General features: G+C 65.4%; 160 protein-coding genes, 2 rRNA genes, 2 pseudogenes and 1 riboswitch. Of the genes and pseudogenes, 103 read left to right on the top strand and 61 right to left on the bottom strand.

Annotated elements, in window-relative coordinates:
* Nucleotides 1-80, top strand: a 23S ribosomal RNA gene (locus ABIB38_RS13935); the annotation flags it as partial.
* Nucleotides 81-226: 146 nt separating this feature from the next.
* Nucleotides 227-339 (top strand): 5S ribosomal RNA (rrf, locus tag ABIB38_RS13930).
* A gap of 236 nt (nt 340-575) precedes the next feature.
* On the opposite strand, the gene ABIB38_RS13925 is transcribed toward rrf, so the two are convergent.
* The 4 genes from ABIB38_RS13925 to ABIB38_RS13910 form a co-directional block, all read right to left on the bottom strand.
* Nucleotides 576-917 (bottom strand): DUF1840 domain-containing protein, encoded by a 342-nt coding sequence (locus ABIB38_RS13925; protein ID WP_429204690.1) that lies wholly within the window; start codon nt 915-917, stop codon nt 576-578.
* A gap of 78 nt (nt 918-995) precedes the next feature.
* A complete protein-coding gene (locus ABIB38_RS13920; protein WP_429204689.1) occupies nt 996-2,549 on the bottom strand; it encodes a putative ABC transporter permease subunit in 1,554 nt (517 codons plus the stop codon).
* Nucleotides 2,546-3,280 carry an ABC transporter ATP-binding protein gene (locus ABIB38_RS13915; RefSeq protein ID WP_429204687.1) on the bottom strand — a complete coding sequence of 245 codons (735 nt, stop codon included), beginning with the start codon at nt 3,278-3,280 and terminating at the stop codon, nt 2,546-2,548. The genes ABIB38_RS13920 and ABIB38_RS13915 overlap by 4 nt, the downstream gene beginning before the upstream one ends.
* 7 nt (nt 3,281-3,287) lie before the next feature.
* Nucleotides 3,288-3,797, bottom strand: a complete 510-nt coding sequence (locus ABIB38_RS13910; protein WP_429204685.1) for a hypothetical protein — start codon at nt 3,795-3,797, stop codon at nt 3,288-3,290.
* 224 nt (nt 3,798-4,021) lie between these two features.
* Between ABIB38_RS13910 and ABIB38_RS13905 the strand changes: the two genes are divergently transcribed.
* Nucleotides 4,022-4,978, top strand: coding sequence for a GlxA family transcriptional regulator (locus ABIB38_RS13905; RefSeq protein ID WP_429204684.1), 957 nt, complete (start codon nt 4,022-4,024; stop codon nt 4,976-4,978).
* Between the two features lie 20 nt (nt 4,979-4,998).
* On the opposite strand, the gene ABIB38_RS13900 is transcribed toward ABIB38_RS13905, so the two are convergent.
* Complete coding sequence (locus ABIB38_RS13900; protein ID WP_429204682.1) at nt 4,999-6,480, bottom strand: YifB family Mg chelatase-like AAA ATPase; 1,482 nt, start codon at nt 6,478-6,480, stop codon at nt 4,999-5,001.
* On the opposite strand from ABIB38_RS13900, the gene ABIB38_RS13895 reads away from it, so the two are divergent.
* Complete coding sequence (locus ABIB38_RS13895; RefSeq protein WP_429204680.1) at nt 6,468-8,063, top strand: recombinase family protein; 1,596 nt, start codon at nt 6,468-6,470, stop codon at nt 8,061-8,063. The genes ABIB38_RS13900 and ABIB38_RS13895 overlap by 13 nt on opposite strands.
* Before the next feature lie 29 nt (nt 8,064-8,092).
* On the opposite strand, the gene ABIB38_RS13890 is transcribed toward ABIB38_RS13895, so the two are convergent.
* The gene (locus tag ABIB38_RS13890; protein WP_429204678.1) at nt 8,093-8,290 is read right to left on the bottom strand and encodes a hypothetical protein; all 198 of its coding nucleotides are present in this window, start codon (nt 8,288-8,290) and stop codon (nt 8,093-8,095) included.
* Between the two features lie 85 nt (nt 8,291-8,375).
* Complete coding sequence (locus tag ABIB38_RS13885; protein WP_429204676.1) at nt 8,376-8,990, bottom strand: hypothetical protein; 615 nt, start codon at nt 8,988-8,990, stop codon at nt 8,376-8,378.
* 856 nt (nt 8,991-9,846) lie between these two features.
* Between ABIB38_RS13885 and ABIB38_RS13880 the strand changes: the two genes are divergently transcribed.
* Nucleotides 9,847-10,518, top strand: coding sequence for a helix-turn-helix domain-containing protein (locus tag ABIB38_RS13880; protein ID WP_429204675.1), 672 nt, complete (start codon nt 9,847-9,849; stop codon nt 10,516-10,518).
* A gap of 134 nt (nt 10,519-10,652) precedes the next feature.
* Here the strand turns inward: ABIB38_RS13880 and ABIB38_RS13875 are convergent, their stop codons facing one another.
* The 3 genes and pseudogenes from ABIB38_RS13875 to ABIB38_RS13865 all read right to left on the bottom strand — a co-directional run bounded on the left by ABIB38_RS13875 (nt 10,653) and on the right by ABIB38_RS13865 (nt 14,757).
* Entirely contained in the window at nt 10,653-13,223 is a 2,571-nt protein-coding gene (locus tag ABIB38_RS13875; RefSeq protein WP_429204673.1) for a MinD/ParA family ATP-binding protein, read from the bottom strand.
* 602 nt (nt 13,224-13,825) lie between these two features.
* Nucleotides 13,826-13,915: pseudogene (locus tag ABIB38_RS13870) on the bottom strand (magnesium chelatase domain-containing protein); the annotation flags it as partial.
* Nucleotides 13,916-14,019: 104 nt separating this feature from the next.
* On the bottom strand, nt 14,020-14,757 hold the full coding sequence (locus ABIB38_RS13865) for a hypothetical protein (protein WP_429204672.1): 738 nt from the start codon (nt 14,755-14,757) through the stop codon (nt 14,020-14,022).
* Nucleotides 14,758-15,095: 338 nt separating this feature from the next.
* On the opposite strand from ABIB38_RS13865, the gene ABIB38_RS13860 reads away from it, so the two are divergent.
* Both ABIB38_RS13860 and ABIB38_RS13855 read left to right on the top strand, forming a co-directional pair.
* The gene (locus ABIB38_RS13860; protein WP_429204671.1) at nt 15,096-16,013 is read left to right on the top strand and encodes an ABC transporter ATP-binding protein; all 918 of its coding nucleotides are present in this window, start codon (nt 15,096-15,098) and stop codon (nt 16,011-16,013) included.
* Nucleotides 16,014-16,023: 10 nt separating this feature from the next.
* Complete coding sequence (locus ABIB38_RS13855; protein WP_429204670.1) at nt 16,024-19,605, top strand: M1 family aminopeptidase; 3,582 nt, start codon at nt 16,024-16,026, stop codon at nt 19,603-19,605.
* A gap of 49 nt (nt 19,606-19,654) precedes the next feature.
* Here ABIB38_RS13855 and ABIB38_RS13850 read toward each other — a convergent pair whose 3' ends face one another.
* The gene (locus tag ABIB38_RS13850) at nt 19,655-19,873 is read right to left on the bottom strand and encodes a hypothetical protein (protein WP_429204668.1); all 219 of its coding nucleotides are present in this window, start codon (nt 19,871-19,873) and stop codon (nt 19,655-19,657) included.
* 92 nt (nt 19,874-19,965) lie between these two features.
* Here ABIB38_RS13850 and ABIB38_RS13845 point away from each other — a divergent pair, with 92 nt between their 5' ends.
* Both ABIB38_RS13845 and ABIB38_RS13840 read left to right on the top strand, forming a co-directional pair.
* A complete protein-coding gene (locus ABIB38_RS13845; protein WP_429204667.1) occupies nt 19,966-20,409 on the top strand; it encodes a DUF5329 domain-containing protein in 444 nt (147 codons plus the stop codon).
* Nucleotides 20,410-20,590: 181 nt separating this feature from the next.
* Entirely contained in the window at nt 20,591-21,589 is a 999-nt protein-coding gene (locus ABIB38_RS13840; protein ID WP_429204665.1) for a tetratricopeptide repeat protein, read from the top strand.
* A 46-nt stretch (nt 21,590-21,635) separates the two neighbouring features.
* Here ABIB38_RS13840 and ABIB38_RS13835 read toward each other — a convergent pair whose 3' ends face one another.
* The 3 genes and pseudogenes from ABIB38_RS13835 to ABIB38_RS13825 all read right to left on the bottom strand — a co-directional run.
* Nucleotides 21,636-22,016, bottom strand: coding sequence for a SirB2 family protein (locus ABIB38_RS13835; protein ID WP_429204663.1), 381 nt, complete (start codon nt 22,014-22,016; stop codon nt 21,636-21,638).
* A gap of 75 nt (nt 22,017-22,091) precedes the next feature.
* Nucleotides 22,092-24,617, bottom strand: a complete 2,526-nt coding sequence (locus ABIB38_RS13830) for an adenosylcobalamin-dependent ribonucleoside-diphosphate reductase (RefSeq protein ID WP_429204661.1) — start codon at nt 24,615-24,617, stop codon at nt 22,092-22,094.
* Nucleotides 24,618-24,808: 191 nt separating this feature from the next.
* Nucleotides 24,809-25,036, bottom strand: a pseudogene (locus tag ABIB38_RS13825) (accessory factor UbiK family protein); the annotation flags it as partial.
* Nucleotides 25,037-25,286: 250 nt separating this feature from the next.
* On the opposite strand from ABIB38_RS13825, the gene ABIB38_RS13820 reads away from it, so the two are divergent.
* The 4 genes from ABIB38_RS13820 (at nt 25,287) to gshA (ending at nt 29,251) form a co-directional block, all read left to right on the top strand.
* The gene (locus ABIB38_RS13820) at nt 25,287-26,021 is read left to right on the top strand and encodes a TorF family putative porin (RefSeq protein WP_429204660.1); all 735 of its coding nucleotides are present in this window, start codon (nt 25,287-25,289) and stop codon (nt 26,019-26,021) included.
* A 19-nt stretch (nt 26,022-26,040) separates the two neighbouring features.
* Nucleotides 26,041-26,379: a P-II family nitrogen regulator gene (glnK, locus tag ABIB38_RS13815; RefSeq protein ID WP_005667790.1), complete on the top strand. Its 339-nt coding sequence runs from the start codon at nt 26,041-26,043 to the stop codon at nt 26,377-26,379.
* A gap of 13 nt (nt 26,380-26,392) precedes the next feature.
* Complete coding sequence (gene amt, locus ABIB38_RS13810) at nt 26,393-27,793, top strand: ammonium transporter (protein ID WP_429204659.1); 1,401 nt, start codon at nt 26,393-26,395, stop codon at nt 27,791-27,793.
* A 156-nt stretch (nt 27,794-27,949) separates the two neighbouring features.
* Nucleotides 27,950-29,251 (top strand): glutamate--cysteine ligase, encoded by a 1,302-nt coding sequence (gene gshA, locus ABIB38_RS13805; RefSeq protein ID WP_429204658.1) that lies wholly within the window; start codon nt 27,950-27,952, stop codon nt 29,249-29,251.
* A gap of 47 nt (nt 29,252-29,298) precedes the next feature.
* Here gshA and ABIB38_RS13800 read toward each other — a convergent pair whose 3' ends face one another.
* Entirely contained in the window at nt 29,299-30,012 is a 714-nt protein-coding gene (locus tag ABIB38_RS13800) for a class I SAM-dependent methyltransferase (protein WP_429204656.1), read from the bottom strand.
* Nucleotides 30,013-30,019: 7 nt separating this feature from the next.
* Here ABIB38_RS13800 and ABIB38_RS13795 point away from each other — a divergent pair, with 7 nt between their 5' ends.
* The 9 genes from ABIB38_RS13795 (at nt 30,020) to ABIB38_RS13755 (ending at nt 37,510) form a co-directional block, all read left to right on the top strand.
* Nucleotides 30,020-30,154, top strand: coding sequence for a hypothetical protein (locus ABIB38_RS13795; RefSeq protein WP_429204655.1), 135 nt, complete (start codon nt 30,020-30,022; stop codon nt 30,152-30,154).
* 40 nt (nt 30,155-30,194) lie between these two features.
* A complete protein-coding gene (gene gshB, locus ABIB38_RS13790; protein ID WP_429204653.1) occupies nt 30,195-31,139 on the top strand; it encodes a glutathione synthase in 945 nt (314 codons plus the stop codon).
* 4 nt (nt 31,140-31,143) lie between these two features.
* Nucleotides 31,144-31,545 (top strand): PTS sugar transporter subunit IIA, encoded by a 402-nt coding sequence (locus tag ABIB38_RS13785; RefSeq protein ID WP_429204652.1) that lies wholly within the window; start codon nt 31,144-31,146, stop codon nt 31,543-31,545.
* Nucleotides 31,546-31,610: 65 nt separating this feature from the next.
* Nucleotides 31,611-31,880: an HPr family phosphocarrier protein gene (locus ABIB38_RS13780; protein ID WP_429204651.1), complete on the top strand. Its 270-nt coding sequence runs from the start codon at nt 31,611-31,613 to the stop codon at nt 31,878-31,880.
* 38 nt (nt 31,881-31,918) lie between these two features.
* Nucleotides 31,919-33,688, top strand: a complete 1,770-nt coding sequence (gene ptsP / locus ABIB38_RS13775) for a phosphoenolpyruvate--protein phosphotransferase (RefSeq protein WP_429204650.1) — start codon at nt 31,919-31,921, stop codon at nt 33,686-33,688.
* A 73-nt stretch (nt 33,689-33,761) separates the two neighbouring features.
* Nucleotides 33,762-34,916 carry a homoserine O-succinyltransferase MetX gene (metX, locus tag ABIB38_RS13770; RefSeq protein ID WP_429204649.1) on the top strand — a complete coding sequence of 385 codons (1,155 nt, stop codon included), beginning with the start codon at nt 33,762-33,764 and terminating at the stop codon, nt 34,914-34,916.
* Complete coding sequence (metW, locus tag ABIB38_RS13765) at nt 34,913-35,527, top strand: methionine biosynthesis protein MetW (protein ID WP_429204647.1); 615 nt, start codon at nt 34,913-34,915, stop codon at nt 35,525-35,527. The genes metX and metW overlap by 4 nt, the downstream gene beginning before the upstream one ends.
* A 137-nt stretch (nt 35,528-35,664) precedes the next feature.
* Entirely contained in the window at nt 35,665-36,549 is an 885-nt protein-coding gene (locus tag ABIB38_RS13760) for a M48 family metallopeptidase (RefSeq protein WP_429204645.1), read from the top strand.
* A 22-nt stretch (nt 36,550-36,571) separates the two neighbouring features.
* Entirely contained in the window at nt 36,572-37,510 is a 939-nt protein-coding gene (locus ABIB38_RS13755; protein ID WP_429204643.1) for a pseudouridine synthase, read from the top strand.
* On the opposite strand, the gene ABIB38_RS13750 is transcribed toward ABIB38_RS13755, so the two are convergent.
* Entirely contained in the window at nt 37,511-38,281 is a 771-nt protein-coding gene (locus tag ABIB38_RS13750; protein ID WP_429204641.1) for an exodeoxyribonuclease III, read from the bottom strand. It lies immediately after the preceding gene.
* Nucleotides 38,282-38,490: 209 nt separating this feature from the next.
* Between ABIB38_RS13750 and ABIB38_RS13745 the strand changes: the two genes are divergently transcribed.
* A complete protein-coding gene (locus tag ABIB38_RS13745; protein WP_429204639.1) occupies nt 38,491-40,449 on the top strand; it encodes a hybrid sensor histidine kinase/response regulator in 1,959 nt (652 codons plus the stop codon).
* A 33-nt stretch (nt 40,450-40,482) separates the two neighbouring features.
* A complete protein-coding gene (gene pyrE / locus ABIB38_RS13740) occupies nt 40,483-41,145 on the top strand; it encodes an orotate phosphoribosyltransferase (RefSeq protein ID WP_429204638.1) in 663 nt (220 codons plus the stop codon).
* 483 nt (nt 41,146-41,628) lie between these two features.
* On the opposite strand, the gene gatB is transcribed toward pyrE, so the two are convergent.
* The 3 genes from gatB to gatC are packed head-to-tail and all read right to left on the bottom strand — an operon-like array spanning nt 41,629 to nt 44,969.
* Nucleotides 41,629-43,104: an Asp-tRNA(Asn)/Glu-tRNA(Gln) amidotransferase subunit GatB gene (gene gatB, locus ABIB38_RS13735; protein WP_429204698.1), complete on the bottom strand. Its 1,476-nt coding sequence runs from the start codon at nt 43,102-43,104 to the stop codon at nt 41,629-41,631.
* A 53-nt stretch (nt 43,105-43,157) separates the two neighbouring features.
* Nucleotides 43,158-44,633 carry an Asp-tRNA(Asn)/Glu-tRNA(Gln) amidotransferase subunit GatA gene (gene gatA / locus ABIB38_RS13730; RefSeq protein ID WP_429204637.1) on the bottom strand — a complete coding sequence of 492 codons (1,476 nt, stop codon included), beginning with the start codon at nt 44,631-44,633 and terminating at the stop codon, nt 43,158-43,160.
* A gap of 36 nt (nt 44,634-44,669) precedes the next feature.
* Nucleotides 44,670-44,969 carry an Asp-tRNA(Asn)/Glu-tRNA(Gln) amidotransferase subunit GatC gene (gene gatC, locus ABIB38_RS13725; RefSeq protein ID WP_429204635.1) on the bottom strand — a complete coding sequence of 100 codons (300 nt, stop codon included), beginning with the start codon at nt 44,967-44,969 and terminating at the stop codon, nt 44,670-44,672.
* 312 nt (nt 44,970-45,281) lie between these two features.
* Here gatC and ABIB38_RS13720 point away from each other — a divergent pair, with 312 nt between their 5' ends.
* From ABIB38_RS13720 to ABIB38_RS13695, 6 genes are all read left to right on the top strand, one after another.
* A complete protein-coding gene (locus ABIB38_RS13720) occupies nt 45,282-46,325 on the top strand; it encodes a rod shape-determining protein (RefSeq protein WP_005667820.1) in 1,044 nt (347 codons plus the stop codon).
* Between the two features lie 100 nt (nt 46,326-46,425).
* The gene (gene mreC, locus ABIB38_RS13715; RefSeq protein WP_429204634.1) at nt 46,426-47,565 is read left to right on the top strand and encodes a rod shape-determining protein MreC; all 1,140 of its coding nucleotides are present in this window, start codon (nt 46,426-46,428) and stop codon (nt 47,563-47,565) included.
* 6 nt (nt 47,566-47,571) lie between these two features.
* Entirely contained in the window at nt 47,572-48,090 is a 519-nt protein-coding gene (mreD, locus tag ABIB38_RS13710; protein WP_429204633.1) for a rod shape-determining protein MreD, read from the top strand.
* Between the two features lie 16 nt (nt 48,091-48,106).
* Complete coding sequence (gene mrdA, locus ABIB38_RS13705; protein WP_429204631.1) at nt 48,107-50,098, top strand: penicillin-binding protein 2; 1,992 nt, start codon at nt 48,107-48,109, stop codon at nt 50,096-50,098.
* Nucleotides 50,099-50,101: 3 nt separating this feature from the next.
* Entirely contained in the window at nt 50,102-51,220 is a 1,119-nt protein-coding gene (gene rodA, locus ABIB38_RS13700) for a rod shape-determining protein RodA (RefSeq protein WP_429204630.1), read from the top strand.
* A gap of 19 nt (nt 51,221-51,239) precedes the next feature.
* Nucleotides 51,240-52,265: a septal ring lytic transglycosylase RlpA family protein gene (locus ABIB38_RS13695; protein ID WP_429204628.1), complete on the top strand. Its 1,026-nt coding sequence runs from the start codon at nt 51,240-51,242 to the stop codon at nt 52,263-52,265.
* A gap of 60 nt (nt 52,266-52,325) precedes the next feature.
* On the opposite strand, the gene ABIB38_RS13690 is transcribed toward ABIB38_RS13695, so the two are convergent.
* The 7 genes from ABIB38_RS13690 to argS form a co-directional block, all read right to left on the bottom strand.
* Nucleotides 52,326-53,108: a PEP-CTERM sorting domain-containing protein gene (locus tag ABIB38_RS13690; protein ID WP_429204626.1), complete on the bottom strand. Its 783-nt coding sequence runs from the start codon at nt 53,106-53,108 to the stop codon at nt 52,326-52,328.
* A 209-nt stretch (nt 53,109-53,317) separates the two neighbouring features.
* Nucleotides 53,318-54,058, bottom strand: a complete 741-nt coding sequence (locus tag ABIB38_RS13685; RefSeq protein ID WP_429204625.1) for an SPOR domain-containing protein — start codon at nt 54,056-54,058, stop codon at nt 53,318-53,320.
* Nucleotides 54,052-54,795 carry a type III pantothenate kinase gene (locus tag ABIB38_RS13680; RefSeq protein ID WP_429204623.1) on the bottom strand — a complete coding sequence of 248 codons (744 nt, stop codon included), beginning with the start codon at nt 54,793-54,795 and terminating at the stop codon, nt 54,052-54,054. The genes ABIB38_RS13685 and ABIB38_RS13680 overlap by 7 nt, the downstream gene beginning before the upstream one ends.
* Nucleotides 54,792-55,556: a biotin--[acetyl-CoA-carboxylase] ligase gene (locus tag ABIB38_RS13675; RefSeq protein ID WP_429204622.1), complete on the bottom strand. Its 765-nt coding sequence runs from the start codon at nt 55,554-55,556 to the stop codon at nt 54,792-54,794. Before ABIB38_RS13675 ends, ABIB38_RS13680 begins: the two co-directional genes overlap by 4 nt.
* Complete coding sequence (locus tag ABIB38_RS13670; RefSeq protein WP_429204620.1) at nt 55,553-56,341, bottom strand: SDR family oxidoreductase; 789 nt, start codon at nt 56,339-56,341, stop codon at nt 55,553-55,555. The genes ABIB38_RS13675 and ABIB38_RS13670 overlap by 4 nt, the downstream gene beginning before the upstream one ends.
* A 4-nt stretch (nt 56,342-56,345) precedes the next feature.
* Nucleotides 56,346-57,014: an SPOR domain-containing protein gene (locus ABIB38_RS13665; RefSeq protein ID WP_429204619.1), complete on the bottom strand. Its 669-nt coding sequence runs from the start codon at nt 57,012-57,014 to the stop codon at nt 56,346-56,348.
* Between the two features lie 52 nt (nt 57,015-57,066).
* Nucleotides 57,067-58,779, bottom strand: a complete 1,713-nt coding sequence (gene argS, locus ABIB38_RS13660) for an arginine--tRNA ligase (RefSeq protein WP_429204617.1) — start codon at nt 58,777-58,779, stop codon at nt 57,067-57,069.
* A gap of 199 nt (nt 58,780-58,978) precedes the next feature.
* Here argS and rsmB point away from each other — a divergent pair, with 199 nt between their 5' ends.
* The 8 genes from rsmB to ABIB38_RS13620 all read left to right on the top strand — a co-directional run bounded on the left by rsmB (nt 58,979) and on the right by ABIB38_RS13620 (nt 67,517).
* On the top strand, nt 58,979-60,631 hold the full coding sequence (rsmB, locus tag ABIB38_RS13655; RefSeq protein WP_429204615.1) for a 16S rRNA (cytosine(967)-C(5))-methyltransferase RsmB: 1,653 nt from the start codon (nt 58,979-58,981) through the stop codon (nt 60,629-60,631).
* A gap of 42 nt (nt 60,632-60,673) precedes the next feature.
* On the top strand, nt 60,674-61,249 hold the full coding sequence (locus ABIB38_RS13650; protein ID WP_429204613.1) for a DUF4390 domain-containing protein: 576 nt from the start codon (nt 60,674-60,676) through the stop codon (nt 61,247-61,249).
* On the top strand, nt 61,239-63,527 hold the full coding sequence (locus ABIB38_RS13645) for an ATP-binding protein (RefSeq protein ID WP_429204611.1): 2,289 nt from the start codon (nt 61,239-61,241) through the stop codon (nt 63,525-63,527). Before ABIB38_RS13650 ends, ABIB38_RS13645 begins: the two co-directional genes overlap by 11 nt.
* Before the next feature lie 148 nt (nt 63,528-63,675).
* Entirely contained in the window at nt 63,676-64,431 is a 756-nt protein-coding gene (locus tag ABIB38_RS13640) for a response regulator (protein WP_429204610.1), read from the top strand.
* Nucleotides 64,428-64,841 (top strand): GTPase, encoded by a 414-nt coding sequence (locus tag ABIB38_RS13635; protein ID WP_429204608.1) that lies wholly within the window; start codon nt 64,428-64,430, stop codon nt 64,839-64,841. Before ABIB38_RS13640 ends, ABIB38_RS13635 begins: the two co-directional genes overlap by 4 nt.
* Before the next feature lie 107 nt (nt 64,842-64,948).
* Entirely contained in the window at nt 64,949-65,206 is a 258-nt protein-coding gene (locus ABIB38_RS13630; RefSeq protein ID WP_005667861.1) for a BTH_I0359 family protein, read from the top strand.
* A gap of 90 nt (nt 65,207-65,296) precedes the next feature.
* Nucleotides 65,297-66,061, top strand: coding sequence for a class II glutamine amidotransferase (locus ABIB38_RS13625; RefSeq protein ID WP_429204606.1), 765 nt, complete (start codon nt 65,297-65,299; stop codon nt 66,059-66,061).
* A 178-nt stretch (nt 66,062-66,239) separates the two neighbouring features.
* Nucleotides 66,240-67,517, top strand: a complete 1,278-nt coding sequence (locus ABIB38_RS13620; protein WP_429204604.1) for an EAL and HDOD domain-containing protein — start codon at nt 66,240-66,242, stop codon at nt 67,515-67,517.
* A gap of 167 nt (nt 67,518-67,684) precedes the next feature.
* On the opposite strand, the gene metH is transcribed toward ABIB38_RS13620, so the two are convergent.
* On the bottom strand, nt 67,685-71,452 hold the full coding sequence (gene metH / locus ABIB38_RS13615; RefSeq protein WP_429204603.1) for a methionine synthase: 3,768 nt from the start codon (nt 71,450-71,452) through the stop codon (nt 67,685-67,687).
* Nucleotides 71,453-71,691: 239 nt separating this feature from the next.
* On the opposite strand from metH, the gene ABIB38_RS13610 reads away from it, so the two are divergent.
* Nucleotides 71,692-71,922, top strand: coding sequence for a BrnA antitoxin family protein (locus ABIB38_RS13610; RefSeq protein ID WP_429204602.1), 231 nt, complete (start codon nt 71,692-71,694; stop codon nt 71,920-71,922).
* A gap of 160 nt (nt 71,923-72,082) precedes the next feature.
* On the opposite strand, the gene fmt is transcribed toward ABIB38_RS13610, so the two are convergent.
* Together fmt and def are read right to left on the bottom strand one after the other, a co-directional pair.
* Nucleotides 72,083-73,030 carry a methionyl-tRNA formyltransferase gene (gene fmt, locus ABIB38_RS13605; protein WP_429204600.1) on the bottom strand — a complete coding sequence of 316 codons (948 nt, stop codon included), beginning with the start codon at nt 73,028-73,030 and terminating at the stop codon, nt 72,083-72,085.
* A gap of 5 nt (nt 73,031-73,035) precedes the next feature.
* Nucleotides 73,036-73,575 carry a peptide deformylase gene (gene def, locus ABIB38_RS13600; RefSeq protein WP_429204599.1) on the bottom strand — a complete coding sequence of 180 codons (540 nt, stop codon included), beginning with the start codon at nt 73,573-73,575 and terminating at the stop codon, nt 73,036-73,038.
* A gap of 302 nt (nt 73,576-73,877) precedes the next feature.
* On the opposite strand from def, the gene ABIB38_RS13595 reads away from it, so the two are divergent.
* From ABIB38_RS13595 to ABIB38_RS13580, 4 genes are all read left to right on the top strand, one after another.
* Entirely contained in the window at nt 73,878-75,005 is a 1,128-nt protein-coding gene (locus ABIB38_RS13595; RefSeq protein WP_429204597.1) for a LysM peptidoglycan-binding domain-containing protein, read from the top strand.
* 8 nt (nt 75,006-75,013) lie between these two features.
* Entirely contained in the window at nt 75,014-76,150 is a 1,137-nt protein-coding gene (dprA, locus tag ABIB38_RS13590) for a DNA-processing protein DprA (protein WP_429204596.1), read from the top strand.
* Between the two features lie 212 nt (nt 76,151-76,362).
* Complete coding sequence (locus tag ABIB38_RS13585; protein WP_429204595.1) at nt 76,363-76,821, top strand: DUF494 family protein; 459 nt, start codon at nt 76,363-76,365, stop codon at nt 76,819-76,821.
* A gap of 277 nt (nt 76,822-77,098) precedes the next feature.
* On the top strand, nt 77,099-79,774 hold the full coding sequence (locus tag ABIB38_RS13580) for a DNA topoisomerase III (protein ID WP_429204593.1): 2,676 nt from the start codon (nt 77,099-77,101) through the stop codon (nt 79,772-79,774).
* Between the two features lie 94 nt (nt 79,775-79,868).
* Here the strand turns inward: ABIB38_RS13580 and ABIB38_RS13575 are convergent, their stop codons facing one another.
* From ABIB38_RS13575 to ABIB38_RS13565, 3 genes are read right to left on the bottom strand one after another with little or no spacing between them, the layout of a single operon-like run.
* Nucleotides 79,869-80,075 (bottom strand): addiction module protein, encoded by a 207-nt coding sequence (locus ABIB38_RS13575; protein ID WP_429204591.1) that lies wholly within the window; start codon nt 80,073-80,075, stop codon nt 79,869-79,871.
* Between the two features lie 42 nt (nt 80,076-80,117).
* Nucleotides 80,118-83,699: a hypothetical protein gene (locus ABIB38_RS13570; RefSeq protein ID WP_429204589.1), complete on the bottom strand. Its 3,582-nt coding sequence runs from the start codon at nt 83,697-83,699 to the stop codon at nt 80,118-80,120.
* Nucleotides 83,700-83,701: 2 nt separating this feature from the next.
* Nucleotides 83,702-84,595, bottom strand: a complete 894-nt coding sequence (locus ABIB38_RS13565; protein ID WP_429204588.1) for an ABC transporter ATP-binding protein — start codon at nt 84,593-84,595, stop codon at nt 83,702-83,704.
* Nucleotides 84,596-84,824: 229 nt separating this feature from the next.
* Between ABIB38_RS13565 and ABIB38_RS13560 the strand changes: the two genes are divergently transcribed.
* The gene (locus ABIB38_RS13560) at nt 84,825-85,301 is read left to right on the top strand and encodes a hypothetical protein (protein ID WP_429204586.1); all 477 of its coding nucleotides are present in this window, start codon (nt 84,825-84,827) and stop codon (nt 85,299-85,301) included.
* Between the two features lie 34 nt (nt 85,302-85,335).
* The gene (gene coq7, locus ABIB38_RS13555; RefSeq protein WP_429204585.1) at nt 85,336-85,980 is read left to right on the top strand and encodes a 2-polyprenyl-3-methyl-6-methoxy-1,4-benzoquinone monooxygenase; all 645 of its coding nucleotides are present in this window, start codon (nt 85,336-85,338) and stop codon (nt 85,978-85,980) included.
* A gap of 214 nt (nt 85,981-86,194) precedes the next feature.
* Here the strand turns inward: coq7 and ABIB38_RS13550 are convergent, their stop codons facing one another.
* The 4 genes from ABIB38_RS13550 to ABIB38_RS13535 all read right to left on the bottom strand — a co-directional run bounded on the left by ABIB38_RS13550 (nt 86,195) and on the right by ABIB38_RS13535 (nt 90,099).
* Nucleotides 86,195-86,617 carry an OsmC family protein gene (locus tag ABIB38_RS13550; RefSeq protein WP_429204583.1) on the bottom strand — a complete coding sequence of 141 codons (423 nt, stop codon included), beginning with the start codon at nt 86,615-86,617 and terminating at the stop codon, nt 86,195-86,197.
* A 103-nt stretch (nt 86,618-86,720) separates the two neighbouring features.
* Complete coding sequence (locus ABIB38_RS13545; RefSeq protein ID WP_429204582.1) at nt 86,721-87,905, bottom strand: ABC transporter permease; 1,185 nt, start codon at nt 87,903-87,905, stop codon at nt 86,721-86,723.
* A complete protein-coding gene (locus ABIB38_RS13540; protein ID WP_429204580.1) occupies nt 87,902-88,633 on the bottom strand; it encodes an ATP-binding cassette domain-containing protein in 732 nt (243 codons plus the stop codon). Before ABIB38_RS13540 ends, ABIB38_RS13545 begins: the two co-directional genes overlap by 4 nt.
* 14 nt (nt 88,634-88,647) lie before the next feature.
* Nucleotides 88,648-90,099, bottom strand: coding sequence for an alpha/beta hydrolase (locus ABIB38_RS13535; protein WP_429204578.1), 1,452 nt, complete (start codon nt 90,097-90,099; stop codon nt 88,648-88,650).
* A gap of 270 nt (nt 90,100-90,369) precedes the next feature.
* On the opposite strand from ABIB38_RS13535, the gene rplM reads away from it, so the two are divergent.
* From rplM to ABIB38_RS13500, 7 genes are all read left to right on the top strand, one after another.
* On the top strand, nt 90,370-90,798 hold the full coding sequence (gene rplM, locus ABIB38_RS13530; protein ID WP_123069984.1) for a 50S ribosomal protein L13: 429 nt from the start codon (nt 90,370-90,372) through the stop codon (nt 90,796-90,798).
* 9 nt (nt 90,799-90,807) lie between these two features.
* Nucleotides 90,808-91,200 carry a 30S ribosomal protein S9 gene (gene rpsI, locus ABIB38_RS13525; RefSeq protein WP_429204576.1) on the top strand — a complete coding sequence of 131 codons (393 nt, stop codon included), beginning with the start codon at nt 90,808-90,810 and terminating at the stop codon, nt 91,198-91,200.
* A 203-nt stretch (nt 91,201-91,403) separates the two neighbouring features.
* Nucleotides 91,404-92,441, top strand: coding sequence for an N-acetyl-gamma-glutamyl-phosphate reductase (gene argC / locus ABIB38_RS13520; protein WP_429204574.1), 1,038 nt, complete (start codon nt 91,404-91,406; stop codon nt 92,439-92,441).
* 121 nt (nt 92,442-92,562) lie between these two features.
* On the top strand, nt 92,563-92,964 hold the full coding sequence (locus ABIB38_RS13515; protein ID WP_429204696.1) for a bactofilin family protein: 402 nt from the start codon (nt 92,563-92,565) through the stop codon (nt 92,962-92,964).
* 53 nt (nt 92,965-93,017) lie between these two features.
* Nucleotides 93,018-93,386 (top strand): iron-sulfur cluster insertion protein ErpA, encoded by a 369-nt coding sequence (gene erpA, locus ABIB38_RS13510; RefSeq protein ID WP_306391765.1) that lies wholly within the window; start codon nt 93,018-93,020, stop codon nt 93,384-93,386.
* Between the two features lie 123 nt (nt 93,387-93,509).
* Nucleotides 93,510-93,737, top strand: a complete 228-nt coding sequence (locus tag ABIB38_RS13505; RefSeq protein WP_429204572.1) for a hypothetical protein — start codon at nt 93,510-93,512, stop codon at nt 93,735-93,737.
* Between the two features lie 35 nt (nt 93,738-93,772).
* The gene (locus tag ABIB38_RS13500) at nt 93,773-94,039 is read left to right on the top strand and encodes a hypothetical protein (protein ID WP_429204571.1); all 267 of its coding nucleotides are present in this window, start codon (nt 93,773-93,775) and stop codon (nt 94,037-94,039) included.
* Nucleotides 94,040-94,042: 3 nt separating this feature from the next.
* Here ABIB38_RS13500 and ABIB38_RS13495 read toward each other — a convergent pair whose 3' ends face one another.
* Nucleotides 94,043-95,140: an anhydro-N-acetylmuramic acid kinase gene (locus ABIB38_RS13495; protein ID WP_429204569.1), complete on the bottom strand. Its 1,098-nt coding sequence runs from the start codon at nt 95,138-95,140 to the stop codon at nt 94,043-94,045.
* Nucleotides 95,141-95,250: 110 nt separating this feature from the next.
* A complete protein-coding gene (locus ABIB38_RS13490) occupies nt 95,251-96,615 on the bottom strand; it encodes a peptidoglycan DD-metalloendopeptidase family protein (RefSeq protein ID WP_429204568.1) in 1,365 nt (454 codons plus the stop codon).
* Between the two features lie 148 nt (nt 96,616-96,763).
* Here ABIB38_RS13490 and tyrS point away from each other — a divergent pair, with 148 nt between their 5' ends.
* From tyrS to ruvB, 10 genes are all read left to right on the top strand, one after another.
* Nucleotides 96,764-98,032 carry a tyrosine--tRNA ligase gene (gene tyrS / locus ABIB38_RS13485; RefSeq protein WP_429204567.1) on the top strand — a complete coding sequence of 423 codons (1,269 nt, stop codon included), beginning with the start codon at nt 96,764-96,766 and terminating at the stop codon, nt 98,030-98,032.
* The gene (gene dtd / locus ABIB38_RS13480; protein ID WP_429204566.1) at nt 98,029-98,487 is read left to right on the top strand and encodes a D-aminoacyl-tRNA deacylase; all 459 of its coding nucleotides are present in this window, start codon (nt 98,029-98,031) and stop codon (nt 98,485-98,487) included. The genes tyrS and dtd overlap by 4 nt, the downstream gene beginning before the upstream one ends.
* 46 nt (nt 98,488-98,533) lie before the next feature.
* The gene (locus ABIB38_RS13475; protein ID WP_429204564.1) at nt 98,534-99,223 is read left to right on the top strand and encodes a YbhB/YbcL family Raf kinase inhibitor-like protein; all 690 of its coding nucleotides are present in this window, start codon (nt 98,534-98,536) and stop codon (nt 99,221-99,223) included.
* A 46-nt stretch (nt 99,224-99,269) separates the two neighbouring features.
* Nucleotides 99,270-99,968 (top strand): histidine phosphatase family protein, encoded by a 699-nt coding sequence (locus tag ABIB38_RS13470; protein ID WP_429204562.1) that lies wholly within the window; start codon nt 99,270-99,272, stop codon nt 99,966-99,968.
* A gap of 148 nt (nt 99,969-100,116) precedes the next feature.
* On the top strand, nt 100,117-101,142 hold the full coding sequence (gene dusB / locus ABIB38_RS13465) for a tRNA dihydrouridine synthase DusB (RefSeq protein WP_429204561.1): 1,026 nt from the start codon (nt 100,117-100,119) through the stop codon (nt 101,140-101,142).
* 96 nt (nt 101,143-101,238) lie between these two features.
* The gene (locus ABIB38_RS13460; protein ID WP_005667930.1) at nt 101,239-101,472 is read left to right on the top strand and encodes a helix-turn-helix domain-containing protein; all 234 of its coding nucleotides are present in this window, start codon (nt 101,239-101,241) and stop codon (nt 101,470-101,472) included.
* Between the two features lie 93 nt (nt 101,473-101,565).
* Nucleotides 101,566-103,152 carry a bifunctional phosphoribosylaminoimidazolecarboxamide formyltransferase/IMP cyclohydrolase gene (purH, locus tag ABIB38_RS13455; protein ID WP_429204558.1) on the top strand — a complete coding sequence of 529 codons (1,587 nt, stop codon included), beginning with the start codon at nt 101,566-101,568 and terminating at the stop codon, nt 103,150-103,152.
* 300 nt (nt 103,153-103,452) lie between these two features.
* Nucleotides 103,453-103,992 carry a crossover junction endodeoxyribonuclease RuvC gene (gene ruvC / locus ABIB38_RS13450; protein ID WP_429204557.1) on the top strand — a complete coding sequence of 180 codons (540 nt, stop codon included), beginning with the start codon at nt 103,453-103,455 and terminating at the stop codon, nt 103,990-103,992.
* Nucleotides 103,993-104,010: 18 nt separating this feature from the next.
* Nucleotides 104,011-104,589 (top strand): Holliday junction branch migration protein RuvA, encoded by a 579-nt coding sequence (ruvA, locus tag ABIB38_RS13445; RefSeq protein ID WP_429204555.1) that lies wholly within the window; start codon nt 104,011-104,013, stop codon nt 104,587-104,589.
* A 15-nt stretch (nt 104,590-104,604) separates the two neighbouring features.
* Nucleotides 104,605-105,672 (top strand): Holliday junction branch migration DNA helicase RuvB, encoded by a 1,068-nt coding sequence (gene ruvB, locus ABIB38_RS13440; protein ID WP_429204554.1) that lies wholly within the window; start codon nt 104,605-104,607, stop codon nt 105,670-105,672.
* A gap of 14 nt (nt 105,673-105,686) precedes the next feature.
* Here ruvB and ABIB38_RS13435 read toward each other — a convergent pair whose 3' ends face one another.
* Nucleotides 105,687-106,073 (bottom strand): hypothetical protein, encoded by a 387-nt coding sequence (locus ABIB38_RS13435; RefSeq protein WP_429204553.1) that lies wholly within the window; start codon nt 106,071-106,073, stop codon nt 105,687-105,689.
* 263 nt (nt 106,074-106,336) lie between these two features.
* On the opposite strand from ABIB38_RS13435, the gene ABIB38_RS13430 reads away from it, so the two are divergent.
* From ABIB38_RS13430 to ABIB38_RS13420, 3 genes are read left to right on the top strand one after another with little or no spacing between them, the layout of a single operon-like run.
* Nucleotides 106,337-108,151, top strand: coding sequence for a CIA30 family protein (locus ABIB38_RS13430; RefSeq protein ID WP_429204551.1), 1,815 nt, complete (start codon nt 106,337-106,339; stop codon nt 108,149-108,151).
* 14 nt (nt 108,152-108,165) lie between these two features.
* Nucleotides 108,166-109,263, top strand: coding sequence for a sensor histidine kinase (locus ABIB38_RS13425; protein ID WP_429204550.1), 1,098 nt, complete (start codon nt 108,166-108,168; stop codon nt 109,261-109,263).
* Entirely contained in the window at nt 109,260-109,865 is a 606-nt protein-coding gene (locus ABIB38_RS13420) for a response regulator transcription factor (RefSeq protein ID WP_429204548.1), read from the top strand. Before ABIB38_RS13425 ends, ABIB38_RS13420 begins: the two co-directional genes overlap by 4 nt.
* Before the next feature lie 7 nt (nt 109,866-109,872).
* Here ABIB38_RS13420 and ABIB38_RS13415 read toward each other — a convergent pair whose 3' ends face one another.
* From ABIB38_RS13415 to ABIB38_RS13400, 4 genes are all read right to left on the bottom strand, one after another.
* Entirely contained in the window at nt 109,873-110,334 is a 462-nt protein-coding gene (locus tag ABIB38_RS13415) for a hypothetical protein (protein ID WP_429204547.1), read from the bottom strand.
* Between the two features lie 162 nt (nt 110,335-110,496).
* Entirely contained in the window at nt 110,497-110,838 is a 342-nt protein-coding gene (locus ABIB38_RS13410; protein ID WP_429204545.1) for an SMR family transporter, read from the bottom strand.
* A 39-nt stretch (nt 110,839-110,877) separates the two neighbouring features.
* Complete coding sequence (locus ABIB38_RS13405) at nt 110,878-111,330, bottom strand: DUF2147 domain-containing protein (protein WP_429204544.1); 453 nt, start codon at nt 111,328-111,330, stop codon at nt 110,878-110,880.
* A 98-nt stretch (nt 111,331-111,428) separates the two neighbouring features.
* Nucleotides 111,429-111,626: a hypothetical protein gene (locus ABIB38_RS13400; protein WP_429204542.1), complete on the bottom strand. Its 198-nt coding sequence runs from the start codon at nt 111,624-111,626 to the stop codon at nt 111,429-111,431.
* Nucleotides 111,627-111,794: 168 nt separating this feature from the next.
* On the opposite strand from ABIB38_RS13400, the gene ABIB38_RS13395 reads away from it, so the two are divergent.
* Nucleotides 111,795-113,279: an alanine/glycine:cation symporter family protein gene (locus ABIB38_RS13395; RefSeq protein ID WP_429204540.1), complete on the top strand. Its 1,485-nt coding sequence runs from the start codon at nt 111,795-111,797 to the stop codon at nt 113,277-113,279.
* A 4-nt stretch (nt 113,280-113,283) separates the two neighbouring features.
* Here the strand turns inward: ABIB38_RS13395 and ABIB38_RS13390 are convergent, their stop codons facing one another.
* Together ABIB38_RS13390 and ABIB38_RS13385 are read right to left on the bottom strand one after the other, a co-directional pair.
* Nucleotides 113,284-113,493 (bottom strand): hypothetical protein, encoded by a 210-nt coding sequence (locus ABIB38_RS13390; RefSeq protein ID WP_429204538.1) that lies wholly within the window; start codon nt 113,491-113,493, stop codon nt 113,284-113,286.
* Between the two features lie 65 nt (nt 113,494-113,558).
* Nucleotides 113,559-114,170 carry a TetR/AcrR family transcriptional regulator gene (locus ABIB38_RS13385; protein WP_429204537.1) on the bottom strand — a complete coding sequence of 204 codons (612 nt, stop codon included), beginning with the start codon at nt 114,168-114,170 and terminating at the stop codon, nt 113,559-113,561.
* Nucleotides 114,171-114,261: 91 nt separating this feature from the next.
* On the opposite strand from ABIB38_RS13385, the gene ABIB38_RS13380 reads away from it, so the two are divergent.
* Entirely contained in the window at nt 114,262-115,332 is a 1,071-nt protein-coding gene (locus ABIB38_RS13380) for an MBL fold metallo-hydrolase (protein WP_429204535.1), read from the top strand.
* Between the two features lie 229 nt (nt 115,333-115,561).
* Here the strand turns inward: ABIB38_RS13380 and ABIB38_RS13375 are convergent, their stop codons facing one another.
* On the bottom strand, nt 115,562-118,360 hold the full coding sequence (locus ABIB38_RS13375; protein WP_429204534.1) for a valine--tRNA ligase: 2,799 nt from the start codon (nt 118,358-118,360) through the stop codon (nt 115,562-115,564).
* Between the two features lie 318 nt (nt 118,361-118,678).
* Between ABIB38_RS13375 and ABIB38_RS13370 the strand changes: the two genes are divergently transcribed.
* From ABIB38_RS13370 to ABIB38_RS13335, 8 genes are all read left to right on the top strand, one after another.
* The gene (locus tag ABIB38_RS13370) at nt 118,679-120,808 is read left to right on the top strand and encodes a hypothetical protein (protein ID WP_429204532.1); all 2,130 of its coding nucleotides are present in this window, start codon (nt 118,679-118,681) and stop codon (nt 120,806-120,808) included.
* The gene (locus ABIB38_RS13365; protein WP_429204530.1) at nt 120,805-121,215 is read left to right on the top strand and encodes a hypothetical protein; all 411 of its coding nucleotides are present in this window, start codon (nt 120,805-120,807) and stop codon (nt 121,213-121,215) included. The genes ABIB38_RS13370 and ABIB38_RS13365 overlap by 4 nt, the downstream gene beginning before the upstream one ends.
* A gap of 81 nt (nt 121,216-121,296) precedes the next feature.
* A riboswitch (TPP riboswitch) is annotated at nt 121,297-121,403 on the top strand.
* A 73-nt stretch (nt 121,404-121,476) separates the two neighbouring features.
* Entirely contained in the window at nt 121,477-123,402 is a 1,926-nt protein-coding gene (gene thiC, locus ABIB38_RS13360; protein ID WP_429204529.1) for a phosphomethylpyrimidine synthase ThiC, read from the top strand.
* Nucleotides 123,403-123,606 carry a sulfur carrier protein ThiS gene (gene thiS, locus ABIB38_RS13355; RefSeq protein WP_429204527.1) on the top strand — a complete coding sequence of 68 codons (204 nt, stop codon included), beginning with the start codon at nt 123,403-123,405 and terminating at the stop codon, nt 123,604-123,606.
* A 22-nt stretch (nt 123,607-123,628) separates the two neighbouring features.
* Nucleotides 123,629-124,435 carry a thiazole synthase gene (locus ABIB38_RS13350; RefSeq protein ID WP_429204695.1) on the top strand — a complete coding sequence of 269 codons (807 nt, stop codon included), beginning with the start codon at nt 123,629-123,631 and terminating at the stop codon, nt 124,433-124,435.
* Nucleotides 124,432-125,187, top strand: a complete 756-nt coding sequence (locus ABIB38_RS13345; RefSeq protein ID WP_429204526.1) for a bifunctional hydroxymethylpyrimidine kinase/phosphomethylpyrimidine kinase — start codon at nt 124,432-124,434, stop codon at nt 125,185-125,187. Before ABIB38_RS13350 ends, ABIB38_RS13345 begins: the two co-directional genes overlap by 4 nt.
* Before the next feature lie 11 nt (nt 125,188-125,198).
* The gene (gene thiE, locus ABIB38_RS13340; RefSeq protein ID WP_429204524.1) at nt 125,199-125,813 is read left to right on the top strand and encodes a thiamine phosphate synthase; all 615 of its coding nucleotides are present in this window, start codon (nt 125,199-125,201) and stop codon (nt 125,811-125,813) included.
* A 38-nt stretch (nt 125,814-125,851) separates the two neighbouring features.
* Complete coding sequence (locus tag ABIB38_RS13335) at nt 125,852-126,565, top strand: ion channel (protein WP_429204522.1); 714 nt, start codon at nt 125,852-125,854, stop codon at nt 126,563-126,565.
* A gap of 6 nt (nt 126,566-126,571) precedes the next feature.
* On the opposite strand, the gene ABIB38_RS13330 is transcribed toward ABIB38_RS13335, so the two are convergent.
* On the bottom strand, nt 126,572-126,781 hold the full coding sequence (locus tag ABIB38_RS13330) for a hypothetical protein (protein WP_429204521.1): 210 nt from the start codon (nt 126,779-126,781) through the stop codon (nt 126,572-126,574).
* A gap of 81 nt (nt 126,782-126,862) precedes the next feature.
* On the opposite strand from ABIB38_RS13330, the gene ABIB38_RS13325 reads away from it, so the two are divergent.
* The 3 genes from ABIB38_RS13325 to ABIB38_RS13315 all read left to right on the top strand — a co-directional run bounded on the left by ABIB38_RS13325 (nt 126,863) and on the right by ABIB38_RS13315 (nt 129,729).
* Entirely contained in the window at nt 126,863-127,399 is a 537-nt protein-coding gene (locus ABIB38_RS13325; protein ID WP_429204520.1) for an N-acetyltransferase family protein, read from the top strand.
* Nucleotides 127,400-127,572: 173 nt separating this feature from the next.
* The gene (locus ABIB38_RS13320; protein WP_429204518.1) at nt 127,573-128,679 is read left to right on the top strand and encodes an S-(hydroxymethyl)glutathione dehydrogenase/class III alcohol dehydrogenase; all 1,107 of its coding nucleotides are present in this window, start codon (nt 127,573-127,575) and stop codon (nt 128,677-128,679) included.
* 201 nt (nt 128,680-128,880) lie between these two features.
* Nucleotides 128,881-129,729: a hypothetical protein gene (locus tag ABIB38_RS13315; protein WP_429204516.1), complete on the top strand. Its 849-nt coding sequence runs from the start codon at nt 128,881-128,883 to the stop codon at nt 129,727-129,729.
* A gap of 11 nt (nt 129,730-129,740) precedes the next feature.
* Here the strand turns inward: ABIB38_RS13315 and ABIB38_RS13310 are convergent, their stop codons facing one another.
* Together ABIB38_RS13310 and ABIB38_RS13305 are read right to left on the bottom strand one after the other, a co-directional pair.
* Complete coding sequence (locus tag ABIB38_RS13310; RefSeq protein WP_429204514.1) at nt 129,741-131,264, bottom strand: acetyl-CoA hydrolase/transferase family protein; 1,524 nt, start codon at nt 131,262-131,264, stop codon at nt 129,741-129,743.
* A 58-nt stretch (nt 131,265-131,322) separates the two neighbouring features.
* Nucleotides 131,323-132,264 (bottom strand): bestrophin family protein, encoded by a 942-nt coding sequence (locus tag ABIB38_RS13305; protein ID WP_429204512.1) that lies wholly within the window; start codon nt 132,262-132,264, stop codon nt 131,323-131,325.
* 143 nt (nt 132,265-132,407) lie between these two features.
* Between ABIB38_RS13305 and hpaR the strand changes: the two genes are divergently transcribed.
* The gene (hpaR, locus tag ABIB38_RS13300) at nt 132,408-132,896 is read left to right on the top strand and encodes a homoprotocatechuate degradation operon regulator HpaR (protein WP_429204511.1); all 489 of its coding nucleotides are present in this window, start codon (nt 132,408-132,410) and stop codon (nt 132,894-132,896) included.
* Nucleotides 132,897-133,083: 187 nt separating this feature from the next.
* Here the strand turns inward: hpaR and ABIB38_RS13295 are convergent, their stop codons facing one another.
* A complete protein-coding gene (locus ABIB38_RS13295; RefSeq protein WP_429204510.1) occupies nt 133,084-133,629 on the bottom strand; it encodes an SRPBCC family protein in 546 nt (181 codons plus the stop codon).
* Between the two features lie 234 nt (nt 133,630-133,863).
* Between ABIB38_RS13295 and ABIB38_RS13290 the strand changes: the two genes are divergently transcribed.
* Both ABIB38_RS13290 and ABIB38_RS13285 read left to right on the top strand, forming a co-directional pair.
* Nucleotides 133,864-134,265: a GFA family protein gene (locus ABIB38_RS13290; RefSeq protein ID WP_429204508.1), complete on the top strand. Its 402-nt coding sequence runs from the start codon at nt 133,864-133,866 to the stop codon at nt 134,263-134,265.
* An 86-nt stretch (nt 134,266-134,351) separates the two neighbouring features.
* The gene (locus ABIB38_RS13285; RefSeq protein WP_429204507.1) at nt 134,352-134,783 is read left to right on the top strand and encodes a hypothetical protein; all 432 of its coding nucleotides are present in this window, start codon (nt 134,352-134,354) and stop codon (nt 134,781-134,783) included.
* Nucleotides 134,784-134,810: 27 nt separating this feature from the next.
* Here ABIB38_RS13285 and ABIB38_RS13280 read toward each other — a convergent pair whose 3' ends face one another.
* A complete protein-coding gene (locus ABIB38_RS13280) occupies nt 134,811-136,223 on the bottom strand; it encodes a PLP-dependent aminotransferase family protein (protein ID WP_429204505.1) in 1,413 nt (470 codons plus the stop codon).
* Nucleotides 136,224-136,537: 314 nt separating this feature from the next.
* Between ABIB38_RS13280 and ABIB38_RS13275 the strand changes: the two genes are divergently transcribed.
* The 8 genes from ABIB38_RS13275 (at nt 136,538) to ABIB38_RS13240 (ending at nt 145,013) form a co-directional block, all read left to right on the top strand.
* A complete protein-coding gene (locus tag ABIB38_RS13275; protein WP_429204503.1) occupies nt 136,538-137,113 on the top strand; it encodes an MSMEG_0567/Sll0786 family nitrogen starvation N-acetyltransferase in 576 nt (191 codons plus the stop codon).
* Nucleotides 137,110-138,396, top strand: a complete 1,287-nt coding sequence (locus ABIB38_RS13270; protein WP_429204501.1) for an MSMEG_0569 family flavin-dependent oxidoreductase — start codon at nt 137,110-137,112, stop codon at nt 138,394-138,396. Before ABIB38_RS13275 ends, ABIB38_RS13270 begins: the two co-directional genes overlap by 4 nt.
* A gap of 294 nt (nt 138,397-138,690) precedes the next feature.
* On the top strand, nt 138,691-139,173 hold the full coding sequence (locus tag ABIB38_RS13265) for an MSMEG_0572/Sll0783 family nitrogen starvation response protein (protein WP_429204499.1): 483 nt from the start codon (nt 138,691-138,693) through the stop codon (nt 139,171-139,173).
* A 21-nt stretch (nt 139,174-139,194) separates the two neighbouring features.
* Nucleotides 139,195-140,199, top strand: a complete 1,005-nt coding sequence (locus ABIB38_RS13260; protein ID WP_429204497.1) for a Nit6803 family nitrilase — start codon at nt 139,195-139,197, stop codon at nt 140,197-140,199.
* The gene (locus ABIB38_RS13255) at nt 140,196-141,299 is read left to right on the top strand and encodes an MSMEG_0568 family radical SAM protein (protein ID WP_429204495.1); all 1,104 of its coding nucleotides are present in this window, start codon (nt 140,196-140,198) and stop codon (nt 141,297-141,299) included. The genes ABIB38_RS13260 and ABIB38_RS13255 overlap by 4 nt, the downstream gene beginning before the upstream one ends.
* On the top strand, nt 141,296-142,267 hold the full coding sequence (locus ABIB38_RS13250; protein WP_429204494.1) for a sll0787 family AIR synthase-like protein: 972 nt from the start codon (nt 141,296-141,298) through the stop codon (nt 142,265-142,267). Before ABIB38_RS13255 ends, ABIB38_RS13250 begins: the two co-directional genes overlap by 4 nt.
* Before the next feature lie 36 nt (nt 142,268-142,303).
* The gene (locus ABIB38_RS13245; RefSeq protein ID WP_429204492.1) at nt 142,304-142,591 is read left to right on the top strand and encodes an MSMEG_0570 family nitrogen starvation response protein; all 288 of its coding nucleotides are present in this window, start codon (nt 142,304-142,306) and stop codon (nt 142,589-142,591) included.
* 94 nt (nt 142,592-142,685) lie between these two features.
* Nucleotides 142,686-145,013, top strand: a complete 2,328-nt coding sequence (locus ABIB38_RS13240) for a UvrD-helicase domain-containing protein (RefSeq protein ID WP_429204490.1) — start codon at nt 142,686-142,688, stop codon at nt 145,011-145,013.
* A 72-nt stretch (nt 145,014-145,085) separates the two neighbouring features.
* On the opposite strand, the gene ABIB38_RS13235 is transcribed toward ABIB38_RS13240, so the two are convergent.
* The 3 genes from ABIB38_RS13235 to ABIB38_RS13225 are packed head-to-tail and all read right to left on the bottom strand — an operon-like array spanning nt 145,086 to nt 147,386.
* Nucleotides 145,086-145,865 (bottom strand): BPSS1780 family membrane protein, encoded by a 780-nt coding sequence (locus tag ABIB38_RS13235; RefSeq protein WP_429204489.1) that lies wholly within the window; start codon nt 145,863-145,865, stop codon nt 145,086-145,088.
* Nucleotides 145,866-146,822 carry a homoserine kinase gene (locus ABIB38_RS13230; protein ID WP_429204488.1) on the bottom strand — a complete coding sequence of 319 codons (957 nt, stop codon included), beginning with the start codon at nt 146,820-146,822 and terminating at the stop codon, nt 145,866-145,868.
* A gap of 60 nt (nt 146,823-146,882) precedes the next feature.
* The gene (locus tag ABIB38_RS13225) at nt 146,883-147,386 is read right to left on the bottom strand and encodes a hypothetical protein (protein WP_429204694.1); all 504 of its coding nucleotides are present in this window, start codon (nt 147,384-147,386) and stop codon (nt 146,883-146,885) included.
* Nucleotides 147,387-147,584: 198 nt separating this feature from the next.
* Here ABIB38_RS13225 and polA point away from each other — a divergent pair, with 198 nt between their 5' ends.
* Nucleotides 147,585-150,356, top strand: coding sequence for a DNA polymerase I (gene polA, locus ABIB38_RS13220; RefSeq protein ID WP_429204486.1), 2,772 nt, complete (start codon nt 147,585-147,587; stop codon nt 150,354-150,356).
* Nucleotides 150,357-150,428: 72 nt separating this feature from the next.
* Here the strand turns inward: polA and ABIB38_RS13215 are convergent, their stop codons facing one another.
* Nucleotides 150,429-150,842 carry a VOC family protein gene (locus tag ABIB38_RS13215; protein WP_429204485.1) on the bottom strand — a complete coding sequence of 138 codons (414 nt, stop codon included), beginning with the start codon at nt 150,840-150,842 and terminating at the stop codon, nt 150,429-150,431.
* Between the two features lie 33 nt (nt 150,843-150,875).
* Nucleotides 150,876-151,883 carry a serine hydrolase domain-containing protein gene (locus ABIB38_RS13210; protein WP_429204484.1) on the bottom strand — a complete coding sequence of 336 codons (1,008 nt, stop codon included), beginning with the start codon at nt 151,881-151,883 and terminating at the stop codon, nt 150,876-150,878.
* A 243-nt stretch (nt 151,884-152,126) separates the two neighbouring features.
* On the opposite strand from ABIB38_RS13210, the gene ABIB38_RS13205 reads away from it, so the two are divergent.
* Both ABIB38_RS13205 and ABIB38_RS13200 read left to right on the top strand, forming a co-directional pair.
* The gene (locus ABIB38_RS13205) at nt 152,127-153,011 is read left to right on the top strand and encodes a dienelactone hydrolase family protein (protein WP_429204483.1); all 885 of its coding nucleotides are present in this window, start codon (nt 152,127-152,129) and stop codon (nt 153,009-153,011) included.
* 155 nt (nt 153,012-153,166) lie between these two features.
* Nucleotides 153,167-153,901, top strand: coding sequence for a ZIP family metal transporter (locus ABIB38_RS13200; RefSeq protein WP_429204482.1), 735 nt, complete (start codon nt 153,167-153,169; stop codon nt 153,899-153,901).
* Nucleotides 153,902-154,041: 140 nt separating this feature from the next.
* Here ABIB38_RS13200 and ABIB38_RS13195 read toward each other — a convergent pair whose 3' ends face one another.
* From ABIB38_RS13195 to ABIB38_RS13185, 3 genes are all read right to left on the bottom strand, one after another.
* The gene (locus ABIB38_RS13195; RefSeq protein WP_429204480.1) at nt 154,042-154,896 is read right to left on the bottom strand and encodes a sulfurtransferase; all 855 of its coding nucleotides are present in this window, start codon (nt 154,894-154,896) and stop codon (nt 154,042-154,044) included.
* A gap of 16 nt (nt 154,897-154,912) precedes the next feature.
* Nucleotides 154,913-155,833, bottom strand: a complete 921-nt coding sequence (locus tag ABIB38_RS13190; protein WP_429204478.1) for a DMT family transporter — start codon at nt 155,831-155,833, stop codon at nt 154,913-154,915.
* An 82-nt stretch (nt 155,834-155,915) separates the two neighbouring features.
* The gene (locus ABIB38_RS13185) at nt 155,916-157,016 is read right to left on the bottom strand and encodes an aromatic ring-hydroxylating oxygenase subunit alpha (RefSeq protein WP_429204477.1); all 1,101 of its coding nucleotides are present in this window, start codon (nt 157,014-157,016) and stop codon (nt 155,916-155,918) included.
* Nucleotides 157,017-157,393: 377 nt separating this feature from the next.
* Here ABIB38_RS13185 and ABIB38_RS13180 point away from each other — a divergent pair, with 377 nt between their 5' ends.
* Genes ABIB38_RS13180 through dxs form a run of 3 tightly spaced genes read left to right on the top strand, consistent with a single transcriptional unit; the run spans nt 157,394 to nt 160,446 of the window.
* Nucleotides 157,394-157,660, top strand: a complete 267-nt coding sequence (locus tag ABIB38_RS13180) for an exodeoxyribonuclease VII small subunit (RefSeq protein ID WP_429204692.1) — start codon at nt 157,394-157,396, stop codon at nt 157,658-157,660.
* Nucleotides 157,657-158,571 (top strand): polyprenyl synthetase family protein, encoded by a 915-nt coding sequence (locus tag ABIB38_RS13175; protein WP_429204475.1) that lies wholly within the window; start codon nt 157,657-157,659, stop codon nt 158,569-158,571. Before ABIB38_RS13180 ends, ABIB38_RS13175 begins: the two co-directional genes overlap by 4 nt.
* On the top strand, nt 158,572-160,446 hold the full coding sequence (gene dxs / locus ABIB38_RS13170; protein WP_429204473.1) for a 1-deoxy-D-xylulose-5-phosphate synthase: 1,875 nt from the start codon (nt 158,572-158,574) through the stop codon (nt 160,444-160,446).
* 116 nt (nt 160,447-160,562) lie between these two features.
* Here dxs and ABIB38_RS13165 read toward each other — a convergent pair whose 3' ends face one another.
* Both ABIB38_RS13165 and ABIB38_RS13160 read right to left on the bottom strand, forming a co-directional pair.
* The gene (locus ABIB38_RS13165) at nt 160,563-161,264 is read right to left on the bottom strand and encodes a 2OG-Fe(II) oxygenase (protein WP_429204471.1); all 702 of its coding nucleotides are present in this window, start codon (nt 161,262-161,264) and stop codon (nt 160,563-160,565) included.
* A 15-nt stretch (nt 161,265-161,279) separates the two neighbouring features.
* On the bottom strand, nt 161,280-161,834 hold the full coding sequence (locus ABIB38_RS13160) for a cob(I)yrinic acid a,c-diamide adenosyltransferase (RefSeq protein ID WP_429204470.1): 555 nt from the start codon (nt 161,832-161,834) through the stop codon (nt 161,280-161,282).
* 91 nt (nt 161,835-161,925) lie between these two features.
* Here ABIB38_RS13160 and ABIB38_RS13155 point away from each other — a divergent pair, with 91 nt between their 5' ends.
* The 8 genes from ABIB38_RS13155 (at nt 161,926) to ABIB38_RS13120 (ending at nt 169,317) form a co-directional block, all read left to right on the top strand.
* Nucleotides 161,926-163,425: an FAD-linked oxidase C-terminal domain-containing protein gene (locus ABIB38_RS13155; RefSeq protein ID WP_429204468.1), complete on the top strand. Its 1,500-nt coding sequence runs from the start codon at nt 161,926-161,928 to the stop codon at nt 163,423-163,425.
* A gap of 12 nt (nt 163,426-163,437) precedes the next feature.
* Nucleotides 163,438-164,529, top strand: a complete 1,092-nt coding sequence (gene glcE / locus ABIB38_RS13150) for a glycolate oxidase subunit GlcE (protein WP_429204466.1) — start codon at nt 163,438-163,440, stop codon at nt 164,527-164,529.
* 2 nt (nt 164,530-164,531) lie between these two features.
* Complete coding sequence (gene glcF, locus ABIB38_RS13145) at nt 164,532-165,758, top strand: glycolate oxidase subunit GlcF (protein WP_429204465.1); 1,227 nt, start codon at nt 164,532-164,534, stop codon at nt 165,756-165,758.
* 97 nt (nt 165,759-165,855) lie between these two features.
* Nucleotides 165,856-166,170 (top strand): hypothetical protein, encoded by a 315-nt coding sequence (locus ABIB38_RS13140; protein WP_429204464.1) that lies wholly within the window; start codon nt 165,856-165,858, stop codon nt 166,168-166,170.
* A 104-nt stretch (nt 166,171-166,274) separates the two neighbouring features.
* Nucleotides 166,275-166,736: a hypothetical protein gene (locus ABIB38_RS13135; protein WP_429204463.1), complete on the top strand. Its 462-nt coding sequence runs from the start codon at nt 166,275-166,277 to the stop codon at nt 166,734-166,736.
* Complete coding sequence (locus ABIB38_RS13130; protein ID WP_429204462.1) at nt 166,736-167,656, top strand: DUF2145 domain-containing protein; 921 nt, start codon at nt 166,736-166,738, stop codon at nt 167,654-167,656. The genes ABIB38_RS13135 and ABIB38_RS13130 overlap by 1 nt, the downstream gene beginning before the upstream one ends.
* A gap of 123 nt (nt 167,657-167,779) precedes the next feature.
* Nucleotides 167,780-168,001 carry a hypothetical protein gene (locus ABIB38_RS13125; protein WP_429204461.1) on the top strand — a complete coding sequence of 74 codons (222 nt, stop codon included), beginning with the start codon at nt 167,780-167,782 and terminating at the stop codon, nt 167,999-168,001.
* Nucleotides 168,002-168,444: 443 nt separating this feature from the next.
* Nucleotides 168,445-169,317 carry an acyltransferase family protein gene (locus tag ABIB38_RS13120; protein WP_429204459.1) on the top strand — a complete coding sequence of 291 codons (873 nt, stop codon included), beginning with the start codon at nt 168,445-168,447 and terminating at the stop codon, nt 169,315-169,317.
* Nucleotides 169,318-169,400: the final 83 nt, after the last annotated feature.

Here is a 169,400-nt window from a genome sequence, read left to right as displayed (position 1 = left end):
CAGGACGTTGATAGGCTGGGTGTGGAAGTGCAGTAATGCATTAAGCTAACCAGTACTAATTGCCCGTACGGCTTGTCCCTATAACCTTGGTAGTCACAAGGTCGAGTACAACTGCTCGATACAAAAGCTACAACCCAACTTACTTCTTCCAGATTCAGAGCTTCGCTTGACGTAGGGTTGGCGGCTTCGCCGCCGACGCGTTCAACGAATGCTCGTACAAGTCAAGCCTGATGACCATAGCAAGTCGGTCCCACCCCTTCCCATCCCGAACAGGACCGTGAAACGACTTTGCGCCGATGATAGTGCTGCAACCAGTGTGAAAGTAGGTTATCGTCAGGCTAGTTATATAGAAAAACCCCACCAGGTGATCCTGGTGGGGTTTTTTGCTTTTCGAGCCTACAAACGTTGAATGGCATGCTCGATCGAAATGCGTACGCTTGCGACGCGTAGACGGCAGAGCGCAGGGCAGCCGAGGCCAACCGAACCGCAGAGTTGCCGACGCGTACTGCTGGTCCGGACCTTGGGTTGCCGGTGATGTGGCTGCCGACCTTTTCAACCCGCCCACATCCTGCCGCTCAAACACCCCACAAGATATCGGTCTTGTTATCCCGCGCCGATCGCATCATTTCCAGCAGCGGATACATCCGTGCCGAAAAGGTGACCACCTCGATCGGTTGATGTTCGTGATCATCTTCATCGCGATGGTGCGCCTGGACATCTTGCGCCACCTGGTCGGTCGCCTGGTGCTTGCGGCTCTCTTCGATCTCGGCCTCGAGCAGCGGGATCACACGTTCCGCTTCTTCCGCGGTGATGACACCGCGTTCCGGATCCTTGTGCAACAGGTCGAGAATGCGCTTGGCATGCTCCTGGTACATCAAGACCTCTGGGTAGGATCTGCATTTAAAGGTAATCAACATGGCTATCTCTTGGTTTTGTTAGTGTTTAAACGATAGCACGACTGACACGGGCACACAGTGCGCGCGCTCGCACAACGTTCAGATCCGCTTTACCTTCAGGAGCCAAGCCGCCCCGAGCACGACGACGGCCAGCGCGCCGCTTCCCACCACCGCCAGTGCGCTCACATCCGACAACGGCGCGCGCGTGGCCCCGGCGAGGAACCAGCCCAGCGCTCCCCAGGCCAGGTTGTTGAACAGTTCGAGCATATTCATCACGATGCCGCCCTTGCCGCGTCCCTTGAAGTTGCTGCGCACGCCAGGCCGGCCGCACCAGAACACGATCAGCCCGGCGCCCAGCACGGCGCCGCACACCGTGAAACCGACAGCCAGCCCCGCAGCCGGCGTGCGCACGGTCAGCCACAGCAGCGGGACAGCCACCAGCGCCAGCACCGGCATGACGGCCGCCGCCAGCTTGGCGCGCCGCACCGTCGATAGGGACGCGGGCGACGCCAGCAGCAGGTCCGGGGCATCCTCGGCCGACAGCGCGATCCATGCCAGCGCGCCGGTCAGCGAGCCGCACAGCATCGTCAAGCCGGCGCCCAGCGCCTGCACCTGCACGTCGGCGCGCTGGAAGATGAGGAAGAGCAGCGGCAGCAGGAACAGCAGCTGCAGCAGCACCTGCGACAGCAGATGCGGATCGCGCACGATCAGGCGCCACTCCTTGACGACGACGGTATAGAACAGGCTGCGCCCGAAGCGCAGAGACCGAGGCAGCAGCGCCGTGGGCGCCGCACCTGCATGCGCCGCCGATGCCGCCAGTTGCAAGCCACGCGCGAAGAAGCGGTGGGTACGCCGCGCCGTCAGCGCGAATACCACGGCCGCCAGCGTGGCCAGCAGCAGCATCGGCAGCGGTTCGCCGAGCATGGCGCGCGCCGGCAGCAGCAACGGGTGTTCGCTCATGCCGTCCTGGCGCAACAGGCCGTCGAGCACCTGGCGCGCGCGGCCTTGCGAATCCCTGGACGACAGCGCGTGCAGCTGCGATGCGATGACCAGCAAGGCCCCGGCCAGCGCACCGATCACCTGCGCCACCACGCGGGTGCGGCGCGCGCCAAACATGCGCACCAGGCCGAGCGTGAGCAGCATCGCCGCGCAGCTGCACAGCACCGCGACCGAGATCACGCCCGGATAAATGCCGAGCCAGCGCCACTGCCCCTGCAGCAGGCCGGCATGGGCGAATGGCGCCAGGAAGAACAGGTACACGGCGGCGGTGCTGGCCGCCACGCCGGCCAGGCGCACGGCAAAAATGCTGTGTGAGGGCAGGGGCGACGACAGCAGCAGGTCGAGGTCGCTGCGCTCGAACAGCACCAGCACGCAGGACTTGATCGCCGACGACAGCATGAAGGTCGCGCCGCCCGCGAGTGCGGCCGAGATGGCGAGCAGGATGCGCGGATCGTCGCCCGCCACGCCGGCCAGGGCGCGCACGCCCACCCATGCCAGCAGGTGCAGGGCGGCCCAGCCGAACAGCGCGAGGCCGATCGCGGCATTGCCGGGCCGCCGCTTGCCGGCGTCTTTCTTGCCGCCCGCGGCATTGAACCAGGCCAGCCGCAGCTCATGCCGCAGCAGCCAGCCGACGCCGCCCGGCGCCGCCCTCATGGCGCGGCCGTCAGCTGCAGGAACACGTCTTCCAGGCTGCCGCCCCGGGTGCGCGCGCGCAGCTCGTCCAGCGTGCCTTCGGCGATCAGGCGGCCCTGGCGGATGATCCCGATGCGCTGCGCCAGCCGCTCCGCCACTTCGAGGATGTGCGTGGTCAGGATGACCGTACCGCCCTTGGCGACGTGGGCCAGCAGCAGGTCCTTCACCTGGCGCGCCGCGGCTGCATCCAGGCCGGTGAGCGGCTCGTCGAGGATCAGTAGTTCTGGTTCGTGGACCAGGGCCCCGGCCAGGGCCAGCTTCTGCTTCATCCCGCGCGAGAATCCTTCGGTCAGCTCGTGCGCATGCCGGCTCAGGTCGAGCCAGTCGAGCAGCGCGCGGGCGCGCGGCTCGGCTTCTTCCGCACGCACGCCCCACAGCCCGGCCACGAATTCCAGGTACTCGAACGGTTTGAGTTTCCCGTACAGCATCGGCTCGTCCGGCAGGTAGGCCATCCTGGCCTTGGCCGCCGCCGGCGCGCCGGCCAGGTCGATGCCCAGCACCTCGATGCTGCCGGCATCCGGCGCCAGCAGGCCGGCGACCAGCCGCAGCGTGGTGGTCTTGCCGGCGCCGTTCGGGCCGAGCAGGGCGTAGAACTCGCCGCGCCGCACGACCAGGTCGAGGCCATCGACGGCGGGGCGGCCGAAATCCTTGCGCAGGCCGGTCAGGCGCAAGGCGGGTGGATGCGCATTCATGAAGGTCTCACAGGGGCGCGAACGAGGACAGGAACTGGTCGACCTGCTCGGGCGGCGTCGCATTCGCGGGGCCCAGCACGATGACCTGGTAGAAGCGCTCGCCGCGTGCCTCGAAGCGGCCATGCAGGCGCATCGGCTTGCCGTTGGCGGCGCCCGCCGCCTCCACCCGCAGGCCGTCCTGCGGCGCCGGCGCCGCTGGCTCGGCATCCTCGCCGGCGCCGATATTGCGCAGCAGGGCCAGGCGCATCGCCGGCAGCGCGGCGCGGGCGCGCGCCGCATCGGGCGCCGTGGCAGCGCCAACGGCGAAGGTGGAGCCGTCGACTTCGGCCGCCGTCATGGTCATCTCCACCCGCAGGCCGTCGAGGTCCACTGCGCGTGTGAAGGTGGCCGGCTTGGCCGGGAACAGGATCTTGTAGCGGCCTTCCTGGCTCGTGTGTTCGCGCCAGTTATAGGTGGGATTGCAGCCGGCCAGCAGGCTTGCCGCCAGCATGGCCGGGACGAGGATGCGCAAGCGCATTCGGAGCGGATTCGGTGGTCGCATGGCACGATAGTAGCAGCAGCGGCTGCCTCTCTTGCCGTTTTTGGGGAGCGAGCGGCGACGGTATTGCTTGGCCGCGGGCTGGCTTTCGTAGCAAGGAAACGACGCGCCGGGCGGGCCGGCCTCTGTCGAAGAAAAGGGACTTCGGCCCGCCCGGCGCGTCTTGGCGTATTATTTTCCCTGTCGCGCATTCAAGGATCATCATGAAACGCAGAATCGGATTCCTGCTCCCGCCCGGCTTCCAGGCGCTCGACCTGATGGCCACTACCGTCTTCGAGATCGCCAACGGTCTCGACGGGGGACCGTTCTATGACATGACCATGCTGTCCGAGCACGGCGGCGTGCTTGCCAGCTCGTCCGGCGTCGGCGTGTTCACCGACGCCTTCGACCGGCGCGACTACGACACCCTGATCGTGGCCGGCATCATGACCCCGGTCGGCTTCAAGTCGAGCACGCCGTTCCTGAACTTCCTGCGCGACGCCAGCGCGGTCGCGCGCCGCACCGCCAGCGTCTGCACCGGCGCCTTCATCCTGGCCGAGGCCGGCCTGATCGACGGCCGCCGCGCAACCACCCACTGGGCGCTGGCGCGCGACCTGCAGCGCGCCTGCCCGAAGTCGCGCATCGAGGAAGACCGCATCTACATCAACGACGGCCGCGTGTGGACCTCGGCCGGCATGACCGCCTGCATCGACCTGTGCCTGGCGATGGTGGAGGAAGACCTGGGCAAGGACGCGTCGAAGCACATCGCGCGCCAGATGGTGGTCCACCACCGCCGCAGCGGCGGCCAGTCGCAGTTCTCGGCCCTGCTCGAGCTGGAGCCGAAATCGGACCGCATCCAGCAGGCGCTCACCTATGCCAAGAGCCACCTGCGGCGGCCGCTGTCGGTCGATGAGCTGGCCGGGGCGGCCAACCTCAGCACGCGCCAGTTCAGCCGCACCTTCCGCCGCGAGACCGGGCAATCGCCGGCGCGCGCGATCGAGGTGCTGCGGGTCGAGGCGGCGCGCGCCATGATCGAGACCAGCAACCACTCGATCGACGCGGTCGCGCGCGAGACGGGCTTCGCCGACCCCGAGCGCATGCGGCGCGCTTTCCTGCGCGCCTTCGGGCAACCGCCGCAGGCGATCAAGCGCGCGGCGCGGGAACAGGCAGCCCTGGCCTGAATACCCGAACGTAGGGAGGCTCAATCGTCGCGCAGCGCGCGCCGGTAGCCGATCGCCTCGGCCACGTGCTTCGAACCTACCTCGTCCAGTTCGGCCAGGTCGGCGATCGTGCGCGCCACCTTGAGCGCGCGGTGGTAGGCCCGCGCCGACCAGTGCAGGTGCCGGGCCGCGTCATGCAGCAACCGGCGCCCGGCGTCGTCGGGCGCGCAGTAGCGGTCGATCTCCCCTGGTCCCAGCTGGCTGTTGGGCCGACCCTGGCGCGCGAGCTGGCGCGCATGGGCCAGCGCCACCCGCTGCGCGATGCTTGCACTCGGTTCGCCATCGGCCTGCGCTCCCATGCTGTCGGGCGCCATGGCCATCACCGGCAGCTGGATGTCGATGCGGTCGAGCAGGGGCCCCGATATGCGTCCCTGGTAGCGCAGCACCGCGTCCGGCGTGCAGCGGCACTTGCCGCTGGCGTGGCCGAGCCAGCCGCAGGGACAGGGATTCATCGCCGCGATCAGCTGGAAGCAGGCCGGGAAATCGGCCTGGTGGGCCGCGCGCGAGATCGTGATCGATCCCGACTCCAGCGGTTCGCGCAGCACTTCCAGTACGCGGCGGTCGAACTCGGGCAGCTCGTCGAGAAACAGCACCCCGCGATGGGCCAGCGACACCTCGCCCGGGCGCGGCAGGTTGCCGCCGCCGACCAGGGCCACGCCGGACGTGGTGTGATGCGGACTGCGAAACGGCCGCTGGCGCCAGCGCTCGGGCGCGAAGCCGCCGGCCAGCGACTGCACGGCGGCCGATTCGAGCGCCTCGGCTTCGCTCATCGGCGGCAGCAGGCCGGGCAGGCGCGCCGCCAGCATGCTCTTGCCCGCGCCTGGCGGGCCGACCAGCAGGACGGAATGGGATCCGGCGGCCGCCACCTCGAGCGCGCGCTTGGCGTGCTGCTGGCCCTTGACCTCGGCGAAGTCGGGATACCGCGGCGCATGTGATAACCCGGGGCCATGGTGGCGCGCCAGCTTCGGCGCGTCGGGCCCGTTGGCGAAGTGCGCGCAGACCTCGAGCAGGGTGCGCGCCGGGTAGATGGCGGCTGCCTCGACCAGCGCCGCTTCGTCGGCATTGGCCAGCGGCAGGATGAAGGCGCGCCGCTCGTCATGGCCGTCGCGCGCCATTGCGAACGCCATCGCCAGCGCGCCGCGCACCGGACGCAGTTCGCCCGACAGCGATAGTTCCCCCGCAAATTCGTAGCGGTGCAGCGCGTCGTCGCGGATCTGGCGCGAGGCGGCCAGGATGCCCAGCGCGATCGGCAGGTCGAAGCGGCCGGACTCTTTCGGCAGGTCGGCCGGCGCCAGGTTGATCGTGATGCGGCGCGCCGGTATATCGAAGCCGGAATTCTGCAGCGCCGCGCGCACGCGGTCTTTCGCTTCGCGCACTTCGGTATCGGGCAGGCCGACGATCGCAATCGTAGGGCTATAATGGAACTTTCCAGTCAGCAACAGGAATTCAAGTGCCCACCGCATACAGCTACATCCGCTTTTCCACCCGTGCGCAGGCCGACGGTGACAGCCTGAGACGCCAGACCGAGAAAGCCCGCACCTACGCCCGCAAACACGACCTAACCCTTGATGACCGGCTCACCTTTCAAGACCTTGGCGTATCGGGTTACGACCGCTCCAACGTGACCACAGGCCAGTTGGGCGCGTTCATAGAGGCCGTCGAGGCTGGCAAGGTCGAACGCGGCTCTTTCTTGCTAGTTGAGCAATTCGACCGATTGTCACGAGCAAAGCCAATTGTCGCGTTCCGTCAATTGGAAGAGCTTATCAGGGCTGGAATTCAGGTAGTAACCTTGGACGATGAAAAGGTTTATAACAATGATTCCGTCGACGATATATCGATGCTATTTCTTTCAATGGCAACGATGTTTCGTGCCCATAATGAATCGCTTTCCAAATCGAAACGAATTGGGGAGGCATGGAAAGCGAAAGTCGCTCGCCGCGAACCCGTTCTTACAAGAGAATGTCCGCGCTGGTTGACTGCTCGCGCCGACCGCTCAGGGTTCGACATTATCGAGGAGCGGGCCGAATCTGTACGGCGAGTCTTCGAATTGACGCTGAAAGGTTACGGCAATGTCGCTATCGCCCGCCGCGCCAATGCTGAAAAGTGGCCGCATCCGGGAAAGGCGGCTTTGTGGAGCCAAAGTCTTATAACAAAAATCGTTCGAAATCGCGCCGTTATTGGCGAGCATCATCCGCACCAACAAAAAGACGGCAAACGAGTCCCAATTAGCGAACCTTGGCCCAACTATTACCCGCGCGTTATTTCTGACGAAGATTTTGCGCTGGCGAACTCAATTAAATCTCAACGTGAAAAGGTTCCGAGGAGGCGCGACAAACATTATAAGAACCTATTCCAAGGAATTCTCACTTGTGGTGCCTGTGGTGCCTCCATGGTTCGCAAAAACAAAGCGTCCACCAAGCAGCAGGGATACTTCATTTACATGTGCGCCCAGCGCGTAAGCGGCGCGACGAAGTGCACCAGCGTAGCCGGGCCGCTGCTTGAGAAAGCGCTGCTAACGAACATCTACGTCGAAGCCTATCCGCAAATCCGCACGGACGAGGAAGCGCAGAGATTGAAGGGTCGCCAGGCAATGTTGGCGCTTGATCTGTCAACAAAGAAGGCAGAGGCTGAGCGACTGGTCAACGCCATCGCAACAACCGATTCGCCTTTGCTAATCGAGCGGCTGACCGGCACGGAAAAGGCACTGAATGAGCTTAGTATGGAATTGCAGCAGGTTCAACGGAAAATCGGCGAATTGCAACTCACAAACCAGACTATCGGTTCGATGATGACTAGCGTTTTCCTCGACGATTATCAGCGGGTGCAGGATGAGAAAGAAATCGAGTTTCGTGCGGAATTGCGCGAAAAGATTTTAAGTGTCGTTCGGAGAATCGTTGTGTATCCTGAAAAGCAGAACGCAATCTTCTTCTACAAGCATATTACGGAACCGAATTCCCAGCCGCTAGACTGGGAAGAATACATAAATTTTGATGAACTGCCAGAGCTTATGTCCCACGCAGCGCAATTCTTAAAAAAGACAGATTGAACGTAAGGACCTCTGAACAATGAGAGGCGTCAATTATCGAAGGCGCTAAAGCTGCTGAGCGAACCGGAATCGCCGAACATATCAGTTGTTGTGTCCGTCGAAAAATGATTATCAGCAACACCAAACGGGTTTCCGTTAATATCAATGTTCGTATCAGGTATCATCGGCGTACCGTCAATATTTACGATATGGCTGAACAAAGAGGAGAAGAGGGGCGTAAGGGTCATTTATATTTTCCAATTAGGTTCGAACTGCCGTTCGATTTTAGCATAAGAAAAGCCCCGCCCGAGCGAGGCTTTTCACTGAATGGACCTAAACTTTCCGTGACCTAAGTTTTTTTTCGCAACCGCTAATTATCAATGGGTCGCCAATCAGGTGTGTTTTGCAGATACCTCGGCACCGCGCAATTCTGTCCAGTGTGCTCTCTGCGCTGTTGCTTACTACGAGTACTCCAATCGTATAGCCACTGTCAAAATTTACGGTCACTGCATCGAACTCCTGAAATTGTTTCTCGAGCAACCCAGCGCGCAACCCCGCTTTCCCGACTACAGCTAGTCCAGCTGTCCGATGTTCAATCAAATATTCGACTACCGTAATCTGCTTTTGAAAATGGAGCGTCGACAAATCATAACCATGATGCGCCCATCCTCGGCTATATCCTTGGCTCTCTAGTTCAGCATTAACTCTCCCGGCCCCTGGCTCTGTTAAAACCCACGCTTTCACGCCAACCGGAGTTTGTCTTTCCAGAACTTGTTTTTTTGCTGCAAGCCTTTTCAAGACAAGCTGGGCTTTATTGATTGCCACATGCTTTGTACTGTCTATCCAGACCCATGACGCTATTTGGCTGGTTATCATCCAGCCGCAATTTGCAAGTGCTTTGAGGACTTCCAATTCGTTTTGCGCGGCCTTGAGTTTATTGTGGTTCATTCGGTGTACTCCCTGTTTATGGACATACACCGTGTAGCCACTCCGATAAAGAATTGTTCGCTGCGCTCACGCGCTCGCTGACGCTCGCCCTCGACCGTTCGCTTTACGCCGGCTGGACGCCGTCTCGCTCACTATATCGGCTGTACGCCGCCATTCTCGCCCCGGCGGGGCCCGGCACTTCGGCCGGGGGGCCCCATGTTCCGGCTTTGCCGGATCATGGGGCCCCCCGCCCTGCGGCCGTCCCCGGGCTGCACCCCACTGGAGGCGAATGCAGCTGGGGCTGCATGTCGTCCACCAGCGGCCCCCGCCGGTCCTCGCTGGGGCGAGGATGTTCGCTGTCGCTCACACCGTTTTCACGGCCGATTGTGCCCTGCTGGGGCAGGGTGGGATATTCCGCGAATCCTGTACGAGTTACCCACATCGATGCCCTCTCTCGCCTGTTATAAGGGCGGAGGACATCGATATGGATAACTCTCTATCTCGATTACTACCCTGCCGTCCAATATCAAACGAAGAGCTACTTCGAACTCTTGTATGCGACGTACAACCTCATCTCTATATCGGTTGTACGCTCAATACATATGCTATAGGTTGTACTGGAAATACTACCTAACCTTGAACATACCAATACCACCCTATCAGACCAGTAGCGCCGGCAATTTCCGAGATAAGAAAGTCATCACCTTGGCGCATTGCCGCTGCGCGGCGTACGACTTCGTCGTATATGGGCCACGCGGCTAGGCCGCGAGACTTACAAAATGAGGCAACCGCGAGGGCTTCAAAAATATAAAACACCGTCCTATAGGTTGTATCAAGGATAGAACTTGATTCTCCCTCAATCAATATGGACCTTTATATGAATACCACCAGCAAGACAAAAAATACCGCTTGGTTTGGCGGCTCTTTTTCCGTTATTCCATTTGACGCAGTGCTCGACAAACGCCTCAAGCCTCGGCAGCTTAAAGTCTTGCTCATTCTCGCGAAACATGCAGATAGGTCGTCGGGCATCGCTTATCCAAGCCTCGACCGAATTGCGGAGATGTGCGGATTTTTCTCTAACGGGCTGCCCGACCGTGCACTCGTCTCACGCTTGATTTCCAATGAGTCAGGCAAAGGTACGGGTCCAGGGCTAGTGCAACTTGGATATGTTAAGAAATTGGGTTGGCTAGCAAATCGCACAAGCCAGTCATACCGGCTCCAGTGTGCGCACATTTCAGTCGATGACCTAAATCAACCAACCAACAGACAGAAATCTGAGGTTGAAGCGAAGACTGAACTCGAAGCGAAGAAAGAACGGCGGCTAGCAAAGGAGCGCGCGGATGCGGAGGCGTATTTTTCAGAGTTTGAAGATGAAAAATACAAAGATGCCGTGATTGAAATGCCAGTTATGAACAGTCCGCAGTCTCGCACCGTTGATTGCGAATATACAAAAAATGACGTGCAGCAGGCATTCCGAGATGGGACTTGGGGCGATATTCCAAGGCACATCGTTGAGCATTACGGATTTCGGTACAGCTTTGCTGAATAAAAAGATAGCCCGAAAGCGTCGGGCTCATTCTTAGCTAAGTCTTCAATGACTGAGCTTGTGTAGCTATACAGAAAAAAGAAAAAGAAAGCCCCGGCAGTTCCCAGCCGGGGCTTAGATTTGTATTGGCTATTTACTTACCGGACATATTTCATCCGAAGCGCGCTCTTGTACAAACGTCCAGCTCTTAACTGACCAACGAATTTTGGATGCTTTTCGAAAATTCCGACCTCAGTCATTAGTTGAAGAACGCTTCTGAGCTTTACACTATCAATTCCGATGCTCAACAATTCTAAATCACGAATTAGAGCTTCCTGAGCGAATGGTGTGGCCTTTCCCTCTAGCGCAGCAATAAGGGCATCTACTAATCTTCTATTTTCTGCATCATCTTGAGACAAATCGAGTAATACGTAAAGCTCTTGTTTGACTTCGTTCACAAAATGTGAGGAAGCTTTAGCATGAGCGTCAAGAACGATAGTATGGAGTACTCTGCCGTTTTCTAAAGTTGCCTCTCCCTTATCTTCTAGCTCGCGCGAAATTGAGGCAATCTCAACAAGGAATGTCTCGAAAAGTCGAGGATAGAATGACGAACCGTAATCAAACTTACCGCTAGCGTCCGAGAAATAAGTTTCGAAGAAGGTTAAGGTTTGAAGATTGCTGCGCCTCAACTTTTGAGGGAAAATTTCTAGAAGTATTTCTTCATATACGTTCGCGTTGAGACGGCCAGCGCGAATAACACTGAGATTCTGTTCAATCTTTGCACAAGTGTTAGGAAACTTCTCCGTATACCAGCGCATGCTATATATTTTTGCAAGAACATAGTTGAAGATACTGTCGCTATCCCAGCGAAGCTCTACGATTCTTTGGCTAGTCTGCTGCTCAACATTCTGCGAAGCGTTATTCAGTAGGTCACTTCGCAAGAAGAGCCGAGCCTGGAGTTTCGTACGGAAATTCGCGTCAGACTGAAGAGTTAGCATAAATATGAGCAACTCTTCGATAAACGTACGTAATTTCGCAGCCGGTACCGCCGTTTCGATACCATCAATTAAGAATATCCGTTCTTTACTGATTGTCGATAGCTGACTTGCTACGTAATGCGGCGTACTTCTTTCGCGCCGCACTTCAACTTGCAGTGCCGCAAAAGACGCAACCGCAGAGTTTAAACCTCCATCGTCGATTGTGGCAGGTAAGCTAAGTCCTAAGCCGAGTAGTGCCCACCAAAAACGTCCATAGTCATTTTCGCACGCGGCAATTAGCTGTGAATACGCCACGCTCTGGCTTCTCATACCGCCTTGCTCGAAATCCGCTGCTGCAAATAATGGTTCGGCAATTTTTCGAGCAACCATCTCGCGATAAAGACGAGTTTTTCCTGTTCCTTTCCTGCCAATAATGTAATTCACTGGAGAGGAAGGGGAAAAAAGTTTTGCAATATCGCTAGTCTCGATAAACCAACCGCTATCGGTGGCACCACTCGGTGAGCGCTCATCGTTGAGTTTAGCTCCGATTGAGGGCCCCATAGCAGCCTTTGACAACGATAGAACTTCCCGTAACTGACGAATAGAGGACTGGTTAACGACGTTCAGCTTAGTTACGTCAGGAGATATAGTTCCAATAAACTGTTTATCGTAATACCAGCCTATCCAATACCTATATAGGTCCTCGATGGGTAAAAGCGTGTCTTCTTCAGCCCCTCTTGCCAATCCCTTAGCAACTTGTTCAAGTAGACTGTGAATGTGTTCTCCCCTGCGGTCGAAGATTTTTTCTTCTGTATCGTCATTATCAATGGAGAAACATACATAGGCCCCTGGGTTCTCGGGAAACTGAGAAAATAAGGTCTCAAACGCTCCCATTGCCTGCTCGGACAAGCCATCTGGCCGAACCGATACCACAGTTGGGCCGCCCCAATTACGGATAATCGGCAGTACAGACGAGGCAATCCCAGTACGGTGGTCAAATATAACTAGGTCATATTTGGCTGTCGAGTCAGGATTGATGACAAACTTCTTCAGCTTCTCAAGGGCATTTCTTAACATCGACACATCGAGGCCGACTCGAAGTGCGAACGCTGCGAAATCCATATCGTATTGGCTACTACGGGGACGACACGGGATAATTTCGATTATCCCGTTTGATTGAGGCGAAGCGTATGCCGCAAGCGGAGATATTTCTTCCGCCCAACCGCTTAACCCCATAAGCGTCGACTCAACATTAGGACTACTTGTTTCGAAAAGAAAGTCTAATGAGGGAGCCTCAGTATCGGCATCAATAATAAGAATCCTATAGCCGTCTTCAGCTAAGCTCTTCGCAAGCATCGCGAGCACTGTGGTTCGTGCCTGACCACCTTTGTAACCGTAAAAATGAAGTGCAGGTATTGGCCCTAATGGTGCTGGAGGTAGTTTATCCCTAGTTTCGCTATCCAAAAATGGAAGCCAATGTTGCGAACCTGGAGTCGAATCTACAAACGCATATCTCGATTTGCGCTCGGCCTCGCTCAGCAAGCATAATGACACGGTCGCCGTCGCAACTAAACGATTAAAGGACTCTTCGGATACGCCACATTTCTTTAGGAAATATTCAATTTGATAATCTTCGTCACGTCCAGCAAAATCATCTGAGAGGCAAAACACATAAAGCGTCGGATGAACGTAAGCGATTTCGACGTTGGCGAAATTGGCCCGGCAGGTATCGAGCAATTCTTGAATAGTCATACAGGCTCTTTGGTAATTGAAAGCAGAGTGGTGTAGATTTGCTGAACGTGGGACTGTAGAGCCGCGATGTCTGCACTTGTTGAGCAATAATTAGGAAAATCGCTGTTGTGGCGAACGTAGCGGATATCTGGATATGAAGACGGTCTCACTGGGCCTAGCGAACTAACACCTTGACGTTTCAATGCTGATAATCTTGTCGCCAAACCGCCAGACAACCCATTTATGGTTCCTACATCGGAGGGGGCTATTTCTGGCCGTAGCGCCAAGGTGGTAAGTAAAACTGGGACATTATGTGTGCCCTGTGTCGGCGTGCCATTGTTTTTTAAGTACTGGATTAGCATCATCTCTATGCAGCACAATTGACAATAGGTTGACACTAAAGGTGACGATAAGGTGAATCCGCTAGCAAACGCATTTCGATTATATAGATGAGCCATCAGTGCCTCGTACCAGTTGATTGACAAGTGTACACCGTCGGTGACCGTCGGTACATTACATAATGAAAACTTTTTGCTCGTTATCCAAAGTGCATGCGTAGCAGGTTTCGCGACACCAGACACTTTTGCCGACGAGTTCTATTACGGTTGCACCTTTGCGATGCCCGGCAGGCCGTTGGCCAGGTGCACCTCGACGTTGACGGCGGGCGCTTCCATGCCGGCCAGGGCACGGCTTCTGAGGACGGCAAGACTCATCGTATTCCTTCCGCATGAAGCTGGAAAGGCCCTATCGTAAGGCGCATGCGTAGCCGTCCGTTGAGAACGGACAGGTGTGTCATGCTACCTGCCTGGCTCCGCACTCAGCAATCGGGCACGTTCAAATCCACCGTCCGGCAGTCTCTTGAGCATGTCCGCAGGACGTCGTCGACTGCGGCGTCGAACACCCTTCTTGCGCCTGCGATCGCATTCTCGACTGCACGTAATCTGCCCTCCGCTTCATCGGCCCGGCGAAAATAGCTTACCGATAGGCCCAAAAAAACAATTGCCGCAACAGCAAATCCGAAGGCGAGCGCTCCCCCGATGAAAGGGATGAACGCCGACGCTACCGCAAGAATGGCAGCGGCTACTGATAAAACCAGAAATATTGCTGCCCACATACGCAAATTATTGACTTCATCTCTTAGCGCCCGCGCGTTACTGCACAGCTCCGAAATGCGATTTCGTGAGCGCTGCGCCTCCGACTCGGCCTCGACGCAGGCGGAGTTGTCCAGGCAAAGCAAGGCGCTGCCAGGAAGGGGGAAGGATTCCTGTCCAGGCACGGCCGCGATCCCCCAGACTGGCTCGGGGAGTTCGAACTCTGCGCCTGTCTGGCAATCCATGGCCCTGAGCCGGAACGGCAGGCGTTCGCGCTCGATCCGCTCGATGCGGATCTCTGCCTCATCGGGGCATTCGAAGATCGCCGAGAGCACGGTGAAGTTGAAGCGGTCGAGGAGCGTGACTTTGCGGATTCCGGTCCCCGGGTCGGCAACCAGCGTCACGAAGCCTGTTACGGTGAAGTCGTCGCTGCCGCTCACTCCTGTCCCACTGATACGGATCATATCGTTCCCTCATGGCTTGGCGATCGGCTTCGTATGGCGGACATCCACGGCCGCCGACAGCGCAATTTCGCGCGTTGAAACTCTAGCATTGGTGCCGATGCCTGATTTGCAATCGACCAATCGTGAAGCTGCGTCAGCGCAAGCGGCCCACGTCCAATGCGCGAGGCATGCGCAGGCCTGCGTGTCTAATATGCATGACGTCTGCACGAGCATCCGATAACGTCGTCCATTCCCCGATATCGACCATCTGTCACAAAAAACAGACATTGCATTCCATTAACGCTACATTGTCTGCAAGGAAAGAACCACCATCATCACCATCCCAGGAGTGACCGCCGATGTTATCGATCAAGCAGCTCAACAAGACGTATGCCAATGGCGTAAAGGCCATCAACAATGTCAGCCTCGAAATCCCGAACGGCATGTTCGGCCTGCTCGGTCCAAACGGCGCCGGCAAGTCCTCGCTGATGCGCACCATCGCCACCTTGCAGGATCCCGACAGCGGCAGCATCCACTTCCACGGCCTCGACGTGCTGAAGGATAAGGAGAGCCTGCGCCGTCAGCTCGGCTACCTGCCGCAGGACTTCGGGGTCTATCCGAAGGTCAGCGCGGAAAAGCTGCTGAACCACTTCGCCGTCCTGAAAGGCCTGACCGGCAAGGGCGAGCGCCGCGAGATCGTCGACGCCCTGCTGCACCAGACCAATCTGTGGGAAGCGAGGAAGCGCGGCCTGGGCACGTATTCGGGCGGCATGCGCCAGCGCTTCGGCATCGCCCAGGCGCTGCTCGGCGCGCCGCGCCTGGTCATCGTCGACGAACCGACCGCGGGCCTCGATCCCGACGAGCGCAATCGCTTCCTGAACCTGCTGGCCAAGATCGGCGAGCAGGTGGTGGTCATCCTGTCGACCCACATCGTCGAGGACGTGACCGACCTGTGCCCGCGCATGGCCATGATCGCCAGGGGCACGGTGTTGCTGCAGGGCGAGCCGCAGGCCGCGATCGATACCCTGAAAAGCCGCGTGTGGCGCCGCACCGTCACCCAGGAAGCCCTGCCCGAATACCAGGAGCGCTTCAACGTGCTGTCCACCCGCCTGGTGGCGGGCCGGCCGCAGATCAACGTGTATGCCGAGTCGCAGCCGGACGACGGTTTCGTCAGCGTCGAGCCGGACCTGGAAGACGTCTACTTCCTGCAGATCCGCAACGCCAGCCGCGCGGCCGGCCAGGCGGCGTCCGCCCAGGTTGCGCCGGTGACGGCGTGAGGAGCGCGGCATGCTGAGAGAATTCTTCAAGTTCGAGCTGGACTTCCAGCTGCGCCAGCCCTTGCTGTGGGTGTGCGCGCTGATCTTCGGCGCGCTGGCCTTCGGCGCCACCACCAGCGATGCGATCCAGGTCGGCGGCAGCATCGGCAACGTCAACCGCAACGCGCCGACCGTGGTCGCGCAGCTGCTCGGCATCTTCAGCCTGATGTCGATGTTCGTCGTCACCATCTTCATCGCCGGCGGCGTGCTGCGCGACGCCGAAGTCGGCATTTCCGACATGCTGTTCGCCACGCCGATGAAAAAGCACGACTACCTGATCGGCCGCTTTGCCGCCGGCCTGGTGGCCTGCCTGCTCATCTTCGCCATGATCGTGCTCGGCATGATGCTCGGCCCCCTGATGCCCTGGGTCGACGTCCAGCGCGTCGGTCCTTTCCCCGGCGCGGCCTACCTGTGGGCGCTGGGCGTGCTGGTCGTGCCCAACCTGTTCTTCATCGGCGCCTTGCTGATGCTGCTGGCCGCCACCACGCGCTCGATCATGATGGTGTACGTCGGCGTGATGGGGTTCTTCGTGCTCTGGATCGTGGCCGGCAGCTTCACCGCGAACATCGACAACGAGTGGATCGCCGTTCTGGCCGACCCCTTCGGCCTGCGCGCCCTTGGCCGCGCCACGCGCTATTTCTCGACCGCCGAATCGAATGCCGGCCTGCCCGACGTCCGGGGTTACATGCTGGCCAACCGCCTGCTGTGGAGCGCGGTCGCGCTGGTGCTGGTCGGCCTGACCCTGGCCCTGTTCAAGCCGCAGCGCGCCGGCACCGGCAAGCGCCTGTTCGGCAAGGCCAAGGCGCAGGCACTGCCTACCTTCGCGCCGGTGCAAGTGGCGTTGCCGCGCGTCGCGCCGCAGTTCACGAGCGCCACGCGCTGGATCCAGTGCTGGCACATCTTCGCCTTCGACGCCGTCGCGGTGTTCAGAAGCGTGCCGTTCCTCGTCCTGCTGCTGTTCGGCGTGCTGAACATGGTCGGCAGTGCGAGCGTGCTGGACGAGATGTTCGGCACCGACGTCTATCCGCGCACCCACCTGATGATCGAGCTGCTGAAAGGGTCGTTCAACTTCCTCCTGATTATCATCGTCACCTTCTATGCGGGCGAATTGATCTTCAAGGAACGCCAGGCCAGGATCGCCGACGTGAGCGACGCCATGCCGATGCCGAACTGGGCGCCGCTGGTCGCCAAGAGCCTGGCGCTGGTGGGCGTGGTGCTCGTCTTCCTGTTCGCCGGCATCCTGACCGCGATCGCGATCCAGCTGCTGCGCGGCGGGGCGCCGGTCGAATTCGGGGTGTACGTCCAGGGCGTGTTCATGGCCGGCCTGCCGTTCGTCCTGATGGCGCTGATCGCCATCGTGCTGCAGGTCGTCACCAACAATAAGTTCATCGGCTACCTGCTGGTGATCGTCCTGTTGATCGCGCAGATCGTCCTGTCGGTGATGCACTTCGATCACAACCTGTACAACATCGCGCTGCTGCCCGAGACGCCGTATTCGGACATGAACGGCTTCGGCCATTTCGTCACGGGCTGGGCCTGGTTCGCGCTGTACTGGACCCTGTTCTGCCTGGCGGCGCTGATCGTGGCCCAAGCCTTCTGGGTGCGCGGCCTGTCGGTCGCGTGGCGTGCGCGGGTGCGCGAAGCGGGCCGCCGCCTGAGAGGCGGCGCGGGCGTGGGGCTGGCGCTGTGCACGATCGCCTTCGCCCTCGTCGGGGGCTGGATCTTCCATCACACCGTGACCCTGGGCGGCTACGAAGCCAAGAACGTGAGCATGGACAAGCAGGCCAGGTACGAGAAGAACTACCGCCAGTACAAGGACCTGCCGCATCCGAAGGTCATCGACGTGCGCGCCGCGGTCGACATCTATCCGGAGCAGCGCCGCGTGACCGTCAAGGGCAACTACGTCCTGGAGAACAAGACCGGCCAGCCGCTCGATACCCTGCGCCTGCAGTTCAATCCCGACGTCGTCACCACCCTGGGCAAGCTGCCGCCGCACCAGGTGGTGCTGGACGACACGGAATCGGGCTTCAGGATCCTGAAACTGGCCGCACCCCTGGCGCCGGGCGCGCGCCTGCCGCTCGACTTCACGGTCGACGCGCACCGCCAGGGCTTCTCGAATTCTGGCAAGGCCGACACCTTCAACCTGAACGGCACGTTCTTCAACAACCATGAGTTGTTCCCGATGATCGGCTACCAGGCCGACTTCGAGCTGAGGGACCGCAACGAGCGCCGCAAGCGTGGGCTGGGCGAGCCGGAGCGCATGGCCAGGCTCGAGGACGAGGCGGCGCGCGCCAACTCCATGTTCGGCGGCGGCGCGGACTGGATCGACTTCGAGACCACGGTGTCGACCAGCGGCGACCAGATCGCGCTGGCGCCGGGCTACCTGCAACGGTCGTGGAAGGAGAACGGCCGCAACTACTACCACTACAAGATGGACCAGAAGATGATGCCGTTCTTCGCCTACCTGTCGGCGCGCTGGCAAGTGACGAAGGGCGACTGGAACGGGATCCCGATCGAGATCTACCACGACGCCAAGCACGGGTATAACGTGGACCGGATGATCGAGGCCACCCGCAAGTCGCTGGACTACTTCACCACCGAGTTCACGCCATACCAGCACAAGCAGGTGCGCATCCTGGAGTTCCCCAACTACCAGTCCTTCGCCCAGTCGTTCGCCAACACGATCCCGTTCTCGGAGTCGATCGGCTTCATCGCCGACCTGCGCGACAAGGAAGACATCGACTACGTGTTCTACGTGACGGCCCACGAGATGGCGCACCAGTGGTGGGGCCACCAGGTCACGGCCGCCAACGTGCAGGGCTCGAGCATGCTGATCGAATCGCTGTCGCAGTACTCGGCGCTGATGGTGATGGAGAAGGAGTACGGACGCCACCAGATGCGCCGCTTCCTGCGCTACGAGCTCGATCGCTACCTGCGTTCGCGCGGCGGCGAGGCGATCGATGAGCTGCCGCTCATGCGCGTGGAAAACCAGGACTACATCCACTACCGCAAGGGCAGCCTGATCTTCTATCGCCTGCGCGACGAGATCGGCGAACAGGCGCTCAACCGCGCGCTCAAGCGCTTCCTGGAAGACAAGGGCTACCAGGAGTCGCCGTTCACCACCTCGAAGGAGCTGCTCGACTACATCCGCGCGGAGGCGCCGGCCGACAAGCACGCCCTGATCTCGGACATGTTCGAGAAAATCGTGTTCTACGATAACCGCGTGACGCAGGCTTCGGCGAAGAAGCGCCCGGACGGCCAGTGGGACGTGACGATGACGCTGCACCTGGCCAAGAGGGAAGCCGACGGCAAGGGCAAGGAAACCGCGCGCGCCTACGACGAGCCGGTGGAGATCGGCGTGTTCGCCCGTCCCAGGGGCGGCAAGGAAGCCGACGAAAAAGTGCTGCTCCTGGAAAAGCGCGTGCTCTCCGGCGACGACCCGGTGGTGACGGTTACGGTGAAGGAGCAGCCGTTCGAGGTGGGCGTCGATCCCTACAACAAGATGATCGACCGCGTGTCGCGCGATAATCGCAAGGAGGTCAGCGTCGAATGACGCAGGGCGCCCAGGCCGCTGCAGCGGCCTGGCGCTCACTCGCCCTCACTTACCCTCGGTCATGCGTGACGTCATAGTGCTCGAAGTGCTTCCACGTTCCATCCGGCAGGCTGGATTCGAGCACGCATTGCCAGGACGCGGCGGCCGGATCGTAGCGCCAGGTATTGCGGAACGGCCCGGTCGCGTAAGGGATGATGAACTGGATGGTATTGCCGTCGATTTGTAAGGTCCCGTGCGGGATCGACGACTTCGGCCCGAAGCGGTACATCCAGTGCACGACGACCGAAACGATGGCCTTACCGCCACGCTATCCGCGCCGCATGCGCCGTTCGATTGGCGCGACCTCGCATGAATGCGGAGATGGCGGCATACTGGCGCTCATTCATCTCCACCTTCATCTGCACCTTCCTCTCCATCGCCACTCCTGCTCACACGATGAAACGGCTCACCGCAATCCTGTTGATCATCTCGCCGCTGTTCGCGCATGCCGAACCGCCCCCCGCCGCACGCCAGGAAATCGCCCACCTGATCGGCTACCTCACCGCCTCCGGCTGCAGCTTCCAGCGCAACGGCAGCTGGCACGAAGCCGCAAAGGCGGCCAGCCATCTCCAGCGTAAATACGATTACCTGCTCAAGCGCGACCTGGTCGCATCGAGCGAGGATTTCATCGCGCGCGCCGCCAGCGAAAGCAGCCTCAGCGGTAAGCCCTACCAGGTCCGCTGCGGCGGCAATGCGCCCGTCGCCAGCGCCGCCTGGCTCAGGGCCGAGCTGGCGAAGTATCGCGCTGCACGCCCATCCCGCTGAGCTTGCGCATCCTGCGATGTGGGGCCGACCGTAACCGTTGTGATCATGGGTATCCCGGCTGCATTGACTCGTTCATAACTTTCATGTGAGGATTTGTTCTATATTAAATAACAACATTATCTGACCGCAGAAGCGGGACTGGCCGCGACAAACAGGGCCGGGTTGGGACGAGAGGAGTGCAATGCTGGCTAGGAGCTTGGCATGGTGGGTGCTGGTGTTGCTGTTGGGCGTATGGAATGGCGCCGCAGATGCCGCCCAAACCGACCCGATTGCGCGGTTGATGCACCAGAAGCGCTATGGAGAGGCGAACAGCGCGATCGAGGCCAGGCTGGCGCGCAATGCCACCGATGCGACGGCGCTGGCCGCGTCGGTCGACCTGCGCATCGCCCGGGGCGAGCCGGACGACTTGCCGCAGGCGCGCACCGAAGCCGATCGCTGCGTCCGGGCCAATCCGGACAGCAGCGTCTGCGCCGAAGCGCTGGGGAACGTCATGCTGGCGCAGTCGCGCGCCGGCGGCCTGGTTGCGTTCGTGCGCAATGCGCATGCCACGCGCGACACCCTGGAGCGCGCGATCCGCTTCGATCCGATGAATTACCGCGCCCGCGTGACGCTGATGCGCTTTTATCTCGACGCGCCATTCTTCCTGGGGGGCAGCGAGGGGCGCGCGCGCGAACTGGCTGCCGAAGCGTGGCGCCTCGATCCCGACCTGACCCGCCTGATGCGCGCCATGTCCGCTGTCGAAGAAGGAAAGCTGGACGACGCCGAGCAGCACATTCTGGCAGCCGACCTGACGCAGTATGAACTGGTGCAGAGCAGCCAGCGCGAATTGCTGCTGACCCTGGCGAGCGCCCACCTCGGCGCCGGCCGCTATGCGCAGAGCCGCAGGCTGTTCCAGGAACTGAGCCGCCGGCTGCCGTCCAGCGAGCAGGGACCCTACGGACTGGCGCAGGTTGCGCGAGCCCAGGGACGGCTGGCCGAAGCCGCGCTGCAGTTGGAGCGGGCGGCGGCGATCGCCCCCAAGCCCTATGTCTACAAGACGCTGGGCGAAGTCTACGAAGCGCGCCGCGACCGGCCGCGCGCGATCGCGGCCTACCAGGCGGCGCTGGCGGGCGTCCCGCCGCTCGCGCGGCGCGAGATGAAGCAGGTGACGGCGCACCTGGCGCAGCTGAAGCGCCGCTGACGCTTGACCGGAGAATGGCGACTCACGAGGCGACTCACGAGGCAACTCACGCGGCGAGCAGCGGATTCCTGGTGACCGCCACCGCCAGGATGTAGGTGTAGCAGGCCAGCGCGGCGACGAAGGCCAGGGCGCGCGCCTGGCGCGTGCGGCCGCGCCTGAGCGCCACCGTGCCCAGGCCGATATAGGCGACCAGGGCCAGCAGCTTGGCGGTCAGCCAAGGCGATTGGCCCGGATACTGGCTGCTCCATACCGCCAGGCCGATGGCGCTGGCCAGCAGCAGGGTGTCGATCGCATGCGGCGCGATCTTCACCCAGCGCTGCTCCAGGCGTGTCGATTCGGCCAGCATCCACAGACCGCGGACGAGGAACAGGGCGCCGCTCAACACGGCGAAGGTCATGTGGAGGTGCTTGAGGGCGTCATAACTCATCGTTGCATCGGGTTGGTTGCGGCCGCGCCAGTATGCCCGAACCGGCCCCGCGGACGCCTCTTTTCAAAGCACCGGTCAGCCGCACTCGCCGACGTAGTGGCACGACGCGCAGCGCGAGCAGCCATCGACCTTGCGCAGCGCCAGCGCGCCGCATTCCGGGCATTTCGCGCCGTTCAGGACGGGCAGCGGTTCGGCCGGCGCCTCCGCCTGCAAGCGCGGCCCCGGCGCCGCGCCTTGCATGCGCCGTTCGAGGCCGCGCGCGAGCGCGTCCACCGGCACCTGGTTGCCCTGCTCGTCGAGGAAGCCGCGCCGGATCAGGATCCGCTGCAGCATGAAGGAGATCGCCGCGACTTCGGAATCGTGGTACACCGGCACCTGCACGCCGTCGTCGCGCACGATGTGGCCGCAGCGCACCGGCCCCTTTTCCCATACCACCTCGCGCATGTCGGCCAGGGCGCGCGCGATCGGGCCGCCGGCGCGTGCCACCATCGACAGGAGCCGCATCGAGGCCGTGATCCACTGGTGCCCGCCGGTGCGCTGGTTGGCCGGCATGAAGAACTCGAAGGGCCGCTCGATCGTGACCCGGCGGCCATCCCATGCTCCTTCGGCGCGCAGGAAACTCACCGTCAGGTAGACCGTCTTGCGGCCTTCGTGGGTCGAGTATTCGATCTTCGAGGTCACCGACTCCAGCTCGCCCAGCGGGCGGTGCTCGAAGCGCCTGCGCAGCGGGTCGTCGTCCGCCGCCGGCGTGGCCGAGGCGTCGTCCGTCGCTGGCGCGACTGACGCGTCGTCTGCCGCTGGCGCGACCGATGCGTCGTCCGTCGCTGGCGCGACCGACAGAACGCTTCCCAGTATCGGGTTCGGGCGATAGGTCGCCAGCCCTTTCAGGCCGGCGCGCCAGGCTTGCAGGTACAGGTCGCGGAAGTCGTCATAGGGGTAATCCTCGGGCACGTTGACAGTCTTGGAGATCGCGGTGTCGATGAAGGGCTGGACCGCCTCCACCATGCGCAGGTGGTCCAGCGCGCGCATCTCGAGCGCGGTGACGAAGCTTGGAGGCAAGGGAGCGTCGCCATGCAACTGGCGGTAGAGGCGCCAGGCGTGGTCGCACACCTCGTAGCTGCGCGTGCCGCCGTCCTCCGTGCGCTTCCTGCGCCGGTAGGTCCAGGAATAGGGCGGCTCGATGCCGTTCGAGGCATTGTCGGCGACGGCCAGCGAGATGGTGCCGGTCGGCGCGATCGACAGCAGGTGCGAGTTGCGGATGCCGTGCTCGCGAATGCCGTCGCGCAGCGCCGCGGGCAGGCGGAGGGCGAACTGCCCGCGCAGGTACTTGGCGGCGTCGAACAGCGGAAAGGCGCCCTTTTCGCGCGCCAGTTCGATCGAGGCCGCGTAGGCCGCGTCGCGCAGCTCGGTGGCGATGCGCGCCGCCATGGCCCGGCCTGCGTCGGAATCGTAGCGCAGGCCCAGCATCGCCAGCGCGCTGCCCAGGCCCAAAAAGCCCAGGCCGATGCGGCGCTTGGCGCGCGCCTCTTCGGCCTGCTGCGGCAGCGGCCATTCGGTGGCGTCCAGCACCAGGTCGAGCATGCGCACCGCGACGGTGGCCACCGCGCGCAGGCGCTCGAAGTCCAGCCGCGCATCGACGGTGAACGGCGCGTCGACGAAGGCGGTGAGGTTGAGCGAGCCGAGGTCGCAGCAGCCATACGGCGGCAGCGGTTGCTCGCCGCAGGGATTGGTGGCGCGCAGCTCTTCGGCGTACCAGAGGTTGTTCTCGGCGTTCATGCGGTCGACGAACAGCACGCCCGGCTCGGCGTGGTCGTAGGTCGACACCATGATGCGCTCCCACAGGTCGCGCGCGCGCAGGCTGCGGTAGATCCATGCGCCGTCTTCGCGACGGTGGCCGCCGGCGGCGAGAATCTCGTCGCCCGGCTCGGCCGCATGCACCAGCGCGAACGCCGCGTCCGCCTCGACCGCGCGCATGAAGGCCTCGGTCACGCCGACCGAGAGATTGAAATTGGTCAGGCGCCCGGTGTCCTTGGCCGCGATGAAGCGCTCGATGTCGGGATGGTCGACCCGCAGCACGCCCATCTGGGCGCCGCGCCGCGCGCCGCTTGACTCGACCGTGCGGCAGGAGGCGTCGAACACTTCCATGTACGACACCGGGCCGGAGGCGCGCGAGGCGGTGCCGGCGACCTTGCTGCCGAGCGGGCGGATCGCGGAAAAATCGTAGCCGACCCCGCCGCCGCGGCGCATCGTCTCGGCGGCTTCGCTGAGCGCGGTGTAGATGCCGGGCAGGCCGTCGCTGGTGCCGGAGATCGAGTCGCCGACCGGCTGGACGAAACAGTTGATGAGCGTGGCCGACAGGCCAAGGCCGGCGTTGGACGCGATGCGGCCGGCGGGAACGAAGCCCTGTTGCTGGGCTTGCAGGTAACGGCGCTCGCAGTCGGCGCGCTGCGCTGCCGGCTCGAGGGCGGCCAGGGCGCGCGCGATGCGCCGCTGCACGTCCCCGATCGTGCGCTCGTCGCCGCGCGCGTATTTTTCGCGCAGCACGTCCAGCGACACTTCCTGCGCGGGCAGGGTGCCGGCTGGCGATTCTGGTGCATTCATGTCGGTTGCCCTGTCCATGAATGCACCCGCCATTAGGGTTTGTTGATCGGCGTATCGCCCGATTTGTCCAGGTGCGGCGGCAGCACGATGGTCGGATCTTCGGGCTGGGCCGGGAACGGTGCGGTGGCCGACGGCGCCGCGCCAGGCCGCGGGGTGGCCGACGCGGTCGATGCCGAGGCGCCGGACGCCAGGCGGGCTTCCAGCTCGATCACGCGCAGCTCGAGCGCCTCCAGCTTGGTGCGGGTCTTGGCCAGCACCTGGGCCTGGATGTCGAATTCCTCTCGCGTGACCAGGTCGAGCTTGGCGAAGCCCGAGGTCATCGCCGCCTTGACGTTGCGCTCGATGTCCTTGGCCGGCCCACTTTCGAGTGCCTGGTTGATCTTGCCCTGCAAGTCGCTGAAGAAGTTGCTGTTGTTCATGTCCGTATCCCTTTCTGCCGGGCTGCATGCACCAAGGTGGTGCAAGTCAGCCTGTTTTGGTGCGTCACGCAACACGGCGGACGCCGTTCGCGCTCGGTTGTGTTAAAGCAAGTCGTATCTGTGGTGCGTTTACCAAAAAAACAAGGCCATTTTCACCGCTTTATGCGCTGGCACACATCCTGCTAAATGAAGGGGGAGATAAAGCACGAACAAGGATTCTAAACGCAGTAACTGTCCAAGGGGGTTTGTCATGAAGTGCAATGCAAAAATCAACGCAATCAGCCTGGCGATTCTGGCTTTCACCAGCATCCCGGCCATGGCACAGGAACAACCCGCCGAACATCAGGTGAGCTACAACGTGGGCCTCACCAGCGACTACCGTTACCGCGGCCTGTCGCAAACCGATTCCGACCCCGCCCTGTCCGGCGGCGTCGACTACGTACACGGCCCATCCGGCTTTTACGTAGGCACCTGGCTCTCCACTATCAAGTGGACGAAGGATCTGGGTGGCGACGGCAATATTGAATGGGATGTGTATGCCGGCAAGCGTGGCCAGTTGACCAACGAGGTCAGCTACGACGTCGGCGGCCTGTATTACTGGTATCCGGATAACAGCCTGGATCCGAACGCAAATACGTTTGAAATCTACGGCAAGCTCGGCTTCGGGCCGGCGTATATCAAGTATTCGCACTCGACGACCAATCTGTTCGGCACCACCGACAGCAAGCGCAGCGGGTACCTGGACGTGGGCGCCGACATCGACGTCGGCAACGGCTTCCTGCTGAACCTGCACGTTGGCCGCCAGCGCGTGAAAAACAATAGCCCGGCGTCGTACACCGATTACAAGATCGGCGTGACGAAGGACTTCGGGGTCGCCACCGTGGCCCTGGCCTGGCACAAGGCGAATACCGACGCTTATCTGAGTCCGGAAGGCAAGAATCTGGGCAAGTCAGCCGCCGTGCTGTCCGTGTCAAAAACTTTTTGATAGCAAAAGAGGCAATACCATGAAAATGATTACCGCCATCATCAAGCCCTTCAAGCTCGACGAGGTGCGTGAAGCGCTGTCGGAAATCAACGTGCAAGGCATGACCGTGACCGAAGTGAAGGGTTTCGGTCGCCAGAAGGGTCACACCGAGTTGTACCGTGGCGCCGAGTACGTCGTCGACTTCCTGCCCAAGATCAAGATCGAAGCCGCCGTCGACGATGCTGTCGTCGACCAGGTGATCGACGCGATCCAGGGCGCCGCCCGCACTGGCAAGATCGGTGACGGCAAGATCTTCGTGGCCGACCTGAACCAGGTCATCCGTATCCGCACCGGCGAGACCGGCAACGACGCATTGTAAGAAGGAAGTTTTCATGAAGCAGATAACTACAAAAATCCTGACCGCCATGCTGGGCCTGGGCCTGGCGCTCCCGGCCATGGCGGCGCCTTCGATCAACAAGGGGGATACCGCCTGGATGTTCGTCGCCACGCTGCTGGTGGTCATGATGGTGATCCCGGGCCTGGCGCTGTTCTACGGCGGCATGGTGCGCGCCAAGAACATGTTGTCGGTCCTGATGCAGGTCATGGTGGTGTTTTCGCTGATCATCGTGCTGTGGTGCCTGTACGGCTACTCGCTTGCCTTTACCTCTGGTAACGCGTTCATCGGCGGCTTCGACCGCGCCTTCCTGCAAGGCATCTGGGATCCGGTTGCCGGCACGTTCTCGATGGGCGCCACCTTCACCAAGGAAGTGATGATCCCGGAGTTCATCTTCGTCGCCTTCCAGGGCACCTTTGCCGCCATCACCTGCGCGCTGATCGTCGGTTCCTTCGCCGAGCGCGCGCGCTTCGCGGCGGTGCTGGCTTTCGTAGTGATCTGGTTCACCTTCGCTTACCTGCCGATGGCGCACATGGTCTGGTTCTGGGCCGGTCCGGACGCGATCACCGATGCCGCCTCGCTGGCCACCGTCACCGCCGGCGCCGGCTACCTGTGGCAACAGGGCGCGCTCGACTTCGCGGGCGGCACCGTGGTGCACATCAATTCCGCCGTTGCCGGCCTGGTCGGCGCCTACGTGATCGGCAAGCGCATCGGCTACGGCAAGGAATCGATGGCTCCGCACTCGCTGCCCATGACCATGGTCGGCGCCTCGCTGCTGTGGGTCGGCTGGTTCGGCTTCAACGCCGGTTCGGCGCTCGAAGCGGGCGACGTCGCGGCGCTGGCCTTCATCAACACCCTGCTGGCGACCGCCGCCGCCACCGTCGCGTGGGCGGCCGGCGAATGGATCTTCAAGCGCAAGCCATCGATGCTGGGCGCCGCCTCGGGCGCCATCTCGGGCCTGGTGGCGATCACCCCGGGCGCCGGTTTCGTGGGGCCGATGGGCGCCTTGGTCATGGGCCTGCTGGCTGGTATCATCTGCCTGTGGGGCGTGACCGGCCTGAAGCGCATGCTGGGCGCCGACGATTCGCTCGACGTGTTCGGCGTGCACGGTGTGGGCGGCATCCTGGGTGCGCTGCTGACCGGCGTGTTCGCGGCGCCGTCGCTGGGCGGCCAGGGCGTGTGGGATTACACCACCAATGCCATGAACACCAGCTATTCGATCGGCAGCCAGGTGCTGGTGCAGGCGCACGGCGTGGTCGTGACCGTCGCCTGGTCGGCCATCGTCGCCTTCATCGCTTTCAAGCTGGTCGACATCGTGATCGGTCTGCGTGTGCCTGAAGACGAAGAACGCGAAGGCCTGGATATCACCAGCCACGGCGAATCGGCGTACCGTTACTGATATCCCCGGATATCGGTCAGAAAGGCGCCTTCGGGCGCCTTTTTGTGTTCTTGATAACACCTCTTTAAAAAGAACAGGCGCACCCCATATGTCATATCCAGCTTAACAAATAACAAACGGCGCAAGAAGTCGCGCATAACAGGGAAATCCGCATACATGGTTCCGCACCTCGCCACCGCCCAGACCGGTCCTCTGCTCGATCTGGAAAAGAAAATCCTCGAAGCCACCCCCGCCATCGAGCGCTGGTTCCGGCTCGAGTGGCAGGAGCACACGCCGCCGTTCTATTGCTCGGTCGACCTGCGCAACGCCGGTTACAAGCTGGCGCCGGTCGATACCAACCTGTTCCCGGGCGGCTTCAACAACCTGCCGACCGAGATGCTGCCGCTGGCGGTGCAAGCCGCCATGGCCGCGATCGACAAGTATTGCCCGGACGCGCGCAACCTGATCCTGGTGCCCGAGACGCGTACGCGCAATCCAATGTACCTGCAGAACGTGGCGCGCCTGATGCAGATCTTCCGCCAGACCGGCCTGCACGTGCGCCTGGGGTCGTTCTCGCCGGACGTCACCGAACCGACGCCGTTGGCCCTGCCTGACGGCAATATGCTGGTGATCGAGCCGCTGGTGCGCTCGCCCAACGGGCGCCGCGTCGGCCTGGCCGACTTCGATCCTTGCACCATCCTGCTCAACAACGATCTGTCGGGCGGCATTCCGGCCATCCTCGAGAATGTGCACGAGCAGTCGCTGCTGCCGCCGCTGCACGCCGGCTGGGCGCTGCGCCGCAAGAGCAACCACCTGAAGGCGTTCGACGAGGTCGCCAAGAAGTTCGGCAAGCTGATCGACATCGATCCCTGGCTGGTCAATCCGCTGCACAGCAAGTGCGGTGAAGTCGACCTGCGCGAGAACGTCGGCACCGAGGAGCTGGCCGACAACGTCGCGGCGCTGTTCTCGAAGATCAAGAAGAAATACAAGGAATATGGCATGAAGGAGCGCAAGCCCTTCGTGATCCTGAAGCCCGATGCCGGCACCTATGGCATGGGCGTGATGACGATCAAGGATGCCAGCGAGGTGCGCGACCTGACGCCGGCCCAGCGCGCGCGCATGTCGGTGATCAAGGATGGCGTGGCAGTGACCGACCTGATCATCCAGGAAGGCGTGCCGACCTTCGAGTCGATCGACGACGCCGTGGCCGAGCCGGTGGTGTACATGATCGACCGCTACGTGGTGGGCGGTTTCTATCGCGTGCATGCCGAGCGCGGCATTGACCAGAACCTGAATTCGCCGGGTTCGCAATACGTGCCGCTGGCCTTCGCCCAGCAGCATGCGGTGCCGGACCTGAAGGCCAAGCCGGGCACGGCGGCGCCGAACCGTTTCTATGTGTATGGCGTGGTGGCGCGGCTGGGCATGCTGGCGGCGTCGCTGGAAATGGAACGCACGGATCCGAATCCGGAAGTCTATTAATTGCCCTCGGTGGCGGCCGGGTGCCGCCATCGATGCGGGCAGTAGCGTCAGTCGGACTTTCTGACGGCATACATGAAGTGCGAGCGCAGCACCGGCACCAGCGCCGTCAGCAGTTCGGACACGACATACGGCGCGGCGGCCAGCACACGGTGGAGCGGCGGCGCCAGCACCATGCTGCGGTAGCGCTGCTCGCTGCCCGGCCACCAGTCTTGGAGCTCGGCGCGGGTGACCTTGCGCACGTTGCGGTTGCTTGGGTTGTCATAGCGGAAATCGAACACGAGGCACCAGCCGCCCGGGCGCAGCATGCGCCACATCTGGGCCGCCAGCTCGCGCCGCAGGACGGGATCGAGTACCGAGGAAAACACCGTCTGCGCCGTGATGAGGTCGTAGCTGGCCTGCGGCAGCGCGTCGAGCGTGCCCAGGTGCCAGCGCACGCCGTGGGCAGTGCGCCGCCGCGCATGGTCGAGCCGGTCTTTTTGCAGCTCGGTGCCGGTGAGCCTGGCCGGCGTGGCGCCCCAGTCGATCATCTGGCGCAGGAAACTGCCGGTGCCGCAGCCGACATCCAGCACTTGCACATCAGACAAATCTGCGCCGACCGTGCTGGAGAGCAAGTCTGCAAAGCCGCGCGAACGCGCCGCCACCTGCTGCAGGATCTCGGGCCGGTGCCAGGCATAGCGCGCCAGCGGGGCGCCCCCATGCCAGTTGCGGTAGACATCTTCGATACGCTCCTGCTCGGCCTGTTGGCTTGGTTGGGTATCCATACTATTCATGCTCACCCGTGATCGTAGCGAGAAGTTTGATGTGCCTCAGTCGCGTGGCGTCAAAACCGGGCAGATTGCCGCAACGCCCGTCAAATATGAATGGATGGGGCCGGCCTGGGGCATCGGCCGCGAGTTTCCGTAATTCGGGCTAAAATCAGGGCATTACCCCGAATGGAAGCCCCATGAAAATCGCCTTTCTTGCCGACCCTCTGTCCGGATTCAAGATTTACAAGGATTCGACCTTCGCCATGATGCGCGAGGCAGCGCGGCGCGGCCATGCCGTCTACCACTTCGAGCAGCGCGACATGCTGCTCGAAGAAGGCGTGGTCAGTGCGCGCGTGGCGCGGATCCATCTCACCGGAGACCAGGACGCGTGGTACCGCCTTGACCCGGCCGAGGATGTGAACCTCGGAGAATTCGACGCCATCATCGAGCGCAAGGATCCGCCGTTCGACATGGAATACGTATACGGCACCTATCTGCTGGAACTGGCCGAGCGCCAGGGCGCGCGCGTGATCAACAGCCCGCGCGCGATCCGCGACCACAATGAGAAATTGGCCATCGGCAAGTTTAGCGAACACACTTCGCCGACCATGGTCACCTCGGATGCGGCGCGCCTGCGCGCCTTCCATGTCAAGCATGGCGACGTCATCTTCAAGCCGCTGGACGGCATGGGCGGCGCCGGCATCTTCCGCGTGAAGAGCGATGGCCTGAACCTGGGGGCAATCATCGAGACCCTCACCGACAACGGCCGCAACACCATCATGGCCCAGAAGTTCATCCCGGCCATCGAGAAGGGCGACAAGCGTGTGCTGGTCATCGGCGGCAAGCCGGTGCCCTTCGTGCTGGCGCGCATTCCGCAAGGCGGCGAAGTGCGCGGCAACCTGGCCGCCGGCGGCCTGGGCGTGGCCCAGCCGATCAGCCCGCGCGAGCGTGAGATCGCCGAAGCCGTGGGCCCGGTGCTGGCCGAGCGTGGCCTGTTGCTGGTAGGATTAGACGTGATCGGCGACTTCCTCACCGAAGTCAACGTGACCAGCCCGACCTGTTTCCAGGAGATCCACGATCAGACCGGATTCGACGTGGCCGCGATGTTCATCGACGCGGTCGAACAAAAGGTAAGCGACTGACATCATGGTAGGCATCCTGCTCCTGACCCACGCGCCGCTGGGCCAGGCATTCATCGCGGCAGTGGCGCACGTGTTCCGCGGCCCGACCGAGCGCTTCGAGGCGATCGACGTGGCCGCCGACCAGGATATCGGCGAGGTCAACAGCCTGGCCCGGGAGGCGATCGCGCGCCTCGACGAAGGCGACGGCGTGCTGGTGATCACCGACGTCAAGGGCGGCACGCCGTCCAATTGCTGCAACTCGCTGGCCGACGCCGGCCACGTGGAAGTCATCGCCGGGATCAGCCTGCCGATGCTGCTGCGTGCGATCACGTATCGGCGCGACACGCTCGACGTCGTGGTCGAGATGGCGCTGGCGGGCGCCCAGAACGGCGCGGTGCGGGTGGATAACCGGATCCGGGTGGGGTAGGGCAGGCGGCAGGCCAGCTGCGCGCGCCAGCGGCGCGATTCGACAAGACCAACGATAAAGCGAATATGATTCAACAAGAACTCGAGATCATCAACAAGCTGGGCCTGCATGCCCGCGCATCCGCCAAATTCACACAGCTGGCCGCGAAATACCAGAGCGACGTCTGGCTCACCCGCAACGGACGCCGCATCAATGCCAAGTCGATCATGGGCGTCATGATGCTGGCCGCCGGCCAGGGCGCCAAGGTGACCCTGGAAGCCGACGGCAAGGACGAGGAAGCCGCGGTCGCGGCCCTGTCCGCCCTGGTCAACGACAAGTTCGGCGAAGGCGAGTAATGCCGCGTGAAGCGGCACCTCGCTCAGGAGACGTCAGCATGGCCTCCTTCCTTCTCCATGGCATTCCGGTCTCGCGCGGGATCGCGATCGGCCGCGCCCACCTGCTCACCCCGGCCGCGCTCGACGTCAAGCACTACCTGGTCGCCGACGACCAGGTGGAAAACGAAGTGCGCCGCCTGCAAAACGCGATCGCCGCCGTGCACCGCAACCTGCAGGAACTGTGGACCGACCTGCCCAAGGACGCCCCCACCGAGCTGGGCGCCTTCATCGACGTCCACGCCCTGATCCTGTCCGATCCGATGGTGTCGGAAGCGCCGCTCGACATCATCCGCGCGCGCCACTACAACGCCGAATGGGCGCTGGTGACCCAGATCGACGACCTGTCGGCCCAGTTCGACGAGATCGAGGACGAATACCTGCGCGAGCGCAAGTACGACATCCAGCAGGTGGCCGAGCGGGTATTGAAGGTCCTGACCGGCACCGCGCTGAACGTGCCGCCGATCGCGATCGACGAAGACCAGCCGCCGCCGCAGATGATCGTGGTGGCCCACGACATTTCGCCGGCCGACATGCTGGCCTTCCGCGACCGCGACGGCGGACCGCGCACCTTCATCGGCTTCGTCACCGACGTCGGCGGCCAGAACTCGCACACCGCGATCGTCGCGCGCAGCCTCGACATCCCGGCCGTGGTGGGCATGGACCAGGCGTCGCGCCTGGTCGAGCAGGACGACTGGGTGATCGTCGACGGCGACGCCGGCGTGGTGATCTGCAATCCGAGCCAGCTGGTGCTGGAGCAGTACCGCGAGCGCCAGACGGCGCTGGCCAAGGCGCGCAAACGCCTGCTCAAGCTCAAGAAGACCCCGGCCGTCACCCGGGACGGCACCGCCATCACGCTGCTGGCCAATATCGAGCTGCCCGACGATTGTCCGGCTGCGCTCGAAGCGGGCGCCAACGGCGTCGGCCTGTTCCGCTCCGAATTCCTGTTCATGGGCCGCGGCCCGCAGGGCCTGCGGATTCCGGGCGAGGACGAACAGTTCGAGCAGTACCGCAAGGCGGTGCTGGCGATGAAGGGCCGCCCGGTGACGATCCGCACGCTCGACGTCGGCGCCGACAAGCCGCTCGACCAGACCGACCAGACCGCGCTCAATCCGGCGCTGGGCCTGCGCGCGATCCGCTACTGCCTGGCCGAGCCGCAGATGTTCCTGACCCAATTGCGGGCCATCCTGCGCGCCTCGAGCTTCGGCAAGGTGAGGATCCTGATCCCGATGCTGGCGCATGCCTTCGAGATCGACCAGACCCTGAACATGATCGAGCAGGCCAAGTCCCAGCTGCGCGCCGAGGGCATCAAATTCGACGAGGGCATCGAGGTCGGCGCCATGATCGAGATCCCGGCCGCGGCGCTGGCGCTGCCGCTGTTCGTGCGGCGCATGGATTTCCTGTCGATCGGCACCAACGACCTGATCCAGTATCTGCTGGCGATCGACCGGGTCGATTACGAGGTGGCGCACCTGTATAATCCGCTGCACCCGGCCGTGTTGCAGCTGATCGCCTCGACCATCGCCACCGGCCACAAGGCCGGCCTGGACGTGGCCGTATGCGGCGAAATGGCCGGCGACGTCAAGCTCACCCGCCTGTTGCTGGGCATGGGCTTGCGCGAGTTCTCGATGCATCCGGCGCAGCTGCTGGCGGTGAAACAAGAAATACTGAATACCGACCTGGGCGCGGTCACCACCCGTACCCGGCGCATCCTGCGCGCGATGGAGCCGGGCGAGATCGCCAGCGCGGTCGAGCAGCTGCAAGCCCTCTGACGTTGTGGCGACGGTTCGGTCCCGGCCGTCGCCAGCATCACCACCGCATTACCCAACACTTTTGAATACCTCCATGGGATCTCTTGGAATAGTCACACCACAGGCAATGCATTTCGCCGAGCCTTTGCTGTTGCAAAGCGGCGCCCAGCTCGGCGACTACACGCTGATGTATGAAACCTATGGCACGCTCAACGCCGACAAGTCGAACGCGGTGCTGATCTGCCACGCGCTGAACGCCTCGCACCACGTGGCCGGCCACTACGCGACGCCGAAGAGCGCCGGCTGGTGGGACAATATGGTGGGGCCGGGCAAGCCGGTCGACACCGACCGCTTCTTCGTCATCGGCATCAACAACCTCGGCTCCTGCTTCGGCTCGACCGGTCCGATGCACGTCAATCCCGCCACCGGCAAGCCGTATGGCGCCGCCTTCCCCCTGGTGACGGTGGAGGACTGGGTGGCGGCCCAGGCGCGCCTGGCCGACCGCCTCGGCATCGAGCAATTCGCCGCCGTGATGGGCGGTTCGCTGGGCGGCATGCAGGCCCTGTCGTGGAGCATCCTGTTCCCCGAGCGCCTGCGCCACTGCATCGTGATCGCCTCGACGCCCAAGCTGTCGGCCCAGAACATCGCCTTCAACGACGTCGCGCGCCAGGCGATCCTGACCGATCCCGACTACCGCGGCGGCGACTTCTACGAGCACGGCGTGGTGCCGAAGAACGGCCTGAAAGTGGCGCGCATGATCGGCCACATCACCTATCTGTCGAACGACGACATGGCGGAAAAATTCGGGCGCAAGCTGCGCAACGCGGCCCAGACCAACGACTACAACTTCGACTTCGGCATCGACTTCGAAATCGAATCCTATCTGCGCTACCAGGGCGACAAGTTTTCGGAATACTTCGACGCCAACACCTATCTCCTGATTACCAAGGCGCTCGACTATTTCGACCCGGCGCGCGCGCATGGCGGCGACCTGACGAAGGCGCTGGCCGGAACGCAGGCCCAGTTCCTGGTCGCCTCGTTCAGCACCGACTGGCGCTTCTCGCCCGAGCGCAGCCGCGAGATCGTCGAGGCCCTGGTGTCGAACCGGCGCCGCGTGAGCTATGCCGAGGTCGACGCGCCGCACGGCCACGACGCCTTCCTGCTGGAAGACGCGCGCTACATGAACGTGGTGCGCGCCTATTACGACCGCATCGCCGGCGAACTGCAGTCCACGCAGGAGGCCGCATGAATTTCACCGACCTGAACACGCTGCGGCCCGACCTGGCCTTCATCGCCCACTGGGTGGGCGACGGCGCCCACGTGCTGGACGTCGGCTGCGGCGACGGCGCCATGCTGCGCTACCTGGAGTCGGGCAAGCGCTGCACCGGCTACGGCATCGAGATCGCCGACGACAAGGTGCTGGAAAGCACCGCGCGCGGCATCAACGTGATCCAGCACGACATGGAAAAGGGCTTGGGGCTGTTTGGCGATAACACCTTCGACACCGTGCTGTGCCTGAATTCGCTGCAGATGATGCAGCACGTTGAACGGCTGCTGCGCGACATCGTGCGGGTAGGCAGCGAGGCGATCGTGTCTTTCCCCAACTTCGCCCACTGGCCGCACCGCCTGGCGCTGCTCAAGGGCCGCATGCCGATGTCGCGCTCGCTACCCTATAAATGGTATGACACGCCCAACGTGCGGTATGCCACGATTTACGATTTTCAGGAACTGGCAGTGTCGTGCGGCCTCGAAGTGCTGGAATGCGTGGCGCTGGCCGATGGCGAGGTCGTTCGCTTCCTGCCCAACCTGCGCGGCAGCCTGGCAGTGTTTCGTCTACGCAAGAAATTAACGGCGCCGTGATACGCCTTATGTGCGTTCGCGGCTTGAGCGAACGGGGCGGATACGCGATGATCCTCGCCAATCCGTGTGGGCGTGTTGCCCATTTTGAATAATTCCTGAGAGGATAGCGCTGCTAACAACAGCCTGTCGGTGCCGAGATGATAAAACTGAAACGCCTTGCCCTTTGCCTCACCTTGATGAGCGCCACCAGCCTGGGCCTTGCCCAGGACAATAGCCCGGTGGTCCAGGACGGCATCGCGGTCAAGCCGCTGTCGCGCATGCGCGTGCTGGCGCCGGAAGAACAGGTCAACGAGGCCGCGCGCCAGCAGTACACGGAAATGATCGGCGAGGCCAGGCAGAAGGGCGTGCTGGCCTCGGAAAACGATCCGCAGCTCAAGCGCCTGCGCGCCATCGCCCAGCGCATCATTCCGCAGACCACGCGCTGGAATCCGGCCGCGAGCAAGTGGGAGTGGCAGGTCAACCTGTTCAAGTCGAATCAGGTGAACGCCTTCTGCATGCCGGGCGGTCGCATCGGCTTCTACACCGGCATCATCGAGCAGCTGAACCTGAACGACGACGAGGTGGCGGCCGTGATGGGCCATGAGATCGCGCATGCGCTGCGCGAGCATGGGCGCGAGCGCCTGGCCAAGACCAACGTCACCGCACTCGGCGCCCGCGTCGGCGGCGCGCTGCTGTCGGGGATTTTCGGGGTCGATCCCAACATCACCGGCACCGCGGCCAACTATGCCGGCCAGTTCCTGGTGCTGAAGTTCTCGCGCGACGAAGAGCGCGAGGCCGACCTGGTGGGCCTGGACATCTCGTCGCGCGCCGGCTACGACCCGCGCGCCGGCATCGCGCTGTGGCGCAAGATGGCGGCGCTGAACCAGAGCGCGCCGCTCGAGATCCTCTCGACCCACCCGGGCGGCGAGACCCGCATCAAGGACATGGAAGCGCACATGAACGTGCTGCTGCCGCTGTATGCGCGCGCCAAGAACACCAGCGTCGCCAGGCTGCCGGCCTACCAGAGCGCCGCCCTGAAGTGACGGGGCATTGAGTGAGGCGGCGATGGGCCGTGTAGCCGTCAAGGGGCGGCAGGCCGAGGCCAATGCCCATGTGCCGCTGCCGATCCGCGACGGCGTCTCGCCCAGCTACCTGTGGCTGACCGAGACGCGCGCCGGCGGCATGCTGCGTTTTCTCGCCGAGCGGTTTCCAGACGTGAGCCGCGAGGCCTGGGCCGCGCGCCTGGACCGCGGCGAGATCGTCGACGCCAGGGGCGAGCCCTTGGCCGCCGACAGCCACGTGCGCCAGGGCATGCGCATCTGGTATTACCGCGAGCTGGAACAGGCCGAGACGCCGATCCCGTTTCGTGAGAACGTGCTGTTCCGGGACGAGCACATCCTGGTGGCCGACAAGCCGCACTTCCTGCCGACCATCCCGACCGGGCGCTTTTTGAAAGAGACGCTGCTGGTGCGCCTGAAGCGGGCGACCGATCTGCCGCACCTGGTGCCGATCCACCGGCTCGATCGCGAGACCGCGGGCGTGGTGATCTTCTCGCACAATCCCGCATCGCGCGGAGCGTATCAGTCGATGTTCCAGAAGCGGGTGGTGAGCAAGACCTACGAGGCGCTGGCGCCGATGATGGCGGGACGCACGTTCCCCTTTACCTACCGCAGCCGCATGCAGGATGCGCAGCAGTTTTTCGTCAGCGAAGAGGTGGAGGGCGAGCCGAATTCGGAGACGCTGATCGAGCTGATCGAACAGCGCGGGATTCTCGCGCGTTATCGCCTGCATCCGCACACGGGCCGCAAGCACCAGCTGCGGCTGCACCTGTCGCGGCTCGGCGCGCCGATCGTGAACGACGTCTTCTATCCGGTGGCGCTGCCGTGCAAGGGCGACGATTTCGGCGCGCCGCTGCAGCTGCTGGCGCGTTCGATCGCCTTTGACGACCCCTTGAGCGGCCAGCCCCGCAGCTTCAGCAGCGCATTCAGCCTGGATTGGCCCTGACTAGCGTGCGTAGTCGATGATCAAGGGAGCGTGGTCCGAGAACTTGACGTCCCTGTAGACCGACACGGTCTTGGCGCACCGGGCGATGCCCGGGGTGGCGACGTGGTAGTCGATGCGCCAGCCCACGTTCTTGGCATAGGCCTGGCCGCGGTTGCTCCACCAGGTGTACTGCTCGGGGCGCGGGTCCAGGCCGCGGTGCACGTCGACCAGGCCCAGGTCATCGAATATGCGCGTCATCCAGGCGCGTTCCTCGGGCAGGAAGCCTGAGTTCTTCAGGTTGCCCTTCCAGTTCTTGAGGTCGATCTCCTTGTGGGCGATGTTCCAGTCGCCGCAGATCACGATTTCGCGGCCCTCGGCCTGCAGTTCCTGCAGGTGCGGCAGGAACACTTCCATGAAGCGGAACTTGGCCAGCTGGCGCTCGGGCGACGAGGAGCCCGACGGCGCGTACAGCGAGATCACGGTCAGGTCGCCGAAATCGCAGCGCGTATAGCGGCCTTCGGCGTCGAATTCGACGCAGCCGAAGCCGATGCGGTGCTTGTCCGGGGCGGTGCGGCTGTAGATGCCGGTGCCCGAATAGCCCTTCTTCTCGGCGTAGTGGAAGTGGCCGTGGTAGCCGTGAGGGCGCAGGAAGTCTTCGGTCATGTCGGCCTCCTGGGCCTTGAGCTCCTGGACGCAGATGTAGTCGGCATCCTGCGTGGCGAGCCACTCGAAGAAACCCTTCTTGTGGGCGGAACGGATGCCGTTCAGGTTCGCGGAAATAATTCGTGGCATGGTGATGTAGGACGGTAACGATCAGCGGACTTAGACGTCCGAAAACAAGCCGGACAGTGTAGCGCGTTTTTCAACCGCTCGTCATGCCTGCAACTGTTACATAAATGTAAGATGGAGCATGATAATGGGCAACAATCTGTTGCACTGGGCACGCTCCTGCACCGCGCGCCGTGTCGCTCCTGACGCTGCCCTGTCTCCTTTCCAAGTCCATGAACACTGACAAACCGCTACTCGCGGGTAGCGTCGATAACGGCGTTTGCCTGCCCGCCGCATCGTACGCCGAACTGGCCGACTTCGTGGAAAACGCCGTCGAAGGCCTGCACCGGGTCGGCCCGGACGGCACCATCCTGTGGGCCAACCGCGCCGAACTGCAGCTGCTGGGCTATGCGTGGGACGAATACGTCGGCCGCCACATCGCCGAATTCCACGACGATCCGGCCACGATCGATTACATGCTGGCGACCCTGCTGTCGGGCGGGACGCTGTATGACCAGCCGGCGCGGCTGCGCTGCAAGGATGGCGCGATCAAGCACGTGCTGATCCACTCGAACGGGCATTTCGAGAACGGCCAGCTGCGTTACACCCGCTGCTTCACGCGCGACGCGACCGCGCGGCACGAGCGCGACGTGGCGCTGGCCCAGCGCAATGCGATGCTGCTCAACGCCCCCGTCGCCGCGGCCTTGCTGATGGGCCCCGAGCTGCGCTTTCAGCTGGCCAACCGGCGCTATCGCGAACTGGTCGACTGCGACGAGCTGGTCGGCCTCACCTTCGTGGAGGCCTTTCCGCGCCTGGCCGGCAGCGGCGTGGCCGAGCACATCGCGCGCGTGTTCGCCACCGGTGAACCGTATCATGCGCAAGAGCTGGCCCTCATCCGCCTCGATCCCCAGGGCCAGCCTGACGAGCGCTATTTCAAGTTCAGCCTGGAGCCGCTGGCGGGGGGCGATGGCCGGCCGGACGGCGTGATCGTGGTCGCGGTCGAGGTGACGGAGCACGTGCGCAGCCGCCAGGCGATCGAGCGCGCCCACTGCGACCGCGAGCAGTTGCTGGTGGACTTGAGCGCGGCCAGCCGGGCCAAGGACGAGTTCCTGGCCATGCTGGGCCACGAACTGAGAAATCCCCTGTCGCCGATCGTCACCGCGCTGCAGCTGATGCGCATGCGGGACGATGGCGCGCACGGGCGCGAGCGCGAGATCATCCAGCGCCAGGTGGACCACCTGGTGCGGCTGGTGGACGACCTGCTCGACGTCTCGCGCGTCACGCGCGGCAAGATCGAGCTCAAGGTCGAGCGGGTCGAACTGGCGCGGGTGATCGACAAGGCGGTCGAGATGGCGAGCCTGCTGATCGAGCAGCGCCGCCACCGCCTCGAGGTCGAACTCGAGCCCGGCCTGGCGTGGGCGGGCGATCCGGTGCGGCTGGCGCAGGTGGTGTCGAACCTGCTGACCAATGCGGCGCGCTACACCGAGCCGGGTGGCCGGCTGTGGCTGCGCGTGCGGCGCGATGGGCTCGATGCGGTCGAGATCAGCGTGCGCGACACCGGCATCGGCCTTGCGCCCGAGGTGCGCGAACAGGTGTTCGAGCTGTTCTTCCAGGGCAAGCGCAGCATCGACCGCGCCGAAGGCGGGCTCGGGATCGGGCTGGCGCTGGTGAAGAACATCGTCGAACTGCATGGCGGCAGCGTCCATGCGCACAGCGAGGGCCGCGGCCTGGGCAGCGAGTTCGTGGTGCGCCTGCCGCTATGCAGCGGGCCCCAGGCGCCGGCGCCATCGGAACCGGCGCCGGTGGCGATGCCGGATGTGACCACGCAGCGGGTGCTGCTGGTGGACGACAATGCCGACGGCGCCGACACCCTGGGCCGCCTGCTGCGTGCGCACGGCCATACGGTCGAGGTGTACCACGATCCGGTCGGCGCGCTGGCGGCACTGGATCGCTTCAGGCCCACGATCGCCTTGCTCGACATCGGCCTGCCGGTGCTGGACGGCTACCAGCTCGCCGCGCGCATCCGCGCGCTGCCCGGCGGGCAGGGCTGCCGCCTGGTGGCGCTGAGCGGCTACGGGCTGGCGGCCGACCATGCGCGCAGCAGCGCGGCCGGCTTCGAGCGCCACCTGGTCAAGCCGGTCAATCCGGACGAGGTGGCGCGGGAGGTCGCGGCCGGCGCCGCGACGGATTAAAATAGCCGCTTTCGACATTCAGGGAGAAGGTATATGAGCGATCTGCGCCAGCAGTTTATCGGGTTTTCGGTCGAGGCCGAGGTATTGAGGTTCGGCCAATTCACGACCAAGGCCGGCCGCCTGTCGCCGTACTTCTTCAACGCCGGCCTGTTCCACGACGGCGCCACGCTGGGCAAGCTCGCCCAGTTCTATGCCCAGACCCTGCTCGACTCGGGCGTCGAATTCGACATGCTGTTCGGCCCGGCCTACAAGGGCATCACCCTGGCCAGCGCCACGGCCGTGGCCCTGGCCGCGAAGGGCCGCGACACCTCGTTCGCCTACAACCGCAAGGAAGCGAAGGACCATGGCGAGGGCGGCACCATCGTCGGCGCCAAGCTGCAGGGTAAAGTGGTGATCATCGACGACGTGATCTCGGCCGGCACCTCGGTGCGCGAATCGGTGACGATGATCCGCGCCGCCGGCGCCGAACCGGCCGCCGTGCTGATCGCCCTGGACCGCATGGAGCGCTCGGGCAAGGACGACGCCTTGTCCGAACTGTCGGCGGTGCAGGAAGTATCGCGCGAATTCAACATCCCGGTGATCTCGATCGCCAACCTGACCGACCTGTTCACCTACCTCGACACCCACACCCAGGACGCGCGCCTGTCCCAGCACAAGGACGCCGTCGCCGCCTACCGCACCCGCTACGGCATCTAGAGCAATTACCCAACAATTAGGGTCAGAGTAGATTTGTTGGGCAATTCCCCAAAGTTGTCAAACAATTCGACTCTGACCCTAATTTGGATTTGCGGAAAGTCTTGCAAAATAATTAGGGTCAGAGTCGATTGATTGAGCAATTTTCTAGAATTGCCAATTAATTCGACACTGACCCTATTTATTTTCTTGCTCTTCGGATTCGATTCAATTTCCTTTTGATACAAGAGATTGGAATCGGCTCAGTGCGTTCGGATTGCGCCTAAAAATTGCTGACTCCGGGGAAGCTTTGCCCATCTAAATAAATAGGGTCAGAGTCAAATTATTGAGCAATTTCTCTTATGCGTACAATAAGTAGGGACAGAGTCCGAGGTGTGGGTAATTTCTTGGGTGCGAAAACAATGAGGGTCATAGTCGAATTGCCGGCAATTTTGGGAAATTGCTCAACAATTCTACTCTGACCCTCATTGTCGATGGGCTAGGGATTTAGCCGGCGAGTTTTTGTTTCAGCAGTTCGGTGACCTGGGCTGGATTGGCCTTGCCCTTCGATGCCTTCATCGTCTGGCCGATCAGGGCGTTGATGGCGGCTTCCTTGCCGGCGCGGTATTGTTCGACCGACTTGGCGTTGGCGGCCAGGACGTCGTCGACGATCGCTTCCAGCGCGCCCGTGTCCGAGATCTGCTTCAGGCCCTTCTGCTCGATCACGGTGTCGGCCAGGTGCTCGTCATCCGAGCCGGCTTCCCACATGGCGGCGAAGACTTCCTTGCCGGCCTTGTTCGAGATCGTGCCGTCGGCGATGCGCTTGAGCAGCAGCGCCAGTTGCGCCGCGCTCACCGGCGCCTCGCCGATGTCCACGCCTTCGCGGTTCAGGGTCGACGAGACGTCGCCCATCATCCAGTTGGCGGCCGCCTTGGCGTTTTCCTTGCCGGCCTTGGCCACCACGGCTTCGTAGTAGCCCGCCATCGCCTTCGACGAGGTCAGGACCAGGCTGTCGTACTCCGGCAGGCCGTACTCGCCCGTGAAGCGCGCGCGCAGCGCGCCCGGCAGCTCGGGCATGTCGGCCTGCACGCGGTCGATCCAGTCCTGGCCGATGACCAGCGGAGGCAGGTCCGGGTCGGGGAAGTAGCGGTAATCCTGCGCGTCTTCCTTGGTGCGCATCGAGCGCGTTTCCTTGCGGTCCGGGTCCCACAGGCGCGTCGCCTGGATCACCTTGCCGCCATCCTCGATCAGCTCGATCTGGCGCCGCACTTCATAGTGGATCGCCTCTTCCATGAAGCGGAACGAGTTCAGGTTCTTGATCTCGCAACGGGTGCCGAATTCCTTCTGGCCGACAGGCCGCACCGAGACGTTGACGTCGCAGCGGAACGACCCCTCCTGCATGTTGCCGTCGCAGACGCCCAGCCACATCACCAGCGAGTGCAGCGCCTTGGCATACGCCACCGCCTCGGCGGCGCTGCGCATCTCGGGCTCGGACACGATCTCGAGCAGCGGCGTGCCGGCGCGGTTCAGGTCGATGCCGGTCATGCCGGCATAGTCCTCGTGCAGCGATTTGCCGGCGTCTTCCTCGAGGTGGGCGCGGGTCAGGTTGACGGTCTTGGTCTCGAGCTTGCCGTCCTTCTCGTAGGCGAAGCTGATGGTGCCGCCCTGGACCACCGGATCCTCGAACTGGCTGATCTGGTAACCCTTCGGCAGGTCGGGATAAAAGTAGTTCTTGCGCGCGAAGACCGACTGCGGCGCGATTTTCGCGCCGACCGCCAGGCCGAACCGGATCGCGCGCTCGACCGCGCCGCGGTTCAGCACCGGCAGCACGCCCGGCAACGCCAGGTCGACCGGGCTGGCCTGCGTGTTCGGCTCGGCGCCGAAGCGGATCGAGCTGCCGCTGAAGATTTTCGATTGGGTCGTGAGCTGGACGTGGTTCTCAAGACCGATGACGACTTCCCATTGCATAGTATTTCTCTCTATTCTGTGCTGGCGCTGATTGAACGCGTCGGCGGCAGAGCCGCCAACCCTACGCGTTAGATGCCGTCTGGCGACCGCTGGTGCCAGTCGGTCGCCTGCTGGTACTGGTGCGCGATGTTCAGCAGCTTCGCCTCGGCGAAGTAGTTGCCGATGATTTGCAGGCCCACCGGGCGCTTGCCGTTCTTGTCGCCCGCGCCGAAACCGCACGGGATCGACATGCCGGGCAGGCCGGCCAGGCTGGTCGACAGCGTGAAGATGTCGGCCAGGTAGTTCGCCACCGGGTCATTGGCCTTGGCGCCCAGGTCCCAGGCCACCGTCGGCGCCACCGGCCCCATGATCACGTCGCACTTGTCGGCGAAGGCGGCCTGGAAGTCGTCCGCGATCAGGCGCCGGATCTTTTGCGCCTGCACGTAATAGGCGTCGTAGTAGCCGTGGCACAGCACATAGGTGCCGACCATGATGCGGCGCTTGACCTCGCTGCCGAAGCCTTCGGCGCGGGTTTTGCGGTACATGTCCTGCAAATCCTTGTACTCCGAAGCGCGGTGGCCGTAGCGCACGCCGTCGAAGCGCGACAGGTTCGACGAGGCTTCCGCCGGCGCGATGATGTAATAGGTCGGAATCGACAGCGCCGTCTTCGGTAGCGAGATGTCGACCAATACCGCGCCCAGTTTCACGAACTGCTCGAGCGCCGCGCGCACCGCGGCTTCGACGTCGCCAGCCAGGCCTTCGCCGAAGTATTCCGAAGGCACGCCGATGCGCAGGCCGGTCAGCGGCTTGTCAAGGTCGCGCGTGTAGTCTTCGCGCACATTGCCCTGTTCGACCGTGAGGCTGGTCGAATCGCGCTCGTCGAAGCCGCTCATTTCGTTCAGCAGCAGCGCGCAATCCTCGGCGGTCTGGGCGATCGGGCCTCCCTGGTCCAGCGACGAGGCGAAGGCGATCATGCCGAAGCGCGACACGCGGCCATAGGTCGGCTTGATGCCGGTGACGCCGCAGAAGGCGGCCGGCTGGCGGATCGAGCCGCCGGTGTCGGTCGCGGTGGCGGCCGGCGCCAGGCGCGCGGCGATCGCGGCGGCCGAGCCGCCCGACGAACCGCCCGGCACGGCGCTGGCGTCCCACGGGTTCTTCACCGCGCCGTAGGCCGAGTTCTCGTTGGCCGAACCCATCGCGAATTCGTCCAGGTTCACCTTGCCCAGGGTGACCATGCCGGCCGCCTTGAGGCGGTCGACGACGGTCGCATCGAAGGGACTGACGTAACCGTCCAGCATCTTCGAGCCGGCCGTGGTGCGCCAGCCGCGGGTGACGAAAATGTCCTTGTGCGCGATCGGCACGCCGGTCAGCGGGCCGGCCGTGCCCTGCGCCAGGCGCTCGTCGGCTTGCGCGGCCTGGGCCAGCGTCAGCTCGTGGTCCACGTGCAGGAAGGCGTTGTGCCCGCTCGCGTCGATGCGGCCGAGGTAGTGGCGCGCCAGTTCGGTCGCGGACACCTGTTTCGCGTGCAGGAGCGCGGACAGCTCCTTGATGGTCTTGTTATGCATATGCGTGTCGATTCTTTAGCGATGTTCTGGGGCGGATTACTCGATGACCTTCGGCACCAGGTACAGGCCATCCTGCGCCTTTGGCGCCGGCGCCTGGTACTCGTCGCGGCGGTTTTCTTCGGTGACCACGTCGTCGCGCAGGCGCAGCGGCAGGGCCAGGACGGCCGACAGCGGCTGGGCCAGCGGCGCCACGCCGGTGGTATCGACCGCCTGCATCTGCTCGGCCAGCGCGAAGATGCCGTTCAGCTCGGCCAGCGCGGTTTCGGCATGGGCGTCATCCATGTCGAGCTGGGCCAGATTGGCGATGCGTTTTACGTCGGAAAGGGTCAGGGACATGGCTATATGGCACGCCGTCAGCGCGCAGAAAGTGAGTCGGCGAATAATGAATGTTAGCAAGTTGTCAGCGAACGGCCCCGTATAGGCGTTAAAACCCTGCAAACACCGTTCAAATCGCTTGCAATTCGGTGGGGAAAACCATCGGTATTCAGCATGTAAACGACAAATTATAAGGTAGAATGGCGGGCTAATGCGTTGTCGTGCCGAAAGCTGGCGCCGCGCATGCGAAGTCCGCGGTGCCCATGCGTGGCAGGTGCGGCACAGAATCCCCGATCAATGTTTAGGCGCACATTGATGCGCATCAGGACACCCATGTTTGGTTTTTTACGCAGCTACTTTTCGAATGACCTGGCGATCGACCTCGGCACCGCTAATACGCTGATCTACGTCCGCGGCCTTGGCATCGTCCTGGACGAGCCGTCGGTGGTCGCGATCCGCCAGGAAGGTGGCCCGAACGGCAAGAAGACCATCCAGGCAGTCGGCAAGGAAGCCAAGCAGATGCTGGGCAAGGTGCCCGGCAATATCGAAGCGATCCGCCCGATGAAGGATGGCGTGATCGCCGACTTCACCGTCACCGAGCAGATGCTCAAGCAGTTCATCCGCATGGTGCACGACTCGAAATTCTTCCGGCCGTCTCCGCGCATCATCATCTGCGTGCCTTGCGGCTCGACCCAGGTCGAGCGCCGCGCGATCCGCGAATCGGCGCTCGGCGCCGGCGCCTCGCAGGTCTACCTGATCGAAGAGCCGATGGCGGCCGCGATCGGCGCCGGCCTGCCGGTCTCGGAAGCGACCGGCTCGATGGTCGTGGACATCGGCGGCGGCACCACCGAGGTGGGCATCATCTCGCTGGGCGGCATGGTCTATAAAGGCTCGGTGCGCGTGGGCGGCGACAAGTTCGACGAAGCCATCGTCAACTACATCCGCCGCAACTACGGCATGCTGATCGGCGAACAGACCGCCGAGGCGATCAAGAAGGCGATCGGTTCGGCGTTCCCGGGCTCGGAAGTCAAGGAAATGGAAGTCAAGGGCCGCAACCTGTCGGAAGGCATCCCGCGCTCGTTCACCATTTCGAGCAACGAGATCCTGGAAGCCCTCACCGATCCGCTGAACCAGATCGTGTCGGCGGTGAAGAACGCGCTGGAGCAGGCGCCGCCGGAGCTGGGCGCCGACATCGCCGAAAAAGGCATGATGCTGACCGGCGGTGGCGCGCTGCTGCGCGATCTCGACCGCCTCCTGATGGAAGAAACCGGCCTGCCGGTGCTGGCCGCCGAAGATCCGCTCACTTGTGTGGTGCGCGGCTCGGGCATGGCGCTCGAGCGCATGGACAAGCTTGGTTCGATCTTCTCGTACGAATAAGACGCGCGTGGTCAACCGGGGCGGGCAGGGCGTGCGGTCACAAGCTGCGCGCATCTGCCCGCCTTGGCATTGACCGTCTGCGTTATCACCAACGGACGTCATGGAATACAGTCCTCCGCCGCTGTTCAAACAAGGCGCCCCAGCACGAGTCAAGGCGATGGTCTGCGCACTGATCGCCATCGTATTGCTGTTCGTCGACGCCCGCATGGGATTGCTCTCCGGCGTGCGCCAGGTAGCCGCGACCGTGCTCTATCCGATGCAGATGGCGGCCCTGATGCCGCGCGAGGCGCTGGCCAATATGGGTGATTATTTCTCGTCGCTGTCGACCTTGCAGAAGGAAGTGCAGGCGCTCAAGCACCAGGAGCTGGCGCGCGCCCAGTTGCTGCAGCAGGCCCAGTTCCAGATGGCCGAGAACGCGCATCTGCGGCGCCTGATGGAAGCCAGGCAGCAGTTGCCGGTGCAGTCGCAGATGGCCGAGATCCTGTACGACGCGCGCGACCCGTCCACCCGCCGCATCGTGATCAACCGCGGTTCGCGCGACGACGTGTCGCTCGGCCTGCCGGTGATCGACTATGCCGGCGTGGTCGGCCAGGTCACCCGCGTGTTCCCGTTCACCTCCGAAGTCACGCTGCTGACCGACAAGGACCAGGCCATTCCGGTGCAGGTGCTGCGCAGTGGTTTACGCAGCATCGTCTATGGCCGCGGCAATACGGGCCTGCTCGACCTGCGCTTCGTGGCCCAGGATGCCGACATCCAGGTCGGCGACGTGCTGGTGACGTCGGGGCTGGACGGAATGTACCCGGCCGGCCTGGCGGTGGCGCGCGTGACCCAGGTCGAGAAGGCCGCCGGCTCGTTCGGCCGCGTGGTCGGCCAGCCGCTGGCCGGCATCGACCGCAATCGCCAGGTGCTGGTGATCATGTCGCACCATGCCTTGCCGCCGCGCCCGGCGCCCGAAACGCCGTCTGCGGCCACCACCCGGCGCACTATGCCGAAGATGGCGCCGGTGCCGCAACCGCCGCTGCCGGCCGCGCCGCTGCCGGCGGCCGGCGTGCCCGCAGCCCCGGTCACCGCGCCGGCCGCAACCACCACGAACGGCGCGCCGGCGCCGGCCGGCCAGCCTGCGGCGACGCCACCTGCAACGCCGTCCGCGGCCCAGGCCGCGCCACGTCCGGCGGCGCCGCCCGCCACGCCACCTGCAACGACCGCGACCGCGCCTGCGCCGGCCGCCCGAACGGAGTAAGCCGCCATGCCCGGTCGCCGTCCCCATTACATCCTGCTGCCCGTCAGCCCGCTGTTCATTGCCTTCAGCCTGGTGTGCGCCTTCATGCTCAACCTGATGCCCTGGGGGCGCTGGGTGGGGGCGCCCGACTTCGTCGCGCTGGTGCTGGTGTTCTGGGGCATCCACCAGCCGCGCAAGGTCGGCATCGGCGTCGCCTTCTGCATGGGCCTGTTGATGGACGTGCACGACGCCAGCCTGCTGGGCGAGAACGCGCTCGCCTACACCGTGCTGTCCTACCTGGCCATCATGATCCACCGCCGCGTGCTGTGGTTCCCGCTGCTGACCCAGGCGATGCACATGTTCCCGCTGCTGCTGCTGGCGCAGGCGATCCAGCTGGTGGTGCACATGCTGGTATCAGGCCGCTTCCCCGGCCTGCTGCAGTTCATCGAGAGCGTGGTGGCGGTGGCCCTGTGGCCGGTGATCACCTGGCTGCTGCTGGCGCCCCAGCGGCGCGCCGTCGACCGCGACCATACCCGTCCCATCTGACCAGGTTTGCCCAGGAATGACCGAGTTCAAGGATAGCGACCGCGAGATCCACCAGTTCCGGATGCGCCTCACAGCGCTGGTGGCGCTCGTCTTCATCTGCTTCGGCCTGCTGGTCGCGCGCGTGGTCTGGCTGCAGGTGCTGCACCACGACCAGTACGCGGCGCAGGCCGAGGACAACCGTATCGCGCTGGTGCCGATCGTGCCCAACCGCGGCCTGATCGTGGACCGCAATGGCGTGGTCCTGGCGCGCAACTATTCCGCCTACACGCTCGAGATCACGCCGTCCAAGCTGCAGGCCGACATGGAGTCGGTGATCGACGAGCTGGCCAAGCTGGTCGCGATCGACGCGCGCGACCGGCGCCGCTTCAAGCGCCTGCGCGAAGAGTCGCGCAGCTTCGCCAGCGTGCCGCTGCGCACCCGCCTGACCGACGACGAGGTGGCGCGTTTCACCGCCCAGCGCTTCCGCTTTCCCGGCGTCGAGGTGCAGGCCCGCCTGTTCCGCCAGTATCCGATGGGCGAGGTGGCCTCGCACGTGATCGGCTACATCGGCCGCATCAACGCCAAGGAAGCCGCCGCGATCGAGGAGGGCGACGACGCCGCCAACTACAACGGCACCGACCATATCGGCAAGGAGGGCGTCGAGAAGCGCTACGAGCGCCAGCTGCACGGCGTCACCGGTTACGAGCAGGTCGAGCGCTCGGCCGGCGGGCGCGCGATCCGCACGCTCAAGCGCACCGCGCCGGTCCCGGGCAGCAACCTGATCCTGTCGATCGACATCGAGCTGCAAAAGATCGCCGAGGAAGCATTCGGCGACCAGCGTGGCGCGCTGGTGGCGATCGAACCGTCGACCGGCGACGTGCTGGCCTATGTCTCGCGCCCCGGCTTCGATCCGAACCTGTTCGTCGACGGCATCGACTACCAGAGCTGGAACGAGCTGAACACCTCGCTCGACCGGCCGCTGATGAACCGTCCGCTGTCGGGCACCTATCCGCCCGGTTCGACCTTCAAGCCCTTCATGTCGCTGGCGGCGCTCGAGATGGGCTACCGCCGCCCGCAGGATGCGATCCGCGACCCCGGTTTCTTCATGCTGGGCGGGCACCGTTTCAACGACGACAAGCCGGGCGGCCACGGCATCGTCAATATGTACCATTCGATCGCACACTCCTGCGACACCTATTACTACCAGCTGGGCAACGAGATGGGGATCGACAACATCTCGAAATTCATGCGCGAGTTCGGCTTCGGCCAGCCGACCGGGATCGACCTCGATCATGAAAAAGTCGGCGTGCTGCCGTCGAAGGAGTGGAAGGCCGAGCGCTTCAAGCGCAACCGCGCAGCCCAGAAATGGGTGGGCGGCGACACCATCTCGATTTCGATCGGCCAGGGTTTCAACCACTACACGATGCTGCAGCTGGCGCATGCGACCGCGATCCTGGCCAATGACGGCGTGGTGATGAAGCCGCACCTGGTCAAGATGATCGAGGATGGCGTGACCCGCGAGCGCACCCTGACCGTGCCCAAGGAAACCCGGCGCCTGTCGATGAAGCAGGAGCACCTCGATTTCATCAAGGATGCGATGGCCGGCGTGATGCGCGAAGGCACCGGACAACGCGCCTTCTCCGGCGCCGCGTATTCCTCGGCCGGCAAGACCGGCACCGCGCAGGTGATCGGCCTGCGCGGCAAGAAGTACGACGCCAACGCGATCGACGAGCGCCATCGCGACAATGCGCTGTTCACCGCTTTCGCGCCGGTCGAGCAGCCGCGCATCGCGCTGGCGATGATCGTCGAGAACGCCGGCTTCGGCGGCGTCGTGGCGGCGCCGATCGCGCGCAAGGTGCTCGACTACGCGATCCTCGGCAAGCGTCCGGCGCCGCCGCCGGAACCGAAGGGCGGCGCCCGTCCGGCCACCGTCAAGGCGTCCGCCCCTGCGCCTGCCTCCGCGCCGTCCCCTGCGCCGGCCCGGATGGTCGCCGTCGCGGCCCCCGCCACCGCCACCCGTACCGAATAAGCCATGGCCCATATACCAGAACGGCGCTCGCTGCGCCGCCGCCTGCGCCCGTACTTCACGGTGTTCGACCTGCCGCTGACCCTGATCCTGGCCGTGCTGGTGACGATCAGCATGGTCACCATGATGTCGGCCGGCGCCAATTTCCCGGACCGGGTCGAGCACCAGATCCGCAACTTCCTGCTCTCCTTCGCCGTCATGTGGGTGGCCGCGAACATCGCGCCGCAAACCCTGATGCGGCTTGCGGTGCCGGTCTATGCGGCCGGCGTGGCCTTGCTGGTCGCGGTCGCGATGTTCGGCCTGATCAAGAAGGGTGCGCAGCGCTGGCTGCACATCGGCGTCATCGACATCCAGCCGTCCGAGATCATGAAGATCGGCCTGCCGCTGATGCTGGCCTGGTACTTCCAGACCCGGGCCCAGGTCGCCGGCTGGAAGCATTACATCGTGGCCGCCGTGATCCTGATGATCCCGGTCGCCCTCATCATGGAGCAGCCCGACCTGGGCACCTCGCTGCTGGTCGCGTCGTCGGGCCTGTACGTGATCTTCCTGGCCGGCCTGTCGTGGAAGGCGATCGCCGCGGTGACGGTGAGTATCGTCGCCTTCCTGCCGATCGGCTGGTCGATGATGCACGACTACCAGCGCCAGCGGGTGATGACCCTGATCGATCCGACCTCCGACCCGCTGGGCAAGGGCTTCCACATCATCCAGTCGATCATCGCGATCGGCTCGGGCGGCCTGACCGGCAAGGGCTATATGCAGGGCACCCAGGGCTACCTGGAATTCGTGCCGGAACGCACCACCGACTTCGTGTTCTCGGTGTATTCGGAGGAGTTCGGCCTGGCCGGCAACCTGTTCCTGCTGTTCGTCTACCTGCTGCTGATCGGACGCGGCCTGATGATCGCGGCGAATGCGCCGAACACCTTCGGCCGCTTGCTGGCCGGTTCGATCGCGATGATTTTCTTTACGTATGCCTTTGTTAATATGGGCATGGTCGCAGGGATATTGCCTGTAGTAGGGGTGCCGCTACCCTTCATGAGCTATGGCGGCACGGCCTTTATCACGCTCGGCCTTGGCGCCGGCATATTGATGAGTATTCAAAGACATCGTAAACTGGTGCAGACATAGATTTCATAAAGGACAGCCAATGGGCGTTCGTACAAGCTTCCTGGCGGTCATACCGGTTGCCATTTTCGTATCGGCCTGCAGCAGCACCGGGGAGCACAAGCGGCTCAATCCCTTGCCGTGGCCACACAAGCCGACCGCCAAGCACGGCACTGCGCCCCAATTGCCGCCCGCTAAGTCGGGCCGCGGCGGCTACTACAAGGATGACGGCCCGGGCGACAACATCCCCGACGGCCTGCTCGACGTGCCGGACGCCGTGGTCAAGGCCGAGCCCTTCAACAAGTGGACCGGCCGCCCCTACACGGTGCTCGGCAAGACCTATACGCCGCTGGGGAACAACGAGCCCTACACCGCGCGTGGCGTGAGCACCTGGTATGGCGTCAAGTTTCATGGCCAGCGCACGGCGTCGGGCGAACTGTACGATATGTACAAGATGACGGCCGCGCATCCGACCCTGCCGATTCCGTCCTACGTGCGCGTCACCAGCCTCGACACCGGCAATTCGGTGGTGGTGCGCATCAACGACCGCGGCCCTTTCCACGCAAGCCGGATCATCGACGTCTCGTACACGGCGGCACTCAAGCTCGGCCTGCTGGGCAAGGGCAGCCACGAAGTCGAGGTCGAGCGCCTGTTCCCGGGCGATTCGATCGTTGCGCCGGCCCGGATCGCGGCCGCGCGGCGCGAAGTCGCGTCGATCGCGCAATCGGCGCCGCCCGAGATCGAAGCGCTGATGCTGGAAGACCGGATCCGTTCCGACAGCGCGGCGCTGGTGAGCCAGACTGGGCCGGCGCCCACGGCGGCGCCCGCAGCTGCCGGCGCCGGACGCTATTTCATCCAGCTCGGCGCCTATGGCCGGGCCGGCACCGCCGAAGCCATGAGCGAAAAGGTCACCAATGCCGGCGTCGAGCTGGGCAAGCTCGAAGTGGTGAAGGTGGGTTCCCTGAACCGTCTCTACGGCGGTCCCTATGGCAGCCGCGCCGAAGCGGTGGAGGCGATGCGGGCATTGCCTGCGAGCCTCGGTTTCAAGCCGATCGTCGTCCGGCGCTGACGCCGGCGCCATGAAAAATGGCCGGCGAACCGGCCATTCCTCCAGCGCAAAGGATTCCGCTTATGCGCGTGCGGCGCCGGTACGGCGGCGGCGGGCAACGCCGACGGCAGCCAGGCCGGCGCCTGCCAGCAGCAGGCTCGATGGCTCGGGCACTTCGGCCGGTTCTTCGGCGGGTTCTTCCACTTTCGTGTAGTCCAGCATAAGGTTGCTGTCGGTCAGCAACAGGTCGCCGACGACTTTCAGGGTCAGGCGCAGGTCGCCGTTGTCGAACATTTGGGCGAGGAGATCCTGGTCATCGATGAAGCCGGAGATCGTGAAGCCGCCCGTGTAGTCCTTGGTCACGATGGTGGTCTGGGTTTTCACGTCCGACTTGAAGTATTTGCACTTGAACATGAAGCACTGGGTGCCGTCATAGTTGCGCACGGTGCTCGAGCCGCCATGTTCGGTCGTCTCGCTGAGCGTGGTCGCGCCGCTGCCGAGCACCAGGTCGCCGAACGACAGTTGCGCGGTTTCCTGTGCGCTGGTCTTGGTGACCGTCTGGCCGATATCGACCTTACGCACGTAGGCGCCGAGCGATTTCGACCACGTGTAGTCGCCCGCCTGGTAGCTGGTCTTCACCGGGCCCTGCGACATGAAGGCGCCGCCGTTGTCGAGGAACGAGAAGGAGAACGACAGGCTGTTCAGTTCATACTGGCCATCCAGGTTCGATTTGAAGACGGCATCGTAAGTCTTGTTCGACAGGGTGCTGCCGAACGAGCCATCCAGATTGATGGTCTCGGCGGATGCGGAGGTCGAGATGGCGCAGGCAACGGCGAACAGTGCAGCGACGACGGTCTTTTTCATGATATCCCCTGAGAATTAAATTTGAGCAACGTATTTTGATATAAAGCAAGTTGCGTGCCAGAAATATAAGTGATTGTTTTGATTAATATTATTTTCTGAAGGAAATTCTTGTGTAAAGATTTTCGACACTCACAGGCCGCCTGCCAGTCGCTTTTGTAAAAAAAAGCGCACCCGCAGGTGCGCTTCGAGTCGATCGGACGACCGCGCGGTCAGCCGCATTCCCGCAGGCCCGCGTCCGGGTAGTCGGCGGCGATGCCCGCCAGCCTGGCGCGCTGCGCCGGTTCGATCGCGCGATACCGATAGGCGGCGCGCATGACCTGCTGCCCGCGCGGTAATACCTGCACGCCGCGCACGCCCTGGCGCTGCAACTGCGCTACCAGCTTCTGAGCCGCGCTGTCGGTCTTGAATACGCCCAGCGAGATCGCCCCGCGCAGCGGCGAGTCGCCCTGCATGATGTAAAAATTCTCGACACCGCGTTCCTTGAGGTCGGCCGCACGGCGCTGGGCGCCTTCACGGCCGCCGTTCGGCGGCAGGTAGACCAGGCGGCTGGTCACTTCCTGGAAGGGCACCTGGACCCGGGTCTGGCGCGCGGCCAGCTCCAGGCTGGCGACGCGCGCTTCGAAGCGGCGCGAATCGGCCGCGCCGAAGGGGCCGGCCTGGACACAGGCGACCAGGTCCGGCGCGTTCGCGACCGGCGCGGGGGCCGGCGCCACGGCATCTTCGGCGCGGGCGGTGTCGGCGGCCTGGGTGGTGTCGTTGGCCTGCGCGGCTTCGTCCAGCGCACGCATGGCCTCGACCGCCGTCAGCTGCGTGATGCGTTCGGGTGCGAGCTGGTTGTTCAGCCGCGCCGGCTCGCGCTCGCCGGTTCCCGGCTGGCCGAGGGCGCCCTGGCCGTAGGCCAGCAGCGCCGCGTTCGCCGCCAGCAGCGCCCAGAATAAGAATTTCAGCACTGTGCTCCTCCCTCTGTCCAGGTGGCCGCGGCCTGCAGGCCGACCAGCACGATATTATCGACCACCCGGTGCGGGATCTTGAGCGCCGGGGCGACATACGGCGCCGCGCCGCCGGAGACGATGCAGGCGGCGGCGCGGTGTCCAGCCACGGCGCGTTCGATCGCGCCGGCCTGGGCCGACAGCACGCCGGAGAGAATCGCGTCGTTGGTGTTGTCGCCGAATAGCGCCGGCACGGCGCCCGGGGCCACCTGCGGCAGCTGCGCCGTATTGCCGGCCAGGCTGGACGCCATCAGGGCCAGGCCGGGCAGGATCATGCCGCCCACGAACCGGCCATCGGCCGTGACCGCGTCGACCGTGGTCGCGGTGCCGCAAGTGGCGACGATCAGGTCCTGGCCGGGCGCCAGGGCGCGCGCGCCGATGGCGGCGGCGAAGCGGTCGCAGCCCAGCCGGTGCGGCTCGCGGTAGCCGTTGCAGAGGCCAGCGCGCTGCGCGGTGGAGGCGAACCATTCGAGCTCGATCCCCGCCGGCAGCAGCGCCGCGATGCGTTCGGCCAGCTGCGGGCCGGCCACGTTCGACACCAGCGCGCGGGTCACGCCGGCGGCCGGCCATCGGGCAGCCGCGTCGTCCAGCTGCGCGTGCACGACGGCGCCGTGATGCAGCCACGCGCCGGGCGCGCAGGCGGCGTCGGCCAGCGCCCACTTGACGCGGGTATTGCCCGCGTCGACCAGCAGCATCATGTTTTCACCCGCAGCGAGACGTCGCCGGCCATCACCGTGATCCGGCCGTCCGGCGTGTCGAGCAGCAGGCGGCCGCTGTCGTCCACGCCGGCGGCGCGGCCCTCATGCAGCACGGCGCCGTGGTCGAGCAAGACCACGGTCTCTCCCTGCCAGGCGTGGCGCAGGTTCCAGCGCGCGGCGAAGGCCGCGAAGCCACGCGCGGAAAATTCCGCCAGCGCCGCGACCAGGCCGTCGAGCAGGGCCGCCATCAGGACGTCGCGCTCCATGCGCGCCAGCCAGGGCACGCCGGCGGCGCTGCGTCCCAGTTGCGCTTCCATCTCTTCCGGCATCAGAAGGTTCAGGCCGATGCCGATCACGGTCCAGGTGCCGCCGTCGGGCGCGGACTGGGTTTCGATCAGGATGCCGGCCAGCTTGTCGCCATCCTTGAGCAAGTCGTTCGGCCATTTCAGCTGGACTTGCTGGCCCAGCGCGCCGAGCGTCTCGGCCAGCGCCACGCCGATCGCCAGCGGCAGGCCGACCAGCGCCTGCGGGCCGCCATCGAATTTCCAGGCCAGCGAAAAGGTCAGCGAAGCTTCGGGCGAAGACAGCCAGCTGCGCCCGGCGCGGCCGCGGCCGGCGCTCTGGTGTTCGGCGACCAGCAGCAGCGGCGCGGGAAGCAGCGCCGCGCGCGCCAGCAGGTCGGCATTGGTGGAGCCGGTCTGCGCCACGACTTCGACCGCCACGCCCGCCTTCGACAGCGAGCGGATGCGGTCGGCGTTCATGCCTCCCCCTGGCGCTGTTTGGTCGGCGCGCGCGCGAACAGGCGGTCGAACAGGAAGTCGGGCAGCAGGCGCAGCAGCTTGGCGACGACGCCCATCTGCCAGGGCAGGACGTGGTAGCTGTCGCCGCGCGCGATCACGGCGGCGGCTTGCGCCGCGAAGCGGTCGGCGGGCATCAGGAAGGGCATGGGAAAACGGTTCTTGCTGGTCATGGGGGTGTCGATATAACCGGGGGCGATCGTCACCACCCGGATGTTGGTGCCGTGCAGCTCGACCCGCAGCGCTTCGCAGTAGCTGTGCACGGCGGCCTTGCTGGCGCAGTAGGCGCCGGCGCCGCGCATGCCGCGCACTCCCGCCACGCTGCCGATGCCCACCAGGCGGCAGGGCGTGGCCTGCTGCCGCATGGCGCCGATGAACGGGGCGAAGGTGGCGACCGTGGCGTTCACGTTGGTGGCGAACACCACGTCGAACACGGCCAGGTCGGCCGCGCGGTCGGTGAGCGTGCCGTGCGAGATGCCGGCGCTGGCGATGACGACGTCGGCGCCGCCGTTGGCGGCGATGAAGTCATGGGCGGCAGCGGCCAGGCCATCGCGGTCGAGCACGTCGACCGCGTAGATGTGATGCCGTTCGGGGTGGGGCAGCGAGGCGGCCAGCGCCAGCAGGTGGTCGCGCCGCCGCGCCAGCAGGCCGAGCGTCGCGCCGCGCGCCGCATAGTCGCGCGCCAGGGCGGCGCCGATGCCGCTCGATGCGCCGGTGATGAAGACGCGCTCTTCCTGCCGCGTCGACATGGGCTTAACGCTGGTTGCGCACGATGGCGACGTCGATGCCGCTGTCGAGCAGCTTGGCGCGCGCCTTGTTGACGGCCTCGACTTGCGTGTAGGGGCCGACCCGCACGCGGTGCAGCACGCCGCTGTCGGTGCTGCGATCGCTGATCGCGGCTTCGAAGCCGAGCAGGGCCAGTTTGGCGCGGGTGTTCTCGGCATCCGACATCTCGCGGAAGGCGCCGGCCTGCAGGTAATAGATGTAGCCGTCGGTCACCGCCGCCGCGCCGGGGGCCGGAGCGGCAGTGTTGACCGGGCCCGGCGGCGGTGGCGGCGCGCTCGAGCGCGGCTCCTGCATGCCGGCGATGGCGGCGCCCAGCGGGTCCGAATCGGGCGGCTGCCGCTGTTGTGACGGCGCCGGCGCGGCCGCCGGCGCGCTCGGCTGGGCCGGCGTCTGCGGCACCGGCCCCCGGTTGCCGTACAGCGGCTTGTTGGGGTCGGACGCCTGGCTCGGCTCGAGGTCGGCCGGGCGGCCCATCTTGTTGGAACGGTCGGTGAACGGCGAGGCGCCCTTGGTGATCACGAGCGCGACCGCCACCGCGATGCCCAGCCCGACGATCAGGCCGATGATGACGCCGGTCAGGGTGCTGCCGCGCTGGTAGCGTTGGCTATGCTTCGAGAAGGTACGGATGACGGTCATGACGCTTTCTGGTAATGAGACGGTGGGCTTCGGTTCCAGGAATGCCTGCGCTTTACATCTTGTCCGGCGCCGAGACGCCGATCAGGGCCAGGCCGTTGCGCAGCACCTGGCGGGTGGCGGCGGCCAGCGCCAGGCGGGCCAGCTTGAGCGACTCATCGTCGTCGAGCAGCCACTTGTGCGCGAAGTAGTAGCTGTGCAGCTCGCCGGCCAGTTCGCGCAGGTAGAACGCGACCTGGTGCGGGCCGAGCTCGGCCTGCGCGCGCTGCAGCATCTCGGGGTAGGCCGCCAGCTTGGCCAGCAGCTGCGATTCGTGCGGTTCGGTCAGCGGCGCCAGGTCGACCTTGGCCAGGCTGGCGACGTCGCCGCCCCAGTTGGCCAGCGCCGAGCAGATGCGCGCGTGGGCGTACTGCACGTAGTAGACCGGATTTTCGTCATTGGTCGCGAGGGCGACGTCAACGTCGAACACGAACTCGGTGTCGGCCTTGCGCGAAATCAGGAAGAAACGCACCGCGTCGCGGCCGCGCGTGACGTCGCCATTGCCCGACCATTCGATCAGGTCGCGCACGGTGACGTAGGAACCGGCGCGCTTGGAGATCTTGACCTCTTCGCCGTTCTTCATCACGGTGACCATCTTGTGCAGCACGTAGTCGGGATAGCCCTGCGGGATGCCGATGTTCACCGCCTGCAGGCCGGCGCGCACGCGCGCGATGGTGCCGTGGTGGTCGCTGCCCTGGATGTTGATCGCCTGGTCGAAGCCGCGGCGGAATTTCTGGATGTGGTAGGCGACGTCGGGCACGAAATAGGTATAGGTGCCGTCGGACTTGCGCATCACGCGGTCCTTGTCGTCGCCGTAGTCGGTGGTCCTGAGCCAGAGGGCGCCGCCGTCTTCATACGTCTTGCCTGCATCGACCAGGGCCTGCACCGCGGCTTCCACCTTGCCGTCGGCGTACAGCGACGATTCGAGGTAGTAGTTGTCGAACCTGACGCCGAACGCCTGCAGGTCCTGGTCCTGCTCGTTGCGCAGGTAGGTCACGGCGAAGCGGCGGATCGATTCGATGTCTTCGACGTCGCCGCTGGCGGTGGCGGGTTCGCCGTCGCTGGCCGACACGGTCTTTTGCGCCAGGAAGTCGGCCGCGATGTCGGCGATGTAGTCGCCGTTATAGGCCGACTCGGGCCATTCGGCGTCGCCCGGCTTGAAGCCGCGCGCGCGCGCCTGCACCGAGGAGGCCAGGGTGGCGATCTGGACGCCGGCGTCGTTGTAGTAGAACTCGCGCGTCACTTCGATGCCTTGCGACTCGAACAGCGACGACAGCGCATCGCCCAGCGCGGCCTGGCGGCCGTGGCCGACATGCAGCGGACCGGTCGGGTTGGCCGAGACGAATTCGATGATCGCATGGTGGCCGCTGGCGCCGCTGGCGCGGCCGAAGGTTTCACCCTGCTCGAGCACGTGGCGCACCACCGCCTGCTTGGCGGCGGCGGCCACGCGCAGGTTGATGAAGCCGGGGCCGGCGACGTCCGCCGCTTCGATCAAGCCCTGCGCGCCCGGCTCGGCCTGCAGCGCGGCGACCAGGCGGGTGGCCAGTTCGCGCGGATTGGTCTTGAGCGGCTTGGCCAGCTGCATGGCGATATTGCAGGCGATGTCGCCGTGCGAGGGATCGCGCGGACGCTCCAGCACCACATTGGGCACGAGGTCGGTGCCGGCGACGATCGGGGCGAGGGCTGCCTGGAACAGGGCAACGATTTGTTGTTTTTGTTGGGCGAGCATGGAATGGTCGAAAAAAGTAGATGCTGGACGGCGCCCGTTCTCGGGAGGATGAGCAGGCAAACAGCGGACATTATACTAGTTTGATGCCACGCTTTGGCTGGCCACGGCGTTCGCGATTGGCGGTTCGGCAACCATATTAAGCGTCGCCAAAGGCATAACCGTTACAATGGGAGCCCATTTTCGCAACATTTTATTCGCCATGACTGACAAGCGTCCAACGCTCACCCTGAAACCCAAGGCCAGGCCCGGCGCCGACCGGCGCGCCGCGGGCGCGGGCGGCCGCGCGGTGGGCCATGCTCCGGTCCCGGCCGGCGCTGCGGCAACCGGCCCGGGGCGGGCGCAGGGCGGTCATGGCAAGCCCGGCCCGAGCGCATCCGGCCAGCCCAGCCCGTCCGATCCCGACCGCCGTCCGGTCGGCAAGCCGCCGCGGGTCCAGGGTGGCGACTTCGCCGGCCACCAGCCACGCGCGGCGGGCGCGGGGCGCGACGCTGCGGCCCAGCGCCTGCGCCCGAGCCATGAAGTCAAGGTCGCGCCACAGCGCGACTACCGTCCCGACCTCAAGTCCGACTCGCTGGCGCTGGCGCTGCTGGGCGCCGCCAGCGCCGTGGCGCGCGTGCGCGGCGGCAGCGCGCTGCCGCAGGCCCTGGCCGGCGTGTTCGCCGCCTACGACGCCACGCCGCAGGCGCGCGGCGCGATCCAGGACATCGCCTACCGCACCATGCGCCAGCTGGGCCGCAGCGAGACCCTGCTCGGCCTGATGACCAGCAAGGCGCCGGAGCCGCCGATGCTGGGCGGCCTGTTGTGCGCGGCCATCTCGCTGCTCGATCCGCCCGAGGGCCAGGCCGCCCCCTACGAAGCCTTCACCGTGGTCGACCAGGCCGTCAGCGCGGCCGCGGCCCATCCCGATTTCGCCCATGCCAAGGCCATGGTCAATGCCGTGCTGCGGCGCTTCCTGCGCGAGCGCGAGGCGCTGGTCGGGCAGGCGCTGCGCGAGCCGCTGGCGCGCTTCAATTATCCGCAGTGGTGGATCGACACCATGCGCGCATCCTATCCGCGCGAGTGGGAAGCGCTGCTCGAGGCCGGCAATGTCCATCCGCCGCTGACGCTGCGCGTCAACCGCCGCAAGGCCAGCGTCGCCGCCTATCTGGAGATCCTGGACGCCGCCGGCCTGCAGGCCGCGCAGGTGGGGCCAGGCGCGGTGCGCCTGGCCCAGGCCATCAACGTGGCGCAGATCCCGGGCTTCGCCGATGGCATGGTGTCGGTGCAGGACGCCGGCGCCCAGCTGGCCGCGCCGCTGCTCGACCTGAAGGACGGCATGCGCGTGCTGGACGCCTGCGCCGCCCCCGGCGGCAAGAGCGGGCACATCCTCGAGACGGCCGACGTGCAGCTGACCGCGGTCGACGCCGACCCGGCGCGCCTGGCGCGCGTGCGCGACAACCTGGGCCGCCTGGGCCTCCCCGCGACGCTGCTGGCCGCCGACGCCGGCAGCCGGGATTGGTGGGACGGCCGTCAATACGATCGCATCCTGGCCGACGTGCCGTGCACCGCCTCCGGCATCGTGCGCCGCCACCCGGATATCCGCTGGCTGCGCCGCAAGTCGGATACATCCCAACTTGCAACACTTTCTTCCAAAATACTCGACAATCTTTGGCAGATGTTGCTGCCCGATGGTAAATTGCTGTTCGTGACATGTTCGCTCTGGCCCCAGGAATCGGAGGCGCAGGCAGCCGCTTTCGCGGCTCGCCACGACGCAGTCCGCCTCGATGCGCCGGGCCAACTCCTGCCGCTCCGCGGCGCCGGACAGGATCATGACGGTTTGTTCTACGCCCTGTTCCAGAAGAAAGCGGCGTAAGTTCTTTTACATTACGCGCATTTTTAAGGCCCCGGCTCACCCGTGACGTTACGACTTTTACGCCTCCTCGCCTGCCAGCTGCTGCTGGCGCTTGCGTGCGTTGGTGCGTGGGTACCGGCGCAGGCGGCCGACGGGATCGAGATCACCCGCGCCGCGATCGAAGCCAGCGACGACGGCTACCGGCTCAACACGGTCTACGATTTCGAGCTCAATAGCGGCCTGCGCGACGCACTCCAGCACGGCGTGCAACTGCATTTCACCACCGAGATCGAGCTGGTGCGGCCGCGCTGGTGGTGGCGCGACGAGCGGGCGGTGTCCGCCAAGCGCACCATCCGCATTTCCTACGACGTGCTCACGCGGCAGTATTACGTGACGGTGGTCGGCTCCTTCCAGGAGCGCTTCCAGAGCTTCGAAGACGCGATGTTCATGGTGCGCAGGCCGACCCGCTGGCTGATCGCGCCCAAGGGCAAGCTCAAGCCGGGCGAAGTCTACGAAGTCTCGCTGCGCATGTACATGGACCGCGAATACCTGCAAAAACCCCTGCAGGTCAACGCCTTCAACGATTCCGACTGGCGCCTGACGTCCAGCCGCAAGACCTTTACCTATCGTGCAGAGTAGACCGGTCAATCAGGTCTTGCGCTACGCCCTCGTCGTGGGCGCAGCCGTGGTGTCGATCCTGCTGTTCCTGCTGGCCTCGGCCTCGGCCAATTCCGAATTCCTCGGCCGCTACTACGCCTGGCTGATCGGACTGAACGGCACGGTGGCCTTCGTGCTGCTGATCTTCGTCGCGGTCGCCCTGGGCCGCCTGTACTCGCGCTACAAGGCCGGCAAGTTCGGCTCGCGCCTGATGGCGCGACTGGTGCTGCTGTTCGCCGGCATCGGCATCCTGCCCGGCGTCGTCATCTTCATGGTGTCGGTCAATTTTGTCTCGCATTCGATCGATTCCTGGTTCGACGTCAAGATCGAGTCGGCGATCGAATCGGGCCTGAACCTGGGCCGCGCCGCGCTCGACGAATCGCTGGCCGAACTGGGCGCGACTGCGCAGACCGCCGCCGCGACGCTGGCCAGCCAGGGCGACATGAGCGCGCAGCCGGTGCTGGCGCGCCTGCTGGCCGAGACCAGCGGCCTGCAGAGCGCGATGCTGGTCGACGAGAGGGGCGCGGTGCTGGCCGCGGCGCTGGAAGACCGCGGCGCCAATCTCGCGGACGACGCGCCCAATGAGCGCATGCTCAAGAGCGCCGCCATGCCGGGCGGGTATGCGCTGGCCGAAGGCGGCGTCGATCGCGACCTGAGCGAGGAGGGGCTCGACGGCGTCTCGAGCGCGCTCGACGCCGTCACGGGCCTGCGCCTGCGCGTGGTGCTGGCCGTGCCCGAGCCGCCCGGCGCCCCGCAGCGCTACCTGCAGCTGCTGCAGTCGGTGCCGGTCAACCTGGCCTCGAACGCCGAGGTGCTGCGCTCGGCCTACAGCGAATACCGGCTGCGCCTGGAAGCGCGCACGGGCCTGCGCAAGATGTACATCGGCATGCTGACCCTGACGCTGCTGCTGGCGATCTTCGGCGCCGTCGGCAGCGCCTTCCTCATCGCCAGCAACCTGGCGCAGCCGCTCCTGGTGCTGGCCGAGGGCACGCAGGCGGTGGCCGAGGGCGACCTGTCGCCGCGGCCGATCGTCCAGACCAACGACGAGCTGGGCACGCTGACGCAATCGTTCAATGCCATGACCGGCCAGCTGTTCGAGGCCAGGAGCGCGGTCGAGCGCAACCGCGCCGCGTTGCAAAGCGCCAAGGCCCACCTCGAATCGGTGCTGGCCAATATGTCGGCCGGCGTGATCGTGCTCGACGCCGAGGGCCTGGTGGTGAACTCGAACGACGCCGCCTACCGCATCCTGCAGGTGGAACCCGGCGCGATGGCCGGGCCGCTGGCCCGGATCCCGGGCCTGGAACACTTCTCGAACTGCATCACGCGCGCCTTCTCGGCCCAGAGCGCGCACTCGGCGGCCGAGCGGCGCAAGCGCGCGCACTGGCAGCAGCAGATCGAGATTCCGCGCCGCGGCAGCGGCGACGAACACGACCACGACCTGGTGCTGCTGGCGCGCGGCTCGCGCCTGCCGGTGGGCGCCGACAGCGGCTTCATCGTCGTGTTCGACGATATCTCGGACGTGATCACGGCCCAGCGCTCGGTGGCCTGGGGTGAAGTCGCGCGGCGCCTGGCGCACGAGATCAAGAACCCGCTCACGCCGATCCAGCTGGCGGCCGAGCGCATGCAGATGAAGCTCGAGGACAGCCTGCCGCCGAAAGAGGCCGAGCTGCTCAAGCGCGGCACCACCACCATCGTCAACCAGGTCGACGCCATGAAGCGCATGGTCGATGACTTCCGCGACTACGCACGCACGCCGCCGGCCATGCTCGGGCCGCTCGACCTGAACGGCCTGATCGAAGAGATACTGAACCTTTACCTGGCCGAGGACGGCCACGACGTCATCCATGCCAGCCTGGCGCCGCACCTGCCGCGCGTGATGGGCGACGCCACCCAGTTGCGCCAGGTGATCCACAACCTGGTACAGAACGCCCAGGACGCGCTGGTCGACCGCGGCCCGGATGCGCCGCCACCGCGCGTGGACGTGAGCACCGAGGCGATCCACTACACCGGCGCCGACGGGCTGGCGGGCACCGCGGTGCGCCTGGCGATCGTCGACAACGGCCCCGGTTTCGCGCCGCGTATCCTGGCGCGCGCTTTCGAACCCTACGTCACCACCAAGGCCCGCGGCACCGGCCTGGGCCTGCCCATGGTCAAGAAAATCGTGGACGAACACGGCGGCCGGATCGACGTAGGCAACCGCAGCGATGGAACTGGCGCGGCAGTGTCGATTTTGCTGCTAAAGTTAGCTGAAGTGTCCTGAAATGAAGATTCGTTGAATCAAGCCTGGTCGTTCCAGCCACCACTATTTGAGACACTCAGATGCAGCCCCATCAGCAAACTTGGCTTAAGTGCAAAAAAACTTATAAAATTGCACACATGACGGGTAGAAGATCAGGAAGGTAGAAAAGATGGCGAACATACTCGTAGTTGACGATGAAATGGGCATCCGGGAGCTCCTGTCGGAGATTCTCGGTGACGAAGGTCATGCCATCACCCTGGCCGAGAACGCGCAGCAGGCGCGCGAGGCGCGTGCGGCCGCGACGCCAGACCTGGTGCTGCTCGACATCTGGATGCCGGATACCGATGGCGTGACCCTGCTCAAGGAATGGCAGCGCGACGGCATGTTGACCATGCCGGTCATCATGATGTCGGGTCATGCGACCATCGACACGGCGGTCGAGGCGACCCGTATCGGCGCCCTGAATTTCCTCGAAAAGCCGATCGCCCTGCAAAAGCTGCTCAAGGCGGTCCAGCAGGGCCTGAGCCGCGCGCAAGAGGTGGCGCGCGCACCGATGGCGCCGCCGCGCCCGATCGCGCCGAGCGCGCCGCCGGTGGCCAACGATGCCGCCATCGCCGCCCCCAGCGCGCCGATGTTCGCGGCCCCCGGCGCCCAGCCCGGCCCCGGCGTCGGCATGGGCAACGGCTCGCGCATGGTGCATGCGGTGTCGCAAGGCGAGGGCACCGGCTACACGCTGTCGTTTGACCTGCCGCTGCGCGAGGCGCGCGACGCCTTCGAGCGCATGTATTTCGAGCACCACCTGGGCCGCGAAGGCGGCAGCATGACGCGCGTGGCCGAAAAGACCGGCCTCGAACGCACCCACCTGTACCGCAAACTCAAGCAGCTGGGCGTCGAACCGGGCAAGCTCGCCAAGAAAGGGGGATGATGGCCCGCACGGCCACCGTCCTCGTTACCGGCGCCAGCGCCGCCGCGCGCGAGCAGGCGATCGCGGCGCTGCTGGCCGTTCCTCCCGATGCCGCTTCCGTTCCTGGCGCGCCTGGCGCCGGCGCAGACGCGCCTCCCAACTTCAGCGCCGTCATCCTCGAAGGCCTGGGCGTGGCCGCTACGCCGCTCGAGACCGGGCCCGGCCTGCAAGTCGTGCGCATCGCTCCCGGTTGTTTGTGCTGCGACGGCAATCTCGTTTTGCGTGTAACATTGAACCGACTGCTGCGCCAACGCCCGGGACGCTTGTTCCTCGGTCTGGCGAGCAGCGAACACCTTGATCAGTTGCGATCGTGGCTTGTAGCGCCGCCATACGATCAGCTGTTGGCACTGAACCCGACCGTCCACGCGTGACGGACTTGAAATCGGTTCGAACAGCCCCACCTCTGAAGCGAAGTGAACAGCCTGCCGTACGCCGCCATGCGGCAGGGTTGCACTAATTTCTGATCGAAGGAGTCATCATGAACATGATCTATAACAGCGAACAGTACAGCGTCGTCGAGTTCGGTGTCGACCGTGAACTCGAAGCGCTGCGGTTTGGCGGCTTCGAGATCGTCGACAAGGCCGGCCGGCGTGAGGCCTTCATCGGCGGCCGCCTCGCGCAATCGTTCCGGCGCGATGTCAACAACCTGATTGCCAGCGAACCCACCATGGAAGAGATCGACGACTTCCTGGGTTCGTATGACACCCTGATGAGCCAGCCCGTCGTCCTGCATTGAGCAACGACAGCGGTCCACTGAAGTCCCCGAGCGCCATCGCCACCAGCGGGCAATGGCGCTTTTTTTATCCAGCATGGTAAGCTGCGCGCCATGTGCCAGCTTCTCGGAATGAACTGCAATGTCCCCACCGACATTGTCTTCTCTTTTACCGGCTTCGCCCACCGCGGCGGCCGTACCGACACCCACCACGACGGCTGGGGAATCGCCTTTTTCGAAGGCAGCGGGGTACGCCACTTCGTCGATCACCAGGCCGCCATCGCCTCGCCGATCGCCGAACTGATCAAGCGTTATCCGATCAAGTCGACCAACGTCATCGCCCACATCCGCAAGGCCACCGTCGGCCAGGTGGCGCTGGAAAACTGCCATCCCTTCGTGCGCGAGCTGTGGGGCCGCTACTGGGTGTTCGCCCACAACGGCGACCTCAAGGATTTCGCGCCCGTGCTTGACGGGCCCTATCGTCCGGTCGGCACCACCGACAGCGAACTGGCCTTCTGCTATCTGCTGCAAAGCATGCGCCGCGAATTCGGCGACACCGCGCCAAGCCGCGAGGACTTGCGCGCACTGCTCGAGCGCGTCATCCCCGGCATCGCCGCGCACGGCACCTTCAATATGATGCTGTCCGACGGCGCCGCGCTGTTCACCCATTGCTCGACCAAGCTGTGCTACGTGGTGCGCAAGTATCCCTTCGTGACGGCCCGTCTGTCCGACGAAGACCTGTCGGTCGACTTTTCGCAGGTGACCACGCCCAACGACCGGGTCGCGATCATCGTCACCGAGCCGCTGACGACGAACGAGGAGTGGACCCATTTCGCGCCCGGCGAACTGAAGGTGTTCGTCGATGGACTCCCTCAGTAGATGAACCTGACGCCCCGCCAAGGCGCCCGGCGAGGGCGGGGAGGGGGCGGCGGCGCGTGTCGATCCTGGCAACGTCGATGTTTCGCGAACATCGTTCCTTCAATAAATTAGTGCCGAGAAGACACATACCGGGACGGATGCGGTAAAGTAGTCCGATTGACGCGAGAATGAGAACGAGATGACCGATACCGCCAGCCTCGACGAGGCCTCCCAGCCGCTCCGCATGCGCCATTTCTACCTCGCGCGCCAGCCGGTGCTGGACCGCAACCAGGCGCTGTTCGGCTACGAACTGCTGTTTCGCGGCAGCGCCCAGGGCCCGGCCCATTTCGATTCGGGCCTGTCGGCCAGCGCCAGCGTCATCCACCATGCGTCCCAGCTCGGCCTGCCGCGCGCGATCGGCGACGCCAACGCCTTCATCAACGTCGACCAGGACGTCCTGATGAGCGATGTGTTCGCGCTGCTGCCGCGCGAGCGCACGGTGCTCGAGATCGTCGGTTCGGTCGAGCCGGATGACGCCGTCATCGAACGCATGCGCGCCCTGGGCAGGCATGGCTTCCGCTTCGCAGCCGAGGCGGCGGCCCACGGTCCGGCGCTGTCGCGTCTGCTGCCGGTGATCGACTTCGTCAAGATGGACCTGCGCGCGCTGCCGGTCGTGACCCTGCTGTCGCTGGCGTCGCGCCTGCGCACCACGGGCAAGCGCCTGGTGGCCGAAAAAGTCGAACACCACAGCGAATACCGCACCTGCCTGGAGATCGGCTTCGACTACTTCCAGGGTTATTATTTCTCCAAGCCGGCGGTGCTGGCCGGCCGCAAGCTGTCGCCGTCGCAGGCGACGGTGCTCGACCTGGTGAACCTGGTGGCGTCCGACGCCGACAACGCCGAGATCGAGCGCGTGGTCAAGCGCGAGGTGACCATTGGCCTGAACCTGCTGCGCCTGGTGAACACGCCGGCCGTGGGCGCGGCGCGGCGCATCGAATCGATCAGCCAGGCCTTGACCCTGCTGGGCAGGCGCCAGCTGCAGCGCTGGCTGCAGATCCTGCTGTATGCCGAGCCGGACGTGCACGGCCACAGCCAGAGCCCGCTCCTGCTGCTGGCCACCACGCGCGCGCGCCTGATGGAGTTACTGGCCCAGCGCCTGCGCCCCGGCCAGAAGAACGTCGCCGACGTCGCCTTCACGGTCGGCATGATGTCCTTGATGGACACGCTGTTCTGCATCCCGATGATGGACATCGTGGAACAGATCCCCGTGATCGACGAAGTGCGCACCGCGCTCCTGCGGCGGGGCGGCTTCTTCGGCGAGCTGTTGAAACTGGCAGAATCGATCGAGCGCATGGACGACCAGGGCGACGACATGCTGGCGGGCCTCAGGAGCCTGTCGATGGAGGGCGACGACCTGGCCGAGCTCGAGGTGTCGGCGTTCGAGTGGAGCGACAAGGTGGTGCGCTACGCGATTTGAGTTAGCTTGAAACCGTCGTTCCCGCGAAGGCGGGAACCCAAGTCTTCGGCGAAGCTGATCTCGGCAAACGTATTGTCGGCGCAAACAAACTTAGGTTCCCGCCTTCGCGGGAACGACGTTTTTACGCAGCAGATATTCTCTTGCGCTCCGCTGCGCGCTTACGGCGATTACAGGTTCGGCGCCAGGTGCCGTTCGACGTCGAGCTTGTCCATCCCGCGCCGCCGCGCCATGTCCTCGACCTGGTCGTTGCCGATCTTCCCGACCACGAAATACTTCGATGCCGGGTGCGCAAAGTAAAAGCCCGACACCGCCGCGCCCGGATACATCGCGAACGACTCGGTCAGCTCCATGCCGATTTCGCCGGCCTGCAGCGTGCGGAACATATCGGCCTTGACCGTGTGCTCGGGGCAGGCCGGATAGCCCGGCGCCGGGCGGATGCCCTGGTACTCCTCGGCGATCAGCGCCTCGCTCGGCAGGTCTTCGTTGGCCGCATAGCCCCACAGGTCGGTGCGCACGCGCTCGTGCATGTATTCGGCGAAGGCTTCGGCCAGGCGGTCGGCCAGCGACTTGAGCATGATCGACGAATAGTCGTCATGCGCCGCCTCGAAGCGCTGCTCGTGCTTCTCGATGCCGAGGCCAGCGGTCACGGCGAACATGCCGATGTAGTCCGGGATGCCGCTGTCTTTGGGTGCGATGAAGTCGGCCAGGCACTGGTTGGGGCGCTGCACGCCGTCGATAACCGGCCTGACGCCCTGCTGGCGCAGGCCGTAATAGGTAAACGCCACCTGCTCGCGCGATTCGTCGGTATACACCTCGATGTCGTCGTCGTTGACCGTATTGGCCGGGAGCAGGGCGATCGCGCCGTTGGCGGTGAGCCAGCGGCCTTCGATGATCTTCTTGAGCATCGCCTGGCCTTCGGCATACACCCTGGTAGCGGCTTCGCCCACCACGTCATCGGTGAGGATGGCGGGGAAGGGGCCGGCCAGGTCCCAGGTCTGGAAGAACGGGCCCCAGTCGATGTAACGCGCGATCAGGCCCAGGTCGACGTTCTTGAACACGCGGCGCCCGATGAACTTCGGCTTGACCGGCGCGAACTCCAGCTTCGCCTTGTTGGCGCGCGCCTGCTCGAGAGGCAGCATCGGCAGCGCCTTCTTGCCGGCGTGCTGGATGCGGATGCGTTCGTAGTCCTGGGCCAGTTCGATGAGGTAGGCGCCCTTCGTTTCGTCGCTCACCAGCGCCTGGCCGACCGAGACCGAGCGCGACGCATCCGGCACGTAGATCACCGGACCGTCGTAGTGCGGCGCGATCTTGACCGCGGTGTGGGCGCGGCTGGTGGTGGCGCCGCCGATCAGGAGCGGCACCTGGCGCTCGCGGAACCACGGGTCGCGCTGCATCTCGCGCGCGACGTGCGCCATCTCTTCGAGCGACGGCGTGATCAGGCCCGACAGGCCGACCATGTCGGCGTTTTCTTCCTTGGCCTTGGCCAGAATGTCGGCGCAAGGGACCATCACGCCCATGTTCACGATCTCGAAGTTGTTGCACTGCAGGACCACCGAGACGATGTTCTTGCCGATGTCGTGCACGTCGCCCTTGACGGTGGCGATCACCATCTTGCCCTTGGGCTTGGCGACAATGCCGGTGCGGGCTTCTTCGGCCGCCTTTTCTTCTTCGATGAACGGCACCAGGTGCGCCACGGCCTGCTTCATCACGCGCGCCGACTTGACCACCTGCGGCAGGAACATCTTGCCCTGGCCGAAGAGGTCGCCGACGATGTTCATGCCGTCCATCAGCGGACCTTCGATCACGTGGATCGGGCGGCCGTTGGCCGCGGCCACCTGCTGGCGCATCTCTTCGGTGTCGTCGACGATCCACTGCGTGATGCCGTGCACCAGCGCGTGCGCCAGGCGCTTCTCGACCGGGCTGTTCCTCCACTCGAGGTTCTGTTCCTGCCTGGCGCCGCCGGCCTTGAGCGTGCCGGCGAATTCGATCATGCGCTCGGTCGCGTCCTTGCGGCGATTGAGCACCACGTCTTCCACGCGCTCGCGCAGTTCGGGATCGAGGTCGTCGTAGACGCCGACCATGCCGGCGTTGACGATGCCCATCGTGAGGCCGGCCTTGATCGCGTGGTACAGGAACACGGTGTGGATCGCCTCGCGCGCCGGGTCGTTGCCGCGGAAGCTGAACGAGACGTTCGACACGCCGCCCGAGATCTTCGCGTGCGGCAGGTTGTCGCGGATCCAGGCGCATGCCTCGATGAAGTCGTTGGCGTAGTTGTCGTGCTCTTCGATGCCGGTGGCGATGGCGAAGATGTTCGGGTCGAAGATGATGTCCTCGGGCGGGAAGCCCACCTGTTCGGTCAGCACCTTGTAGGCGCGCTCGCAGATCTCGATCTTGCGCGCGAAGGTGTCGGCCTGGCCCTGCTCGTCGAACGCCATCACGATCACGGCGGCGCCATAGCGGCGGCACAGCCGCGCCTGGCGGATGAATTCCTCCAGGCCTTCCTTCATCGAGATCGAGTTGACGATGGCCTTGCCCTGCACGCATTTCAGGCCCGCCTCGATCACCGACCACTTGGAAGAGTCGATCATCACCGGCACGCGCGAGATGTCCGGTTCCGAGGCGATCAGGTTCAGGAAGCGCGTCATGGCCGCCTGCGAATCGAGCATCGCCTCGTCCATGTTGATGTCGATGACCTGGGCGCCGTTCTCGACCTGCTGGCGCGCCACCGACAGCGCCTCGTCGAACTGCTCGTTCAGGATCATGCGCGCGAACGCCTTCGAGCCGGTGACGTTGGTGCGCTCGCCGACGTTCACGAACAGCGACGATTCGTCGATGGTGAACGGCTCCAGGCCCGACAGGCGCATCGCGACCGGCACGTCGGGCACCTGGCGCGGAGCCTGGGTTTCCAGCATCTTCGCGATCGCCGCGATGTGCTCGGGCGTGGTGCCGCAGCAGCCGCCGGCGATGTTGATGAACCCGGCGTCGGCGAATTCGCGCAGCAGGGCCGAGGTGTCGGCCGGCAGCTCGTCGAAGCCGGTGTCGCTCATCGGGTTGGGCAGGCCGGCGTTCGGGTAGATGCAGACGAACGTATCGGCGATTTGCGACAGCTCTTGCGCGTAGGGGCGCATCAGCGCCGCGCCGAGCGCGCAGTTCAGGCCAATCGTCAAGGGCTTGGCATGCCGCACCGAATTCCAGAAGGCGGGCACGGTCTGGCCCGACAGGATGCGGCCCGAGGCGTCGGTGACGGTGCCCGAGATCATCAGGGGCAGGCGCGGCGTGTCGGGATGCTCGTCGAAATACTGGTCGATCGCGAACAGCGCCGCCTTGCAGTTCAGGGTGTCGAAGATGGTCTCAACCAGCAGCAGGTCGGCGCCGCCGTCGACCAGGCCGCGCACCTGTTCATGGTAGGAGGCGACCAGCTGGTCGAAGGTGATGTTGCGCGCCGCCGGATCGTTGACGTCCGGCGAGATCGAGGCGGTCTTCGGGGTCGGTCCCAGGGCGCCGGCGACGAAGCGCGGCTTGTCGGGAGTCGAATATTTGTCGCAGGCGGCGCGCGCGAGCTTCGCCGCTTCGACGTTCATCTCGTAGGCCAGGTGCGCCATGTGGTAATCCTCCTGCGCCACGCCGGTGGCGCCGAAGGTATTGGTCTCGAGCAGGTCGGCGCCGGCGGCGAGATAGCGTTCGTGGATTTCCTGGATCACGTGCGGTTGGGTGAGCGTGAGCAGCTCGTTATTCCCTTTCACGAACAGTTCGCGCTGGCCGGCTCCCTCGGGCGCCGCGAAGGTCGCGAAACGCTCGCCGCGGTAGGCCGCTTCATCGAGCTTGTACTGCTGGATGATGGTGCCCATCGCGCCATCCAGGATCATGATGCGGCGCGCGAGGATCTCGCGCAGCTGGGTTTCGACCGGGGAGACGGGATTGGTACGGGCGTTCATCGTGTATTTTCCGAAGGTGCGGTTTGACAGACCGGTTGACGTTGGGCGGTCTACGATTATACGTCAAGCGGCAGGATTGGCCCGGCGATGGGGTCCTGTATGTATCGTTATGTATTCAATGCCGCATGCGTTACATAGCGTTACATTTGGCGGGGTCGCTGCAATCTTTACGATACATGGCGAGACGACAATCAAGTTCCGCCGCCACGAGTGGCGAACGTATATGATGGGATAACCGCATGAACAAAGAATACCAACCGGATTGGGATCAGCCTATGGACCGCAACCCGGAGCCAGCAATGTCGTCAAAGCCACAAGTCGCCAGCAACGGTGTGAAACAGATCGTCACGATCCGCCTGGATGTGGACATGCTCGAATGGTTCAAGGCCGCAGGTCCCGGCTATCAAACCCGTATCAACCAGGTGTTGCGTGAACATATGGACGCCCAGCGTACGTCGCAGGCGGAATAATCCGATCGCGTGGGCGTGGGCGCGACGCCATCGTCTTCAAGCATGGCACGTCGTCCCGTCGTGAGGTCAAGAGCGTCGTCCCCGCCTGCGCGGGGAGTTCTTTCTGCCGGTGGCAAAACGCACGTGCCTTGAAAACGGTGTCTGCAGCGTAGCGAACGGCTCAGGCGAACGTCAATCCCGCGAGCGGAAACCCTTTGAGGAATTCCGCCGCCTTCAGGCGCTTGCCGCCCGGCTTTTGCAATTCGTTCAGGCGCAGCGCGCCTTCTCCGCAAGCGACCACGATGCCGCCCGCGTCGGCTTGCAAGACCGCGCCCGCCGCGCCGCCACCTTCCACCGCTTCGGCGGACCAGAATTTCACCGCCACGCCATCGACCACGCCGTTCGCGCCGGGGAACGGATTGAAGGCGCGCACCTTGCGCGCCAATACCTCAGCCGGCAGGCTGAAATCGAGCTTCGCTTCTTCCTTGCCGATCTTGGCGGCGTAGGTCACGCCTTGGTCCGGTTGCGCCACGGCCTGCAGGCCGCCGGCCGCCATCTCGCGCAGCGCGTCGACGATCATGCGTCCGCCCAGCGCGGCCAGCTTGTCGTGCAGGCTGCCGGTGGTATCGAACGGTTCGATCGGCAGGCGCTCCATGGTCAGCATCGGCCCCGTATCCAGGCCTTCTTCCATCTCCATGATGGTCACGCCGGTCTCGGGGTCGCCCGATTCGATCGCGCGGTGGATCGGCGCGGCGCCGCGCCAGCGCGGCAGCAGCGAACCGTGGATGTTGATGCAGGGACGGATGTCGAGCGTGCTGCGCGGCAGGATCAGGCCATAGGCCGCGACCACCATCACGTCGTAGTCGATCGATTGCAATCGTTCGTGCGCGGCGCGGGCCTGGGCGGCGCGCTCGGGATCCTTGGCGTCCATGCGCAGCGACAGCGGCTGCGCCACCGGCATGCCGTGCGCCAGCGCGTACTGCTTGACGCTCGACGCCTGCAGCTGCATGCCGCGGCCGGCGGGACGGTCGGGCTGGGTCAGCACCAGCGGGATCTCGAAGCCGGCCTCGTGCAGGGCGCGCAGGGCGACGGCGGCGAACTCGGGCGTGCCGGCGAAAACGACCTTCATCGCGATCAATGGCGCGCGGCGCGCTGGGCGGCGTCGCGCTGCATGCCGCGTTCTTCCTTCTGCAGCTTGGCCTTGATGCGGTTGCGCTTGAGCGGCGACAGGTATTCGACGAAAACCTTGCCCATCAGGTGGTCCATCTCGTGCTGGATGCACACGGCCAACAGCCCGTCGGCATCGACTTCGAACGGCTTGCCGTCGACGTCGAGCGCGCGCACCTTGATCCGGGCCGGGCGCTCGACGCCGTCGTAGACGCCGGGCACCGACAGGCAGCCCTCGTCGTAGACCTGCTTTTCGTCGCTGGCCCAGGTGATCTCGGGATTGATGAAGACCATCAGCTGTTCTTGCGCTTCGGTCACGTCGATGGTGACCACGCGCTCGTGCACGTCCACCTGGGTGGCGGCCAGGCCGACGCCGGGGGCGTCATACATGGTTTCCGCCATGTCGGCCACCAGCTTGCGCAGGCGCTCGGTACCGAATTCGGTGACCGGCTTGGCGACCTTGTGCAGGCGCGGGTCGGGGTAGCGGAGGATGTCGAGAAGTGCCATATCGGATCGGATGTCGGTGGAGTTGTCTAGGTTGAACGGGTACTTGGCTTGCAGACAAGACAGGACGCAAACCCACCACACGCCCTGGCGCGCAGACCTCGGTTTGCTTGCTAGTTCAGGGATTTATGTGCAGAATTTGATTCTATACAGCAACCCTTCCGTGAGCGGGGAGCGGTACGTCGTGCCATATCTGGCTGTGGCTGGCCGATGACGAAGCGGCCTGTTCAGCATCATGACCTTGGATGCAGCTGCTATCTAGCGGCATCAAGATAATCTTACGCCGCATTAAACGGACGTCTTCAATGAAAAATTTTAGCACAGTCGTGGCCCGTGCTGCTGCGGCGGCGTTACTCGCATGCGCCGCCGGCGCCTCGGCCCAGACCCCGATGCCCGCCTTGTCCGCTACTGCCGCCTGCAGCTTCCGCCCGGACGCACCCGACAAGCACGTCGTGGTCAAGGGCGATACCTTGTGGGATATTTCTGGCTCCTTCTTGCGCAACCCCTGGTGCTGGCCCCAGGTCTGGGGCATGAACCGCGACGAAATCCGCAACCCGCACTGGATCTATCCGGGCCAGACCATCTGGTTCGACCGCGCGCGTGGCCGCCTGAGCCTGCAGCAGCCCGGCAGCGGCGGCGCCGGCGACGGCCGCGGTGCGCCTCCGTTGACCCGCCTGTCGCCGCAGGTGCGCAGCGAAGGCCTGGCGCGCGACGCCGTGCCGGCGATTCCCGCAGGCGCCATCGAACCCTATCTGACCCAGCCGCTGGTGGTCGAGGCCGACGAGCTGGCGGGCGCGCCGCGCATCGCCGCCTCGCAGGAGGGCCGCGTCTACCTGGGCGAAGGCGACCGCGTCTACGTGCACGGCGCGATCGGGGGCGAGAGCGTGTTCCAGGTATTCCGCCCCGGCGCCACGCTGACGGACCCGCAGACCGGCCTGGTAGTGGCGCACGAAGCCGCCTTCCTGGGCACCGTCAAGCTGGTCAAGCCGGCCGCGCCCGGCGTCGACGTGCATACCTTCCAGGTGGTCGATACCGTGCAGGAGATGGGCGTGGGCGACCTCCTGGTGCCGGCGCCGCCGACGCCGGTGCGCAACTACATGCCGCATGCGCCGCTGCAACCCATCGACGGCCGCGTCATGTCGATCTACGCGGGCGTGACCTACGCCGGGCAGAGCCAGGTCGTTACTGTCAACCGGGGCACGGTTGACGGACTCGATGTCGGCGCCGTGCTGCAGCTCTATCATCTCGGGAAGACTGTGGCCGATCCACGGAGCCGGGGCTTCCTGGGCCTGGGCCGGCAGCAGTTGAAACTGCCCGACGAGCAATACGGCAGCCTGTTCATCTTCCGCGTGTTCAAGAACGTTTCGTACGGCTTGGTCATGCAGGTGACGGCGCCGGTGCAGGTGGGCGACGTGGCCAAATCACCGGAGTAACCCAGGCCGTGCAAGACACGGAACCCCATCCCAATTCCGAGCGCACCACCCTGATCGCCGACTGGCTGCGCCTGGAACAGGCGGACGGGGTGGGCTGCCGCAGCGCGCATGCGCTGTTGGCCGCCTTCGGCTCGCCCGGCGCCATTTTCCGGGCCGGGCCGGCGGCGCTGGCGGCCCACGTGTCGGCCAGCCAGGCGCAAGCCTTGCGCACGCCGTTCACGCCCGCCTTGACGGCCCTGGTCGAGGCCACCCTGGCCTGGCTGGCCCGGCCCGGCCACCACCTGATCACCTTCCACGATCCCCTGTACCCGCCGGCGCTGGCCGAGATCGCCGATCCGCCGCTGCTGCTGTACGCCGCCGGCCGCATCGAGCTGCTGGCGCGGCCCCTGGTCGCCGTGGTCGGCAGCCGCAACGCCAGCGTGCAGGGCAAGCTCGACGCCGAATCTTTTGCCGCGGCCCTGTCCGGCGCCGGCCTGTGCGTGGTGTCGGGGCTGGCGCTGGGCATCGACACCGCCGCCCACGAGGGCGCGCTGCGCGGCCCTGGCGCCACCATCGCCGTGGTCGGCACCGGCCTCGACCGCGTCTACCCGGCGCGCAACCGGCTGCTCGCCCACCGCATCGCCGAACACGGTTGCCTGGTCAGCGAGTACGCGCTCGGCACGCCGCCGCTGGCCGCCAATTTCCCGCGCCGCAACCGCGTGATCAGCGGCCTGGCGGCCGGCGTGCTGGTGATCGAGGCCGCAGCCCAGTCCGGCTCGCTGATCACGGCTCAGATGGCGGCGGAGCAGGGCAGGGAGGTGTTCGCCTTGCCCGGCTCGATCCACTCCGCGCTGGCCAAGGGCTGCCACCGGCTGATCCGCGACGGCGCGCAACTGGTCGAGACGGTGGACGAGGTGCTGGCGGCGATGCGGGTGTCGCCGCTGGCGGCCGGCGGCCCGCAACAATACGCCGCGCCGCGCGAGACGGCGCCGCCGCCGGATGCCGGCCTGCTGGCCGCGCTGGGTTCCGATCCGGTGGCGCTCGACGATTTGCTGGGGCGGCTGGGTGTGACTCCGGGCGAACTCGGCGGGCGGTTGCTGGCGCTGGAACTGTCGGGCTTGATCGCTCAATTGCCGGGTGGAAGGGTGCAGCGCCTCTGGCGTTAGGCCTGCACCGAATCGCGCTGTTTTGGATGCATTCCGTAGATTGCATGTACTGCATCACGGCAGATATGCGAATGGTATGTTCTTGTTTTTAATGGTTTTTGGCAAACTGGTTGATCGAACAAGGCTTGGATACAACGTTTTTTCCACGAGGCAGCGCGACAGGCATGCTCTACTTGTGCCGCACGAAGTTTAGCTGCTACAGTAGCGTCACTATGTTCGACATCCTGGTCTATCTCTACGAGACGTACTACCGTCCCGACGCCTGCCCCGAGCCGGCAGCGCTGGCTCGCAAGCTGTCCGCCATCGGCTTCGACGACATCGAAATCTCGGAAGCGCTGGACTGGCTGACCGGGCTGACCGATGCGCCCCTGCCCGACACGATCGATGCCTCCACCGGCATGCGCTACTACGTGGACGAGGAATACATCGAGCTGGGCAGCGCCGCGATCGGCTTCATCGCCTTCCTCGAAAGCGCCAAGGTGCTCGGCCCCATCCAGCGCGAGATCGTGATCGAGCGGGCGCTGGCCTGCGACGAATCGCCCATCGCCTTGAGCAAGCTCAAGATCATCGTGCTGATGGTGCTCTGGAGCCAGGGCAAGGAACCGGACGCGCTGATGTTCGACGACCTGTTCAGCGACGATGACGAGCAGGAACCGCGTCTGCTGCATTGAACGGCGCACCGCGCCGCACCATCCATGAACGGGGCTGACGCCCCGTTTTGCATTTCTTGTGCCCCATTTTTGCGCAGCGAAGAGGCGGCATGCGGTGCGCATCGCACCGTCCTGCAGCACAAGGTGTACTTGCAGGGAGCGCGATAACGCGCTTATCATTGGCCGCTTCATCTTGACAGTTACCAATCAGACACTATGGTCGGTATTTCACCGGCCCGGTTGCGAGCATGTATGATGCGCAAGCCCACACTATATAGATAGCACGACGAGAATCACTATGACCAAATCCCTCATCATCGCCGAGAAACCGTCGGTCGCGAACGATATCGCGAAGACGCTGGGCGGCTTCACCAAGCACGATGAGTACTTCGAATCGGACGAATACGTCCTCTCGTCCGCCGTCGGCCACCTGCTCGAGATCGCGGTGCCCGAAGAACACGACGTCAAGCGCGGCAAGTGGAGCTTTACCCACCTGCCGATGATCCCGCCTTATTTCGCGCTGAACCCGATTGCCAAGACCGAATCGCGCCTCAAGGTGTTGAACAAGCTGATCAAGCGCAAGGACGTCACCACCCTGATCAACGCATGTGACGCGGGCCGCGAAGGAGAACTCATCTTCCGCCTGATCGCCCAGAACGCGAAAGCCAAGCAGCCGGTCAAGCGCCTGTGGCTGCAGTCGATGACGGCCAACGCGATCCGCGAAGGCTTCAATAACCTGCGCAGCGACGAAGAGATGCTGCCGCTGGCCGACGCCGCGCGCTGCCGTTCCGAAGCCGATTGGCTGATCGGCATCAACGGCACCCGCGCCATGACCGCCTTCAACTCGAAAGAGGGCGGCTTCTACCTGACGACGGTGGGCCGGGTGCAGACCCCGACCCTGTCGATCGTGGTCGAGCGCGAAGAGAAGATCAAGAAGTTCGTGCCGCGCGACTACTGGGAAGTGCGCGCCGAGTTCGTGTGCGCCGCCGGCGTCTACGAGGGGCGCTGGCTCGACCAGAAGTTCAAGAAGGACGAGAACGATCCCGAGAAGCGCGCCGAGCGCCTGTGGAGCAAAGCGGCCGCCGACTCGATCGCGGCCGCCTGCCGCGGCAAGCAGGGCAACGTCACCGAAGAAAGCAAGCCGACCACGTCGATGGCGCCGGGCCTGTTCGATTTGACGAGCCTGCAGCGCGAGGCCAACGGCCGCTTCGGCTTCTCGGCCAAGAACACGCTGGGCCTGGCCCAGGCGCTGTACGAGAAGCACAAGGTGCTGACCTACCCGCGTACCGATTCGCGCCACCTGCCCGAGGATTACATCGACACCGTCAAGTCGACCCTGGAAGCGCTGGCCGAGACCAATAACTACAACGGGTTCGCCAAGCAGATCAGCAAAAACGGCTGGGTCAAGCCGAACAAGCGCATCTTCGACAACACCAAGATCTCGGATCACTTCGCCATCATCCCGACCGGCGTGGTGCCCAAGAACCTCTCCGAGCCGGAACAGAAGCTGTACGACCTGGTCACGCGCCGCTTCCTGGCCGTGTTCTTCCCGGCTGCCGAGTTCCTGGTCACGACCCGCTTTACCGAAGTCTCGGGCCACCAGTTCAAGACCGAGGGCAAGGTCATGACCAACCCGGGCTGGATGGCCGTGTATGGCAAGGATCTAGGCGACGACAAGGACGGCGCCAACCTGGTGCCGGTGGCCAAGGGCGAGAAGGTGCTCACTGACAAGATCACGGCCAACGGCCTGGTCACCAAGCCGCCGGCGCGCTACAACGAAGCGACCTTGCTGTCGGCGATGGAAGGCGCGGGCAAGCTGGTCGACTCCGACGAGCTGCGCGATGCGATGGCCGGCAAGGGCCTGGGCACGCCGGCCACGCGCGCGGCCATCATCGAGGGCTTGTTGACCGAGAAATACCTGCTGCGCGAAGGGCGCGAGCTGATGCCGACCGCGAAAGCGTTCCAGCTGATGACCTTGCTGCGTGGCCTGGGCGTGAACGAACTCACGGCGCCCGAGCTGACCGGCGAATGGGAATTCAAGCTGTCGCAAATGGAGAAGGGCAAGATCTCGCGCGAAGAATTCATGCGTGAAATCCAGCAGATGACCCAGATCATCGTCAAGCGCGCCAAGGAATACGACAACGACACGATTCCGGGCGAGTACGCGACGCTGGTCAATCCCTGCCCGAACTGCGGCGGCGTGGTCAAGGAAAACTACCGCCGCTTCGCCTGCACCAAGTGCGACTTCTCGATGAGCAAGACGCCGGGCAGCCGCCAGTTCGAGATCGAGGAAGTCGAAGAACTGCTGAAGAACCGCACCATCGGTCCGCTGCAGGGCTTCCGCTCGAAGATGGGCCGTCCGTTCGCCGCCATCCTGCGCATCGTGCGCGATGAAGAGATCAAGAACTTCAAGCTCGAGTTCGACTTCGGCCAGGACGATGAAGGCGAAGAGGGCGAAGGCGTGGACTTCAGCGGCCAGACCCCGGTCGGGCCTTGCCCGAAATGCAACGGCGGGGTGTACGAAATGCCGCTCGCCTACGTGTGCGAGCACAGCGTGGCCAAGCCCAAGACCTGCGACTTCCGCAGCGGACGCATCATCCTGCAGCAGGAAATCGTGCCGGAACAGATGGCCAAGCTGTTGAACGAAGGCAAGACCGATCTGCTGCCGGGCTTCGTTTCGCAGCGTACCCGTCGGGCTTTCAAGGCCTTCCTGGTGCGCGGCAAGGACAACAAGATCAGCTTCGAGTTCGAAGAGCGCAAGGCCAAGCCGGGCGCGGCCGCCAAGGCCAAGGCGGGCAAGGCGGACGATGAGGCCGCGGCCGGCGCGGACGGCGCCGATGGCGCGGCGGCGCCGGTGAAGGCGGCGGCGCGCAAGGCGGCAGCCAAGCCGGCGGCCAAGAAGGCGCCGGCAAAAAAGGCGGCGGCAAAAAAGGCGCCGGCCAAGAAGGCGACCGCGGCCGCCGCGAAGAAGTGACAGGGCGAGGGCGGGCGCATCGCGCCCGGCCCGGACGTAAAAAAACCGCGGCTGGCCGCGGTTTTTTTATGCCGGCATCATCGATGCAGGCTGCTTAATCTTGCCATTCCTTCAGCGCGAGAATTGCGGCCTCGCCATTGCGGATCGCTTTTACGCGCCGCACCACTTCGTTGCGCCACGCTTCATCGGCGTCCTGGTCCGGTCCATCGATATCCTGTAGCAACAGCTGCATGACTTCCTGTTTCTCGGCCGGGCTCAGCAGCTTGAGTCGTTCGGCGATTTCCGTGACGGCAGTAGACATGGTGCTCTCTCCTAGTATTTTGACTCGATCATAGCGCGAGAACTATTGATTGTCGACAGACAGCATATTGTCATTCGGTTTGCGATCGATCAATTTGTTGTCAGGGTCGATGCCGGCGCGGCCCGGCGCGCCGTCGACCACCAGGGTCAGCTGCTGCGCGGACCGGGTCACTAGGCGCCGTTCACGCGCCAGGGGGTTGCCATTGCGATCATCCACGCCGAACTCGACGTAGTCGTTCAGCGGCAGCGGCCGCTCCTCGCCCTGTTCCGTCATCCTCAGCTTGCCGGCGTAGGCGTCGATCGTGACCTCGACTTTGCCGTCCGGGCGGCGGCGCGCGACGGCGCTGGCGGCGCGGTTCTCGTAGAACACGATCGATTCGAACAGGTCGTCGATCAGGTAGGCCTTGTCCTTCGGGGTCACCGCGCGCAAGGCGCCGACCAGGCTGGAAGCGGTCGGGTAGGGCGCGCCGCGGTAGGCGTATTGCCGCAGCAGGCCGCGCAGCACGCCACCCACGACGTCCTCGCCCAGCATGTCCTGCAGCAGGTACAGCGCCAGGCCGCCCTTGTGATGATGGATGTAGCGCTGGTTCTCGTTGTGGGCCAGCGGCAGTTCCTTCCCCTGTTCCTGGGCGCGGCCCATCAGGTAGGCTTCCAGGTCATGGCGCAGGAAGCGCCGCATCTTGTCCGCGCCGAAGGCGTGCTTCATCACCATCAGCGCCGTGTATTCGGACACGCTCTCGGTCAGCAGGGTGGCGCCGCGCGTATCGGCGCCGACCAGCTGCTGGCCCCACCACTGGCGCGCGGTCTCGCGGGCGCTGACGTAGAACGGGTAGTCGAGGTCCCTCGCCGAGCCGGGATCGACGCGTGCGTTGAAGGCGCCGCTTTCGGACAATGGGATCAGGCCCGGGAAAGACTGCGTGGTGCGGACGGTGCGCGGGATTTCGACGATGCGCAGCTCGCGCAGCGGATAGCGGCCGACATGGCGCGCGCCGTAGTCCAGCCCGGCCTGAGCGCCGCGGATGAGGCGCTCGACGTTGACGTCGTGCCCCGGCTGGTAGTAGACGTCGATCGTCACGTCCTGCCAGCGGTCGTGGCGCACTTCGTAGCGCGCCGACTGGAAGGCGTAGGCGTTCGGCATCAAGCGGTCCATCCTGTAGCGGAAGTGGCGCCGTCCGCCCTCGTTCCATTCGCGCACCAGGGTGCCGGGCGCGATCGCGACCTGGTCCGCGCTGGTGCTGACGGTGGCCTCGAAGCCGATCCAGTCGGCGTCGACGCCAAGGCGGTGGTTGGCGCGGCCGGCCGGGTCGTCGCGTGCCGGCATCGGCGCGCGCGCGGCCAGTCCGTGGCGGCGCCGGTCGCGCGCGTCGCGCAGTTCCACCGACGGCTGATAGCCGATGCGCGGCATGACGTCGTTGGTGAAGAAGGTGCCGTTGGCGACGACCGGCGTGTCGCTGCCCAGGCCCAGCAGGCCGCGCGGCGCGTAGTCGAGTTCGAAATCGAAGTCCAGGCGCGCGCCAGGCGCCAGCGGGGTGGCCAGGCGGTAGTGGTAGAAGCCGCGGTCGGCGTCGAGCGCGATCGCCGCCGCCGGCTGGCCGAAGCGCGGCGTCAAGCGCGCGCCGCGCTGCTGGTACAGCACCAGGTCGCGGATCGGCGCGCCGCTGCGGTTCTCGAGCCGGTAGCTGCCCTTGACGTGCAGGGCGCGCCGTGCGGGATCGATGGCGGCGTCGAGCCTGACGTCGGCGATGCGCGGCTGCGGCAGCCGCGCGTAGCCGTGGTAGCGCTTCTCGTACTCGGCGCGCAGCAGCTCGCTGCGCCAGGGCGTCAGGTAGCCGCCGCTCGACAGCTCCCAGGCCAGGAAAGCGCCGGCGCCTGCGAACACGGCGCCCCCGAGGCCGAAGCACGTCAGCACCTTTGGTGTCAGGTTGCGGCGCGCCAGGCGCAGGCGCTCGCGCCAGGCGTCGTCGACGCCGCGCGGCCACAGCGCGCGCGCCAGCGCCAGCAGCATCAGCGCCGCGCCACTCCAGTACAGCAGATAGAAGCGCTCGCGCAGCAGGTGGTGGCCAAAGCCGTTCATCGGCGAATACGCCAGGTCGCGCCAGGCCCCGTACAGCAGCAGCGGATGGTCCTGGCCGGCGCCGTTCAAGAGCAGCGCCGCCACCAGCCAGGCGATCATGAAAAAGTTGGCCAGGTACTTGTGGTTGACGGCGACCTGCACCGCGATCGCCAGCACCGCGATCAGCGCGTAGTTCGGCAGCAGGATGGTAAACAGCGTGTGCAGGTAAAGCCCCGGTTCGAGCTGGAAGTAGCCCTTGAACAGCTGGATCAGCATGCAGGTGACCATGGCCAGCAGCAGCAGCAGCGCCTGCAGGCCGACCAGGGCCAGGGTCTTGCCGGCCAGCGGCAGCCAGCTCGGCACCGGCAGCGCGTCGAACATCTGGGCCACGCGCGTCTCGCGTTCGCGCCAGACCAGTTCACCGGCATAGAAGATCGTGATGGCCAGCATGAACATGCCGAAGACCGCGCGGATCAGCATCAGCATGATGTAGGTGACCGGATAGTTGACGGCGCCGTAGTTGGCGTCGAGGTCGATCCCGCCGGCGACCAGGGCCAGCACGCCGCCGGTGGCGAGCGCCGCGAAATAGGCGTTGCGGGTCATCTCGCGCAGTTCGCCCCGCGCCGACTTGAACAGCAGCAGCGCCAGGCTGCGCGCTGCGAAATCGGGTTGCGCGGTGGTGTCGCGCGCGGCCTGCGACAGTTCGACCGGTGTCTCGGCCTGGCCGCGGCCGCGCGTGCGCGCCGGCACGTCGGCCTCGCCGATGAACTGGAAGCGCCAGTAGCCGAGCAGCAGCACCAGCAGTGCGAAGCCGCACCACAGCAGGCGGTTGAGCAGGTACACGCCGTGCAGGCCGACCGGATTGAGGTTGCGCTCGGCCAGCGGCCAGTACTCGGTCAGCAAGAGCAGGGCGGTGGTGCCGAACGGGTCGATCAGGGCGGCCAGGGTCTTGAAGTCGAGGTCGCGCGCCAGCGACGGCGCGACGGTGTAGCCGATGGTCATGACCACGGCGGCCACGTAGACCGGCAGCATGCGCCGGGTGAGCGCGGCGAGCACGAAGAAGATCGCGCCGAAGATGAACAGGTTGGGCAGCAGCGTGAACAGGTAGGGCTTGATCCAGGCCGAAGGCAGGGACCCGCCCAGGCGGTCGGGCGTGATGCCGGGAATGAAGGTGCCGAGCCACAGCCCGATCAGGATGCCGGAAAAGATCACCGCCAGGGTCGCAAACGCGCCCAGGAAGCGGCCGAACACGTAGTCGGCCTTGGTGAGCGGCGCGCTGAAGAAGAAGTGGTGCATCTCGTGCTCGAAGTCCTGCTGCACCGCGCGGCCCATCACCGCCGCCGCGACCACCGTGCCCAGGCTGCCGAGCAGCGCCGTCGCGATCGCGATCTGGCGCGGGGCGTCGATCAGGACCCGGCTGCCGAAGGTGACGATCAGGTCGCGGAAGGCGCCCCCCGACGCGGCCATCCAGGCCATGGCGAGCGCCACGAAGACGGCGAAATAGACCCAGGTCGAGAGCCGCCGCAGGCGCTGGCCCGCTTCGAAGCGGGCGATGACGAACAGGGCGCGCACGGTCAGCAGTTCCCGGCGGCCGGGTTGTGGCGGCCGGCGATGGTGGCGAAATAGACGTCTTCCAGGCTGGCGCGCGCCGGCTCGAAGCCGTCGCCCGGATCGTCCTCGGAATATACATGGATCAGGGTGCGGCCGCTGAGCAGGCGGGTCGAGATCACGCTGTAGCGCGACTGGAAAGCGGGCAGCTCGGCCTTGGTGACGAAACGGGCCCAGATGAAGTCTTCGATCCCGTAGATCAGCTCTTGCGGCTCGCCGCACAGCAGCACCTGGCCCTTGTTGATGATCGCCATATTGGCGCACAGGTCGGCCACGTCGGACACGATGTGGGTCGACAGCAGCACGGTGCGGTCTTCGCCGATGTCCGACAGCAGGTTGTGGAAGCGCACCCGTTCCTGCGGATCGAGGCCGGCGGTGGGTTCGTCGACGATGATCAGGCGCGGGTCACCCAGCAGGGCCTGGGCAATGCCGAAGCGCTGGCGCATGCCGCCCGAGAAGGTGCCCAGGCGCTGGTCGCGCACGTCCCACAGATTCGTCTGCTGCAACAGGCCGTCGACCACTTCGCGCCGCCGCGCCCGGTGCGACAGGCCTTTCAGCTGTGCAAAATGGTCCAGCAGCTCGTGAGCGCTCACTTTGGGGTAGACGCCGAAATCCTGGGGCAGGTAGCCCAGCATGCGGCGCACCGCGTCCTTCTCGTCGAGGACATCGATATCGTCCAGGAACACTGAACCGGAGTCGCACTCCTGCAGGGTCGCCAGGATCCGCATCAGGGTCGATTTGCCCGCGCCGTTCGGACCGAGCAGCCCGAACATCCCGGCCGGGATGTTGAGCGTGACTCGGTCCAGCGCGACCACGCCGTTGGCGTAAGTCTTGGACAAATTGCGGATTTTCAATTGCATGACAACTCCTGGCTGCTGCCCCGCGCAGCTTTACGCAAGGCCAAACACTTTTTCACACTGGCATTGTATTCAATCGGCACGGGCGCAGCGGGCGCGGTGCGACACACGGTCCAAACTGGCACCCAGACTGCATTATCCGGTGACAGGGCGCATGATGGTTTTCTATCGATAAATTTCTTGCAATAAAGGATGGCGTGCGAGGCCGGGGCAAAGCGTGGATAATGGCTGCATGGACTCCCTCACCCAAGAACAGCTCTTGGTCCTGATGCGCGAAGGGCGCAGCCGGGCCGAATCCACCGACTGGTTCCGCGTCGCGCTGGGCCTGGTCTACCTGGCCGGCCTGATGACCAAGGAGGCGATCGACTTCAAGGCGGTCGACCGCGAGTTCAACCGCTTCATTTACCATACGCTGGGCAAGGGCCACACCATCACCAGCGTGCTGCAGTTCATGAGCGGCGCGAAGGTGATGCCGACGGTGGAGTCGGCGCGCTTCCTGGACGCCTTCGAGCGCCATTGCCCGGGCGTGCCGCTGGTGTCGGTGCCGTTCCTGCTGGAATTGAACCTGGGCGTGGCCAAGAACATCTCGGGACTGGAGCCCGAAGGCCCGCTGGCCGGGTGGATCGCGCGCAACAAGCAGGAACGGGGCGAAGCGCGGGAGGGTGTGGCGGCGGAGGCGGGCTCTGGGCCGGATGCCGAAGGCATATAATGAACGCTTCAGCGACCAGAACATCGAGCACACCATGATTTCGAACCGTTTCATCAGCCCCCTGGACCAACTGATCGTCGGCGTCGACAAGGCCTTGCGCGTCGTCGGCGGCGTAGCGGCGATGTCGCGCCCCAACCCGGGCGCGCACGCCATCGACGGCGAATTGAGCGAAGCCGAGCGGCGCCACAGCGCGGGCCTGATGCGGGTGAACCACGTGGGCGAGGTCTGCGCGCAGGCGCTCTACGATTCGCAGGCCAGCTTCGCCCATACGCAAACGGTGCGCACGCAGTTCGAGCACGCCGCGCGCGAGGAAGAAGACCACCTGGCGTGGTGCGCAGAGCGCCTGACCGAGCTCGGGTCGCAGCCGAGCGTATTGAATCCGCTGTGGTATGCGGGCGCCTACGTGATGGGCAGCGTGGCCGCCCGGATCGGCGACCCGGTCAGCCTGGGCTTCGTGGTCGAGACCGAACGCCAGGTCGAGGCGCACCTGAACAGTCACCTCGAGCTGTTGCCGGTGCAGGACGCCAGGTCGCGCGCCATCGTCGACCAGATGCGCATCGACGAGATCGCGCACGCCAACGCGGCGCAGTCGGCGGGCGCGGCCTCGCTGCCCTTGCCGGTCAAGGTGGCGATGCGGGCGATGGCCAAGGTGATGACGACGACCGCTTACCGGATCTGATTCGATCCGCCGACATGTGGCCTGCGGCGCCGGCGTTCGGCCCGCGCCACATGAACGTCGTTCCCGCGGAGGCGGGAACCCAATTATCCAACCGACCGTCCACCTCGAACGTCAGTGGCAGCGCTTAGGCTCTGAGGACTTGGATTCCCGCCTTCGCGGGAATGACGTGCGGAGGCCGACAATGATGTTTGGGCCGACAATCGCGCGAGCCGTATCAAATCTCGACGATCTCGAACGAATGCGTGATCTCGGCCGTCTTGGCCAGCATGATCGACGCCGAGCAGTATTTTTCGTGCGACAGCTTGACCGCGCGTTCCACCGTCGCCGGCTTCAGGTTGCGGCCGCTGACCGTGAAGTGGAAGTTAATCTTCGTAAACACCTTGGGATCAAGGTCGGCGCGTTCGGCTTGCAGCGTCACGTCGCAGCCGCGCACGTCCTCGCGGCTGCGCTTGAGGATCAGGACCACGTCGTAGGCGGTGCAGCCGCCGGTGCCCGCCAGGACCATTTCCATCGGGCGCGGCGCCAGGTTATGGCCGCCGCCGTCCGGCGCGCCGTCCATGACCACCATGTGGCCGCTGCCGGTCTCGGCCCGGAAACTCATGCCCGACGGGCCGTTCCAGCTGACTTTCACTTCCATTGCGATTCTCCGTATTGCTGATGCGTCGATAAGGACGTCGATTGTACGGCAGCCGCCGGCCGCGCGCAGGCGGCCGCTCGCCCCCGGGTTCAGACGGCGCGCATCACACAGCCAATACGTACTTCTCGCTCTTCATGCGCCAGCTGGCGAAGGCGACGATCAAGAGCGCCGGGACCAGCGAACACAGGAAGGTGAGCACGAACGGCGCGAAGCCGATGTCGCCGCTCTTGGCCAGTTCCTTGATCAGGGTCTGGTTCGACAGCATCGGCGTCAGGTACATCCACTGCGCCGTCTTGAGTTCCATGAACGAGACCACGAAGCCGGGGAGCAGCGGCAGGATCATCACCAGGCTGACCGTGGTCTGGGCTTCCTTGAACGTCTTGGCGTTCATCGCCATGGCGACGTACAGGGCGGAAGACAGCAGCGCCAGCGGCATCGTCGCCAGGCAGACCAGCAGCAGCTCGCCCCAGCCGAGGTTCCACGACATGCCGATTTCCTCCAGCGGCAGCCAGCGCAGGATCGCGTGGCCCAGCATCAGCACCACGGTGACGCCCAGCAGGGCCAGCACGCTCGAGGCGAGCCACTTGCCGCCCACCAGCTCCCAGCTGCGCGCCGGCTGCGCCATGAGCACTTCCAGCGAGCGCCGTTCGCGTTCGCCGGCCGTGCTGTCGACGGCCGACGACATGTTCAGGAGGAAGGCCGGGAAGAACAGGAAGCCGATCAGGCCGCCGATGACCATGGCCGAGCGCGAGGCATTGGTGCCGGTGTCGTAGCGTTGCAGCTGGATCGGCGCCAGCGTGGCCGGGGACACGCCGTGCGCCAGCAGGCGCGCGCTGGCGATATTGCTGCCATAGGCCTGCAGGATGTCTTCGAGCTCGCGCCGTTGCGGGCCGCTTTCGGCCGATGAGTCGAACCACAGCTCGATGCGCGCGGGCCGCATCGACTGGTAGTTGTCGATGAAATCGTCCGACAGGCGCAGCACGGCCGCGATCTTCTTGCCATGCAGGAGTTCGCCGATCGCTTCCTCGGTCATGGGGCCGGATTCGTTGATCGTCACGCTGCGTTCGCGCAGCTGGGCGATCAGGGTCGGGGCCTTGGCGGCGCCGATCACGGTCAGGTGGATGCCTTCGCGCTCGGTGCGGGTGCTCTTGTCGATCAGCTGGTGCAGCGTGACGCCGAGGATCGCCGGATAGAACAGCACCGCGAGCACCAGAAAGCCGAAGGTGCGCCGGTCGCGCAGGGTTTCGCGCAGCTCTTTCAGGAATACGACCTTGAGTTTGGACTTCATGCGATACCTTCCTCGGTGCCGACCAGGCTGACGAACGCGTCTTCCAGGTCGGCGATGCCGGTGCGCCGGCATAGTTCTTCTGGCGAGCCCTGGGCCACGGTATGGCCTTTGGCGATGACGATCACGTCCTCGCACAGGTGGATCACCTCCTGCATCACGTGGGTGGCCATGATCACGCAGCAGCCGTCCTCGCGCAGGGCGTTCAGCGCGGTGCGCAGCGCGCGCGTGCTCATCACGTCCAGGCCGCGGCTCGGTTCGTCGAGCAGCAGGTGGCGCGGGCGGTGCAGCAGGGTGCGCGCCAGCGCCACCTTGATGCGCTGGCCCTGCGAGAAGCCCTTGGTCTGGCGCTCGAGGATGTCGTCCATCCCGAGCAGTTCCGACACTTCGCCGACGCGCTTGCGCAGCGCGGCGCCGTCCATGCCGTTCAATTCGCCGAAGTAGGTCAGGTATTCGCGCGTGGTGAGGCGTTCGTACAGCCCGAACTGGTCGGTCAGGAAGCCGATATTGCGGCGTACCGCCATCGGATCCTGCTCGGGGTCGACGCCGCCGATCGAGATGCTGCCGTGGTCGCGTTTGAGCAGCCCGACCAGGGTGCGCAGCAGGGTGGTCTTGCCGGCGCCGTTGGGGCCCAGCAGCGCGGTGATCTGGCCGTCGCGCGCGGTGAAGGAAACGCCGCCCAGCGCCTGGACGGCGCCGAACTGCTTGCGTACATCATGGACTTCGATCATGGGGTTTCCGACATTCAAGGTTGCGGCCCGGCGCTGCCGAGCTGGAAGGTGGGGGCCGGCACCTCGGCCATGCAGGCGGCGTCGAGCTTGTCCTGCGGCCGGTCGAGGAAGGCGCGCAGCAGGCGCGGCGCGCAGCCGAGCTGCGAGACACCATGCCCGGCATTGGCGACCACGACGTGCTGGGCCCGGGCCATCGATTTGGCGGCCGCCTCTGCGCGGTGCGGCGGCGTGACCGGATCGAGGGCGCCCGACAGCAGCAGGGCCGGCGCTTCGATGCGCGATGGCGCGACGTGTGGCACCGCCGGCACCTTGATGTCCTGGCACAGCCTGGGCATCATCTCGGCCAGCGGGCGCGCCAGCACGGCGGCGTCGGCTTTCATCAGCGCGGGCGTAAAGCGCGGCACGTCTTCGGCGCACACCACGGCGAAGTGCAGCAGCATCGACATGCTGGCGTCGTTGCCGAAGTCGCCGGCCAGGTTCTGGCGCGCGACGAACGGCTCCCAGCGCCCGCGGCTGGCGCTGTGGATCAGGAAGGGCAGGCGGCGCGCATCGGCCGGCGCATACAGGATGTTGTGCACGGTGCCGAGAAAGCGCTGCGGGCTCATGGTGAACTCGGTCGGCTCGGCGGTGCGCGGATTTGGCAGCGACAGCCGCACATTGCCCGTTTCGACCTTCGCAACCAGCGCGTCGAATTCCGCCGCCAGGCGTGGATAGGCCTTGTTGCAGGCGGTGTCCCTGGCGCAGGCGGCGAACAAGGAGTCGAGCGCGGCCTGGCTGTCACGCCCGCCGGCCGGGATCACCTGGTCGGGGGCGGCCACGCCGTCCAGCACCAGGCTGCGCACGCTGGCGGGATAAGCGCGCGCATAGGCCTGGCCCAGGCGCGTGCCGTAGGAGCCGCCCCACAGGTTCACCTGGCGGTAGCCCAGCGCGCGCCGCACCTGTTCCAGGTCGCGCGCCGCCGCCGCCGTGGTGTAGGCGGCCAGCGGCTGCTTGTTGTTGGCGATGCAGGCGCGCAGTTCGGCCATCAGCTCGTCGTCGGTCATGCGCTCGTGTTCCGGCTTGCTTTCGCAATCGAGTTTGCCCGAGCGGCCGGTGCCGCGCTGGTCGATGAAGACGATGTCGCGGGTGGCGCGCACGCGGTCGAAGGCGAGCTTGAGCAGGGGCAGGACGTCGCTGCCGGCCTGGCCGGGGCCGCCGGCCAGCACGAACAGCGGGTCGCCGCGGGTGCCCTGGCGATAGGCCGGGGCCACGGTCACGTGCAGTTTCAGTGGCGCGCCTTGCGGCTTGGCATAGTCGAGCGGGACGTCGACGCTGACGCAGCGCAGCGCTTCGACCACGCCGGGCAGGTGGCAGCTGCGCTCGGTCTTCGACGGCGCCGGCGCGCCGGCGGCGGACTGGGCGCCGGCAAGGCCCGGCGCCAGCAGCGGCAGGCACAATATGGCGGGCAGAATCTTGAATCTCTTCACAGCATCTCCTCAGGTTGCAACGATGATAAGTTCGCGCTGTTTCCCCGGTCAACCGATTGTTTCAACTATGCATCAAGGCATGCGTTCCGGGTAGTGTCCGTGCGCAAGCGCGCTGGAAGTGCTCGCTCGATGCGGGTGGGGATTGACGGCAAGGCAGCAGTAGGGGTATGATTGCCGGCTTTCCGTTTGCTCAGGAAAGACAATAAGGACGAGTCCGCTGAAGCTTTGTGCGGAACCACCATTTGAGCAATTTTTTCTTTTGGATTAAACATGAAAACTTTTTCCGCTAAGGGCCACGAAGTCCAGCGCGACTGGTTTGTCATCGACGCGACGGACCTGGTCCTCGGACGTGTTGCCAGCGAAGTGGCACTCCGACTGCGCGGCAAGCACAAGCCAGAGTTCACCCCGCACGTCGACACCGGCGATTTCATCGTCGTGATCAACGCCGGCAAACTGCGCGTGACCGGCACCAAGGCCACCGCGAAAACGTACTACCGTCACTCGGGCTACCCGGGCGGTATCTACGAAACCAACTTCCTGAAAATGCAACAGCGTTTCCCAGGTCGCGCACTCGAGAAGGCTGTCAAGGGCATGCTGCCTAAAGGCCCACTCGGCTACGCCATGATCAAGAAGCTGAAAGTGTACGCGGAAGGTTCGCACCCGCACGCTGCTCAGCAACCACAAGCACTGACCCTCTAAGGAACTGACATGATCGGTAACTACAACTACGGCACCGGCCGTCGCAAGAGTGCAGTCGCTCGCGTGTTCATCAAAGCTGGCACCGGCCAGATCATCGTGAACGGTAAGCCGGCATCGGAATACTTCTCGCGTGAAACCGGCCTGATGGTGATCCGTCAGCCGCTGGAACTGACCGGCAACGTCGAACGTTTCGACATCAAGATCAACGTGCACGGCGGTGGCGAATCGGGCCAGGCTGGCGCCGTCCGTCACGGCATCACCCGCGCACTGATCGACTACGACGCAGGCCTCAAGGGCGACCTGGCACGTGCCGGTTTCGTCACCCGTGACGCCCGTGAAGTCGAGCGTAAGAAAGTTGGTCTGCGCAAGGCACGTCGCGCAAAGCAATTCTCGAAGCGTTAATCAGCTTCACTGCAGTCTTCTCCGGCGCCTTCGGGCGTTGGACCCAAAGAAGCCGTCCGCCGCAAGGTTGGGCGGCTTTTTGCATGGAGCCCAGTCTTACTGGGCGGAACAGGCTCGGGACAGGTGCAACCTGGGTTTCACAGGCTGTTAAAATGCAGCCTCGTCCTGGGAAGGGCTTTTTTACCATTACTGAAGGAACAGACATGATTAAAGTTGGCATCGTCGGCGGAACCGGATACACGGGCGTGGAATTGCTGCGGCTGTTGGCCGTTCATCCGGATGTGCAACTGACGGCGATCACCTCGCGCAAGGAAGACGGCCTGCCGGTAGCCGATATGTTTCCTTCGCTGCGCGGCCGCGTCGATATCGCCTTCTCGAGCCCCGACAAGGCCGACCTGAAGCAGTGCGACGTGGTGTTCTTCGCCACCCCGCACGGCGTGGCGATGGCCCAGGCGCCCGAGCTGCTGGCGGCCGGCGTCAAGGTGATCGACCTGGCGGCGGACTTCCGCATCAAGGACCGCGCCGTCTTCGAAAAATGGTACAAGATCGAGCACACCGCGCCCGAGCTGCTGAATGAAGCCGTCTATGGCCTGCCGGAACTGAACCGCGACGCCATCAAGGGCGCGCGCCTGATCGCCAACCCGGGCTGCTACCCGACCACGATGCAGCTGGGCTTCTATCCGCTGCTCAAGGCCGGCCTGATCGACGCCGGCAGCCTGATCGCCGACTGCAAGTCGGGCGTCTCCGGCGCCGGCCGCAAGGCCGAGATCGGCACGCTGTTCTCGGAGTCGAGCGACAACTTCAAGGCCTACGGCGTCCATGGTCACCGCCATACCCCGGAAACCTCGGCCCAGCTGGCGCGCTATACCGACCAGAAGGTCGGCCTGATCTTCACTCCGCACCTGGTGCCGATGATCCGCGGCATGCACGCGACCCTGTACGCGCGCCTGACGCAAGAGATCGACAACGCCGCCCTGCAGGCACTGTTTGAACAACAGTACCAGGACAGCGAATTCGTCGACGTCATGCCGTTCGGCTCGCATCCAGAGACGCGCTCGACCCGCGGTTCGAACATGCTGCGCCTGGCGCTGCACCGTCCGGAAGGCACGGACACCGTCGTGATCCTGGTGGTGCAGGACAACCTGGTCAAGGGCGCCTCGGGCCAAGCCGTGCAGTGCATGAACCTGATGTTCGGCCTGGAAGAGTCGAAAGGCTTGCAGCAGATCGCATTGTTGCCATAACAGACAATGACCGGGGCCACGCCCGTTGCGTGACCCGATGCAGATCAAAGCGACGACCTTTGAGCCGGGTAAATTGACTGTTGGACACGTTCAATCCAGCGGTCAACCTCAGAGGTGCGTCATGTTTGGTCGACAAGTGAAAAGCGAGATAGACAGCCTGGTCGGTATCTCGGCCCGCATCGAGGGCGACCTGAGTTTCACCGGCGGGCTGCGCATCGACGGTGAAGTCCACGGCAATGTGGTGGCGGCCGATGGCGCCGACAGCATGCTGATCGTGTCGGAGCATGCGCGCATCGAAGGCGAAGTGCGCTGCGCCAGCCTGGTGGTCAATGGGTATATCGCCGGCGCGGTTTATTCGTCGGAACTCCTTGAATTACAGCCGAAAGGCCGCATCAATGGGGATGTACACTACCGTTTGCTCGAGATGCACGGCGGGGCGTTGGTAACAGGTAAATTAACGCACCAGCCGGCCAGCGAGCCGGTGTTTCATCTAGCCGACGTCGCCGAAGGCTCGGCAGCATGACTTCCGCCAACCGTCTATAATGGTCGGTGTTTGATTTATTCAGGAGCTTTCCCATGACCGCAGTCGCCGAAGTAGTAGATTTCGACACGATTCCCGTACCAATCAACTTCACCGACAGCGCCGCGCAGAAGGTTGCTCAGCTGATCGAAGAAGAAGGCAACCCCGACCTCAAGCTGCGCGTCTTCGTGCAGGGCGGCGGTTGCTCGGGCTTCCAATATGGTTTCACCTTCGACGAGATCGTCAATGACGACGACACGACGATGGAAAAGGCAGGCGTCCAGCTGCTGATCGACTCGATGAGCTACCAGTACCTGGTCGGCGCCGAGATCGATTACAAGGACGACCTCGAAGGCGCCCAGTTCGTGATCAAGAACCCGAACGCCACCTCGACCTGCGGCTGCGGTTCGTCGTTCTCGGCGTAATCGTTGTCGGCATGTCCAGGCCCCGGGTCTGGATCATCGACGGCCCGCTCGCGCGGGCCGTTTGTTGTTTACTGCCTGCGCAGCAGTCCGCGGCGCCGGCATGACCGTCTCTGAGAGGTAGCAATGACCGTATTCGCCATGCCCGTCTTCGACGCCACCGTGATTTACGAGGGCAAGGAATTGTTCAAGGGGCAGGGAGCCGCCAAAGGCTGGGCCGACAAGCTGGCCCGGGAAATCGAGACCACCGTCACGGTGGAAAAGATCGGCACCGGCTGGGCGCTGTGCGGCCTGGTCGATGGCGTGCCGTGCCAATGGGGCATCCTCGGCCAGCGGCTCAAGCGTCTCGACTGACGCCGCAAGATATCAATTCAACATCAAGGTAATTCATGGACAAGACCAATCTCGCGAAATACGATGCAAAGAAGCTGATGAACAAGATGGGGCCCAAGGGCGCCGTCATCGGCAAGGCAGGCGATGCGCCTGCAGCGGATCGCCGCGAACAACGCGAACGCGACCGCGCGCTCGGCCTGGTGCCGTTCGCCGTCAAGCTCAATGGTGACCTGGTCAAGCAGTTGCAGGCGCTGAGCAAGGAGCAGGACGTCGACCTGAACGAGCTGGTGGCGCAGTTGCTGCAAAAAGGCCTGGCTGCCTGAACCTCAGGCCGGGTACAGCGCTCCCAGGATGCGCGGGCCGCGCGCGCCGGTGACGGCCGGCAGGTTGCCCGGCTCGCGGTGCGTGAAGCGCCAGCCCAGCCAGGCGAAGGCGAGCGCCTCGACCCGGTTCGGCGCCACGCCCAGGGCCGCCGTCGATTCCACTTTCACACCGTCGAGCTCCGCGCCAATGGCGCGCAGCAGGGCGCCGTTATAGGCCCCGCCGCCGCAGACGTACACCGCCTCCGGCGTGACGCCTTCGTCGAGGATCGCGCGTGCGATCGTCACCGCCGTCAATTGCACCAGGGTCGCCTGCACATCGGCCGGCGCGAGCCTGCCGAAGGGCGAGAGCCTGGCATCGAGCCATGCCGCGTGGAACAGGTCGCGGCCGGTACTCTTGGGCGCCGGCTGGCGGAAATACGGCTCGTCGAGCAGGGCATCCAGCAGGGGCCGGTGCAGCGCGCCGCTGGCGCCCCAGGCCCCGTCCTCGTCATAGGCGCGGCCATGGTGGCGCGCAATCCAGAGGTCGAGCAAGACATTGCCCGGGCCGGTATCGAAGCCGGTCACGCGGCCGTCGCCATGCAGCACGCTGATATTGCCGATGCCGCCGATATTCACCACCACGCGCGCGGTGCCCGGCTTGCCGAAGGCGGCGTCGTGGAACGCCGGCACCAGCGGCGCGCCCTGGCCGCCGGCGGCGACGTCGCGGCTGCGGAAGTCGGCAATCACGTCCAGGCCGGTCAGTTCGGCCAGCAGGGCCGGGTTATTGGTCTGGCGCGTCCATCCCAGCTCGGGACGGTGGCGGATGGTCTGGCCGTGGACGGCGACGGCGGCCACCGGACCGGGGCTGGATGGGAGCAGGGCGCGCACGCAGTCGGCATAGGCCAGCGCCAGCCCATTGGCGGCCAGCGCCTCGCGCTCCAGCTCGTTGGCGCTGGCGGCCTGCAGGGCCATCAGCTCGCTGCGCAATGCCGCCGGGAGCGGCGTGAAGGCGGCGGCCAGGGTCTGGATGGCGCCATTGCCGAAGTCGGCCAGCACGCCGTCGACGCCGTCGAGGCTGGTGCCGGACATCAGGCCGATATAGAGGGAAGGTGTCGCGGTCATCGTTGTATCGGGTTCGGGTGCCAGTAGTTAAAGGCAAGCAAGCATACAAAAGAAAACGCCCTCCGGCATCGAAATGCGAGGAGGGCGTTTTTAATAGAGCGTGGTGCAGCTTAGCGGGCCGCCATCGACGAGCCGCTTGGCGCCATCAGCGAGAAGCGGTGATTCATCTCGGCGGCCGCCATGCGGAAGCGTGCCAGCTCGGCCTGGTTCAGCGGTTGCTGGGCCAGCGACTTGAACTTGTTCGGGTCCTTGGCCACGCCTGCAACGCGGAATTCATAGTGCAGGTGCGGGCCGGTCGACCAGCCGGTCGAACCGACGTAGCCGATCACCTGGCCCTGGCTGATCTTGGCGCCCTTGCGCAGGCCTGGCGCGATACGGCTCATGTGAGCGTAGGCGGTGCTGTAGCTCGACCAGTGCTTCAGGACGACCATATTGCCGTAACCATTGCCGTTGCCCGCGAAGTCGACGGTGGCATCGGCCACGGCGCGGATCGGGGTGCCGGTGGCGGCGGCGTAGTCGACGCCTTTGTGCGCCTTGAACTTGCCCGAGATCGGATGCACGCGCATCGAGAAGCCCGACGAGACGCGCGAGTATTGAATCGGCGACTTGAGGAAGGCTTTCTTGAGCGACTTGCCGTCCAGCGAGTAGTAACCACCCTGCTTGGAGACCGGATCTTCGTACCAGACCGACTGGTAGCTGGTGCCGCGGTTGACGAATTCGCCTGCCAGGATGCGACCGGTCTTGATCAGTTCGCCGTCGAGCCAGAAGGTCTCGTACACGACATTGAAACGGTCGCCGCGCTTGACGTCGCTGCGGAAGTCGATATTGGTCGAGAACATCTCGATGATCTGACCGACGATCGAATCCGGGATGCTGCCGCCATCGACGTTGGCGTCGGTGGCCGCATACAGCGAACTGGCGATCTCGCGCGAACGCATCTCGACGCGGCGCTCGAGCTTGGCCGGCGCCTCGATGGCGACGAATTCCTCGCCCTTGCGCTGGACGGTGATCGTGCGTGCCTCGCCGTTCTTGCCGTCGCTGACGGTGGCGCGCATCGACAGCAGCAGGCCGTTCTCGTCGGTCTCGGCCTGGATGCGCTTGCCGGTCTGGAGCGACAGCAGGCGCTTGGCGAGTTTGTCCGAACGAACGAACTTTTGCGCTTGCGCGTCTTCGATGCCGAGGCGGGTGAAGAGCGAGCCGAGCGAATCGCCGCGGCGGATGCGTTCTTCGTGGATGAATTGCTGCTCGTCTTGCTGCAGCGCGGCGATCTGGTCGGCCAGGTTCGGCAGTTCCAGGTCTTGCGCAACCGAGGTGACGGGCAGGTCGGAGGGATCGGGAGCGATCGGGGAAACACCCACTGCGCCGAAGGCGCACACGCTGAGGAAGACGGCGCTGGCGCTCAAAACGCGAGCTTTGCGGGTCGTCGGCAGTAGCGCTAGCAGGCTTTTACCAGTGATTTTCTGTATAGGGTTCATGCAATCAGTTAAAATTTGCGGCTGAACTTTCAAGGGCCATGTATTGTCATTTCCGAAAAGTTTTCTCAAGGAAATGTAAACAGGATCGTGAATTATACCAAAAGATGTGGTCCTACAACCGTTTTAGCCAATTTCCTACACGACTTTTATGACCTCAACTGCAGCTGGTGCTAGCACTCCGGCAACTTCCATTAAAGCTTTGCCACTGACTGACAAGGTCCTCGAGTCCCTCGCGATCGCCAAGCGCGGCGTCGACGAACTGCTGGTCGAGAGCGATTTTGCGCAGAAACTGGCACGATCGGAACAGACCGGCAAGCCGCTGCGCATCAAGCTGGGCCTGGATCCAACGGCCCCAGACTTACATCTCGGCCATACCGTCGTACTGAACAAGTTGCGTCAATTGCAAGACCTGGGTCACCAGGTAATTTTCCTGATCGGTGACTTCACGTCGATGATTGGCGACCCGTCGGGTCGCAACGCCACGCGTCCGCCACTGACCCGCGAGCAGGTCGAGGAAAACGCGATGACGTATTTCCGCCAGGCGTCGCTGGTGCTGGACGCCGGCCGCACGGAAATCCGCTACAACTCCGAATGGTGCGACCCTTTGGGCGCGCGCGGCATGATCCAGCTCGCCTCGCGCTACACCGTCGCACGCATGATGGAGCGCGACGATTTTACCAAGCGCTACAAGAGTGGGACTCCGATCGCCGTGCATGAGTTCCTTTATCCGCTGATGCAGGGCTACGATTCGGTCGCTTTGCAGTCAGATCTTGAGCTGGGTGGAACGGACCAGAAATTTAACTTGCTGGTTGGCCGCGAGCTGCAGAAGGACTACGGCCAGGAACCGCAGTGCATCCTGACCATGCCGCTGCTGGAAGGCCTGGACGGCGTCGAAAAGATGTCCAAGTCCAAGAACAACTATATTGGCATCACCGAATCCCCGAACAGCATGTTCGGCAAGCTGATGAGCATCTCGGACGAGATGATGTGGAAGTATTTCAACTTGCTGTCCTTCCGCTCGGAGAGCGACATCGCGCAATTGAAGGCGACGATCGACGGCGGCGCCAACCCGCGCGATGCGAAAGTGGCGCTGGGCAAGGAAATCGTCACGCGCTTCCACTCGGCCGGGGCGGCCGACGACGCGCTGGCCGATTTCGTCAACCGCTCCAAGGGCGGCATCCCGGACGACGTGCCTGAAGTGTCGCTCTCCGGCGCACCGCTGGGCCTGCCGCAACTGCTGAAGGCCGCCGGCCTGTGCGCCTCGACCTCGGAAGCCATGCGCATGGTCGACCAGGGCGGCGTGCGCATCGACGGCGCCGTGGTCAGCGACAAGGGCCTGCAACTGGCGGCCGGCACCCTCGTGGTGCAGGTCGGCAAGCGCAAGTTCGCCCGCGTGACCCTGTCGCCGGCCGCATGATCGGCCTGCTGCAACGCGTGAGCGAAGCGGCGGTGCGCGTCGACGGCCAGACCGTCGGCGCCATCGGCCCCGGCCTGATGGTGCTGGTGTGCGCCGAAAAGGGCGATACCGAACGCGAGGCCGACCTGCTGTTGGCCAAGTTGCTGGGCTACCGCGTTTTTTCCGACGAAGCCGGCAAGATGAACCGCAGCGTGACGGACAGCGGCGGCGGCCTGCTGCTGGTGCCGCAGTTCACGCTGGCGGCCGATACCAAATCGGGCACGCGCCCCTCGTTCTCGCCGGCCGCCGCGCCGGAGGACGGACGGCGCCTGTTCGGGCATGTCGTGCGCCAGGCGCGGGAGCGGCATGGCATTGTCGAGACCGGCGTATTTGGTGCTGATATGAAAGTGTCGCTCGTCAACGATGGCCCGGTCACATTCTGGCTGCGTATTGACCCGATCGTAGCTGCGCGCTGAAACCCGCGCCTGGCGCCAAGGTCTAACGTACAGTCTGGGAGGACGTATGCGAATCTGGAGCGACTCATTCACCGACGGGGGCGACATCCCCGCCGCCTGCGCGTTCGCGGTCAGCGACCCCGCCACCCATGTCAAGTTGTCGAGCAACCGCAATCCCCATATCGCCTGGGACGAGGTGCCGGCCGGCACGCAGTCGCTGGTGCTGATCTGCCACGATCCCGACGTGCCGTCCGACGACAGCGACGTCAACAAGGAGGGCCGCACCGTGCCGGCCGCCTTGCCGCGCGTCGATTTCTTCCATTGGACGCTGGCCGACATCCCGGTCTGTCTCAAGTCGCTCGCCGAAGGCATGTTTTCCGACATGGTCACGCCGCACGGCAAGCCCGGTCCCGAAGTCGCCTTCACCATCAAGAACGGCACCGAGCACAAGCTGCGCCACGGGGTCAACGACTATACGGGCTGGCTCGCGGGCGACCCCGACATGGCGGGCGAGTTCTACGGCTATGACGGCCCGTACCCGCCATGGAACGACGAGCACGTGCACCATTATGTCTTTACGCTGTATGCGCTCGACATCCCGCGCCTGCCGCTGGAGGGGCGCTTCACCGGATCCGAGGCGCGCATGGCGATCCAGGGACATATCCTCGACGAGGCGCGCATCTTCGGCACCTATTCGCTCAATCCCCGGGCCACGGCCGACGTGGCCACGGACCTGTCGACCGACCTGTCGACGTAATCGGCTGATTTTTTTGACCGCCCCGAGGTTCGGGTGCAAGGACCTCATGACTTTGAACGACGCGCCTGCGGGCACGACCACGATCCTCCTCATCCGCCATGGCGAAACCGCCTGGAATGCCGAGCGCCGGCTGCAGGGCCATCTCGACATCGCGCTCAATGCCGAAGGCGGGCGCCAGGCCGCGGCGCTCGGCGCGGCGCTGGCCGGCGAGCGTATCGACCTGGTCGTGTCGAGCGACCTGGCGCGCGCGCGGCAGACGGCCGAGGCGATCATCAGCGCCCGCGGGCCGCGCGGGATCGATGGCGCAGGCCTGCGGCTCGATCCCCAGCTCCGCGAGCGCTGCTACGGCGGCTTCGAAGGCTTGCTCTACAGCGAAATCGCGGCCCGCTTTCCGCTCGAATTCGCTGCCTGGCAAGCGCGCAACGTCGATGCGGTTCTGCCGCCAGGAAAGAATCAGGGCGAAACCTTCCGCGGCTTCTTCGCGCGCGCGACGCAGGCAATCCTGGGGCATGCGGCGCGCCACCCCGGCCAGACCCTGGCGCTGGTGGCGCATGGCGGCGTGCTCGAGTGCGCCTACAGGTCCGCCCTCGGCCTGCCGCTGGAAACGCCGCGCGACTTCAAGATACATAACGCCAGCATCAACCGTTTCGTCGTCGAACAGGGCGCACTGAAGCTGGTCGGCTGGGGCGATGTCGAGCACCTGCGCGACGACCGGCGCACGCCGGCGCTGGACGAATTGCCCTGACAGCGATGCGCGTCAAGCGGCGATACAACGCCTGTTTCTTCGCCTTGCCAATATCGCACGCGCAACAATCCCGATAATTTTGCTGATAATTTGAGCAGCGCTTGGGGTAAAATAGCAGGTTCCCAAGAAACTTCTGAGTTTTTCTGCTGTGCAAATAGGTCCATATCACCTGCGTAATAACGTCTTTGTCGCCCCCATGGCCGGAGTGACGGACCGTCCGTTCCGGCAACTGTGCAAGCAGCTCGGCGCGGGCTATGCGGTGTCCGAAATGGCGGCGTCGAACCCGCGCCTGTGGGCCAGCGAGAAGACGTCGCGCCGCATCGACCATGCGGGCGAAATGGAGCCGAAGGCGGTGCAGATCGCCGGCGCCGATCCTAAAGACCTTGCCGATTGCGCGAAGTTCAACGTCGAGCGCGGCGCCCAGATCATCGACATCAATATGGGTTGCCCGGTCAAGAAGGTGTGCAACAGCTGGTGCGGTTCGGCCCTGTTGCAGCACGAAGACCTGGTCGAGCGCATCCTGCACGCCGTGGTCGAGGCGGTCGACGTGCCGGTCACCCTGAAGTTCCGCACCGGCTGGGATCGCCAAAACAGGAACGCGCTGCGCATCGCGCGCCTGGCCGAGCAGGCCGGCATCCAGATGCTGACCCTGCATGGCCGCACCCGCGCCGACGGCTACAAGGGCGAGGCCGAGTACGACACCATCCGCGCCGTGAAGGAAGCGGTGAGCATCCCGCTGGTGGCCAATGGCGACATCACGACGCCCGAGAAGGCGAAATTCGTGCTCGACCATACCGGCGCCGACGCGGTCATGATCGGCCGTGCGGCCCAGGGCCGTCCCTGGATCTGCCGCGAGATCGACCATTACCTGCGCACCGGCGAACACCTGCCGGCGCCGCTGGTGGACGAGGTGCGCGGGTTGATGAACGAGCACTTGCCGGCCCATTACGCCTTCTATGGCGAATACGTCGGCGTGCGCACCGCGCGCAAGCACATCGGCTGGTATGTCCAGGACTTGCCGGGCGGCGAGGAATTCCGGCAGCGCATGAACCTGCTGGAATCGACGGCCGAGCAACTGGCGGCGGTCGATGACTTTTTCAAATCGCAGCACAGGCATGGCGAGCGGTTACAATACCGCCCCGCGCATCCTGACCTCGACGCGATCGCGGCGTAGGCAAGTCCGGCAGCACGCAGCACACCAGAACAAGAACACGGGGACGCGCTTCGCGAAGCGGAGCAATCATTAAACCAGGATGAAGCAGCAGAAGACATGAGCAAAGAAAGTATCCAGGAAGTCGTCCAGAAGAGTCTCGAGGACTATTTCAACGATCTGGGCGAACAAAAGCCGACCAACATCTACGACATGATGGTGCTGACCGTCGAAAAGCCCGTCCTCGAAGTCGTCATGTCGCGCGCCGACGGCAACCAGTCGCACGCCGCGCAGATGCTGGGCATTAACCGGAACACTTTGCGCAAGAAACTGCAGGAGCACGGGCTGCTCTGAGCCTGACCCACGTGGCCGCGCACCTAGCGCGGCCACGACCGGATCATCGATCCGCCTGCCCGCCGCCAGGAATTCTCAACCATAGGCCACACCATGATCAAACAAGCTCTCATTTCCGTATCCGACAAGACCGGCGTGCTCGATTTCGCCCGGGCGCTCTCGGCGCTCGGCGTCAACATCCTGTCCACCGGCGGCACCGCCAAGCTGCTGCAGGAGAACGGCGTGCCGGTGACCGAAGTGGCCGACTACACCGGTTTCCCGGAAATGCTGGATGGCCGCGTCAAGACCCTGCACCCGAAAGTGCACGGCGGCATCCTGGCGCGCCGCGATTTCCCCGAGCACGTCGCCAAGCTGGAAGAGCACGGCATTCCGCAGATCGACATGGTCGTGGTCAACCTGTACCCGTTCCAGCAGACCGTCGCCAAACAAGAGTGCTCGCTGGAAGACGCGATCGAGAACATCGACATCGGCGGCCCGACCATGCTGCGTTCGGCGGCCAAGAACCACCGCGACGTGGTCGTGATCGTCGACCCGCTTGACTATGGCGTGGTGCTGGCCGAGATGAAAGGCCAGGGCGAAGCCACCGGCCCGGTCAGCTATGAAACCAGGTTCCGCCTGGCCAAGAAGGTGTTCGCGCACACCGCGCAGTACGACGGTGCGATCACCAATTACCTGACCAGCCTGGGCGAAGACCGCGCGCACGCGACCCGCTCGCGCTTCCCGCAGACCCTGAACATGGGCTTCGAAAAAGTCCAGGACATGCGCTACGGCGAGAACCCGCACCAGGACGCGGCCTTCTACCGCGACCTCGTCACGGTCGACGGTGCGCTGGCCAACTACACCCAGCTGCAGGGCAAGGAACTGTCGTACAACAATATCGCCGATGCGGATGCGGCCTGGGAATGCGTCAAGTCGCTGGGCGGCATGCAGCAGCCGGCCGGTTGCGTGATCGTCAAGCACGCCAACCCGTGCGGCGTGGCGATCGGCTTTGACGCCCTGGACGCCTACTCGCGCGCGCTGCAGACCGATCCGACCTCGGCCTTCGGCGGCATCATCGCCTTCAACGTCGAAGTCGACGGCAAGGCGGCCGAAGCGCTGAGCAAGCTGTTCGTCGAAGTGCTGATCGCGCCATCGTTTACCGCGGAAGCACGCCAGATCATGGCGGCCAAGCAGAACGTGCGCCTGCTGGAAATCGCGCTGGGCGCCGGCCAGAACCCCTATGACGTCAAGCGCGTCGGCGGCGGCCTGCTGGCGCAGTCGCCGGATGCGAAAAACGTCGGCCTGGGCGACCTGCGCGTGGTCACCAAGAAGCAGCCTACCCCGCAGCAGCTGCAAGACATGATGTTCGCCTGGCGCGTGGCCAAGTTCGTAAAATCGAACGCCATCGTGTTCTGCGCCAATGGCATGACGCTGGGCGTCGGCGCCGGTCAGATGAGCCGTATCGACTCGGCCCGCATCGCCTCGATCAAGGCCCAGAACGCCGGTCTGTCACTCACCGGTTCGGCTGTGGCGTCGGACGCCTTCTTCCCGTTCCGCGACGGCCTGGACGTGGTGGTCGACGCCGGCGCGACCTGCGTGATCCACCCGGGCGGCTCGATGCGCGACCAGGAAGTGATCGACGCCGCCGACGAGCGCGGCGTGGTGATGCTGTACACGGGTACCCGTCACTTCCGTCATTAATTGGCAGCATATCCGCAGGGTCGGCGGGAAACCCGCCAACCCTGCGTGCATCAAACACGGGCATGCGATAAGAGCCTATCCCGGTAGGTGGGAGTCGCTCCTGGCGCGCCTGACGGGCGTGCGCGGCGTTGCTCGTCGTTGCATGGCTCGCCATGCGGCCTCCTCGCGCCTTGCTCGCGCCCGCCATGCATCACCATGAGCTTCCCCCCACCTACCGGGATAGGCTCTAAATCGTGCCCGACCTGTGTTTTTGCACAGTATTTTTCCCACGAACACCCCCAGCCGGGGTAACATTCCGTAATGATTATTCTCGGCATCGACCCGGGCCTGCGCACGACGGGGTTCGGCGTCATCGAAAAAAACGGCGCCAGGCTGCGCTACATCGCCTCGGGCACCATCAAGACCGGGCTGGAGGGCGCGTTGCCGCCGCGGCTCAAGGTCATCCTGCACGGCGTCAGCGAAATCATCGCCACCTACCGTCCAGCCTGCTCCGCCATCGAAAAAGTCTTCGTCAACGTGAACCCGCAATCGACCCTGCTCCTGGGGCAGGCGCGCGGCGCGGCGATCACGGCCCTGGTCAGCGCCGACCTCGACGTGGCCGAATACACGGCGGTGCAGGTCAAGCAGGCCGTGGTCGGCACCGGCAAGGCGGCCAAGCCGCAGGTGCAGGACATGGTCGCGCGCCTGCTCAAGCTGCCGGGCCTGCCGGGCACCGATGCCGCCGACGCCCTGGGCGTCGCCATCTGCCACGCCCACAGCATCGACACCCTGGCGCTGCTGAATGGTCTAGCGCCCGCCGGGCAGGCGCTGCGCATGAAGAACAGCCGCCTCGTTTCATAAAACACGTAAGGAACACCGATGATCGGTCGCCTCTCTGGAATCCTGCTCGAAAAAGCGCCGCCGCACGTGCTGGTCGATTGCAATGGCGTCGGCTACGAAGTCGACGTGCCGATGAGCACTTTCTATAACCTGCCGCATACCGGCGAAAAAGTCGTGCTGTTCACCCACCTGGTGGTGCGCGAGGATGCGCACCTGCTGTTCGGCTTCGGCAGCGCGTCCGAACGTGCGCTGTTTCGCCAGCTGATCAAGATCACCGGCATCGGCGCGCGCATGGCGCTGGCGATCCTGTCCGGCATGACGGTGGCCGAGCTGTCGCAGGCCGTCACCCTGCAGGAAACCGGCCGCCTGGTGAAGGTGCCGGGCATCGGCAAGAAGACGGCCGAACGCCTGCTGCTCGAACTGAAGGGCAAGCTCGGCGCCGACATCGGCATGGTCGCCGGCGCCGCCCGTGACGACGCGCAGGTGGACGTGCTCAATGCGCTGGCCGCGCTGGGGTATTCTGACAAGGAAGCGCTCCTCGCGATCAAGAACATGCCCGCCGGCGCCAGCGTCTCGGACGGCATCAAGTTCGCGCTGAAGGCGCTGTCCAAAGGCTGAACGGAACATTAAGCGATGAGCATCCAGACCGATAGTTTCACCGAACAGCGCGTGATCGACGCCGCGCCGGCCTCGCCCAACGAAGAGGCGATCGAACGCGCCTTGCGTCCGAAGCAGCTGGACGAATACGTCGGCCAGGAAAAGATCCGCGACCAGCTCGAGATCTTTATTCAAGCAGCGCGCAAGCGGCGCGAGGCGCTCGACCACACCCTGCTGTTCGGCCCGCCGGGCCTGGGCAAGACCACGCTGGCCCACATCATCGCGCGCGAGATGGGCGTCAACCTGCGCCAGACCTCGGGCCCGGTGCTCGAGCGCCCTGGCGACCTGGCGGCGCTGCTGACCAACCTCGAGCCGAACGACGTGCTGTTCATCGACGAGATCCACCGCCTGTCGCCGGTGGTCGAAGAGATCCTGTATCCGGCGCTCGAGGACTACCAGATCGACATCATGATCGGCGAGGGGCCGGCTGCGCGCTCGGTCAAGCTCGACCTGCAGCCGTTCACCCTGGTCGGCGCCACCACCCGCGCCGGCATGCTGACCAATCCGCTGCGCGACCGCTTCGGCATCGTGGCGCGCCTGGAGTTCTACAACGTCGAGGAGCTGACCAAGATCGTGGCGCGCAGCGCCGCGCTGCTCGGCGCGCCGATCGACGGGGACGGCGCGCGCGAAGTCGCCAAGCGTGCGCGCGGCACGCCGCGCATCGCCAACCGCCTGCTGCGCCGGGTGCGCGACTATGCCGAAGTGAAGGGCAACGGCGAGATCACGAGCGAGACGGCCGACCGCGCGCTCAAGATGCTCGACGTCGACACCGTCGGCTTCGACGTGATGGACCGCAAGCTGCTCGAGGCGGTGCTGTTCAAGTTCGCCGGCGGCCCGGTCGGCATCGGCAACCTGGCGGCGGCGATCGGCGAGGCCGCCGACACCATCGAGGACGTGCTGGAGCCGTACCTGATCCAGCAGGGCTATCTGCAGCGCACCCCGCGCGGGCGCATCGCCACGCCGCTGGCCTACCAGCACTTCGGCGTCACCGCCCCGCGCATCAGCCCGACGGGCGATCTCTGGGACAGCCTACCGCCGGCCTGAGCGGCAGGCGGGCGTCAGGAACCGCGCCGCCGCGGTGCGAAGAGCGCCATGGCGGGCGCGCTGCGATACACGACCGTCAGGTACAGCAGCACGTTCAGGGCGATGACGGCGCCGGCCAGCCACAGCACCTGCGCCGAACCGCCGCGCCACAGCAGGGCGGCGCTGGCCAAGGTCGGCACGCCCAGCAGTACCGCCGCCAGCGCGCGCAGCAGCGTCGAACGGCGCAGGCGCTGGCCGGCCATCCCGACCAGGATGAAGCCGCTCGCCGCCAGCACCACGCAGGCCAGCGCCGCGCCGGCCCTGCCCGTATCCGGGGGCATGCCGCCGACGCGGATCAGTATCGCCGGTGAGATCAGCACCAGCACGCCGGCCACCAGGCTGGTCAGGCGAAGGAACATCATGGCAAGTCCTTGCGCTGCGAGGGGAATGATGGTGTTCGATGTCATGGCTGGCACTGGATAACGTCCTGCCGGTTCGGCAGTGAAGCCAAGATATCACACAGGAAACCATAGCTGCCGGGAATGTGTCCTCTTGCGGGAGCATGACTCACATCAACGGTGCGCCGATCGGATGACAGTTGTCATCCCGAATCGATGGCAAGCGCTTCTGTCGGCATGGATAGCGCAGCGACATACTGGCCTTACACCAACCCTGTGAGGAAACCATGTCCACCCCCGTCCTGAAAGCCGTCATCGCCGCCACCGGCCTCACCCTGTCCACCCTGGCCCTCGCCGCCGCCACCCTGGTCCAGGACGTGCGCGTCTTCGACGGCAAGGCCGTGCACGAACGCCGTTCGGTGCTGTTCGACGGCGGCGTCATCGTCGACGCCGACTTTCGCGGCGCGCCGCCCGCAGGCAGCCGCATCGTCGGGGGCGCCGGCCGCACCCTGTTGCCGGGCCTGATCGACGCCCACACCCATGCGTTCAAGCAGCTCGACCTGCCGCTGCTGTTCGGCGTCACCACCCAGGTCGACATGTTCACCGCCGTGCCGCTGATGCAGGAGGTCAAGGCCAGCATGGCGGCCGGCCGCAATGCGGGGCGGGCCGACATGTTCTCGGCCGGCACCCTGGCCACGGCCCCGAACGGCCACGGCACCCAGTACGGCCTGCCGATCCCGACCCTGAGCCGGCCGGAACAGGCGCGCGACTTCGTCGATGCCCGCATCGCCGAAGGCTCGGACTTCATCAAGATCGTGCTCGAAGCCGGCGGACAGGGCACGAGCAGGAAGAACTCGCTCGACCTGGCCACCGCCAGGGCGCTGATCGAGGCCGCCCACCTGCGCGGCAAGCTGGCCGTGGTCCACGTCAGCAACGAGAGGGATGCGCGGGCCGCGCTGGAGGCCGGCGCCGACGGCCTGGTGCACCTGTTCCTGGGCGCCGCGCCCGATCGACAGGCCGTCGACAGCCTGGCCCGGCTGGCCCGGACCAGGGGCGCCTTCGTGATTCCGACCTTCACGGTCCTGGAAAGCATGGCCGGCGTGCGCAGCGACGACCTGCTCGCCGACGCCCGGCTGGCGGCGCTGATCGACCGCGAAGGCGCCGCCACGCTCAAGGCGCGCTATGGCGCACAGGCGCGGCCACAGGCGCTGGCGGCGCCGAAAGCCGTCACCGCCGCCCTGCGCAAGGCCGGCGTGCCGGTCCTGGCCGGAACCGATGCGGGCAACGCCGGCACCCTGTACGGCGTCAGCATGCACCGCGAACTGGCGGCGCTGGTCGAGGCCGGCCTGAGCCCGGTCGAGGCGCTGGCCGCCGCCACCAGCGCGCCGGCCGCGGCCTTCAGGCTGGGCCGGCGCGGCTGCATCGCCAGGGGCTGCAAGGCCGACCTGCTGCTGGTCGAAGGAAATCCCGCGGCCGACGTACGCGCCACGCGCCATATCGTCGAAGTCTGGAAGGATGGCCAGAGCGCCAATCCCCTGCGCGATGCGCGGCGCCAGCGGGTGGCGCAGGAGAGCCGCGGCGCCACGCGCCAGGCGCTGCCGCCGGATGGCCGCATCAGCGACTTCAGCGCCGGCCGCCTGGGCAGCCCGTTCGGCAGCGGCTGGCTGCCGTCGACCGACCAGTTCGCGGGCGGCAAGTCGACCGTCAGGCTCGAGGTGCTGCCGCCGCTGACCGATGGGCAAGTGCCGCTGGCGGTCAGCGCCACGGTGGCGCCGGGTCTGCCGTTCGCCTGGTCCAGCGTGGCCTTCATGCCCGGCGCCCAGCCGATGCAGCCGGCCGACCTGAGCGCGGCGAAGACGCTGCGCTTCAGGGTGCGCGGCGACGGCCAGACCTACCAGGTGATGCTGATGGGCGCCGGCAACCAGCGCCCGAGTATGGTGCCGTTCGTGGCCAAGGGGGAATGGGAAGAAGTCAGCGTGCCTCTGGCGGCCTTTGCCGGCATCGATCCGGCCGCCGTCGCCATGCTAGCATTCAGTGCCGGCCCGCAGCCGGGCGACTACCGCTTCGAACTCGCCGACGTGCGCCTGCTGGAACACGAATAAGGATGGAGCCCACCATGACGACGACCCTCAGGCAAGCGCTGGCACGGCCCTGGATTCCGCCCGAATACGGCAGGCTGCAATACGTCTGGCTGCTGTCGCTCGGCTACCTGTTCTGGAAGTTCGCCTATGTGAGGCCGGACGCGCTCGAACTGGCGCTGCTGGCGCTGACCCTGGCCGCCTTCGTTCCGTTGTACTGCGCCAGCTTCTGGGCGCGCGGCTGGCAGGTGGGCGCCTGCGTGGCGGCCGGCTGCCTGCTTGGCACGCTGTGGGCGCGCTGGAACCCGGGCGCCGCATCGTTCTTCATCTTCGCCTGCGCCATGTGCGCCCGGATCCCGGGAACGGGCCGCGCCATCGGCGCCATGCTGGGCGTGATCGCCTGCGGCGGCGCCGTCTCGTTCCTGGCCGGACCGATGCAGCTCATCTTCTTGATGCCGATCCTGATGGCCGGCCTGCCGGTCGGGCTGTCGTGCATCATGGATGAGCGCAAGCGCAGCGCGCGGGCCCAACTCATGCGCAAGCAGGAAGAGGTGGAGCACATGGCGCGCATCGCCGAGCGCGAGCGCATCTCGCGCGACCTGCACGACCTGCTCGGCCACTCGCTGTCGCTGATCGCCCTCAAGGCCGAGCTGGCGGGCAAGCTGGCGGGGCGCGACAGCGCCGCCTGTGCGCGCGAGATCGCCGACATCGAGGCCAGCGCGCGCACCGCCCTGGCCGAGGTGCGCACGGCCGTTACCGGCTACCGCGAGAGCGGCCTGGCCCAGGCCCTGGCCAGCGCCCGCGCCAGCCTGCAGGCGGCCGATGTCGCCCTGGACGAGCGCGTCGAGCCGATCGACCTGGCCCCGGCCGCCGAGCACGTGGTGGCGCTGGCGCTGCGCGAGGCGGTGACGAATATCGTGCGCCACGCCCAGGCGTCGCGCTGCACGCTGTCGCTGCGCCGCGAGGACGGCCACGCCGTGCTGCGCGTGCGCGACGACGGGCGCCTGCGCGATACCGATGCGCTGCTCCATGGCAACGGACTGGCCGGCATGCAGGAGCGCGTGGCGGCGCTGGGCGGCCGCCTGTCGCTGCGCGCTTGCGACGGGCTGGCGCTCGAGCTGCAGGTGCCGGCATGATCCGCGTCCTGATCGCCGAAGACCAGAAGCTGGTGCTGGGCGCCCTGAGCGCCTTGCTGCGGCTGGAGCCGGACGTCGAAGTGGTGGCCGGCGCCTGCGACGGCCGCGAGGCGCTGGACCTGTGCGAACGGCTGATCCCCGACATCGTCCTGACCGATATCGAGATGCCGCACATGACCGGCATCGAACTGGCCCGGGCGCTGGCCGAGCGCAGGCTGGCCTGCAAGGTCGTGGTGGTGACGACCTTCGCTCGCAGCGGCTACCTGCGGCGCGCCATGGAGGCCGGCGTGCGCGGCTACCTGCTCAAGGATGCGCCGGTCGACGCGCTGGCCGACGCCATCCGCGTCGTGCATGCGGGCGGGCGCGCGATCGCGCCCGAGTTGGCACTGGAAAGCTGGAACGCCGGCAGCGACCCGCTGACCGAGCGCGAACGCCAGGTGCTGCGCCTGGCCGGCGAGGGGCGCTCGAGCGGCGAGATCGCGCGCCAGGTCCACTTGTCCGAGGGAACGGTGCGCAACTATCTGTCGGAAGCGATCAGCAAGCTGGGCGCCGGGAACCGCGTGGAAGCGTATCGGATAGCGCGCGATGCGGGATGGCTGTAGCGGCCGGCTACAGGAGCTGGGTGCCGCGGCGCTCGCGCTGGCGGCGCACCGGGAGCCATTGGATCGGCCTGGGCGCGCGCCGGGCAGGCGTCCTGGGCACGATCGGCTGCTGCGGCACATGGGTCAGCGGATAGATGAAGCTGAGGTACAGCAGGCTCGTCAGCATCAACAGGAAGGTGCACAGACAGACCATCAGCATATTGCTGGCATGCCAGATCACGATGCCGCTGGCGCCGAAGGGGAGCATCAGGAGCAGGGCGGCGAACGAGCGCAGCAGGGAATCGCGGTGCATGCGGTGGCCGGCCATCGCGACCAGGAAGAAGCCGCCCGACCCGAGCGCCACGCCGACCAGCACGATATACGGCTCGATCCAGTCCGGGATGCCGTGCGCGGTCGAGGCCAGCAAGGCGGCCGGCAACAGGATGGCGAAGACGCCGCCAGCCAGGCTGAGCAGGCGAATCACGCGCATGGCCCGTCCGCGGAAGACGGGGCGTGCGGCACGCGCTACGGAAGTCGGTTTCATGGCGCCTAAGCTAAGGTGGGCTGGAAGTAACGTCCGGCAACACGTCGCGGTTGACGCGAGGTCGACTTGATCTTGACGATAGCATAGCCGACATTGCCTGGCGCGTGCCTAGTGACCGACGCTCTTCGAAAACAGGTTGATGACCAGCACCCCGGCGATGATCAGGGCCAGGCCGGCGATGGCCGCCAGGTCCAGGCTTTGGCGGAAATACAACCAGCTGACCAGCGAGATGAGCACGATGCCGACACCGGACCAGATCGCGTAGGCGATGCCGGTGGGCAGCACGCGCAGGCTGAAGGTGAGCAGGTAGAACGACAGCGCGTAGCAGCCGACCGTGACCAGGCTCGGAACGGGACGGGTAAAACTGTCGGAGGCCTTGAGGGCGGTGGTGCCGATCACTTCGGCGACGATGGCGAAGCCAAGGAAGATATAAGCTTGATTCAGCGTCATCGGGAAGAACAACGGCCCGTCGCCGGGCCGCCGTGAGGTTTATTGTTCGCGCTGCCAGGTCTGGGTGCGGCCGAACATCGGGGCGCCGACATAGCCGCGCACTTCGAGCTTGTTGCCATTGTCGGCCAGGCTGGCCTTGCTCTTGTAGGTCTTGCCGGCCGCCGGGTCGAGGATCTCGCCGCCGGTGTACTCGTTGCCGTCCTTCCTGAGGCCCGACAGGATGGTCATGCCGATGATCGGCTGGTCCTTGCGCGCGTCGCTGCATTTCACGCATTTCGGGTTCTGGTCTTCGGACGGTTCGCGGTACAGCTTCTCGATCTTGCCGGTCAGGACGCCGCCTTCCTCGCTGATGCGCACCAGCGCCTTCGGCTTGCCGGTCTTGTCGTCGATGGTCTTCCAGGCGCCGACCGGCGAGGCGTTCTGCGCCAATGCGGCGGTGGGCAGGGCGAGCATGGCCGCGGCGATCAGGCCGGCTTGCATCAGATGTCGCATGGTGAGTCTCCTGTATTGTTGTTGGTATGACGGAGTGTAGCAAAGCCGCTTGCGGGCGGGATGGCCGGAATCCGAGGATTCCTTCCAAATCGGGGGCGCTATGGCGCGTTGCGCACGTCTTCCGGGGTCACCTGGTGGCGCCGCTCGGCCGGGCGGGTCAGCACGCGCATCGCCACTTCCAGCGGCACGCCGAGCTCGGCGAGCTGGCGCGCGGCGTTGACGCGCTGGTCGGGAAACGCCTCGTGAATCACGGCGTCGATGTGCAGGGAGGTCTTGTAGTCGCTTCGTCGGTCCATAGGCAAATCGTATCATGTATTTATGTGGCGCCATTTCTCACAAAACGGCGGGGCGATTGCGGGGCCAATCTATTTTTTTTCGATGCAAATTTCCCTCTAACTATTGTATCTTGTGGCATCTTTACCAAAGGTAAATCTTCAACCTCTCCTACGCGACAAGGACTTTGCATGAACGATCTGGTAAACGCCATCAATGGCATCATCTGGAGCCCCGCGCTGATCGCGCTGTGCCTGGGCGTGGGGCTGTATTTCTCGCTCCGGTCGCGTTTCCTGCAGGTGCGCCACGTGCGGGAGATGACCCGCCTAATGCTTGAAGGTAAAAGCTCGGAGCAGGGCGTGTCCTCCTTCCAGGCGCTGACGATGACGCTCGCCGGCCGGGTCGGCACCGGCAACATCGCCGGCGTGGCCACCGCCATCACCTTCGGCGGCCCCGGCGCGGTGTTCTGGATGTGGGCGGTGGCCTTCCTGGGCGCCAGCTCGGCGTTCGTCGAGTCGACGCTGGGCCAGGTCTACAAGGAGCAGATCGGCAAGCAGTACCGCGGCGGTCCCGCCTTCTACATCGAGAAGGGCCTGGGCGTCAAATGGTATGCCTGGACCTTCGCGATCGCGACGGTGTTCGCCACCGGCCTGCTGCTGCCCGGCGTGCAGGCCAACTCGATCGCCGAGGGGCTGAAGACGGCCGTCGGCATCGATCCGAACGTCACCGCCGCCGTCCTGGCCATTGCGCTGGCCTTCATCATCTTCGGCGGCGTCAAGCGCATCGCGACCTTCGCCGAGCTGGTGGTGCCGTTCATGGCGCTGGGCTATATCGTGGTGGCCTGCGTCATCGTGTTCCTGCACATCGAGCAGTTGCCGGCGGTGATCTCGCTGATCATCAGCTCCGCCTTCGGCCTTGACGCCGGCTTTGGCGCCATCATCGGCATGGCCATCATGTGGGGCGTCAAGCGCGGCGTGTACTCGAACGAAGCGGGCCAGGGCACCGGCCCGCACGCCTCATCCGCCGCCGAAGTCAGCCATCCGGCCAAGCAGGGCCTGGTGCAGGGCTTCTCGGTCTATATCGACACCCTGTTCGTGTGCTCGGCCACTGCCTTCATGCTCCTGATTACCGGCCAGTACAACGTCGAGGCGCCGAACGGCACCCAGATGTTCGTCGGCGTGCAGGGCGTGGCGGCCGGCCCCGGCTATGTGCAGACCGCGCTCGAGAACGTGATGCCGGGCTTCGGCGCGCTGTTCGTGGCGATCGCGCTGCTGTTCTTCGCCTTCACCACGATCGTCGCTTACTACTATATCGCCGAGACCAATATCGCCTACATGGACCGCCACGCGCGCCATCCGTGGCTCAATTTCGCGCTCAAGATCGCGATCGTGGCCGCCACCGTCTACGGCGCGATCAAGACCGCCGATGTCGCCTGGGCGCTGGGCGACTTGGGCGTCGGCCTGATGGCCTGGTTGAACATCGTGGCGATCGTCCTGCTGCGCAACGTCGCTTTCAAGTGCCTGCGCGACTACGAAGCGCAGAAGAAAGCCGGCAAGGATCCGGTCTTCGATCCGGTGGCGCTCGGCATCAAGAACGCCGACTATTGGGTGCAGCGTAACGCCGCGGCGCGCACGCAGCAGGAGAGCGTGCGCCTCGACGACACGCCGGTCAAGTAAGACGCTACTCGCGCAGCGCCTGCGCCGGCCGCAGGCGCATCGCCGCCAGCGCGTGGCGCAGCGTGGCCGCCAGGGTCACCGCGCAGGACAGCAGCAATCCCAGCGCCAGCGTCCAGCCGCCGATTGGCGCGCGGGTGGCGAAGCCGCTCAGGTACTGCTGGATCGCGATCCAGGCCAGCGGCAGTCCGAGCAGGGCGCCGGCCACCTGGTCCATGAAAACGGCGGCACGGTGCGCTATGCGAAATCGGTGGGCCGGGGCGCCCGCTTCGTGATCAGCTTCTAGCCGGCCGCGAAATACGACAGGAACATCGACACCGCGGCGTCGATGACGCGCTCCTGCTCGGCCGGCGCGAGCGGCGTGGCGCCCATCGCGATCTGCGGCCAGAAGGCGAAGGTCTTGATCTGGCCCTGCAGCAGCGTGGCGGCGAACGTCGGATCGCCCGCCTTGAGTTTGCCGTCGGCCTGCGCCGCGCGGATCCAGGCCGTGACGCCTTCCTCGCGTTCGCCCAGGCGGGCAAGGATGGGCAGCGTGCGCTCCGGCGCGTGGATCGCCTCGCCGATCGCCACCCGCGCCAGCGCGATGAATTCCGGATCGGCCAGGGTGCGCATTTTCAGCGACATCAATTCGACCAGTTGCTCGCGCAGGCTGCGCTCCGGCTGGTAGCGCAGTTCGAGCTGGCCCGCGCTGCGCTCGAACATCTGCATCACCGTTTCGCCGAACAGTTCTTCCTTGCTGCCGAAGTGGTTGTACACGGTGCGCTTCGATACGCCCGCGAGCGCGGCGATGCCGTCCATGCTGGCGGTTTCATAACCATGGACGCGAAACTGCTCGGCAGCGGCGGCCAGGATGGCGCTGCGTTTTCGGTCGGTCAGGCGGGTGGGCGTGTGCATGCGCGAATTCTACACTCGGCAGTTTACTTTCTCAAATTTCGATACTACACTGTGTAGTGTACTTTACGACTACTATCGCAACTATCGACCTATGCGCCTACTCCTCGGCATTCTCTTTCTCGGAGCACTCGCCATCACGGCGTCCTGCACCTCCATCGCCGGCACCGCCACCGCGTCGGCTTCGCCCCAATTCCATGACGGGAAATACCGTAATCCGGTCGAGATACACAAGCTGAGCCTTGGCGAGATGGCCAAGGTGTGGTGGATTTTCCTGTTCGACAAGCCCCAGGGCACGATTCCCGAGCAGGCGGTACCGGTCCGCACCCTGAGCCAGGCGGCACTGCTGGCCGCGCCCGACAACACGCTGTACCGGCTCGGCCACTCGACCATGCTGATCAAGCTCGGCGGCGAGTTCTATCTTACCGATCCGGTGTTTTCCGAACGCGCCTCGCCCGTGCAATGGGCCGGCCCGGCGCGCTTTCATGCGCCGCCGATCTCGATCGACGAACTGCCGCCGATCAAGGCGGTGATCCTGTCGCACGACCACTACGACCATCTCGACTACGCCGCCATCAAGGCGCTGGCGGCCAAGACGACGCTGTTCCTGACGCCGCTCGGCGTGGGCGACCGGCTGGTTGGCTGGGGCGTGGACCGGGCCAAGGTGCGCCAGTTCGACTGGTGGCAGGGTACGGAGGTGGGCAACGTGCGCTTCACGGCGACGCCGGCCCAGCATTTCTCGGGCCGCACCCTGGCCGATGCGAACACGACCCTGTGGGCATCGTGGGTGATCCAGCATGACGACCTGCGCCTGTTCTTCAGCGGCGACACCGGTTACTTCAAGGGCTTCAAGGAGATCGGCGCCAGGTTCGGCCCGTTCGACGTGGCGCTGCTGGAAACCGGCGCCTACGACAAGCGCTGGCCCGACGTCCACATGCAGCCCGAGGAAACCATGCAGGCCTTCCTCGACCTGAAAGCGCACTGGCTGTTCCCGGTGCATAATGGCACCTTCGACCTGGGGATGCATCGCTGGCAGGATCCGTTCGACCGCATCGCGCAGCTGGCCGACGACGAGGGCGTCAGCCTGACCACACCCGAGATGGGCGAGGCGCTGGACTTGAAGCAGCCGCATGCGGGTGGGCGCTGGTGGCGGAACCTGAAATAAAAAAACGCGGTCGAGGCCGTAATGACGTTAAGTTAAGGCGAAAGTCTTTTTGAGTTAGCGTAAAAACGTCGTCCCCACGAAGGTGGGGACCCAATCTTGCAAGCGTTTCGACGACGGTTGCAGAACTTGGGTCCCCGCCTGCGCGGGGACGACGTATTTGACGGCTAGCTCAGCAGCTTAACTTAACGGCATTACGGCCGAGGCCGCGTTTCTCATTGGGCTGCGCCGATCAGGCGGCCGGCAGCTTCTCCAGCTGTTCCTGCATCTTGGCCAGCGTCGCCGAGAAGTTCGCTACGCGTTCCTTCTCCTGCGCCACCACGGCGGCCGGCGCGCGCGCCACAAAGCTCTCGTTGGACAGCTTGCCCTCGGCCTTGGTGATCTCGCCGGAGACGCGCGCGATCTCTTTCGACAGGCGCTCGCGCTCGGCGGCGACGTCGATCTCGACCTTCAGCATCAGCTTGGTGGTGCCGACGATCGACACCGCGGCCGGCGATTCCGGCAGCGCGTCGACGATCTGCACTTCGGCGAGTTTGCCCAGCAGCTGGATGTACGGCGCGAACACCGCCATCTTCGCGCGGTCTTCCTGGTTGCCCGGCTCGACGATCAGCGGCACGCGCACCGACGGCGACAGCGACATCTCGCCGCGCAGGTTGCGGGTGGCGTCGGTCAGCGTCTTGAACTGCTCCATCCAGGCTTCGGCTTCCTCGTCGACCAGCGAGGTGTCGGCCAGCGGGTACGGCTGCAGCATGATGGTCGCGCCGGTCTTGCCGGCCAGCGGCGCGATGCTCTGCCACAGCGCCTCGGTCACGAACGGGATGATCGGATGCGCCAGGCGCAGGATCACTTCCAGCACCCGCAGCAGGGTGTGGCGGGTAGCGCGCTGCTGCGCTTCGGTGCCCTGCTGGACGCGCACCTTGGCCACTTCCAGGTACCAGTCGCAGTACTCGTCCCACACGAATTTGTAGATGCTGCTGGCGATGTTGTCGAAGCGGTAGTCGGCAAAGCCCTTGGCCACGTCCAGTTCGACGCGGTTCATCAGCGAGATGATCCAGCGATCCGCCGGAGACAGATCTTCAGGCAACGGGGCGCTGCAATCCTTGCCTTCGGTATTCATCATCACGAAGCGGGTCGCGTTCCACAGCTTGTTGCAGAAGTTGCGATAACCCTCGGCGCGGCCCAGGTCGAAGTTGATGTTGCGGCCCAGCGAAGCGTAGCTCGCCATGGTGAAGCGCACGGCGTCGGTGCCGAAGGCCGGGACTCCGTCCGGGAATTCCTTGCGGGTGGCCTTGGCGATTTTCTCGGCCGCGCGCGGGTCCATCAGGCCGGTGGTGCGCTTGGCAACCAGGCTATCGAGATCTATTCCATCAATCAGGTCGATCGGGTCGAGCGTATTGCCCTTCGACTTGGACATCTTCTGGCCCTGCGAGTCGCGCACCAGGCCGTGCACGTACACGGTCTCGAACGGCACCTTGCCGGTGAAGTGGGCGGTCATCATGACCATGCGCGCCACCCAGAAGAAGATGATGTCGAAGCCGGTGACCAGCACCGACGACGGCAGGAACATCTTCATGTCCGGCGTTTCCTCGGGCCAGCCCATGGTCGAGAAGGGCACCAGGGCCGACGAGAACCAGGTGTCGAGCACGTCGTCGTCGCGGCGCAGCGCCCCCGTGACGCCTTGCGCGGCGGCCTTGGCTTTCGCTTCTTCCTCGTCACGCGCGACGATGATGCTGCCGTCCTCGGCGAACCAGGCCGGGATGCGGTGGCCCCACCACAGCTGACGCGAGATGCACCAGTCCTGGATGTTGCCCAGCCACTGGTTATAGGTGGTGCTCCAGTTCTCGGGCACGAACTTGATCTCGCCATTGGCGACTTTTTCCAGCGCCACGTCGGTGATCGACTTGCCCGGATTGAAGGTGCCTTCGGGCGCCGGCTTGGTCATGGCGACGAACCACTGGTCGGTCAGCATCGGCTCGATCACGACGTTGGTGCGGTCGCCGCGCGGAACCATCAGCTTGTGCGGCTTGATCTGCTCCATCAGGCCGAGCGCTTCCAGGTCGGCGACGATCTGCTTGCGCGCGGCGAAGCGGTCCAGGCCGCGATACTGTTCTGGCGCGTTGTCGTTGATCTTCGCGTCCAGCGTGAAGATATTGATCGGCTCCAGGTTCGCGCGCTGGCCGACGGCGTAGTCGTTGAAGTCGTGGGCCGGCGTGATCTTGACGCAGCCGGTGCCGAATTCCTTGTCGACGTAGCTGTCGGCAATGATCGGGATCTCGCGCCCGGTCAACGGCAGCTTGATCATCTTGCCGTGCAGGTGGGCATAGCGTTCGTCAAGCGGGTCGACCGCGACCGCGACGTCGCCCAGCATGGTCTCGGGACGGGTGGTGGCGACCGTCAGGTGGCCGCTGCCGTCCGCCAGCGGATACTGGATGTACCACATCGAGCCGTCTTCTTCCTGCGAATCGACTTCGAGGTCGGAGACGGCCGTGCCCAGCACCGGGTCCCAGTTGACCAGGCGCTTGCCGCGGTAGATCAGGCCCTGCTCGTACAGGCGCACGAAGACTTCGACCACCGCCTTCGAGCGGGCGTCGTCCATCGTGAAGTATTCGCGCTGCCAGTCGGCCGAGGCGCCCAGGCGGCGCATCTGGCCGGTGATGGTGTTGCCCGACTTTTCCTTCCACTCCCAGACTTTTTCCAGGAATGCGTCGCGGCCGAGGTCGTGGCGCGAGATCTTCTGGGCGTCGAGCTGGCGCTCGACCACGATCTGGGTCGCGATGCCGGCGTGGTCGGTGCCCGGCACCCAGGCGGTGTTGTAGCCGCGCATGCGGTAATAGCGGGTCAGGCCATCCATGATGGTCTGGTTGAACGCGTGGCCCATGTGCAGGGTGCCGGTCACGTTCGGCGGCGGCAGCTGGATGCTGAAGGACGGCTTGCCCTCGTCCATGGTGGCGGTGAAGTAACCGCGTTTTTCCCACTCGGCGCGCCAGAACTGTTCAATATCGGCTGGCTCGAAAGACTTGGCTAATTCCATGATGTGCTGGTAGGTGAAATTTTTGGCGAAAGAACCATTATAGGTCACCTTACATCGCCAGCCTAACTCGGCGGAATCGCCGGATACCGGCGCTGCGCGCTGTCCCTTTCGCTCCTGCTGGGGGTCATTGTGATGCTCATTTGATTTTCCTCTAAACGCGTCTCGGATCACGCCGAAAGTCGACGGCCTGGACGAATCGCGCGCCGCGCCACCACGGTCCAAGCAGCACATCGGCATTCAAGGAGGACGAGTTCGCAAGACCGGAACGCGGCCGGCCCGCCTGGCCGTGCGAGGAATGTTGCATCGAGGAGAGTCATCATGTCACAAATTGATCCAACCGGGGTCGAAAATGCCGGCGAAGAGGCGCTTCTGGATAGCAGTGGCCAGATGAGCTATGAAGAAGTGTCCGGCCTGTCCAACGGCGAACTGGGACTCGGCGAATCCCACGACGCCGCCCCCACCGGCGCCATGCCCGAGGCGCCGGCCGTTCCCCACGCGCCACCGGCGCCGATCCCGACATTCCCGATTCCGCCGGTCCCGCTGCCGATCAAGAAGGCGGTGAGCGGCTGTTATGCCGGGGCCCTGGGCGCGTTCCAGGTGGAATTGCGGGTTGACGTCGACCGCAGCCGGCCCATGAAACGGGTGAGCGGCGACTTTTATCACACCGTCGGCAAGACCACCTCGTATTTCGGCTCCTTCGTGGTGGACAGCCCGGCGGTCACCGTGTCCGCCGCCAAGGTCGTGGTCAAGGGCATGGGCCGCTATACCTTCGCGGCCGGCGCCCCGGTGGTGCAGGTCACCGTCCCGCGGGCGAATATCCTGCAGCCGCAGGCGGCCGCGACCCTGCAGTTCTTTACCGTCACCAATTCGCCGGGCGCGTCCTATCACTGCCCGTTCTCGTCCCTGCACTTTCGCACGGTGCGCATCGAAACCGACAGCGTCTCGGATCTCGCCACCGCGCCGTTCGCCAGCTATCACACCGGTTCGCTGCCGTCCGGCGGCAGCGCGCGCAACCTGAACGTGGTCAGCGCCTTCGGCGAGGCCGGCATCGGCATGGTGCCGACCGCCGGCAACAATGTGATCAATATCGGCGATGCCGGCCCCAACGCCACCTGGAGCAATGCCGAGCTGCACGCCTCGATGCAGGCCCACTTCACCTTGTGGAGCGACGTGCAGCAATGGTGCGTCTGGCAGCTGGTGGCCCAGCAGCATGACTACGGCGCCGGCCTGTACGGCATCATGTTCGACCAGCAGGGCAGGCAGCGCCAGGGCTGCGCCGTATTCCATGCGGGGATCGGCGGCGCCACGGCCGAGCAGCAGCGGCTGCAGCTGTACACCTATGTGCACGAACTCGGCCACTGCTTCAATCTGCTGCACTCCTGGCAGAAGTCGCTGGCCTCGCCGCCCAAGCCCGACCGGCCGGATGCGCTGTCGTGGATGAACTACCCGTGGTACTACCCGAAAGGCGGCCCGGCCGGTTTCTGGAGCAGCTTCGACTTCCGCTTCGACGACGAGGAACTGATCCACCTGCGCCATGGCTTCCGCAACGACGTCATCATGGGCGGCAACAACTTCATCGTCGGTTCGTCGCTGGGCCGCGAAGTGCTGGCCGATCCGATCTCGGACGAGTCGGGGCTGGTGCTGGGAATCTCGACCCACCAGCGCAGCTTCGCGCTGGGTGAACCGGTCGTGCTCGAACTCAAGCTCAAGGCCACCACCACCCGCGGACGCCGCGCCCACACCTGGCTGCACCCCGATTTCGGCCTGGTCAGGGTCGTCATCAGCAAGCCGGGCGGCCAGGTCGTCGCCTACGAGCCGATGATCGACCACCTGGTCGGCGAACGCCAGAAAATGCTCGGCGTGGACGACGAGGTGCGCGACAGCGCCTACATCGGCTACGGCAAGGGCGGCTTCTACTTCGACCAGCCGGGCCATTACCGCGTGCGCGCGGCCTATGCGGCGCTCGACGGCTCGCAAGTGCTGTCCGACATCCTGACGATCCGGGTGCGCTACCCGGTCACCCGCGACGAGGACACGCTGGCCGACCTGTTCATGGGCGACGACCAGGGTGTGCTGCTCTACCTGCAGGGCTCGGACAACGTTTCGCTGCGTGCCGGCAACGACGCGTTCGACGAGGTGATCGACCGCTTCGGCGCGCACCCACTGGCCGCCTATGCGCGCATGGTCAAGGGCATCAATGCGGCGCGGGTATTCAAGACTGTCAATGCGGGCGAAGGCAGGTCCGTCACCGTGCGTCCCGCCCGGGCCGAGGAAAGCATCGCCTTGCTCTCGAGCGTGACCGGCGCCCACGTGCTCGACCCGGTGTCGGAAAACCAGGTGCTGTACAGTCTTTCGTGCATCCAGAAAGCGACCGGGGACGAACGGGGAGCGCAGGATAGCCTGAACCGGATGTCGATCCAGCCTGCCAGCAAGCCTGACGAGCAATGAAGCGCCAGGCCTGGATTGCCTTCATGCTGGCGCTGGGATTGTCCGGACCGGCGTGCTCGGAGCGCGCCCGGTCCGGCGACCCGACGCCGGCACTCGATGAGGAGAAGAAAATCATGACATTACGCGTGAGGCTGGGCGAAGGCTTCCAGAACAATACCGTGAGCGTGCGGGTCGACGGCAAGCAGGTGTACCAGCGCTCCGGCGTCAGCACCGACTGGACGATCTCGCGCGCGGACGCAGTCGACGTCCAGACCGCGGCCGACAGCGTGCAGCTCGAGGTGTCGGTCGACGGCGGGCCACCGGTTGCGCAGGCCATTGCGCCGGCGCGCACGCCGTTCGTCGAGGTGCGATCCGTGAACGGCGAGCTGCACCTACATGCGCTGGAGCAAGAGCCTCCGATGCTGTGACAACACCAGATGGATTTTCTGCCCATCGAAAAATGATTGGGCTATAATCGGCCTGCTGTCCGGGAGCTCAGGCTCCCAGGCGGCGAACGCTAGGGGTCCTGCGCGCCATATCAGTGGAGCGTGGGTGAGAAATACCCTCCGAACCTGATCTGGATAATGCCAGCGAAGGGAAGCAGCCGAATCGATGCAAGCGGGCGCACATCCGTTCCGCCTTGCACTCACCGGCACCTCCTTTGCTGGCTCCGCAAGCAAGGGAGCCACATGAACGCACCTCTGAAATCATCTCGGGTATTCGACGCCGCCACCGCCACGGTGGACGACGCGGCCATCCATCCACTACCAAATTCGCGCAAGGTTTACATCGCAGGCAGCCGGCCCGACATCCGCGTGCCGATGCGCCAAATCAGCCAGTCGCCCACGCCCGACAGCTTCGGCGCCGAACCGAATCCGCCGCTGTTCGTCTATGACACCTCCGGTCCGTATACCGAGCCGGGCACGGCGATCGACATCCGCAGCGGTCTGGCGCCGATGCGCCAGGCATGGATCGCCGAGCGCGGCGACACCGAGCTGCTGGACGGCCCGACCTCGCGCTACGGCCAGGCGCGGCTGAACGACCCGCAGCTGGCCGCGCTGCGCTTCAACCTGCAGCGCGCGCCGCGCCGCGCCCATGGCGGGCGCAACGTCACCCAGATGCACTACGCGCGCCAGGGCATCATCACCCCCGAGATGGAATTCATTGCCCTGCGCGAAAACATGCAGCGCAAGGAATACATCGCCTCGCTGGAATCCTCGGGCCCGATGGGCCAGCGGGTGGCGGCGCTGCTGGGCCGCCAGCATCCGGGCCAGTCGTTCGGCGCCAGCATCCCGCACGAGATCACGCCCGAATTCGTGCGCTCGGAAGTCGCGCGCGGCCGCGCCGTGATCCCGGCCAACATCAACCACCCGGAACTGGAGCCGATGATCATCGGCCGCAACTTCCTGGTGAAGGTCAACGCCAATATCGGCAACTCGGCCGTCACCTCGTCGATCGGCGAGGAAGTGGAAAAGATGACCTGGGCCATCCGCTGGGGCGCCGACACGGTGATGGACCTGTCGACCGGCAAGCACATCCACGAGACGCGCGAATGGATCCTGCGTAACAGTCCGGTGCCGATCGGCACGGTGCCGATCTACCAGGCGCTGGAAAAGGTCAACGGCAAGGCCGAGGACCTGACGTGGGAGATCTTCCGCGACACCCTGATCGAACAGGCCGAGCAGGGCGTCGACTACTTCACCATCCACGCCGGCGTGCTGCTGCGGTATGTGCCCATGACGGCCAATCGCCTGACGGGCATCGTCTCGCGCGGCGGCTCGATCATGGCCAAGTGGTGCCTGGCCCACCACCGCGAATCGTTCCTGTACACGCATTTCGAGGACATCTGCGAGATCATGAAGGCCTATGACGTCTCGTTCAGCCTGGGCGACGGCCTGCGCCCCGGTTCGATCTACGACGCCAACGACGAGGCCCAGCTGGCCGAGCTCAAGACCCTGGGCGAGCTGACCCAGATCGCCTGGAAGCACGACGTGCAGACCATCATCGAGGGCCCCGGCCACGTGCCGCTGCACCTGATCAAGGAAAACATGGACCTGCAGCTGGAGCAGTGCCACGAGGCGCCGTTCTACACGCTGGGACCGCTCACCACCGACATCGCTCCCGGTTACGACCACATCACCTCGGGCATCGGCGCGGCCAATATCGGCTGGTACGGCACCGCCATGCTGTGCTACGTGACGCCCAAGGAGCACCTGGGCCTGCCCGACAAGAACGACGTCAAGGACGGCATCATCACCTACAAGATCGCCGCGCACGCGGCCGACCTGGCCAAGGGCCATCCCGGCGCCCAGCTGCGCGACAACGCGCTGTCGAAGGCGCGCTTCGAGTTCCGCTGGGAAGACCAGTTCAACCTCGGGCTCGACCCGGACAAGGCGCGCGAATTCCACGACGAGACGCTGCCGAAGGATTCGGCCAAGGTCGCCCACTTCTGCTCGATGTGCGGCCCGCATTTCTGCTCGATGAAGATCACCCAGGAGGTGCGCGAGTACGCCGCCGCCAGGGGCGTGCAGGGTGAGTCCGCGCTGGCCCAGGGCATGCAGGAAAAGGCCATCGAGTTCGTGAAGAACGGCGCCCAGCTGTACCGGGAGGTGTGAATGACGCCGATCGAAGTGAACGGCGCGCCGTGCCAGGTGCCGCCCGGGCAAACCCTGTCCGGCCTGCTGGAGCAGCTGGGCCTGAGCGGGCAGGGGATGGCGCTCGCGGTCAACCGCGAAGTGGTGCCGCGCCAGCAATGGCTGCACCGGCGCCTGAATGAACGGGACCGGGTCGATATCGTGCGCGCCATCGGTGGCGGCTGACAGGAGGATGAAGATGAACGCAATGAACGAAGTGAGCAATGAGCTGAAGAACGACACGCTGACCATCGCCGGCCGCGCCTACCGATCGCGCCTGCTGGTCGGCAGCGGCAAGTACCGCGACCTGGAGCAGACCCGCGAAGCCACGCTGGCCGCCGGCGCCGAGATCGTCACGGTGGCGATCCGCCGCGTGAACATCGGCCAGGACCCGAACGCGCCGAGCCTGCTCGACGTGCTGCCCCCGAGCGACTTCACCATCTTGCCGAACACGGCCGGCTGCTACACCGCCAGGGACGCGATCTACACCTTGCAGATGGCGCGCGAGCTGCTGGGCGGGCACAAGCTGGTCAAGCTCGAGGTGCTGGGCGACCAGAAGACGCTGTTCCCGCACATGCCCGAGACCCTGGTCGCGGCGGAGGCCCTGGTGAAGGACGGCTTCGACGTCATGGTCTACTGCAGCGACGATCCGATCCAGGCCCGCATCCTGCAGGAGATCGGCTGTGTGGCGGTGATGCCGCTGGCGTCCCTGATCGGCTCGGGTATGGGCATCCTCAATCCGTGGAACCTGTCGTTGATCATCGAGCAGGCCACGGTGCCGGTACTGGTCGACGCCGGCGTCGGCACGGCGTCGGACGCCGCGATCGCGATGGAACTGGGCTGCGACGGCGTGTTGATGAACACCGCGATCGCCGCCGCGGGCGACCCGGTGCGCATGGCGCGCGCCATGAAGCATGCGGTGCTGGCGGGGCGCGATGCGTATCTCGCCGGCCGCATGCCCAAGCGCTTCGCCGCCTCGCCTTCGTCACCCAGTGAAGGAAAGATCACCGGATGACCGCCTGCGTGCTGGTGTTCGCCGGGCTCGACCCCGGCGGCGGCGCCGGTCTGGCCGCCGACATCCTGGCGATCGCGGCGCAGGGCGCGCATCCGCTGCCGGTGGCCACCGCCCTGACGGCGCAGGACAACAACCGCGTCCATGCGGCGCGCCCGGTCGATGCCGCCTGGATCGCGCGCCAGGCGGCGCCGCTGCTGGCGGCCTTCGAGATCGGAGCGGTCAAGCTTGGCATCCCCGGCAACGCCGCCAACGCGGCGGCGATCGCGGACGTCATCCGGGCCTTGCGCGCGCGCCGGCCCACCTTGCCGGTGGTGCTCGATCCGGTGCTGGCCAGCGGCCATGGCGATGCGCTGGGGCAGGGCGACGCCGTCGGCGCGCTGCGCGAACTGCTGGCGCTGGCGACGATCGTGCTGCCCAACCTGCCCGAGCGCGCGGCACTGGAGGCGCACGGCGGGCTGGCCGGCCGCCAGGCGCTGGTGACCGGCGGCCACGCCGCGGGCGACATCGTCGTCAACCGCTGGCTGGTCGACGGCGTCGAGGCGCGCGCCTGGCGCTGGCCGCGCCTGCCGCACGGCTACCACGGCAGCGGCTGCACGCTGGCCGCGGCGCTGGCGGCGCGGCTGGCGTTGGGCGAGCATATGGAGGCGGCGCTCGACGCGGCCCAGGCCTATACCCACCATACGCTGGCGCAGTCGTATGCGCTGGCGCCAGGGCAGCGCATCCCGCGCCGCCTGTTGCAACCGACAACCTGAAAGGAGCCGACATGCGCGGCTTGTACCTCGTTACCCCGAACTGGGACGATACGGAAAAACTGATCCTGGCGACCGATGCCGCCCTTGGCGCCGGCGCTGCGCTGGTCCAGTACCGCCACAAGGAAGCCGGCCCCGCATTGCGCCGGGAGCAGGCGACGGCGCTGCTGGCGCTGTGCCGCCGCCATGGCCGGCCGCTGGTCATCAACGACCACGTCGACCTGTGCCAGGCGATCGACGCCGACGGCGTGCACCTGGGCCATACCGATGGGGGCGTGCGCGAGGCGCGCGCGCTGCTGGGGGCGGACAAGATCGTCGGCGCCTCGTGCTACGGCGAACTGGCCCTGGCGCGCGCGGCGGTCCAGGCCGGCGCCAGCTACGTCGCCTTCGGCGGCTTTTATCCGTCGCCGGTCAAGAAGTACACCTTCGTGACGCCGCCCGAGTTGCTGGACCAGGCGCGCGCCGAGTTGACGGTGCCGATCGTCGTCATCGGCGGCATGACCCCGGAGAATGCGGCGCCGCTGGTAGCGCGCGGGATCGACCTGGTGGCGGCGATCACGAGCGTGTACGGATCGGGTGACCCCGGCGCGGCGGCGCGCGCATTTGGCGCGCTGTTCCCGCCTGCCTGACTCTACAATAGGCGCATCGTGATTCCCGTCGTCCCTCCATGCGCCCATTGCTGCTGTTTGCCCACACCCGCCGTCACCCGTCCGCCATCCTGTTGCTGGTCCAGCTGGTCGGCATGCTGGCCTATCCCTTCATCGAGGGCACGCCGGCCGGCCAGGTAGCCTTCAATGCCTTCGGCATCGTGGTGCTGGCCTTTACCATCCGCATGGTGCGGCGCACGCCGGGCGAGGTGCGGGTCAGCTGGGCGCTGGCGGTGCCGATCATCGCCTTGCTGCTGGCGCAGATCCTGTTCGGCCCGGCGCAGTTGCTGGCCTGGTCGTCGGGCCTGGAGGCGCTGTTCTACTTCTATGCGGCGGGCAGCCTGATCGCCTACATGATGGACGACGAGCTGGCCACCACCGACGAGCTGTTCGCGGCCGGCGCCACGTTTACCCTGCTTGCATGGGCGTTCACCCACATGTACATGCTGGTGCAGGAACTCCATCCCGGCAGCTTCGCGGCCGCCGTCAACGCGGCCGCGCCGCGCACCTGGACCGAACTGAACTACCTGAGCTTCGCGCTGCTGTCGAGCACCGGCATCGGCGACGTGATCCCGCTGACCGTGCATGCGCGGGCGCTGGCCAGCGTCGAGATGCTGGTTGGGCTGATGTACCTGGCGGTGGTGGTGGCGCGCCTGATCGCCTTCACCACGCGCAACCGGATCGCGGTCGGGCGGGCGCGCAAGCGCCGCATGCAGGACTGGGAAAAAGACTAGGCCTTCTCACTTCTTGACCGGCACCACGAAGGCGCGCAGCTCGGCCATCTCGCCGTCGCGGAAACGCCAGACGTCGCTGTAGGCGTTCTGAACCACGTTGCCTTGCTCGTCCTTCGATTCGATCTCGCCGAGATCACCGCTGCATTCGCCTGCTGCAGGATGCGCTTGTTCAGTTCGGACATGGCCTCTCTCCTCGGTGAGGGGCTTTGATACCAATCGTCGGCGCTCCAGGGCGCTCGGCAATGGACCGAATACTGCCTGCTAGAATTGTTTTCCCTCAATAAGCGAAAGCTCGCCATGGTTCATCCCACATTCTTCATCCGGCCGTTTGGCGCCGAAGAATGGCCGGCCTACCGTGCGATCCGCCTGCGCGCGCTGGCCGATGCGCCGGACGCCTTCGGCAGCACGCTGGCCGCCGAAGAGGCGCTGGCGCCCGAGACCTGGGCCGCGCGGCTGGCGCGCTCGACCACATCCGGCATCGACCGCGCGCTGGCCGCCGAGGCGAATGGCGAGTTCATCGGCCTGGCCTGGGCCAAGGAAGATGGCGACGATCCCGCCATCGTCAACTTGTTCCAGATGTGGGTGGCGCCCGAAGCACGCGGGCAGGGCGTGGCCGGCGCCTTGCTGGACGATGCGGTGCGCTGGGCCACGGCGCGCGGCGCGCAGGCGTTGCAGCTGGGCGTGACCTGCACCAATGCCGACGCCTTGCGCCTGTATGAGCGCGCCGGCTTCGTCGAGGCCGGCGTGCGCGAACCCTTGCGGCCGGGCTCGGACCTGATGGAGCAGCGCATGCGGCTCACGCTTCCCGGGCCGGCGCGCTCAGGCAGGCCATAACGCGCCGGCCATGACGCGCAGGCCGCGACGAGAAAAACCTGGGCCTGGCGCTGGCGTCACCGGCGAATGATTGCCGGGCCATACCCGAACGTGATTGCGCAAGCTTGTTATCATGTCTCTTTTGCGGCGCGGTCATGGACGCGCGGTTTTTCTTCAAGTAACGGGAATACGACATGAAAACGAAGGCAGCAATTGCATGGAAGGCGGGCCATCCGCTCACGATCGAAGAGGTTGAACTCGAAGGTCCGAAGGCCGGCGAGGTGCTGGTCGAGGTCAAGGCCACCGGCATCTGCCATACCGACTACTACACGCTGTCGGGCGCCGATCCCGAAGGCATCTTCCCGGCCATCCTGGGCCATGAAGGCGCGGGCGTGGTGGTCGACGTCGGTCCCGGCGTGACCAGTTTGCGCCGCGACGATCATGTGATTCCGCTGTACACGCCGGAATGCCGCCAATGCAAATTCTGCCTGTCGCGCAAGACCAACCTGTGCCAGGCGATCCGCTCGACCCAGGGCCGCGGCCTGATGCCCGACGCGACCTCGCGTTTCTCGCTGGACGGCAAGCCGATCTTCCATTACATGGGCACCTCGACCTTCTCGAACTACATCGTGGTTCCCGAGATCGCGCTGGCCAAGGTGCGCAATGACGCGCCGTTCGACAAGATCTGCTACATCGGTTGCGGCGTCACCACCGGCATCGGCGCCGTGATCTTCACCGCCAAGGTCGAAGCGGGCGCCAACGTGGTCGTGTTCGGCCTGGGCGGCATCGGCCTGAACGTGATCCAGGCCGCCAAGATGGTTGGCGCCGACAAGATCATCGGCGTCGACCTGAACCCCGAACGCGAAGCCATGGCGCGCAAGTTCGGCATGACCCATTTCATCAACCCGACCACGGTCGAGAACGTCGTCGACAGCATCGTCCAGCTGACCGACGGCGGCGCCGACTACAGCTTCGAGTGCGTGGGCAACGTCAACACCATGCGCCAGGCGCTGGAGTGCTGCCACAAGGGTTGGGGCCAGTCGATCATCATCGGCGTGGCGGCTGCCGGCCAAGAAATTTCCACCCGTCCGTTCCAGCTGGTGACCGGTCGCGAGTGGAAGGGCTCGGCCTTCGGTGGCGCGCGCGGCCGTACCGACGTGCCGAAGATCGTCGACTGGTATATGGAAAACAAGATCAATATCGACGACCTGATCACCCACCACCTGCCGCTGGAGCGCATCAACGAAGGCTTCGACCTGATGAAGTCAGGCGAGTCGATCCGCTCGGTCGTGGTGTACTGATCGTCCTCGCCGGCGGGCCGTCCGGTCCGCCGTCGATGCCTGTCCTGCGCGGCCTTCGGGCCGCGTTGTCGTTCTGGCGCCGTCCTGACCGCCTGTTCCGCGATTTCGACCGTCTGTCGCAGCGCGCTGGGCGGCGCATGCCGTGTTGTCTACAGTGCCTGCATCGCCGGCCGCGTCCGGCCCATCACTGGAGACCGACCCATGTCACGCACCGCATCGCCTCGCTGGAAACTGGCGCTTCCGATTCCGCTTCCGCTTCTCGGCCTGGCCGCCCTGGCGGCGTTCGCCATGCCGGCCCAGGCGGCGGCCGACGGCAAGCCGCGCGTGGTGCGCGTGGCGGCCGCGGACGAGCCGTACGCCCTGGTGCGCGACACATCCGGCGGCTTCGACATCAGCGGCAGCAGCGACGACTGGGACGAGGTGCGCGCCGCCCAACGCGCCATCAAGGGCGAATTCATCTGGTTCCGCGCGGACGGGCGCGGCTACGTGATCCAGGACCCCGAGACCCTCAGGCGGGCGCGCGCCGCCTGGGCCCCACTCGACCGGCTGGGCGAATTGATGAACGTCCATGGCAAGGAAATGGAAAAACACGGCAAGAAGGTCGAAGCGCTGGGCCGCGACATGGAGCGCGCCGCCGCCAGGCCCGCGAACCTGCCGAGCGAGCGCGACATGCGCGAGGTCGACGACGGCATGCAGGCGCTGAGCCGGCATATGGACGAGCTCAGCCGGCAGATGGCCGCGGCCGAGGATGACGGGGAGCGCCGCCTCATCCAGCAAAAGATGGCCGAGACCGGCAAGCGCATGTCCGACGCGGGCGTGCGTATCAGCGACGCCTACAACGGCCCGCAGGCGCGCCAGCAGCGCGCCTCGATGGAAGACATCGGCCGCCAGATGGAAAGCGCCAACCAGCCGATGGAAAAGCTGGGCCGGCGCATGGGCGAACTGGGCAAGGAAATGGAGCGCGAGAGCAAGGCCGCCGACAAGACCGTGCGCGCACTGATTCGCGATGCGCGCGCCAGGGGACTGGCGCAGGCGGCGCCGCGGCCGTGATCAGGGCCTGATCAGGGCTGCTGCGGCGTCGGCAGCATCGAACCGGTCGCGCGGTACCGCTCATGCCACGAATACGCCTTCTCCAGCACGTGCGGCGTGTGGCCGCCGCGCCCGTTCGCTTGCCCGACGTAGTCGCGCAGCATCTGCCTGTACGGCTCGGCCACGCAATGGTCGATGATGCGTTGGGCGCGCTCGCGCGGGGCCAGGCCGCGCAGGTCGGCCAGGCCGACCTCGGTCACCACCACGTCGACGTCATGCTCGGTATGGTCGACGTGCGAGACCATCGGCACGATGCTCGAGATCTTGCCGCCCTTGGCCGTCGACTTGGTCGCGAACACCGATAGATAGGCGTTGCGCGCGAAGTCGCCCGAGCCGCCGATGCCGTTCATCATGTGGGTGCCGCCCACGTGGGTCGAGTTGATGTTGCCGTAGATGTCGAACTCGAGCGCCGTGTTGATGGCGATGATCCCAAGGCGGCGGATGACTTCCGGATGGTTGCTCACTTCCTGCGGGCGCAAGACCAGGCGGTCCTTGTACTTTTGCAGCTCGGCGAATACCTGCCGCCCCTTTTCCTCCGACAGGGTGATCGACGAACCGGAAGCGAAATCGAGCTTGCCGGCGTCGAACAGGTCGAACGTCGAATCCTGCAGCACTTCTGAATACATGGTGAGGCCCTTGAACGGGCCGTCGATCAGGCCGGCCAGCACGGCGTTGGCGATGGTGCCGATGCCGGCCTGGAGCGGCATCAGGCGCTCGGTCAGGCGGCCGGCGGCGATCTCGCCGTTGAAGAAACCGGTCAGGTGGCCGGCGATGGCGGCGGTGTCGTCGTCCGGCGGCTGGATGGTGGAGGCGCTGTCGTGCTTCTCGGTCATGACGATGGCCACGATCTTCTCGGGCGGAATGACGATCGCCGTCGTGCCGATGCGGTCGCTGACGTTCATGAGCGGCATCGGCTCGCGCTGCGGGCGGTGCTTGGGGATGAAGATGTCGTGCAGGCCTTCGAGCGCCGGCGATTGGGAGAGGTTGATCTCGATGATCACCTTGTCGGCCAGGATCGCGAAGCTGGCGCTGTTGCCGACCGAGGTGGTCGGGATGATGGCGCCGCTCTCGGTGATCGCGATCGCCTCGATGATGGCGACGTCCACCGGCGCGATCTGGCGCGTGCGCAGCAGCTCGACGGTCTCGGACAGGTGCTGGTCGGTGAACATGACCTCGCCGCGGTTGATCGCGGCGCGCAGGGTGGGGTCGGTCTGGAACGGCATGCGGCGCGCCAGCGCGCCGGCCTGGGTCAGCGCCGCGTCGGTCTCGCCGCCGAGCGAGGCGCCGGTGATCAGGGTGATCGCCAGCGGCGCGCTGCGTGCGCGTTCGGCCAGCGCCAGCGGCACCGCCTTGGCGTCGCCGGCGCGGGTGAAGCCGCTGGTGCCGACGGTCATGCCGTCCTGGATCCATTCGGCGGCGCGGGCAGCGCTGGTGATGCGTTCGCGCAGCTGCGGCAGGCGGACGCGGTCGTGGGCAAGGTGGTGATCGTGTTGCATGGTTTCTCCTCAGGGACGGACTCGGTGTGGCTTTGTTTTTCTTATTGACTATCGGGGTTCAGGTCAGGCAGTAGTCGACCGGCTGCAGCGGCGGCGGCACGTGTTCGTCGCGCAGCGCGCTGCGCAGGTCGATCTCGATGGCGCGGCACATGGCGTCGAGCGGCAGGTCGTTCGCTTCCATGCCGAACGGCTCTTCCAGTTCGTCGCCCAGCGCGTCCAGACCGAAGAACGTGTAGGCCACGATGGCGACCACGAACGGCGTCATGAAGCCGATCGAGTCGACCAGGCCGAAAGGCAGCAGGAAGCAGTAGATATAGGCGGTGCGGTGCAGCAGCAGCGTGTACGAATAAGGAATCGGCGTGTTCTTGATGCGCTCGCACGATGCGGAGGCGGCTGTCAGCGCCGACAAGTTGTTGTCGATGTTGGCCGCCAGGCAGGCGTCGATGCGCCCCTCCTTGATGCAGCGTTGCAGGTCGGCGCCCATGTGGCGCATCAGGCTGTCGGGCTTGTTGCGTGCGCGCGCCATGTCTTCGTACTCGTCCGGCAGCAGGAAGTTGGCCGCATACGGCGAGTCGGGCTGGTCGCGCAGGTGGTCGCGCAGCGCGTGGACAAAGGCGATTGCGCGGTAGACGATGCGAACCCGTGTATCCTGCAAACCATTGCTTGCCAAGGCAGGCCGGGGATCGTTGATCAGGCTCGTGGACTGGCGCGCCAGGTTACGGCAGCGCAGCACCAGCTCGCCCCACAGCTTGCGGCCTTCCCAGAAACGGTCATAGGCGGAATTGTTGCGAAAGCCAAGGAAGATCGCGATCGGCAGCCCGATCAGCGTGAACGGTATCGTGGTGAGGGTGATCTTGAGGTCCCACAGGTCGCCGTGCGACCAGGTGACCAGGGTAGCCACCGCGATATTGACCAGCAGAGTGGGCAGGATGCGGGGCAGCACCGAGCCGCGCAACTGGAGGAACAGCTTGAGCCCGGAAGGGCGCTCTCGGATAATCACGGCATCGACCGCATTCGAAAAAATTTACGAGTCAAGAAAGACTCACTAAGATATTCGCAGTAAATCACTAATATCTTAGTAAGTCAAGCGCTGGTGCTTGTGCGATCATTCTTGATGTAGACACACTTAACACGGAGCACGCATTGGCCCGCCGTATCACACACCGCAACCTGCCCCAGCTTTTCCTGAAAGCCCGCGAATCGTTGATGTCGCATTTCCGTCCCGTCCTCAATCACTTCGGCGTCACCGAGCAGCAATGGCGCATCCTGCGCGTGCTGGACGAGCACGGGCAGCTGGAGCCGCGCGAGATGTGCGAGCTGTGCCAGATCCTGAGTCCCAGCATGACCGGCGTGCTGTCGCGCATGGAAGAACTGGGCCTGATCGCGCGCCAGCGCGTGGCGGCCGACCAGCGCCGCATCTGGGTACGGCTGGCGCCGAAAGGGGACAAGCTGATCGACGAGATCGCGCCGCTGATCGAGCAGCAGTACCGATTGATCGAAGAAGCGTATGGCAGCCGGGTCGTCGACGACCTGTCGCGGGCATTGGAAGTGTTCATCGCGGCACAGGAGACGCCGGTGGAGAGGGTGGAGTTGCCGGTGACGACAAAGGCGGTGAACAGCCGTCGGCCATGATGTCAGGTTAGCTTGTAAGCCCTGGAGACGTCATTCCCGCGCAGGCGGGAATCCAGGTCTGCGTGCATCGCGACGGCGCATGCATGCTAGCGCATGCGAAAGCCGGCCCCCGCCTTCGCGGGGGCGACCTGGTGACGCCGGCGAACGGTGTCAACAGATCCGGCAGGCGCCGCGCGGTGCTGATCGATCAGTGCTGCTCGATCTTGCCGCGCCAGCCGCCGGTTTCGCTGCCGCGCTTCTCGAGCAGCTCCTTGAAGTTGGCCAGGTTGGAACGCGTTTCCATGCGCACGGCGCCCAGGGCGTCGCCCAGGGTTTCCAGCGGGCCTTCGGGCTCGTAGTCCATCTGCAGCGCGATGCGGGTGACGGTGTCCGAGATCTTGTGGAAGGTGACCACGCCGCCGTTCTTGACGCCGGTGGTGCTGCGCCAGGCGATGCGGTTGTCCGGGATCTGCTCGGTGATCTCGGCATCCCATTCCTTGTCTTCGCCGGCCACGTTGGCCTTCCAGTGCAGGTGCTTGTCGTCCAGCTGGCGAATCTCTTTCACGCTCTTCATGAATTGCGGGAAGTCTTCGAACTGGGTGAACTGATTGTAGGCAGTGCGCACAGGCACGTTGACTTCAATCGTCTCGACGATCGACGAGCTGGTGCCAAAACCACGATTACGCTTGAGTTTCTTCGACAGCATTGCGCCGCCAACGGCCAGTGCGGCCACGGTAACTACACGACCCAACATAGTATTCTCCTTAGGTTTCGCCCCGGCGCGGCGTCGGCACAATGGCCGGCGCGCACGCCTGGACTCGAATGAATGCACATGCGACGGGGTTCGCGACCTTGTCGCGAATCTGTTATTAAAATAAGCGAAAAGACAAGATGGGGGCGCGCGGCTGAGAATCCCATTCGTAACAAGTTGCGCGATGTTAATGTGTTTTCCTATTGGAAATCGACGACGATGCAACAGGAGGGTCAGATGAGCTTGCAAGGTGGATGCTTCTGCGGCGCGGTGCGCTTCGAGGCGCACGGTGAACCATTCAACAGCACGCTGTGCCATTGCACCGATTGTCGCAAGGCATCGGGAGCCCCGGCCGTCGCCTGGTTCAGCGTCAGGACGACCAGCCTGCACTGGACCGCCAGCGCGCCGCAACGGTTCCGTTCCAGCGAACATGCGCTGCGCAGTTTTTGCCCGTCGTGCGGCACCACGCTCACCTGGCACGACGAACGCTGGCCCGACGAGATCGACCTTGCCACCGCCAGCCTCGATGACCCGGAACTGGTGCCGCCGGCCGATCACACTTTTGTGCGCAGCCGGCTGGGCTGGCTGAAGCTGCAGGACGGCCTGCCGCAGTACCAGACGACCCGGTCGGAAGGCTGACAGGTAAATTTCATGCGCACGACATTGTTATCCGTGCAAGAAGATGCGAGCATGGAATCATCGTGACTTCCCGGAAAGCTACCGCCATGAGCGCACCATCTTCCAGCCGCATGCGCCGCCGACTTTGCCTTGCCCTGCCTGTTGCCGCGGTCGCGGGAATGGTCGGCTCCGCCGCGCAAGCCCGTCCCTTGCCTCCGGCCGGGATCGGCCATACCAACCACCATACGGGCTTCGAGGTGGCGCTGAAGCTGGACATGTTCGGCGAGGTCAGTAAACCGGTCGTGGTTGCGCAGAATGCCGAGCGCATCACCTTGCGTGGCGTCCACGGCGATACGCCATGGGCCCTGCAGTTCACGATCGTCCGCATGGATCACCATGGCAACCTGCGCGTGCTGGCCAGGCTGACCAGCAACGGCGAAGTCCTGGCCGCGCCCATCCGCAGCGCCGTGGTTGGCCAACGGGTGGTGGTGCGCGCCGACGACCAGATCGACGTCGCGCTGCTCGTCAGGCGCGTGTAGCGTCCCGGCGCCCCGGCGCGACGGCGTTCACACGCCATGCGCGACGCACGGCGGCGGGTGGCGCAGCGCCTGCCCCATGAGTTCCAGCGCGTGCTGGATCTGGTAGCGGTCGGCCATGCCGCCTACGCACACCCGCACCGCCTCCGGCGCCATGCCCGGCGCCCCGACGGCGAACGCATCGCTGGCCACCACCGCCACCCCCGCCGCGGCCATCGTTTCCGCGAATTGGCGGCGGCCCCACGGCGCGGGCAGGCGCAGCCATAAATGAAAACTGTCCGGCGTCGCGTCAACCGTCGCGTCGGGCAGGGCGCGCAGCGCGATCTTGTGGCGCACCGCGCATTCCTTGCGGATAGCGGCCAGCATCAGGTCGGCCGTGCCGTCGCGAATCCAGCGCGTCGCCAGCGCCGCCGTGATGGGTGAGACCATGGTCGTGGTGGCGCGGATGGCAGCCGTCAGGCGCGCCGTGGAATGGGCGTCGGGGGCGACCAGGAAGGCGACGCGCAGGCCCGCGCCCACGCATTTGGCGAGGCCAGCGATATAGAAGGTGATGTCCGGCCCCATGCTGGCCAGCGGCGGCGGGCCGGAGCGCGGCAGGAAGCCGTAGGCGTCGTCCTCGATGATCGCCACGCCATGAAAGCGCGCCACTTCCACCAGCGCCTGGCGCCGCTGCGCCGACATCACCGCCGTGGTCGGATTGAGCAGGGTCGGATTGCAATACAGCGCCTTCGGCGCGTACTGGGCGCAGGCGGCCGCGAAGGCGACCGCATCGATGCCTTCGCCGTCCATCGGCAGCCCCACCAGTTTCAGGCCCAGCTGGCCGGCCAGCGCCCGCAATCCGGGATAGGTCAGCTCCTCGCAGCACACGACCGAGCCCGCGGGCGCGATCGCGCCCAGCACCGCCAGCAGCGCGCACTGGGCGCCCGGCGTGACCAGCACCCGTTCCTCGGGAACCACCAGGCCGCGCCGCCGCAGCCATAGCGCGCCGGCCTCGCGATCGGCGCGCGAGCCGCAGAAGTCCTGGTAGCGCAGCAGGTCGCGCAGGTGGGCGCCGACTTCCGCATAGCCGTCCTGCATCAGCTGCGCCAGTTCGGGCGACGCCGGCTCGGGCGGCATGTTCATCGACAGGTCGATGTTCGGCCGTCCTTCGACCGCGCGCGGGATGGCGGGACGTCGCTTGCCGCACACGAATGTGCCGCGTCCCACCGTGGAATCGACCAGCCCGCGCCGCTGCGCCTCGACATAGGCGCGCGCCACCGTGGTGAAGTCGATCCCGAGGCCGGCGGCCAGCCGGCGCTGCGCCGGCAGCCGCTGTTCCGGCATCAGGCGCCCGGTCGTGATGTCGTCGGCAATCGCATTGGCGATCTGCTGGTAGAAGGGCAGGGCGCCGGGCGCGCTGGTCTTCCTCAGCCTGGGCATCCAGCCATCGAATTTCTTGCTCATTGCTGCTGGCCTCCATGACGTTGTTGCGCTCGCGCAGGCACCGAAAAGGCTCACGCGCACCCGCATGATGCGCCACTGCGCGCCATCGTGCAGCGACACCTAGCGCCGATTGTATGGAGCGAATGTATGGAAAGCGCGGATGACGCGAAAAACCGCCTTCCTCCTCTGGCCCGATGCAAGGCGCGTGCCAGAAGCGGCGGGCGCGCCGTGGCCCGGAATGACCGCAGGCGCCTGCAGTCAAGTCCAGCCTGCGGCGCGATTGATTGGCACGCCCCATGCATTCAATCCATGCATCGCCCGCCAGGAGAACGATCATGATGAACGAGCTGCCTCTCGCCTATCTGCCCAGCGAGTTTCGCGTGAAATGGGTCACCCTGCCATGGGAATCGGAACAAGCCTACCGCCTGCGCCGCGCCGTGTTCTGCGAAGAGCAGGGCATCTTCGCGCATGACGACCGCGACGCGGTCGACGAGCGCGCGCAGCTGCTGGTCGCGCTGTCGTGCCTGGCCGGCCTGCCCGACCAGGTGATCGGCACCGTGCGCATCCACGACGAGGGCGGGGGCCTGTGGTTCGGTTCGCGGCTGGCCGTCGATCCCGCATGGCGCAAGCACGCCCGGCTCGGCGTCACCCTCATCCGCCTGGCGGTCGCCAGCGCCGGCGCGCTGGGCTGCCGCGTGTTTCGCGCCCACGTGCAAAGCCAGAACGTGCCCCTGTTCCAGCGCCTCGACTGGCATGTGCTGCACGAGGAAACCCTGCTGGGACGGCCGCATCACCTGATGCAGGCCGACCTGGCCAGCTATCCGCCCTGCCACACCCCGCAAGCCGGCTACGCCGGCCGGTCGGCCAGGCCGGCGTCGCCTTCCAACCTTCCTACCGGAGAAACCGCATGACCATCCCCACCATCCTGCCTGCGCTCGATGCGCATGTCGACGTCGCCATCGTCGGCGGTGGCCAGGCCGGCCTGTCCATGAGCTACTACCTGCAGCAGGCCGGCATCGGCCACGTCGTGTTCGAAAAGCACGCGCAGGCGCATGCCTGGCGCACCCAGCGCTGGGACGCGTTCTCGCTGGTGACCCCGAACTGGCAATGCCAGCTGCCAGGCCATCCGTATGCCGGCGACGATCCGCACGGCTTCATGAAGCGCGAGCAGATCGTCGACTACCTGGACGGCTTCATCGCCAAGGTGAACGCGCCGGTGCGCGAGGGCGTCGAGGTGCGCGAGGTGGCGCCGCTTGCGGGCGGCGGCTTCGCGCTGCGCACCAGCATCGGCGCGACCACCGCGGGCCAGGTCGTGGTGGCCTCCGGCTGCTACCAGGAGCCGATCGTGCCGCGCCTGGCCGAACGCCTGCCGGCCGGCATCGTGCAGCTGCACTCGGCCGACTACCGCAACCCGCACAGCCTGCCCGACGGCGCGGTGCTGGTGGTCGGCTCAGGCCAGTCCGGCGCGCAGATCGCGGAAGACCTGCACCTGGCCGGCCGCCGGGTCCACCTGGCCACCGGCGACGCGCCGCGCTGCGCGCGCTTTTATCGCGGCCGCGACGTGGTCGACTGGCTGGCCGACATGGGCTATTACGACAAGGCGGTCGGCGAGCATCCGTTGCGTGAAGGCGTGCGCGACAACACCAACCACTACGTCACCGGGCGCGACGGCGGGCGCGACATCGACCTGCGCGCCTTCGCACTGCAGGGCATGCGGCTGCACGGCGCCCTGACCGGCCTGGAGGGAACGCGTCTCGCTTTCGCCCCCAACCTGAAGGCCAACCTGGACCAGGCCGACCATGTCTACAACCGCATCAATGCCTCGATCGACCACTGGATCGCGTCCCAGGGCATCGCCGCGCCGCCCGGCGCCGCCTACGTGGCGCCATGGGAGCCGGACAGCGCGCAGGAGGACACGCTCGACCTGCGCGCCGAGGGCGTCACGGCCGTGATCTGGTGCATCGGCTTCGCGCCGGATTTCAAATGGGTCAATGCGCCGGTCTTCAATGGGCGCGGCCATCCGGTCCATGCGCGCGGCATCAGTGGCCAGCCGGGACTGTACTTCCTCGGCCTGCCCTGGCTGCATACCTGGGGTTCGGGCCGCTTCTCGGGCGTGGCGCGCGATGCCGAATACCTGGCGGCGCACATCGCCGCGCTGGCGCAAGGCGGCGCACCGGCGCTGCGGTATGCCTGACATGCGGCGGTGCAGCGCGCGCCGTCATGTGGCATGCGCCGCACCGCCGCATGCCAGGCATACCGCAGGCCAGGCGCGCCGCGCTCCGGTGATGCCGTCGTCATTGACTGCACGGTTTGACCGGATCGCTGTCGCGCACCGCGCCGGCATGCCTCTTGGACGGCGGCTTGAATGGACAACGCTCCATTCAATGCCTGTCCTTCGCGGCATTGACTGGCACGGAGCATGCAATCAATTCCCCTGTGCGGACGTCGGTTCCCCGCACCAATTCAACCACTAGACAGGAGCACTACCATGCCAGCAGTTACCCAAGCCAAGCACCAGAAAGGCGACTTCTTCGTGGACTACGAGGAGAAGGTATTCGAGGACGTCAAGGCGAAGCCGGGCGAGAAAGCGCTGGTGACCTTCCACACGGTGGCGTACGAAGGATCGATCGGCTTCGTCAACATGCTGCAGGCCACCCGCCTGCAGCGCAAGGGCTACGAAACCTCGATCCTGATGTACGGACCGGGCGTGACCCTGGGCATCCAGCGCGGCTTCCCGACCATCGGCGACGAAGCTTTCCCGGGCCACCAGAACTACAGCAGGCAGCTCACCAAGTTCATGGAAGAGGGCGGCAAGGTGTATGCCTGCCGCTTCGCGCTGCAGGCGCTGTACGGCCATGGCGAGCCGGCGCTGATCGAAGGCATCCGTCCGATCAGCCCGCTCGATGTGCTCGACCTGAAGCTGCTGCACCTGCGCGACAACGCGGTCGTCATCGATACCTGGACCCTGTAGGCAGCGAAGGAGGGCGGCACCATGAATCAAGCGAACAGGGTGGTCAGGGCGGCGGCGGTGCAGATCGCGCCGGACCTGGACAGCGCCGACGGCACCGTCGCGAAGGTCTGCGACGCCATCGCGCAGGCCGCGTCGCGGGGCGCGCAACTGGCGGTGTTCCCGGAGACCTTCGTGCCCTACTATCCCTACTTCTCCTTCATCCAGCCGCCTTTCGAGCAGGGTCCCGAGCACCTGCTGCTGTATGAGCGTGCGGTGACGGTGCCGGGGCCGGTGACCCACGCCGTCGGCGCCGCGGCCCGGCGCCACGGCGTCGTCGTGGTGCTCGGCGTGAACGAGCGCGACCACGGCTCGCTGTACAACACGCAGCTGGTGTTCGACGCCGACGGCGAATTGATCCTCAAGCGGCGCAAGATCACGCCGACCTATCACGAGCGGATGGTCTGGGGCCAGGGCGACGCCAGCGGCCTGAAGGTGGTGGACAGCGCGGTCGGCCGCCTCGGCGCGCTGGCTTGCTGGGAACACTACAATCCCCTGGCGCGCTACGCGCTGATGGCGCAGCACGAGGAAATCCATGCCGCCCAGTTCCCCGGCTCGATGGTGGGGCAGGTCTTCGCCGACCAGATGGAAGTGACCATCCGCCACCATGCGCTCGAGTCGGGCTGCTTCGTCGTGAACGCCACCGGCTGGCTCACCGACGCCCAGATCGAGGCGATCACGCCCGAGCCCGAACGCCGCAAGGCGCTGCGCGGAGGCTGCTTCACCGCCATCGTCTCGCCCGAGGGCAAGCTGCTGGCCGAGCCGCTGCGCAGCGGCGAAGGCATGGTCGTGGCCGACCTGGACCTGGCCTTGAACACGAAACGCAAGCGCATGATGGATTCGGTCGGCCACTACGCGCGGCCCGAACTCCTGAGCCTCTTGATCGATCCGCGCCAGACGGCGCCCATGCAGCCCATGCAGCCCATGCAGGCGCAGGCGGTCGAGCCGCGCGGCGCGCACATTCCACCCCAAGCACTGGAGCAGCCATGAACCCCATGAACCAGCAGTTGATCGCCCAGCTGCAGTCGGTCGGACTGCGGCTGGACGACACCAGCATCGGCGCGCCGAGCCGGCGCGGCGGCGCCGGCCCGACCGACCACAAGGCGGTCACGATCGACGGCCACACGGTGATGATCCCGGTGCACACGGCCGGCGCCTGGAGCTCGCCCTACGTCGCAACGCCGCGCGCCGACGGCTCGACGCGCATCGTACGTGACGGGGTCGAGCTGGCCGTGGTGTCCTTTCCGCGCCAGCCGCGCTTCTACAAGCTGCAAACCTACGACGGCGTGCCGTACTCCAAGATCGCCACCCTGCACGGCGCCGACGTGCTGGCCACCACGGTCCTGCAAAGCTGCATCCGCTATGAAAGCCGGCGCAAGTCCTGCCAGTTCTGCGCGATCGGCCAGTCGCTGGCGGCCGGCCGCACCATCCTGCGCAAGACGCCGGAGCAGCTGGCCGAAGTCGCGCGCGCCGCGGTGCTGCTCGACGGCGTGAAACATATGGTCATGACCACCGGCACCCCGAACGCCACTGACCGCGGCGCGCGCATCCTGTGCGAGAGCGCGTTCGCAGTCAAGGCGGCGGTCGACCTGCCGATCCAGGGCCAGTGCGAGCCGCCCGACGACGACGCGTGGTTCCGGCGCATGCGCGATGCCGGCGTCGACTCATTGGGCATGCACCTGGAAGCGGTGACGCCGGCGGTGCGCGCGCGCATCATGCCGGGCAAGGCGAGCGTGCCGCTCGAGCGCTATTTCAGCGCCTTCGAGGCCGCGGTCGCGGTGTTCGGCCCGGGCCAGGTCAGCACCTATATCCTGGCCGGGCTGGGCGACACGCCCGAGGCCATCCTGGCCATGAGCGAGCGCCTGGTGGGCATGGGCGTGTATCCCTTCGTGGTGCCGTTCGTGCCCGTCACCGGCACCCCGCTGGAAGACCATCCGGCGCCCGACGCCGCCTTCATGCGCGCCATCCTCGCGCCGCTGGCCGGGATCCTCGAGCGCGGCAATCTGCGCGCGGCCGAGATCAAGGCGGGGTGCGGACGCTGCGGCGCCTGCTCGACCCTGTCCACCTACGAAAAGCGGCCGGCGCCATGAAAGAGACGATGCTGGAAGCGCTCGCCGCGTCGCTGCGCGCGAGCCCGGGTTTCGCGCACAAGCGCGACATCGAGGACGTGCTGCCGGCCTTGCGCGGGGCGGCGCCCAGCGGCATCGCCATCGGCGACGATTGCGCGGCGATCCCCGACGGCGACGGCTACCTGCTGTTCGCGATCGAAGGCTTCCTGAACGAATTCGTCGAGCGCGAACCCTGGTTCGCCGGGTATTGCGGGGTGATGGTCAACGTCAGCGACATCTATGCCATGGGGGGACGGCCCACCGCCGTCGTCGATGCGCTGTGGAGCCGCGGAGGCGACGCCGCCACCCCGGTGCTGGAAGGGCTGGCGGCGGCCTCGCTCGCATACGGCGTTCCCATCGTCGGCGGCCACAGCAACCGGCGCAGCGAGCGCGAACAGCTGTCGGTCGCCATCGTCGGCCGCGCGCGGCGCCTGCTCACCAGCTTCGATGCGGGCCCTGGCCAGCACCTGGTCGCCGCGATCGACCTGCGCGGACGCTTCCACGAACCGTATGCCTATTGGAACGCGAGCGTCGGCGCGCCGCCGGAGCGCCTGCGCGCCGACCTCGAGATCCTGCCGGCGCTGGCCGAGGACGGCCTGGCGGCGGCGGCCAAGGACATCAGCATGGCGGGCGTCGTCGGGACGGCGCTGATGCTGCTCGAATGCTCGGGCCTCGGCGCCGTCATCGACGTCGACCTGATCCCGCGTCCGGACGGCGTCGACCTGGCGCGCTGGCTGGGCGTCTTCCCCAGCTACGGCTTCCTGCTCAGCGTCGCCGACGAGCACCTCGACGCCGTGCTGGCGCGCTTCGCGGCGCGCGGCATCGCCTGCGCCGCGTTCGGACGCACGCAAGCGGGCAGCGCCGTCGCGCTGCGGCGCGGCGCTGAACGGGTCGCGCTGTGGGATTTCGAACGGGAAGCCTTCATCGGCCGCAGTGAAGGACCTCAGTGAATAACCTCAGTGAAGAACGTGATAGAGGAGAGAATCATGCCTGAAGTACGGTTTCTGGTTCGCTGGCCGGATGCCAGCACCGACGACTGCTACTCGCCGTCGACGGCCATCAAGGATCACCTGGACGCCGGCACGCCGTACGCGCTCGCCGATTTCCTGGCGCGCAGCCGCAGCGGGCTGGGCGCCGCCAGCGAGCGGGTGCGCGCCAAATATGGTTTCGCCTGCTCGTCGGCCATGGACCAGCTGGCGCGCATCGAGACGAAGGCCGCATCCTTCCAGGGCGACGGCGATGCGGTCGTGCGGGTCGAGCGGTTTTTACCCTGAACTCACCCTGACCTTGACCTGAGCGCGGCCGGCAAACGTGGCGGCGGCGCGAACTGGATGGGCATACAGTAAATCGCGGCAGTATAATGGCCGGATGCAGACCCTTCTTCACAACCTCAATCCCGAACAACTTGCCGCGGTTACACTGCCTTCGCAGAGCGCGCTGATCCTTGCCGGCGCCGGTTCCGGCAAGACGCGCGTGCTGACCACGCGCATCGCCTGGCTGATCCAGACCAACCAGGTGTCGCCGGCCGGCATCATGGCGGTGACGTTCACGAACAAGGCGGCGAAGGAGATGCTCACGCGCTTGTCGGCGATGCTGCCGATCAATACGCGCGGCATGTGGATCGGCACCTTCCACGGCCTGTGCAACCGGTTGCTGCGCACGCATTACCGCGACGCCGCGCTGCCGCAGACTTTCCAGATCCTCGACTCGCAAGACCAGTTGTCGCTCATCAAGCGCATGCTCAAGGCGCACAATGTTGACGACGAAAAGTATCCGGCCAAGACCCTGATGTACTTCATCAACAACGCCAAGGACCAGGGCTTGCGTGCCTCGCAGGTCGAGGCGTATGACCCGATCGAGCGCCGCATGGTCGAGTTGTATGAGTTGTACGATCAACAGTGCCAGCGCGAGGGCGTGGTCGATTTCGCCGAGCTGCTGCTGCGTTCGTATGAACTGCTGGCGCGCAACGGCCCGCTGCGCCATCACTACCAGATGCGGTTCCGCCACATCCTGGTCGACGAGTTCCAGGACACCAATGACCTGCAATACAACCTGCTGAAAATGCTGGCGGGGCAGGGCGAGACCGGTGGCGGCGCCATCTTCGCCGTCGGCGACGACGACCAGAGCATCTATGCCTTCCGCGGCGCCAACGTCGGCAATATGTCGGCCTTCGAGCGCGACTACCAGGTCAAGAACCTGATCAAGCTGGAGCAGAACTACCGCTCGCATGGTCACATCCTCGACAGCGCCAACTACCTGATCGCCAACAACACCAAGCGCCTGGGCAAGAACCTGCGCACGGATGCCGGCCAGGGCGAGCCGGTGCGCGTGTACGAGGCCTCGTCCGACCTCGAAGAAGCGCAGTGGATCATCGAAGAAGCGAAAAGCCTCATGAGCGAGGGCATGCCGCGCAACGAGATCGCCATCCTCTATCGCAGCAATGCCCAGAGCCGCGTGATCGAGCACGCGCTGTTCGCGGCCGGCCTGCCGTACACCGTCTACGGCGGCCTGCGCTACTTCCAGCGCGCCGAGGTCAAGCACGCCATCGCCTACCTGCAGCTGATGGACAATCCGCACAACGATTCGGCTTTCCTGCGGGTGGTGAACTTCCCCACCCGCGGCATCGGCGCGCGCTCGATCGAGCAGTTGCAGATGGCGGCCGACAGCTACGGCATTTCGCTGTACGCGGCCGTGCCCTACATGACCGGCAAGGCCGGCACCGCGCTGGGCGCGTTCGTCAAATTGATCGAAGGCGCGCGTTTCGAGACCCAGCAATTGCCGCTGCCCGAACTGGTGCGCGTGGTGCTCGAGCGCAGCACCCTGCTCACGCATTACGGCAACGAGAAGGAAGGCGCCGACCGCATCGAGAATCTGGAGCAGATGGTCAACGCCGCGACCCAGTTCGTGCAGGAGGAGGGCTTCGGCATCGGTGCGCCGGCCCACCTCGGCCCGCCATCCCAGGCCCAGGCCGGCGAGGCGGTGGTATACCAGGACGGCATCGAGGTCATCGACGGCGGCGCGCCGCTGCCGACCGTGATGTCGCCCTTGTCCGCCTTCCTGTCGCATGCCTCGCTCGAGGCGGGCGACGCCCAGGCCCAGGCCGGGCAAGAGGCGTTGCAGCTGATGACGGTGCACTCGGCCAAGGGCCTGGAATTCGACGCGGTATTCATCACCGGCCTCGAAGAAGGCCTGTTCCCGCACGAGAGCAGCGCGCGCGAAGCCGAGGGTGTGGACGAGGAGCGGCGCCTGATGTACGTGGCGATCACGCGCGCGCGCCGGCGCCTGTACATGAGCTTTACCCAGCAGCGCATGCTGCACGGCCAGACCCGCTTCAACATGAAGTCGCGCTTCTTCGACGAGTTGCCCGAAGAAGCGCTCAAGTGGCTGTCGCCGCGCGTGCAGACCGCCTGGTTCGCTGGCCGCAAGCAGACGACGGCCTGGGACGACGCCAAGTTCCGCGAAGGCGGCAGCGACAACAAGATCGCGCAGCAGATCACGCAGAAATCGAAGTCGGATAACGGCCGCGGCAGCGGCTGGCGCGTGGGTGAATCGGTATCGCACGCCAAGTTCGGCGAAGGCGTGATCGTCAACATCGAAGGCGGCGCCGGCGCGGCGCGGGCCCAGATCAATTTCGGTTCGGCCGGGATGAAGGTGCTGGACCTGTCGATCGCCAAGCTGGAGAAGCTCGGCCGCTGATCGCGTGCGACGCCGTCGTTGGCGCCGTGGGGCAGGGTGGACGGCCATACGCCGTCCAGGCGTTTGACGGCTTTACTTATCCAGGCTGACCTTGTCGCCCGGCGCCGTTTCCGGTTTGCCGAAAATCTCCCGATACCCCACATACATCGCGCACTGCAGCAGCAGGATGAACAGGAAGATCACCCACATGATCACCACCCGCGCCAGATTGTTCCCGCCCAGCAGCATGGCGATCACCATGCACACGGCGAAGAAGATCGCGAACCAGGCCAGCAGCAGCACCAGGAACACGCCGGCGCTGCGCTTGACGGCAAAGAAGCTGTAGAACACCGCCTTGAACGGCGGCATCTTTTGCCAATAGGTGAGCGGGGCGGCGAAGCACAGCGAGATCAGCGCCGCGACGTCGATCGCAAAGATCAGGAACATCGCCAGCACGTCCGATCCCGCCAGCACGGCCGGGGTGCCGGTCGTGCCCTGGGCCCGGACCTGCTCCCAGAACGTCGCATCGACGGCGAAACGGGTGATCAGCGCCAGCACCAGCGACACGGCCAGGTAGACCACGCCGACCTTGCACAGTTCGCGCAATACCGGCTTGCGGAATCCCGTCAGCAGCACCGCGGGCGAGACGCGCTGGCCGCTCTCGATCATCGAGCATCCCATCATGAAGGCCATCGAGAACGAGGGAATCAGGATCACCGCCACCATCGGACCCAGCAGTGGCACGGCGCTGATCAGGATGCTGATGAGGATGTTCGCGAACAGCAGCGTGGTGAGGGCCGCGGGTTGTTGACGGAACAGGCTGGCGCCGCGTTTGAGCCAGATCCAGCCGGTGATAGCAGGCAAATTGTTCATTTAGGGCAAATTCGGCGCCGGGCAAGCGATACGCTCGCGCAGGATGCGTTCGAAATGGGTCGGATCGTGCGGCGTCAACAGCTCGGCCGCACGGGGAAGATGCAGATCATACAGGCGCGACAGCCAGAAGCGAAGCGCGCCGGCGCGCAGCATCGGCTGCCAGGCGGCGCGCTCGTCGTCGGTGAATAGCCGCACCTCATGGTAGGCGTCCAGCAGTGCACGCACCCGGGCCGCGTCAAGAACGCCCGTCGCCAGGTCGACGCACCAGTCGTTGACGGTCACGGCGACGTCGTACAGCCAGGTGTCGACGCCGGCGAAATAGAAGTCGAAGCAGCCGCTCAGGCGCTCGCCCTCGAACATCACGTTGTTGCGGAACAGGTCGGCGTGCACCGGCCCGCGCGCCAGCTTCGCGTAAGTCGCACTGGTGGCGAACGCGCTCTGGTACGCCACTTCGGCGCGCAGCAGCGCCGCTTCGGCTTCGTCCAGGTACGGCAGGACGGCCGGCGCGGTCTCCACCCACCAGTCCAGCCCGCGCAGATTGGGTTGGTGCAGGGCGAAATCCCGGGCCGCCAGGTGCATGCGCGCCAGCATGCGGCCCACTTCGGCGCAGTGCACCGGCTGCGGGTCGAGCTGGGAGCTGCCTTGCAGGCGGCTGACGATGATCGCCGGCTTGTCGTGCAGCGCGACCACCAGTTCGCCGTCCACGTTCGGCACCGGCGCCGGCACCGGAATGCCGCGTTCGGCCAGGTGCGCCATCAGCTTGACGTAGAAGGGGAGCTGGTCGAAGCGCAGGTTCTCGAAGATCGTCAGCACATATTGGCCGCGCTCTGTGTTCAAGAAAAAATTGCTGTTATCGATGCCGGAGGAAATGCCTTCGAGCCCGACGGCCTGGCCGAGCGGGTACTGCTTGATCCACTGGTGAAGGTCATCCAGCGAGACCGCGGTAAATACTGCCATGTGCTAACAAAAGAGTAGGTGAGAACCCGCCGCCGCGACTTCGCGCCGCGGCCGTGGGGATCATTGTTTGGTGGTCGGCTCCAGCGCGGGCGGCGGCGGCACGTCGGCGCGGGCGGGTACGCCCGGACGCGCGGGGGCCGGCGCGACCGGCTGATCGGCTGTGTCCTGCTTCTTGGGATTGCCAAAGTCGAATTCCATCACCGTCCATTGTGGGGCACGGATGTCATTGCTGGTGGCATCGCCGGGTTGGGCATTGCCTGGTGCAACGTTGGGCTTCATGGTGTAGCGGCTCGGGCCGCTTTCTACTTCGACCTGGGTGACCGTGCCGTCATTGCTGCGGCGCTCGGTGATCTTGGTGCGCTGGCGCGGCGGAATCGTGGTGGCCGGCGTGTCGCTGCCCGGCTCGATGCGTTCGAGTTGGGGCGGCGCATCGCTGGGGCGCTGCTGGTTCTGCGGCGGGGTCGGCGTCGGTTGCGTCGGAGGCAACGCCGATTGCTGGGCCGCGGCCGAGCCGGCGAGCAGGCAAAGCGTCAGGAGGGCGGAGCGGGGTGTCGAGCGCAGCATGATGGTCACCTAATGTCGTTTAGTCCATTGTAGCAAACAGCGTCCCTGCCCAGTGAAAAGTGTGCCAAAACCTTATGTTTCAAAGGGGCTGGTGCCTTGAAGCTCAGGCACGGGCGCTGATGCGGATTCTGCGATAATGGCGCTTACCCTGGCGCCACGGATGGCGCCGCCTGCTGAATTCCTGAATGTCGCCCCCCTATGGACAATACCCTGCTGCTCGTTGACGGTTCCAGTTATCTTTATCGCGCCTTCCACGCGCTGCCCGACCTGCGCAGCCCGGACGGCTTCCCGACCGGGGCCATGCACGGCATGGTCAATATGCTGCGCCGCCTGCGCGCCGACTTTCCGGCCGCCTATATCGCCTGCGTCTTCGATGCCAAGGGCAAGACCTTCCGCGACGACCTGTATCCCGAATACAAGGCCACGCGCGCCTCGATGCCGGAAGACCTGGGCAAGCAGATCGAACCGATCCACGAAGTGGTGCGCTACATGGGCTGGCCGATCCTGATGGTCGACGGCGTCGAAGCGGACGACGTGATCGGCACCCTGGCGGTGCAGGCCACGGCGCGCGGCATGAAGACCGTGGTCTCGACCGGCGACAAGGACCTGGCCCAGCTGGTCAACGACAAGGTCATGCTGATCAATACCATGACCAACGAGCGCATGGACGAGGCCGGCGTGCTGGCCAAGTTCGGCGTGCCGCCGAACCGCATCATCGATTACCTGACCCTGGTCGGCGACACCGTCGACAACGTGCCGGGCGTGGCCAAGTGCGGCCCCAAGACCGCGGTCAAGTGGCTCACCCTGCACGGCTCGCTCGATGGCGTGATCCAGAACGCGGCCAGCATTGGCGGCGCGGTCGGCGCCAACCTGCAGGCGGCCCTGGAATGGCTGCCGAAAGGCCGCGAGCTGATCACCGTCAAGACCGACTGCGACCTGGTCAAGCACGTGGTCTCGTTCGAGGAAACACTGGTGGGCCGTCCGGAGGACGCCGAGGCGCTGCGTGATTTTTTCCAGCGCTATGGTTTCAAGACCATGCTGCGCGACCTGGGCGGCGCCAGGCCGGGCGACGGCAGCGTGCGTCCGGCCGCCGGCAGCGCGCCGGGCGGTGGACCGCTCAATTCGCCCGAAGGCGCGGCCACCCTGGCAGGCATGCCGGTCATCAAGGGTGAATACGAAACGATCCTCACCGACGAGCAGCTCGACAAATGGCTGGCGCTGGTCGACGCGGCCGAACTGACCTCGGTCGACACCGAAACCACCTCGCTCGACCCGATGATGGCCGAGATGGTCGGCATTTCGCTGTCGGTCGAGGTGGGCAAGGGCGCCTACATCCCGGTGGCGCACCGCTACGCCGGCGCGCCGGACCAGCTGTCGCGCGAGCACGTGCTGGAAAAGATGCGCGGCTGGCTGGAAAACCCGGCCAAGCCGAAGGTGGGTCAGAACCTCAAATACGACATGCACATCTTCGCCAACCACGGCGTGGTGTTGCGCGGCGTCGCGCACGACACGCTGCTGCAATCCTACGTGTTCGAATCGCACAAGCCGCACGATATGGACACGATGGCGATGCGCCACCTCGGCTACACCACGATTCCCTACGTGGACGTGTGCGGCAAGGGCGCCAAGCAGATCTGCTTCGACCAGGTCGAGCTGGCGCGCGCCACCGAGTATGCCGCCGAGGATTCGGACATCACCCTGCGCCTGCACCAGAGCATGCTGCCGGAAGTCGAGAAGGACAAGGGCCTGGCCTACATCTACCGCGAGATCGAGATGCCGACCATGGAAGTGCTGCACAAGATCGAGCGCAACGGCGTGCTGATCGACAGCGCACTGCTCGACGTGCAATCGGGCGAACTGGGCAAGCGCATGATGGAGCTGGAACAGCAGGCCTACGAGGCGGCCGGCGGCCCGTTCAACCTGGGTTCGCCGAAACAGATCGGCGAGATCTTCTTCGGCAAGCTCGGCCTGCCGGTGATCAAGAAGACCGCCACCGGCGCGCCGTCGACCGACGAAGAGGTGCTGCAAAAGCTGGCCGAGGATTATCCGCTGCCGAAGATCCTGCTCGAGCACCGCGGCATGTCGAAGCTCAAGTCGACCTATACCGACAAGCTGCCGAAGATGGTCAACCCGAACACCGGCCGCGTGCACACCAATTATGCGCAAGCGGTGGCGATCACCGGCCGCCTGTCGTCGAACGAGCCGAACCTGCAGAACATCCCGGTGCGCAACGCCGAAGGCCGCCGCATCCGCGAAGCCTTCATCGCCGCCCCCGGCCACATGATCGTCTCGGCCGATTATTCGCAGATCGAACTGCGCATCATGGCGCACATCTCGGGCGATGCGGCGATGCTGAAGGCCTTCGCCGACGGCGAAGACATCCACCGCGCCACCGCCGCCGAGATCTTCGGCATCCCGCCCGCCGACGTGCAGAGCGAGCAGCGCCGCTACGCCAAGGTGATCAACTTCGGCCTGATCTACGGCATGAGCGCCTTCGGCCTGGCCGGCAACCTGGGCATCGAACGCGCCGCGGCCGCCAACTACATCGAGCGCTATTTCGCGCGTTTCTCGGGCGTGAAGCAGTACATGGACAACACGCGCCTGGAAGCGAAGGCGCGCGGCTACGTCGAAACCGTGTTCGGCCGCCGCCTGTGGCTGCCCGAGATCAATTCGCCGAACGGCCCGCGCCGCGCCGGCGCCGAACGCGCGGCGATCAATGCGCCGATGCAGGGCACGGCGGCCGACCTGATCAAATTGGCGATGATCGCGGTGCAGAATTGGATTGAAAGCGATGGGCTGGGCACGCGCATGATCATGCAGGTGCACGACGAACTGGTGCTCGAAGTGCCGGAAGGTGAGCTGGAACTGGTGCGGGTCAAGCTGCCGGAGCTGATGGCGGGCGTGGCCAGGCTGAACGTGCCGCTGCTGGCGGAGACGGGCGTGGGCAAGAACTGGGAGGAAGCCCACTAAGGGTGATCAACGGGCCTTCCACAGCCGGAAGTCATCCAGGCCGACAATGCAACGAATCTTCAATTCAGGACACTAGGCCTGCGGCTGCACGCCCGGCGCCGGATCGTGGCAGACGACGCAGACCTTGTTGCCCTCGGTGTCCCTGAAATAGGCCGCGTAGTAATGCGGATGGTATTCGGGACGCAGCCCCGGCGCGCCTTCCGGCATCGCGCCGTGATCGATTGCGGCCCGGTAGGCCAGGTCCACGGTGAGCCGATCCGCGGCCGTCAGCGCCACCATCTGGCCGTTGCCTGCCACGTGAGGATTGCCGTCATACGGCGCCCCGATCAGCAGCAGGGGGCGTGGGCCGGGATGCGATTGCCATCCTGCCCACGGCCGTTCGCGGTCGCAGAAGCGCAGCGGATTGCCGAGCGCTTCCATCAGCGCCGCATACAGCCGGAACGTGCGTTCGAAGTGGTTGGTGCCGATGAATACGTGCGAAAACATCGTTGTCTCCTGTCGTCGGTGCCGTTGCGGTGCTCAGTCCAGGGCGGCGGCCAGGATCTGCTGCTGGTCCGGCTGCGCCGTCTCGCAGTTGGCCAGGTGGATCACCGACATCCGCAGCGCCGGAATCCTCAGGATGAGCGTATTGAATCCCCACAGCCCGCCGCCGTGGAACACGACGTCATGGCCTGCGCGCTGGATCACCTCCAGCCCGAAGCGGTAAGCCGGCGCCGAACCGTCCAGCAAGGGTGACGGCTGCAGCATCGCATGCAGCAGGCTCGATGGATCGGCCCACTGGCGGTGCCAATCTTTTTCCCAGCGTAGCAGCTCGTTGATGCTGGCATACACGCCGCCGTCGCCGACCGTGTTGGCATTGCCCAGGTGCTGCCTGTAGCCGAAGGGACGCGCGGGATCGGCCTCGTAACTGAAGACCCGGTGTTCGATGATGCTGAAGCGGTCCTCGTCGAACGCGATGCGCCGCATGCCCAGCGGATCGAACAGCTTATCTCGGGCGTAGCGGGCGAGCGGCATGCCGCCCAGGCGTTCCACCAGGGCGGCGAGCAGGATGTAGTTGCTGTTGCTGTAGCGGTACCCGGTCGAGGTGGGGAAGACGACGGTGTCGAGGCGCGCGATCAGCGCGAGAATCATCCGGTTGTCGAAGTAGTCGGCCTCGTGGCGCGCCAACTGGCATTCGATGAACTGGAAATAGTCGGGAATGCCGCTGCTGTGGTTGAGCAGGCTGCGCAGCGGGAAGGGCTGTTCGAACTTCGCCAGCTCCGGCAGGTAGGCGCAGACGTCGTCATCGAGCGCGATGGCGCCCTCGCGCACCAGCGACAGCACGCAGGCAGCGGTGAACTGCTTGGATTCGGATGCGAGGTAATAGGCCGAGTCCGAGGACAAGGGCACCTTCAGTTCGAGCGACGCCATGCCGTGGTGAAGCTCGAATACGGGCTTGCCTTCGCACAGGACGGCGGCGCTGAAGCCCGGGCCGTCCGGCGGCAAGGTCGATTGCAGTTGCGTGAAATAGTCTTCCAGCCGGTGCACGAAAATCCCTGTGTTGTCCGATACGAGCCGACAAGTATAAACTCAGGCGGCTTGCGGGTTCAGGTAGACGGATTGTCCAGCAAAACGAGCTTGCCCGCGCGCGCCCGCGAGGCATTGGCAAGCAGGCTGGCGGCAGATCGGTGCTAGGGAACCATCGTCTTGCCCATCCGTGCGGCGCGTGCAATTGGCCCGGGCGATGCTAAACTGGCAATCCTGTCCAACTCTGTCCAGAAAGGGATGTTCATGAAAGATCTCGTCAACGATGCCCACAGCCTGCTGGGCGCCAGCGCCTATGACGACGGCGTGAAGCGGCGCGACTTTTTGAAGGCGGCGATCGGCACCGGCTTTGCCGCGGCCGCGCTGCCGGTGGTCGCGCAGACCCAGATCCAGACCGATACCGAAGGCCTCGACGCGGCCGACAGCATCCTCGTCATCGAGGGTCAGGACGTGCCCGTGTACCGCGCCCAGCCGCGCGGCAAGACCAACGTCCCGGTCATCCTGGTGGTGTCCGAGATCTTCGGCGTGCATGAACACATCAAGGACGTGGCGCGCCGCTTCGCCAAGCAGGGTTATATGGCGATCGCGCCCGACCTGTTCGTGCGCCAGGGCGATGCCACCAAGGCGCCGTCCACCGCCGAACTGATGAAGAACATCGTGTCCAGGACCCCGGACGCGCAGGTCATGTCCGACCTCGACACCGTGGTGGCCTGGGCCAAGCAGCGCGGCGGCGACACCAGCAAACTGGGCATCACCGGTTTCTGCTGGGGCGGGCGCATCACCTGGCTGTACGCGGCGCACAACCTCGACGTCAAGGCCGGCGTGGCCTGGTATGGCCGCCTGGTGGGCGAGGTGACCCCCAACACGCCGAAACACCCGGTCGACGTCGCCCAGAACCTCAAGGTGCCGGTGCTGGGCCTGTACGGCGGCAAGGACGGCGGCATCCCGCTGGACACGGTCAAGCGCATGCAGGCCGCGCTCGACAAGGGCAACAGCCGCTCGACCATCCACGTGTATCCGGATGCCGACCACGCCTTCCACGCCGACTACCGCCCGAACTACAACGAGGCCGACGCCAGGGACGGCTGGAACCGCGCGCTGGCCTGGTTCCGCAAGCACGGCGTCGCCTGACGCCTGTGTGCCTGTCTCTTTAGACAGGCTCTTGGACGACCGCGGGCCGGGAGCGGTACAATGCCCGGTTTGCGGATCGTCGCAAGAACAGAACAAGAGGCTTTCAAATCGACCCGCTTTTCGACCCGACCCTGAGTTCCATCCTGCTGGCCACCGTGATCGCCGGCGTCGTCAGCATTTCGGGGGCTGCGCTTTTCTCGTTCGCCCTGCTGTCGAAAGTGGTCGAAAAGATGGTCAGCCTGTCGGTCGGCATCATGCTGGCGACGTCGCTGCTGCACGCGCTGCCCGAAGCCTTCGAATCGGGCGCCGACATCAAGAGCCTGTTCGCCACCCTGCTGGGGGGGCTGCTGGCGTTCTTTTTATTGGAAAAAGTGGCGCTGCTGCGCCATTCGCACCACCACGAAGGCGACGGACACCACCACGCCCACGGCCATGACGCGCGCGAGGCCGGCAAGTCGGGCTGGATGATCCTGCTCGGCGACGGCATGCACAACTTCACCGACGGCATCCTGATCGCGGCGGCCTTCCTGGCCGACCCGGAAGTCGGCATCGTGACCGCCCTGGCCATCGTCGCCCACGAGATCCCGCAAGAAATCGGCGACTTCATCGTCCTGCTCAACGCCGGCTTCTCGCGCCTGCGCGCCTACGTGTTCAACCTGCTGTGCAGCCTGCTGGCGGTGGCGGGCGGCCTGCTGGGCTACTTCACGCTGGACCAGGCCAGCGGCCTGATTCCCTACGTGCTGGTGTTCGCCTCGTCGGGCTTCATCTATATCGCGGTGAGCGACCTGATGCCGCAGATGCAGCGCCGGGCGACGCTGAAGGAATCCGTGCCGCAGGTGTTCCTGATCGGCCTTGGCGTGGCGATCGTGGTGGCGTTGCACGCGTTTTGAGGCTGGTGGCTGAGAAGGTTCACTTGGGTTCCCGCCTTCGCGGGAACGACGGTTCATGAGCTAGACGACGATATCGACGCACGTAGTCCACATACGCCAGCACGTCGTTCCCGCGCAGGCGGGAATCCAAGGCAACACGCTTAATCCGCGCCTTTCGCGACCGGCCGAGACGAATCGCCGACCCACTCGCTCCACGATCCCGGATACAGGCTCGCCCCCGGCATGCCCGCCACTTCCAGCGCCAGCAGGTTGTGGCAGGCGGTCACGCCCGAGCCGCACTGCATGATGGCGCGTTGCGGATCATCCACCAGTGCGCCGAACTCGGCGCGTAGCTGGCCAGCATCCTTGAACCGGCCGTCGGACTGCAGGTTGTCCTTGAAGAAGCGGTTCTTCGCGCCCGGGATGTGGCCGCCCACCGGGTCGATGGTTTCGTTCTCGCCGCGGAAGCGGTCGGCCGCGCGGGCGTCGATCACGATGCGCTGGCCGCTCTCCAGGTTGTCCATCACCTCGCGCACCGTTACCGTGGGCACGAAGGGCGCGCGGATGCCCAGCGATCCGCGCGGCCTGGCCGGCGTTTCAGTCGACAAGGGCTGGCCCAGCGCCTGCCAGGCCGTCATGCCGCCGTCGAGCACCGCCACCGCCTCGTGGCCCAGCCAGCGCAGCAGCCACCACAGGCGCGCCGCGAACATGCCGCCGTGGGCGTCGTAGGCGACCACCTGCGTGTCGTCGTCGATGCCGAACGCGCGCAGGGCCTCGGCCAGCGCTTCCTTCTCGGGCAGCGGATGACGGCCGCGGAACGCGCCGTCGGGCCCATGTTTGGCGCCCGACAGCACGGTCTCGATGTCGGCGAACACCGCGTTCGGCAGGTGGCCGGCGGCATAGCCTTCGCGGCCGGCGGCGAGATTCACCAGGTCGTGGCGGCAGTCCACCACCACCCACTTGGGGTCGTCGATACGGGTGGCCAGTTCGCTGGCCGAAATCAGGGTCTTGAACATGACGTGACGTCTCCTTCTACGATTCGCTGACCACGGGGTCCTGGTCCTTGACGACGGCGCCGCGCGCCGTCTTGCGGGTATTGTAGAACGTCGCGGCCAGTCCCGAGAACAGGATCACGCCGATGCCCAGCCACACGTGCCAGTCGAAGGCGTCGCCCCAAAGGATCAAGCCCCACAGGGTGGAGAACACGATGCCGGTGTACTGCAGGTTGGCCACCACCAGCACCTTGCCCACGCGGTAGGCGCGGGTCATGCACATCTGGGCGATCAGGGCGGCGCCGCCGATTCCCAGGAGCAGCAGGGCCCCGTACATCGTGTGCGCATGGAACAGGGCGCCCTGCGGGCCGTCGCCGCCCACGGTGGCGGCCAGGCCGACCAGGGTCGTCGTCAGCGAAAAATAGAACACCACGCGGTACTCGGGCTCGCCCAGCTGGCCGAGCTTGCGCACCTGCATATAGGCCATGGCCGAGATCATCGACGAGCACACGCCGGCCAGGCCGCCCAGCCACTGCTGGCTCTCGACCGCCGGCTGCAGCACCATGGTCACGCCGAAGAAGCTGGAGGCGATCGCCACCACCAGCGGCCATTCGGCATGCTTGGTCTTGGTCCACCAGCCCATGGCGAACATCCAGGCCGCGATCCAGATCGGGGCCATGTAGTTGAGCGTCATCGCGGTGGCCAGCGGCAGGCGGCCGATCGCGAAGAACCACAGCCACAGCGAGGTCACGCCGACCAGGCTGCGCCACAGGTGCGCCTTGCCGAAATCCGTCTTGAAGGTGCCGCCCTGGCGGCGCACCATGAACAGCAGGATGAGGGTGCCGACCAGGCCCCGGTACATCAGGAGTTCGGAGGTGGAATAGAACTCGGAAGCCAGCTTCACGCCCGCGCCCATGGCGGCGAACGCGAAGCTGGCGTACAACATCCAGAGGGAAGCCATCGGATTTCCAGTGAAAGACCGCGCGGCATGCGCGCCGCGCGGTCCGTGACGCCAGGGTGCGGCGCCGGTTTTACGACATGAGTTACAAGGCGATCCTGCTGCGATACCACTCGTGGAAGTGCTGCATGCCGTCTTCCATCGGCGACTGGTATGGACCGACCTCGTTGACGCCGCGCGCCAGCAGGATCTTGCGGCCGGCGTCCATGCGCAGGCCGATCTCGTCGTCCTCGACCGCCGTTTCCATATAGGCGGCGCGCTCGGCCTCGACGAATTCGCGCTCGAACAGCGCGATCTCTTCGGGGTAGTAGAACTCGACCACGTTGCGGGTCTTCTGCGGGCCGTCCGGCCACAGGGTCGACACCACCAGCACGTTCGGGTACCACTCGACCATGATGTTCGGGTACAGGGTGAGCCAGATCGCACCGTACTTCGGCGGCTGGCCGTTGTTGAACTTCAGGACCTGCTCCTGCCAGCGCTTGTACGCCGGCGAGCCGGCCTTCTGCAGCGCGCGGTTCACGCCCACGGTCTGCACGCTGTAGTCGCTGCCGAATTCCCATTTCAGGTCGTCGCACGAGACGAAGTTGCCCAGGCCCGGGTGGAAGGGCTCGACGTGGTAGTCCTCCAGGTAGACCTCGATGAAGGTCTTCCAGTTGTAGTCGCACTCGTGGATCTCGACGTGGTCGAACATATAGCCCGAAAAATCGAGGTCCTTCGTCACCGACAGCTTGCCGAGCTTTTCCATCACGTTGTAGCCGTTCTGTTCGAACAGCAGGCCGTTCCAGTTCTGCAGCGCGGTCCTGGACAGGTTCAGGCACGGCGTGTCCGCGAAATGCGGTGCGCCGATCAATTCGCCCTTCAGGTCATAGGTCCAGCGGTGCAGCGGGCAGACGATGTTCTTCGCATTGCCGCGGCCATTGAACATCAGCGCCTGGCGGTGACGGCAGACGTTGGAAAGCACTTCGATGCCTCCCGGGTTACGCACCAGCATGCGGCCTTCGTGTTCGGAGGCGAGCGTCGCGAAGTCCCCGGTTTCCGGCACCATCAATTCATGGCCGATGTAGCGCGGGCCATTGTGGAACAGTTGCTGCATCTCGCGCCTGAGGAGCGCGTCGTCAAAATAAACATTTACCGGAAGCTGTGCGTTCGAGCGCGCCAGCTTGGCGTGGGTAGCCAGATCGGACATCCCAACCCCCCTTTAAGGTAGCTTCCAAAGAAGAGAAAGAATCCAAAGACCAGTATTTAAGTAGAGGAATACGGTATTTCGGACAGAACCGGAGATTATACTGCGTAACGGGCTCTACCGTCCTGGGCCGGCGCGAGATTGTGGTGCGCGGCGTTTGATGTATTGCCGATGAGGCATGGTTTTCATATTGAAAAAAGGGCAGCGAGGCGACAAATAGCGGGGCGTCGGCCGGATTCTTGACGCATTTGCTCACACTTACTAGTTGTGAATGCTGCAATGTGCACCCCCCGTGGGGTGGGATTGATCTAAAATACGCGATTGGACTGACCCACGGCGCACAACTGGGCGCCTCACGATAGCGACTTATGGCAAAGAATATGACGGCGGACGGCGCGCCCGCGGCAGCGGTGGCTGCCGGGACGACCGCACCGCAATCCTTCGAGCAGGCGATGGCCGAACTGGCCCAGCTCGTGACACAGATGGAATCCGGCGCCTTGCCGCTGGAAGCCTCGGTCGCGGCCTATGCGCGCGGCTCCGAACTGGTCAGGTATTGCGCGGCCCAGCTCGAAAAAGTCGAGTCGCAGGTCAAGGTGCTCGAAGGCGACATGCTCAAGCCATTCAGCGACGACGAGGCGGCGCAATGAAGACCGGCCTCGATGCGGCGCAGGATTTCAGCGCCTGGACGCGCGCCGTCCAGGCCAGCGTGGAGGAAGCGCTCGACGCGTTCCTACCGCCGGCCGACCGGGAGCCGCACAAGCTGCACCAGGCGATGCGCTACACCACGCTCGGCGGCGGCAAGCGCGTGCGCCCGCTGCTGGCGTATGCCGCCGGCGCGCTGTTCGACGCCGACCCCTCGGCGCTAGCCCGGGTCGCGAGCGCGGTCGAGATGATCCACGTGTATTCGCTGGTGCACGACGACATGCCGTGCATGGACGACGACGCCCTGCGCCGCGGCAAGCCGACGGTGCACGTGGCCTATGACGAAGCGACCGCGCTGCTGGTCGGCGACACCCTGCAGGCGCAAGCCTTCGAGGTGGTGGCCGGCCTTGATGTCGCGGCGCTGCCGCCGGCGCGCCAGTTGACGATGGTGCGCCTGCTGGCGCAGGCCGCCGGCTCGAACGGCATGTGCGGCGGCCAGGCGATCGACCTCGATAGCGTCGGCCTGGCGCTCACCCGCGAGCAGCTCGAGCGCATGCACCAACTGAAGACCGGCGCCATGCTGCGCGTGTCGGTGCTGCTCGGCGCGCTCGCCGGCCGCGACCTGGCCCAGGAAGAGCTGCAAGCATTAGATGCCTATTCCGCCGCGGTGGGACTGGCGTTCCAGGTGGTCGACGACGTGCTCGACGCCACCGCCGATTCGGCCACGCTGGGCAAGACCGCCGGCAAGGACGCGGCCGACAACAAACCGACCTATGTGTCGATCCTCGGCCTGGAGCCATCGCGCGCGCTGGCCGAACAACTGCGGCGTGACGCGCACGAAGCGCTGGCGCCATTTGGAGACAAAGCACAGCGTCTGCGCGAACTGGCAGACCTGATCGTGCAGCGGAAGGCTTAAATGAACCTGCTAGAAAAAATCAACGACCCATCCGACCTGCGCAAATTGCCGCGCACCCAGCTCATCCCGCTGGCGCACGAACTGCGCCAGTTCCTGCTCGAGTCGGTATCGAAGACTGGCGGCCACCTGTCGTCCAACCTGGGCACGGTGGAGCTGACGATCGCGCTGCACTACGTGTACGACACGCCGCGCGACCGCATCGTGTGGGACGTCGGCCACCAGACCTATTCGCACAAGATCCTCACCGGCCGCCGCGGCCGCATGCCCACGTTGCGCCAGCTGAACGGCCTGTCGGGCTTCCCCAAGCGCGACGAAAGCGAATACGACACCTTCGGCACCGCCCATTCGTCGACCTCGATCTCGGCGGCGCTGGGCATGGCCACCGCGGCCAGGATCAAGGGCGAGGACCGCCATGCGATCGCCGTCATCGGCGACGGCTCCATGACCGCCGGCATGGCGTTCGAGGCCCTGAACAACGCGGGCGTGGAAGAAGACGTCAACCTGCTGGTCATCCTGAACGACAACGACATGTCGATCTCGCCGCCGGTCGGCGCCCTGAACCGCTACCTGGCGCGCCTGCTGTCGGGCCAGTTCTACGCCGCCGCCAAGAACGTGGGCAAGAGCGTGCTGCCGGCGCCGGTGCTCGATCTCGCGCGCAAGCTGGAAGAGCATGCCAAGGGCATGGTGGTCCCGGCCACGATGTTCGAGGAATTCGGCTTCAACTACATCGGCCCGATCGACGGCCACGACCTCGATTCCCTGATCCCGACGCTGGAAAACATCAAGAAGCTCAAGGGCCCGCAATTCCTGCACGTGGTGACCAAGAAGGGCCAGGGCTACAAGTTGGCCGAGGCCGAGCCGATCCTGTACCACGGAACCGGCAAGTTCAACCACCTCGAGGGCATCAAGCCGGCCGCCGCGCCGGGCAAGATCACGTATACCGAGGTGTTCGGCAACTGGCTGTGCGACATGGCAGCCGCAGATAAACGCCTGGTCGGCATCACGCCGGCCATGCGCGAAGGCTCGGGCATGGTGCGCTTCCACCAGGAGTACCCGCAGCGCTACTTCGACGTCGGCATCGCCGAGCAGCACTCGGTGACCTTCGGCGCCGGTATCGCCACCGAGGGCTTGAAGCCCGTGATCGCGATCTACTCGACCTTTTTGCAGCGCGCCTACGACCAGCTGATCCACGACGTGGCGCTGCAGAACCTGGACGTGACCTTCGCGCTGGACCGTGCGGGCCTGGTGGGCGCCGACGGCGCGACCCACGCCGGCAACTACGACCTGGCCTACCTGCGCTGCATCCCGAACATGGTCGTGATGGCTGCCTCGGACGAGAACGAGTGCCGCCAGATGCTGACCACCGCCTATCACTACCCCGGCCCGGCCGCGGTGCGCTATCCGCGCGGCGCCGGCGTCGGCGCCCAGATCGAGGACAAGCTCGTGTCGATCGAGATCGGCAAGGGCGAGGTGCGCCGCACCGGCAAGGACGTCGCGATCCTGGCCTTCGGCTCGATGGTGGCGCCGAGCATCAAGGCGGGCGACGAGCTCGATGCGACGGTGGCCAATATGCGCTTCGTGAAGCCGCTCGACGTCGAACTGGTCAAGCGCCTGGCGCAGGAGCACGATTTACTGGTGACGGTGGAAGAGGGCTGCATCATGGGCGGCGCCGGCGCCGCCGTGATGGAAGCGCTGGCAGCGGCGGGCATTGCCAAGCCGGTACTGAACCTGGGCCTGCCCGACAACTTCATCGACCAGGGCGATCCGGCAGCGCTGCTGGCGTCGGTGGGCCTGGATGCCAAGGGCATCGCGGCGTCGATCCGCGCACGCCTGGTGGCGCAGGGCGAACCGCGGCTGGTGGTGAACAACGGCTGACCGCTCCGGGCGCACCAGCAAAAAGCCCCGCTTTCTCGCGAAAGCGGGGCTTTTTGCTGGGTCTGGCCGCCTGTTCGAACGGTGGGGCGAATCGCCGTCGTGGGACCGGTTTCTTGTCACCCTGGCTGGCCGAACAGCGCCTCGGCGCGCTGGTACAGGATCCAGGAAGTAGCGATGTACTTGTCGCCGCTCTTGGCCATGTTGCCGCGGTGGGTGTGGGTGAAGCCGGCCGGCGCGATCACCAGCCGCCCCTTTTTTGGGACGATCTTGCGGCCCTGGTACAGGAACTCGGTCTCGCCGCCATCTTCCACGTCGTTGAGATAGACCATCCACAGCAGCACCCGGTGCAGCGAATCGCAGCTGGCGTTCTGCGGATAGATCTCGGAATGCCAGTGGTGGTAGCCGCCGCTGCCGCGCTGGTATTTCTGCAGGTTGATGGTGCCGGGCCGGTACAGCACGCGCACCAGGTCTTCGATATACGGACGGCCGACTTCTTCGAAGTTGTCCATCGACAATACCGTCGGCGTGCCGGTGGACGGATGCGCCAGCGTCGGCGACAGGGACCCCATCAGCAGCATGCGGTAGCGGTCGACGTACTGCACCAGGTGGCGCGTCATCGTCTCGAGCAGCAGCTGGGTGACGTCGTCCCACTCGCGGTGCAGGTTGATGGTGATGTCGTAGCTGTCCTTCTTGCCGACGTCGACGCCGTTGCCGGTGCGTCCGCGCACGACCTTGTCGCTGGCCTCGAAGCGCGCCAGCAGGGCGTCGCATTGCTGCGCCGTGAGCGCGCCGTCGTACACGCCGATCAAGTCATCCATCCTGCCGTCCATGGATCAGCCCCGCTTGCGTTCGTGCTGCCACAGCACGTCGCTGCCGCCCGCATGGCGGTTCAGCACGCGCGCCAGCACGAACATCAGGTCGGACAGGCGGTTGACGTACTGGCGCGGGTGGGCGTGGATCTGCTCCGCCTTGGACAGCGCCACGATGGCGCGCTCGGCGCGCCGGCACACGGTGCGGCAGACGTGGGCGGTGGCGGCCGCGCGCGAGCCGGCCGGCAGGATGAATTCCTTCAGGACCGGCAGGTCGGCGTTGTACTTCTCGAGCAGGCCGTCCAGGCGCACCACGTGCTCTTCCTTGATCATCTGGTAGCCGGGGATGCACAGCTCGCCGCCCAGGTCGAACAGGTCGTGCTGGATCGAGACCAGCTCTTCGCGCAATGCGGCTGGCATATCTTCGCACAGCAGCAGGCCGACGAAGGAGTTGAGTTCGTCGACTTCGCCCAGCGCGTGGATGCGCGCGCTGTCCTTGCCGGTGCGGCTGCCGTCACCCAGGCCGGTGCTGCCGTCGTCGCCGGTGCGGGTCGCGATTTTCGAGAGGCGGTTGCCCATGATGTTGCCTTATGCGTTGGTGAGAAAAAACGATGGGGTCAGGATACGATAAAACGTGGCGAATGTGCTCGCTTCTGCTTACAATCAAAGCATGCTCGATCGAACCTCCCATCCCGATCACCATCCCGACCCGGCGGCGCGGCGCGCCCAGGTGGCGGCGGCCCTGCGCGCGCGCCTGCCGGCGTCCTCTGTGCTGTCCGACCCCGAAGACACCCGGCCCTATGAATGCGACGGCCTGGCCGCCTACCGCCAGCTGCCGCTGGTCGTGACCCTGCCCACCGACGAAGCGCAGGTGCTGGCCATCCTCGCGGTCTGCCGTGAGTTGCAGGTGCCGATCGTGCCGCGCGGCGCCGGCACCGGCCTGTCGGGCGGCGCGCTGCCGATCCACGATGGCGTGGTGCTGTCCACCGCGCGCATGAACCAGATCAAGCGCGTCGACCCGCTGGCGCGCACCGCCGTCGTCCAGCCGGGCGTGCGCAACCTGGCGATCTCCGAAGCCGCCGCGCCGTTCGGCCTGTACTACGCGCCCGACCCGTCGTCGCAGATCGCCTGCACCATCGGCGGCAACGTGGCCGAGAATTCGGGCGGCGTGCACTGCCTCAAATACGGACTGACGGTGCATAACGTGCTGCGGGTGCGGGTGGCCACGATCGAGGGCGACATCGTCGAACTGGGCGGCGCGGGGCTCGACGCGCCGGGGCTCGACCTGCTGGCCGTGTTCATCGGTTCCGAAGGCATGCTCGGCATCGTCACCGAGGTGACCGTCAAGCTGGTGCCCAGGCCGGCGCTGGCCCAGGTCATCATGGCCTCGTTCAATGACGTCGTCACGGCCGGCAATGCGGTGGCCGACGTGATCGCGGCCGGCATCATCCCGGCCGGCCTCGAGATGATGGACCGCACCTCGGTGCGCATGGTCGAGCCCTTCGTGCGGGCCGGCTACGACCTCGATGCCGCCGCCATCCTGCTGTGCGAGGCCGACGGCACGGCGCTCGAAGTGGCCGAGGAGATCGCGCGCATGAGCGCGGTGCTCGCGCGCGCCGGCGCCACTGCGATCACGGTGTCGCAGAGCGAAGCGGAGCGGGTGCGCTTCTGGTCCGGCCGCAAGAACGCCTTTCCGGCGGCCGGCCGCATCTCGCCCGACTATTACTGCATGGACGGCACCATCCCGCGCAAGCAGCTGGCGCGGGTGCTGGCCGGCATCGCAGCAATGGAACAGACCTACGGCCTGCGCTGCTCGAACGTGTTCCACGCCGGCGACGGCAACATGCATCCGCTGATCCTGTTCGACGTCAGCGTGCCCGGCGAATTCGAGCGCGCCGAAGCCTTCGGGGCCGCGATCCTGGCGCTGTGCGTCGAAGTAGGCGGCACCATCACCGGCGAGCACGGCGTGGGCATGGAAAAGATCAACTCGATGTGCGTGCAGTTCGGCCGCAAGGAGCTCGACGCCTTCTTCGCAGTCAAGCATGCCTTCGACCCGGTCGCGCTGCTCAATCCGGACAAGGCGATCCCGACCCCGCACCGCTGCGCCGAATTCGGCAAGCTGCACGTGCACCATGGCGAGGTCCCGTTCCCGGACCTGCCGCGTTTTTGAACGAGGGCCGATATGGGCACGACCGAACGATTCCAGGAGCAGGTGCTGGCCGCGGCGCGCGATCGCGCGCCGCTGTGCATCCGCGGCGGCGGCACCAAGGACTGGTATGGCGGCGCGCATGCCGCGCCACAGGCCGCCATCCTCGACACCCGCGACCATGCCGGTGTCGTCGACTACGAGCCGACCGAACTCGTGATCACGGCGCGCTGCGGCACGCCGCTGGCCGAGATCGAGGCGCTGCTGGCCCGGCACAACCAGATGCTGGCCTTCGAGCCGCCGCATTTCGGCGCCGGCGCCACCGTGGGCGGCACGGTCGCGGCGGGCCTTTCCGGTCCACGGCGCGCCAGCAGCGGCGCCACGCGCGATTTCGTGCTCGGCGCCCGACTGCTGGACGGGAAGGGCGACGTGCTGGCGTTCGGCGGCAAGGTGATGAAGAACGTGGCCGGCTACGACGTCTCGCGCATGCTGGCCGGTTCGATGGGCACGCTCGGCCTGCTGCTGGAAGTGTCGCTGAAGGTGCTGCCGCGGCCCTTCGCCGAGGCCACGCTGCGCTTCGAGATGAGCGAGATCGACGCCATCCGGCGCCTGAACGAATGGGGCGGCCAGCCCTTGCCCCTGTCGGGCAGCGCCTGGTGCGGCGGCCAGCTGGCGCTGCGCCTGTCCGGCGCCGAGGCGGCGGTCGACGCCGCGATGCGGCTGCTGGGCGGTGAAGCGGTGCCCGATGCGGCGGCATTCTGGATGGAGGTGCGCGAGCAGCGTCATGCCTTCTTTTCCAATGCCATGGCCAACGCGGCGCCCCTGTGGCGCCTGTCGGTGCCGTCGACCACCGGCGCGCTCGCGCTCGGCGGCGACCAGCTGATCGAATGGGGCGGCGCCCAGCGCTGGCTGCGCGCCGATGGCGACGCCGCGACGGCCCAGGCGATCCGGCAAACGGTACAGGCTTGCGGCGGCCATGCGACCCTGTTCCGTGGCGGCGACAAGGGCGGCGGCGTGTTCCAGCCGCTGGCGCCGGCGCTGGCGCGCATCCATGCGCGCATGAAGGACGCCTTCGATCCCGCGCACGTCTTCAATCCGGGCCGCCTTTATCCAGAAAGCGCGAGCTGATCATGCAAACCCTACTTGCCGACTTCATCAAGGGCACGCGCGAAGGCGAGGAAGCCGCGGCGATCCTGCGCGCCTGCGTACACTGCGGCTTCTGCACCGCCACCTGCCCGACCTATCAGCTGCTGGGCGACGAACTCGATGGCCCGCGCGGACGCATCTACCTGATCAAGCAGGTGCTCGAGGGCGCGCAGCCGACCCGCAAGACCCAGCTGCACCTGGACCGCTGCCTCACCTGCCGCAACTGCGAGACCACCTGTCCGTCCGGCGTCAAGTATGGCCGCCTGGTCGACATCGGCCGCAAGCTGGTCGACGAGCGCGTGCCGCGCCCGTTGAGTGAACGGATCAAGCGCACCACGCTCAAGGAATGCCTGCCGCGCGCCGGCGTGTTCCGGCCGGCCTTCAGGGCGGGGCAGGCGCTGCGACCCCTGTTGCCGGCCGCTCTGCAGGACAAGCTGCAGCCGGCGCGCGCCGCCGGCCTGTGGCCGACCCGAGCCCATGCGCGCAAGATGCTGTTGCTGGACGGCTGCGTGCAGCCGGCGATGGCGCCGAACATCAACGCGGCCACCGCGCGCGTGCTCGACCTGCTCGGCGTGCAGCTGCTGGTGGCGCCCAGGGCCGGCTGCTGCGGCGCGCTGCGCTACCACATGAACGACCAGGACGGCGGCCTGGACGACATGCGCCGCAACGTCGACGCCTGGTGGCCCCATGTGGAGCAGGGCCAGGTCGAGGCGATCGTGATGACCGCCTCCGGCTGCGGCGTGACGGTCAAGGAATACGGCCACCTGCTGGCGCACGATCCGGCTTACGCCGACAAGGCGCGCCGCATCAGCGAGATCACGCGCGACCTGTCCGAGATCCTGCCGCAGTTCGAGGAGCAGATCAGGGCGCGGACGCAGGGGAAGAACGCGCCGCGCGTCGCCTATCACCCGCCCTGCACCTTGCAGCATGGCCAGCAAATCCGCGGCAAGGTCGAAAGCGTGCTGCACGCGGCCGGCGTGGACGTGGTGCTGTGCGTCGACAACCACCTGTGCTGCGGCTCGGCCGGCGCCTATTCGGTCCTGCAGCCGGAGATCGCGCACGCCCTGCGCGACCGCAAGCTGGCCAGCCTGGATGCGACCGGCGCCGAGGAGATCGTGTCGGCGAACATCGGCTGCCTGACTCACCTGCAGTCGGGGACCGACAAAGCGGTCACGCACTGGATCGAGCTGCTCGAGCGGGCCTTGCGCTGATTGCCCGCGCGAGCGCAACGCCGATTTCCCGGCCATGTTAGGATCGCGCCGAAGCCGGCAATCGGCGGGAAACCAGTGGCAACCAACAGGAACGATCTTGAGCTTTACCTTCCAACTCGTGCGTGATGACGAGGGCGGCCCGGCCGCCGTGGTCTTCGAAGACAGCAGCAGCCCCGGCCTGGTCCCGGTCTGGGAAGCGGCCGGCGTCTATGACGCGCTGTACAACAGCGACGGCCGCATGGCGCGCGACGTGTCGCGCGCCATCGCCTACGGCATCGACCGGTTGAACGAGAACGCCGCGCTGGGCGGCCTGCTGCCGCCAGGCGTCTCGATGACCGAGGCGATCCGCTTCCTCGACAACGTCAGCCGTGGCTGCACCATCCACGGCGTGGCGCGCATCCAGACGCGCTGACGACGAATCCGTAGGGTTTGGCAAACGCGGGGCGACGATTCTATGGTCATCCGTGGCAATGGCTTGTACCATGTGAGCGTTCTGCTCGACAATGAAAGCATCTTATGACCTTGCAAATTCTCTCCCGTTCCGTGTGTCTGGCCGTGTTTGCGGCCGCCTGCGCCATTCCCGTCCAGGCCGAAAGCTTCGCCTCCTCGGCCTCCAGCGCCGGCTCGGCGTCCTCGGCCAGCATTTCGGATTCGATCAGCGATTCCAGCACCAGTTCGAGCGGCGACGACAAGGTGGCGGCGGGCGACTACCGCGTGATCGACATCGCCAACGCGCCGAACAAGCCCGACACCACCCGCCTGACCCTGCGTGCCGAAGCCGGCCAGGCCCGCACCTTCTTCCTCGACGTGCCGAACCGCGCCATGGCCCAGCGCCAGGTCAATGCCGGCGACGTGGTGCGCGTGAACGAGCGCGTCTACGGCTACGAATTCGCCCACGCCGACACCCAGCGCGCGTTCTTCCTGGCCCTGCAGGACGACTGGCAGCGCGACCTGGCGTCGCGCAAAGTCGTCATCTGATGCGGCTGCGCAGGGCGGCCGCCACGGCAGCGCTGGCGCTCGGCCTCTGCGCCACCTTCAGCGGCGCGGCCTGGGCCGGCCTGCCGACGTTCTGCGAGCGCGAGAGCGACATCACCGCGCTCGAACAGGACCGCGTGCTGCGCTTTGCCGGCGTGGTCCGCCAGGAACTCGAACGCTCGGGCGGCAAGGTCGCCCTGATTTCCCGTGCCGGCGTGGACCTGAGCCGCTTCGGCCTGCTGTATTCGCATGCCGGCGTCGCCCTACGCGACGATGCCGATGGCGCCTGGGCCGTGCGCCAACTGTACTACGCCTGCGACGACGCCCGTCCGCACCTGTTCGACCAGGGCATCTCGGGCTTCGCGCTCGGGGCCGATGCGCCATCGAGCGGCCATGTGTCGCTGCTGTTCCTGCCCGAGCACGACGGCGCGCAGCTCGAGCGCGCCGCGCGCGACAAGGGGCTGGCGCTGGCGCTGCTGGCGGGGAAGTACAGCGCCAACGCCTATGCCTTCAGCACCGATTACCAGAACTGCAACCAGTGGGTGGCCGAAATGCTGGCGCTCGCCTGGGGCGACGTGGCAGTGCAGGGCGGGCAGGTGCGCGAGCGGGCGCAGGACTGGCTGCGCGCGCAGGGCTACGTCGCCGGGCCGGTCAGGGTGCCGGGTCACTTGCTGATGTTCGCCGGGCAGTTCGTGCCGCTGGTGCACGTGGACGACCATCCGGTGGACGACCTGCACGCCCTCGCGTTGCAGGTGAGCGTGCCGGCCTCGATCGAAGCCTTCGCGCGTCAGCGCGCGCCGCAGACGCAGCGCGTGGAGATCTGCCACGACAAGGGGCGCATCGTCGTGCGGCGCGGCTGGGAGCCGCTTGGCGCGGCGTGCGAGCCGGGGCCGGATGACGAGGTGGTGATGCTCACGCCGTGAGCGCACAAGCCGACAAGGGAGAGAGGATGGGACGTCATTCCAGACTCCCGCCCGCGCCGGGCAGGCACATCGCGCTGCTGGCCTGCATGTTTGCTGGCATGCAGGCCAGCAGCGGCCGACGTCTTGCCGGCTCACCTGGCGGACACCTGGGGCACGGCCGAATCGCTGTATGGAGGCGAAGCCGGGCAGTCGCAGATGTATCTCGACTCCGATGGCTACGGCGTCATGGCCGGCTCCACGTCACCTCCCACACGTATCGACGGCAAGGATGACGAAGGGCCGCAAGTGCGCGCGCTCATCGGTTTTCCGCTGCGCGCGGGGATCACCTGCCGCACGAGGCGGTAGGGCCGACAATGAGCTGCATGGGCCTGGACGCAAGCCTGTGGTCATGAGGCGATACAGCGAGACGGTGGCGGCTGAGGTGGCCCGCACGCTCGAGCAAGTGTGATCCATGGCACATCAAGACGTCAGGCCAGCGGTTTCTCAATATCCTCGTCATAGCCGGCGCGTGGAGCGTGGCTTGGCGATCAGCACTGCAGATGAGTGCACATGCTAACGATTTGTTCTTCCTCAAATATTGTTTCTTCGGAATTTGTAATATTTACAAATTAATCTTGAAACGGTTGTTCATATTTTTACAACACATGCTCTAAATAACTAGACTGGAATGTAAGGCAGAGATTAACATTTCGGAAACAAGTAGCCGTCGTAGCCGTTTTTACGACTGCAAGAATGGATAGTGCTGTCCGCACCGTCTCCGATCCCATGTTGATACAGTCTGCGACCACATGCACTATCGTGCCGAAATTGACGGGCTCAGGGCCGTTGCGGTTCTTCCAGTCATACTTTTCCACGCGGGCTTCTCGCTGTTCAGCGGTGGTTATGTTGGCGTAGATATCTTTTTTGTCATCAGCGGCTATCTGATCACTTCCATTATTTTGAAGGAAATGGAAGAGGGTCGATTCAGTATCATCACTTTCTATGAGCGGCGGGCGAGACGGATTCTGCCGGCGCTCTTTCTGGTAATGGCCATATCCATCCCTTTTGCGTGGATGTGGTTGATCCCTTCGGATTTCAAGGAATTCAGCAAGAGCATCGTTGCGGTCATTCTCTTCTCGTCCAATATCCTGTTCTGGCAATCCAGCGGTTATTTCGAGACGGCCGTCGACCTCAAGCCACTACTTCACACATGGAGTCTTGCGGTCGAAGAGCAGTATTACCTTCTGTTCCCGGTATTCTTGTTGATGACGTGGCGTCTGGGTAGACCGATCCTGGCAATACTCGTCTCTTTGCTGATTATTCTGAGTCTCTCACTGGCGCAGTTCGCCTCGACTATCGATCCAACCGCAACGTTTTATCTGCTGCCCATGCGTGGATGGGAGATGGGTATCGGCGCACTGGCTGCCATGTACACCAATAAATCGGGCGAATCGCGTTCTCTGGTGCGTGACGAGATCCTGGCAATGCTCGGGCTTGGCCTGATTGCAGCGAGCATTGTCCTGTATGACGAGCATACTCCGTTCCCCAGCCTGTATACCCTGGCGCCGACAGTCGGCACTGTGCTGGTTATTCTATATTGCACGCCCTCGACACTGGCGGGGAAACTTCTCACGACGCGAATCATGGTCGGCGTCGGACTCATCAGTTATGGCCACCTCTAAAAACCTCGGCCGAGACGCCTGCGGCTGGGTAAAATCCTGACATCGAACCAAGCCAGCGAGTGCCGTCATGATGAAACCCCGTA

It is taken from the genome of Massilia sp. UYP11, assembly GCF_050434805.1.
In the GTDB taxonomy this organism is placed as follows: domain Bacteria; phylum Pseudomonadota; class Gammaproteobacteria; order Burkholderiales; family Burkholderiaceae_D; genus Telluria.
This window is presented reverse-complemented; position numbering and strand designations above follow the sequence as displayed.

Excerpts from the sequence above, each read along its gene's own strand:
- ABIB38_RS13835 (WP_429204663.1), bottom strand. The coding sequence starts at position 22,016 with ATGAGTTATGACGCCCTCAAGCACCTCCACATGACCTTCGCCGTGTTG.
- def (WP_429204599.1), bottom strand. The coding sequence starts at position 73,575 with ATGGCACTTCTCGACATCCTCCGCTACCCCGACCCGCGCCTGCACAAG.
- thiC (WP_429204529.1), top strand. The coding sequence starts at position 121,477 with ATGAACGCACCTCTGAAATCATCTCGGGTATTCGACGCCGCCACCGCC.
- ABIB38_RS13470 (WP_429204562.1), top strand. The coding sequence starts at position 99,270 with ATGACTTTGAACGACGCGCCTGCGGGCACGACCACGATCCTCCTCATC.
- ABIB38_RS13435 (WP_429204553.1), bottom strand. The coding sequence starts at position 106,073 with ATGATGTTCCTTCGCCTGACCAGCCTGGTGGCCGGCGTGCTGGTGCTG.
- ABIB38_RS13915 (WP_429204687.1), bottom strand. The coding sequence starts at position 3,280 with ATGAATGCGCATCCACCCGCCTTGCGCCTGACCGGCCTGCGCAAGGAT.
- ABIB38_RS13840 (WP_429204665.1), top strand. The coding sequence starts at position 20,591 with ATGCTGGCTAGGAGCTTGGCATGGTGGGTGCTGGTGTTGCTGTTGGGC.
- ABIB38_RS13190 (WP_429204478.1), bottom strand. The coding sequence starts at position 155,833 with ATGGCTTCCCTCTGGATGTTGTACGCCAGCTTCGCGTTCGCCGCCATG.
- ABIB38_RS13345 (WP_429204526.1), top strand. The coding sequence starts at position 124,432 with ATGACCGCCTGCGTGCTGGTGTTCGCCGGGCTCGACCCCGGCGGCGGC.
- ABIB38_RS13235 (WP_429204489.1), bottom strand. The coding sequence starts at position 145,865 with ATGAACAATTTGCCTGCTATCACCGGCTGGATCTGGCTCAAACGCGGC.
- ABIB38_RS13560 (WP_429204586.1), top strand. The coding sequence starts at position 84,825 with ATGGACTCCCTCACCCAAGAACAGCTCTTGGTCCTGATGCGCGAAGGG.
- gshA (WP_429204658.1), top strand. The coding sequence starts at position 27,950 with ATGGTTCCGCACCTCGCCACCGCCCAGACCGGTCCTCTGCTCGATCTG.
- tyrS (WP_429204567.1), top strand. The coding sequence starts at position 96,764 with ATGACCTCAACTGCAGCTGGTGCTAGCACTCCGGCAACTTCCATTAAA.
- gatC (WP_429204635.1), bottom strand. The coding sequence starts at position 44,969 with ATGTCCCTGACCCTTTCCGACGTAAAACGCATCGCCAATCTGGCCCAG.
- ABIB38_RS13245 (WP_429204492.1), top strand. The coding sequence starts at position 142,304 with ATGCCTGAAGTACGGTTTCTGGTTCGCTGGCCGGATGCCAGCACCGAC.
- rodA (WP_429204630.1), top strand. The coding sequence starts at position 50,102 with ATGGCCCATATACCAGAACGGCGCTCGCTGCGCCGCCGCCTGCGCCCG.
- ABIB38_RS13680 (WP_429204623.1), bottom strand. The coding sequence starts at position 54,795 with ATGATGCTGCTGGTCGACGCGGGCAATACCCGCGTCAAGTGGGCGCTG.
- metH (WP_429204603.1), bottom strand. The coding sequence starts at position 71,452 with ATGAACGCCCGTACCAATCCCGTCTCCCCGGTCGAAACCCAGCTGCGC.
- ABIB38_RS13860 (WP_429204671.1), top strand. The coding sequence starts at position 15,096 with ATGTTATCGATCAAGCAGCTCAACAAGACGTATGCCAATGGCGTAAAG.
- ABIB38_RS13205 (WP_429204483.1), top strand. The coding sequence starts at position 152,127 with ATGAAAGATCTCGTCAACGATGCCCACAGCCTGCTGGGCGCCAGCGCC.
- ABIB38_RS13750 (WP_429204641.1), bottom strand. The coding sequence starts at position 38,281 with ATGCCACGAATTATTTCCGCGAACCTGAACGGCATCCGTTCCGCCCAC.
- ABIB38_RS13175 (WP_429204475.1), top strand. The coding sequence starts at position 157,657 with ATGAAGACCGGCCTCGATGCGGCGCAGGATTTCAGCGCCTGGACGCGC.
- ABIB38_RS13515 (WP_429204696.1), top strand. The coding sequence starts at position 92,563 with ATGTTTGGTCGACAAGTGAAAAGCGAGATAGACAGCCTGGTCGGTATC.
- fmt (WP_429204600.1), bottom strand. The coding sequence starts at position 73,030 with ATGAAGGTCGTTTTCGCCGGCACGCCCGAGTTCGCCGCCGTCGCCCTG.
- metX (WP_429204649.1), top strand. The coding sequence starts at position 33,762 with ATGGGATCTCTTGGAATAGTCACACCACAGGCAATGCATTTCGCCGAG.
- ABIB38_RS13135 (WP_429204463.1), top strand. The coding sequence starts at position 166,275 with ATGACCTTGCAAATTCTCTCCCGTTCCGTGTGTCTGGCCGTGTTTGCG.
- ruvA (WP_429204555.1), top strand. The coding sequence starts at position 104,011 with ATGATCGGTCGCCTCTCTGGAATCCTGCTCGAAAAAGCGCCGCCGCAC.
- ABIB38_RS13475 (WP_429204564.1), top strand. The coding sequence starts at position 98,534 with ATGCGAATCTGGAGCGACTCATTCACCGACGGGGGCGACATCCCCGCC.
- ABIB38_RS13745 (WP_429204639.1), top strand. The coding sequence starts at position 38,491 with ATGAACACTGACAAACCGCTACTCGCGGGTAGCGTCGATAACGGCGTT.
- rsmB (WP_429204615.1), top strand. The coding sequence starts at position 58,979 with ATGACTGACAAGCGTCCAACGCTCACCCTGAAACCCAAGGCCAGGCCC.
- ABIB38_RS13400 (WP_429204542.1), bottom strand. The coding sequence starts at position 111,626 with ATGGACCGACGAAGCGACTACAAGACCTCCCTGCACATCGACGCCGTG.
- dxs (WP_429204473.1), top strand. The coding sequence starts at position 158,572 with ATGAACCTGCTAGAAAAAATCAACGACCCATCCGACCTGCGCAAATTG.
- ABIB38_RS13900 (WP_429204682.1), bottom strand. The coding sequence starts at position 6,480 with ATGCGGTGGGCACTTGAATTCCTGTTGCTGACTGGAAAGTTCCATTAT.
- ruvC (WP_429204557.1), top strand. The coding sequence starts at position 103,453 with ATGATTATTCTCGGCATCGACCCGGGCCTGCGCACGACGGGGTTCGGC.
- ABIB38_RS13580 (WP_429204593.1), top strand. The coding sequence starts at position 77,099 with ATGACCAAATCCCTCATCATCGCCGAGAAACCGTCGGTCGCGAACGAT.
- ABIB38_RS13565 (WP_429204588.1), bottom strand. The coding sequence starts at position 84,595 with ATGCAATTGAAAATCCGCAATTTGTCCAAGACTTACGCCAACGGCGTG.
- ABIB38_RS13620 (WP_429204604.1), top strand. The coding sequence starts at position 66,240 with ATGACCGATACCGCCAGCCTCGACGAGGCCTCCCAGCCGCTCCGCATG.
- ABIB38_RS13575 (WP_429204591.1), bottom strand. The coding sequence starts at position 80,075 with ATGTCTACTGCCGTCACGGAAATCGCCGAACGACTCAAGCTGCTGAGC.
- ABIB38_RS13800 (WP_429204656.1), bottom strand. The coding sequence starts at position 30,012 with ATGGATACCCAACCAAGCCAACAGGCCGAGCAGGAGCGTATCGAAGAT.
- ABIB38_RS13415 (WP_429204547.1), bottom strand. The coding sequence starts at position 110,334 with ATGCGCGTGATTCGCCTGCTCAGCCTGGCTGGCGGCGTCTTCGCCATC.
- mreC (WP_429204634.1), top strand. The coding sequence starts at position 46,426 with ATGGAATACAGTCCTCCGCCGCTGTTCAAACAAGGCGCCCCAGCACGA.
- ABIB38_RS13640 (WP_429204610.1), top strand. The coding sequence starts at position 63,676 with ATGGCGAACATACTCGTAGTTGACGATGAAATGGGCATCCGGGAGCTC.
- ABIB38_RS13550 (WP_429204583.1), bottom strand. The coding sequence starts at position 86,617 with ATGGAAGTGAAAGTCAGCTGGAACGGCCCGTCGGGCATGAGTTTCCGG.
- ABIB38_RS13405 (WP_429204544.1), bottom strand. The coding sequence starts at position 111,330 with ATGCGACATCTGATGCAAGCCGGCCTGATCGCCGCGGCCATGCTCGCC.
- glcE (WP_429204466.1), top strand. The coding sequence starts at position 163,438 with ATGGGCACGACCGAACGATTCCAGGAGCAGGTGCTGGCCGCGGCGCGC.
- coq7 (WP_429204585.1), top strand. The coding sequence starts at position 85,336 with ATGATTTCGAACCGTTTCATCAGCCCCCTGGACCAACTGATCGTCGGC.
- dtd (WP_429204566.1), top strand. The coding sequence starts at position 98,029 with ATGATCGGCCTGCTGCAACGCGTGAGCGAAGCGGCGGTGCGCGTCGAC.
- ABIB38_RS13290 (WP_429204508.1), top strand. The coding sequence starts at position 133,864 with ATGAGCTTGCAAGGTGGATGCTTCTGCGGCGCGGTGCGCTTCGAGGCG.
- ABIB38_RS13240 (WP_429204490.1), top strand. The coding sequence starts at position 142,686 with ATGCAGACCCTTCTTCACAACCTCAATCCCGAACAACTTGCCGCGGTT.
- mreD (WP_429204633.1), top strand. The coding sequence starts at position 47,572 with ATGCCCGGTCGCCGTCCCCATTACATCCTGCTGCCCGTCAGCCCGCTG.
- ABIB38_RS13230 (WP_429204488.1), bottom strand. The coding sequence starts at position 146,822 with ATGGCAGTATTTACCGCGGTCTCGCTGGATGACCTTCACCAGTGGATC.
- ABIB38_RS13670 (WP_429204620.1), bottom strand. The coding sequence starts at position 56,341 with ATGTCGACGCGGCAGGAAGAGCGCGTCTTCATCACCGGCGCATCGAGC.
- ABIB38_RS13250 (WP_429204494.1), top strand. The coding sequence starts at position 141,296 with ATGAAAGAGACGATGCTGGAAGCGCTCGCCGCGTCGCTGCGCGCGAGC.
- ABIB38_RS13855 (WP_429204670.1), top strand. The coding sequence starts at position 16,024 with ATGCTGAGAGAATTCTTCAAGTTCGAGCTGGACTTCCAGCTGCGCCAG.
- ptsP (WP_429204650.1), top strand. The coding sequence starts at position 31,919 with ATGGCCTCCTTCCTTCTCCATGGCATTCCGGTCTCGCGCGGGATCGCG.
- ABIB38_RS13905 (WP_429204684.1), top strand. The coding sequence starts at position 4,022 with ATGAAACGCAGAATCGGATTCCTGCTCCCGCCCGGCTTCCAGGCGCTC.
- ABIB38_RS13845 (WP_429204667.1), top strand. The coding sequence starts at position 19,966 with ATGGCGGCATACTGGCGCTCATTCATCTCCACCTTCATCTGCACCTTC.
- ABIB38_RS13665 (WP_429204619.1), bottom strand. The coding sequence starts at position 57,014 with ATGACCGTCATCCGTACCTTCTCGAAGCATAGCCAACGCTACCAGCGC.
- amt (WP_429204659.1), top strand. The coding sequence starts at position 26,393 with ATGAAGCAGATAACTACAAAAATCCTGACCGCCATGCTGGGCCTGGGC.
- ABIB38_RS13850 (WP_429204668.1), bottom strand. The coding sequence starts at position 19,873 with ATGTACCGCTTCGGGCCGAAGTCGTCGATCCCGCACGGGACCTTACAA.
- argC (WP_429204574.1), top strand. The coding sequence starts at position 91,404 with ATGATTAAAGTTGGCATCGTCGGCGGAACCGGATACACGGGCGTGGAA.
- ABIB38_RS13695 (WP_429204628.1), top strand. The coding sequence starts at position 51,240 with ATGGGCGTTCGTACAAGCTTCCTGGCGGTCATACCGGTTGCCATTTTC.
- ABIB38_RS13285 (WP_429204507.1), top strand. The coding sequence starts at position 134,352 with ATGAGCGCACCATCTTCCAGCCGCATGCGCCGCCGACTTTGCCTTGCC.
- ABIB38_RS13420 (WP_429204548.1), top strand. The coding sequence starts at position 109,260 with ATGATCCGCGTCCTGATCGCCGAAGACCAGAAGCTGGTGCTGGGCGCC.
- metW (WP_429204647.1), top strand. The coding sequence starts at position 34,913 with ATGAATTTCACCGACCTGAACACGCTGCGGCCCGACCTGGCCTTCATC.
- ABIB38_RS13755 (WP_429204643.1), top strand. The coding sequence starts at position 36,572 with ATGGGCCGTGTAGCCGTCAAGGGGCGGCAGGCCGAGGCCAATGCCCAT.
- ABIB38_RS13255 (WP_429204495.1), top strand. The coding sequence starts at position 140,196 with ATGAACCCCATGAACCAGCAGTTGATCGCCCAGCTGCAGTCGGTCGGA.
- ABIB38_RS13875 (WP_429204673.1), bottom strand. The coding sequence starts at position 13,223 with ATGACTATTCAAGAATTGCTCGATACCTGCCGGGCCAATTTCGCCAAC.
- ruvB (WP_429204554.1), top strand. The coding sequence starts at position 104,605 with ATGAGCATCCAGACCGATAGTTTCACCGAACAGCGCGTGATCGACGCC.
- mrdA (WP_429204631.1), top strand. The coding sequence starts at position 48,107 with ATGACCGAGTTCAAGGATAGCGACCGCGAGATCCACCAGTTCCGGATG.
- ABIB38_RS13370 (WP_429204532.1), top strand. The coding sequence starts at position 118,679 with ATGTCACAAATTGATCCAACCGGGGTCGAAAATGCCGGCGAAGAGGCG.
- ABIB38_RS13460 (WP_005667930.1), top strand. The coding sequence starts at position 101,239 with ATGAGCAAAGAAAGTATCCAGGAAGTCGTCCAGAAGAGTCTCGAGGAC.
- ABIB38_RS13165 (WP_429204471.1), bottom strand. The coding sequence starts at position 161,264 with ATGGATGACTTGATCGGCGTGTACGACGGCGCGCTCACGGCGCAGCAA.
- ABIB38_RS13920 (WP_429204689.1), bottom strand. The coding sequence starts at position 2,549 with ATGAGGGCGGCGCCGGGCGGCGTCGGCTGGCTGCTGCGGCATGAGCTG.
- glcF (WP_429204465.1), top strand. The coding sequence starts at position 164,532 with ATGCAAACCCTACTTGCCGACTTCATCAAGGGCACGCGCGAAGGCGAG.
- ABIB38_RS13795 (WP_429204655.1), top strand. The coding sequence starts at position 30,020 with ATGCTCACCCGTGATCGTAGCGAGAAGTTTGATGTGCCTCAGTCGCGT.
- ABIB38_RS13265 (WP_429204499.1), top strand. The coding sequence starts at position 138,691 with ATGCCAGCAGTTACCCAAGCCAAGCACCAGAAAGGCGACTTCTTCGTG.
- ABIB38_RS13350 (WP_429204695.1), top strand. The coding sequence starts at position 123,629 with ATGAACGAAGTGAGCAATGAGCTGAAGAACGACACGCTGACCATCGCC.
- pyrE (WP_429204638.1), top strand. The coding sequence starts at position 40,483 with ATGAGCGATCTGCGCCAGCAGTTTATCGGGTTTTCGGTCGAGGCCGAG.
- ABIB38_RS13890 (WP_429204678.1), bottom strand. The coding sequence starts at position 8,290 with ATGACCCTTACGCCCCTCTTCTCCTCTTTGTTCAGCCATATCGTAAAT.
- ABIB38_RS13780 (WP_429204651.1), top strand. The coding sequence starts at position 31,611 with ATGATTCAACAAGAACTCGAGATCATCAACAAGCTGGGCCTGCATGCC.
- ABIB38_RS13320 (WP_429204518.1), top strand. The coding sequence starts at position 127,573 with ATGAAAACGAAGGCAGCAATTGCATGGAAGGCGGGCCATCCGCTCACG.
- argS (WP_429204617.1), bottom strand. The coding sequence starts at position 58,779 with ATGCTCGCCCAACAAAAACAACAAATCGTTGCCCTGTTCCAGGCAGCC.
- ABIB38_RS13500 (WP_429204571.1), top strand. The coding sequence starts at position 93,773 with ATGGACAAGACCAATCTCGCGAAATACGATGCAAAGAAGCTGATGAAC.
- ABIB38_RS13375 (WP_429204534.1), bottom strand. The coding sequence starts at position 118,360 with ATGGAATTAGCCAAGTCTTTCGAGCCAGCCGATATTGAACAGTTCTGG.
- ABIB38_RS13690 (WP_429204626.1), bottom strand. The coding sequence starts at position 53,108 with ATGAAAAAGACCGTCGTCGCTGCACTGTTCGCCGTTGCCTGCGCCATC.
- ABIB38_RS13865 (WP_429204672.1), bottom strand. The coding sequence starts at position 14,757 with ATGATCCGTATCAGTGGGACAGGAGTGAGCGGCAGCGACGACTTCACC.
- ABIB38_RS13545 (WP_429204582.1), bottom strand. The coding sequence starts at position 87,905 with ATGAAGTCCAAACTCAAGGTCGTATTCCTGAAAGAGCTGCGCGAAACC.
- ABIB38_RS13280 (WP_429204505.1), bottom strand. The coding sequence starts at position 136,223 with ATGAGCAAGAAATTCGATGGCTGGATGCCCAGGCTGAGGAAGACCAGC.
- ABIB38_RS13365 (WP_429204530.1), top strand. The coding sequence starts at position 120,805 with ATGAAGCGCCAGGCCTGGATTGCCTTCATGCTGGCGCTGGGATTGTCC.
- purH (WP_429204558.1), top strand. The coding sequence starts at position 101,566 with ATGATCAAACAAGCTCTCATTTCCGTATCCGACAAGACCGGCGTGCTC.
- ABIB38_RS13380 (WP_429204535.1), top strand. The coding sequence starts at position 114,262 with ATGCGCCTACTCCTCGGCATTCTCTTTCTCGGAGCACTCGCCATCACG.
- ABIB38_RS13185 (WP_429204477.1), bottom strand. The coding sequence starts at position 157,016 with ATGTCCGATCTGGCTACCCACGCCAAGCTGGCGCGCTCGAACGCACAG.
- ABIB38_RS13425 (WP_429204550.1), top strand. The coding sequence starts at position 108,166 with ATGACGACGACCCTCAGGCAAGCGCTGGCACGGCCCTGGATTCCGCCC.
- ABIB38_RS13295 (WP_429204510.1), bottom strand. The coding sequence starts at position 133,629 with ATGTTGGGTCGTGTAGTTACCGTGGCCGCACTGGCCGTTGGCGGCGCA.
- ABIB38_RS13505 (WP_429204572.1), top strand. The coding sequence starts at position 93,510 with ATGACCGTATTCGCCATGCCCGTCTTCGACGCCACCGTGATTTACGAG.
- ABIB38_RS13880 (WP_429204675.1), top strand. The coding sequence starts at position 9,847 with ATGAATACCACCAGCAAGACAAAAAATACCGCTTGGTTTGGCGGCTCT.
- ABIB38_RS13325 (WP_429204520.1), top strand. The coding sequence starts at position 126,863 with ATGGTTCATCCCACATTCTTCATCCGGCCGTTTGGCGCCGAAGAATGG.
- ABIB38_RS13155 (WP_429204468.1), top strand. The coding sequence starts at position 161,926 with ATGCTCGATCGAACCTCCCATCCCGATCACCATCCCGACCCGGCGGCG.
- ABIB38_RS13315 (WP_429204516.1), top strand. The coding sequence starts at position 128,881 with ATGTCACGCACCGCATCGCCTCGCTGGAAACTGGCGCTTCCGATTCCG.
- ABIB38_RS13160 (WP_429204470.1), bottom strand. The coding sequence starts at position 161,834 with ATGGGCAACCGCCTCTCGAAAATCGCGACCCGCACCGGCGACGACGGC.
- ABIB38_RS13885 (WP_429204676.1), bottom strand. The coding sequence starts at position 8,990 with ATGAACCACAATAAACTCAAGGCCGCGCAAAACGAATTGGAAGTCCTC.
- ABIB38_RS13195 (WP_429204480.1), bottom strand. The coding sequence starts at position 154,896 with ATGTTCAAGACCCTGATTTCGGCCAGCGAACTGGCCACCCGTATCGAC.
- ABIB38_RS13675 (WP_429204622.1), bottom strand. The coding sequence starts at position 55,556 with ATGAACGCCGACCGCATCCGCTCGCTGTCGAAGGCGGGCGTGGCGGTC.
- ABIB38_RS13830 (WP_429204661.1), bottom strand. The coding sequence starts at position 24,617 with ATGAATGCACCAGAATCGCCAGCCGGCACCCTGCCCGCGCAGGAAGTG.
- rpsI (WP_429204576.1), top strand. The coding sequence starts at position 90,808 with ATGATCGGTAACTACAACTACGGCACCGGCCGTCGCAAGAGTGCAGTC.
- rplM (WP_123069984.1), top strand. The coding sequence starts at position 90,370 with ATGAAAACTTTTTCCGCTAAGGGCCACGAAGTCCAGCGCGACTGGTTT.
- ABIB38_RS13925 (WP_429204690.1), bottom strand. The coding sequence starts at position 917 with ATGTTGATTACCTTTAAATGCAGATCCTACCCAGAGGTCTTGATGTAC.
- thiS (WP_429204527.1), top strand. The coding sequence starts at position 123,403 with ATGACGCCGATCGAAGTGAACGGCGCGCCGTGCCAGGTGCCGCCCGGG.
- ABIB38_RS13760 (WP_429204645.1), top strand. The coding sequence starts at position 35,665 with ATGATAAAACTGAAACGCCTTGCCCTTTGCCTCACCTTGATGAGCGCC.
- ABIB38_RS13335 (WP_429204522.1), top strand. The coding sequence starts at position 125,852 with ATGCGCCCATTGCTGCTGTTTGCCCACACCCGCCGTCACCCGTCCGCC.
- ABIB38_RS13120 (WP_429204459.1), top strand. The coding sequence starts at position 168,445 with ATGCACTATCGTGCCGAAATTGACGGGCTCAGGGCCGTTGCGGTTCTT.
- ABIB38_RS13390 (WP_429204538.1), bottom strand. The coding sequence starts at position 113,493 with ATGGACCAGGTGGCCGGCGCCCTGCTCGGACTGCCGCTGGCCTGGATC.
- ABIB38_RS13430 (WP_429204551.1), top strand. The coding sequence starts at position 106,337 with ATGTCCACCCCCGTCCTGAAAGCCGTCATCGCCGCCACCGGCCTCACC.
- ABIB38_RS13610 (WP_429204602.1), top strand. The coding sequence starts at position 71,692 with ATGAACAAAGAATACCAACCGGATTGGGATCAGCCTATGGACCGCAAC.
- ABIB38_RS13820 (WP_429204660.1), top strand. The coding sequence starts at position 25,287 with ATGAAGTGCAATGCAAAAATCAACGCAATCAGCCTGGCGATTCTGGCT.
- ABIB38_RS13215 (WP_429204485.1), bottom strand. The coding sequence starts at position 150,842 with ATGTTTTCGCACGTATTCATCGGCACCAACCACTTCGAACGCACGTTC.
- ABIB38_RS13385 (WP_429204537.1), bottom strand. The coding sequence starts at position 114,170 with ATGCACACGCCCACCCGCCTGACCGACCGAAAACGCAGCGCCATCCTG.
- ABIB38_RS13910 (WP_429204685.1), bottom strand. The coding sequence starts at position 3,797 with ATGCGCTTGCGCATCCTCGTCCCGGCCATGCTGGCGGCAAGCCTGCTG.
- erpA (WP_306391765.1), top strand. The coding sequence starts at position 93,018 with ATGACCGCAGTCGCCGAAGTAGTAGATTTCGACACGATTCCCGTACCA.
- gatA (WP_429204637.1), bottom strand. The coding sequence starts at position 44,633 with ATGCATAACAAGACCATCAAGGAGCTGTCCGCGCTCCTGCACGCGAAA.
- ABIB38_RS13585 (WP_429204595.1), top strand. The coding sequence starts at position 76,363 with ATGTTCGACATCCTGGTCTATCTCTACGAGACGTACTACCGTCCCGAC.
- ABIB38_RS13130 (WP_429204462.1), top strand. The coding sequence starts at position 166,736 with ATGCGGCTGCGCAGGGCGGCCGCCACGGCAGCGCTGGCGCTCGGCCTC.
- ABIB38_RS13395 (WP_429204540.1), top strand. The coding sequence starts at position 111,795 with ATGAACGATCTGGTAAACGCCATCAATGGCATCATCTGGAGCCCCGCG.
- gshB (WP_429204653.1), top strand. The coding sequence starts at position 30,195 with ATGAAAATCGCCTTTCTTGCCGACCCTCTGTCCGGATTCAAGATTTAC.
- ABIB38_RS13410 (WP_429204545.1), bottom strand. The coding sequence starts at position 110,838 with ATGACGCTGAATCAAGCTTATATCTTCCTTGGCTTCGCCATCGTCGCC.
- ABIB38_RS13225 (WP_429204694.1), bottom strand. The coding sequence starts at position 147,386 with ATGCTGCGCTCGACACCCCGCTCCGCCCTCCTGACGCTTTGCCTGCTC.
- ABIB38_RS13260 (WP_429204497.1), top strand. The coding sequence starts at position 139,195 with ATGAATCAAGCGAACAGGGTGGTCAGGGCGGCGGCGGTGCAGATCGCG.
- ABIB38_RS13625 (WP_429204606.1), top strand. The coding sequence starts at position 65,297 with ATGTGCCAGCTTCTCGGAATGAACTGCAATGTCCCCACCGACATTGTC.
- ABIB38_RS13630 (WP_005667861.1), top strand. The coding sequence starts at position 64,949 with ATGAACATGATCTATAACAGCGAACAGTACAGCGTCGTCGAGTTCGGT.
- glnK (WP_005667790.1), top strand. The coding sequence starts at position 26,041 with ATGAAAATGATTACCGCCATCATCAAGCCCTTCAAGCTCGACGAGGTG.
- ABIB38_RS13310 (WP_429204514.1), bottom strand. The coding sequence starts at position 131,264 with ATGCAACACGATCACCACCTTGCCCACGACCGCGTCCGCCTGCCGCAG.
- ABIB38_RS13495 (WP_429204569.1), bottom strand. The coding sequence starts at position 95,140 with ATGACCGCGACACCTTCCCTCTATATCGGCCTGATGTCCGGCACCAGC.
- ABIB38_RS13785 (WP_429204652.1), top strand. The coding sequence starts at position 31,144 with ATGGTAGGCATCCTGCTCCTGACCCACGCGCCGCTGGGCCAGGCATTC.
- ABIB38_RS13180 (WP_429204692.1), top strand. The coding sequence starts at position 157,394 with ATGACGGCGGACGGCGCGCCCGCGGCAGCGGTGGCTGCCGGGACGACC.
- ABIB38_RS13635 (WP_429204608.1), top strand. The coding sequence starts at position 64,428 with ATGATGGCCCGCACGGCCACCGTCCTCGTTACCGGCGCCAGCGCCGCC.
- ABIB38_RS13270 (WP_429204501.1), top strand. The coding sequence starts at position 137,110 with ATGACCATCCCCACCATCCTGCCTGCGCTCGATGCGCATGTCGACGTC.
- ABIB38_RS13275 (WP_429204503.1), top strand. The coding sequence starts at position 136,538 with ATGATGAACGAGCTGCCTCTCGCCTATCTGCCCAGCGAGTTTCGCGTG.
- ABIB38_RS13595 (WP_429204597.1), top strand. The coding sequence starts at position 73,878 with ATGAAAAATTTTAGCACAGTCGTGGCCCGTGCTGCTGCGGCGGCGTTA.
- ABIB38_RS13720 (WP_005667820.1), top strand. The coding sequence starts at position 45,282 with ATGTTTGGTTTTTTACGCAGCTACTTTTCGAATGACCTGGCGATCGAC.
- ABIB38_RS13540 (WP_429204580.1), bottom strand. The coding sequence starts at position 88,633 with ATGATCGAAGTCCATGATGTACGCAAGCAGTTCGGCGCCGTCCAGGCG.
- polA (WP_429204486.1), top strand. The coding sequence starts at position 147,585 with ATGGACAATACCCTGCTGCTCGTTGACGGTTCCAGTTATCTTTATCGC.
- ABIB38_RS13490 (WP_429204568.1), bottom strand. The coding sequence starts at position 96,615 with ATGAACCCTATACAGAAAATCACTGGTAAAAGCCTGCTAGCGCTACTG.
- thiE (WP_429204524.1), top strand. The coding sequence starts at position 125,199 with ATGCGCGGCTTGTACCTCGTTACCCCGAACTGGGACGATACGGAAAAA.